This is a genomic window from Amycolatopsis pithecellobii, from assembly GCF_009707865.1.
GTDB lineage: Bacteria > Actinomycetota > Actinomycetes > Mycobacteriales > Pseudonocardiaceae > Amycolatopsis_E > Amycolatopsis_E pithecellobii.
Map to the genome: position 1 here is coordinate 1 of NZ_WMBA01000001.1, position 228,198 is coordinate 228,198.

Below are 228,198 nucleotides of genomic sequence, written 5' to 3' on the forward strand. Positions count from 1 at the left end.
TGCGGGGCTTTCGGGCGGGCGGGTTGCGCTTGCGGTGCGGCCGGGACTCGATTACGTGGCGGGTCTGTTCGGCGTCATGCACGCGGGCGCCACCGTCGTGCCGACTTTTCCGCCGTCGGGCAGGCGAGCGGCGGAGCGGCTCGCGGCGATCTTGCGTGGCAGCTCCCCGCACGCCGTGATGGTGGGCGGCGGTCAGAAACGGGAGCGCGTACCAGCTGGGCTGCTGGTGCTGGAGATCAGCACCGCCGGTCCCGGTGAAGAGTTCGATTGCGTCCCGGCTGATCCTGCCCTACTGCAGTACACGTCCGGCTCCACTGCCGATCCCAAGGGGATCATGCTTACGCACGACAACCTGATGAGTAACTGCGCGGCGTTGACCGCCCATATCGGACACGAATCCGACCGTGTCGGATTGACGTGGCTGCCGCCTTATCACGACATGGGACTCATCGGCACCCTCTTGTTCGCGCTGCACGGTGGCTGGCCGTTGGTGATGATGGATCCCGAGCATTTCGTACAGGCACCGGTCCGGTGGCTGCGCGCGGCCGCCGAGTTCGGTGCGACGATCACGGTGGCCCCGGCATTCGCGCTCGAGCTGTGCACAAAGTCCATTTCGGACGATGAGCTCGCCTGAATCGATCTGTCCAAAATCCGGCAGCTGTTCTGCGGCTCCGAGCCGATTCAACCGAACGTCGTTGACGAGTTCGTCACGCGGTTCGAACCCTTCGGCCTGTCTTCCACCGCATTGATCCCGTGCTATGGCTTGGCTGAAGCGACCCTGTTCGTCGCCGGGAAACGGGCCGGTCGGCAGGTCCGTGTCGACGGTGGCGTCGTCAGCTGTGGTGTGCCCGCGGCCGGGCACGAGGTCCGCATCGTCGATCCTGAGTCCGGAAACCCTTGTCCGGACGGGGAAGTCGGCGAAATCCAAGTCCGCGGGCCGAACGTGGCCGCCGGATATTTCCACGATTCCGAGGCCACCGAAGCCGCGTTCCGCGCAGGGCCGCACCGAGACGCATTGCGAACCGGTGACCTCGGCTGCCTTCGTGACGGCGAACTGTTCGTGACCGGCAGGATCAGCGGCCTGATCGTGGTGGCCGGACGCAACCTGCATCCCCAGGACGTCGAAGCGACCGCGAACACCTGTCATCCGGCCGTCTTCCGTTCGGTGGCGTTCAGCGTGCCCGGCGCCTCGGGCGAGGACCTCGTGGTCGTCGCGGAACGGCGCGTCACCACTGGACTCGCCGACGCGCGCGCAGCAATCACCGCTGCGGTCACCGCGGCGCACGGAGTACGTCCCCGCGACGTCGAGTTCGTCGGGATCGGCCGCATCCCCAGGACTACCAGCGGAAAACTCCGCAGAGCCGAAGCGCGGCGCCGCTATCTCGAGGCAGCTGGATGAGAATTCTGCGGGTGTCCGCCTACGTCACGGTGATCGCCTCGACACTGGGCTTCGTCGGGGCCGTCATTTTTTCCAGCCGTTACGGACTCACCGGCATCGACATGGCACTGTTCGCCGTGATGTATCTGCTGACTTCCTTCGGCGTCGAGGGCGGCCTGCACCGCTTCTTCACCCACAAGTCCTATTCCGCCGGGCCGGGGATGACCGTCCTGCTCGGCATAGCCGGCAGCATGGCGGCGCAAGGGCCGATCCTGTTCTGGACCTCGGTGCACCGCCGCCACCACGCCTTCGCCGACCGTGACGGCGACCCACACTCGCCCCGCCCCGTCGGTCATGGCAGTTTCGCCCGGCTGAAGGGTATCTGGCACGGTCACCTGGGCTGGTTGTTCACTGTGGACCCCACGTCCTGGCGATGGCACCGGCTCGTGCCGGAACTGCTGCGCGACCGTACAGTGGTCCGGCTGAACCGGCTCTATCCGGTGTGGGTACTGGCTGGCCTCGCCGTTCCCGCGCTGGCGGGATTGTTGCTCGACGGGAGCCCGCGAGGAGCTCTCGGCGGGTTCCTCTGGGGAGGCCTCGCCCGGATATTCGCGCTCCACCACGTCACGTGGTCGGTCAACTCCTTCGGCCACCTAGTCGGCAACCGTCCACACCGGACACGGGATCGCAGCCATAACATCGCTTCGCTGGCCACGATCACGGTCGGCGGTTCCTGGCACAACAATCACCACGCCCAGCCCGCACTGGCACACAACCGGCAAGGTTTCTGGCAGTTCGACCTCACCGGCGAGATCATCCGGCTGCTCGAGCGCGCAGGCCTGGTCCACGACGTGCGCTACCCCGGGCGTTCCGTCCCGAAAGGAGTGACACGATGAGGACGCTGGACCGCGGCATCGTTCGGCTGGACCCGAACAGCCTGCGAGTGAAGCGTTTTTCGGCACTGACGACGATGGTCCTGCCGCTGCTGGGCACGATCATGGCGGGGTACTTGCTGGTGACCCACCGCTTCACCACCGCGGACATCTACCTGTTCACCGGGATGTACTGCCTCCACATCGCCGGGGTCACCATCGGGCTGCACCGCTACGTGACCCACCGGTCTTTCAAGACTTCCCGCTGGATGCAGGACATCCTCATGGTGGCCGGGGGAATGGCCGCGCAGGGGCCGCTGCTGTTCTGGGTGGCCACCCATCGTCGCCACCACCGCTTCGCCGACCACGAAGGCGATCCGCACTCACCCAACCTGCACGGCGCCGGCTGGCGGCAGCGGCTGCGCGGCCTCTGGTACGCCCACATGCCGTGGATGCTGAGCGATGAATCGACCCGGTGGAGTGTCTTCGCCCCTGACATTCTGCGCGACCGCCATCTGGTCGCACATCACCGCTTCTACCCTTACTGGGTGCTGGCCGGCCTCGCGCTGCCGGCGCTGATCGGGTTTGCCGCCGGCGGCACGCTGTGGACCGCGTTCACCGGCCTGATCTTCGGTGGCTTCGCCCGGATCTTCGCAGCGAACCAGGCATCGTGGTGCGTCGGCTCCATCTGCCACGCCTTCGGCCGCCGCCCGTTCACCAACAACGACCGGAGCACGAATCTTTGGTGGGTGGCGGTACTCACCTTCGGCGAGGGGCTGCAGAACAACCACCACGCCTTCCCCCGCTCCTACCGGCACGCCGTGCACTGGTGGGAGCCCGACGTGAGTGGATGGATCATCGCCGTGCTGGGGAGAGCAGGACTCGTGTGGGGCTTGCGCAGCCCGAGTCCGGTACTCGTGTCGAAACGGTTGAAGACAAGGGAAACCATGGGAAAGGACTGAGCATGTTCCGGCGGCGAATCAAGGTTCTTGACGGCCCGGTGAGCACCGATCGTCTCCGGGAGTGGCTGGTCGGGCAGCTGTCCGAATACCTGGACATCCCGGCCTCGGAGGTCGACCCGGACAAGGATTTCGAGTCGTACGGTCTCGATTCCCGTGCGGGTATGCAGATTTCGGGCAAGCTGGAAAAGCTGCTCGAACGCCGGCTGTCACCGGCGGTCCTCTATGAACACAGTTCGATCAACGCACTGGCGGACCACCTGGTGGCGAGCGGAACCGACGATGACCCGAGCTGACCGAGCGAATCCGGCCTTGGCCGAGTTCCTGGAGAAGTCTCGCCGCCTGGAAGGAAAACGGCTCACCGAGTCCATCCCCAAGGAGTACTTCGAGCCCCGGGTCGGCAGGGGACTGGTGGGCTTCCTGCTCAGTGTGGGCATCTACGGCGGGTCGGTAGCCGGTGTCCTGCTCGCACCGCACTGGCTCCTGTGGATTCCCTTGTGGATCACCGCGGGTCTCGGCGGCTGGGGGTTGCATTGCATCGCGCACGACTGCGGCCACGGCTCCTTCTCCCGCTCGCGCGGGCTCAATGTGCTCGTTGGCAGTGTCGCGCTGATGCCCCTGCTGTATCCGTTCCACTCCTGGCGGCACGTGCACAACATGCACCATGCGCACACCAACAACATCGAACTCGATACCGACTGGCGCCCGCTGCCACCGCATCTGTACGACCGGCTGTCCCCACTGGGCAAGGTCGTCTATGCCGGTACCCGGACCTGGGCGTTCTGGGGTGGCACCATTCGCTACTGGTGGGTTTCCGGCTTCCGCCCCGGCTTCTTCCCGAAGGCTTCGATGCGCCGCGAAGTCCGGCGCTCGATCGCGTTCACCGTCGTGGCCGGCGTGGCACACCTGAGCATGCTGGTGGCGGTCGCGGGTCCGGAGGCGTTGCTCACCGGGTTCCTCGCGCCGTGGCTGGCCGGACATCTGTGGTTCAGCGCCACCACACTCATGCACCACAGCGCGAGTGATCTGCCCTTCCTCGACTCACGTCAGTGGACCCGGAACGCGGGCAGGTTGCTGATGACCACCGACTATACCTACCCGGCACCGCTGCGCCTGCTGACGCACAACATCTCGATCCACACGCCACACCACGTGGCACCGGCAATCCCGTTCTACAACCTGCCCCAAGCCCAAGCGGCGCTCAAACAAGCACATCCCGGCATGGTCCGTGAGCACAAGCTCACCCCGGCCGCCCTCTGGGACATCCTCAGGAATTTGCACCTGCACGACGCCGAGCATGGTGGCTTCTATCAGGACTTCGGCCGCAGACCGGTACCGCCGAGGGAGACGACATGACCACGACCCAGAACGCGATCGGACCCAGCGAAGCACTGGGCACACTGTTCACGCCCTCGGGCAAACGAAATCCCTATCCGCTCTACGAAGCACTCAGGGAACTGGGTCCCGTGGTCAAGCTCGGGCCGAAACTCGTGTTCGCGCAGGGACACGACGCCTGCACGGACGCGCTGCGCGAGCCGGGACTGCTGGTCACCGACGCGTCCGTGCACAGCAAGACCGGGATGCTCGAACATTCCTCGTGGCAGTGCTTCACGAAGATCATGATGTTCAGCAATGGCACCGACCACGACCGTCTGCGGACTTTCTCCCGCTGGGCCTACAATCCCCAGAGCATCACCGGGCTGAGGTCGACGATCGAAGACAAGGCCACGGGGCTGGCGCAGCGCTTGACCGCCTGGGCGGGTGACCCCGTCGACCTGGTGGAGGAGTTCAGCTCACGGCTCACGCTGGCCGTGACCGGCGAGCTCTACGGCATCCCGTTGTCCGACCAGCTGATGCTGCGCTCCGCCATAGCGAACACGACCACCGCGTTCGAACCGGTCTTCGACCTCTCGGAGCTGGCTGACGGAGACGCCGGAATGGACGTCCTGGTCGACTACATGGCCGGACTGGCGGACAGCCGTCGCCGCGAACCCCGCGACGACGTCGCCACCAGGATGGTCCACGAGGCGGACGCGACCGGGACGGTCACCAGCGACGAGCTGGTGGCGGGGCTGGTCATGTTCCTCATCGCGGGTGTGCAGAGTCCCAGCGATCTCATCGCGGGCACGATCCGGATGGCGCTGCTGAAACCCGCGGAGTGGCAGGCTGCCGACGCGGAAGCCTTCGTGACCGAAGTACTGCGCTTCGATGCCCCGAGCCAGGTTCTCACCAGGGTCGCCGGATGCGACGTCGTCCTCGCCGGCGTGCCGGTCGCCGAAGGTGCCCGGGTGATGTTGCTGCTGGCCGCCGCCAATCGCGATCCGTCCCGTTACGACGAACCAGACGTCTTCCGACCCCACCGGAGCCCGAACCGGCCGCTGTCGTTCGGTTTCGGCATGCACTATTGCCTCGGCGCCCAACTCGCTCGCATGCAGGCCGAGATCGGGCTCACCACCCTCGCCCACCACTTTCCCCACATGACACTCGAAGACGAGCCTCGCTATCGCGACCAGCTCGTTCAGCGCGGCCTTGCGCGGCTGCCCGTCCGGCTGCGGCCACGCTGATCCGACGGCTCAGCCGAACTGCAGTTCCGGCGAGTACCGGTCGAACCAGTAGTGCAGGTCCAGTATCCGGTCGAGGCCGATGCGCTGGGTCGCCGACATCGTGGCAGGGTCCAATTCGGACAACCGTTCGGCCCATCCGCGGTCCATCAGGGAAAACACCGGAGCGTCCGGTTCGGCCAGGATCTCCTTTGTCTGCTGCTGCAGGGCAGCCGCGTAGCCCGGGTCCTGAGTGGACGGATACACACTCTTGACCCGGTCCCGAACCGAAGGTGGCAGCACATGTTCGGTGGCGCGTCGTAGCAGGCTCTTTTCCCTGCCGTCGAACGTTTTCAGGGCCCACGGGGTGTTGTAGACGTACTCCACGAGCCGGTGGTCGCAGAACGGGACGCGTACCTCGAGCCCGACGGCCATCGATGCCCGGTCCTTCCGGTCCAGCAGTATCCGGACGAACCGGGTCAGGTGGAGGTGGCAGATCGTGCGCATTTTCCGGTCTTGTTCGCTCTCCCCGTCGAGGTGATCGACTTGAGCGATGGCGGTCCGGTACTGGTCGCCGATGTAGCCGGGCAGGTCCAGTGTCGCGCGAACGTCCGCACGGAGAGACGGGGCCCAATCACTGGTGAGGCTCATCCGGCCGAGCCAGGGAAAGGTCGGCGAGTCGACCACCGCGTCGTCGTGGAACCAGCGGTACCCGCCGAACACCTCGTCCGCCGATTCGCCGGACAGGGCCACGGTCGAGTGCTGTCGGACCGCCTTGAACAACAGGTACAACGAGGTGTCGAAGTCACCGAGCCCAGCCGGCATATCCCGTGCCGCGAGCACCTTGAGCCGGACTTCCGGGTCACTCAACTCGGCGGGGTTGAGCACGATGTCCCGATGCTCGGAGCCGACCAGTCCGGCGACATCGCGGATGAACGGCGAGTCCGGCGTGTCCCGTACCTCGTCCGCACGGAAGTTCTCCTCCTGGCTGAAGAAGTCGACCGAGAAGGTCCGCAGCCGCTCACCCCGTTCAGCCAGTCGCGCCGCGGCGAGACCCGTGATCGCACTCGAGTCGAGCCCGCCGGAGAGCAGGACGCAGCGGGGTACGTCGGCGATCAGCTGCCGGTGCACAATGTCGGTCATCAGCTCGCGTACCTTGCCGACGGTGGTCTCCTGGTCGTCGAGGTGCCGGGCCGCGTCGAGTTGCCAGTACGTCCGCCGGCGAATCCCGGACCGGTCCACGGTCACGAGGGTGGCCGGCTCGACTTCGTACATGCCTTTCCACAGCGCCCAGCCCGGGGCTTTCGTCTGTGCCATCAGTTCGCGCAGGCCATCGGCATCGACCACCTTGCGTGCCAACGGATTCGCCAGGATCGCCTTCGGCTCCGAGCCGAACAGCACGCCATCGCTGGTGGGGTAGTAGTAGAACGGTTTGATGCCCATGCGGTCGCGGATCATGACGAGCTTATCCTCGCGCTCGTCCCAGATCGCGAAGGCGTACATGCCGTTGAGGTGATCGACAACCGCGTCGCCCCATTCGAGATACCCGTGCAGCACGACCTCGGTGTCGCTGTCGGTCGCAAACCGGTGGCCCCGTTGGGAAAGCTCCGCCCGCAGCTCAGTGAAGTTGTACACCTCACCGCTGTAGACCATGGCGGCGAGCCCGGTCTCGGCCATCGGCTGCCTGCCGCCGGGCAGGTCGATGATGGCGAGACGGCGGTGGCCCAGCGCCACATCTGGCCGGATCCAGCTGCCGGAGTCGTCGGGGCCGCGGCACGCCATCGTCCCGGTCATCGCGTCGATGACCTCCCGGTGCTGTGTCAGGTCCCGGTCGAAGGAGAGCCATCCTGCAATTCCGCACATCTCTACCTCCTATGGCGACCTCACCGGATCCGAAAACGACGGTCAATGCCCCGAAGAACAACCTGCCCGATCACCCTCGGATGCGTGGTCCACTGGGCGCTCTGCGCCGTTTCGTCTCGGTGACCGGCGGGGACGTAACGCTCGACCGGGTCATTGTCAGCTGGGCGTAACGGCTGCTTTCCACGGGCCTTTTCCGGGGGCCGGGTGAGAAAAGGGGCGGCGTTGGCGAAAGTGAGCCGCGCCGGAGCATCTGGATACGAATGGCGAACCCTGTCGCCGATCCGTCGCTGTGCAGTGATTTCCCATTAACACAACAAAACCCGGCCGCTCCCGCTAGGCAGTGCGACAGATGACCCACGGACTTGTGTCGGTCGGCTACGAGGGCAGGACAATCGAGGACACGGTCACTGCATTGATGGCGATGGGGGTGCACACGGTCGCGGACGTGCGGCTCAACGCCATCAGCAGGAAGCCCGGATTTTCGAAGTCACGGCTCCGCGAGGCGCTGGCAGCGGCGGGGATCGAGTACCGGCACCTGCGCAGCCTGGGCAACCCTAAGGACAACCGCACGCCGTTCTGGTCAGGACAGGTCGAGGAAGGTCGACGCGTGTTCAAGGGTGCGCTGGATAATGAGGCGGCGGTCGACTCCCTTCGCGAACTCGCCGAGCTGGCGTCGGATCGCGTTGTCGCCGTGCTGTGTTTCGAGGCCGATCAGGCGATGTGTCATCGACAGGTCGTCATCGACGAAGTGGTGGCCCGCGGCCAATGCCCGTGGCGACGCCGGCGGGTCAGGATACCTTTGCGGGCCAGTAGACGCCCAGAATGCTGAAGGTGTGGTGCGGCTTGGCCTGGTTGTCTGGCGCCGCCCTGTGCCGTTTCCGATCCGCGCTCTTCGGTGGTAGGTCGAGACTTGCCGGGTGGAGGATCGGGAGTGCCTCAAAGCCAGGCTATGGATGGTGATCACTATGACGACGTCGACGGGTGTGTTCAAGCGGTGCAGTTGCCGGGACGCGGCACGGGTCGAGTTGCCGGCCATGGCTGATGGTCGTCGGCGGCAGTTGCGCCGCGGTGGTTTCCGGTCGCAGCGGGCACGCGACTACCTGCGTAACCCCGCCACGGCCGATCCGGCGCCGGCGACGGTGAGTACCGCGCAGTGGCTCCAGCTGTGGTTGGACACCCGGCTGGGTCCGAGGCAGTCGACGTTGTACACCTACCGGCGGCACATGCGGCATTACCTGGTCCCCTATCTCGGGGGAACGTTGTTGCGGAGCTCACCGATGCACGGGTGCAGGCGATGTTCACCACTCTGATCCGCACCCAGGGCGTGGCGGGCCATCCGCTGAGCGCCGGAACTTTGCGGCGGATCCAGGCGACGTTGCGGGCGGCGTTGAACGCGGCGGTGCGGCGGGGTCTGATCGATCGCAACCCCGCCCGTTACGTCGAGCTCCCGCCGGGCCGTCGACCGCACCCTGTGGTGTGGACGCCACCGCGGATCGCGCAATGGCGGGCGACGTTGCGAGCGGTCCGCAGTGGCGGTGTGGATGGCCGCGCAGACCGCCACCTTCCTCCGCGGTATCCGCGAGCCTGACCGCTATCCGCTGTTCCGCCTGGTCGCCCTGCTGGGCTTGTGGCGTGGCGAGGTGGTTGGGCTGCGGTGGAGCGATGTCGATCTGGAGGCCGGGTATCTGACGGTGTCGCACCAGGCCCGGCAGTACGGGTCCGAGGTGGAGATCGGCAAGCCCGAGAGCGAGGCCAGCAATCGCGTCATCGCGCTCGACCACGTCACCCTCACCGTGCTGCGCCGCTATCGCGACCGCTGCCGCAGCCCGCCCTCCAGCGAGCCGGTGGGATATCGGTTCGCGGGTGGCTGAGGCGAGCCGGTGCGTCCCGACTCGGTGACCCACATGTTCCGGCGGCTCAACGAGGCGTCCGGCCTACCCCCGATCCGGCACCACGACCTGCGTCACGGTGCGGCCAGCCGTGAAAATTTCGGGTTAGGGTTGAGTGCGATGTCACGTCAACACATGCCCGCCGAAACCGGGCTGGTGCGCGCCTTCGTCAACACGCTCGATTTGCGGGTTTTCACGCGGCATGGCGAGCCTCACGAGCAGCTCGACGCACTTGACACGCCGGCTGCCCTGACTCGTTGGCTGCACGGCCAGGATCTCATCGCGGACGCGGATCACGCCGACCTTGCTGACTTCCGCCTTGCCCACACGCTGCGGGCCGCGCTGCGCGCCGCGGTGGGTGAAGCGGGGGACGTATCCCCGTCGAGCCGGCCGCTCCAGTGGCCCGCGTGCGTGACCATACAGCCTGGTGGGCCTCCCGCCTTGATGCCGACCGGCTTCGGGGTCGAGGCGGGGCTCGGACGCATCGCAGTGGCCGCGGCCGGGGCCGTCGCCGACGGGACCTGGCTGCGCCTGAAGATGTGCGATGCACCCGACTGCCGATGGATCTTCTACGACCGGAGCAAACCGGGACGCGCCCGCTGGTGTGAGCCCGCGTTGTGCGGCAATCGGATGAAAACTCGCGCCTACCGGGAACGGCGGCGCGAGGCCGGCTCCAACCCGCGATGACCCATGCGGCGGTCCGGCACTCCACCATCGGATGACCGACATCGGCCCGAAGGATCGAGCGGGATCGCCTCGATGACCGGAAGACGTCGGTCTTCTCGCTTTCCTAGAGTGTGAATGACACACGATACGGTGCCCGACCACGCCGGCGACATTCTCCGGCGGACACTGCTCACCATTTGACGGGAGGTGACATGGCCGACTATGACGCCGATGTCATCGGCATCGGCTTCGGGCCATCGAACATTGCCCTTGCAATCGCTCTCGAAGAACTGTATCCGGACACGAAAGCACTATTCCTGGAAATTCGCGGAAACCCCGGCTGGCAGGCCGGCATGCTACTATCCGGCTCCGACATTCAGCACAATCCGATACGTGACCTGGTGACCCTGCGCAACCCGCGCAGCCGGTTCTCCTTCATAAACTACCTGCACGAGGAGAACCGCCTCGTCCCGTTCCTGAATCTGGGCCTGCCCTTCCCGCTGCGCAAGGACTATGCCCGGTACGTGTCCTGGGCCGCCGCGCAGTTCCCCGACCGTGTCCAGTACGGGGCGACGGTGACCGCGGTGCGCGTCATCGGAGATCTCGCGGAGGTGGAGCTGGCCAGTGGGCAACGGCTGCGGGCCCGGTCCGTGGTGGTCGCTCCCGGCCGCCCGCCAAACATCCCCGCCCCGTTCCGGGGCACCGCAGACCCTCGGATCTTCCATTACACCCGATTCCTCGATTACCTCACGGAATTCGAGGGGAACCCCGCGCCCCGGATCGCCGTTGTCGGCGGCAGCCAGGCCGCGGCGGAATTGGTTCTGGACATTTCCGCGCGTTTTCCGGAAGGGCATGTGCACAATGTCGTCCGCGGATTTGGTTACCGACAGAAGGACCTCAGCCCATTCCACGGCGAGGTGTATTTTCCCGAATTCGTCGACTACTACTACAGTTCCTCGGACGAGACCAAGCACGATCTCGACCGTCAGCTGCGCTACACCAACTACTCGGCCGCCGACCTGGACGTGCTGGATGCCCTCAACGCCCGGCTGTACGAGCAGGGCCTCGACGGCCACGACCAGATCGAACTGCACCGCAACACCGAAGTGGCCAGGGTCCGGCCGGGCCCGGCCGGCGTCACCCTGGCGCTGACCCAACGCCACCGGGGGACCACCACCGAGATCACCGTGGACGCAGTGGCGCTGGCGACCGGTTTCACCGACCTGACCGACGAGCACGGGAGCCACTTCCTCCCACAAATGCTGGAACCGATCCGGCCCCGCGTCGACCGCACCCCGTCCGGCCGCGCGTCGATCGGCCGGGACTACCGCGTGCTGGCTGCCCCGGCCGACTCCCTGCCGCCGATCCACCTCAACGGCGTCTGCGAGACCACGCACGGCCTCGGTGACGCGGGCTCGTTCAGCCTTGTCTCCCTGCGCGCCGCGGCCATCGCTGACAGCCTCAGCAAATCCCTTGCCGCCTGATCCCGACGGTCCTCCAGCGCGAAAGGCCCCTTTGTCATGCCCGTTGACAGCCGGGACACGCCCGGCCTGCGGCAAGAACCCGCCCAGCAGTACGACCTGCTGAGCCCCGACATCCTCGCCGACCCCTACCCGATATACGACCTCCTGCGCGCCACCGACCCGGTGCACTTCGACGAGCGCCTCGACTCCTGGCTGCTGCTGCGCTATGACGACGTGCTGGACGCCCTCAGCAGCCCTGAGCGGTTCTCCTCCGACCGCACCGCGGCCTACCTGGGGCATCTTCAGGGGGCCGACGCCGAGCGGTTCCGGCAGTTCGCCGACATCCGCAGCCGAATGCTCATCTACAACGATCCACCGCGCCACACCCGGCTGCGCCGCCCGGTGCGCCGCGGGATGAGCGTCCGCCTGGTCAACGGGTTGCGCCCGCGGATTCGGGAGGTCGTGCACGAACTGATCGACGCCGTGATCGAGGACGGCCGCGCAGACGGGATCGACGACCTCGGCGCCCGCATCCCGGTCGTCGTCAACTCGGATCTGATCGGCATCCCCGCCGCCGACCGGGAAAAAGTCAAGGGGTGGACGGCCGATTTCGTCGCGGCCATCAACGCCGGTGGCGCCAACGTGCCGACCGCCGATCTGGAGCGGGGACAGAACGCCGTCCTCGCCATGCGCGAGTACTTCCTGGACCTCGGCGCGGCGCGGCGCGCGGAGCCTCGAGAGGACATGCTCACCGCACTGGTCCGCCGCGACGAGGACGCACTCGGCGACGACGACCTGGTCGCCACCTGCATCGTCACGCTGTTCGCCGGGCTGGAGACCGGGCTGAACCTGATCGGCAACGGGCTGCTGGCCCTGCTGCGCCATCCCGAGCAGGTGGCACTGCTCGCCGAGCGCCCGGACCTGGTGCCCGGCGCCGTGGAGGAGTTCCTGCGTTACGACGGACCCCTGCACCTCGTCGGCCGGCTGGCCACCGAGGACATCACCCTGCGGCGACAAACCATCAAAAAGGGCGACAAGGTCCTGGTCATGCTGGGTGCGGCGAACCACGACCCGGAGGTTTTCCCGGCCCCGCACGAGCTCGACATCCGGCGCGGGGAAAACAAGCACGTCGCGTTCAGCCACGGCATCCATTACTGCCCGGGAGCCGAACTCTCACGCATCGAAGGCGAAATCGCGTTCGAGGCCATCCTGGGACGCCTGTCCGGCCTGCGGCAAGCGGACGGGCCGCTGGAGTGGCAGCCCAATCTGTCGTTCCGCGGCCTGCGGCACCTGCCACTGGAATTCACTCCCGCTCCGCGAAAAGGACCCCGGTGACGCGGACCGTGGACGTCGCCGTGCTCGGCGGCGGGGTGGTGGGCGCGAGCATCGCCCACCACCTCGCCGGAGCCGGCGTAAGCGTGGCGCTCGTGGAACGGAGCAGCGGCACGCATAGGTCCGCGACCTCGAACACCGCCGGGCAGATACGGTTGCACCACAGCGACCCGGCGGACGCCCAGCTGGCCGCACTCTCCTTCGGCACCTTCGAAAACTGGGGCGAAAAGATCGGCGGTGACGCCGGTTTCCGCCGCACCGGTTTCGCTTTCCTGGTCGGCGAGCGGCACACGGATATCTTGCGGGACAACGTCAAGGTACTCACCGATCTAGGCGTCGAGGCCATTGTGCTGACTCCGGCGGAGTTCGCGGACCGGCATCCGGGGCTGAACCTCGACGGCGTCGCCGCCGTCGCCTACGAGCCGCGCAGCGGCTACGCCGACCCGCATCGGACCAGGACCGCTTTCCTCGACCAGGCCCGGGGTGTCACTGTTCTCACCAGCCGGTCCGGCGGTCGGCTGCTGTGGTCCGGACAACGAGTGTCCGGAGTGGACACCGGGGCCGAGAGGGTTGCGGCGGGTGAGGTGGTACTCGCGGCCGGGGCCTGGTCCGGCGCGCTGCTCGGGGAGTTCGCACCACCGCTGCGCACCAAGCGAGTCGGGCTGATCGTCGCGGATGCCGGGGACCTCCCGGCCCGCGAACACCTGCCGATGGTCATCGACGACCTCACCGGTACCTATTTCCGCCCCGCCTTCGACCATTCCGTGCTGTTCGGGGTACCGCTCGAGGGCTGGGACACCGAACCGGATGACGCGAACGATCCGCCCGAGCGGGATCGGGAAGCGGCGGCCCGGGCCCGCATCGACCGCCGTCTGCCGGGGCTCGCGCGGGCTCCGCGCACGTCGGCCGCCGCGGCGGCCGACGGGTACACGCCCGACGGGCGGGCCCTCATCGGCCGTCTCTTCGCCGGGCTCTACCTGGCCACGGGATTCAACGGCGGGGGCTTCAAAGTGGCGCCGTCGGTGGGCAGGGCGGTCGCCGCCGAACTGACCGGGGCCGGAGACCAGCCCGAACTCGTTCCCTACCGCCCCGACCGGTTCGCCGCCGGACGCGAGCCCGTCGCTCCGATTCCGCGCTACGCCACCATGTGAGGCTTGATGACCACGACCACATCACCCGAGGACATCTCGGTCTTCGAAGAACACGAATCCGAGGTCCGGCTCTACAGCCGGGTGTTCCCGGTCGTTTTCCGCCGGGGACGAGGAGCCTGGCTGTACAGCGAGGACGGCAGGGAATTCCTCGACTTCTTCTGCGGGGCGAGCGCGCTCAACTACGGTCACAACCCGCCCGCCCTCAAAAGGCGCTTGCGGTCTTATCTGGATGAGGACGGTCTCATTCATGGCCTGGATCTCTACACCACCGCCAAGCGCGACTTCCTCTCCGCGCTCCGGCGCTTCGCGCTGGAGCCGCACGGGCTGGCACACAAGGTGCAGTTCACCGGCCCCACCGGCACCGACGCCGTGGAAGCGGCGCTGAAGCTGGCCCGCAAGGCGACCGGGCGGCGCACCGTGGTCGCCTTCACCGGCGCTTTCCACGGCATGTCCCGCGGCTCCTTGTCGGTCACCGGCAGCCGCCGGGCCCGCGCCGCCGGCGGGGTGGAGCTGCAGGACGTCGTGTTCGTCCCGTACGAGGACGGGCCTGGCGGACCGTTCGACTCGATCGGCTATCTGGACCGCCTGCTGGCCGATCCGGCCGGAGGCGTCGAAATCCCGGCGGCGGTCATCGTCGAGCCGGTCCAAGTGGACGGCGGCGTGTATCCGGCCTCCGCGGAGTGGTTGCGCCGGCTGCGGGAATTCACCGAACGCCTGGATATCCTCCTGATCTTCGACGACATCCAGGCGGGCATCGGCAGAACGGGAGGGTTCTTCAGTTTCTCCCATTCCGGTGTCGTCCCCGACCTGATCACGCTTTCCAAATCGCTCAGTGGATATGGGCTTCCGTTGTCGGTGTTGCTGATCGCGCCCGGTATCGACGTGTGGGCCGCGGGCGAGCACACCGGCACCTTCCGGGGCAACCAGCTGGCCTTCGTGACCGGCGCCGGGGCGCTCGAGGAGTGGGCCCAGCCCGAGTTCACCCGCAGGCTGGCGGCCAACTGCGAGATCCTCCAAACCAGACTGCGCCGGCTCGGCGAGGTGACCATACGAGGCCGCGGCATGCTCGCCGGCATCGAGGTGGCGGACTCGGCCCGTGCCGCGCGGATCCAGCGCTACTGCTTCGACAACGGCCTGATCGTGGAGCTATGTGGCCGCGGCGACCGGGTCGTGAAACTGATGCCTCCGCTGACGATCGACCCCGGCGACCTGAGCCGGGGAATTGCCGTGGTGGAGGCGGCCGTGGCGAATGCCTGACGCCGATCGGTCCGACGATCCGACAAGGAGCCAGAAGGCGTGAGCAGTAACAGAGTCCATGACCTGGTGGTGGCCGGTTTCGGTCCGGCCGGAATCTCGCTGGCCGTCGCCGCCGCCGATCACGACGAGGCCCGGCCGGCCGACCGCCTGGACGCAGTGTATCTGGAGCGCGCCGGGGACTCTTCCTGGCAGCCCAACCTGATGCTGGCCGGTACCGATATCCAGCACCATTTCCTGCGTGATTTCGCCACCCCGGTCAACCCCCGCAGCCGCTTCACCTTTCCCAGCTATCTCGTCGGCACCGGCCGGTTCTACCCGTTCACCCTGCTCGGAGGTTATGCCAGCCGCCGTGAATGGTCCGGTTATATCGAATGGGCAGCGCGTGAATCCGGCGGCGCCGTCGACTATCACCGCGAGGTGACCGAGGTGCGGCCGGTGCAGGACCGCGATGGGCGAGTACGCAGTGTCGAAGTGATCAGCGTGGACCCCCGTGACGGCGCCGAGCACCGGCACCGCGGCCGGAACGTGGCAATATCCACCGGCCACCAGCCGTGGGTACCCGCACTGTTCCGGCCGAGCCTTGGCGACCGGGTCTTCCACGCCCAGGAATTCCTGCCGCGGCTGTCGCTGTTGCCGGATGGGCCGCTGCGGATCGCGGTCGTCGGTGCCGGCCAGAGCGCCGGGGAGATCCTGCTGCACCTGGCCGCGGCCCATCCGGACCACGAGTTGTACGCGCTGACCCGCAATGCCGGGTTTCGGATGTACGAACTCGGCCATTTCAGCAACGAGGTGTATTTCCCGCAGGAGACCGACTACTTCTATGGCCTCGACCGCGACCGGCGTGAACGGGCCTTCGCCGGGGCCAAAGCGACCAACTACGCCGCCGTCGACCCCGACGTCTCGACCGCGCTCTACCAGGCGGTCTACGACGACCGGCTTGCCGGCCGCAATCGCTGGCACATCCAGCGCCGGACCGAAGTGACCAAAGTGGACGTTCAGCGCCAGCCGGTCGGCAGGCCGAGTGGGGTCCGGCTCGAGCTCGCCGAGGTGAACAGCGGCGCAGAGCAGGCACTCGACGTGGACGCCGTGGTACTGAGCACCGGGTTCAGCGAGCCACGGATTCCGGACGTGCTGCGGCCGGTCCAGGAATACCTGCTCACCGACGAGAGCGGTGATCCGGTGGTCACGCGGGCCTATCGCGTGCAAACTCGTGACGACTTCGAGGCGGGCATCTACCTCAACGGCATCACGGAATGGCGCCACGGCATCAGCAGCGCGACGTCATTCAGCGTCATGGCGGTCAAGGCCGACACCATCCACCGCGACCTGCGCGAACGGCTCGCCCTCGGCTCATCTCGGACCGGCTCGCGCGCCGAAGCCCCTGCGGCCAGGTGAGCAGCGAAGAATGCCGGCACATGACCCGCTGACGCCGGAGATTCGGCCACGACCCCAAGGACGTGGTGCTGCGTTACCTGAAAGCGTTGAACGACAGGGACGATGGGCGCGGTCGTGGCTCTGGCCGCCCCGGACGCGGTCTTCACCATTCCCGGCGACCATCCGCCGGCCGGCATCTGGCGGGGGCTGCCCGAGATCACTTCGCGCGAAGGCTGTTCCGTGAGTCAGAGGCTGGTTTCCGCCGGAGCGAACACCACGAGCACACTCAGGTCCGCTTCGATGTCGGTGAAGCGGTGCGGTAGCCCTGCTGGCACGTAGATCAGGCAACCAGGCCCCACGTGACGGCTTTCCCCGTTCGCCCCGAACCTGGCCCGGCCCTCGATCACGAAATACAGTTCGTCCTCACGATGGGGCTGTTGCGGATCGTCCGTCCCCGCGGCCAGTACATAGATCCCCGCGCTCAGGGCGTGGCGCCGCAGGAACTCCAGATACCGTTGCCGTGACCGGTCCCGCTCGGCAGCCAATTCCGCGAACGAATAGGTCGCCCACCGCTCGAGCGCGAAAGCGGGGCGCACCGCGAAACCAGCGGCCAGTGCCACGGGCAGGACGAAGGCGGGACCGGCGAACAACGCCAGTGGCAGGTGAGCCGACACGGCGGACACCGGCCAGGCGCGGCGCCTGCCGGAGACGAGCACGGCGGCGGCCGCGACGGCGAACACGCTCAACGCCATGGCGTTCGGGACGGAGAGCACGTCGATCGCGCTCACCCGGCCGCGCGTGATCAGCAGGGCGCCGGCCGCCGACACCAGCCCCACGGCCGGCGCGGCCAGGCGCAGTGACCACATGGTCGGTGCCGCGCCGGTCCAGGCCCGGGCGGCCGCCCCGGCGGCGGTGCCGATGTTGCGCACGCAGAAGTAGCCGACGGCGACGGCGAACAGCAGCGAAACCACTCTGCCACCGCCCGGCCCGAGGCCGGGGAGCAGCAACCCAGGGGCAACCGGCTGGTTCGCCGCCGCACCGGCGCCGAGCAGTGCCAGACCGTGCACGACGGCGACCACCAGCACCCCGGCGAGTGGCCCCCGCGCCCGGCTGGTGCCCGTCTCGCCGAGGAGCTGCGGGGTGGACTCCCAGCCGACGACTGCGAACAACTGCAGGAATGCCGCGGCGAGAAACAACTCAGGGCCGGCCGGCGGAGGCGGCGGGACGTCATGACCGGTGCGGCTGAGCATGACGCCCGCGGCCAGCAGCACCAACACGACCACCAGCCGGACCACCGGCCGCGGCCGGCTGATCTGGCGCCCGGTCCCCGCCACGACCGTGCCGATCGCGATCACCAGTACGGCCACCCACCATGCGGTTTCGGCGTACCCGAAGGACTGTGCCACGAATCCGGCCGCCACTACAGCGACCACGGCCTGCCCCAAGGTGACCCCGACCGCGTAGAAGGCGTGGACCGCGCGGGCGAACCGCGCGCCGAACGCCACACCCGCCAGGCCGGCCACGCCGCCCGGCACCAGAGCCGCCAAGGCGAGTGCGCGAACCAGCAGCGCTCCACACACGACCAGGTAGATCCAGCCGAACAAGGCCGCCCACCCGAACTCGACGCGTGCCGTCCAGGGCAGGAACAGCGCGCCGACACCGAGAACGTTCGCGGCCAGCCCGACCGCCACCCGAAGGTCAGCCCGGTTCATCGCGATACCAGGAGATGGGCTGCCCCGCGCCGACCACCCAGCCGACCCACCACAGGGCAGGCCTGCCCCGTTCACCCCCGATCATTGCCGAGCCTGAAACAGGCGCTGAAACCGTGGCGCAACCCGTTGTCCCGGCACGAGAACAGGCAGTCCCGGTCGAGGCCACGCCAGCCCGTCCAGCCCAACCCGCAGGCCCAGCTGCCGCGCCGTGTGCGCCGACCAACCAGGCATCAGTGGCGCGGCGACCGCGGCCAGGGTGGCCAGCAACTCCAGGTGTGCCGCCAGCTCGCCGGGCTCCGCGTGCGACGGGGCGGCACCCCACTCGCCGGCTGCGGCGCCGACCGCCTCGACAAGTGTGCCAGCCGCGCCCCGCAAGGAAAACGTGTCCGGCTCGAACTCGCGAGCCAGCCGGTCCGGAAGATCCTCGGCCAGGGCCCGCACGGTGGGCGAGCCCTGCGTACTCTCAACCGCCGGGATCACGGAATCCGCCTGTGCGGCCAGCTCGTCGAACACGGCCGCGGCCCACGATTCGAGCGTGCCGACCAGTACATCGTTGACCGTCCGGTCGAACTCGGCCGACCGGAAATCTGATTTCTCGTACTCGGGATTGGTGCGGGCCAGATGCAGCCGAACGGCGTCCGGCGCGGCTTCGCGCAAGAATTCGGAACCCCAGATGGCGTGACCGCGGCTGGTCGAGAACTTCTCGCCCTCCAGGTTGTAAAACTCATTGCTGATCACGTGAGTCGGAGTCTGGTATTCGCCGAGTGCGAGCAGCAATGCCGGCCACAGCACGGCATGGGAGAAACTGCAGTCGAACCCGATGAAATGCACGATCACCGTTTCCGGTTCCTGCCACAGCTCCCGCCACAACCCGGGTTCGCCGATGGCGGCGCCGTATCCGGCGGTGGCGGCCAGATACCCGAAGATGCCACTGAACCAGGTGTCCAGAACATGTCCGGACCAATCCGCCAACGGGACCGGGAGGCCGTAGTCGGCCTCCCTGCTGATCGGCACGTCCGGCAGGCCTTGCTCCACCAGCCCAGTCACGTAGTCCAGTACGCGCTGCCGCCATGGGCTGGCAACGAACACGGCGGTGAGCCGGTCGGCGAAGGCGGACAGTGGCACGACCAGCCTGCGCGACGGGCGGTATTCCGGTGCGGTACCGCAGGCGACGCAGCGTGCGTCGTGCAGCCCGCCGGGATCCTGCGGCAGTCCGCAGTCCTCACAGTAAGTGCCGTCGCTCGGCACGCCGCAGAACCGGCACCGGCCGCGCAGATATGCCTCGTAACGGAATACCTGGCAGCTCGGGCAGTACGGGGTCGGCAGCTCCTGCTCGGCAATCGTGCCGTTCTTCCACAGTTCGAGGAAATGGTTCCGCACGAACCGGTCGTGCCGGCTGTCCCGGTGCGGATGCGAGTAGTGGTCGGGAAGCATGTCCGCCAGCGCCAGTGTCTGTTCGATGCGCCGGGTGTAGCGAGCCGCGGTTTCCCTTGCCGTCAAGCCGAGTTCGTTCGCCCGCCGGGGCACATAGATCGAATGGTCGTCGGTGTAGGCGACGTAGACGGCCTGCCGTCCGCGGGCACGCAGATACCGGCGTAGTACGTCAGCGCCGAAAAACGGGCCGCTCAGGTGGCCCAGGTGCAGATCACCGTTGGGATTGGGCGGAGCGCACGTGATGAGGAAACGTTGTGTCATCTGCTGTCTTCCTTTCCGCGGAAGCCTTGGCGATCCGGCCGGCCGGTACGCGGGAGTCCGCAGGCAGTGAGCACAGCACCACGGCATGGGCCCCGATCCGGCTGCCGGCGCCGACCGTCACCGGTCCCAGGATGCTGGCGCCGGTGCCGACGATCACGCCGTCGCTCAGGGACGGGTGACGCTGGGCGCCTTGGCCGCGTGCCGCATCCGTCCACCAGCCGGCCGAGCCGAGCGTCACCAGGTGGTAGAGCATGACATCGTCGCCGATTTCGGTGGTTTCGCCGATGACCACCCCGGTGCCGTGGTCGACGAAGAACCGTCGCCCGATCCGGGCACCCGGATGAATGTCGATACCTCCCGAGACCAGCCGTCCCAGCAGTGCGATCATCCGGGCTGGCACGCGCCGGTTTCGCAGATACAGAAAGTGCGCCAGCCGGTGCAGCCACAAGGCGTGCAGATGCGGATAGAACAGGACTTCCCAGGCGGTGTTGACGGCCGGGTCCTTCGCGCACACGACGTCGATGTCCTCCCTGACCGTACGCGCGAGCGCCAGCAGCTGGTTCCCGAAGCGAGCCATCTCCGGCCGGCCTCAGCTGTTCGCGGATAGTTCCGCCGGGCGGCCTCCCCACCACAACGACAGGAAGATCAAGGCGTTCTCGGTGTCGTTGAGCAGCGAGTGCCGGTGCTCGGGCGGGATGAAAATCGTGTCACCGAATTTCACCGGCCGGTCCGGCTCGCCCTCGATACTGAGCAGTCCGGCACCCTCGATGATGTAGAACAGCTCCGACTCCCCGCCGGGGTTCACGTGCTCGGTCATCGTGGTGCCCGGATCGACCACGACCCATGCCCCGCCCTCGTACGGTTCCGCAGCGCCGGGCAGTCTGGGCAGGCGCTGGGCCCGAACGTTGAACTTGGGTTCCGGCCGGAGATCGGCCGGCTCCCAACTGTGCACAGGCATTGACATGCCGCCTTTCTCAAAGTGTTGCGGGGCAAGGTCGGTCGGCGCCAGACAACGGTAAGAAGGCGCGGCGCGCCTTGTCTTCACACCGGGAGCGTGTTGCCGGTCAACTCTTGGGGTGGGTCGGGTCGTGCGATCGCAGCGGTACCGGTTGCAACACCAGCAAAGATTGTTATCTGGTGTTGCCAGGGTGGCGGCTGTCCGTTACATTCACGTGACCGGTCCACGGCGAACCGTCATCGGAAGGGCACAGTCGGTGAACCAATCACTGCGGCGAACCATCACGGTTTGGCAGGGTGTGGCGCTCTATGTCGGGGCTGTGATCGGCGCGGGTGTGCTGCTGTTGCCCGGGCTCAGCGTCACGCTCGCCGGTCCAGCCTCACTGGGAGCCTGGCTGTTCGATGCGCTGCTGGGTATCCCGCTCGCGCTGGTGTTCGCGGCGTTGGCGGCCCGTTTTCCCGACGCGGGCGGGGTAGCGACCTATGTGCGGTTCGCCTTCGGCCCGGCATTGGGCACGGTCATCGGCTGGTTCTATTTCGTCGCTTCGGCCACGGCGCAGGCTCTCGTGTCCCTGACCGGGGCGTACTACGCCTCCCGCCTCGGGTTCGGCCGGGGCGAAGCCTTCCTGCTGGCCGCGGGCATTCTCGTGATCGGCACCGTCGCCAACGCCAGGGGCCTCAAGGTGAGCGGCCGGCTGCAACTGGTGTTCAGCGGGGTGGTCGCCACCATGCTGCTGCTGGCGCTGCTGGTGTCCCTGCCCCGGTTTCACGCAGCGAACTGGACTCCGGTCGCGCCGCACGGTCTGGCTTCGGTCGGCCAGGTGGCTCTGCTCATCTTCTTCGCATTTTTTGGCTGGGAAGCGATCGCGCATCTGTCCGAGGAGTTCCGTGATCCGGCGCGTGACGTGCAACGGGCGACGATACTCAGTGTCGGGTTGATCACCTTGCTGTTTGTGGGGGTCGTCGTGGCCACGATCGGCACCGGTACCTACGGCAGTGACGACGTCAACCGCACGGTGATCGCCCGGCTGATGTCCAACGGCGCCGGCAACGCCGTCGGCATGCTGACCGCCGTGCTCGCGCTGCTGATCTCCCTCGGCACCGTCAACGCCTTCATTGCGACCACATCGCGGCTGGGTTACGCGCTCGCCCGGGACGGCGTGTTCCCCGCTCCCCTGGCCAAAGTGGACAGTGGTGGCGTGCCACGGGCCGCGGTGCTGGGCGTCGGCGCTTTCGCCGGTGTCGCCTTGCTGATCACGTATGTGGCGAACTGGGGTCCGGAAACGCTGCTCGTCGTGCCCAACTCACTGGTGATCGTCACCTATGTGATCGGCATGGCGGCGGGCGCCCGGCTGCTGTCCGGTGTGCCGCGGGTTCTCGCCCTGTTCTCCGCGGTGTTGTGCTTGGCCCTGCTGCCGTTCAGCGGCGCGACCATAGGGGTCCCGGTAGTGGTGGCAGCGCTCGCCATCGCGTATCGGCGCTGGCTGGGCCGTCCTGGCCCGGACAGCATGGCGAGGACACAGTCAGCAATCCGCCGGTAAGCACCGGCATCGGTGACCAGGTCGGGCGGATCAATCGTCCACGAGCCCCATCCGGTGAGCGAGCACCACCGCTTGTACCCGATCTCGCAAACCTAGTTTATTCAACATATGCGAAATATGGGACTTCACCGTCGCGCTACTGATGAACAGGGCCACGGCAATCTCTTCGGTGCTCATGCCGAGGGCCAGCGAACGGAGCACGCTGTGCTCCCGCTCGGTCAGCGCCGCAATGCTGTCATGCATTCTTCGGGTCGCCGGGGCTCTGCGGACCATCCGTGTGACGAGTTGCTCGGTCAGCGGCGGTGCCAGAAACATCTCGCCGTCAGTGACCGTCCGGACGGCGTCGATGAGCACCTGTCTTCGGTCTCCCTTGTGCACCAAGCCGCGCACTCCGGCCCGCAGCGCGTACAGCGCATATTGCTCGTTCCAGTTGCCGGAAAGCATCACCAGCGGCACGAGTTCGGCGATCGACCGGAGCGCGGCCAGGTCGTCCCGCGCGTACGTGTCCAGCCCGAGGACGACCACGTCGGGGCGCAGCCGGCGAACCAGGATGTCCAGTTCCCGGCTGCCTTCCGCTTCCGCTTCGATGAGGAGCCCTTGGTCACCCTGCAACATCGTACGAAGACCGGCTCGGCTCAGTTCCTGTGCATCACAGATCACGACCCGGTGCACCTCCGGCACCGGGGCCGCCTGTATGTCCTTTACCCGGGCGGCTTCGGCTGACATACTTTGTTTTCCCTTTCCGGTGGCTGGTCGCAATTTGGCCGAATGGTCGTTAGTTTCGATTCGATCGAACAAGGGGATGAACCTCAAAGCCAGAACGTCCTTGTCTTTTTGGCGGCTGGCCAGTTCGGTTCGGCTACTCTTTCGTTATAGCGGGGCGTTCCATCCGTGGTCAACAACGCCCACACCGAACGCATACGAACACGTTCACGAATGACGAGTTTTCCCCGATAGTCTGCACGATGGGGCAATTTTGTTGGGCGAATGCCGACGTGGAGCGGCCCGTCCTGGGGACAGCATCGTTCCGTGGCAACCGCTCCTGAGCTACCACCTGCACGTGATGGCGAAGCAGTGGTGGGAGAACCCCGGGATCAAGTTGTCGCAGTTTCGGGTGAGCGGGACGCCTTTGGCCATCAGTGTCACACACGGAACGCCGATGATCGGTACCGATCCCTGCGGCGTGCTCGGCATGACCAGCCAGGGACCTCTCCGCCTTCTCGCGCCGATACGGCACCGCTGCGGCCTGGCCTCGGGCGGCCGCGTGCTGCCCTGTTGCTCGCCGACTGTTACGCGGCCGGGTTGGGCGTGATCGCGCATGACCGGCGACCATCATCGGCAGGCCACGTTCAGCGAGCCGGTATCTCGGCGCCGCGCGGCTACTGCTGGCTGGGATGGGCGTCGAGACCTGGTTCGCGAGCCGGTTACCGGGCCTCCCCCGCCGACCACAAATAGTGTCCGCCGGAAATTCCGAACTGCACTATCATTTGCGCCGCATGGGGTGCGGAAACCAGCAACGAGCTTTTACAGACAGCACTCTGGACTCGACGGCGAAACGGGCATCTGGCCGATGCCAACTTCACCACCAACGTGCGCCGCTCCATGTAGCAGGACGTCGATCGCCGTCTAGTTGGCGGGTCCACGGCTCCGGAACTGGTCGGCTCAGCGTCCAGTGCGGTGAGTTGTGTGAAGTTCGGGCACGCTACCGCTTCGCTGCTGGTCGGCAAGCTGTCTGCCGCCGGGCGGCAGAACGCCCTGGCTATCACCCCACGAGGCCCTTCCGGCCGGTGCGGTGACGACGGTGATCGCCACGCCCTCCGCGCCGACCACACCAGGCGGTCGAGAGCGCAGTTTCGACCACGGACGTTAGTCGCTTGGCAGGAGGTCGCGCAGCTGCGCCCGGGAGGTGACGCCGAGTTTGGGAAAGGATCGGTAGAGATGGGATTCGACGGTGCGCCGCGAAAGGAAGAGTTGCTCACCGATCTCGCGGTTGGTCATGCCCCGGGAGGCCAGGCGCACGATCTGCTGCTGCTGGGTGGTCAACTCCGACAGCGACGTGGCGGTCGTATCGGGGGCTCCTACGCCGGCAGCACGGAGCTCGGCCTCGGCGCGGCGCGTCCAGGGACCGGCCCCTAGCCGGCGGAACGTGGCCACCGCCGCGAGCAGCAGTGGCCGGGCTTCGACGATGCGACGGCGCCGGCGCAGCCATTCGCCGTAGTCGAGCTGCAGCTGCGCGTGTTCGAACGGCCACCGCTCGACCTCGAGTGCCGCACGGAAATGGCGCTCGGCCTCGACCTCTTCGGCAGCCGACAACGCCGCGGCACGGTGCAGAAGTGAGGCGAGACGGGGCGAGGCATTGCCACCCAGCGCTCGCGTAGCCATGTCGAGCAACGGGGCCACGTCGCCGGATCGGCCGATGCGCGCCGCCGCGGCGGCAAGGTCGGCCAGGACCGCATAGCTCGCATGGAAATGGACCGGCTCGCCCTCCGCGGTGAAGGCCGACCGGAAGTGATGGAACGCGGCGTCATGGTCTCCGTCCGCGACGGCCGCCGCGCCCAGCACCCACTGGGTCCGGACGCCGAGCATGGTCTGGGCCATCGGGTCGATCAGCGCCGACGCGTCGGTCGCCAGCTCGATCGCCGAAGTCGCCTGGCCGCGCAACGCCAGGACGGAGGCTCGCATGAGCAGTGCGCTGGCGGCCGCTTCGGGAAGGTCGGCAATGGCGGTCTCGGCGGAGGCGTGCTCGGCCATGGCGTGGGCCGTGTCCCACTGTCCCATCTCGAAATAGGCCGACCAGGCGGCGCAGACCAGGCTGTGGGGGATCGGAGCGTGCGCCCGCCATCGGCTGAGCCCGTCATCGAAAAGATCGAGCGCTCGCGGTGTCTCGTCGAGCAGCCACGCCACCGTGCCGACCGCGATCAGACGCTGCGGGTCCCCCGCGGCGCGTTCGGCGAGCCGGGGCAGTTCGTGGATCAGCGTTGCCCGGTCGCCGATGGGGTCGATCAGCGCCGACGTCCAGGCGCGCCGCAGCTCGATCCCGCCATTGTCGGATATGCCGGTCACACGGCCCAGCAGCCGGCGCACTCCATCGCGCGCCGCTGGGCTTCCGGAGTGATAAGCGACGACCGCGCCGGTACCCAGCATGTCCAGAGCCAGGACCGGATCCGAGTCGGCCACCTGCTCCACGGCCTCCGAGAGCACCGAAAGCGCTGCCGCATAACGATGGTTCAATGCCAGCGCTCGCCCGGCCAGCAGTACGGCGCGTGCTCGCGTCACCGGGTCGGCTCCGGACACGTCCGCCTGCCTCAGCAGGTCGTGGGTCCATTGCGGCTGCCGGAGCCAGATGGTGTGACACGCCGCCTCCACCAGGCGCATGGCCCGATCTTCCGCAGCGGGGCTCAGCTCCCCAGCCCGTTCCCGGATCGTGGCCGCGGCGGCGTATCCCTCGTCTCGCAGCACCCGGTCGGCTGCGGACGCGAGCCTGACCGCGACCCCCTCGTCGGGGCGGCGGGCCGCCTCGGCAGCGTGCCAGGCCTGGCGGTCGGGGCGTGCGGTGAGAGCCCTGGCCAGCGTCAGATGAGCCTCGCGCCGCTGCTCGAGGGGCGCGTTGTGATAGACCGCCGCCCGCAGCAGCGGATGCCGGAAGTGCACCTGCTGCCCGATGAAGCGCACCAGCCCGGCGCGCTCAGCGGGAGCCCACGCTCCCGGATCGACCTCGTGAAGGCCACCGGCGACCGGATCCGTCGCCGCGAGGAGCAGCGCCGCGCGGGTGCCTGCCGGCAGGCCGGCCAGCCGGGAGATGAGGGCACGCTCCAGCCGGCGCGACGGCGACAGCAGGTGCCGGTCGTCCTCCGCGTTTCGCGCCAGCTCGATCAGGGCGAGCGGGTTGCCGGCGGCCTGGTCGAGCACGCGAAGTCGCGCACGACCCGTCGGCGGATGCGGCTGGCGATCCAGGAGCAGGTGGGCGGACGGCAGGTCCAGCGGCTCGAGCTCGATCACCGGGTGGCCCTGCTCGAACTCGGGCACGGAGGCATCCACGTCCACGCTCAACACCAACTCCGCGCGTGACTCCGCGGGCTGCCTGGACAAGCTCGCCAGAGCCTGTCGCGAGGCGGAGTCGAGCCGATCGGCGTCGTCGACCACGACCAGCGGCACCTTCGGCGCGGGCACGAGCTGCCGCAGGACCGTCGAGACAGGACCCGCGGCGTTGCGTCGACCGGACAGCCGGACCACGGAGCGACCGAGGCGCCTCGCGTCGCGCGCAACGACGTCTAGCAGCGCGGTCTTGCCGCTGCCCCAGTCGCCGGATACCACCACCGCCTGGTTTTCCGCGAGCAGGGCACTCACGCGAGCGATCTCGTGGTCGCGGCCCACCAATGACAGCGCATCGACGGCGTCTTGCTCAGACGGTCGCGACATGGCCAAGACCTCCTCGACTCGCCCTCCGACTGCGAAGGACTGCAGTCAACTTACGGATACCGGTTGTGCCGCGGGGGCTCAAGTATCAGCCCAACGATTCGCATCACGGGCACAACGAGGAGCCCAATGAACAGCCTCAACGCTGACAACCGGTCGGGGACCGAAAGCCCTGCCCTGGCCGCACCCGCCGGGGTCGTCCCGCAACCACGGAAGTGGCCCGCCGTCGTCGCGGCCCTGGTCGTGAGCATGCTGCTTCCGCTCCAGTCCTGGCTCAACGGCGAGCTCGGCCATCGTGTCGGCGACGGTACTGCCGCGGCCGCCTTGAGCCTTGCGGCGGGTTGGGTCGCGGTGACCCCGTTCGCGCTGCTCATCCCGCGGCAGCGACGCGCCTGGCGCACCCTGGCTACTGCCGTCAAGGAGCGGCAGTTCCCCCGCTACTGCCTGCTGGCGGGCGCCTGCGGGAGTGTGCTGGTGTTCGTCCAGTCGACCGCGGCACTCGTGACCGGGATCGCCGTGTTCACGGTCTCCGTCATCGCCGGCCAGACCCTCGGCGGGCTCGTCGTCGACGCCCTGGGCATCGCGCGCAGCCCACGGCGAGGACTCGGTGCCGCACGGCTCATCGGAGCTGTCCTGGTGGTCGCCGCCGCGGTCATTTCGGTGTTTCCCCGCCTGGTCGATGCGCCCCACCCCGTCACCGTCCTACTCCCGGCTCTGGGTGCCGTCACCGCCGGGTTCATGCTCAGCCTGCAAAAGGCGATGAACGGGGCGACAGCCGCGGCGGCGAGGTCGCCACTGCTCGCCACCTGGGTCAGTTTCTTCGTCGCGACCGCAATTCCCCTGCTCGTCTGGGGTGCCCGGCACCTTGCCGGAGGCGGGTCCGTCCACCTGCCGACGCAGATCTGGCTCTATTTCGGTGGGCTGGTCGGAGCCGTGTTCATCGCCGTCGCGGCACTGGTTGTGCGCCATATCGGTGTCCTGCTGCTGAGCATGGCCTCGGTCGCGGGCCAGCTGGTCGGTTCCATTGCACTGGACGTGTTCTTCCCGCTCGGCGGGGCCCTTTCCGTACTGCCCACCGCCACCGGCGCCTGTCTCACGCTCATAGCCATCGCGATAGCGACGAAAGGGAGAAACTCACGGTGACCGAATCAGCGACAACTCAACCCTTGAAGGTCGGTTTCTTCTTCTGGCCGAAGGACGCCCCGACGGTCCGCAAGATGGGCGAGTTGGCCGAGGAACACGGCTATGACTTCGCCGGGGTCGCGGACAGCCCCGGACAGTGTCTGGATTGCTGGGTCGCGGCGACTCTGCTCAGCGCGGTGGCGCCGAGCATCCCGATCGCGGTGAGCGTCACCAATTTCGTCACGCGGCACTGGACCACCACGGCGTCGGCCGCTGCGTCGCTGGCGGCCATCCACAAGGCCGGCTTCCGTCTCGGCGTGGGCGCGGGCCACAGCGCGGTGCGTAATTTCGGGCTGGCCGGTTCATCGGTCCGCGAGCTCGAGCAGCAGCTCGAGGCGACGATGCGCCTGGTGCGCGGTGAGGAGGTGTCCATAGGGCCGGGATCCGCTCAGCTGACCTGGACCGACCGCCGCCCCGAGGTCTTCCTCGCGGCGTCACATCAGAAGTCACTCAATCTCGCCGGCAGGCTGGCGGACGGGGTGTTCGTCAGCTACGGATTGGCCCCGGAGAACATCGCACACAGCACATCTGAGGTCGCCCGCGGAGCGCGCGAGCGCAGCGAACCGGCCTCGCCCCAGGTGTGGCAGCTCGCCGCGCTCGACTGCGTCGAAGACCGCCGTATCGCGCGGGCGACCGTCGGCCAGATCTGCGCTTTCCTAACCGGGTACGTGGTGGGCAAGAGAGACCCTGCCCAACGCGGCGTTCCGTCTGAACTGGCCGGCCCCGTGCGGGAGCTGATCGCGCGATTCAGCACTCGCCCTTCCCAGCGTGACTCCGCCCTTGTCGACGACCTCGGGCTGTTCGACTATCTCTCGCGGCGATTCGCGATCTGGGGGGAGCCGCGGGAATGCCTGGAGCAGGCACGGTCGGCGGTACGAGCAGGAGCCCGGTCCCTCCTGCTCACGGTCGGCCGCGCGAGCAATCCGGCCGAGTCGATCGACCTGTTCGGGCGTCACGTGCTTCCCGCTCTGCGCGCCGAGTTCGCGGCCGGGCAAGGGGCAGCATGATGACTGACCCGGTCAACCGGCGGGTCCTGCTCACCGCCCGCCCAGACGGCATCCCGGCCGCGAAGCACTTCGCGATCGACGAGGTCGCCGTGCCCGAGCCGGACGACGGCCAAGTGCTGGTCCGCAACCACTGGCTGTCCGTCGAGCCCGCGATGCGCGGATGGGTCAGCCTGGAGAGCAACTACTCCGCACCCGTGCCTCTCGGTGCGGTCATGCGTTCCTTCGCCAGCGGTCGCGTCGTTTCCTCGCGGCACCCGGACTTCCAGCCCGGCGACTACGTCACCGGAATGCTCGGCTGGCAGGACTACGCCGTCGCGTCACCCGAAACCCTGCGGCGGATCGACGAGACCGACCTGCCGCTGTCGACGTCCCTCGGTGTCCTCGGCCTCAACGGAGTGACCGCATATTTCGGCCTCCGTGAGGCTGGTCGCCCCCGGCCCGGCGACACGGTCGTCGTATCCACCGCGGCCGGGGCGGTCGGCTCCTGCGTGGGCCAGATCGCCCGGAACATGGGATGCCGCACCGTCGGCATCGCCGGCGGCCCGGCCAAGACCGGCTTGTGCCGCAACGAGTTCGGCTACGACGCGGCCATCGATTACAAGGCCGGGCACGATCTCGACACCGCGATCGCCACCGCCTGCCCGGACGGGGTCGACGTGTACTTCGACAACATCGCGGGCCCGATCAGTGACGCCGTCATGCGGCACCTCGCGGTGGGCGCCCGCGTCGTCATTTGCGGCACCGTATCGGTCACCACCTGGACGCCGCCGCCGCTCGGCCCCCGCGTGGAGCGTCACCTGCTCGCCAAACGAGCCACCATGCAAGGGTTCCTCGCCACCGACTGGACGGACCGCTTCGGTGAGGCCCGAAGCGCCCTCGCGGCCTGGATCCGTGAAGGAAAGCTCACCTACAAAGAGGACATCCTGGACGGGCTCGAGCAAGCTCCCGGCGCCATCGGTGGCCTTTATCGCGGAGACAACCTGGGCAAGCGCCTGATCCGGCTGGTGGACGAGCAGCAGGAGGGTCCCCGTGCCGAGTGAGGCCCCCATCATCACCGGCGACGATCTCGGCCCCACCGAGCAGTCGGTCCGGTACGAGCTGACCACCCTGCACTTCCGGCTCCCGGCCACCGAAAAGGCCCTGGCCGGCATCGAACCGTGGGTCCGGGCGCCCGAAGCGCACGGGGAGTTCCTCGGGTGCTGGCTGGGCGAGCACGGCCCGCTTGGCCGCGCCTACGTGCTCCGCAGCTTCGACGACGACGACGCGCTTTACCGCGAGCGAGAGCGCGCCGCCGCCAGCGACCACCCCTTCGGAGCGGGCGAGCACCTCAGCGACCTCACGATGTGCGGCTTCGCTCCCTTCCCGTTCGTCCCCCGCGCCCGGCCCGGCGAGTTCGGCTCGGTCTACGAGATCCGCGACTACCATCTCGTTCCGGGCGGGCTGCCCGCCACCATCGCCGGCTGGCGTCACCAACTTCCCGTCCGGCACTCCATCGACCCGGTCACGGTCGTGATGTACGCGCTCGACGGACCCGCCCGGATCGTGCACATCTGGCCCTTCGCCGGACTCGACGAACGGGTCGCGGTCCGCAAGCGGCTCAGCGCCAACGCCCAGTGGCCCCCGCCGGGCGGGCCCGAAAAGATCCTCGAAGCGGACTCGATCATGGCCTGGCCGGCCCGCTTTTCCCCGCTCCGCTAGCTCACGTTTCCGCAATCCTGAAGGGAGGGGAGCAGCATGACCAGACCGATCTGGGTCCCGGACGAGTCCGATTTGACGTCGGCGCGGATCACCGCGTTCGCCCGGGATGTCGCGGCACGCCACGATGTCATCGTCGACCGCTATGCCGCTCTGCACGCGTGGTCGATCGAAAGCCTCGAAGAGTTCTGGGCGCAAATCTGGGACTTCTTCGACGTCCTGGCCGACGGCGACCACGGCCAAGTTCTTGCCGGGGACGCGATGCCGGGCGCACGCTGGTTCCCGCAGGTGCGGTTGAACTATGCCGAGCACGCCTTGCGCGGTGCCGGCGACGGGCTCGCGGTGATCGCCGTGGACGAGGACGGTGCGACCACCACCCGGACGTGGGAGGAGTTGCGTGCCGAGGTCGGTGCGTTCGCCGACTGGTTACGCCGTAGCGACGTCGCGCCTGGTGACCACGTCGTGGGTTACCTACCCAACGGAATCCACGCCCTGGTGGCATTCCTGGCCTGCGCTTCGATCGGCGCGGTGTGGTCGGTGTGCGGCCAGGACTACGCCGCGCCGGGTGCCGCCGCGCGCTTCGCGCAGCTCGAACCCGTCGTGCTCGTGGCCGCCGACGGGTATCGCTGGAACGGGCGCGTCCACGAGCGCCGCGACCAGGTCGCGGCGCTGCGCAAGGCCCTGCCGTCCCTGCGGCACACGGTGACGGTGAGTCTTCTCGGGCTGGCACCGGTGCCGGGGGCCGCCGTGACGGACTGGTCCGAGGCCACCGCTCGGCCGGCGGACCTCCGCTTCGAACGGGTCGAGTTCGCCGCGCCGCTGTGGGTGCTGTTCTCCTCGGGCACCACGGGCGTCCCCAAGGGGATCGTGCACGGTCACGGCGGCGTGCTGCTCGACCACCTCAAGCTGCTGGGCCTGCACCTCGACCTGCGGGCCGGCGACCGGTTCCTGTGGTACACCACCACGAACTGGATGATGTGGAACATGCAGGTCTCTGGCCTGCTCCTCGGCGCCACCATCGTGCTGTATGACGGTGGCGCGACCTACCCCGATCCGGGCCGGCTCTGGGCCCTTGCCGCCGAGCACCATGTCGCGGTTCTCGGCGTCAGTCCCGGATACCTGCGCGCCGCCGCCAAGGCCGGCCTCCACCCAGGGCACCGGCTCGACCTGTCCGCCCTGAGGGAGCTCGGCAGCACCGGCGAGCCGCTCCCGGCGGCGGCGTATCACTGGGTGCGCGACCACATCGGTCCCGTGGTCCAGGTGGCCTCGACCACGGGGGGCACTGACGTCGTCTCCGGCTTCGCCGGCAGCGCCCCCACGACCCCGGTGTGGCCGGGCGAAATCTCGGCCCCACTGCTCGGGGTCGCCCTCGAAGCATGGAACGCGGACGGAGAACCGGTGACCGACGAGGTCGGCGAGCTCGTCATCACCCGGCCTATGCCCTCGATGCCGATCCACTTCGTCAACGACCCCGGCGGCGAGCGATACCACGACACCTACTTCTCGACGTATCCCGGCGTCTGGCGCCACGGCGACTGGGTCACCCGCACCGGGCGCGGCACGATCGTCGTGTCCGGACGTTCCGATTCCACGCTCAACCGCCACGGCGTGCGTTTGGGCAGCGCTGATATCTACGCGGTCGTCGAGGCCCTCCCCGAAGTCCGGGAAGCGATGGTCGTCGGCGCCGAACTCGACGGTGGCGATTACTGGATGCCGCTGTTCGTCGTGCTCGAACCCGGTGTCGACCTCGACAACGCCCTCCGCGACCGGATCACGACCGCTATCCGCACCCAGGCCTCACCCCGTCACGTCCCCGACGAGATCCTCACCGTCCCCGCAATTCCCCATACCCGCACCGGTAAAAAGCTCGAGGTCCCGGTCAAGCGACTCCTCCAGGGCATGCCGATCGACCGTGTCACGGGCCGCGAGGCCGTCGACGACCCCGACCTGCTGGCGTCCTTCTCCCGATATGCGCCCAGCACCCGGCCGGTGGGCAGCCCGTGATTCTTCGCGAGGTCCTCAGCGCGGCGTGGCGAGCGAGTCGGCCAGCGCCGCGATCGTGAGTCCGATCCCGCTGCTCGCGCGCGGTGACCACGACGGTCCTCCCGGCGAGGGGGCCCCTCGACAGCGCGTGCCGGCTGCTGGCAGCGGACTCCGACGTGAAGCTCAACGCGGTCGCGAAAGTGGTCTACCGGGCCGACGTCGAGAAGCTCGGGGCCTCGGCCATGCGCCTGCTCGCGCCCAGGGTGCTGGCCAGGACGTGGGCACATCCGCGGCATCGTGCGCGGCGTACGGACCTACGAGCTCCGCTTGGCTCTGCTCTGCGGACGGCTGACGCGGTGATCGACGACCGTTGGCCGAACGTCGGCGCGTCGTGGCCAGGAATCGTGGCCGGGCAGTCTGTTCATGAGTGAGCGCGGTCTGGTTGGGCTCGGATCCACCGTCACGGTCTTGTGTATTCGGACGGTCGTATACCGATCGGCTCCGGTCCAATCCAAGCTCAGTTACCTCGTACCGGGGACGCCGTCATTAGCCGGTAGCCGTGTGCGATGACGTCGACTTCCGGGTTGCCGACCGAACCGCCACAGCGTTGAACCGACAATCGGCGAACCTCCATTGTGGAGGGTGCGGACTCCGCGCAGTTGTGCGAACTCCGTACGGTGCTGAGCAAGCCCCGACGCGGCCACATTCGCCATGCAGGTGGGACCGCTCGTAGCGGTAGGTACATTCGCGCTCGGACGCGACAACTCGGAAGATGCCTTGGACGTTGACCGTTGCACCCGTCGACCGCGCGACCAGCGACGTTCGCCAGGTCATCGCACCCATCTACGACGGCGATGTGTTGTCGGTGATATCGGCGATCCACAACCGCTACGGCTTCCCCGGGCACCTCAAGCCCTACAGCGACGCTTGGGAGGCGAGCGGCAACAACATCGAAGTCAACTTCATGCCGGACTACAGGCACTTGCACGAAGCCGGCTACCACATCCTGGCCTACGACCTGCGCAATTTCGGCCAGAGCGCGGCCGGCAGCGGCGGCGCGATCGGCAACGGCATTCGCGAGCATCGCGATGTCCGAAACGGCTGATCTGGAGAGCAGACTTGAAAGTCAAGGACAACAAGTGGTCAGCTCAGTAGTGGTGCTCTCTGCTCTGATTGTCGCTATCTGTTGTAGCTTCGCGACAGCCGCTTGTTGAAGCGGAGAGAAGAACGTCGTCTGTCGGTGGAACAGCCCGATTCCCTCGACGAGGTTCGCGTCGCTGATCGCGACGCTCCGCAACCGGCCCGCGGCGACGTCGTCAGCGACAACGTAGGAGGGGGCGAGGCAGCCCCAGTCGTTTGCGGCCACCGCTCGTTTGATGGCTTCGGCGTGGCCGAGTCGCATGACGTAGGTCAGTTCGCCCGCTCCGTGGCTGCGTAGCTGGTCGCCCAGCATGCGGTCGAAGGCCACACCCGTGGGGACGCCCACGAGCGGCAGTGTGGCGAGTTCGGCGAGGGTGATCGTGTCGCTGTCCGGCGGGCCGTTCGGTGCCGCGGCGAGGACGAGCGGTTCCTCCCACAGCCTCTCCGCATGCAAGGGCTCGGGACTGAGTTCGGCGGCCCAGGTGGCGACGGCGAAGTCGGCATCACCGATCGCGACGCTGCGCAGCGCTGCTGCAGGCTCGCTGATGTAGACGGTGATGTCGGCTCCGGTTCGCTCGTGGCGCAGCTCGGTGAGTAGCGGAGGCACGAGGTAGGTGCCGATCGCCATGCTCGTCGCCACGGTCAGCGACCCGGCGACGCCCGCGCCGAGGTTCTCGATGTCGCGGCGGACCTGGGCGCTGCTGGCGAGCACGTCGGCTGCCCAGGAGTGGAAGCGTCGACCGGCCTCGGTCAGTGCGAGGTGTCGTCCGTCCCGGACGAACAGCGGTGCGCCGGCCGCCTTCTCCAGGGTGCGGAGCTGTGCCGATACCCACGGCTGTGCCACGTGCAGTCGTTCGGCGGCACGAGTCACACCGCCCTCGTCGACGACAGTGCAGAACAGGTCGAGGCGGCGCAGCTGGAGCTGAAGCATACGAAGAATGCTATCGATCTATCGCAGGATTCGTAGTGGTGCCATGGGATCTGGGGGCCCTAGCGTTCTTGGCACTACACGGACGAGGAGATCCGCGTGAACAACACCCTGAAGCTCGGGCGGCCGACCGGGCCGGCCTCGGGGCCGCCCGTTGGAAGGGCTACGCGGAGAACCGTCCCGGGCACCGATCCGGGCGTGTGATGGACCCGTTCACCTGGGCGGCCGGGATCGCTGCGGCCACCTAGAAACCTCAGACTGGCTTGCCCTGAAAGGACAGCACATGACCCAGGTTACGGACACGGAAGCAACCCTCCCGACTCGCGCCGAGCTGGTCGCCGGTCTGGTCTCTGCCATGGCGAACCCGGCGCGCTCGCCGATCCTCCGCTCGCCGGCGGACGACGGCATCGCCTTCTCCGACGTCTTCTTTCCCGCCATGGACGGCGTGACGATCGAGGGCTGGTTCATACCGGGCGAGAGTGATCGTCTGATCATCGCGAACCATCCGATCTGGGCAAACCGCTACGGCTTCCCCGGGCACCTCAAGCCCTACAGCGACGCTTGGGAGGCGAGCGGCAACAACATCGAAGTCAACTTCATGCCGGACTACAAGCACTTGCACGAAGCCGGCTACCACATCCTGGCCTACGACCTGCGCAATTTCGGCCAGAGCGCGGCCGGCAGCGGCGGCGCGATCGGCAACGGCATTCGCGAGTATCGCGATGTGATCGGCTCGCTGCGTTACGTCCGCTCGCAACCCGACCTCAAGAACATGAAGATCGGCCTACTCAGCCGCTGCTGCGGCATGAACGCGACGATGGTCGCCATGTCCAAGCACCCGGAAGAGTTCGAGGATGTCCGTGCGATCGTCGCACCGCAACCGATCTCGCTGAGCGCTTTCTACCGCACGATCCTCGGCAACATGGGCATGCCGGACGCGCTCCCGGAGGTCGCGGACGCCCTGCGCCGCGCGACCAGCATGGAACTGAAAGACATGGACATGCCGCAATACGCCACGGCAGTGGATATTCCGACGCTGCTGCTGCAGGTCCGCGAGGACACGCTGACCACACCCGACGACGTGCAGGCGATCTTCGACGCCATGCCGACCGACCGGAAGGATCTCATCTGGATCGAGGGCACGAACCGGCGTTTCGACGGCTATAACTACCTGCCCGAGAACCCGCAGCCGATGCTCGACTGGTTCGAGCGCTTCGTCGCCTGACCCACGACGCCGGACCGTAGACCTGGTGATCCCGAAGCTGTGGTCGGGCAGCTACTTCCGGGAGTGGCTGCTCGATCGCCGAGAACACGCCAAGCGGGCGCTGTTCGCATCTCTGGGGTCACCAGCTTGTCGACGTCGCAGGTGTCGACGAAGGCACCTGCGATCGGGATTCTCAGGCGCTGGTGGTGGCCAGCGCCGGCAGCGCGCTTCGTGCTCGGCTCCCATGATCGTCTGGATGAACGAGGCCAGCATCCCGCGAGCAGATCCGTACTGACCGCGGGGAGTTGCCCGGTGACGCCCCAGTGGGGCTGCGGCCCCCAATTCTCTCCAGGCCCGTGTGCGCCGGACGGGCTGGCGTCCGCTTGCATTTGAAGTGCTCGTGCTCATTACTGACAAGAAAGCTAGTTGGCTCCGCGACATGGAAACCTGGCTGAAGGACCTAGTAACCCAAATCGACGACGCGACGGCACGATTGATTGCGACAGTCAGCGGGCTGACCGATAAACAGATTGGCGAACCATCTTTGCTGCCCGGCTGGGCCCGGGGCCATGTCCTCACCCACATCGCACGCGCAGCCGAGGCTCACCGAAATCTGTTGGAGGCGGCCCGCAACGGCACCGACATTCCCGCCTATGCGAGCCAAGATGCCCGCGACACGGCCATCGAGAACGGTGCGAGCCGGCCGGTCGCGGAACAATTAGCCGACATCGAACGGACGGCAGCGGTATTCCGGGCCGCTGTCCACACAGTGCCCGATGACGCATGGACGACCAGTGTCACCATTCTGCACCTCGAGCCGTTCCCGGCCAGCCAAGTCGTTCTTCGTAAGCTCGTCGAGCTCGAATTGCATCACGTCGACCTGAATGCCGGCTACCGTCCGGCCGATTGGCCGGTCACCTTCAAACCACTGGAGTTACCCGAACCCATGCGAAGCCAGGCCGCCGACCGTTTATCGTGGTTCTCCGCGAGGTAATTCCAGGCGCTGCTATGAGTGGGCAATAACGAAATCAACCGGCCAGCTCGACGGTGATAATGTCGTGGTTATGGACACGCGCGTGCCGTTGCGCCGACTCGAGATGTTCTGCCTCGTGGTCGACGAGGGCGGCGTTACGCGCGCCGCCAAGCGTTTGATGGTCGCGCAGCCCGCGGTGTCGGCCCAGGTGACGTCCCTGGAGAAGACGCTGGGCGCCGAGCTGTTCGTCCGCGCTGGCAGCCGTCTGGTTCTCACCGAGGCGGGGCAGCGGGTATACCACTGGGCCAAGGAGGTCCTGGCGGGAAGTGTCCAGGTGCAACGCGACGTCGACGAGCTCGCGGCGGGCACGGCGGGGTCGGTGGTCGTCGCCGCGAGCATGGCCATCGGGACCTACCTGCTGCCTCCGATCATGACCGGTCTGCGCCGGCGGCGTCCGGGTGCGGAGATCACCGTCCACATCAACGAACCCGCCATGGCCCTGCGGTCAGCGCAGCTGGGCGAGGTGGATTTCGCCGTGACGAGCTGGCTCGACGAGGACCTTCCCGACGCCCTGTCAGCCGAAAAGCTGTGGGAAGAACCGCTGATCCTGTGCGCGAGTCCGGACGGTCCTCCGGACGGCGACGAGGTACGGGTCCGCGACCTCGCCATGCTTCCCTTCGTCGGCGTGCCCACGACCGTCGCCTTCCACCGGCTGCTGCAGTCCCAGTTGCATGCCCACGGCATCGCCGATCTCCCGGTGATGATCCGGCTGGGACACGCGGAAGCGATCAAACAAGCCGTGGCGGACAACGGGTGGGTCTGCTTCGCACCCTGGTACGCGGTAACCCGCGACGTGGCGGCCGGGCGGCTTCGCCAGGTCCGGCTCCTCGATGCCGCCTTCCACGAGGGCATCGGCCTCTATCACCGCACCGCGAAGTACTTCTCTCCCTTGCAAACCGCCGCGCTCGACGCGCTGCGCGAGGTGGCGGCCTCCCACGGTTCATAACCGTTCTCTTATGCAGTTATCCAAAACTTAGTAGTGGCGTTATCAACCTGGCCTTCTTAGCGTGGTGTCACCACAGACGAGGAGGTCTGCGATGAACCCGCTACTCGGCGATAACACCCTCAAACTCGGCCTGTTCTGCACGAACGGATCCGGGGCGGCACTGACCCTCGTGCCCGAGGCGCACACTACGTCCTGGGACCTCTCGCTGCGGACCGCGCAGGCCGCGGACCGTGCCGGGTTCGAGGCAGTCGTGCCGTTCGCGCGCTGGAAGGGCTACGCCCCGAACCGGCCAGGACACAAGACCGGCACGGTCCTGGACCCCTTCACCTGGGCGGCCGGGATCGCGGCGGCCACGGAGCGGATCGGGGTGTTCGCCACGTCGCACGCCCCCACGATGCACCCGATCGTCGCCGCGAAGCAGGCCGCCACGGTCGACCTGATCTCCGGTGGGCGGTTCGCCCTCAACGTTGTCGGCGGCTGGAACCGGCCAGAACTGGAGATGTTCGGCGCCCCGATGCGCGAACATGACGAGCGCTACGACCACCTCGCCGAATGGCTCGAGGTGATCGAGAAACTGTGGAGCGAGACCGAGGAGTTCGACTTCCACGGCCGGTTCTTCGACGTCATCGGCGGGGTGTCGATGCCCAAACCGCACCAGAGCCATATTCCGATCATGAACGCCGGCGGCTCGCCGCGCGGTATGCGGTTCGCCGCCGAGCACGCCGACTTGTGTTTCGTCATCGTCCAGAGCGAGAACGAGGCGCACATACGCCAGCAGGTCCTGGGCTACAAGGCGATGGCTCGAGAAGAGTTCGGGCGCGACGTCAAGGTGTGGACCCACACCGTCGTGGTGCAGCGGGACACCGACGCCGAAGCGGAGGCGTACCTGCGCCGCTTCTCCGTGGAGTACGAGGACACCGAGAGCGTCGACGCGTGGATGCGGTTGCAGGGCATCGAAGCGCAGACGATGCCGCCCGAGGTCGCCGCGGCGATGCGGCAGCGGTTCACCGCGGGCGCCGGTGGGTTCCCGCTCGTCGGGACGGTCGAGACGATCGCCGATCGGATGGAGATGCTCAGCGCGGCCGGCATCGACGGCACGCTGCTGACCTGGGTCGACTACGACGCCGGTCTGGCCGACTTCACCCGCGATGTGCTGCCACTGCTGGAAAAGCGCGGCCTCCGGGCACCGGCGCCGGTGGTGACCGCGTGAGGCTCGCCCGGTTCCGCACGGCCGACGGTGGCGCCGGCTTCGGTGTCGTCGAGCGCGATGCCGTGGCGCGGCTCGACCACCGCATCCCCTCCTTCGAGCACCTCCTGGGCGGTCCCGTCGTGCCACGCGCGGAGGACCCGCGCGTGGCATTGTCCAATGTGGAGTGGCTGCCGCCGGTCGGCGCGCACCCGAAGATCATCTGTGTCGGGTTCAACTACGCCGCGCACGCCAGTGAGTCCGAACGCGACAGTGCCGCGCCCGAACATCCCACGCTGTTCACCAGGTTCCCCGATTCACTCGTCGGCGCGGGAACTCCCGTCGTGCGCCCGTTCGACGACAACTCCCTGGACTGGGAGGGCGAGGCAGCGCTCGTCATCTCCACCGGCGGACGCCGCATCGCCGCCGCCGAAGCGTGGCGGCACATCGCCGGTGTCACGTGCATGGCCGAGAACAGCGTCCGCACCTGGCAGCTGCACTCCGGCCAGGCGACCGCGGGCAAGAACTGGGCGGCCACCGGCGCGGCCGGCCCGTGGCTCACCACGACCGATGAACTCGGCACGGCGCCGCTTCGGGTGACCACCCGCCTCAACGGCACCGTCGTGCAGGACGACACGACGGACAGGCTGGCTTTCGGGTTCGCCGACATCGTCGCCTACGTCAGCACGTTCACGCCGTTGCGCCCCGGCGATCTGATCGCGACCGGGACCCCGAAGGGCATCGGTTTCCGGATGTCCCCGCCGAGGTTCCTGCGACCGGGCGACGAGGTGGAGGTCGAGGTGTCCGGCGTCGGCGTCCTGCGGCACGGCGTGGTCGACGAGGCGGTGGCCCGGTGAGGATCTGGACCGAAGCCGACGCCGCTGGGCTGCGGCTGCCTCAAGTGATCGACTCGCTGGAGCGCGTCCTCACCCACGAGGCCGGCGGCACCGCGTGGAACCTGGACAAGACCATGGCCACCTGGCCGGCGGGGGACGGCCGGGGGAGTGCCCACGCACTGGGCGCGGTCGACCGCGACTCCGACCTTGCCGTCTTCAAAACCTGGGTGAACACCCCGTCGGGCGCGAGCGCGCTGATGACGATCTTCTCCGCGGTGGACGGAACCGTGCTGGGCACGGCCGAAGCCGGCGCCGCGGGCGCACTCCGGACCGCTGCGGTGTCCGGCCTCGCGACCCGCTGGCTCGCCGACCCGGCGGCCGACGAACTGGCGATCCTCGGAGCCGGGCGGCAGGCGCTGCGCCAGGTGGAGGCGGTCGCGGCCGTGCGCCCGGTGCGACGCGTGCGCGTGTGGAACCGCACCGCCACGAGGGCCGGGGAACTGGCCGGGCAGATCCGCGAGCACCTGGGCCTCGTCGCCGTTGCCGCCGGTTCGGTAGCGGAAGCGACCGCAGACGCGCCGGTCGTCACCCTGATCACCCGCGCGGCCGAGCCGTTCCTGCGGACCGAGCACCTCGCGCCCGGGGCCCACCTCAACGCGGTGGGCGCCATCCTGCCCTCCCACGCCGAATTCCACCACGAGCTGCTGGACGAAACCGACCTGACCGTCGTCGACAGCGAGCCGAACGCGCGGCGCGGATCCCGTGAGCTGCGGGAGCACTACGGGGACGACTGGAGCCCGGTCCGCACGCTGGCCGAGGTCGTGACCGGAAAAGTGACCCGCCCCGACCGCCCGCACCGCACCGTGTTCAAGGGCATGGGCATGGGTCTGTCGGATCTGGCTGTCGCACGCCTGCTCGCTGGAGGTACTCCGTGAAGTTCCGCAACGACCCCGCCCGCATCCGCGGCTCCATCGCGCCGGTGATCACCCCCTTCACCGACGATGGCGCGCTCGACCTGACCTCCCTGCGGGGACTGGTGCGCTGGCAGCTCGACTCCGGCTCGCACGGCATCTCCCTCGGCGGGTCGACCGGCGAGCCGTCCGCCCAGAGCCCAGCCGAGCGGATCGAGGCCATCCGGGCTGTCGCGGCCGAGATCAACGACGCCGTGCCCTTCCTGCCGGGCACGGGTTCGGCCAAGCTGGACGAAACCCTGGAGATCACGGCGGCCGCCCGCGACGCCGGCGCCGACGCGGCGCTGGTCATCACCCCGTACTACGCCCGGCCGACCCAGGAAGCACTGCACACCTGGTATTCCACCATCGCCCGGGAGTTCCCCGACCTGCCGATCGTGATCTACAACGTGCCGTCCCGGACCGCCGTGGATGTCGCGCCGGACACCGTCGCCCGGTTGTTCCGCGAGCACGACAACGTCGTGGGGATCAAGGAAACCACCAAGGACTTCGAACACTTCTCGCGCGTGCTCCAAGCCTGCGGGCGGGACCTGCTGGTGTGGTCGGGCATCGAGCTGCTCGGCCTGCCGCTGCTCGCGCTCGGCGGGGCCGGGTTCATCAGCGCGGTGGCCAACCTCGCCCCCGCCGCGGTCGCCCGCATGTACCAGGCCTGGGAAGCCGGCGACCACGATACGGCCCGCGAGCTGCACTACGCCCTGCACCCACTTGTCGACCTGCTGTTCGTCGAGACCAACCCGGCGCCCGTGAAATGGGTCCTGCACCAGCAGGGCCGGATCGCCTCCGCGCGGGTGCGGCCACCACTGACGGCCGTGTCCGAGGACGGCGTCCAGCGGGTGCGCGCCCTGCTCGCCCAGGGCGCGCACCTGCTGCCCGACCACCCCCACCCGGCCTGAGACCGGACCGACCGAGGAGAGACAACGATGTCCGTCTCCACCACACCGCCAAGCCGGTCGCGCCGCGTCGCGCTCGCCGGCCTGATCGGCACGACCATCGAGTGGTACGACTTCTTCATCTACGGCTCGGCCGCCGCCCTGGTGTTCAGCCGCCAGTTCTTCCCGAGTGCCTCACCCGCAGCCGGTGCGCTGGCCGCCCTGTCGACCTTCGCGGTCGGCTTCGTGGCCCGCCCGGTCGGCGGGGCACTGATGGGGCACTTCGGGGACCGGATCGGCAGGCGCAGCATGCTGGTGCTCTCGCTGCTGATCATGGGTGTCGGCACGGTGCTCATCGGGCTCCTTCCGAACTACGCCACGATCGGCATTGCCGCCCCGATCCTGCTCGTCGTGCTGCGGTTCTGCCAGGGGCTCGGCGTTGGCGGCGAATGGGGCGGTGCCACGTTGCTCGCCCTCGAACACGCCGCACCGGCGCGGCGCACACTGCACAGCTCACTGCCCCAGGTCGGACTGCCGCTCGGGGTCGTCCTCGGCAGCCTGGTCCTGCTGGCCGTGCGCCTGGCGACCGGGGATGCCGCCTTCGCCGCGTGGGGCTGGCGGATCCCGTTCCTGGTAAGCGCAGTGCTCGTCGTGTTCGGCCTGGTCCTGCGGCTGAAACTGGACGAGAGCCCGGAGTTCCGGCAACTGCGGGCGCGCCGCGAAATCCACCGGGCGCCGCTGGCGGAAGTGTTCCGCGTCCCGCGCACCTGGATTCCGGCCGCGGGACTGAACGTCCTGGCGTCCGCGCTGGGGAACGTGCTGCTCGTCTTCACCCTGGCCTACGTCGCGGCCGAACGACTGATCTCCTCGTCCGCCATGCTCGCCGTGACCATCGTCAGCGCGCTGGTCTGGGCCGCCGCGATCCCGCTTTCGGCCCTGCTCGCTGGGCGCCTGGGCCGCCGCCGGGTCATCGTCTCCGCCGTCGTGCTGCTGACGGTGTGGTCGTTCCCGTACTTCTGGCTCCTCGACACCGGCACGGCCGCCGGAGCGCTGCTCGCCTGCGCCGTCGCGGGCTTCGGTATCGGGCTGGCCTCCGGTCCCTACGGTGCGTTCATCTCCGAGGCGTTCCCGCCCGCCATCCGGTACAGCGGATCGTCGGTGGCCTACGGCATCGGCAGCGTCCTCGGCGGGGCGATCGCGCCGATCGTCGCCACGCTCCTGCACACCGCCACCGGCGGGGCCGCGGCCATCTCCGCCTACCTCGTCCTGTCCGGAGTGGTGAGTCTCGCCGCGAGCCTGACCCTGCGCAGCCCCCACCCCGGGTCCACCGAGACCCGCTCCGAAACCGAATCGCTCCTGGAAGGGAAGGCCTGATGACCATCACCAACACCGGACTCACCAGCTCCACGCGGATGATCGACGTGAGTGACGAACCCGCAGCGATCCCACAGCCGTGGGCGCCGGTGAAGATCACCCGCGCGGAGATCGAAGCGCAGATCGAGCGGCTTGCCGCGGCCCCGCGACCGGCCACCGGCCGCCGTGCCGCGCGCATCGTGCACCCGTCGGCGACCACGCCGGGACTCGGCCTGGCGCCGGGCATCTCCGTCACGATCGAGGTGCTCAACCCCGGCGAGTCGACCGCGCCACTGCGGGAGAACGCCCACCGGGTGGAGATCGGCATCGCCGGCAGCGGGCGGATCGAGGTGGGTGGCACCACCATCCCCTTCGCCCACCTCGATGTCGCCAACATCCCGTCGATGAAACCGTTCCGCTTCCACAACGACTCCGGTGCGGTGTGGGCGCGGCTGAGCTACTCGAACGCGCCGCTGCTGGAGAAACTCGGCGTGCACTACGCCGAGGACCTGCCGCGGACCTGGCAGCCCGCGGCCGGTGGGGACGGGAACGTGCGCGACGAGGTCTACACCCGGGGCACCGCGCCCGACATCGCCATCGGCGACCGGGGCGCCCGCCTGCGGGGTTACGAGTTCCTCGTCGACATCGAGGTCGTCGACTCCCGCCCCCTGCACTGGCCGTGGGCGGAGATCGCACCGCACCTGTCGCAGGAGGCCGGTGACGGTAAGCGCACGATCATGGCCCTCTACAACCCGGCGACCCAGCGGCGGCAGGGCGCGACGCACAACTTCTTCGTCACGGCGTCGGTCATGCCGCCCGGCCTGCCACCGCGGCCGCGCGGACGCGGGCACCGGCACTCGTCCGTGGCGATCAACTACCACTTCGCCGGGTCCGGCGTGAGCACAGTGGACGGCCACGACATCGCATGGGAAGCGGGTGACCTCCTGCTGTCGGCGCCGGGCTGGCGGGAGCACGCGCACTACCAGGGACCGGACGGACTCGGTGTCTACACGGTCCAGGACCACCCGCTGCAGATCGGGATGGAAGCCCTGGTGTGGCAGGAAGATCTGGACGGGCCCGTCCTCGCGCTGGGGTCGGAGGCGGGGCAGACCGGGTACGTCGGCCCGCGGGAGACGGGGAAGTGACCGGCGTGCCGGCTCCCATCACGGACTTCGACCCCTACGACCCCGCTCTCACCGAACCGACCGTGTGGGCGGCCTACGCCGCCGCCCGCGCGGCCGGCTCGGTCGTCCGGTCGCGGGCGCGGGGCGGGTTCTGGCTGGCCACTCGCTACGACGACGTCCGCGCCGCGCTGCGCGACCCCGCCACCTACTCCTCGGCCTCCGGGCACCGCCTCCCAGTCAACGGCACCCAGCGGGCGATCCCCATCGACTTCGACCCGCCTCTGCACACCGCGTACCGCCGGCTGATGACCGAGGCGCTGTCGCCCGCACGAGTCCGGCAGCTCACCCCGTTCCTGGAGCGGACCGTGCGGGACCTCGTCGCGGAGTTCGCCGCGGCCGGCGGCGGGGACTTCGTCCGTGCGGTCGCGCTGCCCCTGCCACTGCAGGTACTGGCCGAGGTCGTCGGGTTCTCGGCAGGCACGGTGCAGCAGTTCCGGGAGCTCACCGAGGACATGTGGAGCAGGCTTGCCGCCGAGGACGACACCGTCGACTTCGCGGCGATCGACCGACGCATCCACGACCTGATGCACCACGAACTCGCCGAGCACCGGACGGCCCGGCCGGACGACTTCGTCACGAGGCTGCTCGACGCCGAGGTCGACGGGCGCGTGCTCGAGCCGGAGGAACAGGCCGGCATCCTCGCGACCTTCGCGGTAGCCGGGCACGAGACGACGATGAACTCCGCCAGTTCACTGGTCCACCTCCTGGCCGAGCACCCGGACCTGCAGGACCGGTTGCGCGCCCACCCCGCCCTCGCTCCCCGGTACGTGGAGGAGATGGTGCGGTTGCGCAGCCCGGCGCAGGGCGCGGCGAGGCGCACCGCGTGCCCTGCCGATCTGGGCGGAACACAGGTGGCCGAGGGCGATGCGGTGCTGCTGGCGCTGGCTGCCGCGAACCGCGACCCCGCCCGGTTCCCGGACCCGGATCGCTTCGCCCCGGACCGCGACACGCGTGGCCACCTCGGCTTCGGCTGGGGGATCCACCAGTGCCTCGGCGCCCCGCTGGCCCGCGCCGAACTGGCGATCCTGCTCACCACCCTGTGCGCGTACCCGCCGCTGCGCGCGGCCGGGGCGCCGACCTGGAGTGGGCTGCGGGGCGGTTCCCACTTCGGCCCCGCCACGCTGCCCGTCCGATTCGAGGAGAGCCCGTGACCTACCGGATCGAAGTGGACGCCGACCTGTGCAGCGGCTACGGCAACTGCGTCGTCGCGGCTCCCGACGTGTTCGACCTCGACCCGGGCACGAACCTCGCCATCGTTAAGCCGGGCCGCCCGTTGCTCGCCGACGACGCGGCGCTGCGCGAGGCCGAGGCGGACTGTCCGGCGCGCGCGATCAGGCTCACGCGCCGATGAGGGTCCCGACGGTCGTCGTCGGCGGTTCGGTGGCCGGGGTCCGGACCGTCCAGGCGCTGCGCGCCCGTGGTTACGAGGAGGACATCGTCCTCGTCGACCAGGAACCCGGCCCGCCCTACGACAAACCCGCGTTGTCGAAGGAGATCCTGACAGGGGCCGCCGCGGAGCCACCGGCACTGGCGGAGCTGGGCGACCTCGCCGTCGACCACCGTCCCGGGCTGGCCGCCACCGGGCTCGACCTGGCCGCACGGCGGCTGGTAACCGGCAGCGGATCGATCCCGTTCGGACGGCTCGTCATCGCGACCGGGTCGCGCCCGCGTCGGCTGCCCGCCCTCGAGGGCCGGGCCGGAGTCCACTACCTCCGTACGCGTGCCGATGCGGCCTCGCTGCGCGCGGAGTTCACGCGCCGGCCACGGGTGGTCGTCGTGGGCGGCGGGTTCATCGGGGGAGAGGTGGCCTCGTCGGCGCGCGCGCTCGGGCTCGACGTCACCATCGTGGAAGCCGCGCCGCGGCTCCTGACCCGCCTGATGCCGCTCGAGGTGTCGGACCGGGTCGCCCGGCTGCACCGCGACCACGGCGTCCGCGTCCTGTGTGGACGGTCGGTGACCGGCTGCTTCGGCCGGGACCGCGTCGAGACGGTGGAACTCGGCGACGGCACCCGCCTCGACGCCGATGTCGTGGTCGCCGGGATCGGCACGACACCGGCCACCGGCTGGCTGAGCGGATCCGGCCTCGTCCTCGACGACGGTGTCCGGTGCCGGCCGGACCTGTCGGCCGACGGCGCGGACGGGGTCTGGGCCATCGGGGACTGCGCGCGGTGGTTCGACGTCGCCAGCAGCCGCCCGGTCCGCCTGGAGCACTGGACCGCCGCCCGCGAACAGGCAGCCTTCGTCGCCGGGGCGTTCACCGGTGACGGGGCCACCACGGCGTTCACCACGACCGGATACGTGTGGTCGGACCAACACGGGGTTCGGATCCAGCACGTGGGCCGGTGTGACGCCGCCACCACGACGTCGAGCAGCCCGGCCGGCGACGGCCGGGGCCTGCTCTTCGTGCACCACGACGGGGACGAGCCGGTCGGAGCCACCGCGTTCGACGCGCCGCGCGATCTGCTCGCCTTCCGGCGCCGCCTGACGTCCGCCACGGCGCCGATCACCGAGAGGACCCGAGGATGATCACGACGAGCAGGCCGGGCAGTTCCGGCCTCGACGAACACTCCCTGCGGACCGCGTTCGGCACCTGCCCGAGCGGTGTGGTCGCGGTCTGCGGCCTCGCTGCCGACGGACCCGTCGGCATGGCGGTGAGCACGTTCGTGCCGGTGTCGATGACCCCGCCGCTCGCGGCGATCTGCGTGCAGCGCACGTCGCGAACGTGGGCGGTCCTGCGCACGCTGCCGGCACTCGGCATCAGCGTGCTCGCGGACGGTCACGAACACGCCGCCCGCGCGCTGGCCGCCAAGGACGGTGACCGGTTCGCGGGCCTCGCGACCGACACGACCGCGGATGGTGCCGTGCACGTCCTCGGCGGGCCGACGCGCTTCGTGTGCTCGCTGGAGGCCGAGACCGAGGCGGGTGACCACCTGATCGCCACGCTGCGGGTCCACACTGCGCGCGCCGAGCCTGCCATCGACCCGCTGGTGTTCCACCGCAGCGGGTTCGCCCGCGTCAGCCGGCAGCGGGAAGGGTACGGCCGGTGAACCTCGCTGAGATGTCGTTCGAACCCCTGACCCCAACGGCGTTCCTGGACCGGGCCAGGGCCGCCCACGGCGACCGGATCGCGGTGATCGACGGGCCGCTGCGCTGGACCTATGCCGAGCTGCACGACCGGTCGTCGCGTCTCGCGGGCGGCCTCGCCCCGCTCGCCGGGGATCGGCCGGTCGCGGTGCTCGCGCCGAACTCCCACGTCATGCTCGAGGCGCATTTCGGGATTCCCTGGTCCGGAGCGCCCTTGCTGACCCTCAACACCCGTTTGTCAGCGCCCGAAATCGCCTACATCCTCGGGCACGCGAAGGCGGCCGTGCTCCTCCACGACCCGGTGGCCGACGACCTCGTGGACGCGGTGCTCACCCAACTGCCCGAGCCCCCGGTTCGGATTCGCGCCGGCGAGGAGTACGAAGCCCTGCTCGTCTCCGCCGAACCGCTGAACCGGCGCCCGCGTGACGAGCGTGGCCTCCTGTCGATCAACTACACCTCGGGCACGACCGGGCGTCCGAAGGGGGTGATGTACCACCACCGCGGCGCCTACCTGCAGGCGCTGGCGATGGTCGCGCATACCGGGCTCTCCCCGAGTTCGGTGCACCTGTGGACCCTGCCGATGTTCCACTGCAACGGCTGGTGCTTCCCGTGGGCGGTCACCGCTGCCGCGGCGACGCACGTGTGCCTGCCGCGCGTCGATCCCGCGGAGGCATGGCGCCTGATCCGGTCGGAAGGTGTCACCCACCTCGAAGGCGCGCCCACGGTGCTGTCGATGCTGGCGTACGCGCCGGATGCCCGGCGCGTCGACACCACGATCCGCATCGCGACCGGCGGCGCGCCACCATCACCGGCGATCCTGCGCCGGATGGGCGAACTTGGCTTCGACGTCACCCACCTGTACGGGCTGACCGAGACCTACGGGCCGGCGATGCTGTGCGATTGGCGCCCGGAATGGGACGACCTGGACGACGCGACCCGCGCGCGGCTACGGGCCCGCCAGGGGGTCGGGAACATGATCGCCTGCACCGCACGCGTGATCGCCGAAGACGGCGCGGACGTGCCCGCCGACGGCGTCACCACCGGGGAAATCGCCCTGCGCGGGAACAACGTCATGCTCGGCTATCTCGATGATGAGGAAGCGACGGCGGCCGCAGCCCCTGACGGGTGGCTGCGCACCGGTGACATCGGCGTGATCCACCCCGATGGGTACGTCGAACTGCGCGACCGCAGCAAGGACGTGATCATCTCCGGGGGCGAGAACATCGCCTCGGTGGAGGTGGAGCAGGCGATCGCGGAGCATCCGGCCGTGGTGGAGGTCGCGGTGATCGGCGTGCCGGACGACAAGTGGGGCGAGGTCCCCGCCGCGTACGTCACCCTGCACGACGGCGCGAATGCCACCGAGGACGAGATCATCGCGCACGTGCGCGGCCGGCTGGCCCGGTTCAAGGCGCCGAAGTCGGTGACCTTCGGGGCCCTTCCGAAGACCTCGACCGGAAAAATCCAGAAGTACCTCCTGCGGGAGAAGGCCTGGGCCGGAACCAAGCGGCAGATCGGGTGAGTACGGCTTTCGGGGCAACGCGGCGTGCTCCGTCCCAGCAGCACGTGGCGCGGCCAAATCGGACGGATGCCCTGCCGTCAACGCGCGTCATGCCGTGACGCATCGATGCGTCACGCAGACTTCCTGAGCTCGCCGGCTTCGCACGTCCGAGCTCGCCGGCGGGAGCGCCGGAGCACGACTGCGGATCCTCGCACGCACGCGGCACCTGAGCCTGCTGGGGCGGCCCGATGTGTTGCCGGTGGTCGCCGCGCACTTCGCCGGAGGACCGCGGTGACGGAACCGTTGCTGAGCCTGCGCTCCCACCTTGCGGCCATCGAGGGGTTCGGTGGGTGCGCACACTGCGCGGGGTGCGCACTCGGACTTGGCGGCGGCATCGCGGAGCTGAGCTATCGCATGGACCCGCCACCGTGGTGCTGTTCGACGAGATTCCCGGCTACACGCCGGGGCTGCGGGTGCTTACCTCGGCTTCTCGTGGAGTGACGCGGCTGTGCTCGATGGGCTCAACGAGCGGGGCTACGCGGGCGTCACTTATGACGGTGGCGCGGTGTGTGCGGACACCAGCCGACCGGTGCTCTACCGCCGTTGGGCGACCAAGGCCGAAATGGTGCTTGCCGCCGTGATCGCCTCCCGGTTGGCTCTCCCGGTGGGGTGCGGACATGGTCGCCTCGGTGGTCGCACGAGCCCGTGCCCGTGGCGAGATCGGTCCGGCGCAGCTGCCACGCGAGGTGCTGGCCCTGCCGTTCGACCTGGCTCGGCACGAGCTGACGTTCCGGGCACCCTTCCGGAGGAGCGGATCGCCGCCATCGTCGGCGTCATCGTGGTTGCTTTGGTCGAGCTCTACACCGGCTCAAGCTGACCTGTGGAAATCGCAATTCCGCAGGTTGGTGCGCAATACCCATCCTTCGTTCACTGTGCCCGGTTTTCCGGAGGGCGGTGACTGGTTGTCTTCGGGGTGGCGTGGTGAAGTTCGTGGCGGATGCCTTTGAGCAGTAGCCGGATGCCGTAGTCGAAGCGTTCGGCAGGGTCGGCGTCGAACACTTTTGTGAGGGCGGTGTGGGCGTAGTCGGGATCGGGGTGCTGTATCAGGGCTCTTTTTCTGCTCGTCCAGTCACCGGTCGCCGAGAGTCGTGCTTGGGCTTGTTCTTCGATGCTGTGTCCCAGTACGTAGTAGCTGATGGCGAAGGCCGCCCATCCTGCTCGGTCGGCGGGGTGGCCGGCTGCCTGCAGAGTTTTGAGAATGGTGTTTTCGACCAGGCGAGTGTTGGGGCCGGTGACGTATGTGCCGGCCACCACCCGGGCGCCATCGCGATGGGCTAGAAGGGCGCTGCGTAGCCGTCCGGCGAGGAGGGCGAGCTTCTCGTCCCATGGCCCGTCCGGCAGGGGGGCAGCGACTGGTTCGAGGAGCCGGTCGGCCATCGCGTCCAGAAGTGCTTCCTTGCTGGGGAAGTGCCGATACAGGGCCGGGCCCTGGACATTGAGTGCTGCGCCGAGTTTGCGGGTGGTCAGTCCATCGAGTCCTTCGTCGTCCAACAGCGCGATCGCCCCGTCCACCACGTCTGCTCGCCGCAACACGCTCCCACGCTCCTTCTCGGTCTCGTTCCACCCTAGCTGTTGCGGTTAGCACTGTTCACTGTTACCGTTGATAACGGTAGTTGAGGCTAACCTAATGAAGCAGCCAGCGTGCTGCGCCGCTCGCCGGTTGCCGATCAAGGAGAGCGAAGATGACCAAACGCGAGGTCTCGCCGAGACGGCGGCTACTGCGGGCGGAGGTCCTGCGCCCGCGAGCGGCACTCCCAGCACCTCGCACAGGTCACCCTCGGCGGGCCGGAACTGGCCGACTTCGACGCCATGGGCGCCGATCAGTGGGTACGGCTGTTCTTTCGCTGCGAGGGGCAATCTCGGCTGCGCATGCCCACCTGGTCAGGCGCCGGGGCGCTGGCGCAGCTGCTGACCATGGAGACCGCGACCCGCCCCTGGGTTCGCAGGTATTCCGTGCGTTCCTTCAGGGCGGCCCGGCACGAGCTCGACCTCGATATCGTCGTTCGCGGCGACGACTCGCCCGGGTCGAGCTTCGGCCTGCACGCCCGGCCCGGGGACGAGGTAGCGATCCTCGGCGAAGGAATCACCTGCCTTCCGCCGCCCGGTACCCGCCAGCTGCTCGTCGCCGATGACTGTGGCGTCCCGGCGGCCCTGAGCATCCTGGAATCCGCTCCGGCCGGCCTGGAAGCCCTCGCGCTGCCGGAGATACATGGACGGGCGGTGCACGACAGCCCGGGTCGGGTTGCGGCCTCCCCCGGACCGCGATCACCTTCACGGCTGCTGGAAGCAAGGACGCTCCGCGGCGGGCTGATCCCTCCAGCCACACCTCCCGCCACCACTGGCGCTCAACACGAAAAACATTGGCACAGGAACACGCACTACTTTTTGCGCCGAGAAAGGATATCTAATGCAAGACAGTGTTTCCACAAAAGCTCGTACTATTCTCATTTCTGGCGCTGGTCCGGCTGGGCAAGCTCTGGCCTATTGGCTGCAACGCCACGGCTTCGCCCCCACCGTTGTCGAGTCCGCCGACCATCCGCGTCGCGGAGGATACGCGATCGATCTACGCGGCGCGGCTGTCACCGTCGCCGAGCGCATGGAAATCATCGAGGAACTTCGCGAAGCACGCATCCACATGAAAGAAGTCACCAACATCGACCACCGGGGCGACGTCATCTGGAAGACCGACGGCAACTTCGGTGCCGGAAGCGGTGATGTCGAGATCGCACGTGACGACCTGAGCACCATCATGATGAAAGCGATCCCGGAGGGTGTGGAATACCTTTTCGGTAACTCCATCACCGCAATCCGGGATGGCGACACGGGAGTGGATGTCACTTTCCTGCATGGGCCCGAACGTCGCTTCGATCTCCTGATCGGCTGTGACGGCCTGCACTCGAACGTACGGTCTCTCGCTTTTGGTGCGGAAGAACAGTTCACGAAATGGCTCGGCTTCTACACGGCGATCTTCACCATTCCGAACATGCTCGACCTCGATGGCCAGATGTTGATGTGCTCCACACCGGGGGCGTTGTCGAGCATGCTCCAGTACGGGCAGGGAAAGGAGACCCGGGCCAACTTCATCTTCTCCTCCGCACGCCAGCACTACGACCCAGCGGACCGGAACACACAGATGGATCTCATCGAGCGGGCAATGGGGCATGAAACCAGTTGGCACATTCCGGATCTGCTCAACGCCATGCGGGAAACCGACGACTTCTACTTCGATGAGGTCACCCAGATACACATGTCGGAGTGGGGTAAGGGGCGAGTCGCGCTGTGCGGCGACGCCGCCTACGCGCCCACGCTGATCAGTGGGCAAGGCACCAGCCTTGCCGTGGTCGGCGCTTACATCCTCGCAGGGGAACTCCTTGCGGCCGACGGTGACCATCACGTCGCCTTCGCTCGCTATCAGCAGCGTATGCGTCCGTGGGTGAAGCAGAATCAGCAGCTGGCACTTGACCCCGTGGAGTGGGAAATGCCCAACACCTGGGAGGAACTCGAGCAGCGCAACGAGTTCCTGCGCAACCGCGCCGAGTCAGACGGCGAAGATTACGGTACGAAGACGCAAAAAGCTGCCGGCGGCATCACTCTCGAGCACTACGGTTCAGCCTGACCAGAGTCCACAACCGTGTTGTCAGCCGAGACGCTCCGGAAGCAGCTTCGCTTGGCGTAGCGACGTCGCGGGGCCCGGTAGCGGGAGTTCGACGAGCACCGAGCTGGAGATCGCCCGTTGGGGGGACTGGTCATCGAGTTTATGTCGGCACGTCGACAGTTCGCCTGCCTTGCGCATGGACCGAAGTTTGTCGGGCGGAGAACGGCACACCCACCTCCGGGCCCCGGCCGTGCCGTGCAGGAAGCAGGAGCCTACAAGATCAACCGCGGGGGCCACCAGCGGCGAAACCGAGATGGGCACGCCGAGCCGGAGTCCAAGATTGAGGCGTTGCCGAAGCCGAACAGGAAGGTCAGGCCAACGACGACGCCCATGGTCACGGTGACGACGTGAACGACAGAAGCCTCATCCGAACTTGACCGAGTTGGCACAACTGCAGGCCGGCGCATCGAGTACCACCTGTTTCGACGCGTGGGCGCGGGGCGTGGTCGCCCGTGGCGAGCACGGCAAGGGGCGCGACGATCTGCTGCCGGCTGACAGTGGAGTAGTGACGCTGGACTGCGTGCTCAGCGATGGCGACATTGACGTAGGGGCTGGGCAGGTGCGTTGCTGTCGGTTGCGGCTGCAATAGAGGTGCCATTGAGATAGTGGTGGCGCATCCGCCACCACTCTCCGGTCACGCAGCTTCCGCGACAGCTTGCTGATCGATACCCGCTGCGCCGGTCGGCGGTGCGGCTGCGCAGCCCGCGTTGGTAGAGCCGCTCTTGCAGTTGGTCGAGGTGAGGTTGCCGACGACGAACAGTTCGAAGCCGAGACGGACCAGCGGTGCGTGTTCGGGGTCGACGATCATGGTGCGGACGTCACGGCCGTCGGTGTGGTTGAGGTAGCCGGGGCGGGGCGGATGTCGGGCGCTACCATCGGCCTGTGGGCGACAAGGTGTCGAATGAATCGACGGAGCTGCTTTCGGTGCGTGAGGAGCAGCGGCGGATGACGCGCCGGCGGATCATCACCGCGGCGCGGCAGGTGTTCGAGGAGCGTGGTTACGGGCAGGCGTCGATCGGGGACATCGCCAAGGCGGCGAAGGTCAACCGGGCGACGTTCTACTTGCATTTCACCAACAAGACCGAGGTTTTCACCGAGGTCTACCGCTCGGTTCGCGAGGAGCAGAGCGCACGGTACTGGTCACTGCTCGGGCAGGCGCTCGCCGAGGGCAAGGGCGCGAGCGTGCGCTCCTGGCTGGACGGGGCGCTGTCCTGGTGGGAGAGCCAGGCGGCGCTGCTGCCCGCGATCCACGAGGCGATGGCGAGCGACCTCGAGGTCGCGGTCCGGTGGAAGGATCAGATCGACCAGCTGGCCGGCGGGCTGGAGGAGTATCTCGTCCAGTTCCCCAAGGCGCTGCGGGAGGAACGGCGGCTGCGGGTCGAGCTACTGATGGTGCAGCTCGACCAGGTGTGTTTCCGCGTGATCGTGCAGAAGGTCTTCGTGATCGAACGGGACCAGCTGCTCGACGTAGTGACCGGGCTGTGGGTCGACGCGCTCGGGCTGGACAGCGACTGAACCTGCCAGACCAACAAGTTGATGCTTGACTCGACATAGTGTCGTCCTTATTCTTCCGAGGAGACCTGCCCCGACAGTGAGTGCGCAGGTCCGGCGGGACCCGCGGCAGCCCTGTGCCGTCCGGCTCACCGTCCTCTTCGGCTGTAGAGGCGTCGTCAGGGAAGGCGTCCGGCACCGGTTCAACGATGACTCGGGAGTGTCCACTATGTCCGCCAGTCCTGCCGCTCCGTCCCCGGCGCTCATGCGGCGCGTGGTTTTCGCGTCTGCCATCGGCAACACCGTCGAGACCTACGATTACGCGGTCTACGGGTTCCTGACGGTCGTGCTTTCGAAACTCTTCTTTCCCGCGCAGCAACCGGGTGTCGCGCTGCTGTCGGCCTTTGCGGTATTCGGGGTCGCTTTCGTGGTGCGGCCTTTGGGTTCGCTGCTGTTCGGTTCGATCGCCGACCGGCTCGGGCGCAAACCCGCGCTCGTGGCGACCATCGCGTTGATGGCGGGCAGCACCGCGGCCATCGGCATGCTGCCGCCGGCGGCGTCGATCGGCGTGTGGGCACCGATTCTGCTGGTGGTGTTCCGGTTGCTGCAGGGGCTTGCGGCAGGCGGCGAGTACGGCACCGCCATGACGTATGCCGCCGAGTTCACCCCGCCGCGCAAACGCGGGTCGATGACCAGTCGGGTGCAGATCGGAAGTGTGGCGAGCCTGCTGCTCGCCGCGGGCGCGGTGCTGTTGCTGAGTGCGACCCTGACGCCCGCGGCGATGGCGAGCTGGGGCTGGCGGGTGCCGTTCCTGCTCGCGTTGCCGCTCGGCCTCGTCGGGCTCTACATCCGCAGGCAGCTCGACGAATCCCCGGAATTCCGGGCACTCGAGAACCGCACCCAGGTCCCGGCTTCGCCGGTCAAGGAGTCGTTCACCACACACTGGCGGCTCATCGTGCTGATCTTCGCGGTCGCCGCATTCCAGCAGATCGGCTACTACGTCGCCTTCACCTACGCGCAGAGCTACCTGATCCGCCTGGGTTTCACGCAGTCGGAAGCCACGCTCGCGACGGTGATCAGCATCGCCGTGGCCGTGGTGCTCGTCGCAGTAGGTGGGCCGCTGTCGGATCGCTGGGGCCGGTGGCCGATGCTGCTCGGGTTGTCCGTGGGCACCTTTGTGCTGGCCTACCCGCTGTTCGTCGGCCTGTCCTCGGCGAAGAGCCTGGGCGCGGCCATCGCCATGACAGTGCTGCTCGGCGTATTGCCTGCGCTGTACACGGCGGTGGCTCCCGCGGCCTACGTCGAGGTTCTTCCCGCCCGGGTGCGTGCGACGGTGTTCGCGGTCGGGTTCGCGTTGGCGGCGACGTTCCTGGGCGGGCCGGCGCTGTATGTCAGCCAGACCCTCGTGCAAGTCACCGGCGACAACCGGGCACCGGCGATGTTCCTGATGTTCGGCGCGCTGCTGAGCGTGATCGCGGCATTCTTCGTCCGGCGCGCGACCACGCGGGTACGGGCTTCGGAGCTCGCCGTGGCGTCAGGTGAGCGGTCACCCGAAGGGGTCTGAGCCGTGGTGCTCACCGACCTCGCCGAGCAACTCGAAGCGGTAGTCGCGCAGCTGACCGGCGAGGTGATTGAGCACGCCGGTACCTGCCTGATCGATGCGCTGGCCTGTGCCTACGGCGGCCGCGAGCTGCCGTGGGCAAGGCAGGCCAGGGCCATTGCCGGCGGCGCCGACGACGCCACGATCTGGGCGGCCGGTGGTATGCGGAGCGGGCTTACGGACGCGGTATTCGCGAATTCCGTTGCCTCTCACGCCTTACTGCACGAGGACACGCATGCCGAAAGCCGCGTGCATCCCGGGACGGTAGTGATTCCGGCGGCGCTGGCGATCGGGGAACAGGCCCGCGCGCCGCTTCCCGCGGTGCTCCAGGCGATCGTCCTTGGCTACGAAGCCATCGCCCAGGTTGCGTCCGCCGTGCTCACCGACGAGTTCGTCACGCGCGGATGGCGGGCCAGCAGTGTCTTCGGTCCGTTCGGCGCAGCGGCCGCTGCTGCGCACCTCCTGAAACTCAACCGAACGGCTACCGCGCACGCACTTGGCATTGCGGCCAGTTCCTCGGCGGGTTTGTGCCAGTGGGCGCACGACGGGACCACCGAGGTCTTCTTCCAGAACGCGGGCGCCGCGCGCGCCGGTGTCACGGCTGCGCTGATGGCGCGGGAGGGCGCCACGGGCGCACCTTCGGCGGTGGACGGGATTTTCGGTCTGCGCCAAGCCTTTGGCAGCGCTCGGGAGGGGGCCGGCCCGCCGGAGATTCGCCTGGATCGAATGGCGATCGCGGCGACCTTCTTCAAGGCGCATCCGTCGTGTGCGTTGACCCAGGAGCCGATCGACGCGGCCATCTCCCTTGCCGCACAAGACATTGATCCAGACGACGTCGTCGAAGCCGCGGTGTACACCTCCGGCGTGGCGGCGCGGTACCCCGGCTGCGACAACGCAATCGCTTTGACGGCGCCGATTTCCCGCCAGATGAGCTTGCAATTCGCGGTGGCGGCCGCACTGACCGACGGCGGGCTCCGCGCGCATCGGTACACCGGAGTGCTCGACCCCGAGCTCGCGAACCTGGCGGCGCGGATCTCGGTAGTGGTGGATCCGGCTGCAGACCGTGCTTTTCCGGTGCGCCGGGACGCACGGGTGACGGTTCGGCTCGCCGATGGCCGGGTCGTCTCGGCCGACAGCCACGAGCAGGTGCAGCTGACCGCCGACGCGGTGGTCGAGAAGTTCCGCTCCTATGCGGGACCGGTTCTGGGTTCCGAGGTCGATGCCATCGTACGCACCGTGCGAGAACCCTTCTCCTGTCCCGATTCCGCAGAGTTCCTCGCCCGGCTCCGCTAGTAAGACGACAGTATGTCGCTTGACTCGACTATATGTCGAGTCTAATCTGACCGGGTGCCGTTCCACGGAAGGACAATGACGTTGCGTTCCGAAATCACCTTTCAGATCGGGTGCGACATCGGCGGTACGTTCACCGACGTCGTCGCGCTCGCCTCGGACGGACAGTCCTATGCGGACAAATCTGACACCGTCCCGGGCGACCTCGCCGCGGGATTGCTTGCCGCACTGGAGAATCTCGCCGGTCGCGTCGGATTGCCGCTGACCGGGCTGCTCGCCGCGACCACGCGTTTCGTGAACGGCACCACGGTGGTGACGAACGCGGTCGCCGAACTGCGCGGCGCGCGGGTCGGCCTGATCACCACCCAGGGGTTCGGCGACAACCTGCTGATCGCGCGCTCGGCCCGCAACGCGCACCGGGACCACCACAAACAGCTCAGCCTTCCGCAGATCGTCGCCCGCGAGCACGTGATCGAGGTGCCCGAGCGGATCGACCGCAAGGGCCGGGTGGTCGTCCCGCTGACCGAGCAGCGGGCGTGCGAGGCCGTGGAAGCGCTGGTGGCAGCGGGAGTCGATTCGATCGCCGTGTCCCTGTTGTGGGGCTTCGCGAACCCGGAGCACGAGGAATTGCTCGCCTCGATCGTCGAAGCCGAGCATCCGGAGCTGTTCTTGAGCGTCGCGTCGAGGCTGCACCCGGTGATCCGGGAGTACGAGCGGACGATGACCACGGTTCTCAACGCGTTCACCGGGATCCGGGTCGCCGAGTACACCGAGCGGATCGAGCGCGAGCTGGCGGCGCGCGGACTGCGCGAACCGGTCGCGTTCATGCAGGGCTTCGGCGGAACGTCGAGCGCGGCGGAAGCCCGGCAGCGGCCGATCACGCTCATCGACTCGGGCCCGGCGGGCGGGGTGATCGGGGCGCGGGCGCTGGCCGGCCGGCTCGGCCTCAAAGACATCGTGACTGCGGACATGGGCGGAACGTCGTTCGACGTCTCGGTGCTGCGGGACGCCACCCCGAACGTGACGCGGCGGGTGATGCTGGGGGAACGGTTCCTGACCGCGCTGTCCAAGATCGACGTGCTGCCGATCGGCACCGGCGGCGGCAGCATCGCGTGGCTGGATTCGCGGGGCGTCCCGCAAGTCGGGCCGCACAGCGCGGGTGCGGAGCCGGGGCCGATCTGCTACGGCAAAGGGGGGACTCGGCCGACGGTGACCGACGCGTCCGCGGTGCTCGGACTGCTGGATTCAGGGTCCTTTCTGGACGGTCGCAGGGCACTCGACACGGACAGCGCCGGCGAAGCCCTCGCCCGCGAGATCGGGAAACCGCTCGGGGTGAACGCGGTTCAGGCCGCCGCTGCGGTGCACCGGATGGTGGTCGCGGACATGGGCAACGCTGTCCGGGCCGTAACCGTGGAGCGCGGACACGACCCGCGCCGGTTCGCGATGGTGGCTTTCGGCGGCGCGCTCGGCCTGTTCGCCGCGGACATCGCGCGCTCGGTCGGCATCCGGCAGATCGTGATCCCGGCCGAGGCGGCGGTGTTCTCCGCCCGCGGGCTGCTATCCAGCGACGACGTGCGCACCCGCGCGCGTTCGGTGATGTGGCAAGGCGGCGGCGCCGAGGCGGTGCGCGCGGCGCTCCAGGACCTTGACGCGGAACTGGTCGAGGCGTTGCACGCCGCAAGCTATCCGGACGACCGGATCGACGTGCGCTGGGAGGGCGACTTCAAGTTTCTCGGCCAGCAGTGGGAACTTCAGGTGCCGATCCCGCGGCGCGCGGATTTCGGCGAGGCGGATCTGGTCGCGATCCAGGACGGCTTCGCCGCGCGCTACGAGGAAGAGTACGGCGAGGGCACGGCTTGGGTGGGCAGCCCGGTGGTGTTGATGTCGGTCCGGGTCACCGCGACCGGCCGGGTCGATTTCGTCGAGCCCGCCCGCCGCGAAGCGGGGAAGAGCGCGGTCGAGCCTGCCGGTCGCAGAAGGGTCCGACGGGCAGGCTCCGAAGAGTCCGAAGTGGACGTTCACGACGCGCGGCGGCTGACCGCCGGGGCGAGGATTTCCGGCCCGGCGCTGATCGAGCATGCGCTGACCACTGTTGCGCTGCCCGAGGGCTGGGAGCTGAACGTGGACGGCTGGGGCAACTACCTGCTGACCGACACCGAACGGGCAACCGCGGAGGAGACCGCATGACCGCCGTCAGCGCGACCGGGCTCGATCCGGTGGACGTCGAAATTCTCGCCAAGGCACTGGACAACGTCGCCGCGGAAATGGGCGTGGTGATGATGCGCGCCTCCGGCAGTCCCGCGATCGCCGAGGCGGTGGACTTCTCCACCTTCATCGCCGACGCCCAGGGCGACATCATCAGCTACGCCGGGTACATCACGATGTATCTGGGCGCGGCCCGCCAGGCGGTCCGGCACATCCTCGGCACGTATCCGCGGGCGGAAATCCGGCCGGGGGACATGTTCCTCTGCAACGACCCGTTCACCACCGGCAACGCGCACGCCGTCGACGTGGGCGTCGTGCGGCCGATTTTCTTCGGCGAAAAGCTGATTGCGTGGTGCTGGGCCGAGGCACACGTCAACGATTTCGGCGGTGCCGCTCCCGGCGGGATGGACCCGACCGCGACCGAGGTCTACGGCGAGGCACTGCGGCTGCCCGGGGTGAAGATCGTCGACCAGGGGCGTCCGGTCGAGGACGTGTGGCGGATCATCGAGACGAACATCCGCGTGCCGGAACTGGTGCTCAACGACATCCGGTGTTTCATCGCGGCCTGCCACCGCTGTGACGAACGGCTGCAGGCACTCGTCGGGCAGTACGGCGCCGAGACGTTCCGTCGGTATGTCGAAGCCGCCAAGGACCTCGCCGAGCAGGCGGTCCGGCGCAGGATCGCGGATCTGCCGAAAGGCACGTTCACCGCCGAGGAATTCGCCGAGCACAATGGGCACGCCGACGAGCTGTACCCGATCCGCTGCACGCTGACGGTCAGCGAGGACGCGCTGCGGTTCGATCTGACCGACTCCGCGCCGCAGACCGACGGTTTCATCAACGTGAGCGCGGCGACGACGCTGGGTGCGGTCGTGTCCCCGCTGCTGATCACCTTGCTGCCGGATCTGCCGATCAACCAGGGAACGCTGCGCCCGATCGAAGTGGTCACCCAGCCGGGCACGATCTGCGACGCGCGGATGCCCGCACCCATGGGCGCTGGCCATATCGAGACCGGGTTCCGGATCGGGAAGGTGGTCACCAGGCTGCTGGCCGATCTCCAAGAGGGCAGCGAGAACGCGTTCGTCCGCGAGCACGTGACGGCTCCGTGGCAGGACTCGTGGAGCGCCAGTTTCTTCTACGCTCCCGACGAATCCGGGCGGCTGGTGCCGTTTCCGGACATGAACGGCGGCGGCAGCGGCGCGGGCGCGCAGGCGATCGCGGACGGTATGGACGTCAGCGGCGTGCTCGCCCAGCCGCAGAACAGCATTCCCGACATCGAGATCAACGAACTCGCCTATCCGGTGCTGTACCTGTGGCGCAGGCTGAATCCGAACTCCGGCGGGCCGGGTCGCACCCGGGGCGGCGCGGGCATCGACCTCGCCTTCACGCCGTGGTACACGCCGGGCGGCCAGGAACACGTCATGGCGGCCTGCTGGCAGGTGCCGCCGTGTGGGGTCTTCGGCGGCTATCCCGGCTCCACGAGCGGTTCGGCGCTGGTGTCCGGGGCCCGGGCGGACGAGGCGTTCGGCCGGGGGGAAGTCCCGCGTGACATCGAAGAACTGGCCGCCGCTCCGAAGCCGTTGCAGGGAAAGCAGTTCGGGCTTTCGGTTGGCGCCGGCGACGTGGTGGTGCTGCGGGTCGGCGGCGGTGGCGGGTACGGCGATCCGCTCGAACGCGGTCCGGAACTGGTCGCGGCGGACGTGCGCGCGGGCGTGGTGACGCCCGGCGCGGCGCGGGTCTCCTACGGCGTCGTGCTCGATTCGTCGGGCGCGCCCGATCTCGCGGCGACGAGCCGGGAACGCGAACGGATCCGGGCGAGCAGGCGGGAGTGGCCCCGGGAAGACGGGTTGGCGGTGCGGCGCGGCCCGGCGCACGAACGGCTCGCCGAACGCGGGCAGTGGTGCCAGCCGCGGCCGGGCGTCGAACTCGTGGAGTTCGCCGATCCGAACACCGGAACTTTGCTGCGCGCGGACGTGGTCGTGCACCCGGACGCCCGATGACGGATCACAACGAGAGGCGGAACGACGTGGTTGTCCCGGATACCTTCCCGGACGCGCTGGCGGCGCTGGCGAAGCGGTTCCCCGACGAGGAGGCGGTGGTCGCGCCCGAGGGGCGGCTGACCTTCGCCGAGTTCGCCCGGCGCGCCGAGGAACTGGCCGGTGCGTTTCGCGCGGCCGGGCTGCGGCCGGGGGAACGGGTGGGGGTCCTGCTGCCGAACGGGCTGCGCTGGCTGGTGACGATGCTCGGCGCCCAGCGGGCCGGGCTGGTCGCGGTGCCGGTCAACACCTGGTACCGGTCCGCGGAGCTGGCGCATCTGGTCGGCACTGCTGACCTGCGCCTGGTGGTCACCGAGAAGCAGGTGTTCGGCAAGGACATGCTCGCCGAACTCGCCGCGGCCGGGCACGGCGAGGTTTTCGAAGCGGGAGCGCGGGCTGACGGATATCTGGGCGCGCTGTTCTGGCCGTCCGCCGAGCCGTTCCCTTCCGGTCTCGAACCCGCTCAGGCTCCGGAACACGGTGCGGGGCCGGACGACTTCGCGATGATCCTCTACACCAGCGGCAGCACGGCGTTGCCGAAGGCGGTGCCACTGGAACACGGCAAGCTGCTGCGCAACGGGTACGAGATGGGCGAGCGGATGCACGTCGGGCCCGGCGACCGGTTGTGGTTCGCGATGCCGTTGTTCTTCGGCTACGGGGCCTGCAACGCGCTTCCGGTGGCGTTGAGCCACGGCCTGACGCTGTGCGTCGAGGAGAGGGTCGACGGTGACGCGTCGCTGGCCTTCATCGAGCGCGAGAGGTGCACTGTCTCTTATGGACTCGCGACAGCGGTCCGGGCGCTGCTGGCCGCACCGAGTTTCGGCAGCCGGGACATTTCCTCGCTGCGCACCGGGCCGGTCGGGTTCAACGCCGAAGACAAACGGCTGGCGATCGAAGGGCTCGGCGTCACCGAGGCGTGCAGCGCTTACGGGCTCACCGAGTCCTACGGCTTCGTGACCATGACCGACGCGAGCGACCTGCCGGAAGTCAAGCTGCACACCCAAGGCAGGCGGCTGCCGACCCAGGAAATCCGCATCGTGGACAAGTCCGGGGCCGTGTGCCCGCCCGGGGTCAGCGGCGAGATCGAGGTGCGCGGCTGCGTGATCGACGGCTACCTCAGCGGGTCGGACGTCAGCGGCGGAACGCATTCTCCCGACGGCTGGTTCCGCACCGGCGATCTCGGGTCGATGGATGGGGACGGGCGGCTGAGTTTCGGCGGCCGCTGGAAGGAAATGCTCAAGATCAAGGGCATCAACATCTCGCCGGTGGAGATCGAGGGCATCCTCGGCGAGCACGCCGAGGTCGACCAGGCCTACGTCTTCGGGCTGTCCACACCGGACGGCGACCAGGAAATGGCCTGCGTGGTGGTGCCGGATGAGCGCAGCGCCGCGGAGGACACCGAACTGGCGAGCCGGCTGCGGGAGTACGTCCGGTCCCGGGCCGCCAGCTACAAGGTGCCCGCCCGGGTCGTGGTGATGGATTCGGCCGCGGTGCCGCAGACCCACACCGGGAAGGTCAGCAAGCTGAAACTGCGCGAGATGCTGGAGGCGGGATGACTGCCCGGCGTACCCCGGCGTTCGCGCAACTGCCGACCCTGCCGGACCGGGACGAGCGCCACGCCTGGGACGTCTGGGGGCACGCGGACGAAGTCGGGACGCTCAACCTGATCGGTCCCCGGCAACGTCTCGCCGCCGCGAAGACGGTGCGCACCGGGCAGATGATCCCGCTGACCCTGCCGCTGAACGAACCCGACCCCGGTCTGTTCGACGAACGCGAGCTGTTCCGGCACGTAGTGGAGGACACCGCGGCCGGGCACGATGACCGGTTGGACGGGTTCTACCTGCAGGGTTCCTCGCAGTGGGACGGGCTGCGGCACATCAAGGCCGGACGGCACGGCTACTGGGGCGGCCGGAGCGAAACCGACCTGGCTACCAGCGACGCACTGGGTGTCGACCGGTGGGTCGAGCACGGTTTCGGCGGGCGAGGCGTGCTGGTCGATGTCGCCGGGCATCTGGCGGCCCAAGGCACGCCGCTCGCGCCGGACGAGCCGGTGGAGATCACCGCCGCGCTGCTCGAAGAGGCCGCCGCCGCGCAGGGAACCGTCTTCGAATCCGGGGACATCCTCGTGGTCCGCACCGGATGGACGGAGTGGTACCGGCGGCTGCCAGCGCGGGACCGGGCCGCGATGCGCGGAACGATCGGCGCCGGTTTCGCCTGTCCCGGCCTGGAATCGGCGCAGGCAATGGCGGGCTACCTCTGGGACCGGGAATTCGCGGCGGTCGCGGTGGACAACGTGGGCGTCGAGGTCTTCCCGGTGAACCGCGCCAAGGGCTTCCTGCACCGGCGGCTGATCGCGTTGCAGGGCATGCCGCTGGGCGAGCTGTGGCTGCTGGACCGGCTCGTCCGGGCGTGCGCGCAGCGGGGGAGCTACGAGTTCCTCCTCGTCTCCGGCGTGCTGCCGCTGCCGCGCGGGGTCGGCAGCCCGGCCAACGCGCACGCGATTCTCTGACGCTTCGAGAAAGGAAAGAACATGCCGCTAGGGCCAGTACGCCAGGTGGCGATAGTCGGGACCGGGATCACCGAGCTGTCCAGGAAATCCGAGCGCAGCGGTCTCGATCTGGCCGCCGAGGCGCTGCATCTCGGACTGGACGACGCCGGGCTGACCGCCGGAGACGTGGACGGCCTGTTCACGAACGTCGGCTACCCGCTGTCGATCGACTACGACCGGATGGCGGAGGCATTCGGACTGCAGATCCGAGCCGCCGTGCAGACCTGGAGTCACGGCCGCTTCGTCGGTCCCGCGCTGCAAGCAGCCGCCCAGGCAGTGGCGCTCGGCACCACGGAGGTGGCCGCCTGCCTGGCCGGAGTGTCGTTTTCCGGGCTGGGCATGGTGGGCGGCGCGGATGACGCGGAAGGCCTGCGTCAGGGCGGCGGCTCGCACGGAGAACTGCCGCACTATGGGATGACCGCGCCCGGCGCGGGGGCCGCGATGGCGTTCCGCCGGTACTGCGAGCGTTACGGCGTCGACCCGGCGCTGATCTCCGCGGTCCCGATCGCGATGCGCCGGCATGCTCGGCTCAACCCGAACGCGCAGATGACCAAACCGCTGGAACAAGCGGACTACGACGCGCAACCGTACATCGTGGAACCCTTGCGCCGTCCCGATTTTGCCCTGCTCAGCGACGGTGGCGCCTGCCTGCTGGTGACCACTGTGGAACGAGCGCGCGATCTTCGCCAGCCCGCGGTGATCGTGTCCGGAATGCAGGGCCTGCGCGCCGGACGTGACGAGTTCATCTTCGCTCCGCCCGGGCTGGGCGTGTTCACCCAGGGCGACGTGCGCCGGGTCGAGGACCATCCGGTCTACGCCATGGCGGGACTGTCCGGGCCGGGCGACGTGGACTTGCTGCAGCTCTACGACGCCTTCTCGCCCAACGTGGTGTTCGTGCTGGAGCGTTTCGGTTTCACCGGCGAAGGCGAGGCGCTCGACTGGCTGCAGGACGGCCGGATCGAACTCGGCGGCGAACTGCCGGTCAACACCGCGGGCGGCCTGCTGTCCGAGGCACACCTTTGCGGCTGGGGGCACATGGCCGAATCCGTCCGCCAGATCCGCGGCCAGGCCGGCGACCGCCAGGTGGCCGGATGCGAGGTCGTCCAGTGGGCGACACCGTTCGGCGATTCGACAGTCTTCACGAAGGACCGGTGAACACGATGACCACTGCGCGACCTCTTCCGCTCCGCTACCCCGAGGATGTCGAGCACCTCGACGGCGCGGCTCGCGGCGAGCTGCGCATCCCGGTGTGCGGCTCGTGCGGTCAGGCGTTCTGGCCGCCGTCCCCGGTGTGCCCGCGCGATTTCCGCCGCGACGTCGGATGGACGACCGATGCCGGCACCGGCCGGGTGCGCAGCTGGGTCCGGTTCCACAAGCAGTACTTCGACGGCGACGACGTGCCGTATGTCGTGGTGCAGGTCCGGCTCGACAGCGGCCCGAACCTGACGACGACGTGGACCGGCGCGGCCGATCCGGTGCTCGGTGAACCGGTCGCGGTGTCGTTCCGCGAGGTCGGCTATTCGGTGTGGCTGCCGGAATTCGGGCCGGGGGAGCGCGCGTGAAGCAGTCCCGTGAACTCGCGGCCCGGATCGGGCCGGCCGGCGTGTGGCTGTCCGTCCTGGCGGAGATTCCCGCCGCCGAGGCCGCGAAGGCCGCCCGTGTCGTCGAAGATCTCGGCTACGGCGCACTGTGGATCGGGGAATCCCCGGCGCACAAGGAAATCTTCACCAACGCCGCGTTGCTGCTGAGCGCGACCGCGCGGCTGACCGTGGCCACCGGCGTCGCGACCATCTGGGCGCGGGACGCGGTCGCGGCCGAGGGCGCGGCGCAGACCCTTGGCGAGGCCTTCCCCGGACGGTTCGTGCTCGGCCTGGGGGCCAGCCACGCCGAGGCCGGACGCGGACAAGGCCACGACCGGCCGTTGACGGCGTTGCGCGCATACCTCGACGCGCTGGACCGCGATCGCTACGAGGGGCCGCGCGCGGAACCCCCGGTGCCGCGGGTACTGGCGGCATTGCGGCCCAGGATGCAGGAACTGGCGCGCGACCGGAGTGCCGGGATGCACTCGTTCTTCGTGCCGCCCGCGCACACGGCGGCCGCCCGCGAACGCCTCGGACCGGAACCGTTGCTCGTTCCCGAACAGGCCGTGGTCGTCGACGCGGACGCCGCGCGGGCCCGTGCGATCGCGCGAGAGCACATCGCGACCCGCCTCGCGTTGCGCAACTACGTGAATCACTTGCGCGCCTTGGGTTTCGATGGCGAGGACTTCGCCGGCGGAGGCAGTGACCGCTTGGTGGACGCGCTGGTCGTGTGCGGCGACGCGCGGCTGGTGGCTGCCCGCGTCCGCGAGCACCTCGCCGCGGGCGCGGACCACGTGGCGATCCATCCGCTGACCCGGACGCCAGGCGTCGAGTCGGTCCTGGACCAGCTCCGGGCGCTCGCGGCAGAGGGAGGGGTCCCGTCGTGACCGATGACCGTTACCGCGCGGCCGAAGGGCAGTTCCAGCTGACCGGTGTCCAGGCGCCGGCCCGGCTGCCGCTTGACGTCCGCCGCGCCGACCAGCGCGCGGGGCTGTGCACGGCGGCGTTCGTGTCCGGCTACGAAGGCTCCCCGCTCGGCGGGTACGACCTCGAACTGGGCAAACAGGCCAGGTCGCAGCACCGACGGGTCGACGGAGTGACCGGCTACTGGTACGGCAAGTCCCCAGGCCTGGACCGCGCTTCGGATGCCTTGCGGCACAACAACCTCATGGGCACCCACCGGCTCGACGGCGCACTGGCGCTGGTCGGCGACGACCCGGGCGCGCAGTCCTCGACGGTGCCCGGCAGCTCCGAACTGCTGCTGGCCGACCTGGGCATGCCGACGCTGTATCCGGCGGATCCGCAGGAGTTGCTCGACCTCGGGCAGCAAGCGGTCGCGCTGCCGCGGGTGTGCGGGCTCTGGGTGGGGTTCAACATCGCCACCAACGACGCCGACGGGACCGGCACCGTGCGGGTCGGCCCCCGCCGGTTCCGTTCGGTGGCGCCGGACCCGGTCGTCGGCGGGAAGACGTTCACCCACGAAATGACCGCCCGGATGCTGCAGCCGGACCTCGGCAGGCTGGAAAGCAGCCGCGACGGCGCCCGCCTGGAACTCGCCCGCCGCTACGCCGCAGCCAACGGGCTGAACACCATTCTCGGCGGCGCCGACGCCCGGATCGGGATCGCCGCGGCGGGCAAGACCTACCACGATCTCCGCCAGGCGCTGGAGATCCTGGGCCTCGACGAACCGGAACTCGAGCGCCGCGGCGTGCGGTTGCTGCGGGCCGCGATGGTGCACCCCCTCGATCCGGAGATCGTCGCCCGGTTCGCCGCCGGACTGCGCGAAAATCTGACAGCGGGACGGCGGCTGCGCGGAACGCGGCTGGATCCGTTCGGCCACACCGCGATCCGGCGGTTGGAACGCGACTTGATCACCGAGTACGAACTGGTCATCGGTGAGCTGGCCGAGCGCCTGCCCGATCTCGTGCGCGGCTACGAGGACGTCAAACTCGGCAGTGTCGCGAACTACCGGACCGCCGTCGCACAGCAGATGGACGAGTTCCGCGCGGTGAAAGCCGGTGCGCCGTGCTGAACGAACTTCGCCGGGCATTGCCTGCCGGCCGCGTCCTCACCGACCCCGACATCCTCGCCGCGTACGCCCACGACGAGGCGCTGTGGGCCCCGCACGACCTGCCGCTCGCGGTCGTTCGCGCGCACACCGCCGAAGAGATCCAGCAGACAATGCAGGTGTGTCTGCGCCACCGGACACCGATCGTGCCGCGCGGTGCCGGCACGGGTCTGTCGGGCGGCGCGAACGCGGTCGCCGGCGGGATCGTGCTGTCCACCGAGCGGATGACCGCGATCCGCGAGATCGACACAGGCGAACGGCTCGCCGTGGTCGAACCAGGGGTCGTGAACGAGACGTTGCGGTCGGCGTGCGCGGAACACGGCCTGTGGTATCCGCCGGACCCGGCGAGCGCGCCGTGGTCGACCATCGGCGGCAACGTCGCGACCAACGCCGGCGGCCTGTGCTGCGTCAAATACGGCGTCACCCGGGACTACGTGCTCGGGATGGAGGTCGTGACCGGGACCGGGGAACTGGTCCGGCTCGGCCGCCGGACGGCGAAGGGCGTCGCCGGGTACGACCTCACCGGGCTGATGGTCGGTTCGGAAGGCACTCTCGGCGTCGTCACCGAGGTCACCGTGCGGCTGCGCGGCGCACGGGCCGGCGAACGCACGGTCGCTGGATATTTTCCCAGTCTGTCGGCGGCGGGAGACGCCGTCGCGGCCGTCGCGGCGTCCGGCGTCGTGCCCTCCGCGCTGGAACTGATCGACCGGCACACTCTCGCCGAGGTGGACGCCTGGAAGAACATGGGTCTGTCCGCCGAGGCGGAGGCGGTTTTACTCGGCCGCACCGACGCACCCGGCGAGGACGAGGCACAGGTGCTGGCGAACTGCTTCGCCGAGGCCGGGGCTACCTGGGCGGCCGTATCGTCCGATGCGGACGAAGCGGAGGCGTTGTTCGCCGCGCGGCGGCTGGCATATCCGGCGCTCGAACGGCTCGGCCCGGTGCTCACCGAGGACGTGTGCGTACCCCGCGCCGCGGTGCCGGAAATGCTGCGGCGGATCGAAAACATCGGTGCCCGCCACGAGGTGCGGATCGCGAATGTCGCGCACGCCGGGGACGGCAACCTGCATCCGGTGCTCGTCGTCCCGGCCGACGAGCGGGAACGGGCGCAGGCCGCGTTCGAGGCGATCCTGGACGAGGCGATCTCGCTCGGCGGCACGGTCACCGGGGAACACGGCGTCGGCCTGCTCAAACGCGGCGGGCTCACCCGGGAACTCAGCCCGGCGGTGCTCGCGATGCACGCGGCGGTCAAACAGGCACTCGATCCGCACGGAATCCTCAACCCGGGCAAGGTGATCGCGTCGTGCGTGCCGTCGTCCTGAGCGGTCCGGGAGCGCTGGCGGTCACTGAGATGGATTGCCCGGAACCCGGCCCCGGCGAGGTCCTGGTCGAGGTCGCGGCCTGCGGAGTGTGCGGGCACGACCAAGCCGACCGCGCCGGATTGCTGAACATTCCGTTGCCCGCGGTGCTCGGCCACGAGATCGCCGGAACTGTCGTGGCTGGCGGAACCCGGTTCGCGGTAGGGGATCGGGTCGCCGCGAAGCAGTTCGGCACCTGCGGCCACTGCGAATCGTGCGTAACCGGGGACGAATTGCGCTGCCCGCGCCGTGCGTTCCTCTACGGCGGGTTCGCCGATTACGCCGTCCTCCCGGAATCTGCTCTGCTTCCGGTGCCGCCTGAGGTCCCGCTGGCCGAGGCCGCGGTCGTCGCCTGCGCAGTCGGCACCGAACTGCAAGCTCTCCGCCGGGTGGCGCGGGTCGAGCCCGGCGAGACGGTTCTGATCACGGGAGCCGGTGGCGGTCTGGGTTTGCACGCCGTCCAGGTCGCCGCCGCGCTCGGGGCCCGCGTGCTCGCGCTCACCGGGAACCCGGCGAAGACCGCGCAGCTGAGGAAATCTGGTGCCGCGCGCGTGATTCTCACGGGAGACACCGGCTGGCAGGACATTCTCGACGCGACCGACGGCCGCGGTGCCGACGTCGTGCTCGACAACACGGGGCATCAATCGGTGTTCCGCCAAGCCTTTCGTGGTCTCGCGCACGCGGGCCGGTACGTGCTGACCGGGCAGGTCAGCGGGGAGCCGATCCGGGTCCACCCGGCTTTCGTGTTCGAGAAAGAAGCCGTCATCACCGGCTCGGGATCCACGCTGCTGAGCACGTTCGCCGAGGCTCTGGCTTTGGTCGCGGAGGGCAGGGTGCAACCGGTGGTGACTGCCTACCCGCTCGAAGACGCGGCACGCGCCTTCACCGACCAGGTCACTGGCCGCGCCGTGCTCGTTCCCAGCTTCGGAGGACAGTCATGACCAGCCCCTTGGCCGGTACCCACGTCGTCGAATGCGCGAGTTTCGTCGCCGGACCGACCGGCGGCCTGACGCTCGCCCAACTGGGTGCCGACGTCGTCCGCATCGACCCGATCGGCGGCGGCAGCGACTACCTCCGCTGGCCGGTCGCGCCGACGGGGGAGAGCTACTACTGGGCCTCCCTGAACAAGGGCAAGCGCTCGGTCGCGATCGATCTGCGCAACCCCGAAGGCCGCGAACTCGTCCTCGCTCTGGCCACCGCTTCCGGCCGCGACCGCGGAATCCTGATCGACAACGCCGTCGGACGGCCGTGGCTGGCTCACGAACGGCTGACGGCCCTCCGCCCCGACCTGGTCCACGTGCGCGTCCAGGGTTATCCGGACGGGCGGCCCGCGGTCGACTATACGGTCAACGCCGAGGCCGGGGTTCCCGGAATTACCGGCAGCGACGACTGGGCCGCCCCGGTGAACCACGTACTGCCGGCGTGGGATCTCGTCACCGGACTGAGCGTCGCGACCGGAGTGCTCGCCGCGCTGCACCGCCGCGACCGCGCTGGCGAAGGGTCCTTTGTGGAGCTGGCTCTCTCCGATGTGGCCCTCGCCGGGGTCGCGAACCTGGGGTGGCTGTCGGAAGCCGCCGACCGGGAAGGCGAACGGCCCCGGCACGGCAACCACATCTACGGCAGTTTCGGCGTCGACTTCGCCTGCCGGGACGGCGCCCGCGTGATGGTCGTGGCACTCACCGGCGGCCAGTGGCGCGCGTTGCAGACGGCGACCGGGACCGCGGAGGTGTTCACCGCGCTGGAACGGGCATTGCACGCGGACCTGCGCGAGGAGACCGAGCGATATCGCCTCCGCGAAACCGTCGCGGCGATTTTGCGGCCGTGGTTCGCCGCGCGCGACCTCGACGAGGTCGGCAAGGAACTGGACGCTGCCCGGGTCCTGTGGGGCCGCTACCGCGGGATGGCCGATCTCGTCGCCGAACACCGCGCGCAGGCACACGAGGTGCTCGCCGACCTGCGGCTGCCCAGCGGCAGCCCGGCTGTCACCGCGCGGTCCCCATTGCGCTTCTCCGGCGAACGCGGTCCCGCCGGCGCCTGCCCGGCGCTCGGCGCGGACACCGATTCCGTACTGGCCGACGTTCTCGGCCTCACCGCCGCCGAACTCGGCGGCCTACACGACCGGCGGGTCATCGCCACGCCGGACAACCCGTACAAGGAGGTACGTTGACCATCGATTCGAGCACTGAGCTCGACCGGACCCGGTTCTTCATCGACGGCGCCTGGACGGAGCCGAAGGGCGCCGAAACCCACGTCGCCCTGGAAGCGGCCACCGAGAAACCGCTGGGCCTAGCCGCTTTGGGCTCCGATGCCGACATCGACGCGGCTGTCCGCGCCGCCCGCCGCGCGCTCGACGAGGGACCGTGGGGCCGGACCACGGCTGCGGAACGCGCGGCGACCATGCGCCGGTTCGCAGAGGCACTGGCCGCCCGCGCCACCGGCACCGCCATGCTCGTCAGCCGCGAGAACGGCATGCCGATCGGGCTGTCGAACGCCTTCAACGGAGATGCTCCGGCGGGCCTGCTGAACATGTACGCGGACCACATCGAGTCGACGCCGCTGGAAGAAATCCGGCCGAGCGCGTCCGGGTCGACGGTCGTGCGCCGCGCTCCGGTGGGCGTGGTCGCCGCGATCACGCCGTGGAACTACCCGCAGGTGCTCGCGATGATGAAAATCGCGCCGGCCTTGGCAGCGGGCTGCACTGTGGTGCTCAAGCCGTCACCGGAAACCGCGCTCGACGGTTACGTTCTCGGCGACGCCGCCGCGGAAGCCGGATTGCCGCCGGGCGTGCTCAACATCGTGGTCGCGGGCCGGGAAGCCGGTGCTTCGCTGGTGTCCCATCCGCTGGTGGACAAGGTCGCGTTCACCGGATCCACCGCGGCGGGGCGGACCATCGGCGCGGAATGCGGACGCCTGATCCGCCGGTGCACGCTGGAACTGGGCGGGAAATCGGCGGCCATCGTGCTCGACGACGCGGACCTCGACACCTTCGTCGCCGGTCTCGACAACGCCTGCTTCCAGAACAACGGCCAGACCTGCACCGTCCAGTCGCGCATTCTCGCCCCGCGTTCGCGCTACGCCGAGGTGGTCGACGCGGTCGCCCAGTACGCCCGCGAAATGGTGCTCGGCGACCCGCTCGACCCGGCTGTCACCTGCGGACCGATGGCCAGCAAAGCGCAGCTTGACCGGGTCCTCGGCTACCTCGAACTGGGCCGAGCTTCGGACGCCCGGCTGGTGGCGGGCGGCGGCCGTCCCGCCGGGCTTGCCCGCGGCTGGTTCGTGGAGCCCACGGTGTTCGCCGACGTGGACAACCGCGAGCGGATCGCGCAGGAGGAGATCTTCGGCCCGGTCGTCACCATCACGCCCTACGAGGACGAGGACGACGCGGTCCGCCTCGCCAACGACAGCGAATACGGGCTCGGCGGTTCGGTCTGGACCGCCGACGAGGACCGTGGCCTCGCGCTTGCCCGCCGCGTGCGGACCGGGACGATCGGCCTCAACTACTACCTGCAGGACCTCGGCGCGCCGTTCGGCGGCATGAAGGGCAGCGGCCTCGGCCGCGAACTCGGTCCCGAGGCACTCGACAGCTACCTGGAATTCCAGTCCGTCTACGCCAGCGCCGCTCAGCTCTGATCCGGATCCCCGGGGCCGCCGCGGCCCCGGGGACCGACCGCGGAGGAGAAGACCCGTGTCCACTGCCCGACGCCTGCGCTCTGTCGCGCTCGCCCTCGCGCTTGTCCTGCCCCTCACTGCTGGCCCCGACGCTGCCGCCGCCACCCGCTACCGGGTCCAGCGGTTGGTCGCCGGCACCACGCTGCACTCGCCAAACGGCATCGCCCTCGCCCCGAACGGCGACCTGCTCACCGCCAGCCTCGCCAGCGAAACCGTCTCCATAGTGGACCCGCGCACCGGACGGAACCGCACGCTCGTCGGTCCGCGCGACGGCCGTTCCGACGATCTCACGGTCGCCCCCTCCGGCGAAATCTTGTGGACCGACCCGGTCGGCGGTGTCGTGAAAGGACGCGCGCCGGACGGCCGGATCCGCATCGTCGCCCACGACCTTCCGGGCGTCAACTCCATCGCGTTCGACCGATCCGGCAAACACCTGTACGTCGGCCAGCTGACTTTCGCCGACGCGCTGTGGGAGATCGACCCCGCAGGCCAGATCGCGCCGCGACTCGTCGCGCGCGACCCGGGCGGGCTCAACGCGTTCGCCTTCGGACCAGACGGAATGCTCTACGCGCCACGCTCGAAATACGGGGAAGTGGCCCGGGTCGATCCGCGAACCGGAGCGATTTCGGTCATCGCCCGAGGATTCCGCCAGCCAGTGTCCGTCCGCTTCGATTCCCGGGATCGGCTCTACGCCCTCGACGGCGCGACCGGCCAGCTCGCCCGGATCGGCCCGGACGGCGCCAAGTACACCGTGGCGACGCTGCCCGGCGCTGATGACAACATGATCATTAGCCCCAGCGGGCACGCATACGTCAGCAATATGGCCGACAGCTCCATTTCGCGGATCGATCTGGACACGGGAGTCGTCAAGCTCGTGAGGTCGAGCAGGCTAGCGTTCCCCGCGGACCTCGCCTCAGACGGGCGCACGCTCTACGTCGCGGACTCGACCGCGCTGCGCACCGTGGACGCGCGCACCGGCGCGGTCGGCGAAATCCAGCGCCGGCTGTCGTCCTCGCTGGAGTTTCCGTCCGGGATCAGCGTCACCGCCGGGCATTTCGTGCTCACCTCGGAATTGATCGGGTCGGTACAGGTGGTCGACCGCGCGACCGGGAAGGTCGTCCGTGAGGTGCACGGCCTCGACAATCCTGCGGACGCCGTCGAACTGCCCGACGGCAGCCTGGTGATTTCCGAGCCCGCGAAGGGACGGCTGCTTCACGCTGTCGGCGAGACTGTGCGTCCTCTCGCCGAAAACCTCGGGACACCAACGGGTCTCGCCGTTACTCAACGCGGGACCGTCCTGGCCGCCGACGCTGGCGGCCGCCTGTTCGAGGTCGAGCCCGCTTCCGGGACGACTGTCGAACGGGCCTCCGGACTCGGGGGACTCCGGGCGGTCGCGGTCCAACCGGACGGATCGGTGGTCGTGCTCGACGTCGCCGGTCGCCGCGTGCTTTCGGTGAACCGGCAGGGAAAGCCCAAGGTGCTCGCCACCGGCCTCGACGTCGGCTACCTGCGCGTGCCGTACGCCCGATCCGGCGGGCTCGCGATCGGCTCCGACGGGACTGTCTACGTCGCCGCGGACCGGCACAACGCCATCGACGCGATCCGGAAGACTCACCGATGACCAAGCGAGATTTCCGGTTCGGCGTCAACCTGCTCACGCCGTCCTCGCGCGCCGAATGGCAGGCGCGCTGCCGCGACGCCGAGGACCTCGGCTACGACGTCATCGCGGTCGCCGATCACCTCGGCATGCCAGCGCCCTTGCCCGCACTGGTTTCGGCGGCCGAGGCCACCACCCGTCCGCGGCTCGCGGTGTTCGCGCTCAACTCCGGCTTCTACAACCCGGTGCTGCTGGCCCGCGATCTCGCAGGCACCGACGCACTCGTGGACGGACGCCTGGAGATCGCACTCGGAACGGGCTATGCGAAGCCCGAGTTCGACCGTGCCGGGATTCCCTGGCGCAGCGCGTCCGAACGGGTCGGCCATCTCGAACGCACCGTGCTGGAGGTCGGGCGGCTCCTCGCTGCCCCGGAGCACCGGCCAAGCCCGGTCCGACGGCCGCCGATGTGCGTCGCGGGCAACGGCGACCGGGTCCTGCGGATCGCCGCCGAACACGCCGACATCGTCGCTTTCAGCGGAGCCGCACCCGGGCAACGTCCCGGCATGCTCCGGTTCCTCGGCCCGGACGCGCTCGCCCAGCGGGTGGACCACGTGCAGCAATCGGCCCGGCACCGCTTCGACGCTCTGGAACTCAACCTGCTCGTCCACGCCGTCGCCCTCGACGGCGACCGGCGAAGCGCGATCGCCCGGCTGCCCCGGTTCGAGTCCGGCCCGTCCGATCCGGCGCAGGTACCGACTGTCCTTTCCGGACCTCCGGCGGAGATCGCGGAAACCCTTCACCAGCACCGGGAGAGGTACGGGTTCTCCTACTTCACGGTGCCCGAACCGGCGATGCGCGATTTCGCGCGCGTCATCGCCGCAGCGAGGAGCTGACCCTGATGGCTCGTTTGGCCCGGACCACGGGATTGTCCGATGTGCAGCAGGAGATTCTGTCGACGGTGCGGTCGTTCGTGGACAAGGAGATCATTCCGCACGCGCAGGCCTTGGAGCACGCGGACGAGTACCCGGCCGAGATCGTCGAGGGCATGAAGGAGATGGGGCTGTTCGGGCTCACCATCCCGGAGGAGTACGGCGGCCTCGGCGAATCGCTGCTCACCTATGCCCTGGTGGTCGAGGAGATCGCGCGCGGCTGGATGAGCGTGTCCGGCGTGATCAACACCCACTTCATCGTGGCACACATGATCAAGCAGCACGGGACGCCCGAGCAGAAGCAGCATTTCCTGCCGAGGATGGCGACCGGCGAGGTCCGCGGCTCGTTCTCGATGTCCGAGCCCGATCTGGGTTCCGACGTGGCGGCGATCAAGACCCGCGCCCGCCGCGACGGGGACGAGTATGTGATCGACGGCGCGAAGATGTGGCTGACCAACGGTGGCTCCTCCAATCTGATCGCGCTGTTGGTGAAGACGGACGAGGGCGCGGAGAAGGCGCACCGGAACCTGACGACGTTCCTGGTCGAGAAGCCGTCCGGGTTCGGCGAGGTGCTTCCGGGGCTGACGATCCCGGGCAAGATCGACAAAATGGGCTACAAGGGCGTCGACACCACCGAGGCGGTGTTCGACGGCGTCCGCGTCAGCGCGGACAAGGTGCTGGGGAACGCGCCGGGCAAGGGTTTCTCCTCCATGATGGACGGCGTCGAGGTCGGCAGGGTGAACGTCGCCGCGCGGGCGTGCGGCATCGCGATCAGGGCGTTCGAACTGGCCGTGGAGTACGCCCAGCAGCGCAAGACCTTCGGTAAGCCGATCGCCGAGCACCAGGCGATCGCGTTCAAGCTCGCCGAGATGGCGACGAAGGTCGAGGCCGCGCACCTGATGATGGTCAACGCCGCCCGCCTCAAGGATTCCGGCGAGCGCAACGACGTCGAGGCCGGCATGGCGAAACTGGTCGCGAGCGAGTACTGCGCCGAGATCACCCAGGACGCATTCCGCATCCACGGCGGCTACGGCTACTCGAAGGAGTACGAGATCGAACGCCTGATGCGCGAGACGCCGTTCCTGCTCATCGGCGAAGGCACCAGCGAAATCCAGAAGACCATCATCAGTCGCGGCCTGCTCCGCGAGTACCGGATCAACCGCTGACTTGCCCGTCACAACATCTTTTCGACCTGCGGAAGGACATGCACGCGTGACATGACCCGTGACGCGAACCGAACTAAGGCAACCGGAACCAGCGCAGGCGCTGGCCGCCCGGACCAGGCCACCGCGGGATGTGGGCCGGCGGCCGGGTCCGCACGTTCGGGCCGTTGCGCTGCGGCGAACCAGCCGCCAGGCGCAGCGAAGTCCGGTCCCTGACCGGGAAACAAGGACGATGCAGATTCCAGCCTGCCGGCCCGCGACGATAACGGACCGGAGCAACCGCCTGCGGACGGCGACCGTGGCTACCCCGCGACGTGGAGGGTTATCCGGGCCTGGTCGTCCATGGCCCGCTGCAGGCATCGGCGATGGCCGAGGCTGCCCGGGCGCAGGACTTCCACGGTGCGGTCGCCGCCTTCCGCGAGAAGCGGCCGTTCGAGTTCGACGGCCGCTGGCAGGGGGCGGCGCCCCGTGGTGTGTCACACAAGCCTGCCGGCTGGGCGACGAGGTGGCACACGCGCGCGGTCACCTGCTTTCAACAGATTACTGGGCAGCGTGCGGCCGACCGCGATTTCGGCGGCTGCGGCGGCCCGCAGCAGGAGTCCGAGGTTCACGCCCGTTTCGACGGCCATGTCCTGGCAAAGGTACACAAGCTCTTCAGTGGCAACGTTTCCACTCGCACCGGGGGCGAACGGGCATCCGCCAAGACCGCCGACCGAAGCGTCGATGTCGACGATTCCCACCTGCATCGCGGCAAGGATGCCGGCGAGCCCGGCACCTCGGGTGTTGTGCATGTGCAGACCGATCGGAGTGGATGCCACCCGCTCGCGCACCGACTCCACGAGCTCTACGATTCGCCTGGGGGTCGCCGTCCCGATTGTGTCGGCCAAGCAGACTCGGTCGACACCCGATTCCTGTGCATGCTCGACAACCTCGTGCACTCTCGCCGGTTTGGTCGGCCCATCGAAGGGACAGTCCCACGCGGTGGCAACGATCACTTCACACCGGCCCCCGGCCTTCCGCACGGCTGCCGCGATCTCGGGTATCGCGTCGGTGGCCTCACGCGTCGAACGGCGGACATTCGCCTGACTGTGACCGTCGGCGGCCGAGACGACGTATTCCACATTCGCGATGCCGGCGTTGATCGCGCGGACGGCTCCCCGTGGGCTCGCGACGAGAGCCGACCATTCGATCTCGGGCCATCGATGAAGCTCGGCGGCGACCTTCTCGGCGTCGGCCATGGCCGGGACGGCTCGGGGCGACACGAACGCGGTCGCTTCGATTCTCCGCAGACCGGCCGCGACAAGGCTTTCCAGGAGGCGCAGTTTGTCGGCGGTGGGAATGGGTTTTTCGATCTGCAGGCCGTCCCGGGGCCCGACCTCTCGGAGATTGATGGCCGCGGGCAGGGACAAGGGGAAACCGCTCACTGGGACTCCTTCTGGTCCACGCCTTCCGGCGTCGAAGCGAGAATCTCGCGGAGTACCTCGGCGTTGTGGTAACCGGGTTCGGCGGGGCCCGCCCATCGAACGGACTTCGGAGACGCCGAGAACTTCGGGACGACGCCGGGCCCGAGCACGTTCTCACCGACTCGCTCGTCGTAATGAGGGACCAGCATCTCCCTGGCCTCAAAGTGCGGGTCGGAAACGATTTCCTTCGCTGTCCACAATGGACCGACGACGACGTCGGCATCGTCGAGCAGCCGTTGCACGGTCTCCGCGTCGTGCCCGGCCACCCATTCCGCGACGATTCCCTCGACGAGGTCCTGGTTCCGCCCGCGGTCCACGTGCGTCGCGAACCGGGGATCGTCCGCCAGTTCCGGGCGGGCCATGGCCCGGCACAGCCGTCGGAAAACCGTGTCCTGATTGGCCGCGACGATGACCCAGACTCCGTCCGCCGTTTTGAACAGATTCGACGGCGCGATGCCGTCCAGCCGCGTGCCCGAAGGCCGGCGGACCCGGCCGAGACGATCGAATTCCGGGATCATGGATTCGGTCAGCGCGAGGCAGGATTCGGCCAGCGAGACATCGACGACCTGCCCCAGGCCCGTCCTCGACCGGTGCTGCAGCGCCGCCACGGCACCGAGCGCGGCGAACAGGCCCCCGAGTGAGTCGCCCAGGGAAATCGCCATCCGTGGTGGCGCCTGTCCCGGATATCCGTTGATCGCCCGCAAGCCCCCCATCGCCTCGGCCACGGACGCGTATCCAGGTCGCTTACTGTACGGCCCCGTCTGCCCGAACCCCGAGACCCGGACCAGGACGAGCCCCTTGTTCGCCGCCGACAATGTGGGGTAATCCAGATTCCATTTCTCCATTGTTCCCGGCCGGAAATTCTCGACCACCACGTCGGCCGTCCGGGCGAGTTCGAGGAACGGTTTCCGGCCGTCCGGCGAACGAAGATCCAACGTGATACAGCGTTTGTTCCGTGCGTGCACGGTCCACCAAAGGTGGTGGTCGCGATAGGCTTCCTGGCCCCATGTCCGTAACGGGTCCGGACGATCGGGCGCCTCCACCTTGATCACATCGGCGCCGTAGTCGGCCAGCAGCCGGGTCGCAAACGGACCGGCCACCACGGAGCCGAGTTCGATGACACGAATTCCGGTCAGCGGGCCGCGTTCGGTCCGCACCACGGGCTCTGAGGGCATGGGCGCCCGCACTCCTTTCTGGGCAAGAAACTCAGGTGCGCAGTACGAACGGATCTTCCATCCGGCCCTGATCCAGGTTGACCCAGACACTCTTGGGGTGGCAATACTCGTTCAGTACCGACGGGCCGTTCTCGACTCCCATGCCGCTCTGCTTGAAGCCCGCACGCGGGGACAGCGGTGACATCGCCCGGTAGGTGTTGACCCATATCGTTCCGCACTCCAGTGATTCCGCCATCCGGTGCGCACGCCCGAGATCCGATGTCCACACTCCGGCGGCGAGACCGAATTCGGTGTCGTTCGCCTGCCGGACGACCTCTTCTTCCGTGGTGAAACGCATGGCCGCCATCACCGGACCGAAGATTTCCTCCTGGCAAATGGTGTGCGTATTCTCCACCCCGGTGAAAATCGTCGGCTGATAGAACCACCCGTCGCCCTGACCGACGGGCCGGGCACCCCCCAGCAGGAGATCGCCGCCCTCCCGCAGGCCCAGCTCGACGTAGCGTTCGACCTTCTCGAGCTGTTCCCGGAGCGCAAGGGGCCCGAGTTCGGTGGCCGCTTCCAGCGGATCGCCGATGCGAATCGTCTTCGCGCGATCGACCACCTTCGCCAATACCTCGTCGTAGATCGAATCCTGAAGGAAAACTCGTGAACCCGCGATACAGCTCTGCCCGCCGGCCGCGAAGATTCCCGCCACGATGCCGGTCGCCGCGTTGTCCAGGTCCGAATCCGCGAAGACGATATTGGGCGACTTTCCACCCAGTTCCAGCGCCACGCCCGCGAGCCGGCTGCCTGCTTCCCGGGCGATATCACGGCCGGTCGCGGTACTGCCGGTAAAGGCGATCTTGGCGACTCCCGGATTGCGGACCAGTGGTGCACCGGCCTCGGTTCCGTAACCGGTGACGATGTTGATGACACCGGGCGGAAATCCCGCCTGATCGAACAGTTGCGCCAGGGCGAGCACGGAAGCGGCGGTGTGTTCGGACGGTTTGACCACCACGGTGTTTCCTGCCGCGAGTGCGGGCGCGACCTTCGTGGTGGTCAGCAACAACGGCGAATTCCAGGGGGTGATCGCGCCGATCACGCCGAGCGGTTCCCTGCGTGTGTAGTTGAGAATCGCCGGATCCAGCGTGTTCAGCAGTTCACCGTTGACCTTGTCGGCCAGGCCGCCGAAATAGTGATAGTACTCAGGCAACGCTTTGACCTGACCCAGCATTTCCCGCAGCAGCTTGCCGTTGTCGAGCGACTCCTTGCGGGCCAGTTCTTCGGTGTTCTCCTCGATCAGGTCGCCGAGGCGCCTGAGCAGTTTTCCGCGTTTGGTCGGGGTGAGCCGGGGCCAAATCCCGACCGAAAAGGCGTTTTGCGCCGCGACGACAGCATCGGTGACGTCCACGTGGTTGCCCCGTGCGGCCCGGTACCACGGCCGGCCCGTGGCCGGGTTGAAGCTGTCGAAGTATTCACCCGTCGCCGGTGGACGCCAATCTCCGCCGATGAAATGGTCGTAGTGATGTTCAGTCATTCCGCCCGGCCTTCGAGCCAAGTTGCGAACTACGAGTGAAGAACTTGACCACCTGGCGGAGCGCGGGCTGGCGTGCGACGCGATAGCCCAATTCGCGACCGTACCTACTGCCCATGACACGATCGGGCAAGCCCCGGTGAAGCTTGGCCGTGACCGGCGCGGACGGGACGGTTCTGGACCCGTCGAGGTCCTCCAGCACCGTTTTCGCCGCGTTGTGTCCGTTCGCGCCTATCACACCCCCGCCGGGGTGGGTACCTGAACCGCAGAGATAGTAACCGCCGACCGGAGTACGGTAGTCGGCCAGCGCGGGAATCGGCCGGTTGCCGAAGAGCTGGTCGAAGTACATTGCTCCGTGGAAAATGTTGCCACCGGTCAGGTGATATTCGCGTTCCAGATCCAGCGGGGTGAGCACGACCCGGTCCAGAACATGCCCGCGGAGATTCGGCGCGTAACGGAACACCGTCTCCAGAACCGCGTCGGCGAACTCGTCACGTTTCTCGTCCCAGGTGGTACCGGCGAGCTCGTAGGGAATCTGCAGTACGCCAAGGGTCATCGTGTGCTTTCCGGGGGGCGCGAGAGTCGGATCGGTCGTGGACTGGATCATCGCTTCGACCACGAACTCGTCCGGCAGCTCTCCGCGCCGTTGAGCCTCCCACGCCAGCTCGAACGTCTCGACCGAGGCATTCATGATCTGCTGGGCTTCGTGCTGGGGACCGCGGCCAGGGGGGAAACCGATGTACTCGGGAAGTTCATCGATAAGCAGATGAATTCGCGCCATGGAACCCCGGTAGTCGAACTGGCTGATCGACTTCCTGACCGCGGGCTTCAGCGCTCCGCTCGGCAGCAGGTCGAGCGAGCGCAACGGATCGGCGTTCGACACGACAACGGGCGCACGGAAGATTTCGCCCGACTTCAGCCGTACCCCGGTGGTGCGACCGCGTGACACCAGCACCTCCGCCACCGGCGAACCGGTCCGGATGACCGCGCCGTGGGCCTCGGCCGACTTCGCGATCGCGCCGGTGATGCCGCCCATCCCGCCCTTGACCAGACCCCATTGGCCGAGGTGACCCTTGAATTCGCCGACCGAATGGTGTCCGTAGACACCTGCCGTGCCCGGGGTCGACGGGCCACCCCAGATCGATACCATGCCGAAAAAGGTGAACAGTCCCTTGATGTTGCCGGACTCGAAGTAGCGATCAAGAAGGTCCTTGATCGAGGACAGCACGAACTCGTCGAACAGTCCCTCTGCGCCCGCCTCTTCGAAAGCGCGCATGACCTCGGAGCGGCTGGTCGGAGGTCGCATGAGAAACGGCGTAATAATGGATGCGAACTGCTTGACGTGAAGGCCGAAATCCAGGAACGACTTGGCGTCGGCCTCGCTGAATTTGGCCAGCTCCTTGAGGGTGCGGTCCATGTCCTTCCAGAGGAACAGGTGACTGCCGTCCGGGAAGATACCGACCTCGAGTGCCTCGTTCTGGTACAACTCGAGCCCGTATTTCTCCAGTTCCAGGTCCCGCAGGAGCTCCGGCCGGAGCAGGCCCGCGATGAACGCGCAGGAGGACCACTTGGCGCCGGGGATGAGTTCTTCGGTGACACACGCACCACCGACCACATCGCGGGCCTCGAGCACCAGGACGCGGCGGCCGGCCCGGGCGAGATAGTTCGCCGTGATCAGACCATTGTGACCGGCACCGACGACAATCGCGTCGTAGGCCTTGGTTCCGTTTTCAGACATGATCAATGCACCTTCGGAATCGCAGTGACGAAAGACGAACGCACGGAGGCCGGATCGACCAGTTCGTCGAAGCCGGACATGACAGGACGCAGCGACGGGTCGTTGTCCCGGATCCGCACCCACTCGTCCCAGTCGCTCACCTCCAGGAACTCGACGACATCCGCGTCCAGCGCCTCGGCCGTCGCGCCGGCGACCACGTAGGCGTCGAATCGTTTGACCACACCGGTGTGCGCGAGGCAAAGCGGCTGGTCCACTTTGGCCGAGAACTCCGCGAACTGCGCCGCGGAGACACCAGAACGGGTCCGGAACATATTCACCACGAGCGTGCGACCGCCGGTGGAATGGTCCATCATCGTCATCCTTCACATTTGGCGGAAAAAGGCCTCAGCCCTCGACGAGATTGATCATCACGTGCTTGATCTCGGTGTAGCCCTCGAGCGAATACGCCGACATGTCGTTGCCGTAGCCGGATTGCTTGAAGCCGCCGTGTGGCATCTCCGGCACGATCGGGGCGTGCTCGTTGATCCACACGGTGCCGAACTGCAGGCGCCGGGCCGCTCGCATGGCGCGGGACACGCTCGCCGTGAACACCGAGGAGGCGAGCCCGTATTCGATGTCGTTGGCCCACTCGAACGCCTGCGCCTCGTCGGCGAAAGGCGTGGTGGTGACAACCGGTCCGAACACCTCTCGTTGCACGATCTCGGAGTGCTGCGGAGCATCGACGATCAACGACGGCTTGTACCAGAAGCCGGGGCCATCGGCGGGACCACCGACGGTGAGTTCACCGTCGCCCGCCGCCACGGCGCGTGCCACGAATTGCGCGACACGGTCGCGGTGCTGCTCCGAAATGACCGGCCCCATCTCGGTCGTGGCCAGTTTCGGATCGCCCATGGCCACGTTGCCCACGGCTTTGGCCAACTCGGCCGCGAAGTCGTCGTGAATGGAGGCCGCCACGTAAACGCGGGACGCGGCCATGCAGTCCTGCCCGGAATTGCCGTATCCGCCTTCGACGATCTTGCGTATCGCGAGTTCGATGTCCGCGTCCTCGAAAACGAGAACCGGTGCTTTGCCACCCAGTTCGAGGGCGAGGCATTTGAGGTTTCCGCCGGCGGCCACGGCGACGCGCTTGCCCGTGGCCGAGTCACCGGTGAGTGAGGTCATCCGGATCCGGGGATGAGTCGTGATCGCCTCGCCCACCGTGTCGCCGTGCCCGGTGACCACGTTGAACACGCCCGCGGGAAACAGGTCGGCGGCGAGTTCGGCCAGCTTGAGGGCGGTGAGCGGGGTTTGTTCACTCGGTTTGAGAACGAGCGTGTTGCCGGTCACCAGTGCGGGCCCGATCTTCCATGTCGCCAGTACCAAGGGGAAATTCCACGCCGCGATACTGCCGACGACACCGAGCGGATCACGCCGGAGGAAACTGGTGTGGGTCGGCGAATACTCGCCGGCGGCCTTACCTTCGAGAACCCGGGCCGCGCCCGCGAAGAAACGGAAGTTGTCGGCCGCGAAATCGACCTCCTCGCGGGCGATGTGCAAGGGCTTGCCCACGTTGGTCGATTCCAGCGACGCGAATTCGTCGGCGTTGGCTTCGAGCCGGTCGGCAAGCGTGAGCAATGCCTTCGCGCGCTCGGCCGGCGACGTCTCTGCCCAGTCCCAGAAGGCATTTTCCGCGGCCGCCACGGCCCGGTCGACGTCCTCCTTGCCGCCAAGCGGAACACTGGCGACGACCTCACCGTCGGCCGGGTTCACAACAGATTCGGTCGCACCGGATGCCGATGGGCCGGCTTCCCCGTCGATAAACATGTTCAGGTTGGTGGCCATCAAAACTCCTTATTCGGACGGGCGGAAAGCTCAGGTAGTGACAAGACCTGATCGAGCGTTTCCACGTACCTGTCGACATGCTCCCGGCGGAAGGTCAGGGGCGGCCTGATGGTGAGCACGTTTTCGTGCACACCCGCCGGGAAAACCATCACTCCATGGTGGTTAAGGGCCAGCCCGGCGACGACTGACGCCTCGCGGCGCGCCGGCTCCTTGGTCTCGCGGTCGCGGACGAGTTCGACGCCAAGAGACAAGCCGTGCGCGCGGACTTCCCCGATCAGCGGCTGCCGGTGCTGAAGCTCGCGCAGTGCATATGCGAAATAGTCACCTACTTCCACCGCATTCTCCCGGAGACCGTCGCCGTCGACGATGTCGAGTACCGCCTCGCCGATGGCACACGAGACAGGATTCCCGCTGAACTCGGAGAAGTATTCCGTGCTGCCGTCGAGTTCCCCGGCGATTTCCCGGGTGGTGACGACAGCGCCCAGCGGATGGCCGTTTCCCAAGGATTCTCCCATCGTGACGATGTCGGGTATCACATTCTGACTTTCGAATCCCCACCACGGTCCGAGCCGCCCGACACCGGTTTGGACTTCGTCGGAGATACAGAGCGCACCGGCCTTCCGGGCTGCGTCGTGCACGCCGGCAAGATAGCCCTCCGGCAGAACGACGGTGCCGGCCTGGCCCATCAGCGGCTCACCGATGAAGGCCGCGGGCCGGCGGCCGTCCGCGTCGATTCGTTCGATGACGGAAGCGGCATCGCTTGCGTATTTCGAGCCCGCGCCCGGATCGCCGTAGCCGTAGGGACCGCGATAGCGGTCAGGTATTCGAACTTCGTGTGTCGCGTACCGGGCGATACTGCCACAAAACGAGCCCTCGACGGCGACAACATGTTCGCGCCCGGTGACTTGCCGGGCCATCCGCACGGCGAGTTCGTTGGCTTCATCGCCGGAACGGACCAGAAAGACGACTTCGAGCGGCGCGGGCAAGGTCGCCACCAGTTTCTTGACATAACTGGCGACCTGTGGGGATACGAACCCGCTGCCGGTGACGAGTTTGCGCATCTGGCGAGTTGCCACGGCAGTGATCCGTGGTTCAGCATGCCCAACGGGCGCGACGGTGCTCAGCGCATCCAGGTACCCCAGCCCGTCTCCATCGAACAGCCAGACATCCCGGCCACGCACAAAATTCATGGGGCCGGCCCGAAGCCGCACGGTGCCGAATTCCCGTAAGGTCGACGCGGTCGCCTTCCCCGGGATGTCGCGCGGCATTGGCACCGGGTCGGCAGAAAGTTGTTCCCACGCCGCTCGCTGAGACGGCCGGATCCGGCGCGGCGGTGGCCAGGTCGCGATCTGCGCCGAGGCGAGAAGTTGTACCTGGACGCCCGGTCCGAAGCCTGGCTCGACCGGGCGCGGACCGACGACCCCGAGCCGGGCATCCAACGCCAGTTCGTCGCCGATCCGGTGGGCACACTCCAGATTCCACCAGCAGGTGTAAAGCTCGGCGCCGTCTACTTCATGACGCAAGACCAGCGGACGGTCTTCGGCTGCGGTGTGTTCGACGATGCCGTGGATCGGGACGCGGACTTCCGTGCCCTCATCGAGGAGCACCGTCGCGCCCAGCCTGGCCGTGGCCGGCTCCTTCGATCCGACCGCACCGGGACCGGACCACATGAGGGATGCGTCCAGATGCGCCAGTACGCCCGGACGTCCGTCCAGCAGGCTACGGACTGCCGCGCGCAGCTCCGCCTGATCGGTCCAGTCGAGATCGTCATAGATATCGGCCGCCGGCGTCGCGTCGAGGTGGCGCGCGGGGCCGAGGGAAGACGCGATCGCGTCGCCCGCGGTCTTCACCCCCTCCGCCATTTCCGGAGGCAATGCGCAGGCGGCCCGGAAAATGGCTTCGGCGAGGTCAGGTGGAGTCCGGGTGAGTTTCCGGATGGTGGGCCAGACATGCCGCGAACGGCTGCGCCCGTACTCCGATCCCGACTCCGCCACCCGGCGATACCAGGTCACGGCGTTCATGCACAGCCGGGTGGCGGCCAGCGGATAGATGACGGCGAGTTCCTCCGCGGTGATCGGCACGACGGCGTGGAAACCCGCCACCACCTCCGCGGCGGCGGTGAGCGGGTCGTCTTTGCGCAGCATCGCATACCCCGCCGCGATGGCGACCTCGACGGCGCGGGCGCTGTACATGGCGTCGCCGACATCGACCATTCCACTGATCCGCAGGGCGCCGTTTTCGTCCAGGTCCGCGAGGACGTTGGCATCGTTGAGGTCGTGGTGCACAACGCAATGAGGCAGATTCGGCAGCTCCGCCCGGATATCATCGAACCACGTCATGATTTCACCGACGTGCGCCGCGTCCCCCCGATCGTCGATGAACGAGATCGAGCTGTCGATGATTTCGCGGCCACGTAACACGTCCCAGTCATGACCGGCCAGCCCGTCCGGCCGGGCCAGTCCCGACAGGCCCAGGTTCATCCGGCCCGCCATGGTGCCGAGCTCGCGTAACAGGTTTTTCGGATGATGCGGGATTTCGACCAGCGGACGTCCGCGCAACCAGCTCATCACGCGGACGACGTAGGACGTTCCGGCATAGGACAGAGCAACCTGGTCGTCACCGGACGCGGTCCGGACGAGGCGGGGAACCGGCAGTTCCGGCACGGTACTGGCAAGATGCCGCAACAGGGTGTTCTGCCAGGCGAGATCGACCGAAGAGGGATCGGCCCGCGTCACACGGACGAAATAGAGCTGCCCATTCTGATCGATGACCTTGAAGTTCTGGTCGATTTCGCCACCCAGCTGTTCGCCGGCGGCACAGGTGATATCGAAGTAGCGCAGCAGTGCCGCCGTCAGCATGTGCTCGGGAAGCCGCATCAAGGTTGCTTTGCCGGCGTCGTCGGCGGTGACCGAAGTCATCTGCGGATGCCTCTCACTGTGTAGTCCGAATCGAAGGGCGGTCTGTGCCCGCGCACAGCGGGACCGGCGCTATTGGCCGACATCGCTGAGCAACCGTGAATAGGCCCGCGGCCTGGCCTTACGAAGGACGAGCCCCCATGCGATGCCGCCGAGCAGGGACGCGAACACCAGACCGACGAGTAGCGTCGCGAGCCAGCCACCGGTGCCCAGCAGGACGTCGACCTGGCTGAGCGCGAAATAGAGAATCGGTGCCAGCCCGGCCATGCCCAGCAGGGGCGCGATGACGGTGTTCCACACGCGCTTGTCGAGATTGTTGCGCCGGAAGAACACGAAGATCGCGATGCTCGCGACGAACTGCAGCAGAATGATGGCCACCGCGCCGATCCCGGTCATCCAGGAGAACAATGTGGTGTACGGGTCGAGGCGGGCCACCGCGAACACGGCGACGACCACACCCACCATAATGGTCTGGACCACACAGGCGATATGTGGTGACTGGCGCTTGACGTGGGTCCGGCCGAGGAAAGCGGGCAGTGCACCCTGGCGGGCCAGTGAAAACAGGTAGCGTGCGACGTTGTTGTGAAAGGTCAGCAGCGCCGCGAACATGCTGGTGATGATCAGGATGTGGATCACTCCGGTCAGCACGGCCGGGAGTACGTGGTCACTGACGGCGAACACCAGGTTCCCCGACTGTTCCTTCGCTACGGTGACCGCGTTGTCGACGCCGAGGGCGTTCACGATCAGCCAGGAGGTGATCGCGTAGAACACGCCCATGAAGATCACCGAAATATAGGTGGCGCGGGGCACGGTCCGCTTCGGGTCCCGGGCTTCTTCACCGTAGATCGCGGTGCCTTCGAAACCGATGAAGGAAGCGTGGGCGAACATGAGAGCGACCCCGACCGCCCCGGCAAAAATTGTCGACGGCGCGAACGGCTGAAAGGAGAATTTGCCGACCGGTGTGTCGGAATTGAACAGGATCGCCACGTTCAGGACGATGATGACCGCGGTCTCCAGTGTCAGCAGCGCGCCCAGGACACGGGCACCGGAGTGAATACGATTCACGCCCAGAACAAGGCATATCAGCATGGCAAGGAATGAGTACAGCCACCACGGCACGTCGATCCCGGCCCAGTCCTTCACCAGGTCGTGTGCGTAATAGCCGATGCCGCCGTACAGCCCGAGCTGGATGGCGTTGTAGCCGAAAACCGCCAGGCTGGCGGCTCCGAGACCGGGGGAACGGCCCAATCCCAGAGTGACGTAGGCGTAGAAGGCACCGGCGTTGGTCACATGCCTGCTCATGGCGACGTACCCCACCGAAAAGACCAGCAGCACGATCGCTATCGCGAGGAACGCGCCGGCGATTCCGATGCCGTTCCCACTACCGATAATGAGCGGGTAAAGCGCGATGACCACGGTCAGCGGTGCGGCGGCGGCGACCACGAAAAACACAATGCCGGTGACGCCGATGCTATTCTTGCTCAGGCCACTTTCCGTGGCCGGCAGACTCCGCTGCGGCTCCGCTGCTTCTGCCGGGGACGATACGCTCATGTGATCACCGTCTCTTCACGGGTGGATTTCGCCTAGTCAATCAGCGCCCGCCAGGAAGGGTCAATGGAGCTTTGACCTGCGATGACACGCCTATTATTGTGCGCGTGCACAATCCTCACAGATCGTGAGCCCACGGATGAGAGATGTGGTCATGAGGACATCAGCCGACGACTGGAGTCGAGGCCGCCAAGACGAGGCGGTCCGTTCGATCGCCAAAATGCTGCTCACCGAGCGCCTCGACGAACTGGCCGTTACCGCTCAAGCACGCCTTGATCGGGAAGAGCCCGCTTATGCGCGGATGACTGAAACCGAGCCGGGGCAGAAATTGGCGGGCATGCGTCGGACACTCCGGCTGGCACTCACCCGGCTCGCGGGCGAATCGGTGCCCGCCGAGGTCGCGCAAGCCACGGCAGACGTCGGCCGGCAGCGGGCCGAACAAGGTTTTCCGCTACCCGCGGTGGTTCGTTCGTTTCAGTTGGACCTCCACACCGTGTGGGAGGCAATCATCGAGGAGGGGCGCAGCCGGGGCCTTGCCGATGGACACAATTTTCTCGATGGCCTGCTGGTGGCCTGGGAAGCGATCGACGCCAACAACATCGAAGTCGTCGACGCATACCGGCGTACGCAGGCCCATTTGGACAGTCACCGCTTCGAAATCCGCAGGCGTGCCTTCGAGCGCCTGATTCTGGAGGGAGAACACGACGACGCCGTCGTCGCCGAGGCTTCGGCCGCTCTGGGCATGGCGGCGCACGGCAGCTTCACCGTCGTCGTGGCCGCCGGGGTACCGATTCAACATCACGCCCTCACAAAATGTCGCCACGCGCTCCAGCAGGCCAGCCTGCCCTTTCATTTCGGATACCTCGGCGACGAGTTACTGGGAATCGTGAACAGCGGACGTCAAGGCGGCCGCGCCATTCACCGCATGCTCAGGCCACTGGACGACTGGCGTTGCGGGACGGCGGAAATCACCGGACTCGGGAACACCGCCGCCGGAGTACGGCTGGCTCGCGCCGCGATGCGGAGCAGCGTCGAGTCCGGTCTCCGCCCCATCAAGTCCCATTGGGTCGGCGCCATCATGTCGGGCAACGAGGAACTCGCGGGCCTGATGGCCGGGGAGGTGCTCACGCCGTTGATGAAACTCCGTGAGTGCGAAAGCATCATCGAAACGGTGGGTAGTTTTCTCGAACTCGGATCGGTGGCGGCGGTGGCCGAGCAGACCTACCGGCATCGCAACACCGTCCGGAACCGGCTGAAGGCGGTGGAGGACGCGACCGGTCTGAGGCTCGCTGTTCCCAACGAGGCCGCATTACTGGTGATGGCCCTTGAATGGCTGAGGTCGCCCCGAGGGCGTTCGTTTTATGAAAGGTATGGCCCGGCGGCCTCGGCGTAGAGCCGCTTTGAGCGCGCGGTCAGCATGTGGTCGCGCAATTGCCGGTGGGCGGCGCGGATTCCGGCTTCGGCGGCACCCCGGATCGTCGACAGGCCGAGTTCACGCGTGCTGGAAATCATGATGGCCGGCACGATCGGCAGCGCGGACGCCAGCGCGTCGCGAACCTGGGGCAGTACCTTTTCCACGAGTGGTGCGAGACGACCGGTGAACAGGACGGTGGCGGGGTCGAGGGTCACGGCGACGACGCCGACGGCGGCGATGACGGCGGAGGTGAACGCACGCACGACATCTTCGCTCCCCGGCGGGGTGCGGGTCCAGGCGTGCTCGATCCGCTGGAGGCGTAAACCTTGCCGGCGAGCGAAGTCGAGCAATCCCCTGCTGCTCAGCAGCCGGCCGAGGGTCTCTTCGCCGACACCGGCCGGCAGGACACCAAGTTCTCCGAAGGCCGCGGTATGTCCGCGCACCAGCTGACGGTCGACGCAGGCCGCGACGGTGAAGACGCTGCTGACGCTGAACAGCACGGCATCTCCTCGAACCCCGATGTCCTCCTCCGCGAGCGTGCCGAGTAACGCCGCGTTGGCGTCGCTGTCGAAGCTGACCGGCACTTCAAACTTGCGCTGCATGGCATCGTGCAACGCCGTCCCGGCGAGGAAGCCGAGCGCAGCCGGGGGGCGCACAACCTCGGCCCCGGCCCGCACGGTGGCCGGGACCGCGACCACGACCTGGCGGAGGGCGCCATCGGCGGCCGCACTCGCCCGGCGTACGTGCCGCGTCAGCCAGGCCCCGGCCTCCGCGGCGGAACTCAGCCCCGGAGTGGGGTGCGACTCCTTGACGATCGCCCGGCCCCGCAGGTCGGTGACCAGCAGACGGGTGTCCTGTACGCCGAAGCTGACGCCGGCCACGTGTCCCGCGTTCCGCGCCAGATCGAGGTAGGTCGACCGGCGACCGCGGCCGACCACGCTGTCGACGTCGCCGTCGACGACCAGGCCCGCGATGCGCAGTTCCTCCACGGCACGGGAGACGGTGGCTTTGCTCAGCCCGGTCAACGCCATGACTTGGTTGCGGGTGATCGGGGCCCCGGCAAGAACCGCCCCGAGCACGCTGATCGTGTTGTGGTCACGGGCGGTCGGCGAACTCATCGGACAACTTTAACCGAGTGTTTTGTCTCAGTTCCAGCCTGTGCGGAAAAAGGACATTGCCTTCTGGCAGCGGTCCGTATAAAGTTTCTGACTGAAACTGAAACTTACTCCCGAGGTGGTTTCGATGACCTTCACCGTGAGCCGGGCACTGGCGAACTATCCGAACCGGTTCGATCCGGGATCGCTGGCCGAACTGGCCCCGGAACTGCGATCAACGATCGAGCGGCGGATAAACGTGCTGGGACCGGGCTACTCGCTGATCTACCGGGAGCCGGTCGGGTTCGTGTCGGGCCGCGGAGCCCACCTGTTCGACGCGGAGGGCAACGACTTCCTCGACGCGTACAACAACGTGCCCTGTGTCGGCCACTGCCATCCGCATGTGGTGGAGGCGGTGGACCGGCAGATGGCGACGCTGAATACCAACACCCGGTACGTGCAGAACAACCTGGTCGAATACGCCGAACGGCTGGTGGCGACCTTCCCGGTGGAGCTGTCCCGGGTGACGTTCGCGTGCTCGGGTTCGGAGGCCAACGATCTCGCGGTCCGGGTCGCCCGGTTCTACACGGGCCACGAGGGCATCGTGGTCACTCGCTACGCCTATCACGGGATCACACGCGAGACCGCGTCTTTCTCCCCGCACCTGGGCACGGGCTCTCCGCTGGGCCCGAACGTGCGGCTGATCGAACCGCCGGATCCGCGGCTGGTGCCCGCGGGCACAACATTGGCCGAGTACATGCGGGAACAGGTGCGGGGGGCGATCGCCGACCTGGAGCGCCACGGACACGGGCTGGCCGCGCTGATCACCGACAACGCGCATACGAGCGACGGAATCTTCACCGATCCGGTCGGCTACCTCCAGGTCATGATCGACGAGGCACACGCCGCCGGGGGGATCTACATCGCGGACGAGGTTCAGTCCGGGTTCGCCAGGCTCGGTGAGTCGATGTGGGGCTTCCAGCGCCATGACGTGGTCCCCGACATCGTCACGATGGGCAAGCCGATGGCCAACGGGCTCCCACTGTCGGGCGTGGTGTTCCGCCCTGAGGTATCCGACGAGTTCGGCCGGAATGTTCGCTATTTCAACACCTTCGGGGGCAGCTCCGTCCCGATCGCCGCGGCGGCCGCCGTGCTCGATGTCCTGGAGACCGAAGGAGTTGCGGAACGTGTCCTGGCCACCGGCACGGCCTTACGTGAGGGGTTGCGCGAAATCCTTGCGGAATCCGAGCATGTCGCCGAGGTGCGCGGGGCGGGCTTGTATATCGGTGTCGAGATCGTCACCCACCGCGACAACGGCACGCCGGACCGGTCCCGCACCGAAGCGGTGATCAACGCGCTGCGCGACCAGCGCATTCTCATCAACGGCACCGGCATCGGTGTAAACGTCCTGAAGATTCGTCCTCCGCTGGCCTTCACCTTCGACGACGTCGGCCGTTTCCTCGACACTTTCGCGCCGATCGCTCGCACGCACCTCTGACTCCGTCGGTGCCTGAACGGTGCTGACCTAACAGCGCGGCCAGGACCTCGCCGCATGGATCGCCACGGCGCGCGCCGACACGCTCCCCGGTTTTGACTCCTACCTCAACGGCCTGGACAAGGCAATCAACGCCAGAGCCAAGTCAGCTGTGCCGCGATGCGGGGTTCAGTCGGATCTCGATGTTGCCGGACGTCGTCTCCGGCGCCGGGCCGGCCGAAGTGGCCAGGGAGTGTCCTCTACATCCCAATGATCTTATGGCCGAGTATTACGCGTCGGCGGTCTATTTTGTTCACACACCAACAGCACCGGCCCGGGCTACCGGATGTACACAGTGGACGGTCTGTTTTCGCGGCCGGGTCTCGTCCACACCGGAACTGGACCGGCGGACGGCATCGAGCTGGAAGTGTGGGACCTGCCCGGCTCGGCGGTCGGCCCGTTGCTCGCCCCGACCGCCGAGCCACGGCATCTGGGTCCGCCGGCGCTGGACGACGGCAGCACCGTGCTCGGTTTCATGGCGGACAGCGGGTGCGCCGACCCGGCCCGCGACATCACCGGCTTCAGCGGCCGGCGCTCCTACCTGGCGTCGGGCGCAGGAGGGTAACGGCGGCGGCGTGTTCCCGTTGGCGCGCCTCGTCCCAGTCGCCGGTGCAGTAGACGGCGGCCGCGGTGATCAGGCCATCGGTGACCTCGGCCCGCATCATCTCGCGGCAGTACCAGTTCTGGCCGTCGGCGTGCCAGCGTTCGTGGAACTCGACGACGAACCCGGTGTCGGTGGGGTTGGCCTGTACGAACGGCACCGAGCCCAGCGACGGATGGGAGGCGAGCCGGGTCCGCAGCACGTCGGCCGCGCCCTGCACCTGGATCCACCAGGTCGGCATGGTGAACTCGAGGAACACTTCCTCGGCGAACAGGCCCTCCGGCAGGGTTCCGGTCTCGAGGAACTCGACGAACTTGCCGGTCAGGTTCTTCACGAGCTGCGCGTCGGTCGACATGGCGTCACACCTCGGAGTTCAGCAGGCCGGCGTTGCGGGTGACGACGGCCATCGTGGCCGCCAGCCCGTCGGACGGGCTGAATTCGACGACCTCGGTGCCGGCGAACAGTAGCGGCAGGTGGCCGGGCGCGCCGTAGTAGGCGTCGCCTGCGGTGTACTCCTCGTCGTGGTCGGCGTACCGGAACACGACGCGCCCGGCCAGCACGACGCCCCAGTGCGGGCACTGGCACCGGTTGCCGGGCAGGCCCGCGAAGAGGGGACCGGGGTCGAAGTCGAGCTTGTGCGTTTCGAAGCCGACGGTGTAGTCACCGAGCTCGGCGTAGCGGCCCTCGATCATGGGCTCGTCGACGCTCATCGCGGCCTCGGTCTTGTTGATGTGTGGCATCGCGGGGCTCCTTCTCTCGCTGGGTATGTCCCGGAGGCGTGAGAAGGCGTCGCACGGTGTGCGATCAGGTGCGCCAGTCGACGGGCGACTCGGGGTCGTAGACGCAGAACGTGCCGGTTCGCACGCAGCGCCGCAGGTGCTCTGCGAGCGCCCGGTCGGTCCCGGCGATGCGGCGGATGGCGTAGGAGATGCGCGCGGTGACTGCGGTGCGGGCCCGTTCGGCCGACGATCCGGCGCGGCGATCGCGGCCGCCGAGCCCGTAGGCGCGCGTCAGCTCCGCGAGCAAGGCTTCGCGTTCGGCGCCGATCTTGGCCGCACGTCCGGCATCGCCGGTGGCGTCCGCGTCGTCGGCTTCGGTCTCCAGCTCGCGCAGCCGGCGCTGGTACGCGGTGCGGGCGTGCGTGTCGAGCATGGGACCGGTGTCGCTCTCGACGACCACACCGGCGAGGTCGAGCGCGGCGACCGGACGCCCCGGTGCCGCGAGTAGCGCGCCGAGGTCGCGCAGGCCCTTGCTGTCCCGCAGGCGCGACTCGACGCCCGACCAGCGGACGGTCCAGTACTCGCCGTCGCGCCGGAACTCGTTGTCCGTCAACGGTTTCTGCCCGTCGAGCTGATCGAGGAACTGCCGTACCGGGCCGCGCACGGCGGCGCCGATGCCCTCCACGGCGTACAGCCCGGCGTAGGGGGTGAGCGCGTCGCGCACCCACCGGGTGACCGCGCGCGGCCCGGTTACGGCGAGGGTTTCGGCGAGCTGGGCCATCGCGGGCAGCCACTCCGAGTCGCGCACCATGCCGGGCAGCAGCGGCGCGACGGCGTCGAGCTGGTCGCGGGCCTCCGGTACCCGGCCCAGCTGCGCCAGCAGCAACGCGCGCGTGATGTGCGGCCACGCCCCGGGCAGCGCGGCCTGGTCGAGTTCCGCCAGCATCCCGCGCAGTCCCTCGCGGTCACCGGATTCGGCGCACAGCAGCCACCGTTGCGTGCTCACCAGCACGGCGGCGTTGTCGCTGCCGGCGCGCTCGCCGAGCGCGGCCGCCTCCGCGAGCGAGGCACGGCAGTCGTCGAACCGCCGCTGCATGAGTGCGCGCATGCCGCGCCACAGCGGGACATACCAGGTGTAGAGCGGGTGACCCACCGTTTCCGCGACGACCCGGTACGCGGTGATCTCGGCGTCCGCGTCACCGATGCGGCCGATTTCCAGCAACGCCACGAGCCGCAGCCGCCGCCCCAGCAGCACCAGCCGCGGGTCCCGGATCCGCTGCGCGACCTCGACGATCTCGGTCGCCGCGGCCAGCCGCTCGTGACAGTGTTCCGGACCGGCCATCGCATCGCACGACGCCGCGAGTGCCGCCGCGACCGCCACGTCGTCACCGCTGGCGCGTGCCTCGGTCACCGCGTCGGTGGCGAGTTCAAGCCGCCGCTGCGGGGACCCGACGAACGTCAGCGCCACCGACAACCGCGCCGTCACCAGCGCGCGCAGCACATCCGGCAAAGGCTCCTCGCGCAACCGTTCCAGCAGGTCGATCTGGCGCTGGTCGAGCAGACCGATCTCGAACCCGGCCCGGCCCGCGCCGATCCCGAGCACCGCCTCGGCGACGAGATCCATCCGGCCCGCGCGCTCCGCGCGGTCGGCGGCCTCCAGCAGGCAGGCGCGCGCCCTCGGCCGCGCACCTGACGCGGTCAGCGCTTCGCCCAGCGCGATCCCGTTTCGCGCGCGCTCCTCCCACGGCGCCCCGGCGGCTTCGAGGCACCGACCGGCTTCGGCGTACCAGGCCGCGGCGTCCTCGAAGGCCAAGCGCCGCAACGCTTCCTGCCCCGCGCGCGTCGCCCAGTCGGCGCCTTCGGGCGCGCCCGCTCGCAGGAGATGCGCCGCGATCTCGGCCGCGTCGACGTCGAACCCGCGGCCCGCCCTCCGGATGAGACAGTCCGCCGCCACCCGGTGCCTGCCCGCCAGCTCGCCCGGTGCGAGGACGTCGTAGACCGCGTCGCGGATCAGTTCGTGCCGGAACCGGCCGATGCCCGGTTCGACCCGTTCGACGACGCCGGCCGCCTCGTCCATCCGCTCGCCGACATCGCTCAGCGACACGCCCGCCAGCTCGGCCAGGACGTCGAGCCGGAACCGGCTGCCCAGCACCGCCGCCCTGGTCACCACGGCGCGGGCCGGCTCGGGCAGACCGGCCAGCCGGGCGGCCACCAGCGCCTGCACCGACGACGGAACGACCGAATCCGGGTCCGCGCCGGACGCCAGCAACTCGCAGACCAGCAGCGGGTTTCCACCGGTGCGGCGGCTGATCGTCCGGACCACCGCGGGCGCGGCGCCGGTCGCGGCCGCCAGCTCGGCTACTTCCGCGTCGGCGAACGGGTGCAGCCGGACCCGCGCACCGAGCCGGTTCAGCGTCGCCCGCACCTCTTCCCGGCCACGCCACTCCGCCTCGTCGTCGCGCGCGGTGGCCAGCACCAGCACCGGCGCCGACCGGAGCGCGGGCGCGATCTCGGTGAGCAGACGCAGCGACGAGAGGTCCGCGTCCTGCAGGTCGTCCACGATCACCAGCACCGGCGCCGCCGCGCGCAGCAGGTCCGTCAGGTCGAGCGACAACCACCAGCGCGCAGTCTCGGGATCCCGGGATTCGGGCGATGTCGCGAGACCCGCCAGCCCCGCCAGCGACGTCGACCGGCGCACGATCTCTCCGGTCTCCCGCTCCGCCGCCAGCGTGCGCACCACCCGCGCCCAGGGCCGCAACGCCGCACCCGGCGTGCACCACGTCCACAGCACCCGAAGCCCGTCTGCGGCGGCGCTCGCCTCCTCGGCCAGCCGGGTCTTGCCGACCCCCGCATCCCCCGTGACCAGCACCAAGCCGCCCCGGCCGGCGCGCGCACGCTCGACCGCGGCACGGATCTCCGCGACCGCACCAGACCTCGCCACCAGCGGAAGCCGCACGACCACACTGTCCCACGCACCGCCCCCGCCCGGCTCGCCTCGTTCGCAAACCGTAAGGGCTGCGTGGGTCAGCCGCTGACCATTTCGGGAGTCGCCGTGGCTGCGTGCGCGTACGCTGTGGACGGTGGGCGGGGACCGCGCGGGCACCGTGGGCAGCGTGCGGCTCGCCGAACTGGTGGCCGCGCTGTCGTTGGGCGTCGACCTGGGGTTCGGCCAGCCGATGGAACACGTCCTGCGCGAATGTCTGATCGCGTTGCGGCTGGCCGACCGTGTGGGGCTGGCCGATGCGGACCGGCTGGTCGTCTACTACACGGCATTGCTGGTGAACGTCGGCTGTCATTCGGACGCGCACGAGCAGGCGAAGTGGTTCAGTGACGACATCGCCCTCAAGAGCGGCAAATACGAACGCGAGATCGGCGGCCTCGCCGATGCCCGGGCCGCGTTCCGGCTGTTCGGTGCGGGCCAGCCCGTGCTGCACCGGTTCCGGCTCGGGCTCGAGTTCGCCGTGTCCGGTCACCACGACTTCGACGACATGATCAGCAACCATTCTCGGCTGGCTCGCGCGCTCGCGGAGCAGCTGGGGTTGCCGCCCGCGGTGCAGGAGTCCGTCGGAGCCTCCTACGAGCAGTGGGACGGCAGGGGATGGCCGGGCCGGCTGCGGGGCGAGGGTGTTCCGATCGCGTCGCGCCTCACACAGCTCGCCGAGTTCACCGAGGTGGCACACCGCGTCGGCGGAGCGGAAGCGGCGGCGCGACTGGCCCGGCAGCGTTCGGGCCGTCAGTTCGATCCGACGCTGTCGGGCATCCTGTGCGCGGACGGTGCGGCGATCTTCGACGGCCTCGACTCCATCCGCACGTGGGACGCGGTGATCGACGCGGAGCCCGCGCTCGGCGTGCGGATGTCCACCGCGCAGTTCGATCAGGCGCTGCTCGCCATCGCGGACTTCGTCGATCTCAAGTCGCCGTACATGCTCGGGCACGCCCGGGGCGTCGCCGCACTGGCCGGCGGCGCCGCGGAACGGCTCGCGCTGCCGGCGGACGACGTCGCCGTGCTGCGGCGCGCGGCGCTCGTGCACGGCTGGGGCAGGCTGGGCGTGTCCAACTCGATCTGGGACAAGCCCAGCGACCTCGGCGCGGGCGAGCTGGAGAGGGTGCGGCTCTATCCGCACATCACCGAACGGATGCTGCGGCAGTCGGCCACGCTCGCGCCCATCGGCGCGGTTGCCGTGCAGTGCCAGGAGCGGCTCGACGGCTCGGGCTACCCGCGACAGCTGTCCGGCACGGCGATCTCGCTGCACGGACGGATCATCGCCGCGGCGCAGGCGTACCAGACCAAGATCGAGGACCGTCCCCACCGGTCGGCGCTGCGCCCGCCGATGGCGGCGGGGTTCCTTCGCGCGGAAGCCACGGCGGGGCGGCTGGATTCCCGCGCGGTCGAGGCCGTGCTGGAGGCCGCCGGGCACCGGGTGTCGCGCGCCGTGAACGGGCCGGCTCGCCTTACGGAGCGGGAAATCGACGTGCTGCGCCTGCTCGCGCGCGGGTTGCGCAGCCGCGAGATCGCGACGCGGCTGGTCATCTCGCCGAAAACCGCGCGCAACCACATCGAGCACATCTACACCAAGATCGACGCGACGAACCGCGCCAGCGCAAGCCTCTTCGCGATGCGCCACGGACTGCTCACCGACGAGTAGAGACTGTTCCGGAAACACGGAGCAGCCCGAAATGGGGCAACTGCCTCATGCCCGCCACTCGCGACGGGGCTAGCTTCGATTCATCCCGACGAGGAATCGAGGCAGCCATGAGTATCCACAGTGTACTGTTCGCCGCCAGCTACGACCGGTTCATGGCGAAGACCGAGAAGCTGCTCTTGGCGGACCTGCGCCACAAGCTGCTGGCCACCGCGAAGGGCGACGTGCTCGAGATCGGTGGTGGGACCGGGGCGAACATCGCGGCCTACGGTCCGGAGGTGCGGTCGCTGACCATCACCGAACCCGACCCCTCGATGTTGCGCCGGCTCGAGCGCCACGCGGAAGCGGCGCCTCGTCCGGTGACCGTGTTGCAGGCGCCGGCCGAAGACCTCCCGTTCGAGGACGGCACCTTCGACATCGTCGTCTCCACGCTCGTGCTCTGCGGAGTCAGCGACCAGCGGCGGGCACTCAACCAGATCCGGCGTGTCCTGCGCCGCGACGGGCAACTGCTGTTCGTCGAACACGTCCGCTCGGACGAGCCGAAGGCCGCCCGGCACCAGGACCGGATGAACTGGCTCAACCGGCTTCTGGTGTGCTGCGACTGCAACCGCCCGACGCCGACATCGATCCGCGAAGCGGGATTCACCGTCGACGAGCTGGATCACTACACGATGCCGAAGTCGCCGTCCTTCGTGCGACCGGTCGTCGCCGGCACCGCCACCTGCCGCGCCGCCGTGCCTCACCAGGCGACGTAGGTGGCCGGCACTCGGCCGGTGAGTGCGATGAGCGTGTGTTTGACCGACTCGCGTTCGCGGGCATCGCACTCGACGACGGGTATGTCCTCGCCGACGCCGACCGCTTCGCGGATCTCGTCGATGTCGAACTGGCCGGCTCCGTCGAAGCGGTTGACGGCCAGCAGGAACGGTGTCGATCCTTCCTCGAAGTACTCGACGGTGAGGAAGCAGTCCTCGATGCGTCGGGTGTCGACGGTGGTGGTGAGCTTGTCCGACAGGTCGCTGGTGTCGTTGACGCGGACAGACACTTCGGTCATCGCCGCCTCGGTGTCCAGCGGCCCGATCTCGGAGATGGCGCCGATGAACGTCGTCTTGCCAACGCCGAAGCCGCCGCTGATCACAACCTTGACGGAGGACAGCGTGACTAGGGGTTCAGAGGGCCGCGACAAGATCCGTGATCCTTTCGAGTACGTGCACCCGCACACATGTCTCGAAGCACGCTCGTCCCGCCGAGATCGTAGGTGGTATCGCAGCTGATCGGGTCGTCGAGGGCGCTCAGGTCAGGGTCTTGCCGGCGCTGAGCAGCCGCGGCACGTTACGGCGTCGTACTTGACCAGCGATTCGGTCGTCCGACGGTCATCGCCGAGGTCGCCGGCCGGATAACCGGGCAGGCGATGGGGAAGCCGGACGTCGGCCATGACGCCGCTGGTGGACTGGCGATAGGTCTGTGCGCGGGTGCGACTGCGCAGGCCCGTACAAGCAGAGTCGCCACGCCAGACCGTGCCGGTCTTGCTTGCCCATACCTCGATGTCGGCTCCTGTCCTCGACTCCGGCTACGACGGCACCTCGCTGGCCCGCATCGGCGAGGCGGCCGGAGTTGTCGAGGGCGACACTGTTCAAGCAGTTCACCACCGAGGCGGCCCTGTTCGAGGCGATCGTCACCGAATACTGGAAGGTGGGAGCCTCCGCACAGGACTTGAGACCATCGGACACCGATACGTGGCGCTTAACGAACAGCTTCGTCGCTGCCTCGATGATGGACGTCAGCTTCTGCGCTGCCACGCGCCGGTGGTACTCCGAAGGCTGTGCCTCTCGCTGCGAGGTGAGTCGCTTGACTCGCCTCTAACTCTGCTCCTACTCTGAGACAGGAGGTGAGTCACTCGGCTCACCATTGAGGCAAGGCTGGAAGGAAGCATCATGGGACGCTTTGAGGGCCAGACCGTCATCGTCACGGGCGGCAGCGGGGGCATGGGCAGCAGTCATGTCCAGGGCTACCACGCCGAGGGGGCGAACGTCGTCATTGCCGGACGCGACGAGGACGCCGGCCGCGATCTCGCTGCTCAGCTCGGTAATCGTGCTCTGTCCGTGCACCTGGATGTCGCCAGCGAGGACAACTGGGCGACGGTGGTGCGAGACGTCGAAGGCCACTTCGGGCCGATCACCATCCTGGTGAACAACGCGGGCGTCCAGAACCCGGCGGCCCCTATCGAGCACACCGAACTCCGCACCTGGGAGCACGCCTTCAGCGTCAACGTCACCGGCCAGTTCCTCGGCATCAGGGCCGTGGCTCCGTCGATGCGCAGGGGCGGTGGCGGAACCATCGTCAACATCGCCTCGACCATGGCCCACGTCGGCACGGCCTTCTACGCCCCCTACACCGCCAGCAAGTGGGCCGTGCGCGGGCTGACCAAGACGGCTGCGCTGGAGCTGGGACGGGACAACATCCGGGTCAACTCCATCCACCCCGGCGTCGTCTCCACCCCGCTGATCAACGAACCCACCATCGCAGGCCAGCCGGCCATCGCCGAGTTCTACTCGCCCGATCCCTTCGCCATCCCCCGCCTCGCCGAACCCTCTGAGATCACCCGCCTGTTGCTCTTCATCACCTCCCAGGACGCATCTTTCGCTACGGGCTCGGAATTCGTCCTGGACGGCGGCCTGCTGCTCGGCCCTGCACTCACACCTGAAGCCGACATCGCAGCGTGAGCTGGCATTGCAGTACCGAGCGTCGCGGGCGTAGAAGCCGCCCTGGATAGCTCCATTCACTGGGCTCTCGGCATCGCCCACCTACGCACCTTCGCCTCCGGTGGACAGGCGGTCCGGACGAGCAATCCGCGCAGAGCCGACATGACCTCCAGAGATCATTACGGGACAACTCTCAGCCGAGCGAGGTTGGGAACGGTGACCGCCGCGCCGTCCAGGCCACGACGGGGACGACGAGCCCATCAGGCGTCTCCGTGGCGACGCCGATGCTGACCTGGCGGTGCAGGAGGACCGCATCGTCGACGGCGGAGGCGTTCATGCGCGGGAAGATCCGCAGGGCGAGGGCGGTCGCGTGACGACGAGGTCCGTGATCGTTGGTGCCGCGTCGGTTACGTCCGCCCGGACAATACCGTCGCCGAGCCGGACCTCCGCGCTCGAGTTGTGCAACCAGCGCACGATGTTTCCTCGGCCATCGACTCCGTGCGCGGTTGCCTGGTGTTGCGCGCGCGTGGAGTACCAGATAAACGCGCACGCAGCCGATGGTCTGCGCGAGCTCATCGCCCTAGCGTTCTGTCTCATCGCGAAACCAAAGTGCATTCGCGCCAGACGGCCCGCATGCGCGAGGTGTCCGCCAGATGAAGGAGCGACCGCGTGACCGCCACCGACCAAGTCAGCGAATCTGTCCTCGACATATCCCGGCAAGTCGAGATGTATCGGCACATGGTGCGGATCCGTGAATTCGAGGAGCGAGTCAAGCGAACGTTCGCCGAACACCCAGGGGTCATCCGTGGGCACACCCACCTCGCGGACGGCGCCGAGGCGTCGATCGTCGGTTCGCTCGCCGCGATCCGCCCCGGTGATCAAGTGATCGCTACTTACCGATGCCACGGCTATCCGATCGCACTGGGCACCGATACCTCGGCGATGATGGCCGAAATCTTCGGCCGGGCAACGGGCCTGTGCAAGGGCTACGGCGGTTCGATGCATCTGGTGGATCTCGCCAGGGGCTTCCTGGGGACATCCGGCATCGTCGGGCAGAGCATCCCGCAAGGTACTGGGGCCGCCTACGCCGCGCAATTGCGGGGACGCGGCGAAGTCGTGCTGACCTTCTTCGGCGACGGTGCGTCCAAGCAGGGCGCCTTCCACGAATCGCTCAACCTCGCCGCGTTGTGGAAGTTGCCGGTCGTGTACGTCATGGAGAACAACAGCTTCAGCGTCGAAGTCCGGACCGAGGAGGAAGACGCCAATGCGGCGGCCGGTGAGCCGCTCGCCACCAAGGCCAGGGCGTACAGCATTCCCGGCGTCACGATCGACGGTAGTGACCCGCTGGTCGTGCACGAGGCCGTTGCCATCGCGGTGGCACGTGCGCGGTCCGGTGCGGGGCCGACGCTGATCGAGTCCAAAGTGTACCGGCTGTCCGCGCACGGAAACTCCATCGCACCGCCTGGGGTGCCGCTGCACTTTCCCGAGCACGAGGCCATCGCCCGGTACGGCGATGTCGCGGAGTACGAGGCCGCCAAGCGGGGTGACCCCGTGCCCAAGTTTCGCGCCCACCTTGTCGAGCAGGGGTTGCTTTCGGTGGCCGAGGGTGACTCGATCCTCGATAACGCCCGCGCCGAAATGCAGCGCGCGGTCGATTTCGCCTTGAGCAGTCCGCTTCCCGAGGCCTCGGCGGCGCTTTCCTACGTGTACGCGTGAAACCCGGTCCCGTGAGGAGGAGGATTCCATGATCCGCGACATGCCGTATATCGCCGCCATCAACGAAGCCGTCTACCTGGAGATGGCTCGTGACGAAGACGTGCTGCTGATCGGGCAGACCGTTACCGAAGAACACAACGAGGCCTTCGAACGCGATTTCGGCCCCAACCGAGTCCGGGTGACGCCGATCTCGGAGACCGCCGAAATCGGTGTCGCCGCCGGTGCCGCCATCGCGGGCAAGCGTCCGGTCGTCGACTGCACGATGGCCGAGTTCCTGCTGGTCGCGATGGAACAGGTGGTGAACGAGGGGAACCGGTTTCACTACATGAGCGGCGGCCAGGTGAAAGTGCCGATGGTGCTCAAGGCCGGTTACGGGTTCACCGCGGGCTGGGCCGGTCAGCACACCGGGTCCATCTATGGGCTGTTCATGGGGGTGCCCGGGCTCAAGGTTGCCCTGCCCTCGACGCCGGCAGACGCGAAAGGCCTGATGGCGACTGCGATCCGTGACGACAACCCGGTCCTTTTTCTGCACCACTTCCTGCTGCTGCTCGAGACCGGTCCGGTGCCGGAAGGCGAGCACCTGGTCCCGTTCGGTGTCGCCGACGTCAAACGCCCTGGCAGCGACGTGACGCTCGTGGCGACCGGGTGGACGGTGCACCGGGCGCTGGCGGCTGCGGGACGGCTCGCCGCCGACGGGATCGACGTGGAAGTCATCGATCCCCGCACGATCGCGCCGCTGGACATCGAGACAATCCTCGCGTCGGTGGCGAAGACCGGTCGGCTGGTGCTCGTTGATCAGGCCACCCGGCACGCGTCGGTCGCGACGGTGATCGCGGGTGAGGTCGCCGAACACGGCTTCTCGTCGCTGCGCGCGCCGATCGTGCAGGTGACGGCGATGGACACCACGATCGCCTACAGCAAGACCATGGAGAGCTTCGTCCTCCCTGACGAGGAGAAGATCGTCGCGGCGGTGCACGAAGTGGTCGGTGCACGGACCGGGGTCGCATGAAGCCCGACGCCCACCTCCCCAGTGCGCCGGAGATCAGCATGCCGGACGAAGGGGTCTATCTCCTGTTCGGAATCTACCGCTGGGCCGGTACGACCGTCGCCGAGTTCCAGAACCATCTCAAGCAGGTCCACGGTCCGATCGCGCGCCGGTTCCCCGGACTCCTCTGGTACGAGAGCTTTCTGAACACCGAGGCGGCCGACGGGTGGCCGGGCACCTCGGCGCCTGTTCCGGACGCCTTCGCGGTGATGAAGTTCGAATCAGAGAAAGCCAAGAACGAGATCGTGAACTCGTCCGCGTGGCAAGAGGCGCAGGCCGACAGCCCGGGATTCATCGCGCATTACGACGTCTTCGCCGTGGATCGCATCACCTGGGTTCCGGACGAGGAGCCACGAAAGCCATTCGACTCCGGCCAGGAAGGAACTCCGCGATGACGTCAGCGGAAGCCGTCGACTGCAATCCGCCGTACCTGCATCCCGAGTACAAAAACACGATCCTGCGCTCGCCCCGCAGGCCACTCATCGAACTCCCCGACGAGTGGTTTCACCACGTGCGCGGCCCGGCTTTCGGCCGGATACCGGTGCGCCCCGGCGACAACGACCTCACGAAGCAGCACGCAGGCAGGCCGATCGGCCAATTCATCGTGCTGTCCGGCCGAGTGCTCGACAGCCGACTGCGCCCGGTGCCCAATACTTTGGTCGAGATCTGGCAGGCCAACGGAGCCGGCCGCTATGTCGACAAAGCGGACCCGGGTCTCCTTCCGCTCGATCCGAATTTCACCGGTGCTGGGCGCACGCTGACCGACGCTGACGGGCGCTACCGGTTCCGGACCATCAGGCCGGGTGCCTATCCCGCCAAGAAACGCGGCCTGTACCGGCCGGCTCATATCCATTTTTCGTTGTTCGGGCCGGACGTGCAGAGCCGCATTGTCACCCAGTGCTATTTCGAAGGTGATCCGTTGATCGCCTACGACCCGATCGCGCAGGCCATTCCTGATCCGCGTGGCATCGACCGGCTGACCGCACGGCTGGACTGGGAGGGAACTGAGCCGGGCGACGTCGACGCCGCCCTGTCCTATGAATGGGACATCGTTCTCCGGGGACTCGCCATGACACCGTCGGAGCTCGTGCGATGAGCGCGGCGCCAGATGAGGTGCGCGACAGCGGATCGCTGACCGGCTATGCGCTTACCCCGTCTCAGACGATCGGTCCGCTGTACGGCTTTGCGCTTCTGCTCGAAGGAATCGAGAACTCGGTTGATCCCGGAAGCCCGAATGCCATCGCTATCGACGTTTCCGTCGCCGACGGGAACGGCCGGGTGATCCCTTACCCGGACACGCTGATCGAGGCCTGGCACGGCGATCAGTGGGTGCGCGCCCGAGCTGGCGAAAATGGTCTCGCGCGGTTCGTCGTGCGGAAACCCGATCCTGAGCCAACGCCATACGGCATCCTCGCGCCGCATCTGAACATCGTGGTGTTCGCCAGCGGCCTGCTCAAACAGGCCGTCACCCGCCTCTACTTCCCCGACGAGGACGACCTCAACACCGAGGACCCGGTGCTCGCGCGAATCCCGGCAGACCTCAGGCAGCGGATGATCGCGCGGGAAACAGGGGACGGATTGCGTTTCGATATCCATCTGCAGGGCGCCCGGGAAAGCGTCTTCTTTCAGTTCTAGGGCGATTCATCGATACCCGAGGCCCCAACCGATTCGAGGTGAATGCAATGGTGCACGACACTCGCGAGGCGAAGTCCGGCGTGGTCTCTTCGCTGCGGCTCGCGCTGGGTGCGAACGCGCTGATCACACCGGAGGATCCCCGCTACGAACGAGCGCGAAGGGTATTCTCCGGCGGCTACGACCGGCATCCGGTCGTGATCGCGCTGCCGGGCGACGCCGGCGAAGTGGCCAAGGTCGTCTCCATCGTCCAGGAAGCGGGCGTGGAGTTGGCCATTCGGGGTGGCGGGCACAGTCCGGCCGGTTACGGTGTGGTCGACGGCGGGGTCGTGCTCGACCTGTCGCGGCTGCGTGACCTGGAAATCGACGTCGACCAGCGCACAGCTTGGGCACAGACCGGGCTGACCGCCGGCGAATACACCAATGCCACCGCACGGCACGGTTTGGCGACCGGGTTCGGTGACACCGCGTCGGTCGGAATCGGCGGCGCAACTCTGGCCGGCGGGCTCGGCCTGCTGTCCCGCAAATACGGCCTCACCGTGGATGACCTGCTGGCGGCTGAAATCGTCACCGCCGACGGGCAGCTCCAGCGCGTGGATGACGCCTCCCATCCCGACCTGTTCTGGGCCCTGAAGGGCGGCGGCGGCAACTTCGGTGTCGTGACACGCTTCAAGTACCGCCTGCGCGATGTCTCCCAGTTCACCGGCGGGGTGCTGGTCCACGCGGCGACGCCAGACATCGTAACCAAGTTCATCGCGGCCGCCGATGCGGCTCCCGACGAGCTATCGACCGTCGTGATGGTGATGTCCGCGCCCCCGTTGCCGTTTCTGCCGGCGGATGTCCATGGGAAACCCATTTTGCTGGCGACTCTGGCGTACAACGGCCCGTCCGAATCCGCCGAACGCGCGATCGCACCGTTACGTGCGGTGGCCGCGCCGCTCGCGGATCTGGTCGGCCCGAAGCCGTACCAGCAGCTGCTGGCGCCCGAGGATGAGAACCGCCCGATCGCCGCACACCGGAACATGTTCCTCGACAGCCTGGACGAGGAGGCCGCGGCCAGGATTGTCGCGGCAGTGGGCACGTCGTCAGCACAGGTGCCCGCCGTCCAGTTCCGGATCATGGGTGGGGCGGTCGCCAGGGTGCCGGCCGATGCGACCGCGTTCGCACACCGGCACCGGCGCATGATGGTCAATGTCATCGCCATCTACGAGGACGCAAGCCAGGCCACGGCACACGAAGCTTGGGTCGCCACGCTGGCCGACTCGCTGCGACCGGGCCCGGGTGTCTACACCGGATTTCTGGGCGAAGAGGGCGGGGGCTTGATGCACGAGGCCTATCCGGACGCGACCTGGGACAGGCTCGTCAGCATCAAAGGAAAGTACGATCCCGGCAATCTTTTCCACCACAATCACAACGTCCCGCCGGAGTAACAGCCGTCGGCCTGGACCGGCTGCGACCCGGAACGGGCCTCGCCAGGCTTGTTTACCCGCGCGTTGTGGGACAGGATCGTGGTGTTTGTGAACCGCTCGCGGTCGGTTCACCCCGTGCAACGTGGCGCGATGGAGCAAGCGATGCAGGTCGACAACATTATCGAGCACGATGAGCGGTGGGTCGTCCGGTCCGGGCGGGGCGTCCGTACGACGCAGGAGTGGCAGTGCGTGCTCGCCGCAACACATGTCGGCTTCGACATCGGTTTTCCTGCCGGGAATGACCGCGGCTTCGTCGGTGAGGTGGTGCGAACCCGCCTCGGGCCCATGGACCTGGTCGAATGCCGGGCTGAGCCCTTCATGGGGCGCCGCGGCCCGGCTGTGATGGGGGACCCGGGTGAGGACCGCATCGGCGTCCAGATGGTGCTGTCTGGCGTTGAGCGGGTCAAGGGGCCCCATGCCGAGCCGATTGTGGTCACCGCGGGACAGCTGGATCTGTGGGACGGAGCGCGGCGGGTCGACCTGGAGATAGTCGAGCCCTTCATCAAGCGGACCCTGGTGTTTCCGCGGGATCTAGTGCTCAACGTCTGTCCACGGCTCGGTGAAGTGGCTTCGGTGCCCGCGCTCGGTAGCTTGCCGGGCGCGCGTTTCCTGGCCCGGTACGTGGACGCCATGATCTCCGAGTTGTCCGACATGGACGCCCGGATGCGCGTCACCGCGGCAGAAGTGGCACTGGAACTGCTTCGCTCGGCGGTCGAGCCGCTACTGCCTGCCAGCAAGACCTTGCGGCGCGAAGCACTGCGCGCCCGTGCACGCCGCTATATCCGTGCTCACCTCGCTGATCCAGCACTTGGCCCGGAGCCGATCGCACGGGAACTGCTGGCCTCGTTGCGTACGCTGCATGCCGCTTTCGAGGACAGTGGGGACACCGTCGCGTCGTTTATCCGCCGGACGAGGCTCGCGCGCTGCCGTGAGGATCTGGCCGACCCCAGCGGCGGCTCGGTCACCGAAATCGCCTTCCGGTGGGGGTTTTCCGACGCGACGCACTTCTCCCAGGCGTTCAAACGGGAGTACGGCATCTCCCCGCGGGACGTGCGGACGCAGGGCTCCGGCCGGACCTCGGAACGGGGCTAGCGGGGACGACCGCGTGCGACCAGGCCGGTGTGCATGCGGTACCACATAACCATGCACGGAGCCGATAGTGCTGCCGGACCGTTCACCCTATCGTTGGCCTTGAAGAACGGATGCGCAGTGAGATCAAATCCTGAGCTCCGTCAGTCGTGCGGAAGGACTTTTCATGGCTCCGAAGAAAAAGCTGATCCTCGAGATGCGTGTCAACGAGTACACGATGCGCGATGTGAGTCCACGCGTTCCGTACACCGTGGACGAAATCGGCAAGGTCGCCGACGAGTGCCGCGAGGCGGGGGCTACCGCCTTTCATTTCCATGGCCGGACGAAAAAAGGCGCGCCCGATCTCACCTTCGAAACCTACCACGCGATTGTCGAGAGGATCCGCAAGGGCTCCGACATCTTGGTGCACCCCACGCTGGGCGCGGAAACCCAGGTTACTGATCCGGCAACAAGACTGTCGAACATCATTCGCCTTTCGGAGAGTGGCCTCACGCCGGATTTCGTTCCGCTGGACATGGGCAGCAGTAACTGGGATCAGCTCAACGCGGACGGCACCGACTTCCTGACTCAAGAGAACACCTATGTCAACACCACCGCGACGCTCAAATTCTTCGCGGAGACGATCCGGAAGATCTCGGTCAAGCCTTACCTCCAGATCTGGAACGCACCGCAAATGCGGCTCGCGGAGATCTTTCACCGGCTGGGTATCCTCGACGGCCCGGTCTGGATGTCTCTCGGGCACAGTGCGGGAGCCACCTTCGCGAACCATCCCGGCACACTGGCCGGCCTGCGTGCCTACCTGAGCCTGATCCCGGAGGGACTGCCGAACGAATGGAGTGCGGCCGTCTACGGTGGCGACATTTTTGACATCGCCGCGGAGGTGATCTCGAACGGCGGTCACCTTGCTCTCGGAACAGGCGACTTCGCGTATCCGAAGCTCGGCACGCCCAGCAACGCCGAAATAGCTCGACGCATCGTCGAAATCGCCAAGGAGCTCGGCCGGGAAGTTGCTACGCCGGACGAGGCGAAAGAGATGCTCGGCATGTCCTGATTGCTGGGAACCAGGTCAAATCGAGAGCCTGATCGAGTGTGAAACCCGGTATTAATCCGACCAAAAGCAGGCGGACTCCGAACAGCGCGTAATCGTTGCTACGCAAGCCGGATAGCCGTGGCTGTGGTCGGATTGGTAACGAACGGCACAGCAGGAACGCAGGTGAGGAGCGCGCAGTGGCCCGCATCAACGGATTGATCGACAAATTGGCGCGGAAGGAGATCGCGTTCGGCACCTGGGTGCAGTCCGGCGACTTCGCCGCTGCCCGGGTCGCGGGCGATTCTTCGGCAGACTTCGCGTTTGTCGACATGGAGCACACCGGTTTTCATTTCCCGGACCTGGGACATACCTTGCAGTGGATGGTGAGCCGGCGCACGGCTGCCCAGCAGCCGGCGCCGGCCTCGCCGATCGTCCGGACTCCGCCGAACGCGAGCGAACGCAACCAATGGATGACCAAACAGGCGCTTGACTACGGCGCGATGGGTATTCTGCTTCCCCAAGTGATGAACGCGGACGATGTGGCAGCAGCCGTCGAGGCCGCGCGCTACCCGCTGGGGCCCGACGGTATTGGGCCGCAGGGTGTTCGAGGATCATTGCCGTTTCAGGCGATGCGGTACTGGGGGATGACCTCGGTGCCGGACTATTACGAGAAGGCGGATTTGTGGCCGCTGAACGAACACGGTGAGCTGCTACTACTGCTGCTCGTCGAGAACGTCGCCGCTTGGGAAAACATCGAGGAACTGGTCGCGGTGCCCGGTGTCGGTGGCGTCGTCTGGGGAGCAGGGGACGGCGCCGTCAGCATGGGTATCCGTACCTTCGACATCACCGACCCCAGGCTGACGCCATACCGGAGGAAGGTCATTTCCGCGTGTAAGGCCGCCGGGGTCGCGGTAGGGACGCCGGCGGCCGGTGTGGCCGTGGGCTCGCCGGCTCCGGATATCTATGAAGCGATTGACGAAGGCTTCGACTTCATCGCCCTGGGCAGGTGGGATTCGGACTTGGCCGCAAAGGCTCGCGACTACGCGGCAAGTAAGGCCGGGTAGTCGCTTGGTCACCCCACGAACGGCGCCGGCTCGCCTCGAAACGACGCCTTCCCATCGAGCGAGGAAACAGTTTATACAACTGAAAACCATCACAGAACTCAGACGTTGACGATCCGGCTTTCGTAGCTGTTTGATGCGCGCGAAGTCCATGAAATTGGTTCACGACGCTGTTGAGTCGACACCGTTGTCGAAAAAGGAGCGTGTTCGATCATGGCCTTGATGGATTGGGCGAGCCTCGTTGAGGTAACCCCCGCGGCTGTTGCCGCGACGGGCTTGCGGAACGTGGCTGACGGAGGTGTGAAGAGCTGATGACCACACCTGACGTTTCCCTCTCCGCGGAAGAAGTCAAGCGGCTTTCGCGCAAGGCGATATGGCGGGTAATGCCACTCGTCGGATTTCTTGCACTCGTCGCCTATCTCGACCGAATCTCGATTGCGTTCGCCGGCCCCTTGGGGATGAACAAAGAACTAGGCCTCACCGCGACCACGTTCGGCTTCGCGGTGAGCATCCTCACCATTGGGTACGTGATATTCGAAGTCCCCACCTCCGGGCTGCTGGCGAAGTTCGGGACCCGGCTCTGGGTTATCCGGATCATGCTCACCTGGGGTGTGATCCAGGTCTTGATCGGTTTCGCGCCGAACAAGGAGATGCTCTACCTCGGCCGGTTCCTGCTCGGCGTCGCTGAGGCCGGTATCAACCCCGCGCTCTACTTCTTCATTTCCGTCTGGTTCATCCGGTCCTACCGGCCGTTGGCGTACACACTCTACGGTGTGGCCATTGGGCTCTCCGGTGTCTTTGGTCCACTGATCGCGAACAGCCTCGTCTCGCTCGGCGGCCACCTCAACTTCGACGGCGGCCACGGCTGGCGTTTCCTGCTGGTCATGCTCGGGGTGGTGGCCCTGCTCGCGGTCATCCCCACCGCGCTCTGGCTCCGCGACCACCCGCGCGACGCGAAGTGGTGGACCGACACAGAACGGCGGAAGTATCAAGCGATGCTCGATGCCGACGCGGTCAGCGCCAACGTGCCGCACTTGTCGATCTGGCAGGTGCTACGGCAATGGCGGCCGTGGGTGATGGGCTTCGGCTACTTCGCCTTCTTCTACGCCTACTACACGATTTCCGTCTGGGCGCCGACGATCGTGCTCGGGTTCAAGAAGCAGTTCGGCACCACCTTCACCTCACTGCAATCGGCGTTGATCACCGGCATCCCGACGTTGATCGCACTCATCGGCGCCCTCATCCTGGGCATCATCGCGGGGAAGAGGGGCCGCAGCGGCTGGCTTCTCGTGGGGGCTTCGGTAGCCGGAGCCGTGGGCTGCCTGACCACGACTGTCGCGAGGGGACCGTGGGTTCTGATCATCGCGCTCGGCGCGGTCGCATTGGCGGGTAACGCCATCGGCCTGTACATGCCGATCGCCAACCGCGTGTTCGCGGGAACCGGGCTGGTGGCCGCGCTCGCGCTGATTAACTCGATGGGCGCTGCCGCGGGATTCTTCAGCCCACTCGTCACTGGCTACCTCTCGGACGTGACAGGCAATCAGAATGCCGGTTTCTACGTAATGACGGGTCTTTTGCTCATCGCCGCGGTCATCTCCGTCGTCGCTGAGCGGCATGCCAACCGGATCGAGCGGGACAGCGGAGTCAGTCTCGTCAGCTCTGGGCACGGCACGACGACGGCCAGTAAGGACGGCTCCGTCCCGGCGCCTTGATGCGGCGACACAGTGGTGGTCACATCGGTGGTCACAGTGCAATCGATCCAAGCATCGCTCGAGCCGTCACACGGTTCGAAACCGAAAGGAGCGCACGAATGGGTTTGCTGGATGGTGCGGTTGTCCTCATCACAGGTGGTGCCCGTGGCCAGGGGCGGGAGCACGCGGTCACGTCCGCTCGGGAGGGAGCCGATGTCATCATCCTCGACATCGGTGAACCGATCGACAGTGTGCCCTATCCACTGGCAAGCCCGGAGGACCTGAAGGAGACCGCCCGGGCTGTAGAGGCCCATGGCCGGCGAGCGCTGGCGATACAGGCGGACGTTCGATCGCAGGAGGAGATGAACGCCGCGGTTGCCCGTGGAATCACGGAGTTCGGGCACATCGACTCGGTCATCGCCAACGCCGGTGTCTGGTCGACAGGGCCGTTCTGGGAGCTGGATGAGCAGACGTGGGCCGACATGATGGATATCAATCTGACCGGTGTCTGGAAAACGGCGAAGGCAGTCGGTCGCCACATGATCGACCGGCAGGCCGGTTCGATCGTGGTGATCGCGTCGGTCAACGGGCTCGAGGCCGGCGCGCACCACGCCCACTACACCGCTGCCAAGCACGGGCTGATCGGGCTGATGAAGACGATGGCCGTGGAGCTGGCTCCCCATGGGGTGCGCTGCAACGCGATCTGCCCTGGCGTGATCGACACCGATATGATTCGCAACCAGTACCAATTCGACCGGGTGGCCGGCCACCCCGGCGGTACCGCCGAGGAGTGGTACGAGGGCGGCTATCGCTACGGAGTGCTCAAGGGACGAAGCTTCTTGCCGCCCTCGTCGATCGCCGACACGGCCCTGTACCTCAACTCAGGGCTGGCCGCACACGTTACCGGCGTAGCGATACCGGTCGAAGCCGGGCATCTGCTTCTCCCCGGCTACAACCACAACCCAGTGCGGAACTGATCTCTCCAGCGTGGATGGATGAGTCAATGTCGAATGATGAATGTTATCTCCTGTTCGCGATCTACCGCTGGCCGGGAACCAGTGTCGAAGAATTTCGCAACCATCTGAGGGAAACGCACGGTCCGCTCGCCAAGCGATTTCCAGGACTTGCCTGGTACGAATCCTTCTTGACCGACAATGCGCAAGAAGGATGGCCGGTCACGTCAGCGCCGGCGCCCGATGCGTTCGCGATCATGAAATTCGACTCCGAGGCCGCGAAACAGGAGGCGGCGAAATCGCCGGCCTGGGCCGAGGCGGACGCGGACCTGCCGGGATTCATCGGCCATTTCAATGTCTTCGCGGTCGACAGGATCACTTGGGTCCCGGGTAAGTGAGGATGTGGTGATCATGGTCTCGGACGCACCGGTGGGTGACGTCGAGCGGCTGGCTGCGATTGAGGCCATCAAGCAGCTCAAGGCGCGCTACTTCCGCAGCCTCGATGGCCAGGACTGGGAGGGGTTTCGCGGCGTCTTCACCGAAGACGCGAGGATCGGCCCCAATGAAAGTGGCCGACCGGGCCGGCGAATCGTGGGCCCGCAGGGCCGCGACGAGTTCCTTGCGCTGGTCAAGACGAGGATGGCGCAGGTGACCAGTGTGCATCACGGGCACATGCCGGAGATCGACGTTCTTTCTCCGACCGAAGCGCGTGGTATCTGGGCGATGGAAGATCTCCTCGTCTTTCCGGACAGCTCGCCAATGGCCCGGTTGCACGGGTTCGGCCACTACCACGAGAGGTACGTCCGGAGCCGGGAGGGCTGGAAGATCGCGTCCACTCGATTGACTCGAATCCGGGTGGAGCTCGACTGGCGGGACGTCGCTGGTTCAGGCGAAATCGCCCGGTAGCCCGCTGACCGTTCACAGAATGGCTACCGCATTTCCCGGCGAGCCGACACCTCCGGGAAGATTCAACGGCACCGAAACGAAGAGGAACTCCCAACGGCCGAGCTCGGCACAGGTTTCCGCCAGGCGGTCAAAGGTGAACAGCTCTCCCATCGGCATCCCGAGCAGCGGAAGCAGGCGCCGATGCAGTGACCCGTCCCGCGTTCTGCCAGGGCTGGCCTCCACCGCTGGATTGTCCGCGGTGACCGCACAAACTCCCCAGTCCCACAACAACTCGGCGACCGCGCTCGATCCGGCCAGCCCGGGCCACGACCTTTCGTTCGCGAGGCGTGCTCGGGTTTCCAGGTCGCTGTCCTGGTACCGCTTCATCCAGCCCGTTCGCACGCACAGCACGTCGCCCCGTGCCACCTGGACACCGGCGTGCTCGGCGGCCAGGGCCAGTGCTTCGGCGTCGATGATCCACTCGTCCGGATCGTGCGGCGCATGGAACTGGGCGGCGACATCGAGCAGGATGCCTCGGCCGATGATCCCGGTTGCCGCCCAATGGTTGATCCCGAGCCGGTCGTTTGCCGCGAAGTCGCCCGTATATCCGGTGAAGAAGCCGAACTCGCGTGCGCGGACGTGCCGGAAACCGTCCCATTGGGTCGATGCCTGCGGGAAGAAGCTGTCGAGCCGGTCGTCCACGGTGTTCCGGGTCGGAGCGAACATCCGGTGCTCGATTTCTTTCCTGCCGAACAGCGGGGGAGCGGGCTCGTTCACCGGCAGTGAGATGGTGACTACGGTGTTCTCGGTGACCGTGGCCAGGCCGCGGCCCCGTGCCTCAGGGGTGAGGCGGCGCAGGCAACCAAGGTTGTCGTCCGGCGGGAAGACGTCCCAAGCGTGCCGGTAGTCGCCCGCGGCGTCGATCAGGGGCAGTTCCCGGTAGCTGGGCGTGGTCACTGCCGCACCCCTGCCAGCTCGGTGAGCATCCGTACACAATCCGTGGCCGGAACCTGTTTCGGCAGGCGAAGCACTGGCCGGTCGACACCCGCGTCGCGGAAGGCGCCGGCTTGGCGTAGGACCTCGGCGGGCTCACCGAGCAGCGTGCAGTCGGCGAGCATTTCATCGGTGACCGCACGGCGCGCGCGCTCCCGCTCACCTGTTGTCCACAATCGGCAAATCCGGTCGACTTCGTCGGCATAGCCGTAGCGCTCGAACAGCCTGCGGTAGGCCGTGCCGTTCGCGGCGACATACCAGGCGAGGTTGGCCCGCAGATGAGCGGCGAGTGCGGGCTCGGTGCCGACCGCGCCGTAGAGGTAACCAGCGACCGTCGGCATCGGGCGGTTCGCCGCCGTCGCCGCCTTCCGGATAACCCCGACCTGCTGGCCGGATTCGCGTCGGGACGGCCAGATGGGCAACCAGCCATCCGCGACCGTGCCCGTTACCTCGAGGGTCTTTTCGGTCAGCCCGGCCACATACAGTCTGAGCCGCGCCCGGTCCGTGGGTACCCCCAGCGCCAGCCCGCCGAAGCGGAACTCGGCGCCGCCCACGGGTAGCGAGCCCGTCGTGAACACACGATCGAGCGCGCCGATTGTCTCCTTCATTCTGGTGACCGGTCGCTCGAAGGGAATCCCGTGGTAATCCTCGACGAGGCCACGCCCGCTCGTGCCGAGCCCGAGGTTGAAGGTGCGGGTTCCCATGAGCTCGAGCAGGCTCGCGGCGGCCTGGGCCAGCGCCGTCGGGGTACGGCTGAATACGTTCACGATCCCTGTGCCCAGCCCGATCCTGGTGGTCCGCAACGCTAGTTCCGTCAGCAGCGAGAACGCGTCGCGGCCCACCCCTTCGGTAACCCACACCGTGCCCACCCCGAGCTGGTCGGCGGCACCGGCGATGAGAGCGATGTCTTCACGCGGTCGTTCCCGGCCTCCGATCGCGATGTCGAGGTCGGCGATCGACGTGACCAGCGGATCGCGGCTCACAGGAGCACCGCGTCGACGATATGTGCCTGGCCGTCTTCCCCGATGATCACGGGGTTCAGCTCGACCGTCTCGAATCGCGCCAGCGACCCCTCGGTCGCGTGCCGGCCGACCAGCTCGCAGACCCGGCAAAGGGACTCCGCACCCCCGGCCGGCAAGGCTTCGACGATCTGGTGCAGCCCTGATCGGTCCAGCAGCGAATCCCAGGACGTGGCGTGCATCGGCAGCGGAATGCTCGCGCTCGTCCGCAATGCCTCGACCAGGGTTCCGCCGAGCGCGAGTGTCAGGAACGGCACACCCTTGACCCACCGGACCGAAACCATGACCTCGAATCCGCCGACCATCTCCTCCACGAGGAAACCTTCGAAACGCTCGTCGAGCCCGTGTTCGGTGGCGCTGCGCCGGATCGCCTCGCAAGCCGTCCGCACACCCGCCGCATCCACCGCCCCGAGCCCGACCAGCCCGAGGCGGGCCTTGTGAAGGGCGCCCCGCACGACGCCCTTTACGGCGTACGGGCCGTTGCCGGGCAGGCCGTCGAGGTCATCCACGTGCCGCAGCCGGCTCCCTGGGGGAACAGACAGACCACACGACGCGAGCAGATCCTTCGCCGCGGGCTCACTGATCCACTCCGTATGGTCGGCTCGGTGGTCGTACTCGGCGAGCGGCGCTGGATCGGCGCGTGCGTACTGGGTTCGCCGCTGGAGGATCGCGAGCGCGTCAGCGCTGCGGCGCAGGCTGCGCACCAGACCCACCCTGGGATTGTCCCGGACGAGCCGGCCCATCCAGTCCGTCACCTCTTGGTCGGCGACGCCGGTGATGATCACATGCTGCCCCGTGCGCTCGGTCGAACGGGCCAGGACACTCAGCATCGACCGGTGCATCGCCCGGAAATCCGCGTCGTCCGGATACGTGACACCCAAGACGTAGAGACCGCCGGTGACCTTCTCGTCGCCGAGCAAGGACTCATAGAGCCTGAGCCGGGACTCTTCGTCCAAGCCACCCGAGGCGGTGAGGTCCATCGGATTGCCGATGTACCCCGATGCCGAGACGAATTCGGCCAGCAGAGACCGCGATACGTCACTGAGGTCCGGCAGCTTCAGGCCGGCGTCTCCGGCGAGGTCGGCGGACAGTGTCGCGGCGCCGCCCGACGCCGTGATCACGATCGGACCGCGCCCGGCCGCCGAATCGGCCGCGAGCCCGCGGTCGTGCAGGTGGCAGACCGTCACCATGGTTTCGATGTCCGGCACCAGAGCGACCCCGGTGTCGGCGCACAGAGCCTCCAGCAGACTGCGATCCGTCGCGATCGAGGCGGTGTGGGACAGCGCGATGTCGCGTGCGAGCGCGTGCCGACCCGCGGCGAGCAGCACGACGAGGACACCGCGGGTGGCGGCGCGCTCCGCGATCTCCCGGAACCGGGCCAGGTCGTCGATGCCTTCGGCATAGCAGGCGACGGTCGTGGTCGCCGGGTCGTCGACCATCCACTCCAGCCAGTCCAGCAGGCCGGTCACCACGCCGTTGCCCACGGAGACAACGACGTTCACCCCAACGCTCTCGGTGACGAACCCGTCCAGCATTCCGGAGATCAACGCCCCGCTGTGGCTGACGATCGAGACGTGCCCCGGCCGGACTCCGGCCGGGATGGGCTCGCAGATCAGCACGGTGCTGTCCGCGAAGGCCGCGATCCCGATCCCGTTAGGGCCGACCAGCTCGACTTGGTGCTGTTCACACACCCGCCGCAGCTGGTCCGTTCGGGCGACGCCGACATCGTCCGCCCGCTCGTCGTAGCCGTCCGCAATGAGCACGACCCGACGGCAACCACGCGAGGCGAGCTGCTCCACCGCTTCGATCGCCCGGTCCGGCGAGACGCCGATGACTGCGAGGTCGGGGTCGACGGGCAGGCTCTCGATATCGCGGTAGACCTTGTGATCGAGCAACGTCCCGCCGGCCCGGTGCACGGGCAGGATCTCGCCGGCAAAGCCGTACGCGACGAGATTCCGCACGGCCATGGCCGCGTACGGGCTGCGCTCCGACGCGCCGATGACGGCGACGGAACGCGTGTCGCGCAGGTAGTCGGTCGATGGTTTCATGACACCGTCCTCGTGCTGTCAACGGGTTCACTCGTCGATCGCCACGCCGCGATGGTCGCGGCCAGCCCGTCCCGCTCCCGCTGGACGCGTACCTCGGCGGCGGCCTGGGTCGTGTGCGCGAGCGCGTCCCATGCGGCCCCAGCCCGCACGGCCTCTTCGAAGCCGAGCCGGCCGTGCACCTGGTTGAGCGCATCCTTCTTCAGCGTGAGCAGATCGCGGGAGATCCGGGCGATGTTCACCGCCATTTCGCTGGTGAACGAGTGGAGCTGGGCGGCGGGCACGGCGTGGTTGGCGAACCCGCACGCCGCGGCCTTCCGGCCGGTCATCTTGGAGCCGACCTGGTAGCTCATTTCCTTGGCCTGGTGTATCCCGACATGCCATACCCAGGTGGGGCTGATCAGACCGCCGCCGAGCGGGAGGGCGGGCCAGCCCACGGTCGCTTCCTCCTCGCAGATGACGATGTCGCAGCAGTTCGCGAGGATCGTGGCGAGGCCGAGGCAATATCCGCTGATCTTTGCGATCACCGGCACCGGAAGTCGCCAGACATCAAGGCACAGCTCGATCGAGTCGTCGAGGATGTGTCGGCGGTCGTCCTCGGGCGACCTCTTTCCGTAGTCCGAATCCCGCCCGACATCGGCTCCGACGCAGAACGCGCGTCCCGCTCCGGAGAGCACCACCACACGCACGTCCTTGTCATCCCGGGCGACGCGCACCGCGTTCCGCAGGCCGGCGCGCAGCCCGGCGTCGAGGGCGTTGAGCTTTTCCGGCCGGTTCATCGTGACTTCGAGAACGTGGGCGGACGGTCGGCTCAACAGCACAACGGAGTCGCTGCCGCTCACGCCTGTCCTCGTCCGCCGAACCATGCGGCCAGCGCGTCGAGGCCCACTTGAAAAGTGTGCTTGCCCATTGCGTCGTCCACCATCGCGAGTACCTCGTCGTCAGCGTCGAACGTCGCGCGCCAGGTCACCGTGCAGTTCGCGTCGCCGTCGGCGGTCACCGACAGCCTCGCGCGGTGATGCGAGATAGGCAGTGGTGGGGCGGGCATCGTATACACGACACACATGGCCTCGTCGTCCACCTCGACGAGGCGCTCCACGAACTCGGTGCCGCCGAACATCACGACGCGTTCGAGTCCTGCGTTCGTCTGCCGTAGCTTGATGTCCTCGACGCCGGGGAACCAGCGGTCGACCGCCCCGAACTCGCCGATCAGGGACCAGACTTCCCGCGCTGCGACGGGAAGACCGAGCGAACGCGTTACCGAGGCCATGACACGACCCACCCGGTGTGCGTGCCGCCGCGGTACAGGGCCGGACTCCAGCCTGTTTCGCTTGCCGTCATATCGGATCGACTCCTCCGCACTCGGGGAGACCAACGCTATGGCCCAGCGGGACACCCGCGCCATCGGCTGCGCGCCCCGATCCCTGGTGCAGCGTGCGATTCTGTGCCGACGTCAGGAGGGGTACCGGACGCCGAAGCGCGCCGCACCTCACAGATCCTGTTCGGGTCCGGAAGCCCACGCCGGGCGGACGTCGCCGAATCCTCGATGGGGTCGGCGAGGATCCCGGCCCATGACCGGCGGAACACTTCGCGGCGCAGCGCCGAAGGGCGTCGGCAAGGCAGTAGCCCGAGTTCGCATCCAGCCGGATCGCGGGGTCCGGGTCGAAGGCCGCCCGGATGTCCTGCACCAGGGCGATGTCCTCGCGTACGTCAGTGCCTGCGCGAGCCCGGTCGCCTCCTCCGTTCCCCGGCTGCGCCCACGCCATGCCCTGCGGTCGCGCGCCGGGCCGCCGTCGCGCACACACCCAGGAAACCGCGCGCCGAACCAATGGTTCGAGCGCTTGAGCCGCCCTAGCATCGCTATGCGGTCAGGATCAGGCGTCCTGAACGGGCCGCACCTTCCTCGACGCGATCCGCCGCGCGAACGGGTTCGCCACGACGCAGGGTGCATACGCACCGGACTCAAACCCCTCTACCCTCAGGAGCGTGAACTGATGACCCAAGCGCCTCAATCAGCCGTGCCCGCGGCCGGCGATGTGGTCGACCCCGTGGTGTCTCCGAAGGACACTCCCATTCTCAACGACATCAACAAGTTCAAACTCGTGTTGCTGTCGCTGAACACCGCGCGCGGCACCACCCTCACCCACGGCGAGGGGACACTGCAGATCACCTGGGACGAGACCGTTCGCATCGCCAAGGCAGCGGAAAAGGCCGGCCTCGACGCGATCCTGTCCATCGCGCACTGGAAGAATTGGGCACAATCCCGTCCGCAGTACGACCGGATGTGGGACGCGATTACGTTCGCCGCCGGGCTAGCGGCCGTAACCGAACGGATCCAGTTCTTCTCCACTGTGCACATCCCGCTGTTTCATCCGGTGATGGTCGCCAAGATGGCCGCCACCGTGGACCACATCGCGTCGGGCAGGCTGGCGCTGAACGTGGTCGCCGGGTGGAACCAGAGCGAGTTCGGGATGTTCGGCCTGCCCGAGATCGAGCACGACAAGCGGTACGAGTACGCCGCGGAGTGGATGGACTTCCTGCTGAAGATCTTCGAGTCTGACGAGCCGTTCGACTTCCACGGCCACTTCCTGCACGGCGAAAATGTCGTATCGCAGCCGAAACCGCTGCAACGGCCGCGTCCCGTGATCATGAGCGCGGGTTCCAGCGGGGCCGGTATGGCGTTCGCGTCGAAGTACGCGGACGTCAACTTCGGAATCTACCCCAGCCTCGAGGAGTTTCCCGCCATACTGGCGAAGGCCAAGGCGACCGCGACCGAGGCGGGCAACCCGGGTTTGAAGTTCTGCGGGCACGGATACATCGTGTGCGGCGATACCGAGGCCGACGCGAAGAAGCAGTTCAAGTATCTTGTCGAGGACAAACTCGACCGTCTCTCGACCGAGACCTTGACCGAGATGTCCATGGGCAAGATGCACAGCGTCGACGTGGTCGCCCGCGAGCACATGTATCAGCAGACCGCCGGAGGCAATTGGGGATTCCCGCTAGTGGGTACCGCGGAGCAGGTGTTCGAGGGAATCAAGGTCATGGCGGAGGGCGGGATGGCGGGGATGGCGGTCTCGTTCCCCGACTATGACGAAGGTGTCGCGCGCTACGACGAGACAATCAGGCCGTTGCTGATCGAAGCGGGTCTGCGAAAGTTCTGAGTTTGTCCTGATTCCGGTGCGACAGGGCCTCTGCTCACGAGCAGAGGCCCTGTCTACTTTTCCTTGAGCAGTTGGCCGTCAATTGTCGCCGAGTGCGGCCAGATAGCGCTCCGCGTCGAGCGCCGCGGCGCAACCGGTGCCCGCGGCGGTGATCGCCTGACGGTAACGGTGGTCGACCACGTCCCCGCACGCGAAGACACCGGGCAGATTCGTCATCGTGGTCGGGTGGTCCACCAAGACGTAGCCGTTTTCGTTGAGCCGAACCTGGCCGGCTACCAACGTGGACCGAGGGACATGCCCGATGGCCACGAAGAGCCCGGCGACCGGCAGTTCCCTGCTGGTCCGGGTCAGTGTGTCGGTGAGTGTCACCGCTGAGAGCCTGTCGTCGCCATTGACGGCGGTTACCTGCGCGTTCCAGATGATCTCCAGCTTGGGATCGGCGAACGCACGCGCTTGCATGATCTTCGATGCGCGCAGCTCCTTCCGCCGGTGTACGAGGAAGACCTTGGTCGCGAACCGGGTGAGAAACGTGGCTTCCTCGATCGCCGTGTCCCCGCCACCGACCACCGCGACAGGCTGGTCGCGGAAGAAGAATCCGTCGCATGTCGCGCACCACGAAACCCCGCGCCCGGAAAGCCGTGCCTCTCCCGGAAGTCCGAGCTGCTGATGAGCGGAACCTGTTGCCAGGATGACTGAGCGGGCCGTGTGCTCGGTACCCGCGCCGTCGATGACCTTCTTGACCGGGCCGGTGAGGTCCACGGACACGATGTCCGCCGGAGCCAGATCCGCGCCGAAACGTTCGGCCTGGGCCCGCATTTCGGCCATGAGGGCCGGGCCGTCTATGCCGTCGCGGAACCCGGGATAATTCTCCACCTCGGTCGTGGTCATCAGCGCGCCGCCAGCGGTGACCGACCCTTCGAACACCAGGGGCCGCAGTTGCGCGCGTGCCGTATAGACCGCGGCGGTATACCCTGCCGGCCCCGAGCCGATGATGATCACATCACGAATGTCGCTTGTCGTGCTGGCAGCGTCCTGTGCTGTCACTTCTGCCCGGACTCCTCGCGGATTGTCAACGTAGTCGTTGGTGGTACTCAGCCCGCTTGGGTGCCTGCTCGCTGATTGGCGTTGCCGAAACCGAACTGGCCGTCACCATCGAAGTGGAATATGGCGACCCCGGCCTCGTCTGTTGGCAACGCTGCTCGACCCTGACGCTGGGCCGCGTCTTCGACGCCATCCAGTCCTTGTGCCACATGAATCTTTTGGGTACTCCACTTAGTGATATCCAGGCACAGCTCAGCGAGTTGTGCCGAGCTGAAATGGGAGTGCGCTTGCTCGACGACGATGTCATCCATCGTGTCGGGCCGGATGATAAACGCGTCCGTGATCCGCAGCGCTACCTTGTACTGCTCAGGGAGATCGCTTTTCTCATAGAAGTCGATCTTAGCTGTCATCGCGTCATCGGCGCCGGCTTCCTTCGCATCAGCCATGCGCAGAGTTTGACAGATACGGCACCGGTGTGTCCGGGCGCAACGCAGCCGGACCAGTTCCGTCGTGATCGGATCCAGTGCCTCGCCGCGCATCACCGCCGACTGGTATTCGTCGAGCAATTCTTGTAATGAGCCAGTCCGGGGGGAAGTATTCGTAGTGTCTTGACCCGGGGGCGCCTCGCCGGTGGTGGACGCAAAAAGGGCGCGGGAGACCAGCTGCAACCGCTGGGTGAACTCAACGACGTAGACTGCTGTGACGAAATCATTTACTAAATCCTGCCCAAAATGTCCGGCCAGGGTGTCGCGCATCTCGGTTGAGGTTTGGCTGACGTCCATGACGAACTGCTCAGCGAAGGCCAGGCAGTCGCGTTCAACGTTCGAGAACTCCGCCGAGGTTGAGTACGATGCCAGATCGCGAACTTTGTGCTCAGGCAGACCGATGCGGCGTGTGTGAGCGACATGAGTGTGGTCACCGCCGCCATCCTGGGCGCCGATCAGCCACGCCATGCGCAACCGGATCAACTCGAGCAGCGCAGGATCGATCGTGTTCCAGGCAACTTCGTTCACCCCGTCGAGCTCGCGGGCCGCGTCTGGCCGCAGCTTGTACATTGCTTCCGGCAGCCGCCAAACCGGTTCGACTTCGCCAGTGGTGTCACCGACAGCGTTGATGTAGGTCATCTGGCAAACTCCCGTGTGTCCAGTGGCGATTGGTGATTGCTCGAACGGGTCGATGAGGCTGGTTGGCAAGTACAGCGCGCTGCTGGAATTCCAGGCGGCGTCGTCCTTGACCGACAAGCGAGACGCGGTCCTTCAGCCTCCACGGCATTGGTCGTCGACGCCCACGGTATCGCGTCGGTATCAGTCAGGCCATTGACTGCGTGCGCGGCTTTTTGGTGCTGCGCGCACGGTCGTAGATGTGTCGTGCGTACCAGAGTGGAGCCTGTCTCTACCACCCACTCGCCAGCCGGCCGGCACCCCACACCGCGAACGCCCTTGGTGCCGATGGCCTCGATTGCGTAGGCATGGGCTCCTTTGGTGGCGGCGGGGCTCAGTCGTTGGTGGAACGTCCCTGGTGCCGTCGCGGTGGCTGCGTACGGACTCATCTGGGCACGGCCCAGCAGCTCGGCGTAACGGCGACCGATGATGCTGAGGGCAGCTTTGCTCGGAAACTGCTTGAACAAGGTGGCCCGCGAAACGCCCGAGCGCTCCGCGATCCGCGATCCGCGACGTCCGGTCGTAGCCCAACTCGAGAAACAGTGCGGTCGCGGCCGTCACGATCAGCGCGCGCTTCTCCTGGGCGATGCGCTGGTGATACGTCTAGCCGGCGTCAAGCAGGTATTCGACCCGCCTGCGATCATGAGTGCCGGTAAGTCGATCGCATCGGCCATCCCGGGCGCGGACGCGAATCCCGTCCGCGTCGCCAGTTGAGATCGTGGCTTCATGCCAGTCAAGCCGGCCGTCGAAGGGCATCACGGTGTCCCCAGGTCCTTGGCGGATCGCGGTGCGTGGAGGAGATCGTTCAGCCCGCCGCGGGCATCCTCGATGAGGATGGCTTCGGCGGCAGCTGAATCACGCGCGCGGAGAGCGCGGACCAGTGCCCGATGGCTGGAGTAGCGGTTCAGCCCGAAGGTGGTGTCCTGTGCGATCCGTTCGAGTTGGCGGGTCCGGCGTTCGGCCTTGGAGAACACCCGAGCCTGGTCCAGTAGCCGGGACAGCACGGGGTTTCCCGCGCACGCCTCCAGTGTGTCGTTGAACCGCTGCATCGTGTCCAGCAGCTGATTGAGGTGCCCCTGCGGAATATGCCCGTCCCGCGTCCGCTGGACGACAAGGATCAGGAGATCGTCAGCCTCGTCCAGGATCGCGTCGAGGCAGTCGAGCTGGTCCGGGGTCGCGTGTCGAGCCGCGAACCGGGCGACTATCCCGCGCAGGCCGACTTCTACTCCGACGAGGTCCTGCAGTGCCGTGTCGCTGATCTTCGAGACCGTCACCGTGCGCGGCCCCTTGCGGACCTGAGACCGTCCTGCTCCAGCCGTCTGATCGCCTCGCGGACCGGGGTCGGGCCGACCGAGAGCTGCGCGGCCAGGCCACATTCGGTGACCTTTTCGCCGGCGCGGATCGCCCCGGTCACGATCGCGTTGCGGATGGCCTTGTACGTGCGATCGGCAAGCGTGTCGCTCCGCAGTTTCGAGAGAGGGTCGATGGTCACCTCGGCACCGTACCGGCTGCCATAGCAGCACCCCGGAAAGTAACCCTTTCGCGAGGAGAAAGGTGCGGCTACTGGGAGCGGGCAATACGGTCCGGTAATCGTGCGGCCAGATGCTTGATCAACTCGCTGATCCGCCGAGGGATGTGGACATCGTCGGACAGGAGTGCGTAGATGTCGGCGGGCGGTGTCGGCACGTCAGGCAGCACGCGCACCAGGGCGCCGCTCTCGAGGTGGGGCCGGACCTGCCATTCCGAGCGCATGATCACGCCACGGCCCTGCAGCGCCCAGTCGGTCACGACGTCCCCGTCGTTGCTCGACAGGCGGCCGCGCACACGCACCTGACGAGGGTTACGGGCGTCTCCGAAGCGCCACAGTGCGAATTCCCCCTCGTTCTCGCGGAGCACGATGCAGTCGTGGCCGGTCAGGTCCTCGATCCGCTCGGGCATCCCTCGCAGTTCCACATAGGACGGCGCGGCGCACGGGACCCGGCGGTTCTTCGCCAGCCGCCGCATCCGCAGCGATGAGTCCGGCGGCGTTCCGACGTGGACGGCCATGTCGAACTCGCGCCGGTGCGGGCGCAGGGGGAGGGGTGTGGTGCGGAGCTGAATGCTCAGCTGTGGATGCAGAGCGGTGAACTCGCCGAGGAGCGGCGCGACGTGTGCGCGTCCGAGGCCGAGAGTCGCCTGAACCACGATGGATCCCCGCAGGTCGCCGGATCGGTGGGTGATCAGGTCTTCGAGTTCGCGGACCTGGTCGAGGATCGACTCCACGCGCGCGGCGTACAACTCTCCCTCAGAGGTCAGCGCGAGCCGGCGCGTGCCGCGGCGCACCAAGCGTGCGTCGAGCCGGCGTTCCAGGGCGCTGAGGCGCTTGCTGACGACCGGCAGCGAGCATTCCAGCTCACGGGCGGCCGCCGTGAGCGTCTCGCTGGCGGCGACCACTTGGAAGAAGCGGAGGTCGTCGATCGAGGTGGTCATCGCGTCACACCGGGGCAAGCGTCAAGTTCGTTGCTTTCCATGAGCGAAAGGATATGTTGCCCCGGGCCCTCTTGTTGCGGCGTTCGCTGTCGATCAAGGTGGAGGCGCGCGCTTACCCGCCAGACCGGGCGCGTGCCTACCCGAAGAGGCAGAGGAGTGTCCGGTGTCCCACCGTTACCGCATCGCGGCCATCCCGGGCGATGGCATCGGTCGTGAAGTCGTCCCGGAAGGGCTCAGATGCCTGCAGGCCGCCGCTGAGACCCACGGTTTTGCGCTCGAGACAGCCGAATTCGGATTCGCCTGTGCCGACTACTGGGCGAGATACGGCGAAATGCTGCCTCCGGATTGGCGTGATGTGCTCGCCGGCTTCGACGCGATCTTCTTCGGCGCGGTCGGGTGGCCCGAGGTGGTTCCTGACCACGTGTCGCTGTGGGGCAGCCTGCTGCAGTTCCGCCGCGGGTTCGACCAGTACGTCAGCCTGCGGCCGGTCCGGCTGCTTCGCGGAGTCCGCAGCCCGCTGCGCGACCACGGGCCTGGTGACATCGACTTCCTCGTCGTCCGCGAGAACACCGAGGGCGAGTACTCCAGCATCGGCGGCCGGATCTTCGACGGCAGCGACCGTGAGACGGTGCTGCAGGAGACCGTGATGACCCGGACCGGAGTGGACCGCGTGCTGCGATACGCGTTCGACCTCGCCGCCGCCCGCCCGCGCAAGCACCTGACGTGGGCGACGAAGAGCAACGGTATCTCCGTCTCGATGCCCTACTGGGACGAGCGCGCGGTCGCGATGGCACAGCAGTACCCAGAGGTGGCCGTGGACAAGGACCACATCGACATTCTCACGGCCAAATTCGTCCTGCGGCCCGAGCAGTACGACGTCGTCGTCGCGAGCAACCTGTTCGGCGACATCCTTTCCGACCTCGGCCCGGCATGCACCGGAACCATCGGGATCGCCCCGAGTGCCAACATCAACCCGGACCGCACGTGGCCAAGCCTGTTCGAGCCGGTGCACGGGTCGGCCCCCGACATCGCCGGGCGCGGGATCGCCAACCCGGTGGGGCAGATCTGGAGTGGCGCGATGATGCTCGACCACCTCGGGGAGCCGGCCGCGGCCGCGCATGTCGTGGCGGCGATCGAAAGCGTCCTCGACGGGCAGCCGGAAGTGCTCACTCCCGACCTCGGCGGCAGCGGCACGACCGAAGGCCTGGGCAAGGCGATTGCGGCCGAGATCGCCGCCGGAGATTCATGGCAGCCCGGTACCCACCCGGAAGCGACCACGGCGCCATGACTTCACCGGTCTCCGACCCGATCGGCCTGGAGGTCCGGTGGGACCGGCTCGCGGCGGCGACCGACCATCGAGTGCGCGGTCACCGTCGACGACGATCAGATCGAGCGCAGTCGTCGCGCCGTGTGTGGCTACCGCGGGAGCGTCCGCATTCTGGTCAACGGGGTCGTGGTGCTGTGGAACCTCGTCCCGTCCGACCGGGTGGCCGGGACCTGGACCGGTCTGTACACCGTCGGGTGGGCGAGTGGCGGTCGCCCGCGTCAGTGCATTGCAGCGCAAGTCCTCCGCGAGCCGCGCGCGGTGACAACCACCAGAGGGAAAGACATGCATCGAGTCCTGATCACCACCGACTACCTCCGCCCTGGCGACGAAGTCGATCAGTTGCTGAGACGTTCCGGGCTGTCGACCGAGCACCTGCCCATGGTGGGCCGGCGCGACCCCGATCAACTCGCCGAAGCCCTTGCCGGGATCGACGCTGCTTTGGTGGCCAATGAACCCTTGACGGCCGATGTCCTCGCCCGCGCACCGAAGCTGCGGGTCATCGTGCGGACGGGCGTGGGCTACGACTCGATCGACGTCGCCGCCGCGACCCGCCTGGGGATCAGCGTGAGCAACCTGCCCGGCATCAACGCCAACGCGGTGGCCGAGTACACGATCGGTTTGATGCTCGCGGGGGCCCGGCGTCTTGTGCAATCCGCGCAAGGTGTTTCGCGAGGGGCCTGGCCTCGTGAAGACGGGCATGAGCTACGCGGGTCGACACTCGGGCTCGTCGGTTATGGGGCCTCGGCACGGGCGGTGGTGCCGTTGGCTCGAGCCTTCGGCCTGACCGTGGTCTGTACCACTGGCGTGCCGGGACGGCTGCGGAGCGACCCCGCGGTCCGCTTCGTGGATCTGCCCGAGCTGCTCGCCATTTCCGACTACGTCTCGGTGCACACGTCGCTCACCGAACGGACCCGCGGTCTCTTCGACGAGTCGGCGTTCAAACAGATGAAGCCGACGGCGCTGCTGGTCAACACCGCTCGCGGACCCATCGTCGAGGAGGACGCGCTGGTCTCGGCCGTGCGGGCGGGAGAGATCGCGGGCGCCGCACTCGACGTCGTCAGTGACGAGCCGCTACCACTCAGCAGCCCGCTGCGCGGCGTGGACGGCATCGTCGTCTATTCCCATCTGGCCGGGCAGACCGCCGAGGCGCGCGCCGCCGCCGGTCGCCAAGGAGCCGAGGAACTGCTGGCGGCCCTCGCCGGCCGGCCGCGGCACGCGGTGAATGCCAATCGGGTCACCGCTCACGAAGAGAAATGAGGAACATGCACAACGAACCGGTGAAGTCCGTCCGGGTCCTGTCGCCGGGCGGAATGCTCGGCGCCGGCTGGGACCACGCGACGGTCGAGCGCGGCATCGCACTGGGCGCCGACGTGATCAGCATCGATGCCGGATCCACGGACTCCGGTCCCTATTACCTCGGCTCGGCGACCCCCAAGACAGCGGCCAAGGCGGTGGCGCGCGACCTGCGCAGCCTGCTGACGGCGGCCTCCGGCGCGGGCATACCCGTGATCGTGGGCTCGTGTGGCACGAGCGGGACCGACAGCGGCGTCGACTGGGTTGCCGGTATCGCCGCCGAGGTGATGGCCGAGGAAGGCCTGGATCTGACGGTCGCGAAGATCTACAGCGAGCAGAACGCCGCTGAGCTGAAGGAGTGTCTCAACGCCGGCCGGATCCACCCGCTGCCGCCGTTGGGGGAGCTGCGGGCGGAGACCATCGAAAGCTGTACTCACATCGTCGGCGCGATGGGCCACGAGCCGATCGTCGAGGCGCTGCGTGCGGGCGCCCAGGTCGTGCTCGCCGGCCGTGCCACCGACACGGCGGTCGCGGCCGCCTATCCGCTCATGAAGGGGATGCCGCCGGGGCCCACGTGGCATGCCTCGAAGATCATCGAGTGCGGCGGCCAATGCACCAGCAATCCGCGCGCGGGTGGGGTCCTCGCCACCATCGATGCCGAGGGCTTCACCATCGAGCCCCTCGATCCCACGGCGGCGTGCACGCCGATCCTGGTGGCCGCCCACATGCTCTACGAGACCGTGAATCCGTTCGAGATGCGAGAGCCCGACGGCACCCTCGACGTCCGCGACGCCCAGTACATCGCCGTCGACGACCGGATCGTCCGGGTCGAAGGGTCGAAGTTCCACGTCGCCGATCAATACACCATCAAGCTGGAGGGCGCCCGGATCACGGGCTACGAGACGATGTCGTTCACGGCGATCCGGGACCCGCTCATTCTCGCCGATATCGACGCCTGGGCGGACCTGATGCGCACGATGCTCGCGCAGCGGGTGGGCCAGACGCTGGGGCTGGCTGCCGACGAATACGCCTTCGACCTCCGCCTCTACGGCCACAACGCGGTCCTCGACGACCTCGAGCCCGAGAGCGGGCCGCCCCGCGAGGTAGGGGTGATGTTGCTCGTCAACGCGTCCGACCAGGCGACCGCCACGGCGGTCGCGAAGGTCGCCAACCCGATGATGCTGCACCTGCCGGCACCGGCGATGGACTACCTGCCGAGCCTCGCCTTCCCGTCCTCGCCGGCCGAGGCCGAACGCGGCGCGGCGTATGAGTTCGTGCTGAACCATGTCGTGGACTGCGACAGCCCCACGAGCCTGTTCCGGATCGAGATCGAGGAGAAGACCCATGCCTGAGACCACCCTCGCGGACCTCGCGCATGAGGTCCGGTCCAAGAACGCCGGCCCGTTCTGGGTCACCATGGAAGTGTTCCTGCGCGACGCCGACGGCTACCGGATCGCCGCGGACGAGTCGTTCCTCAACGAGCGCGTGATCGCGGAGCTGTACCGGGTGGAGGAGAGCACGATCCAGATCTTCCGGATCCCGTCGCTCAACGTTGTGAAGATCTCCTTCCCCCGCCCGCTCAGTCAGGGATCGCTGCGCGACCGGGACACGCATGCCGGCCAGCACCACGTCCCCCTCGCACGCATGCCGATCACGACACTCGCCGATCGCGCGGATCGCTGACGACCTCGCAGATCGATGATCACCTCATCGATCTGCGCCGCTACGCGGGCCGGCCAAGCGGTGCGCGGCGGTGGGGAAGAGATCGAGCGCGCGTCGTCCGATCAGCTCCGCCTGGGCTGGGGTGATGTTCGACGAGTTTCGCAGAGCGGCGATGTTGGCGGCGATGGTGTGGTCGTCGCTGCAGGGGACGCCGGCGTCGCCGCCGTACAGGATGTGGTCGACGGGGACCATGGTCAATGCGGCGGCGAGGTTGGGGTCGGTGCCGGAGGCGGCGGTGTCGAGGTAGAGGTGGCTCAGCTGCTCGGCAATATGCGCTGCGGTGAACCGGTCGCCGTCGGGCACCCAGGGCTGGGTGCCGAGCAGGCCGAGACGTCCGGAGAGGGCCGGGAGTGCGCCGCCGCAGTGGGCGAGGATGAAACGGATATCGGGGTGGCGGTGGAATATGCCTCGGTAGAGCATGGCGACGACGGTGCGGGTCGTGTCGAACGCGACCTCCACCAGTGGGGTGGGCAGGCCGAGTTCGGGCCGCCTCGTCGTGTCAGGGTGCACGAACACGACCGCGCTACGCCGGTTCAGCTCATCCCATACCGGTTCCAGCGCGGGGTCGGACAGATTGACGCCGTGGTAGGTCGTGCTCACCGCCCAGCCGTCCGGCCGCAGGGCCGAGTCCGCCCTGGCGATCTCCGTAAGCGCGGCTTGCGGGTCGTCGGTGGGCAGTGCAGCCAGCAGGCCGAAGCGACCAGGGTGCTCAGTGACGAGTTCGGCGCCGTAATCGTTCGAGGTGCGTAGCGCGTCGTGGGTTTGCGGCACCGCGCTCAGCAGTTGCATCGCCACCCCTGTCCGGTCCATCGACCGCAGGGCGCCTTCGACGGTCCAGTGGTAGGGCTGCGGTGCGAGGAAACACAGCTCACGCATGGCGGTCAAGGCGGTGTGCCGCTGCTCCTCGGTGGTCGGCGGGGTGAAGTGCGCGTGCACGTCCACCCAGTTCCCAGTGCTCAACGGTCTTCCTTCCGGTCCGGGGTCGTGGTGACGTCGAGCGACGGCTGCCATCGGGGTATCGGCCCGAGCCCGTTGGGGATGCGCAGGCTCTTGGCGTAGCCGAACTCGTGCAGTGTCTCGCGGGCGTGCTCGCGGCCGTAGCCGCTGGCTCCGGTCCCGCCGAACGGAACTCCGACCGCGGCCCTGTTGTAGTGGTTGATGAAAACAAGGCCCGCGCGGATCGCGTTGCCGACCCGCAGCGCGCGTTCGTGGTCGCCGCTGAACACGCCCGCGACGAGTCCGAAGGGGGTGCCGTTGGCGATGCGGACGGCTTCCTCCTCGCCGCTGAACGGGATCATCGTGACCACAGGTCCGAAGATCTCCTCGTTCGCCACCCGCATCGCGGGCGTGACCTGTGTCAGCAGTGTCGGCGGCACGTGGTATCCACCGGCCAGCCGCCGGTCCGCAGGCAACTCGGCCTGCGCGAAGAGCACCGCTCCCTCGGCACGGCCGATGTCGAGATAGTCCAGCACCCGGCGTTGCTGTTCGGGTGTCACGAGCGGCCCGACGTGCGTGGCAGGATCGGCGCCGTCGCCCACCGTCAGCCTCCGCACGGCCCGCGCCACGCGATCGGCCACCTCGTCATAGATGGACGCGTGCACGAGCAGGCGCGACGCGGCGGTGCACGCCTCACCCTGGTTGAAGTAGCCGCCCTCGATGAGCCACGGCACGACCGAGTCCAGATCGGCGTCGTCGAAGACGACGAACGGGTTCTTGCCGCCGAGTTCGAGCAGCGCCGGGGTGAGGTTGTCGGCCGCCGTTTTCAGCACGGATACGCCGGTTGCCGGGGCGCCGGTGAAGGAGATCTTCCCGACGAGCGGGTGCCCGGCGAGCGCGGCGCCGACCGGGCCGCGGCCCGCCACGACGTGGACCACGTCGTCAGGGACGACCTCCGTGATCAGCTCGATCAGCCGGAGCACCGACAGCGGTGCCTGCTCCGGTGGTTTGAGCACGACGCCGTTGCCGACGGCGAGTGCCGGGGCGAGCTTGCCCGCGGTGTGGATGGGCGGCCCGTTGAACGGCACGATCGCCCCGATCACGCCATAGGGCTCGAGGGTCGTGATGTCGAGCAGTGGCCCGTTGTTCGCCGCGGCGCTCGGCGGCGTCGTGATCAGCCCGGCGAACAGGTCGAAGATCGTGGCAGCCGCGACCAGGTCGAAACCCGCCGCCTGGCTCGTCGGCTTGCCGTTGTCACTGGTCTCGATGGCGGCGATCTCCGCGGCGTGGTCGCGGATCGTGTCGGCGATCCGGCGCAGGACGGCGCCACGCTCGGCGGGCGAGCGGCGGCGCCACGCCGGCTGACCCTGATGTGCGGCTCGCACCGCGGCGTCGACCTGGTCCGGGCCGGCGCCCTGGATCGTGGCGATGGCCTCGCCGGTGGCCGGGTTGTGGACCGTGAACCGGTCGGCCGGGTCAGGCGACGACCAGCGCAGCCGGGTCACGGCCGGTGTCGCGGTCGAGATTGTCATGAGGTCTCCCTAGCTGTTGGTTGCCTTGTGGGGGTGAGCCCGATGCGGGCGGCGTTGCCGCCCTCGATGGCCTCGATGACCGCGCGGCCGAGGCCGGCAGCGTGCAGCCGCTCAGCGGGGTCGGGCACGCCCATGTCGAACGGGAAGTCGGAGCCGAGCAGGATGTGTTCCGGACCGAACACGTCGACGAGCCGTCGCAGCGCGGCCGGCTCGTAAACCAGGCGTGCCACGCGTGGTCGGCGCGGAACCGCTCCAGGACCCCGCGGACGATGAGATGGGAGAGGGCGACGGCGTGTTCGACGCTGTTGGCCAGATACCAGCGCGCGAGCCGCTCGTCGAGCGTGCATCCCCACGGGTGCACGAAGATCACCGCACCGAGCTCCGCGGCACGTGCCCACAATTCGTCGTAGCGGCGATCGGACAGTTCGATCGGCGGACCACCATCCGGATCGGATGCCTGTGTGGCGATCTCGATGCCGCGAAGCCCCCGGGCCAGCGCGTCGTCCAGCGCTTCGACTGTCCACTTCGGAAACTGCTGGGGCACGATCCCGAGCCCGGTGAGCCGGCCGGGGCGGTGGGCAAGCTCGCGGGCCGCACCGGGATCGGTGATCCAGTGGTGGTATTGCGAGCCGCCGCAGGCCGAGCGCGATCTGCTCGGCATGCCCTGGCAGCGTGCGAGCCATCGTTTCGACGTCCGCGGCCCACATATGCGCGTGGACATCGACGACGGGGTGATCCACCGGAGGGTGCTCCTTTCAGGGGGTGCACCCTTCACCGTGCCCTCCGCCCGGCCCGGAACGTAGGGCATATCGCGCATGGGGAGCATGCGCCGGAGCTATACCCGCTGGTCGCTCAGCACGCCCCGCAGCCACCGGTGCCCCGGGTCGTGGTCGTGCACCGGATGCCACCAGAACGCCTCGGTCAGCGGCACCATCTCGAACGGGAACTCCAGTACCCGGATGCCGGCCTGCTCGGCCGCCGCGACCCGGCTGGGCACGACGCCGATCGCGTCCGTGCCGCGAACGAGCCGGGGCACGACGAGGAAGGACTCCGCGACGGCGGCGATCCGGGGCACGATCCCGAGTAGCTCCAGTTGGCGCCAGGCGGGCGGGCGGCTTGCCTGTCCGGTGAAGGTCGCGATCCACGGCAGCCGTTCCAGATCCTGCCTTGTCAGCTTTTCGCCGACCGATTGGTTGTCTGCGGCGACCACGCATACCCACCGGTCCGTGTGAACGTCCACAGAGGACGCGAGCGTGAGATATCCGTGCGGCAGCAGGACGCCGTCGACGGTCCGCAGGTATTCGTCCTCGTGTTCCAGCAGTTCGGTGGTGACCGGCAGGAAGCGCAGGCCCACGCCGGGGGCAAGGCTGCGGACCCGGCGGAACAACTCGGCTCCCGCCGTGGCGATCCCGTGATCGGACGACGCGATGGTGAAGGAACGGGTCGAGGTCTCCGGCGAGAAGGTCGTTTCCGCGGCGAACGTCCGGTCGACGGCCTCGACCGCGGCCGCGGCCAGGGGACGCAACCGCTCCGCGAACGCCGTCAGCCGGTAGGAGTTGCCGGTCCGTTCCAGCAATGGGTCGCCGAAGTGCCGGCGCAGTCGCCGCAACGACCTCGACAACGTCGGCTGGGTCCGTCCCAGCCGCGCCGCCGCCGCGGTGACGCTGAGCTCGCTCAACAACGCGTGCAGCGCCTGGAGCTGGGTGGAGTCCAGGCCGAACGAGAGCAAGGCATCGCCGCGCCGGGCAGGCTTGTCCTGGTTGGCAGCGCCCGGCACGGCGTCAGTCGCCACTGTAGATCGGGCTCCGTTTCTCCAGGGCCGCGTTGACTGCTTCTTTCGCGTCGCGGTAGGCCGACAGTTCGCCGGACAGGCCCTGCTCGTAGGTGTATCCGTCGCGAAGGCTCCGGTATTCGATCTCGTTCAGGCTCCGCTTGGCGAATTTCAGGGTGACGGGGCTGTGCCGGCTCATGAGGCGGGCGACCTGATGAGCCGTATCGAGTAGTTCGGAGTGGGACACCACCTCGAGCACACCGCCGAACTTGGACAATCGCGAGGCGTGCTTCGCGCCACCCATCATTCCGACGTTGACTTCGGGCAGCCCGAATCGCGCACCGTCCGCCGCGACAACCACGTCACAACTCGCCGCGATACACAGACCGGTGCCGAGTGCGGCACCGTTCACCGCGCCCACAACCGGAATCGGGCACTCCCGGATGGCCCAGAACGTGTTCCGCACATTCTCCATCCGCTCGGCCGCATTGCCGGGACTCGGTGAAGGGAATTCGGCGAGGTCGTTCCCGGCGCAGAAATGCTTTCCCTGCCCGGTGAGCACGACAACCGCGGCGCCGGGCAGCCGTCGGAGGATGTCCTGGAAGAACTCCCGCACCTCCGTGTACATCTCCTGCGTGAATGCGTTGACCGGTGGGGGGCAAGCCAGACGGTGGCGATGTTGTCGTCGAGTTCCCATTTCAGGAATTCGCTGTCGGGCATGTTCGGTCCTCTTTCCGGATCTGTGGGGTCAGGATGGTTCGCCTTCGGCGCCGTAGGAGGTCCAGCCGCTGTCGGCGATCGTGACGAAGCCGTCCTCGTCCATCGTTGCCAAGTCGCCGGTCCGGACCCAGCCGTCGGACGTGAACGCCTCCTCGTCGAGCTCGCTGTCCAGATAACCGAGGAACATTTCGGGGCCGCGCAACCAGAGTTCGCCGACGGCACCCAAAGCACGCCCATCCGTTTTCGCGCGTTTGCCGAGCGGGTCGTCCGGTCCGCTCGAGACGGCCGTGGGGTACTCCGTCGACCCAGAGGCGATCACTCGAGGTGCTTGCTGATCTCGTCCGCCGCCGCCAGGACCGTGGCCGCGGTGCGCTGAAGTTGTGGTTCGTCGTAGTGGTGTTCGAGTCCTGCGACGGAGATCGCGCAGACGGCGGCCCCGGAGCGGTCGCGGACGACCGCTCCCAGTGACGCGACACCGCGAGTGATGCCTGCCCGGTTCAGCGCCCATCCTCGTTGGCGAATCAGGGCGACGCCTTCGCGGACGTCGTCGGCGGTCCGGTCGCCGCGCAGGGTGTGCCAGTCGTTGTTGTGCGCGAGGTATTGCTCGATGTCGCTGTCACTGAGCGCGCTCATCAGAGCTTGGGGGGCCGCCCCGATGTGCATGGGCAACCATTCCCCCGTCGTCCACGACAGTACGTCCACCTCGGGGCCGGGAATCCGGAAAAGACACCGCGCCCCCCATCCCTCTCGAATCGCGAGCAGGACGCTTTGCCGGATCTCGTCCCTCAGGTTCATCAGTGTGGGCTCGGCGATTTTGATGATGCTCATTCCGCTCCGGACGGCGGCGCCGTACTGCAGCAATTTCATGCCGAGGTGGTATTTGCCCGTTGAGGCGTCGCGCGACAGCAGCCCTGTCACCTCGAGTGAGGTGAGGAGCCGGAACGCGGTGCTCCGGTTGGTGCCGATCGCGGCGGCGACCTCGGTGGGGGTCAGCCCGCCGGTGACGGGCAGGAGCGCGTCGAGCGTCTTGACCGCCTTCTCGATCACGGCGATCCGCGAGCCGGCCGACCGTCCGTTGTCGCCCTCCGCGGCGTCCTCTGTCATCGATTCGCTCCCTGGCTTCCCGTGTGCTTGCCACCGCTTGCGACGGACGTTACATTGTTCATATTACGAGACTAGATCTCGTATTGCGAGATGTCAACGATCACATTCAAGGGAGTTGGCCTGTGCCTCAGGTGGCGATTCAAGTGCGTGGTGGCCGGGAGCCGGAGAGCATCCGGCGGCTGATCAGTGCGGTGACCGAGGCCGTGGTCACGACGCTGGATGCTGCGCCGGCGACGGTGCGCGTGATCGTGACCGAAGTGCCCACGACCCACTGGGCCAACGGCGATGTGACGCTCGCTGAAGCGGCGCTCGTGAGCGGGAGCGCGGTCCATGACTGAGCCGACGGCGCTCGCCGCCGGACTGGACGACGCCCGGCGGAACGGGCGCGCGATCGACCAGTTCGCCGGGCGGATCGGGCTGACCCTGGGCAAGGCCTACGACGTGCTGCTGCGCGGAATCGACCTGCGCCGCGAACGTGGTGAGCGGGTCGTCGGTCTGAAGCTTGGCTTCACCAGCAAGGAAAAGGCCGTTCAGATGGGAGTGTCCGATGTCATCCTCGGAGTGCTCACCGACCGGATGCGTGTCGTGGACGCCGCCGAACTCGACCACGATTCGCTGATCCATCCGCGCGTCGAACCGGAGATCGCGTTCCGGCTCGCCGATGACGTCCCTGCGGATGAGCCACTGCTTCCCCATGTCACCCATGTCGCGGCGGCGGTCGAGGTCATCGACAGTCGTTACCGGGACTTCTCGTTCAGCCTCGCTGATGTGGTCGCGGACAACACTTCCGCCAGTCACTTCGCCGTGGGGGAGTGGCGCGAGGTCACCGACGAGATGAAATCCGGCGGGCTGTCGAACCTCACGGTCGAGCTTTTCGTCGACGGAGATCGCGCGGCTTCGGGCTCGACGCAAGCCATTCTCGGCGACCCCTTGGCGTCTCTGGTAGCCGCGACCAGGCTGGCGGCCCGCCACGGCCATCCGTTGGCGGCCGGGCACATCGTGCTCGCCGGCTCGGCCACGGCGGCGATTCCGCTGCCCGCGCGGGCGCGCATCGAGGTCAAGGTCGAAGGGATCGGCGCCGTCTCGCTGAGGACGACATCGCGCGCGATGACCGGGACGGTGCGCTAATGGTCTGGACCTTATCTGTAGCGGCTGGCGGCATGCGGCGAGGTGCGGCATGACGGCCGACATCGAGCGCCGGACGGACGCTGGTGCCGGGGAAGACCGGCCACGGCTGCGTGCGGAGCTGATGTCGATCCTGACCGGCCTCTGGTACGAGATCGACCACAAGGGCGGCACGTCCGCCGCGGCGTTCTTCACTCCCGAGGCCGAACTGCGCTTCTCCAACGCGATATTCCAAGGCACAGCGGAAATCGCGCAGGTCTACGCCGAACGGAGCGCCCGTGGACCACGGGTCTCCCGGCACCTCGTGACGAACCTGCACCTGCTCGAGGTCGAGGCCGAACGGGTGCGCGCGGTGTCGGTCCTGCTGCTCTTCGGCGAGGACGGCGAGCCGCCCCGGCCGTCGACCCTGCCCGTGTTGGTCGGCGACGTTTTCGACGAGTTCGAGCTCCGGGACGGGCGGTGGCTGATCAGCTCGCGCTGGATCCAGAACCTCTTCATCGGCACGGCCACCGAGCTGGCCGTGCCACAGGACTGACGTGCGGTGACGACTCACCGCGAAAGGACGGGACAGCGATGAACCTCGATGTGGCGGTGCCATGGTCACCGGCCTTCTTCGAGCTCAACGGCGAGTACATCGCGGTCGACCGGCACCAGGGCCAGCACTCCTGGTACGTGCGCGGGCAGAACTTCGTCGCTGTCGTGAGCTGGGCAGCGGATGGTGAGGTGCTCCGCGAGCCCGCGGCCCCGGACGAGCACGCGATCCTTGTGCCGGCAGGAAGCGCGGTCGACGTCACCAGTTACCGTGGCGAGCGCGTTGTCGCGACGGGTCCGGCGCTGGTTGTGGCGCCCGCGGGACAAGTCGAGGTGACGGTCCGCCGTGCCGGGTATGTGGTCCGGATCTTCAGCGCGCGTGGCGAAGTGGCCGCCAAAGCGGTCAACCACTCGACGTACTCGACCGCCAATCCCCGGATTGTGCCGCTGCCGCCTGCGCCCGTCGCGGGTCCGGGTGGGCTTCGAGTGGTCTCACTGGCCGATGTTGCCGAGGTGCCGGGGCGGCTGGGACGGATTTACCGGACCGACTCCCTGATGATCAACTGGTTCGCACCCCAGGACGGTCCACGGGACACCGACGCGCTTTCCCCGCACTCGCATGACGATTTCGAGCAGGCGTCGATCACGGTCGCCGGTGACTACATCCACCACATCCGGCGGCCCTGGACCAGGCGTATGCGGGACTGGCGGCCGGACGAGCACGTCCAGGTCACCAGCCCCTCGGTCACGCTGATCCCACCGGGAAACGTCCACACCACCCGTGCTGTCGGCCGCGGCCGGCACCAGTTGATCGACGTGTTCGCCCCGCCGCGTTCCGACTTCATCGAGCGGGGCTGGGTGCTGAACCAGGCCGAGTACGAGCCCCCGAAGGAGAAATGAGAATGACGTTCAGTGCACTTCGGGGCGTCGGCGCTCGCAAGCCCGAACTGCCCGTGGTCGACGGAATCCTGTTCGGCGAGCCCCTGCTGGATCCGGTGGCGGCCTACGAGCTCTCGGCGGCGTTGCGGAACCACCAGCAGCCCTATGTCGGAGTGACGACGGACGGCACTGTCCACAATGGTCTCTACCGGCTCGCCGACACCGGCGTCAGCGCCAAGGCCGCCGTCGATGCCGCGCGGGCGTTCCTCGCCCTGCTGCCGGACAACGAGCGCATGGTCGCGCGATTGGCCATCGACTCCGACGACTGGCGACTGTGGACGAACGCCTTCCCCATGTGGAACCCGAAAGGGCTTCGCCTGGAGCGCATCTCCAAGGAGAAGCGCGACCTGGCGCTCGAGATCGTCAAGGCCAGCCTCAGCGAGGAGGGCTATGAGTCCGTGCGGAACGCGATGAAGCTCAATGGGGCTCTGGGCGAGCTGATCGGGGCCTACCAGGACACGCTGACCGAGTTCGCCTACCACTTCACCATCTTCGGCGAACCGGGCGACGCCGAGCCGTGGGGCTGGCAGCTCATGGGCCACCACGTGGACCTCAACTGCGTGTTCGTCGGCACGCAGTTGGTCCTTGCCCCGGTCTTCCTGGGCGCGGAGCCGAATTTCGCCCTCTCCGGTCAATACGCCGGGACCCGTGTCCTGGACCTCGAGACCGAGCGTGGTCTGAACCTACGGCGAGCACTGACCAGTTCCCAGGAGGACGCGTTCCTGCTGGGCGACTCGCTCCTTTCCAAGGACCTGCCCGAGGAGCTCGGCGGGCCGTTCAACGGCCGCCATCTCGCCGGGGCGGGCCAGGACAACCTCGTCCTGCCCTACGAGGGCATTCGCGGTGACGAGCTCAGCTCGGATCAGCAGAAGCTGCTGCTCGAGCTGGTCGATGTCTACCTCAGCCGGATGCCCTCGGGCCACGCACGGCTGAAGCGGCGCCAGATCGAGGACCATTTCGACGAGACCCGGTTCGTCTGGCGCGGGAAGCACGACGACACCAGCGCCTTCTATTACCGCATCCATTCGCCGGTGCTGCTGGTCGAGTACGACAACCACCCGGGCATCTTCCTCGACAACGAAGAGCCTGAACGCTTCCACATCCACACCATCGTGCGGGAGCCGAACGGCAATGACTACGGCAAGGACCTGTTGGCGCAGCATTACGCGCTCCACCACTCGTAGCGCACCGCTCAAGTAAGGAAGTCACCGATGACTGCAGTCGTTCCTCCGGAGCCGACCACCGAAGCACTCAGCCCGTTCGAGACCGGGCCCGGCACGCCTGCCGGAAAATATCTGCGCAGCTTCTGGCAGCCGGTGCGGCTGTCTCAGGACCTGCTCGAGGGGCAGACCCAGCCCATCGCGGTGATGGGCGAGAAGTTCACGCTCTACCGCGGCGTGGGCGGGAAACCGGTGGTGACCCAGGCCGGCTGCGCCCACCGGCAGACGCTGCTCTCGGTCGGTCATGTCGAGGGCGACTCGATCCGGTGCATGTTCCACGGATGGAAGTTCGGCGCCGACGGCCACTGTGAGGAAGCACCGGGCCAGAGCCCGAGCCTCGTCGAGCGCACGAGGATCCGCACCTACCCGGCTCATGAGGCGTATGGCGTGGTCTTCGCCTACTTCGGAGACGGCGAGCCGCCACGCTTCCCCGACATCGCCGGCTTTTCCGAGAAGCACGGCAAGGACATGATGTCGGCACTGGTGCTGGACTGCGGCACCTACCGGCGCAACTGCAACTACTACGTCAACGTCGAGAACGCTCTTGACTTGGCGCACGTCCCTTATACCCACCGGATTTCGTCGGACCCCACCATCACCGAGGTGGGCTTTTCGCCCGACGTCGCCTTCGTTCGTGACGTCACCGTGGAGCGGTTCGACTTCGGAGTGCGGGCGATCGAGGTCATCGATGGCGACGCGCCGACCGTCTCGACCGTCATGCTCCCGAACGCCATGCACCTCATCGTCGGTCAGCGGGACGGCTACCTCGAGCAGGTCGCCTGGCGGGTGCCGATCGACGACGAATCGCATCTGAGCTTCCAGATCAGCGCGCTGCACACCGATGAGGAGGGAAAGAGGCGCTACTACGAGTACAAGGCCCGTCGGAGTGAGCTCGTTGCGAAGTACCCCTCGACCGAGGTGTGCGCCGAGCAGATCCTGCGCGGCGAGAAGACGCTGCTCGACTTCGCCGATCACCCCGATCTGGTCAACATGGAGGACCACGTCGCTCAGATGGGGATGCAGTTCATCACCGACCGGGGCAAGGAGAACCTCGCTCAGTCCGACAAGGCTGTCATCCAACTGCGGCGCATGTTCATGAGCAGGCTGGCCGACTTCGTGGCCGGCGCACCGACCCCGGCCGGTGACTGGTGATGACGCTGACTCACTCGGCCGCACAGTCCGCGAAGGCTCCGGACCCGTCTGGAGCCGGCGGCGGCGGCGCGCGTTCAGGAGTCGGACGGGTGGTCGCCTGGTGGCAGCCCGCCGCGATCCTCGTCTGGATCCTGGTCGGCACCCCGCTGTTCGGGAGCTCCACCGTCTACCCCCTGTTGGTGCTCGCCGGGGTCTACGGTATCGCCGTCGTCGGGGTGTCCCTGCTCGCGGGGCTCGGTGGGCAGATCACGTTGGGGCACGCGGTATTCATGGCCATGGGCGGCTACGCGTCCGCGCTGTCGACGGCGAAGTGGGGCCTGCCGCCGCTGGCCGGTTTCGTCATCGGTGTGGCGGCGGCCCTGGTGCTGGCGCTCATCACCAGCCCGATCCTGCGGCTCCGGGGCTGGTATCTCGCGATGGCGACGATCGCGATCTCCTTCATGTTGCAGCAGGTGATCGTCAACCTGAAGTCCTTTCTCGGTGGGAACAACGGCATCTTCGGCATTCCGCCGCTTTCCGTGGCCGGGGCCGAAGTGAGCGGTGAGACGTCGTATTTCGTTCTCGTGTGGACAGTCGTCCTGGTGTTGTTCCTGCTCGGCCGCAACATCGCCCGATCCCGGTTCGGCCGCTCCCTGATCGCCATCCACAAAGACGCCGACTCGGCGTCCACCGCGGGCATCAATCCGGCGCGCGCCAAGGCGGTGCTGTGGTTGGTCGCGTCCGTCCCCGCGGCGATCGCGGGTTCGCTGTTCGCCCACTACAGCATGTTCATCGCCCCCACCGACTTCGCGTTTTCGACGTCGCTGTTGCTTTTCGCGGCCGTCGTCGTCGGTGGGGAGCGGAGTATCTTCGGCGGGCTCGTCATGGTGACCGTCCTGGTCGCGATCTCCGCCTACGCGTCACAGACGTTGACCACGGATCTCGTCGAGGCGACGGCCATGATCGTCGTCTATCTCGTTTCGCCGCAAGGACTCGCGGGCCTCGGCACGGCGCTGGTGAACCGCGTTCGTGGCAGGGGGAGGCGACATGCTTGAGAGCCGTTACCTGTCCGTCGAGTTCGGTGGCGTGGCCGCGCTCGCCGACGTGACATTCACGGTGGCCGAGCGGTCCGTCCTCGGCTTGATCGGTCCCAACGGTGCGGGAAAGTCCACGTTCATCGGCGCCGCGAGCGGCGTGGTGCTCCCGAGCGGGGGAACCGTCACCTGGCGCGGCGCGACGCTGGCCGGAAAGCGTCCGGACCAGATCGCCCGGCTCGGCGTGGGCCGGACCTTCCAGCACGCACGGCTTTTCCCCGGCCTCACGGCGCTGGAGAACGTGATGATCGGGAGCCATCTCGCCGGCCGGTCCGGCGTCTTCAGTGCGATGCTGCGCATTCCCCGGTGGCGCAAGGACGAAGAGGTGCTGCGGGCTGCCGCGGTGGAGGCCATGGAAGCCGTGCACGCGCTCCACCTCGCACATCGCCTGAGCGAGGACCTCACCGCCGGCCAACAACGGCTGGTCGCCGTCGCCCGCGCCCTGGCCGGCGGGCCGTCGTTGCTGTTCCTCGACGAGCCGGCGGCCGGGCTGACGGATGCGGAACGGGAACTGCTCGCCGAGGACCTCAAGGGGTACTTCGCGACGCATGACCTGACCGTCCTGCTGGTCGAGCACAACCTGGGATTCCTGATGTCGCTGGTGTCGCGAATCGTGGTGTTCGACCGCGGTGCAGTCCTCGCGGAGGGAACCCCGGCCGGGATCCGCGCCGATCCGGCCGTCGTCGACGCCTATCTGGGAGCCGATCATGCTGTGCGGTAAGGGTTTGGTCGCGGGCTACCTGGGCGCGCCGGTGCTCCACGAGGTCAGCATCGACGTGCGGCGGGGCGAGGTCTTCTGCCTCCTCGGCGCGAACGGCGCGGGCAAGAGTACGACCGCGAAATGTCTGGCCGGGGCGCTCGGCCTGCGCGGCGGCCGAGTGACCATCGACGACGTCGACGTGACCGCGGCCGGCGCTCATGAGCGGGTGCGCCGCGGCGTTTCGCTCGTTCCGGAAGCGCGGCATCTCTTCGGCCGGTCGACCGTTCGCGACAACATCATGCTCGGCGGCTGGACGAAGTCACGGTCGCATCGGCCGGCATCGTTCGAGCGAGTCCTGGAGATGTTCCCTCAGTTGAAGCGTCTCCTGAAGAGCCGGGCGCGTGACCTGTCCGGCGGCGAACAGCAAATGGTGGCGATCGGGCGCGCGCTCATGGCGGACCCGCGCTACCTCATCTTGGACGAGCCGAGTCTCGGTCTCGCCCCGATCTACGTCGACGCCATCCTGCGGCAGGCGGCCGAACTCGCCCGGCAACGCGTCGGCATCCTCCTGATCGAGCAGAACGTCGGCAAGGCGCTGTCCATCGGTCACCGGGCAGCGGTGGTCGAGACCGGACGTGTCGTGCTGAGCGGCACGGCCGAGGAAGTGGCCGCGAATCCGTTGGTCGTCGATTCCTATTTGGGCGGTGCCGCATGAGCACGTTCCTCCAGCTCACGTTCGCCGGTCTGAGCGTCGGTGCGCTGTACATGCTGATCGCGTTCGGCATGGTGGTCACCTACCAGGTGTCGCGGGTCGAAAGCCTGGCGCAAGGCGGTTTCGTGGTCTACGGCGCGTTGGTGTTCACTACGGTGCACGACAGTCTCGGACTGCCTCTGATCATTGCGGTGCTCGCGAGTTCGCTTGTCTGCTCGGCGATTGCCGTCGTGTTGTACATCCTTGCCCTGAACCGGTTCGCGGGGCGGGGGAGTGTCGGACCGGTCGTCATGATGCTCGGTGGCGCCATCCTCTGTCAGGAGCTGGCGCGACGGTTCTGGGGCCTCAATGACCGTGGCGCCACACCGTGGCTCCCGCGCGAGCCTTTGCACGTTTTCGGGGCAACGGTGCTCCCCCATTCCCTGCTGATCTGGGCCGGCACCGCCGTTCTCGTCGGTTTGGGGTTCGCGCTCTTCGAACGGACGATGCTGGGCAAGGGTTTGCGCGCCGCGGCAGACGACGTCGAGGGCGCGCGGCTGGTGGGGATCAACACCAGGTTGATGCGGTTCTTCAGCTTCCAGGTCGCCGGTTTTTACGGGGCGGTGGCCGGCATCCTGCTGGCGCCTGTCATGCCTTTCGGGTGGTCGTGGGTCTTCCCGCTCGCCGTGATGGGTGCGATCGGGGCCATCGGCGGTCGCTGGGAGTACGTGCCGGTCGCGCTCGTGTCGCTCGCGATCGGCCTGTTCGCCGGCTACGCGGGCGGCTACGTGTCAACGGCATGGCAGAACGTCTACGTCTACGGGGCTTTCATCGTCGTTCTCCTTGTGCTGCGCGAAGGCAAGCGCGCAGGTTCCCGCCGGCGCTTACGCAGCTGACCTACAGAAATGAGGCTTGCAATGAGGCAAGTGAAGATCATCGTGGCGGCCGCGACGGCGGGCTTGCTCGCCCTGACAACGGCTTGTGGGGCCTCGGGCGGCAGCACGTCGAACGCCACGATCTCGCTGGGCATGATCATCGACAAGACCGGGGTCTTCGCGTCCTCGGGAATTCCGGCGCTGAACGGTGTCCAGCTCGCCGTCGACGAAACCAACCAGGCGGGCGGGATCAACGGCAAGAAGATCGATCTCGTCGTCCAGGACGGCACATCCGACCCGGCGGTCGCGGCGGCTGCTGCCCGCACGCTGAGCCGCAAGGTGCAGGCCGTGCTCGGCACCGCTTCCGGTTCCGGCTGCCGCGCGGTACAGCCCATCCTGGACTCGGCCAAGGTGCTCCAATACTGCTTGTCGCCACAGCAGTTCACGCTGACGCCGTTGTTCTTCTGGGGGCTCGCGCCGGTCACCGGGTATATCCCCGCGACGGTTCCCTGGCTGAAGGCACAGGGTTATCACCGGATCGCGTTCATCGGCCAGAACGACGCCACCGGGGACGGCTATCTGTCGGTCTTCAACGCCATCGCGAAGTCCGACCCGGCGAACTACCAGATCGTGGGTCAGGAGCGCTTCGATTCCGGCGCCACCAACCTGGAAACGCAGGCGACCAAGCTCCGGGACACCAAGCCCGACCTGATCGTCGCCGGGACCACCGGTGGCAATATCGTGCCGGTCGTCCGCGCCGTCAAATCGCTGGGGATGACCCAGCCGATCTGGGTGGGTACCGGTTCCGTTTCACTCGACGCGTTGAGCCCGTTGGCCGGCGACCTTCCGGCCGGGGGATTGTTCGCCAACGCGTTCTGGGCCGACATCTCGGACGAGGTGCCCGCCGGTGTCCCGTATGCCGCCGATGTGACCAGCTTCGCCAAGGCATATTCCGCGAAGTACAACCAGAAATCCGTTTCCGCGGCCGCCGGTTCCTACGACGCGACAATGCAGATCATCGCCGCAGTCAAGTCCGGGGCGACCAAGGGTACGGAAATCGCGACGCACATCGAGTCTTCTGCGTTCACCGGTGCGCTCGGCGATTACAAGTTTTCGCCGGCTGTTCATCAGGGCGCGACTTTGCCGCCCGTGATGATGACTTACCAGGGCGCCAAGGGTTTGAAGCTCGCATTCTCCGGCTCGTGATTCGCGCACGCATCGGTGGTCGCAAGTGGACGGTGAGGCAGTGGAAAGGTGAGTGGGCAGATGACAACAGGATCCCTGGACCTGGTTGTGACGTCCGTCCGGTGGGAGGCCGACGACGTCATCTCGATCACGTTCGCCGACCCGGCGGGCGGAGACTTGCCCGAGTGGCGGCCGGGCGCGCATCTCGAGTTGGTGCTGCCCAGTGGTCTCGTGCGCCAGTACTCGCTCTGCGGGTCACCCGGGGATCGATCCGAGTACCGGGTCGCGGTCCTGCGCGAGGCGAATGGCCGCGGCGGCTCCCGTGAGCTTCACGATACGGGCTTGGTGGGCAAAAGGCTGAAGGTGGATGGCCCCCGTAACCGCTTCGAGCTCGTGCCGAGCAGTCGTTATGTGTTCATCGCCGGGGGAATCGGTATCACTCCCATCCTCGCCATGGTGCGCTCGCTCGCCACGTCCGTTCCGTGGTCTCTGCACTATGGCGGGCGAACGCATGCCGGCATGGCCTTCACCGATGAACTGGTCGCGATCGGCGGTGACCGGATTACCTTGTCGCCTCAGGACAAGGACGGACTGCTCGACGTGGACGCCATCGTGGGTGGCGCCGACGAGTCGACGGCGATCTACTGCTGTGGCCCCGCTCCGCTGCTGGAGGCCGTGCAGGCCGCGTGTGCCCGGCTCGTCCCCGGCGCCTCGCTGCACATCGAACGGTTCAGCGCCGCATCGGCCGTGCCAAAGGCGCCCGGCGACGAGCGGACGGTCGAGGTCGAGCTGCGCAGGAGCGGGGTCACCGTCGAGGTCGGTCGCGAAAGCTCCATTTTGGATGCGATCCGCGAAGTAGTGCCCGGCGCTCCGTACTCGTGCACGGAGGGCTATTGCGGCAGTTGCGAGGTCACGGTGCTCGAGGGGACGCCCGACCATCGTGACGACATTCTCACCACCGAGGAGCGCGAAACCGGGCGGACCATGTTCCCCTGCGTCAGCCGCGCGTTGTCCGAGCGACTCGTACTCGACATCTGAGTAAGGAAGGTGCCGCGTTGACGGACGATTCGATCAGCAAGCAACTGGCTCAGGCGTACCAGGCTCTGGCATTCGCCGGACAGACGGACATGGTCTGGGGCCACGTGAGCGCCCGAGACCCGGGGGGACGGGGCGCCTGGATGAAGGCCGCGCCATGGGGATTCGAGGAGATCACCGCCGAGCGGCTCGTCCTCGTTTCACCGGAGGGGGAGGTACTCGCCGGCCAGGGCCGCAGACACATCGAGTATCCGATCCACACCAAGATCATGGAGGCGCGCCCAGAGGTGGGAGCGGTGATCCACAGCCATGCCTCCGCGGCCTCGGTTTTCGCTTCGCTCGACGTTCCGCTGCGCGCGATTTCCCATGACGCCGTCCCGTTCCTGGACCCGGACATCCCGCGGTTCGCCTATACCGGGAACCTCGTCCGCGACGACGACACGGGGGCACGGCTGGCAGAGAGCCTGGGGGAGGCCGCCGGTGCCCTCATGGCCGCGCACGGGTTCGTCGTCGTCGGGGAAACCCTTGCGGTCGCCGTGATGCGCGCGGTCCTTCTGGAGCGGGCCTGCCGTAACCACCTCACGGCGTTGGCGGCCGGTGGCCCCGCGCGGTGGTCCGACGACGCCGAGATCGCGGAGAAACGCGCTCTGGTCTGGTCAATGACCCAGTACCAGGCCGGTTACGACTACTTGGTGCGAGGCGGGACGGCCGCTGCGTCCCACGACCCCATGACCCCCTGACGAAAAGGGACTTCATATGCGGAACGGCACTCCCGTCACCGTCACCTGTCTCGGACACTCGTGCGTGCTGCTGGAGGTGGGCGAGGGCGACACGGCCTCGCGCCTGCTGCTCGACCCGGGCAATCTGACACCGTCGCTCGAGGAGCTGGATCCGGTCGATGCCGTCCTCATCACCCACAGCCACCCGGACCACCTCGACGTGCAGCAGCTCGAGCGGCTCCGGGCCAAGGGAGCCTTTCGGGTGTTCGGCCCCGCGGACGTCAGGGAGCAACTGAAGGACGTCGACGTTTCCTTCGAGGCGGTGGAGCCGGGCTCGTTCGAGACCGCGGGCGTGACCGTGGTGGCGAGCCGCGGTGGCCACGAAACCCTGTATCCGGGCGTTCCGCTCCCGGACAACATCGGGTACGAAATCGCCGGCCGTGTCTTCTCCCCGGGGGACTCGCTGGTGGCTCCCACACAGCAGGTCGAGATCCTGCTCGCGCCATTGGCAGGTCCCTGGATGAAGTTGTCCGAGGGAATCGACTTCGTCAGGGCTGTCGCACCGACGACGGTCATTCCGATCCACGACGCCGGCCTCGCACCCGCACATCGTGGGCTTCACCGTGCGCTGTTCGGCAACTTCGCTCCCGAAGGAGCTGCTCTGCACCCGTTGGACCCCTTCGAGTCGCTCGCGATCTGAAGTACCAGCACCTGTCGATCCGTGATCAACGAAGAGAAAGCAAGCACAATGAGCAATTCAACGCAGTTCACCCGCCAAGTCGCATCCGACGGGCCGGCGAAGGGCAAGACCTTCACCGGGCGACGCAACGCCGTCGTGACCCAGGAGGGGAACCCCGGCCACGACCTTCCCCTCGTCATCGCCATTCACGGCGGCGGGTTCACCTCCGCCTACTTCGATGTCCCCGGCTATTCGCTCCTCGACCGCGCGGAAAGCGCCGGAGTCCCGCTCATCGCGATCGACCGCCCCGCGTATGGAGGTTCGGACCCGGTCGCCTCCGATGGGTCGGTGTTCGCGGCGAACGCCGCGGCGCTCGACCACCTCGTTTCGGAACTCTGGGCGGACCACGGCGCGGGGAGAGCAGGCGTCTTCGTCATCGGCCACTCCATCGGCGCGTCCATCACGCTGGCGCTCGCCGCCCGGCAACCGGCGTGGCCCCTGCGGGGAATCGCGATCTCCGGCTGCCTGCTGCGGGAGCCCGAGAGCGTGGTGGACTGGTTCGCCTCCATTCGGACGGAGGAATTCGCTGTTTCGGCTGAGGAAAAAGCCGGCGTCATGTTCGGCCCGGAAGGAACGTACCGACCTGACATGCCGCACGCGTCGAACTTCGCGAACGTGCCCGTGCTTGCGGCTGAGTTGATCGAGGCCTCCTCACAGTGGGAGAAGCAGTATCGAGTCCTCGCGCCCAAGATCTCCGTGCCGGTGCACATCCGGCAAGGGGAGTTCGACGCGCTCTGGATCAACGACGAAACACAGGTCACCGAGTTCGCTGCGGCGCTTACCGGGAGCCCATGGGTGGATGCGGAGCTGTTCCGCTCCGCCGGTCACGCCATCGACTTCCATCGCGGCGGCGCCGCACTGCAACTCCAGCAGCTGGCGTTCGCGCTGACAACGTGCACACGACGGACTGCGAGCTGATGCTCGCGAAGCATCCGTGCCCATCCATTCCGGATCGATATGCCCTCGGAGGAATTTCCCGTGCAGGTGAAGCCATTCACCATCGCCATCGATGACCACCACCTCGAAGACCTGAACCATCGGCTGAGGCGTACTCGCTGGCCCGACGCCATAGCAGGCAACGACTGGGACGACGGAGCGGAACTCCGATTCATGCAGCGCCTGACGGAGTATTGGCTGAACGAATTCGACTGGCGGGCACAAGAGGCCAGACTGAACGCATTGCCGCAGTTCTCCGCGGAACTCGACGGGCTTCAGATCCATTTCCTCCACCAACGCGGAACCGGCCCTGATCCGATCCCGCTGGTGATGACGCACGGCTGGCCGGGCTCCGGTTTCGATATGGAGCAGGTCATCCCCCTACTCGCCGATCCGGGCGGCCACGGCGCGGACCCGGCCGACGCGTTCGATGTGGTCGTCCCGTCGCTGCCGGGCTATGGGTTTTCGCAACGGCCGACCCGGCCAGGCTTCGGCCCGCGACGTGCGGCCGAGCTGTGGACGAGGTTGATGACCGGGCTCGGGTACGAGCGTTTCGGCGTACAAGCCGGCGACTGGGGAGCGGCCGTTTCCACCTGGCTTGCGTCGCTCTTTCCTGATCGGGTGGCCGGGCTGCACTTGAATTTCATTCCCGGCAGTTTCCGGCCGCCACTCGGGGATGGCCGGCCGCCGCTTTCAGCGGACGAAGAGGCGTTTCTTGACACCGCCGCGAAATGGTTCGATGTGGAGGGCGGATACCACCGGCTCCAAGCGACGAAGCCGCAGACGCCTGCTTATGCGCTGACCGATTCACCTGCGGGGTTGGCGGCATGGATTGTCGAGAAGATGCGTGGCTGGAGCGACTGCGACGGCGTGGTGGAGCGCGCGTTCACACTGGATGCGCTCCTCACCAACATCTCGATCTACTGGTTTACCGGCACCATCGGCTCCTCCATGCGCTTTTACCGCGAGAATCGGCTGGACCCGAATCATTTCGGGCCGGGTGAGCGTATCTTGCCGCCATTGGGCGTGGCCGCGTTTCCGCAGGACATCATGCCGCCCCGTTCGTGGGTCGAGCGTGTCTTCAACGTGACACGGTGGACGCAGATGCCCAGCGGGGGACACTTCGGCCCGATGGAGGCGCCGGAACTGCTCGTCAATGAGATACGGGAGTTCTTCCGTCCGCTCCGCAGTTGAGCTCGGCGGCGACGGCATCCCAAAAAAAAGATACACTCTGCATCTTGACGCGTGGCGGACATCGCGGGCATGCTAACTACTCGAATCATGCGGGTAATTTAGCGAGGACGGTTGCGATGGTGCGCCAAGGCAAGTTCGCCGGACCGGTCGGGGGGCTTCGATTCCTCACGCCCACACGCTCTGGGGTGACCGATGACGAGGGCATATTCGAGTACCGGGACGGTGAGGTCGTCACGTTCTTGGTGGGCGACACCGTGCTCGGTGCGGCCCGCGGCTCGGCACGGCTCACACTCGCCGACATCGTCGCTCGCGTCGGTGGCGACGTCAGCAAGCTGGCCGACCCTGGCCTGACCAACATCGCGCGGTTCCTTCAGACCCTCCATGTCGGCGATGACCTCGCCGACGGGATCACGCTCACCCCGCAGATCCACGAGCTCGTCGGCAACCGCCCCATCGACTTCCGGTACGGGCTGATGTCGCTCCCTGGAGCGCCGGCCAACCCGGTGGACGCGTTCACGGCCGATCCGGTGGTCGCCGCGTTGCTCGGCGATCTGAACGCGTCCGGAGTCTGGGGCGCCGGATCCGCTCGCAGCTTGCGCTCCCCATCGGCGGCACGCAACGAGGTTCGCCGCACGGTGATGGGGATCCGCTGTTACCGAGACGTCCGGATCCCGCTGAAGAACGGCTCACACGTGTTCGCCGACGTTTTCCGGCCCGACACCGACGAGCCGGTTCCGGTGATCATGAATTGCGGCGTCTACGGGCGTGCCTTCGTCCATCACTCCACCGCGACTCCAGAACAAATCGAGCAGCACGAGGTGATGGAGGACCGCTATTTCAGCGGCAACCCGGACGGGTACGAGTACGAGAACCACGAGAGCATCAACACCGTTGACTGGGTCCCGTATGGGTATGCGCTCGTCCGGGTCGACGCTCCCGGCGCGGGCAAGAGCCCTGGCACGCTCGGGATCTGGGGGATCGACGAGGCCGAGGCGTACTACGACGCGATCGAGTGGGCCGCAGCGCAAACGTGGTCCAACGGCAACGTCGGGCTGTGGGGGATGTCGTACTACGCGGTGAACCAGCACGCCGTCGCGAGTCTGAAACCCCCTCACCTCAAGGCGATGATCGCCATCGGCACCGACGCGGACCTCTACGAGGAGCTGATGTACACCGGCGGCATCCTCAACGAGGAGTTCTTCCCGATGTGGTTCGACAAAGCCATCGTGCCCGCGATATGCGGGGAGGTCGATGCCAAGGACTTCATGGCCATGGGTCGCGCCAACCCGTTCAGGGACTCAGACCCCGATGCGATCTTCGGACCGCGAGCCGAGGTGCTGATGAGCCCGGACCTCAGCAACGTCACGGTGCCGCTGTGGTCCGTGGCCGCGACCTCACATCCCAGCCACTTCCACCAGCTGGGGAGCAGCGAGACCTACTTGAACACCCCGACGCCGGACAAGAAGCTGGACTTCTGGGAGGACTGGTTCCTCAAGTCCTACGCGCCGGACACGGTCCGCGATCACCGCGACTTCTTCGACCACTGGCTCAAAGGCGTGGACAACGGCATCATGGACCGGCCGCCGGTGCGGCTCGAGATCCGGACCGGCCTCGGGGCGTCCTACCTCCTGGAGGAAGACGAGTGGCCGATCGCGCGGACGGAGTACGTCCGGTCCTACCTTGATGCCGCCCCTGTCGACGCCGATCTCGAGATCGCGTGCGACCACGTGCTGCGGCTGTCCTCCACCGTCCCCGACGCCGACCGATCGGTGACCTACTCCGCGGGCGTCGACCTCGCCGAGCCCGGCCTGCCGGCGCCAGGTCCCGACGGTCGGATGCCGGCGACGGCTCCCTGTCGCGGTGCGACCTTCATCAGTGCGCCGATGGAGCACGATTCCGTTCTGGCGGGCTACCCCAAGCTCGTCGCCTGGGTCTCCTCGACCAGCGCGGACATGGACCTCCACGTCGGGGTCCGCGTCCTGGACGAGGCGGGCCGCGAGGTGGACTACTGCGGACCCGCCCAGATTCCCGGCACCGGGACGCTCTTCTACCCGCTGACCAAGGGCTGGCTGAAGGTCTCCCATCGGCGCCTCGACCCGGACCGATCGACCGAATATCGGCCGAAGCACACCCACCGCAAGGCGGACTACGCACCGCTTCAGGACGGCGAGATCGTCCCCATCGAGGTCGAGATCGTGCCCAGCACCGGCGTGATCCGCAAAGGGCACCGGATCCGCGTCGATCTGGAGCCCTACACCGGCGCCGGTCACGGCAATCGACACGGCTACGACCCGAGCTATCACGACGGCGCCCAGAACACGATCCACACCGGACCCAGCCATCCCAGCTACATCCAGTTCCCGTTCCTGCCCGCCACGTCGCTCGACGCCCGTTAGGAGAACCCATGAACATCGACGAACTCAGTGCGCGCGCCGAGATCCACGACGTCCTGTTGCGCTACTGCCGCGGCCTCGACCGGGTGGACCTGAGTCTCGTCCGCGGCGCCTTCCACGACGACGCCTGGATCGACTTCCCGGAAAGCCTGCACATCGGTGGCGTCGAAGGCTTCGTGGGCTTCCTGGCCGCGGAGATGCCGCGGTTCGAGCGGACGATGCACTTCCTCGGCAACAGCCTCATCGACTTCGACGGACCCGACGTGGCTCACGTCGAGACCTACTTGAGCGCCGACCACCAAGGCTCCGATAGGCATCACTGGAAGAACGAGACGGTCAAACTGTGGGCCCGATACCTCGACCGTTTCGAGCGGCGTGACGGCGTCTGGCGGATCGCACGGCGACGGATGGTCGTCGACTGGATGTTCAAGTACCCCGCCGGAGGGTGGTTCGACGATCACCCCGACGCGTCGGTGACCCGGCGCGACGGAACTGACCCGGCGCTGCGAGCGACGGCTGGATTCACCGGCACGCCGGCGGCCACGGACGGGTGGCCCTCGTGATGACGATCAACGCCAGGCTCGAGCACCCGACGGCCGACGAGCTCCGTGCCCGGCTGGTGCAGATGCGGCCGTGGCTGCGCGAGAACCAAGCCGTGGCAGAACAGCAGCGCCGAGTCCCCCAGGAGAGCATCGAGCGACTCGACGAAGCGGGGATCTTCACGCTGGTCATGCCCAAGAGGTACGGCGGCGCCGATTTCTCCACCCGCGAACTGCACGACATCTACCGCGAGTTCGCTCGAGGGTGCGGTGCGACGGCCTGGGTGGTCTGGGCCGCGGCCGGCGGCAACCTGTGGAGTTGCGCGTTCCCGGAGGACGTCGTCGCTCCGGTATACGAGTCACCCTGGGTCGGGAACCGGACCTTCGCGCTCGGCGGGACGAGTCGCCGGATGTCCGGCACCGCGCGGCGGGTGGACGGAGGCTGGATGATCAACGGTGTCTGGCCCTTCGCCACCGGCAGCATCCACGCCAGCCACGGTTATCTGGCCGTGTTCTACGACGAGACCGACGACTCGAAGCTCGGCATGGCGCTGGTCCCGAAGAGCGAACTCGTGGTGCGTGGTGACTGGGATGCGATGGGCCTGGCCGCCACCGGAAGCCAAACCGTCGCGACGGAGGGCGAGCTGTTCGTGCCCGACGCACGTTTCAGCACGCCGGACAGGCTCGCGGAGCGACTCGACGAACTCACGAGCCAAGGTCTCGGACCTCGGCGGGGAGGAATCGTGCGCTCGTTGGTGGTCTGCACGGCGATCGCGCTGGGGATGGCCGACCAGGCCATGGAGCTGTTCGTCGGCGGGGTCGAGAAACGGAGCATCCCGTACTCGCCGTACAAGACCCAGATCGACGCCCCCATCACGCACCACACCGTCGGTCGCGCCCACGCCCGGATCCGGGCCGCCGGACGCGTCGCCGATGCCGCGGTGGCCGAGCTGGATCGCCTTGACGCCGCCGGGAGGGAGCCCTCGGTGCTGGAGTCCCTCGAACTGCACACGGATGCCGCCTATGTGTGGGACACGTGTGCGGCCGCCGTCGAGACTCTCTTCCGCGCTTCGGGGGCCTCGGCGATCATCAAGCGGCAGCCGCTCCAGCTGATCGCCCGCAACTGCCGGGCCGGCAGCATGCACGGCGCGCACGGCATCGATACCTGGCTCGAGAATGTCGGACGCGAGTTGTGTGGCGCCAAGGCGGGTGACCTGTCCACCAGCGTCCTGGAGCGAGGCCGCCGTGACTGACCCACGCGACCCTCAGCACTTCCGGACTGTTCTCGGGCACTTCCCGACCGGGGTCGCCGCGGTGACCTCGATCGGCGAGGACGGAGGACCGATCGGCATGATCGTCGGTTCGTTCACCTCGGTCTCGCTCGATCCGCCCCTGGTCGCGTTCCTGCCCGCCAAGCGGTCGAGAACCGGCCCCAGGATCGTCGGGTCGGGTCGGTTCCTGGTGAACGTCCTGGGGGCCCATCAGGAGCTGATCTCACGAGCCTTCGCCGCGGGTGGCGACAGCAAGTTCGACTCGGTCGGCTGGACACGCTCGCCGGGCGGATTGCCCCTTCTCGACGATGCGGTCGCCTGGATCGAGTGCGACATCGAGGCCGTCCACGAGGCCGGGGACCACGACATCGTCGTGGGTGAGGTCTGCGCGCTGGAAGCCGTGAGCCCGGCAGCGCCGTTGATCTTCTTCCAGGGCGGCTACGGCCGGTTCGCGTCGTTGAGCCTCGCCGCCGCAGGTGAGCCCGATCTCATCGATCAGCTCCGGTTGGTCGACGTCGCCCGGCCGTTCATGGCGGAGCTCGCCGCTTCGACCGAGGTCGAGTGCCTGGCCTCCAGTGCGATCGGGGAGGAGAGCGTTCTCCTTGCCACCGCGGGCAGGCCGGTGGATGGCAGGACCTACAGCCGCGTCGGGCAACGCCTGCCTCTTGATCCGCCGCTGGGTGCCGCACTCGTGGCTTGGTCGCCCGCCGCGTCGTCGGCGTGGAAAGCGCGGGCACATGCAGGAACGGATTGTGCCGGCGAGCTCGATCAGCTGCTCGCCCGGGTGCGAGACCGTGGCTGGTCCGTCACCACGTGGAGCGATGACCTGCGTGCCTTGGAGGCCACGGTCGACGACACGCTTCGCCACGGGGTGACACCGCAGGCCCGCCGCAGTGTCCGGGAACTCGTCGGCCGGCTCACGGCCGAGCACGAACCGGCCGATCTCGCCCGTGCGCAGGGTTTCCGCAGCGTCACCGTGCCGGTCATGGGTGGCGGCGAGGTCGTCCTTCAACTCACGCTCCGCCTTCCGTTCGGCACGGGATCCGCTGACCTCGACCGTTTCCTCGCCCCTCTCCGTGAAACCGCCCAGCGCGTCTCCACCGCACTGAACTCCTCACTCGCCTCGGAAGGATCTCGATGACCAGCGCAGTCCGAGTGCCGGCGCCTGCTGGTGCCGCTTCGAACCGGTTCACGGCTCGCTAGCCTCTGCTCCTGGAGAACATCGGCGACGAACATCGAGGGCGGGCATGAGTACGACGAGGCGGCGTGGTGTGGAGCTGGAGACGGCGATCCACGCGGCTGTGCTCGATGAGCTCAACGAGCGCGGCTATGCGGGCGTCACCTATGACGGTGTCGCGGCGCGTGCGGCCACCAGCCGGCCGGTGCTCTATCGCCGGTGGGCGACCAAGGCCGAAATGGTGCTTGCGGCGGTGCTCGCCTCCCGGACCGAGGTGATCGTTTTGCCGGATACGGGGCGCCTCGCCACGGATCTGAGCGCGATCCTCGCCTCCATGCGCGAGAACTTCGGCGTTCCGCTGCGCGCCACGATGCTCGGGCTGCTCGCCGAGCTCGACGCGGAGTCGGCGGAGTCCGTGCTGGGTCTGCTTTCCGGGTGGGGTGCGGACATGGTCGCCCCGGTGGTGGCCCGAGCCGGCGCTCGTGGCGAGATCGGTCCGGCGCAGGTGCCGCGCGAGGTGCTGGCCCTGCCGTTCGATTTGGCTCGGCACGAGCTGACGTTCCGGGGCACGCTTCCGGAGGAGCGGATCACCGCCATCGTCGACGTCATCGTGGTGCCGTTGCTGGAGCTTTACGCCGGCTCGCAAAAACCGCTCTGAATCTGCGGGCGTTTTCCTTGACGGGTCTCGCCGTGCCTGCATAAACTGCCGAAACATACGGGTAGTTTAGGAGAAACACATGCGTTTGGCCGGAATGCGGTTCGAGGGTGACGTCGTCGTCGCCGCGGTGCGGTCCGAAGGTCTGCGGCCGCTGGCGCGGGTCACGGATTTCTGGGCCGACCCCCACGGGTTGGTGACTGACGAATTCGTGGCAAGCCGCCCCGTGGTCCCGCGGCACGGCGTCGAATTCGTGCCGCCCGTGCGGCCCGATGCGAGGATCTTGTGCGTCGGCCTGAACTATGCGGACCATGTCGCGGAGGGGCCCTTCTCGGTTCCCGACCATCCGACGATCTTCGGTCGCTGGACCCCGTCGCTGGCGGTGACCGATCAGCACGTCGCCGTCCCGGTCGACGAGAACGGCCTGGACTGGGAGGCCGAGTTGCTCGCCGTCGTCGGCTCGCGGCTGTCCGTGGCCACGGTCGACGAGGCCAAGGCCGGTGTGTTCGCCTACGCGTGCTTCAACGACATCACCGCCCGGCGCGCGCAGAAGCTCACTACTCAGTGGACGATCGGCAAGAACGTCGACGGCAGTGGCGCGATGTCGGAGCTGGTCACCGTCGACGAAGCTCCCGACCCTGCCACGGGACTCCGGATCACGGCGCGGGTCAACGGTGAAGTGACCCAGGACGCCAGCACCGATCAGATGATCTTCCGGGTTTCCGATCTCCTGGCGTTCCTGAGCCGCTCCTTCGAGCTGCGCCCGGGTGACCTGGTCGCGACCGGGACGCCCAGCGGAGTCGGGTACGCCCGAACGCCCGCATGGTTGCTCCAGGCCGGCGACAGTGTGGAGGTGGCGATCGAGGGCATCGGCTCGGTCCGCTCCCATATCGTGGCCACCTCGGCATCCTCGGCCGGGGCCGCTGTCGCAGGTGTCCCGGCGGGCCGATAGCGATGGGTGCACACGGCTCGGAAAAGGACGGCTTCGACTGCCTCGTCGTCGGTGCCGGCCCGGTCGGGTTGCTCTCGGCGCTGCTCCTGGGCCGAGCGGGCCGGCGAGTCCTCATCGCCGAACGCCGGCCTGCCCGCTACCCCCTGCCGAGGGCCTGCACGATCGACCACGAGGCGCTCCGGATCCTTCAAGGCGCCGGAGTGATGACCGAATATGCCGACCTTTTCGAGCCGTCTCAAGGAGATCGCGGGGGTTACCAGCTCCGCAACGCCCAGGGTGAACTGCTGCGCGCCATCAACTGGAACCGGACGGCGGAGTCGGGGTGGGCGAATACGAACGGTTTCTATCAACCCGATTTGGAGGTAGCGCTCGAGGAGCTGGTGACCGCACTTCCGACGGTTGAGCTGTGGCGCGGCTGGACGGTCACCGACCTGGCGGAAACCGGTGACCGCGTGGGCGTACGCATGGTCGCGACCGAGGACGAGTCGCGAAGCCGCGACGCGCTTGCCCGGTGGGTCATCGCCGCGGACGGAGCCAACAGCACGGTGCGCGAACGTTTGGGCATCGCCGGCATCGACTCCGGGTTCGAAGCCGACTGGCTTGTGGTCGACTACCGCCCGATCGTCGACCCTCCGTGGGACGCGTTCGTCACTCAGTACTGCGACCCGGTCCAGCCGGCGACCGCGGTCCGGAGCGGGCCGGGACGTCGGCGCTTCGAATTCATGCGGCCCGTCGGGATGAGCGTCGAAGAGCTCGGTCGTGCCGAGACCGCTTGGCGGCTGATGGCGCCGTGGGGGGTCACCGCGGCGAACGCTCACTTGGAGCGGCACGCCGTCTACACGTTCCGGGGCCGGTCGGCGTCCAGGTGGAGGGCTGGCCGGGTCTTCCTCGCCGGTGACGCCGCCCATCTGATGCCGCCGTTTCTCGGTCAGGGGCTGTGTGCCGGACTGCGGGATGCTCAGGCGCTGACCTGGCGCCTGCGGTTGGTACAGCGGGGCTTGGCCGACAGTTCCGTGCTGGACACCTACGCATCGGAGCGCTCCGCCCATGTGCAGGAGATCATCGACGAAGCGGTCGCCCTCGGCCAGGTCGTCTGCGAGACCGATCCGGCCCGGGCGGCGACCCGCGATGCGGCGATGAAAGCCGAGCTCGCCGATCCCGAACGTGTGACCGTCGAACCGCCGCACCCACGACTGGGCCGGCCCTCGCTGACGATGCCCAGTAACGGCGCGGACGGACGGCTCTCGGTCCAAGGGCGGGTTGTCGTCGACGGGCAGGTCGGGCTGTACGACGACCTCGTGGGTGGCGACTGGCAGCTGATCGGGTGGGAGGTCGATCCGGCGGTCGTGCTCAGCCGGTCCGACCTCGACTGGTTCGCCGGGATAGGCGGCACCGTGGGTATGGTCGGCGATGGCCGGCACCCCGGTGCGCCGGTCGACGTGGACGGCACCTATCGACGCTGGTTCGCCGACCACGACTGCCAGGTCGTGCTCAGTCGCCCCGACTTCTACGTCTTCGGCACCGGCACGGCGGAGCGGGCAGCCGACCTCATCTCCGGACTCCGCGCACTTCTCGCTCCCTCGACCTCTCGACGACAGGACTCTGTGGCGTCATGACCATGCGCATCACGCGGCTCGCCGATGGAGAGCTTTTCAACCCCCCGGGCCACACCGGTGTCGGCCCCGTCCGCCTTCAGGGCGGCGACGCGACTCCGACGGATGAGTTCAGCGTCGTCCTGTCGCACTACCTCCCGGGTGCGACCGCCGGCCTGGCGCCGCAGGTGTCCGAAACGGTGTACGTCGTTCTCTCCGGGGCCCTGGTGATGACCAGCGGGGGAGAGGAGGCGACCCTGCAGCCCTACGACTCGGTCCATTTCACCACCGGCACGACCCGTACGGTCGAAAACCGCACCCATCTTCCGGCGAGCATGCTCGTCATCCGTGCCACGCCCCGAACGGAGGAACAGATATGAGCAACGAATCGCGGCTGATGCACGCCCCGGCACATCGCCCCGTGCCCGGTGACTTCAACACCACACTCGTCACCTTTGCGGCGATGGCGCTGTTCGACCACTTCGACACCGACCAGCGCGCTCAAGCGGTGGTGCCGCTCGACGATGCCAACCGGACGCACTGGAACTTCCTGCCCGAATCGGGGCGGAAGGGCATCGCGCTCCGGGACATGAACGACGTGCAGCGCTACCTTACGCATCGGCTCATCGCCCAGTGTCTCTCGGTCGAGGGCTATGCCCAGGTCGTCCAGGTGATGTCGCTCGAACACGTCCTGCGCGAACTGAACGCGCCCGTCTTCGGGCATGTCGCGGCACATTTCCGGGATCCGGAGGGCTACTTCCTCACCTTCTTCGACCAGCCTCAGCCCGACAGCGACTGGGGCTGGCGTCTGGTCGGGCACCATCTCTCCTTGAATTTCACGGTCGCAGGCCAGGACCTGATCGCCGCCACCCCGCTGCTTCTCGGAGCGGAGCCCGGTCGGCTCGGACCGTTCCGCATCCTCGGCCACGAGGAGGATCTGGGGTTCGCACTGCTGGGGCGCCTCGACGAGACCCAGGCCGCGACTGCGACGATCCACGCGACCCCACCGCCGGACTTCGCGACTCGGTGCGTACCCGTCCTGGGCGATGAGGAGTGGCCGGATGTCCACGGTGTCGGACGTCGTGACGCCGGCATCACCGACGTCGATCGCGAGGCCCTCCGCTGGGTCAAGGGCGCTCCGCGGGGACTCGCCCGAGCGCGGATGGGCGCCGACCAGCAAGAGGCGTTCGATCACCTCGTGGAGGCGTTCGTGGCGCGCCTGAAGCCCGAACAGGTCGGCCGCGAGATGGACCGGATCTTCTCGGCCGGCCGCGATGATCTTCACTTCGTCTGGGCGGGATCGCATCGCCTCGATGAGCCCCACTACTTCCGCATCGAGGGTCCCGTGACCCTGATCGAGTTCGACAACACCGAGGACAACGCCAATCACGTCCACTGCGTCTGGCGCGACCCGGGCAACGACTTCGGCGCGGACATCCTCGCCCAGCACCGGGCGGCGCAGCATCAGGGCGACGACACGCAACGACCGGAGTGATGGACCGGCTTGGCTTGGGCGCCGAGGTGAACCCGCGCCTGATCGCCTTGTGTCATGCCAGCTCGCCCACCGAACTGGTCAAAGCCGAAGCAGGCGCTGGGCGTTGCCAGAGGCGATCTTCACGCGGTCGGCAGGGCTGATCGGCGCCTGGTTCAGAAAGCCGACCGCCTTGTCCGTCGCCGAGTACGGGTAGTCCACCGAGAACATGATGCGGTCGGCACCGAACACCGTGAGTGCGCACTGCAGTGGCGCGACGCTGGTGTACCCGCAGGTGGTGATGTGAAGGTTCCGTTGTGCGGTCTCGGCTACCGATCGGGCGTGCCCCTTCAGCATCGGGGTGAGCAAGTCGTCAGCTCGCGTCAGGGAGAACGGGAGCCCTTCTCCCATGTGACCCACGATCACCTGCAGTGCGGGATGGCGCTCGAACACTCCATCGACGATCATCCGGAGCACGTGCATACCGCACTCGGCGTGCCAGCCCCACCCACCCGTCGCGAGCAGCGTTGCCACGGCCGGCTCGAGTCCGCCGAAGTACGCCTCGCGGACGGCCGAGGGCGGCAGCCCAGGGTGCAGGTAGATCGGCACACCCAATCCCTCAGCGCACTCCAGGACTGGCTGGAACGAAGGGTGGTCAAGGAACCTGCCGTGGGTCTGACCATGGATCATCGCTCCGACGAACCCGAGTTCCTCGATCGCACGCCGGAACTCCACCACCGCGCCTTGGGGATCGGCCATGGGCAGAGTGGCGAATGCCCTGAAGCGATCGGGATGGTCCGAGACCGTCTGCGCCATCCGATCATTGACCTGGCGCGCGATCGATATGGACCTCTGTGGCTCGAGTTCCTGGATGAACTGTCCGACCGCCGAAAGGATCTGGAGGTCGATGCCCGCGTCATCCATGATCTGCAGGCGCGCGGGAAGGTCGTCGAGTTCCTTCGCCCGTCTTTCCATCGGGATCCCGAGGCTGAGTCCCTCCGACTCGAGGATGTCTCGCGGGAAAAGGTGCTCTTCCAGAGCGATGATCTTCAAGCCATCGGTCCCTTCAGTCAAAACACCCGCATCTTTCGGGTGGTTAGAGTGTGCTGGGACGGCAGCCGAGTTGTCAACGAACCATGAACTCGCATACACGTCACAGCCGGCGAAAGACCGCAACGGTGCGGTCGATGAGCACCGCGGGGTTGGCGTCGCGATCGATGGCTATCCGCACGAGGAACCCTTGCAGTGCGGTAAGAACCGCATCGGCGAGTGCGTCCGCATCGGCCTGTGGTGACGACGAGTTCGGTGTCTGCTTTCGACACCACGGCACCAGCAGTCCTTCGATCAGGGCGTGCAACTCGCGCGTGCTCTGGTGCGCGACGTCCGCGAGTTCCGTGTCTTGGGGAGCCTCGGCCCAGATTTGCAGCAACGTCCGGGCATGCGCCCCATCGGCGCTTGCCCGCAGAAGGTGCAGGAGCACGCTCGACGGGGTGCGTTCGGACGGCGGCTCCGCGGTGACGGTGGCGATGAGGTCGCGGAGTGCGTTCGATGCCGCGTACCTGACGAGATCGGATTTGTTCTTGAAGTTGGAGTACACCGATCCGGCGGAGGAGCCCGCTTCGCGGATGATGTCTGCCATTGAGGTATTCGAGAACCCATCGCGCGCGAAGCACCGCATCGCGGCCGCTGCAATGTCATCACGTCGTCGTAAGCGCGACGACTCAGTCAGCCGGGGCATGGAAGCAGCCTAGCCGCGAGCTAGTCAAACAGAGCGTTCATTCTGTAAGGTGGCCGGGTCCATCACGACGACGCCGGCTGACTCTCGCCTCGCGACATCCTGGAAGGCTGACCCATGACCGAAGAACAGTCCGCTGTGCAGCACAAGGCCGTCGGCGTTCCCATCAGCAAGATTCCTGGCGTTCCGGTCGGCTACGACCTCAGCCCCGCGCGCACCGCGCTGATCAGCGTCGATTTCCAGCTCGCGTTCGGCAACGGCGGCTGGGAGCACGTCCCGCAGGCGGATGCCGCCGCCGAAAGGTTCAGCGAGCTCGCCACCCGTTGGCGCGCGGCGGGAGGCGTCGTCATCCACGTCCACACCACCTTCTACGAGGGAGAGAAAGTCCCAGAGGGACGGGAAACCCTCATGGAGGGAAACGTCGGCGCGTCCTTCTATCCGGGCCTCGTCGAGGACGGCGACATCCTCATCCGGAAGCTCGGTTTCAGCGCGGTCGCCGGCAGCAACCTGCTCGATGTGCTCAAAGACCGCGGTTTCGACACCGCCATTGTCGGCGGCCTTACGACCCCGATCTGTGTCGAGACAACCGTCGACGGGCTGAGCATGGCCGGTGTCCGTGTCGCGGTGCTCTCCGACGCCACGGCTTCGCAGCCGATCGGCACATACTCAGCCGAGCTCGCACATGAGTTCTCGATCGCGCGGATGGGCTATCTCATGGGACAGGTAATCACGACCGAAGAATTGATCGGCTCGTCCGCACTCGGGTGACGGTGGTTTTACTTGTCGACTGACTTCGTGCTCCCGACGGCGTCCTCGCCGTGATGCTTCGCCACGGCGGCCTTGACCGACTTCTCGTCACGGCTCCGAATGGCCTCCACCAGCTCCTCGTGCACAGCAAGCCGGTCGGCCAGGTAGGTCGGGGGAGTCGACCGGGTCTCGGGGTCGGCGCGTACGGAGAGCTCGGCGATGCACTTCACGGTGCCGAGGTAGACGGCGCGTGCGAGGTGGTTGGGTGTGATCGCCGCGATGCGCTCGTGCAGTGACCAGTTCGCCTGCAGGAAGCGCTCGAGGTCATTGTCCGCGCGCCGCATCACCTCCAGGCAGATTTCCAGGTCATGGAGATCCTCGTCGCTGCGATGCTGTGCGGCACCCAGCACCACGAGTTCCTCGAGGGCGTCGCGGACGGCGAGGGCATCGGCGACCGTGGTGTCGCCTTGCGGAACGGTCAGCAGGGTCTGACGCAGACGGACGACCGGGCTTCCCTGGGCGACGAAGAGCCCCCCGCCGCGCCCGGGGCGCACGACGACGCTTCCCCGCTCGCTCAACAGCCGCGCCGTCTCGCCGATCGTGGCGCGCCCGAAGCCGGTCTGCGCGCGGAGCTCCTCCATTGTGGCGATCCGGTCACCCGATTGCAGGCCCCGCTTGCCGATGAGCTCCTCGATCTCGGTAGCGAGGTGCTGCGCGAGTCCAGGTGGCCGGGTGGTAACCATGCGAACGATTCTACTGCTTTGCCCGGCCACCGATGAGGAGTCCGGCGATCATACGTCGCACGCATGGCCGCCGACGCGGTCGCGGCAGGTGACCTCGGTTCCGGGATGCCGGCGCAACCAGGTCGCCAACGCGACGCCCTCCGTGATCCCCAGCGCGGTCGTGAGCGCTGCGCACGCACAACGTGGATGGCGGGACGATCTCAATGACGCCAAGATTCGGGAGCATGTTCAGAGTAAGTCTGATCACCTCGATCATTTGATCAATCTCGTCGGGGAACTGCTCGCGCCCTAGCGGCCGGGGCCTGAATCGTGCGGCGCTTCGGTGATCCAGGGGTCCACCGGAGTCCGGCCCACCGTAGACGTGTGTGTAGACATCGGCGCGCCGACGAATGACATCTCGCAGATCCAGGCGCTGCCACGGCAGCGCCTGGAGTGCGGTGGTCAGCGACGCGCGTGAACTCCGGGTCACCGACGTGGCGGAACTCGGCGTATCGCACCCGTGCTCGGCGTTCGCCCGGTGGGGCACCTACCTCAATCATGCGGGACGGCACACACGTTGGCGTCGAGCGCACCAACTTCCGCCGGGCCTCGATGGCTTATCAGGTGCGGTCGTGGAGTGTGACGTGGTAGCCGTCGGGGTCGGCGAAGGTGAATGTCCGGCCGAAGGGGCCGTCGATCGGTGCGGAGACGATGGGGTGACCGTCGGCGACGAGAGCATCGTGAATGGCCTGGACGTCTGTGGCGTGGAGCCAGATCGCGGCACCGATGCCGGGCTGGGCAACGGATGCGAGATCGGTGCCGGGAACGATGTCGCGGAGTGCGAACGCGATCGGCTTGGTTTCGAAGACCACGGCGTGCGGAGGTCCGGCCGGTGAGCGGACGAGGCCGAGGTACTGCTCGTAGAACGCTTGCGAAGCGGCAAGGTCACGCGCTTGCAGCGAGATGAAATCGGGGCCGGTGGCGGGCAAAATATGCTCCCTCTCTTTGTGTCAGCTTTCTGACACGGCCCAATCTATGTCAGAATGCTGACATGAGTCAAGGCGGTGTCGACCTGGAGACGTCACTGGGCTACCTGCTGAAGGAGGCGTCGAGCGTTCTGCGCGCAGCCATGGAGGAGGTGCTGCGGCCACTCGGCATGAGCGTGACGCACTACTCCTGCCTCGAGTTGCTGGCTCAGCGACCGGGCTTGTCGAACTCCGAGCTCGCGCGGGGCGCGTTCGTGACCCGGCAGACGATGAACGTGCTGCTCCAGGCCCTGGAGCGAGACGGCTACGTGACCAGGCCCGCGGAGGCGCCCGTCGGGAAGGTTCTTCCCGCCCGGCTCACGTCCCGCGGCCGGCGGAGCCTGGAGAAGGCCACCGTGGCGGTCCGCTCGGTCGAGGTCAGAATGCTGGCCGGCATGACCGAAACCGAGCAGTCACGCGCGTTCCGGGCCCTGCAGAGCATGATCCATTCCCTGCGCAACGGCCACGACGACGCATAAGTCGTTCCCAGAACCCGCTGCTGTCCGGCCGCCGTCGTGCGCGGCGCCTCCGCCTGGCCGCGGCGGCGACGCTCTGGTTACGGGCAACGTCTGCGTGAAGATAGTCTTGACAGAGATAATCTCAGTTCATACGATCTCTTCGTGGCTACTTCTCCACCTCCGGTATTTCAGGGGCACCTTCCCGAGGCTTCCCCGCCGTCCGATATGGCCGTCTATCAGCTCCCGACGGGCACCTACGAGACCAGGGCGGTGTTCGCGTTCAAGGGCGGCTCGTTCGGCGACAAGCGGGCGTTCGCCGCGACCGCGGTGCTGGTGCGCCACCCGCAGGGCGATCTTCTGATCGATGCGGGTTTCGGCGCCGATATCGCCGCCCACGTCAACGCTCAACCCCGCTTCGCACGCGCCCCTTACAAGACGACCAGTACCGTCAGCGCGCAGCTGGACGCAGCCGGCTACGACCGCAGCCGGCTGCGCGGAGTGCTGCTCACGCACGCCCACTGGGACCACGTGAGCGGCCTCGACCAGCTCGAGCTTCCCATCTGGATCAATGAGGCCGAACTGCGATATGCGGCCGGAGCCCGCGACGGGCGCGTGTTTCAGACCGTGTCGAAGGGGCACGAGATCCACCACTACGAATTCGACGGCAAGCCCTACCTCGGCTTCTCGTCGAGCTACGACGTTTACGGTGATGGTTCGGTGGTGGTGGCCTTGGCCGGCGGCCACACGACGGGCTCGGTGATCGTCTTCGTCACGTTGCCGACGAGCAAGCGGTACGCCTTTATCGGCGACCTTTCGTGGCAGCTCGAGGGTGTCACTCAGCTGGCCGAGCGCCCTTTCTTGATGCGCAGAATGGCCGACAGTGACGAGGGTCAGGTGCGCGACGGTCTGCGCCGGATGGCCTCGCTCGCGAGTCTCATGCAGGTCGTCCCGTCGCATGACCTTGGCTCATATGACGGCATTCCGCTGCTGGCGGCTCGGTAGAGAATGCAAACCCAAGAGTCTCCGGACGACGAGAACGTGCCCGTTGGGGTGCGGCCCTCGGTCACCTCGGAGATCACGTGGCTCCTGCATCGCGCCGCCCAGCGTCTGCGCGCCGCGACCGGCGAGCAAGCCGAGGCCCACGGAATTCACCTCCGCGAGTACATCATCTTGAGCGCTCTGGAGATCAACCCGAACCTGACCCAGATCGAACTGGGAAAGTCGCTCGGATTGGACAAGACCACGCTGATGCACCAGCTGGGTCAGCTGGAACGGATGGGCCTGATCGTCCGGCGCACCGACCCGCGGGACGGCCGTGCCCGGATACCGCGGAACACCGCAGCCGGCAGTGCCTTGCGCGCCCAGGTTGCGAAGTCGTGCGAGCGCGTCGAGGCCGCGATGCTCGACGGCTTCAGCGAAGACCACGTCACCATGTTCCGGCGCATGCTTTTCGAGATCATCGGCGACAGCTACGACAAGGGTTCATGCCTGTAGCCCAGTCCCCTCGAGCAGATATTGACTCTGGGAGCCCATCCGATACTCTGTTGCGTATACCGGTCGCTTGTTCCGCAGAGCGGACATCCCCTGAATCGAGGCGCATCATGGTCACGTCGAAAACTTCGCGCCTCGGCCGGTTGGAGGCGGCACTGCGCCGGGTCGTGCCCGTCGAACGTGTCCTGACCTCGGGTGACGCCTATGAATCGAGCCGCGCCATTGCGAACGGGGCGATCACGGGGCGGCCGGCTGTGATCGTGCGCTGTCTCGAACCAGCCGAGGTGCAGGCAACTGTTCGTGCGGCGCGCGAATTCGACATGCCGCTTTCGGTACGCAGCGGCGGGCACGACTGGGCCGGGCGCGCTCTCACGGACGGCGGCCTGACCATCGATATCACCGGAATGCGCAATGTGACGGTCCAGCCGGACGACCGCACAGCGGTCCTCGAAGGAGGGGCTACCTGCGCCGACGTCGCGATGGCCGCCCAGCCGTACGGTTTGGTCGCGGTGACGGGCACGTCCGGCACGGTCGGCACGGTGGGCCTGAACCTCGGCGGCGGCTACGGCCCGCTGTGCGGTCGATTCGGTCTCGCGTTGGACAACATGGTGTCGGCGGATGTCGTGCTTCCGGACGGCGAACTCGTCACGGCCGATGCCGACCGGAATGCCGAGCTCTTCTGGGCGTTGCGCGGCGGCGGTGGCAATTTCGGCGTGGTGACCGCGCTGCGGATTCGCCTGCATCCGGTGCCGGTTCTGCTGTCCGGCATCATCATGTATCCGATCGCGCAGGCCCCGGAAATCCTTGCCGCCGCGGCCGAATTCGTGCCCGCAGGCGGTCCGGACGAGCTGAACGTGCAGTGCGGATTCGTCGCCGGCCAGGACGGTTCGCCCGTACTCTTTCTGGCGCCGACGTGGAGCGGCAACGCCGATGAGGGCGCATCGGTGCTCGCACGGATAGCCGCACTCGGCAAGCCGTTGACCGCACAAGTCGGCCCTGTGGCGCTGCCGGACCTCCTGGCCGCGATGGACGGCCGGTTCGTCTTCGGCAGACATATCGACGTCCGGACCCGCACGGTCGCAGCGTTGACGCCCGAGGCGCGTGACGTGCTGTATGCCGGTGCACAGGGGATAACCTCCCCGTACTCGGCGATTGTGCTGCATTGCCTCAGGGGAGCCGCCACCCGCGTGCCGGTGGGAGAAACCGCGTTCGGCAACCGCACCGCGCACGTCATGGTCGAGATGATCGCGGTCTGGGAACCGGATGACATCCCGCAACGGCATCAGGCCTGGCTCACCGAATTGTCGTCCTTGCTGGCACCGCATGCGATGCCAGGGGGATATCCCAATCTCCTCGGACCCGACGCGGCCGACCAGATCGAGGAAGCGTACGGGCCGAATGCGGCCAGGCTCGTCGCCGCCAAACGCCGCTTCGATCCGGAGAACCGTTTCGTGGCCCTGCCGATCCCGGCGCATTCCTGAGCGGGTGAAGGGATCTCGCAGACAATGGTGCGAAGCCGACCGCTCGAGGGCGTCCGGGTCCTGGAGCTGGGCAACTACATCGCGGCGCCGACCGCGGGGCGCTTGCTGGCCGATTTCGGCGCCGAGGTCATCAAGGTCGAGCGTCCCGGGACAGGCGACGAACTACGCAACTGGCGCCTGTACGCGGGCACGACCTCGATGTTGTTCCGCACCATCAACCGGAACAAGAAGTCTGTCGTCCTCGACCTGAAGACGGACGAAGGGCGACGCGACGTCATCCGGCTCGCCTCGCAATGCGACATCATCATTGAGAACTTCCGCCCCGGAACACTGGAACGCTGGGGAATTGGTCCGGACGTGCTCAACGAGCACAACCCCGCACTGGTCTTCGTCCGCATCTCGGCGTTCGGCCAAACCGGGCCGCTGGCCTCGCGGCCGGGATTCGCGGCCGTGGCCGAGGCGTTCGGGGGACTGCGCGAACTCGTCGGCAGTCCCGATCAGCCGCCAAGCCGGGTCGGCGTGTCGATCGGGGACTCGATCGCCGGTCTGTACGCCGCATTCGGCGCGATGATGATCCTGTTCCAGAGCAAGCGCGGGCAGCCGCTCTCGCTCGCGGACCGCACGATCGATGTTGCGCTGAACGAGGCCGTTTTCTCCATGATGGAGTCGCTGATCGCCGATTATCTGGCATACGGAGTCGAGCGCAAACGGACCGGCGGGCGCACCGAAGGCATCGCGCCATCGAACGCTTACCTGTGTGGCGACGGGAAATCCATCGTCGTCGCGGGGAACAGCGACGCGATCTTCCGTCGCCTCATGTCCGCGATCGACAGACCCGACCTGGCCGGAGATCCGGAGCTCGCGACGAACGACCGGCGCTGGCTGCGGCGCGACGAGCTCGACGCGGCCATCTCAGACTGGACGAGCGGGCGTACCTCCGCCAAGGCATTGGAAATCCTCGACGGCGCCGGAGTGCCGGCCGGCCCGATCCTGACGGCGGCCGACATCGTGAACGACGAGCAGTACAAGGCGCGGAACATGATCCAGTACTTTCCCGTCGACGTCGGCCGGAGCGAGCCGGCGAGCGTGGGTTTCCCGGGGATCGTCCCGGTGATCGGAGACCGGTCCCTCTCGATCCGGTCCGTCGGGCCGGACCTGGGCGAGCACAACCGCGAGATCCGCGGTCGGTACCTCGGTGGAGAAGGGGAATGACGACGATGCGCGAGTCCGGTGTGCTTCTGCGAGACGTGACGCTGCGCGACGGCCTGCAGTTGACCGGCAAGCTGCTGCCGACCGCCCGGAAACTCGAAATCATCCGCTTCCTGCTCGATATCGGTGTACCCGAACTGGAAATCGGGTCGCTGGCGCGCGCCGATCTGGTACCTCCCATGGCGAACACCGTTGAGGTGATCGAGGGATTGACGGACGCCGAGCTGGCTCGGTGCTGGGTCTGGGTGGCGACCCCGTGGCACGTCGAGAAGGCAGCGGCGGCCGGCGCGCGCAATTTCCAATACTGCTTCTCGGTCAGCGACGCGCACAACCAGGCCAACATCGCACGCAGCACCGAGGCCAGCCTCGACGCCATGCCCGCGGCCACCGCGATCGCACGATCGATCGGCGGCCGGATCCAGCTGTGCCTGGCAACGAGTTTTACCTGCCCGTTCGACGGTCCGGTTCCCGAGCGGAAGGTCCTCGGCATCCTGACCGACGCCCGAACCGAAGGCGCGGACGACATCGTCCTGTGCGACACCGTCGGCCAGGCCATTCCCGCCCAGATCGCCTCGCTGGTGGAGCAGGCCAAGCGTCTTCGTCCCGAGTGCCGCATCATCTTCCACGGACACGACACGTGGGGGATGGGCGTGGCCAACGCCATGGCGGCGATCGGTGCCGGTGCGGATGTCGTCGATGGCGCGCTGGGCGGCCTCGGCGGTTGCCCGTTCGCGCCGGGTGCCAGTGGAAACACCGCTACCGAGGACCTGCTGTTCGCCACTCGGCCGCACGCACTGACCCCGCCGGCCTTCGGCCGCGTGGTCCGGGTTTCCGAGCAACTCCTCGCTGAGCTCGGGGAGCCGCCGCGCTCGAAGGCGGCGCAGGGCGCGAGATCCCGCGCCCGTGCCTTCGAATGGGTCATCACGGAGCCCGGGTTCATTCACTGAAATCGCGATTCGCACGGGCCTGGCCCGTGCGTAGCTTGACACAAACCTGTCGGATCACTTGATACACAACGGATGTGTGCATATGACAGATAGCCACGATGCATCGGGCCTCGAAGGTGACGCGCTGAGGCTCGTCGGGCTCGAAGAACATATCGTCGTGCCAGACGTGCTGGCCGCTTGGAAGGCGCTGGATCCCGTCCTGCAGGACTTCGCCGTGAAGCCCGCGAGCGAGGGCACCATGGCCCGCCAACTCGCGGATCTCGGTGACCGCCGCGTAGCGGATATGACGGAGACCGGCCTCGACGTGCAGGTGCTGTCGATGTCCACGCCCGGCTTGCAGAGCCTGGACCGGGACGCGGCCGTCATTTTGCAGCAGGAGACGAACGAGCTGATCGCGGAAGCCGTCCGGTCCCGGCCCGATCGCTATCAGGGGCTCGCGACACTGGCCACCCCGGCTCCGGAGAAGGCCGCCAGGGAGCTCGAGCGAGCGGTGACCGAGCTAGGCCTCGACGGCGCGATGCTCTTCGGCCGGACGCGCGACGAGAACATCGACGACCCCCGATTCTGGCCGATATTCGAGGCCGCCTCGGCACTTCACGCACCGCTCTACCTGCACCCGCAGACGCCGTCGCCGTCGGTACGCGAGGCGTACTACAGCGGGCTCGGCCCGGCGGGTGTGGCGCTCGGGACGCATCGGCTCGGCTGGCATTACGAGACCGGCGTGCAGTTGTTGCGGTTGATCCTCGCCGGAGTGTTCGATCGTTTCCCCGATCTGCAGGTGGTCGTCGGGCACTGGGGTGAGTCCGTGTTGTTCTACCTGGAGCGGCTCGCCCCGGTCGCCGCGATCGCGGGACTGGAGCGACCCCTCGTCGAGTACTTCCGCAACAACATCTGGCTGACGCCGAGCGGCATGTTCAGCCAGCGCTACCTGCGGTGGGCGATCGACCTCGTCGGCGTGGACCGCATCATGTTCGCGACGGACTACCCGTTCGAATTCGCCCCCTCGGGCGGGGCGCGCCGCTTCCTCCAGGAGGCGGACCTCAGCGATGCGGACCGGGTGAACATCGCCTCCGGCAACTGGGAACGCTTGCGTGCGGACATCCGGCGCTGACCGAAGAATTCACGATATGGGGAACATGATGGCTGACATTCCATTGCGCGTCGGGGTCTCGAAATACGATCACACTCGCGCGCTGTTCGACGGCAGTGTGCGGATCGAGGGTGCCGAGGCGACCTTCGAAAGCCTTGGGATCGTTTCGGAGATCTTCGAGGAGACCATTCGGAATCGCGGATTCGACGTGGCCGAGCTGGGGCTGACCTTCTATTTGCGCAGCCTCGAGATGCCTGACCCGGAGTACCTCGCCATACCGGTCTTCCCGAACAGGCATTTCCGGCATTCGGCGATCTATGTGAACGCCTCCAGCGGTATCGAGAAGCCGGAAGATCTCGTCGGCAAGACGATCGGTGAGTTCGCGACCTACGGTCACGACGCCGGTGTCTGGCCGAAGGGAATCCTCGCCGACGATTTCGGGGTGACGCCCGATCAGTCGCGTTGGGTGGTCGGCGGCACGAACTGGTATCAGCAGCCGTTTGATTTCATTCCGTTCCGGTACCCCTCGAACGTCGACGTCACGACAACGCCGGAGGGCGAAACGCTGGACGCGATGCTGGTGGCAGGCGAGATCGATGCGTTGATCACGGCGATCGTGCCCCAGAGCGTGCTGGCGGGCTCTCCGCAAGTGCGCCCGTTGTTCGCGGATGCGGAGGCCGTCGAGCGGGAGTACTTCGCGCGGACCGGGATCTACCCGATCATGCACACCGTGGTGATCCGTCGAAGCCTGCTCGCCGAACATCCGGGACTGGAACACGCCGTGTACAAGGCGTTCTGCGAATCCCGGGACGCGGCGATGAACTACTACGACAGCTACGGCAGGATGGCCCAGCAATCCGACTTCATGATTCCGTGGCTCGACCAGCTGTGGGAACGCAACCGCGCGCTCTTGGGAGAAAGCGCATGGCAGCACGGGCTCGCTGCGAACCGTAAAACGATTGACGCTTTTCTGCGTTACTCCTACGAGCAGGGCCTGTCGGAGGCTCGACCGACCTGCGAGCAGATCTTCGCGTCCAGTCTTCTGGATACCTGACGTCCTACGGTGCGCCCCCGCCGTTGGCCGGCGACGCAGCCCGCCAGGCGACGCGAGAAATCGCCCGCGCCACGGTGACGACGGCGGGGATGAGGCCGGCGGGCTGGAACGAGCCCGTGGGTGCGAGGACGGACAGTCCGGCGAGCGCCTCCTGCCCAGGCCCGAGGATCGGTGCCGCGATGGAAGTCATCGGAGTGGGACGGGGCATCGACACCATCGCGACACCCTCTTGGCGCACCTGCGCGAGAATTGTCCGCAGCTGGTCCGGTGTCAACGTCCCCTCGTCGCCGGGCAGCCTCAGCTCGCCGGCCAGCACTTCCTGCCGGAGTTCGTGCGGACCGAAGGCGAGCAGCACCCGCCCGACGCCGGTGACATGAAGCGGAGCCCGCCCGCCTACCCGGTAATGCCCGCCCATCCGGTAGTGGACTTCGGACGCGTCGTGCGCCGAGAGGCGCTCGACGAGAACGCTTTCGTGCCCATCTCGAACGGCCAACTGCACATGCTGTCCCGTCGCGTGGTGAAGATCCTCGAGATACGGCAGCGCGATCGTGCGTAGCCCCTGTCCTCGCGGGGACAACATCGCGATTTCGAGAAGCCTGAGTCCGATGACGTACTCACCGTCCGGGGTGCGTTCGAGTGCGCCCCATTCCGTCAATCGCCTCGCCAGTCGCAGTGCGGTCGCCTTGGGCAGACCGGCTTCCACGCTGAGCTGCTCCAGGGAAAGCGCGCCGTCGTGCGCCTCGAATGCCGAGAACAGCCGCAGAGCACGGTCGATGACCGGCTCCCCGTGAGCCGGTTTCCCACCGCGGGGGCGAGGTGTGCTGCTGTCCGTCATGAGTGCGGTTCCCCTCGGCGGTTCAATGAATGAAATTCCGATTGTCCGGCCAGGCCGAATGACCAGAATAGCGGGTGCACAACGCAATCTGACAGGAGACTGAGGATGACCATCAGTCGGACCGAAGACCTCCAGTCCGTCTTTCGCAATACCATGGCGGGAGTCTGCACGCCGGTGTCGGTGGTGACCACGACATGGCAGAACATGCCGTTCGGTACCACGGTGAGCGCGTTCGCGTCGTTGTCCATGGACCCGCCGATGGTACTGGTCTCGCTCGACCACCGATCTGAATTGCTGACCCGGATCCGGGAATCCGCTGTTTTCGGTCTCAATTTCCTGGCGAGTCACCAGTCGGATGTGGCGGCGAATTTCGCCAAGAAGGGCGGAAGCGGGAAGTTCGCCGACGTGGAGTGGAAGCTCGACGGCGGCGTCCCGCGGATTCCCGGGGCGGGCGGGTTCGTCGCCTGCGAGGTGGCCGAGCTGATCGAGGCCGGCGATCACGTCGTGGTCCTGGGCCAGGTTCGCCGCGCCGATACGTCCGGGCGGCCACCACTGACTTATCACGACCGGGTTTTTGGCACACACACCAGGCTTTCAGACAAAGGAGCATAGGTCGGAATGACCGGAATCGTCAGGTCTGCCGTGGCACCGGAAGCGGATGCCGTGCTGCGGGAGGCGAAGCAGTTGCACGCGTTGCTCGACGGCCATGGGGCTGAGCACGACCGAGAAGGCCGGCTCTCCGATGCGGTAGTGGAGCAGTTGCGCTCGACAGGGGCGTTCGGGGTCTTCACTCCTCGCGAATGGGGCGGCGCGGAGATGAGCCCGACCGAGGCGCTGGACCTCATCAGCACCCTGTCGTACGCCGATCCGTCCAGTGGCTGGGTGACGTTCGCGATCGGCTTCGCGACCGGCCTTGCGGGGGCCTTCCTCGACCACGATGCCGCGGCGGAGTTGTTCGCTCAGCCGGACTTCGCCTGCGCCGGGCAGGGCACCAGGGCAGGACGCGCGGTACGGACCGAGCGCGGCTATCTGCTCAGCGGAAATTGGAGCTTCGCTTCGGGCATCAAGCACGCCACGCACGTGTTCACCTCCGCCATCGAGAGTGACACGGGCAGACCGCTGTGTTTGGTGCTGCCGAAGGACGACGTCGATCTGGTGGACAACTGGGACGTCATGGGGTTGCGGGGCACCGGAAGTATCGACTACTCGGCCGAGGACGTGCTCGTCCCGGCGAACCACGTGTTCTCGGCCGTCGGTATCGAGCCTGTCACCGGCGGCCCGGTATACCGGATCGGCGCGGGTAACTTCGCCGGCATCAACCACGGTGCGTGGGCGTTGGGCGTCGGCCGGCGGCTACTGGACGAGCTGTCGGAATCCGTCCGCGGCAAGGCCGGCCAACCCGGCGCGCTGGCAGACTCTGCCGCTTTCACGGAGGACTACGCGACCGCCGAGGTCAAACTCAGATCCGCCAAGGCACTGCTCTACGAGGTGTGGGAGGAGATCGAGCAGGTGCTGGCCGCGGGCGACCTGCCGTCGGTGCGGCACGAAACGCTTTCGAAGGTCGCGTTGAACAATGCGACGTGGCAGTGCAACGAGATCGCCGGTTTCGTTTATGCCTCGGGCGGCTCGGCGGCACTGCGTTCCGGGACGCTGCAACGGTTGTTCCGCGACATGCACGGCGGTACGCAGCACTTCTCGTCGTCGCGCGTCGTCCTGCAGTCGGCAGGCCAGGAGCTGTGCGGGCTGGCCGAGGGTAAACGGTGGTCCTTCCATGCGCTCATCTGAACGACGGTGCACGTCATGGTCGAACTGACCAGGAAAGAGTATTCCGCGCCCAGGGTCACGGGCGATCCGGGAGAAGTCTCCGACGGTGTCTTCGTCATCCCGGACCGCCGCGTATCGCTGGTGCCCAACGTCGGGATCGTCGTGGGTGACGACGCGGCTCTGGTGATCGACACCGGTGTGGGGCCCCGAAACGGACGCTATGTGCTCGAACAGGCGACGCGCCTGGCCGGGAAACGCACCCTGTATCTGGCGATCACGCAGCTGGATCCCGGCCACGGGTTCGGCATTCAGGCGTTCAAGGGCACGGCGACGATCATTTTCGGTGCCGCGCAACGTGATCGGCTGGAACGCTACGCTCCCCGTTACGCGGAAGCGTTCGGAAAGCTCGGCCTCGGCGAAGCCGTGGAGCGTGAGTTCGAAGGGCTCGAACTCGTCGGTCCGGACATTGTTCACGACGGTCACCTCACGCTCGATCTCGGCGGGATCAAGGCGGTCCTCAAGGAATGGGGTCCCGCGCACACGACGGACGATCAGACCGTCCTCGTCGGTGATCGGGTCTTGTTCGGCGGCGACTTGTTCGGGACGCGGATGTTCCCGATCCTCCCTTACGTCCCGCCATTCGATGTCGATTTCGTGCCCGGTCGTTGGTTCGACGCGCTCGACAACTTGATCGCGCTGGAGCCCGAAAAGGTCGTGCCCGGCCACGGTGAAGTCGCCGATGCCGGGCTGATCCGCGAAGTACGTACCTGCCTCGCGTTCGTGCGGGACGAGGCCGGGCGCTTGAAGGCGGACGGTGTGCCCTTCGACGAGGCGGCGGCAATCGTGGAAAAACGGGCGATCGCGAGGTGGCACACCTGGGAGGGCCCACAAATGGTCAGGTTGCTGACCAAGGCCTTCTACGCACAGCGCGGCGAGGGCGCTTGACACGCGAGCGCGGCAGGAAATACATTCGATACATAGGAACAACGTTCGACATTGCGGAACAATGGTCCGTTGTTTCCCGGAACCAAGAAGGAGCTCAATGCGCGATCCGGCGAACCGCCCGAGCTCGTATACGGACACGTCTTTCGTCAGTCCGTGGAACTTCCCTGACGAGGACCAGACGCCTCGCCGGCTGGTCGTGCACGACACCACGCTGCGCGACGGCGAGCAGCAAGCCGGGGTCGTGTTCACCCCGGCGGAAAAGCTGCGCATCGCGACCGCGCTGGCGAGCGCCGGCGTCAACCGCATCGAGGCGGGCATGGTCGCGGTCTCCGACGACGATCGGAAGGCGATTCTCTCGATCGTCGAGGCCGGACTGGACGCCGAGATCTGGACGATCGCCCGCAGCGTACGGTCGGACATCACCATGGCGATCGACGCGGGTGTCGACGGCGTCGGCGTGATTCTGCTTGCGAACAGCCAATACCGCGAGATATTCAGGTGGACGCTGGACTCGGCGCTCGACCAATCCATCGAAGCCGCCGCACTCGCCCGCCAGTCGGGCTTGCACACGACTTTGCTGCTGGCGGACGCACCTCGCTACACCGAGCACGACCTGAGGCACGTCGTCGAGCAGATCGACGGGTCCGGGCAGTTCACGGCGATCTCGCTGATGGACACGTTCGGGACGCTCAACCCCGAGGGCACCCGACGGCTTGTCCAGGCGATGCAAGAGTGGACACAGCTACCGCTGGAACTGCACGCGCACAACGACTTCGGTCTCGCCACGGCTAACGCCGTCGCGGCGCTGGGGGCGGGTGCGCCGACCATTCACACGACCGTACTGGGCCTCGGCGAGCGCGTCGGCAACGCCGCGCTGGAAGAGGTCGTGATGGCAGCCACGCTGCTGCAGCGGGCGAATACCACGGTGCGGCTCGATCACCTGCCCGCTCTCGCGCAGTTGGTAAGCCGGGCCTCCGGCCACCCGATCGCCACGAACCGGCCGATCGTCGGCACCCGGATCGGGGAGATCGAGTCAGGGACGGTGGCCACCGAATTCGCCCGGTGGTCGGAGCGGGGCGGCGATCTTCAGTGGTTGTTCCCCTACGTCCCCGAACTGGCCGGCGCCGAGCCGCCGACGCTGGTTCTCGGCAAGTACAGCGGCATGGCCAACGTCGACTGGGCGCTGGAGCACACGGGAATCACCGTCCCCGCGGAGCACAAGGCTGCCCTGCTCGCCGAAGTCAAGGCCGAGGGCATCCGCCTGCATCGAACGCTGACGCCGGCCGACTTCGCGTCGCTGGCGCGCAAGTATCTGCCGACGTCGTGAACGGAGGGATTGCCATGAACCGGACCCCTGCCTGGTACGGCTTGGAAGGCAAAGTCGCGTTCGTGACGGGCGGAGCGAGCGGCATCGGCGAATGCTGTGCCCGGCTGCTCGCGGAACGCGGAGCGAAGGTCGTCATTGCCGATATCAATCTCGACCGCGCGAAAGAAGTCGCTCACTCCGTGGGCGGACATGCCGTGCAGCTGGACATCGTCGACGAGGAGAACGTCTCGGCGCAGATCGCGGCCGTCGAGGACAGCGTCGGCCTCCTCGAAATCGCGGTCCTGTCCGCGGGCATCGCGCAGTTCCCCAGCCGCACCGAGGACTACTCACTGTCCGATTGGGACAGAATCGTCGATGTCGATCTCAGGGGTTCCTACGTGAGCGCCGTGGCCGTGGGAAACCGGATGGCGGATCGGGGCAGCGGATCGATCGTGCTGATCGGATCGATCGCGGGAATGCGGTCGGTCCCCTTGCATGCCTACGGGCCGGCCAAGGCGGCGGTCATCGCCATGGCCGCCAATCTGGCGGCCGAATGGGGGCGTTCGGGAGTCAGGGTGAACTGCGTTTCGCCGGGGTACACGCTGACTCCTCTGCTGCAAGGCATGATCGACCGCGGTGAGCGGGACCCCAGCGTGATGGAGGATTCCTCAGCGCTGGGCCGGCTCGTCCACGGCGAGGAGGTCGCCCGCGCCGTCGCGTTTCTCAGTTCGAGCGAAGCCGGTGCCATCACCGGTATCAACCTTCCCGTGGACGCCGGCTGGCTGACGGCAACGTCCTGGCATACCTATGGCGGACTTCCGGTCGCTCGCTGACCCACCATCGCTTTCATCCCGAGGAAAAGGACTCGCTGTGACCGACCTGACCATTCGCGCGTTCGAGGACTTCCCGGCAGCCTTCAAAGGCCCCGTGCTGCGGCCCGGAGACGAAGGCTTCGCGGAGTCCCGCGCGATCTGGAATATGCGGAACGCCGGCCACACGCCGGCGCTGATCGTCCAGGCGCTCGATCCGCAGGATGTCGTCGCGGCCGTGAACTACGCGCGCGAGAAAGGCGTGCCGATCGCGGTGCGCAGTGGCGGCCACGGGGTCGACGCCCACGCCATGCCGCCCGATGGACTGGTCATCGATACGACGAAGATGAAGCGCGTCTTCGTGGACGAGGCGACGGGCCGTGCCACCCTGGAAGCCGGTGTGTTGCTGGGGGAAATGGATGCCGCGACACAGGCGCACGGGCTGGCCGTCCCCGCTGGGGTGGTCAGCGATACGGGCGTGGCAGGACTCGCCCTCGGCGGCGGAATCGGTCACCTCTCCCGCCGGTTCGGTGCGACCGTGGACAGTCTCCTGTCGATCGAAGTCGTGACGATGGACGGGGCGGTGCGCACCGTTTCGGCCGACTCGGAGCCCGACCTGTTCTGGGGAATGCGCGGGGCCGGGCACAACCTGGCCATCGCCACGTCCTTCACGTTCCAGGGCCACAAGGTCGGCCCGCAGGTCGTCAGCGGCATCATCGTCTACTCGCCGGAAGAGGCCGTGAAGCTGTGCGAGGGCCTTGACGAGGCGATGCGCCGGACCTCGCGGGAGGTCTCGATCTCCTCGGTCTTCGCCCAGGCGCCACCGATACCGGGTCTGCCGCCCGAGCTGATCGGCACGCCGTTGCTGCTCGCGGTCGTCGTCTACACCGGCCCTGTCGAAGACTACGAGGCCGCGATGGGCGAGATCAACGCTCTCGCGACGCCGATGGCGAACATGGTGGCGCCCAAAACCTGGTGCGAGACCAACTCGCTCCTCGACGCTTTCCAGCCGAGTGGACGGCGTTACCACAGTGGCGGCGGATATCTGCCGGCGATGAGCGCCGAAGTCGCGCAGCTCGTCATCGACCAGGTCGCCGCTGCTCCGGTCCCGGCTGGGCCCGCAACCGGGTGCCTGATCAACTTCCCGATACTGGGCGGGGCGTTGCAGGAGGGCGACGAGGACTCCTGCGCGTTCTCTCGCGCCGGCGCCGCTTACGTGTGCGAAATCGTCTCGATGTGGGACAGCGAGAAGGCCGACGACGAGTACGCGGGCTGGGTGGACGACAGTGTCCGGGCGCTGGCTCCTCAGCTGACCGGCACCGGCTACATCAATCTCACCGCCGACCGCGGCCCGGACTGGTTGCGCACCGTTTACGGCTCACCCGAGAAGTGGGCGCGGCTCGTGCAGCTCAAGCGCAAGTGGGACCCGGACAACCTCCTGGCGCACAACAAGAACGTCCTGAACGCGGTCTGAACCCGCGCCATCCGAAGCTGGGAAAGGGAATTTCATGGATCACCACGAGGCTTTCGCGGTCATCAATGCCGGTATCGCCGAGGCCACCAAGCTCGGCGTTCCGATGTCCATCGCCGTCGTCGACGCGCGGACCGATCTGGTGGCGCAGGTACGCATGGACGGCGCATACCGCCTCACCGTCGACATCGCGCGTGGAAAGGCCCTGGTGTCGACGATCTTCCTGCGGTCGAGTGGAGCCGTCGCCGACGACAACTCGGTGACCCGGCGGCTGAACGCGCTCAACCAGGACCAGTTGGTCTTCGAAAAGGGGGCCGTGCCGATCTTCGCCGACGGCGCTCCGGCCGGGGCGGTCGGCGTGAGCGGCGGCACGCCGGAAATGGACGAGCAGGTCGCGGAGGCCGCGGCGGCCGTGAAGAAAGGGACTGATGAATGAGTGGCCTGCGGAGACTCGCGCCGGGAGCGGCGAACTGCGTCCGCTTCGGCAACGTCAAGCCGGGCGAGTCGGTGCTGTTGCTGACCGAGCCGGGGCTGGACGAGGAAGTCGTCGACGCGATCGGGTTCGCGGCGAAGAGCGCGGGAGCATCGGTTTCGGTGCTGGTCAAAGAGCCCTGGAAGTCGGGCCAAGCCCTCGACCCGGTGGTCGCCGCGGCACTCAAGGCAGCGGACATGCTCTTCGACTTCGGCGGCCCGACCTCGCACAGCGAAGCGGGTTTCCTCGCGTCCTTCGATTACGGGACGCGGTATCTCCTGGTCCGTCCGGAGCCCGAGGCACTGCTGGCGGAGTCGGCGCTGGTGCCGAACGAGCTCATCTATCTCCTCAACTCGCGGACGCAGAAGATCGTCCGGGAGAACCCCGCCCTGCACGTCACCGACGACAAGGGCACCGACTTCCGGATGGAGACGATTCCCGGGACCATCGGGGCGTATATCGGGTCGCGTCCGTACGAGTCCGGCCCGGCGGTGCCGGGCTATATCGGTACCTTTCCCGGCGCCACCACCGTCTTCGGCGATCTGAACTACACGGGTAACGGCCGGCTCGTCCTCGATGCGGCACTGACCTTCGACGAGCCGAGGGCGCCGATCTCCTTCACGATCAAAGACGGCTGGGTGACCGGGATTTCCGGCGGTCCGGAAGCGGAATACCTGTGGGAGACCGCTCAGGCACATCGCAACGCGACGCGGCTGGCCGAGTGCGGATTCGGCGTGAACCCGAAGATCTCTCTGCAGCCGGCCCAGTCTCGGTCGGCGACGGCACGCGCGGTCAACATCATGTCCTGGTCGCGGCGTGCGGGCACGTTCTTCATGGCGATGGGCGGCAACCAGCTCCTCGGCGGCACCGACCCGAGCAACGCGGTGCCGCAGTTCGGGGTCATCAAGCGGCCGACCATCACCGCCGGCGACGTGCCGATCGTGAAGGACGGGCGGCTGGTCATGGCGGACGAGCCCGACGCGGAGCTCATCGAACTGTGTGAGAAATTCGGAGGCACGCAATGGCTGACCCCGGCATGAGCAACCTGGGCGACCGGGCGGCGGAGTTCTTCTCCACTTTGGACTTCACACCCGCGGCGGCGGTGCCGATCGCCCCCTATCCGCTGGAACTGCGCATCACCACGCCGGAGGAACGGTTCGACATCGCGTTCCGTGACGGCAGACCGGGCGAGGTCACCGAGGTCTCGCGCGATGCCGGGCCCGGCCACTGGACCCTGGAGCTGCGCGCGGATCAGCGGGTCTTCGAGGGCATCTTCGCCGGGGCGCTGACGATGGGGGAGGCGATGTATGCGGGACTGCTCGTCGCGCCGGAGGAGAAGTCGAAGCACAACCTCTCGTGCGCCATCGGACCGGCCATCCGCCTCGTGCAGGAAGCCCGCCGGCGGGCCGGCGATCCCCGCGAGCCGAATGCGAAGGGCTGATCATGCGTCTGGCAACGGTGCGCCGTGGGGGAGTGGCGGTCGTGGTCGCCCTCACCGATGGTGGCCTGCGCGAGCTGACCGGCATGCTCCCGGACCCGCGCACAGCCGTGGATCCGTTCGTTCAGCTCATCGAGATCATCGATGAGCTGGACCCCGACGTGATCGCGGCGCAGCCGCTCGTGGAGGAGCACGTATCCACATTCGCCCCCCTCGTTCCGCGGCCGGGCAAGATCGTGGCCGCGCCGGTGAACTACCACGATCACCAGGAGGAAATGAAGGTGGCGGGCAATGTCTCGGCGCTCGGATTCTTCCTCAAATCGCCGGCCTCGGTCCTCGCCCACGGCGGCACCGTCCGGCTCCCGTACACGGATCGGCGCTTCGACCAAGAGGGCGAACTCGCCTTCGTGATCAAGAAGCGGGCACGCCACATCGATCCCGGCGACTTCCTCGAATACATCGCCGGATACACGTGCCTGCTCGATATCACCATGCGTGGCGGCGAGGACCGCTCGACGCGTAAATCCTTCGACACCTTCACCCCGGTCGGCCCGTACCTCGTGACGCCGGAAGAGGTCGGTTGCCTCGACGACCTGACGCTGCGCTGCTCGGTCAACGGCATTCTGCGGCAGGACGCGGACATCTCGGATTTGATCTGGGGTGTCCCGAGATTTCTCAGCTATGCGTCGTCGGTGATGACCCTCGAGCCGGGCGACATCGTCACCACCGGAACACCCGCCGGGGTGGGCGAGATCGCCGAAGGAGACGTCATCGAGGTGTCGATCGACCGGATCGGGACGTTGAGCGTCACGGTCAGCGCCCAGGGCGCGGTCGAGTGCCCCACCGAGGGCGCCAAGTCGGGACCACGTCCGCCGGCCCAGGTGACGCCCGTTCGCCGCCGGACATCAGCGTCGGAGCTTTTCAATGTGAACACTTTCTGTTAGGTGGTTTGAGATCATGAATGTCAATCCGCGCGCCGCCGCGCTGCTGAAGGCCGGGCAGAAGCTCGCTCCGCTCATCCGCGAGAACGCCGAATATGCCGATATCCACGGACGGCTCGCGCCCGAAGTGGTCGCGGCGTACCACGAGAACGGCCTGTTCGGTATGTGGGTGCCCGAGGTGCTGGGTGGTGCGGAAGCCGATCCCCTTACCGCACTGGAACTCTGCGAGCTGATCTCCTACGAGGACGCGTCCGCGGGCTGGGTGCTGTTCACAGGATCGGTGGGCATCTCCACACCCGCGTTCTATCTGCCCGACGAGGGGGTCAAGGACGTCTTCAGCGGCAGCCGGATGCCGGTGGGCGCCGGCCAGGGCACACGCTCCGGCAAGGCGGTCCGCGTCGAGGGCGGCTACCGGCTGACCGGTGAGTGGAACTTCGCCTCGAGCGCGCCGTACGCCAGTCACATCTTCACTCTCGGCACCGTCGAGGACACGAAGGAGCCGGTCCTGTTCGTCCTGCCCGCTGAGGACGTGAACATCGACACCGAATCGTGGGATGTGATCGGTCTGCGCGGCACCGGGAGCTTCGACTACTCCACCGACGACGCGTTCGTCCCCGACCGGCGCACGTATCCCGCGGGTATCGACGGAACTCCGGTTCGCGGCGGGGTCCTCGGCAAGCTCGGCCTGGTGCAGACGTCGATGATCGGCCACACCGCCTGGGCGCTGGGCGTCGGGCGCCGGTTGCTGGACGAGCTCAGCGCGTCCATGCGCGAGAAGGCCGGGCGTGCGGGCGCGCAGGCCGGCAGTGACAGCAGCCACGAGCAATACGCGAACGCCGAGGCACAGGTGCGCTCCGCTCGGGCGCTGGCCTTCGAGACGTGGTCGGACGCGTGGGAAACGCTTTCGCGCGGTGGGGATATCAGCAAGCGCCAGTCGAGTCTGATGCGCCTGGCGCTGAACAATGCGACCTGGTCGGCCTTCCGGGTGGGCACGTTCGTCAATACCGCGGCCGGAACTCGCGCGCTTCGCCAAGGCACCATTCAGCGCTTCTACCGCGATCTGCACGCCGGTGCGGCGCACATCATGTCCGCGCCTCCGGTGCTGCGCGACGCCGGGCGCGAGCTCGCCGGCCTCGCCGAGCACGAGCACTGGTTCTACGCAGGACTCGTCGGCGAGCGGTGAGCGCGATGCCTGCACCGAATAATTTCGGGACGTGGCGTGCGGGCGCGAGGGCCCGGCTGCCCCGGTTCGCCTTCGACTTCGCCGACGGAGGAGCCGACGACGAGATCACGCTGAGGCGCAACCAGACTGCCTTCGACGATCTGTCGTTGATTCCCCGCGTGTTGCGAGGTATCGAGCACGCGTCGACGGAGCGGGAGCTGTTCGGCAGACGTCTGCGCGTTCCGGTACTGCCGGCACCGACGGGCGACAGCCGGATCCTCGGTCCGCAGGCGGAGCTTGCGCAAGCACGTGGCGCGAGTGCGGCCGGCACGGTGAGCGTCTTGAGCGCCGTCGCAAGCTTGACGCCGGACCGCGTGGCGGCGGCTGTGGACGAGCCGCAGTGGGCCCAGCTCTTCCTGTACCGGGACCGGGAGGTCACGCAGGCGGCGGTGGACCGCCTCAAGCGGCTCGGGTTCTCAGCTCTTGTGCTCACTGTGGACGGTCCCGTGAAGGGGAACCGTGAGCGGGACATCCGTAACGGATTCCGCCTGCCACTGAGGCCGACGGTGAGAATGGCGCTGCGCAACATCCGGCACGGGAAATGGATGTGGGACTACTTCACGACCGATCCCGGGTCGAGCGCGGAGCGGGGGCTGAGAGCCCGCCTGTCGACGCTTCTCGAGAACCGCCGCCGGCAGGCGCTTTCGGTGCCGGCCGTCTTCAACGTCGACCAGAACTGGGATGACCTCAAGTGGCTTCGCGGCATCTGGGACGGCCCGCTGCTCCTCAAAGGCGTGATGTGCGCCGAGGATGCCGACCTCGCGCTGGAACTCGGCTGTGACGGCGTGATCGTGTCCAACCACGGTGGACGGGAGCTCGACGGTCTGCCGGCCTCGATCGAGGTACTCCCGGAGATCGCGGCCGGTGTCGCCGGCCGGGCACCGATCCTGCTCGACGGCGGGATTCGCCGGGGCACCGACGTGGTCAAGGCCCTCAGTCTGGGGGCGACCGCCTGCCTCGTCGGGCGGCCGTGGCTGTACGCGCTCGCCGTCGGAGGCACGGAAGGCGTCCAGCAGATGCTGGACGCCTTCCGCGGCGAGATTCTCTCGGCCATGCAACTTCTCGGCGTGACGAAGCTCGAACAACTGGGACCGGAGTTCGTCCGCCGGCGAGCCGGAACGGGACTGGAGCCGCCGCCGTCCCGCCCATGACGGCCCGCTACGGCGCCGCCGGTTCCTTCCGGTTCCGCGTTGCCTCGATGATGCGCTGAACGGCGGCGCCCTGGGCTTCGACCGATTCCACGCGCGACGTCGGCGCGGCCACGGTGATCGCGGCCGGCGAGTTCGCCGGTCCGAACGTGACCGCGACGGCGGTGACGTCCGGCTCGCTCTCTTCCTGGTTCGTCGCGTAACCACGCTCGCGGATCACGTCGAGGGCCTTGAGTAACGCCGTCTTGGTGCCGATCGACCGCGACGTGAGCGTGGGCAGCTTTTCATCGGGGTAGAGGGCGTCGAACGCGTCCCGGCTCAGGGTGCTGAGCAATACCTTGCCGCCCGATACGCAGTGCGCGGGGAGTAGCTGCCCGGTGCGCGACCCGACCCGGAGGATCTGCGGAGACTCAAGGGAATCGAGGAACCGGACGTTCGTGCCCTCGAGCGTTACGAGCGAGATCGTTTCCCGCATTTCCTCCGCCAGCGCCGATAGATACGGCCGGGCGCGGCCACGGATATCGAGCATGTCGACCACGGCGAGACCGATCTCGGTGAGCTCGGGCCCGGGGGTGTAGGCACGCGTGACCGGCTCCTGGACGGCGAATCCGCGCTGGGTCAACGAAACCAGCAGCCGGTGGGCCGTGGACCGCGCGACGCCGAGCTGTGCGGCCACGTCGGCGACGCGCAGCACGTTCCGGGACTTGAACAGCAAAAGGATGCTCAACGCATTGTCGACCGAGCTGACCAGCCTCGTGTCGTTCATGGGCCCGTCCGACATTCACCCCGAGCTTTCCGTGAGGCATTCCCGATATAGCGCCAGGCACAACGATGTTACAGCCTCCGGTCACGACGAGCGCAGAAGTGTTCGCCTCTGCGGGACAGTGCTCCGCAGTCTTGACGGTGTTCCGCTATACATGACATAGTTCCGCTATGGCGAATCATAGGGAGATTCCTGCGCAGGTGCGTTTTCCGACCGCGACGGAGCTTGATGCCGAGGTGCCGGGGCAGGTCATCACCGAGATCGCCGACCTCTATACCGACCTCGACGCGCTGAACCTCCAGCCGCTGTGGACCCAGAACGCCCGCCTGCTTTCGAAGGTGCCCCGTCCGTCCGCCCTTCCGTGGTTATGGCGGCACGGCGACCTTCGGCGCATGGCGGAACGGAGCAAGGATCTGATCACGATCTCCCGTGGCGGCGATCGCCGGGTGCTGGCTCTGGCGAATCCCGGGCTGGGCGGAAAGCCGTTCGCCACACCGACTCTGTGGGCGGCGATCCAGTACCTCGGCGGCGGGGAGAGCGCACCGGGACATCGCCATTCGCCGGCCGCTATCCGGTTCGTGCTCGAAGGCTCCGGCACGATCACGACCGTGGACGGCGATGCGTGCGAGATGCGGTCCGGTGACCTGATCTTGACGCCGCCCTGGCAGTTCCACGACCACGCGAACGAGTCCGGCTCACCGATGATCTGGTTCGACGGGCTTGACCTTCCGATCGTCAGCCACCTGGACGCGATCTTCTTCGAGCTGTTCCCGGGTGCCGACATGCAGCCGGTTCGAGGACGGAATATCTCGGAGGGGATCTACGGCGGCCGGGCGACGGTGCCGCGCGTCGAGGGCTCCGCGACCGGGCCCTCATCGCCGCTGCTGGTCTACCGATACGAGGACACCGGGAAGAGCCTCGCCGCGCTGCTTGCCCATTCGGCGGGGCCGATGGTGTCGCTCGAGTACATCAATCCGGTCACCGGGGCAGGCGTACTTCCGACTATCGGGTGCTATGCGCACCGGATCGCCGCGCGGCGCCCTACCGTCCCCCGCCGCGAGGTCGGCAGCTCGGTATTCGTCGTCTACCGCGGTAGCGGAAAGTCGATCATCGACGGCGTCGAGTTCGCCTGGGGTGAAGGAGACGTTTTCGTGGTGCCTTCATGGGCCTGCGTCGAACACCACGCGAACGTCGAGAGCGACTTGTTCTCGATCACTGACCAGCCGGTGATCAAGGCCCTCGGCCTGTACCGAGAGGACTTCGAGGCTGCGCAAAAGGTCGTCGGCGTGTTCGAAGGCGGGAACGATGTCTAGTATCGCGCCGACGATCATTGTCGGAGGCGGTATCGGAGGGCTGGCGACCGCGTTGTCGCTGGCCTCTCACGGGCGCCAGGTGCATGTCCTGGAACGGGCTCCCGAGTTCGGTGAGCTCGGCGCCGGAATCCAGCTCGCGCCGAACGCGCTCCATGTGCTGAAGGCGTTGGGAGTACTGGACTCCATCCTCGCCGAGGCCGTACGGCCCGTCCGCGCGATGATGATGGACGCCCGCACCGGCGACCTCTTGGCGGAGATGGATTTCGGTGCGCATTTCCAGGAAACTTTCGGGGCGCCCTACATCGTCACTCATCGCAGTGACCTGCTGAACTCGCTGGTGAAGGCTTGCCGGGCAAGCGATCTGGTCACGCTGGAGAACTCCCGGCAGGTGATCCGCCTCGAGCAGCGCGGGGAAAACGTTCTGCTGACGTGTGACGACGGGGCTCGCTATTCGGCCGAGCTCGTGATCGGCGCCGATGGCCTGCGCTCGGTGTGCCGCGAGTACGTGCTGGGCGATGGCCCGCCGGTGTGCAGCGGTGACGTCGCTTACCGGGGCGCGATACCCATTGCCCGCGCGCGGAACGTGAGCGGCGAACCCACCATCAAGTGGTGGATCGGTCCGAACGTGCACCTCATCCAATACCCGGTCCGTGGCGGGCACCTGTTCAACCAGGTCGGCGTATTCACCAGCGACGCGTACCGGGATGGGGTGGATCCCGGTTCGACGGACTGGGGAACGCCGGAAGAACTCGACGAGCGCTTCAGCGACTTGGACGAGCGCGTGCGATCATCGGCCGCCCTCCTGAACCGGGATCGACGGTGGGCGCTGTTCGACCGCCGGCCGGCGCCGACCTGGACCAAGGGCCGGGTCAGCCTGATCGGCGACGCCGCGCACCCGATGCTCCAGTATCTGGCGCAAGGTGGCTGCCAGGCCCTGGAGGATGCGTTCACCCTGGGGGCCTGCTTCGCGGACAGCTCGGTGGAGGTGGCCGTTGCCTTGTCCCGCTACGAAAGTATTCGCCGGCCCCGAGCCGGCCTCGCCCAAACCTGGGCGCGCCGGGTAGGGGACATCGTGCACGGAGACGGCCTGGTCGCCATCCTGCGCGACGGACTGCTTCGCCGGCTCGACGCAAAAGACTTCCGGTACGTCGATTGGCTCTACCGAGCAGGAAAGGCACCACGATGACGATTACCCACAACGTGGCCTCCGATATGTCCGAGCTCGTCGACCCCGACGAGAAGATCGAGTGGCTCGGCTCGGGATACGGCGGCCACGACGACAACGGGACGTTCCTGGGCGTCGCGGAAGGCCCCGTCTGGATCCCCGAGAGCAACCACCTGGTCTTCACGGACAACGGGCGTGGCGTGCGGTACCGATGGTCCGAGTCCGAAGGGGTCGTCGTTCTCGACACCGATACGAACCAGGCCAACGGGCAGACCCGTGATCCACAGGGCCGGTTGATCTGGTGTGAGCACGCCGGACGCCGGGTGTGCCGCCGGGAATCGGATGGCAGCACGACCGTCGTCGCCGGCTCTTACCGGGGCCTGCGGCTGAATCGGCCCAACGATGTGGTCACCGATGCCGATGGCGGGATCTGGTTCACCGACCCGTTCACCTTCGGCGTCCAGTCCGAGGTCGACCTGGCCGGCGTTTACCGGGTGGCCCCGGACCTGAGTTCGATCAACCTGGTTCTGCGCGATTTCGCGATGCCCAACGGGCTGGTCTTTTCCCTCGACGAAACGGTTCTCTTCGTCAACGACACCGCCCGCATGCACATCCGCGCGTTCGAGATCGACCGGTGGGCGGCCGCCGGTGGCCGCCCGGATCTCGCGACGGACCGGGTGGTCGTGACGATGCGGGGCGACGCGCCGGGGGCACCGGACGGCATGAAGGTGGACGCCGCGGGGCGCCTGTGGTGCACCGGCCCCGGCGGAATCTGGGTGATCGACCCGGAATCGGGCTCGCATCTCGGCACGGTGCTCGTGCCCGGCCATTCGGTCACGAACTTCACCTTCGGCGGAGCCGATCTGAAGACGTTGTTCTTCACCACCTACACCGACTTCGGCCGCGTCCGGCTCCGGGTCCCGGGCGTCACCGTCCCGCGGTCCGTTCGGCGATCGTCATAGGTCCAGGACGAGACGCGGTCCGCGTCGGGCTCGTCTCCGGCCGCGGAGGAAGGCGCCGCCGGTGGCTGTCGTGCGTCCGTCGGGGACGGCGACGAAGGACATGTGCTCCACCCCGAGTTCAGGCGGTGTCCTACCCGGTCACTCGGTTTGTGCTGCGTTGCTTGCTTCACGGACGAGACGGCGCAAGATCTTGCCCGTTGAACTCTTCGGCAGCTCATCGACGAATCGCACCGAACGGGGAACTTTGAAGTCGGCCAGACCCGCTCTGCTGAACTCGATGAGGTCCTGCGGAGTGACGACTTGCCCAGGTTTGAGGGCCACAACCGCCTGGACGGTCTCGCCCCAATGTTCGTGCGCCAGCCCGATGACAGCGGCCTCCGCGACCGCCGGGTGGTCCAGCAGGACGGACTCCACCTCGGTCGGATAGACGTTCTCTCCACCGCTGATGATCATGTCGTGCTTGCGGTCGGTCAGAAAGAGGTAGCCGTCGCTGTCGAGATATCCCATGTCCCCGACGGCGCACCAGCCTGAGGCGTCGAATGCGGCGCGAGTGGCCTCGGGATTGTTCCAGTAGTGGTCGAGCAAAACTCCTTCGCCACGCGTCCAGATTTCGCCCGCCGTCCCGACCGGACACTCGCGGCCCTGATCGTCGCGAATGGACACCGCGCGTCCCATGGTCGGTCTCCCCACCGAGGCCTGCTTCTCGTCGGGATCACCCGGTCTCAGCGATGTGACCACGCCCGTTTCGGTGGCCCCATATCCTTCGTTGACCTTGACGTCGAGTACTCGCTCCGCCTCGCGTTTGAGGCTCAACGTGACCGGGGCCGAACCGACGAGAATGGTCGTCAGCGACGAGGTGTCGAGCGACGCCAGTTCGCCGGGGTCGATGGCGACCATCATGCGCAGCATCGTGGGCACTACGGACGTGTGCGTGATTCGCTCCGCGGCGACCACCCGCATGACCTCTCGGGGGTCGAATCCGCCCGATGGATGGATCACGTTCAGTGCGCCCGCCATCATCGCGGCGGTGGCGAACCACGTGCCGTTGGAGTGGAACATCGGCATCAGACTCAGGAACCGATCTCGCGGCTGACTGGGCGCTCCGTATTCGAGCATCAGAGCAAGAACGTGGCGGATCAGGGCGCGGTGACTGATGACCGCGCCTTTCGGGGCGCCTGTGGTCCCCGACGTGTAGCCGATGAAATAGGGATGTGCAGGGTCGATCTCGACTCTCAGACCTGCCTTGGGCGCGCCACCGTCGAGCCACTCTCCATATGGGGTTGCCCACCGTGGCGCCGCCGAGGGTCCGACCATGACGTAGCGGATATCGGGATCGACGATGCCCCGCACCTCGTCCATCGCGTCGGCGAATTCCTCGCCGAACACCACGACTCGCGATCCGGAATCGTTGACGACGTGGGCCAGTTCCCGGGCGACCGACCGGAAGTTCAGCGGAACCGCGACGACTCCCGCACGGGACATTCCGGCGTGGAGTTCGAGGATCTCGGGGCAGTTCCTGAGGAGAAACGCCGCACGGTCGCCCAACGCGACTCCGGCCGAGGTCAAGGCGCCGGCCACGGTGCCGGCGGTGGCGACCAGCTCCGCATAGGTGGCCTGTCGCGAACCGGACTTCCAGGCTGGTTCGGCTCCGTATTTGGTGCCCGACTGGTCCAGGTAGTCGTTGAGATTGAGCTGCACCGAGACCCCTTTGGCCCGAAGAACTTACTGACAGTCGCATCATTAATCGATGCCGACTATGCCCAGGCAGGGCATCGATGTCAAGAAAGGCCCCGTCCATCCAGGGCTGGACGATTTAGTGATAGTCGTGTCAGTATGTCAGCGCAGAGCGGCGGAAGGACGAAGACCATGTCGAGAAACCGGTGGCCCGCGGAACTGGTCGTGGAGGCCCTGCGGCGTGAGGGTGTTCGCGCGATGTTCGGGATCTTCGGTGGGCATATCGCGTCCATTCAGGACTTCGCGTACCGGGCCGGGATCGATGTCTTCCAGGTCCGGCACGAGCAGGCCGCGGTGCATGCGGCCGACGGGTATGCGCGCGTGACACGTGGCCCTGGGGTGTGTTTCGCGACGGCGGGGCCTGGCATGACGAACACCGTGACGGCGATGCATATGGCCTATGTGAACCGCACGCCCGTGGTGTTGCTGCTGGGTGGTCACAAGGTTCGGGAGGAGGGCCGGGCCACGATGCAGGAGGCCGACGCGCGTTCCGTGCTCGGTTCGGTCACCAAGTCGTTCCGCCGGGTCACGGTGCCGGAACAGGCTGATCTTTACGTGCGGATGGCGTTCAGGGAAGCGATGACTTTCCCTTATGGTCCGGTGGCGATCGAGTTCCCGAACGACCTGTTCAATGATCATCCGATTCCGCCCGAATCGAGGATCGGCTGGCCAGGTGCCGGTGTGCATTTGGGCCGGCCACCGGCGGTCGCGGGTGATCCGCAAGGAGTGGCGTCGGCATTCGAGGCACTGTCCGGGGCACAACGTCCACTGATCATCGCGGGGGACGGGGTGCACTGGGACGACGCGGGCGCCAGTTTGCGTGAGTTGATCGAGAAGCTCTCGGTGCCGCTTTCGATGCGACGGCACGGCCGGGGCGCCGTTCCCGAGGATCATCCGCTGGTGATCCCGGCGCCCGCCCGCAAGCGTGCGCTGGAAAAAGCGGATGTCGTCATGCTGCTGGGCATGCATCTGAGCTATCTGGAGGGTTTCGGGGACTGGAAAACCTCGGCCGAGTTCATTCAGGTCAGTCGCCATCCGTCCGACATCGCGGTGAACCTGCGGACCCTCGTCGAGATCACCGCCGACCAGGACACCTTCCTGCGCCAGCTGAACAGTCTCGCCGCCGGCCTGCCCGCCGGGCAGCCCCGTCCGTCCCAGGCCTGGTCGGAGGCCTGCCGAGCCGACGTGGCGCAGTGGCGCGCTCGACGTGCTGCCGACGTGGATGACCTCCTCGGTCGAGAGGTCATCCACCCCATCGCCTTCGCGAGCGAACTGTCCCGGCTGCTCCCCGGCGATGTGCCGGTCATTTTGGACTCGTTCACGGCGTCCGGGTTTCTCGCCGAGTTCTTGCAGCCCAAGGCATCCGGCCGGGTCATGGATGCCGGTCTGTCGGCGGCCTTCGGACACGGGGTCGGGATGGCGCTGGGCGCCTCGATGGCCTCGGACGCCGGCCCGGTCATCTCGGTGCTGGGGGACGGCGGGGTCGGGCTCGGCGGTGGCGATATCGAGACCGCTGTGCGGTACCAGTTGCCCGTTGTTTTCCTCGTCTCCAACAACAGCGCTTATGGCAGCGGAATGGAGGACTACGCCTATGGGGCCGACTATGCGATTCTCGGGCCCAAGGCGCGTGGAGGTTTCAACCTGACCGCCGACGTGCGGTACGACCGGATGTTCGCGGCACTGGGATGTCACACGGAGTTCGTGACGAAACTGGACGAGCTTGAGGGAGCTCTTGAGCGGTCTCTGCGGTCCGGTCTCACCTCGGTGGTCAATGTCGTCGTCGACCGGCATGCGCAGCCGGGTTTGTACGAGACCGTCCACGCGCGGGAGATGTTCTGGCACCTTCCTGCCGACGAGGTGATGGAGCCGGCCCGGCGCCGGCACCACGAGACGCTGTTTCCCCGCTACCACAACGGATTGACGCTGTCCGAAGCGCTCGACCCCACGGAGGGCTCCGGCTCATGACCGAGGTGAGCTACGAAACCCGATCGAGCGGCGCCTGGATCCGCATCAACCGCCCCGAGGCGATGAACGCGCTGAGCCGTGAGGTACTCGACGGCATCATGGCGGGTCTGGAGAAAGCACGCGAAGACGAAGCTGTGCGTGCGGTCGTGCTGACCGGTACCGGCAAGGCGTTCTGCGCCGGCGCCGACCTCAAGGAGGTCCTGTCGTTCCGCGGGGAGGAACTGGTGCGAGGGCATCGGGAGTTCCTGGCCCACGCCAACACGGTGTTCGACGCGGTCGAGATGTTCCCCAAGCCGGTCATTTCGGCCGTGAACGGTTTGGCCCTGGCCGGTGGCCTCGAACTCATCCTTTGCGGCGACCTGGTCATCGCATCGGAAACCGCCCGACTCGGCGACGCCCACGCCAACTACGGGATCCTCCCCGGCGGGGGAGGGTCGGTGAGGCTGCCACGCACGGTCGGGCCCACGATGGCCAACTACCTCTTCTTCACCGGCGAGTTCCTTCCCGCGTCCAGGCTCGTCGCGTGCGGGCTCGTCAACGAGGTTGTCCCGCCGGACAAGCTCGAAACCCGGGTGGCCGAGCTCGTCGAGGTGATCGCGACCAAGAGCCCGCTGGGGCTCGCTCGTCTCAAGCAGCTCGTCCGAGACGGGCTGGCACAGGAAGTACCCACCGGGGTGCGTCTGGAACTGCTGACGTCCGAGGCACACGCCCATTCTCATGACTTCGTTGAGGGCCTGACGGCGTTCAGCGAGGGCCGGTCACCGAAGTTTCTCGGACGCTGAACCCAGCACCCCGAACGACACGGCACAAGGAGCTGAAAAAAACCGTGGACGACGCCCAGTACGAGGCCTACCGCAAGAACGTTTTCGAGCGCATGTGGACCGAGCTCGCTCCGTTCGAGGAACGAATCGAGAACGAGGAGCAAATCCCGTACCAGGAAGTCAATCCCATCATCACGGATCTCGGGCTGTGGGGATTGATGGTTCCCGAGGAGTACGGGGGAGCCGGCCTCACCGTCGGTCAATATCTGCCGATCCTGTCGGAACTGGCCAAGATCCACGGCGGGCTCAGGGTCGTCGTGCACGTGCACAACTCCAATGCCCACGGTCTGAGCGTTCTGGGTTCCGGGGAACAGCGGCGCGCTGTGCTTCCCGGGGTCGCGGCCGGCACGATGTCCGTTGCTTTCGCGTTGACCGAGCCGGACTTCGGTACCGGAGCAGACCTGGGCAGCACCGCCGTCCGTGACGGCGACGAGTATGTCCTCAATGGACACAAGCACCTCATCTCCAACTCCGACTTCGCAACCCACTTCATCTATTTCGCCAAGACCGACCCGAACGCCGGCGAGCTGGGTGTCAGTGCGTTCTTGGTCGAACGCGGCACACCCGGTTTCGCCATCGAGCCGCTGCCCGAGACGATGGGCTGCAAGGGAGGCGAACACGGCCGGATCACCGCTACCGACGTCCGAGTCCCCGCGCAGAACCTCCTGGGCCAGGAGGGACAAGGAGTAGCGCAGCTGGAGGAGACGCTCGAGCTGAGCCGCGTGCTGGTGGCCGCGTCCTCGCTGGGTACTGCCGAGCGAGCCCTCGAACTGGCGGTGCAACACTCCCGCACCCGGGTCACGTTCGGCAAGCCCCTGGCTGAACGTCAAGCGGTCCAGCGCTACATCGCCGAGATGGCGCAAGATGTGTACGCGCTCAAACTGATGCTTCGTGACTGCGCCGAGAAGTGGGATGCCGGCCGGCGCATACCAGCGGAGGCGTCGATGACGAAGAATTTCGGCCTCGAAGCCGTGGGCCGGGTGACCGACCGCGCCCTGCTGACCTTCGGCGGGATCGGCTACACCCGGGCACACAGCATCGAGCGGCTCTACCGGGACGCACGCCTCAACTGGCTCGAGGAAGGGACGCCGACGATCCAGAACATGGTCGTCGCACGGGCCTTCGTCGACGGACACACGCTCAGCGACGCCCGATGACCGGATCGTGCGAGGGAAAGGTCGCCGTCGTTCTCGGTGGCACCAGGGGGATCGGGCTGCACACGGCGCTGGCGCTGGCCGAAGCGGGAGCGATCGTCGTGCCGACCGGGCGCACGGAGCGCTCCGTATCCCAGGCCGCGAGGGTGATCGCCGAGGTGGGCGGCGACGTGACGCCATTGGCTTTCGACGTCGCCGATCCCGCGGCGAGCGAGGATGCGATGGCACGCGTCGAGCGGCAGCACGGTTCGGTGGACGTCCTCGTGGCGAACGCGGGGATCAACACCTATCTCGGCCGCCCGGAGCACCTGGAAACCGACGTGTGGGACGCGATCAACGCGGTCAACAGCCGCGGCGTGTTCTTCGCGGTGAAGGCCGCTGCGCGCCGCATGTTGCCGGCGCGCAGCGGCAGCATCGTGATGGTCTCCTCGGTCACGGCGTCGGTGGGGTCGAAGCGCGGGATTCCTTACACCGCAACGAAGGGCGCTTTGGAGGCGATGACCAGGACACTCGCGATCGAATGGGCCGATCGCGGTGTGCGGGTGAACGCGGTGGCCCCCGGCTATATCGACACCGATCTGACCGAGGGCCTGCGCAACAACCAGGGCCTGTGGGAGGAATACGTTCGTAAGATCCCGGCCGGACGGTTCGGCAAGCCCGAGGAGGTGGCGCCGCTCATCGCGTTCCTCGCCTCCGACGCGGCCTCCTACATCACCGGTCAGGTTTTTGCCGTCGACGGCGGTTTGCAGGCCTCGTAGGCTTCACGCCGTCCTCGGCTGCGGCCGTCACCTCGGTATATCCGAGCGTGCGTGACCAGATGGACGAAATCTCGTCCGCCAATTCGCCGGTCGTCCAGCTTTGGCTTTCCTGGTAGGCGGCTCGGGTGCTGTCGGACAGCATGGCGGCGAAGACGTGCGCGAGGATTTCCGGGTCAAGACTGGGCAACAGCCCGGGGGCTTCGGTGGACAGCATCGCGCGCACTATGCCGCCGGAGAGTTGCTCGAACCACTGGTCGCTCATCTTCTTGAAAGCCGGCTCAAGGCTGCTGCGCTGATCAAGGAGCAGCCACAGATCACGATTCTCGCCGAACTCTTCGACGAAGCGGTGAACGGACTTGCGTACGCTCAACTCGGGTTCGTCCCACCGCCACAGCGTCCTCGAATCGACCGCCAACCCGGCCATCGCGTCCTCGAGCAAAGCCTGAAGCGCGGCCTCTTTGTTGGTGAAATGCAGGTAGAACGAACCGTGTGCGCGGCCGGCACGTTTGACGATGTCAGCCACGGTGGCGTTGGCGTAGCCGTTCTCGGCGAACACCTGCCTGGCCGCGGAGAGCAACCGTCGCCGCGTCTCGGCGTTGCGCTCCTTCTGCGTGGCCACGACTGTGATGGTAGCTGCTGCCGGATACGGACGGGCCGTCGAGCAGTCGATCAGCCGGGATGGCCGTGCGTTCCACGCCCGGACCTTTCGCCGGATCAGTGGACATTGCGCGCCGAGTCGCCCCAATACGGTGCGCGTAACGCCTTCTTGTCGACCTTTCCGACCACCGTCTGGGGAAGCGAGTCCACGACCACGATGTCCTTGGGCACATACATCGAGCCCTTGACCTGCTTCACGAAGGACTGGACCGCATGGACGTCGACGTGCTGCCCGGGGCGCGCGACCACGAACGCGGTCACCTTTTCGCCCCATTTCTCGTCGGGCACACCGATGGCCGCCGCCGAGCCGACCGCAGGGTGCCCGGTCAGTGCGGCCTCGACTTCGCTCGCGTAGATGTTGAAGCCCCCGGAGATGATCATGTCCTTTTTGCGGTCCACGATGTACAGGAGGCCTTCGTCGTCCTGACGGGCCAAGTCTTCCGTGTGCAACCAACCGCCTTTGAGCGCTGCTTCGGTCTCCTCGGGAAGGTTCCGGTAGCCGAGCATGACGCCGCGGTTCCGCATGGCGATCTCGCCCACCTCGCCCACGGGAACGTCATGACCGTCGTCGTCGATCAGCCTGATGCGGTTCCCCACCACGGGGCGGCCACAGGAGGCAAGCTGCTCCAGGCTCGCGGTCTCGTGTGCGGCCTTGGGCAGGACCGTCCCGATGCCGGTCGACTCCGTTTGCCCATATATCTGGGAAAAAACCGGACCTATCCGTTCACGGGCCTCGGCAAGGCGCACCGGGGACATCGGCCCGGTGGCGTACCAGATCACCTCGAGACTCGACAGGTCTCTCGTCTCCGGACGCTCATGGTCCAGCACCGTGTAGATCATCGTCGGCAGGCCGCTGATGCAGTTGATGCGCTCCGCTTCGATGACGTCGAGGAACCGGCTGGGGTCGAAGCCCTGCTCGATCACGACGGTGCCGCCACGAAGAAGCGCCGGGATGACACCGAGCCCGGTGGCATGGGTCAGCGGAGCCGAGGCCAGATACCGCGGCAGGTGCGGCAGTTCGAAGTCGGCCATGTGCGCAGAAACCATCTGCACCATCGACCGATGAGGCTGCATCACGCCCTTGGGTCTCCCGGTCGTCCCGCCGGTGTACTGCAGCCAGGCGACGTCGAGTTCGGTGGCCGGACCGGCATCAAGCGGCCGAACTCCGTGGGACTCGCCCTCCGGCAGACCACCTGCAGCCGGGATCACCATCAGGTGTCGCAGCGAGCCGACCTCGGCGAGGACCTAGCGGCCGTGCTCCTCCAGGGGCGCGGTCACCACCAATACCGAAGCCTGCGCATCCGCACAGACGACGATGTGGTCTTCGACCGAGGCCAGGGCCTGAAGGCCGGTGAAGCGCCCGCCCAAAAGGTACGTCGCAGCCTGGACAATCCATGACTCGGGCATGTTCGGACTGAGCATCGTGACACCCACGCCGAGCCCCACCCCTCGACGGGCCAGCGCGGTCCGGTACTGCGAGACGAGATCCCTGACTTGGGCGTAAGTCAGTCGCCGATCGCCGGCGACGAACGCTTCGGACGCGCTGTGCCGGGTGAGTGCCTGGACGATCAGGTCGCCCAGCGTCACCCCGGAGGAGGCCGTTGCGGCAGTTGCCGAACCGGAAGCGCTCTGCACGTTGACGGGATGAGACATCCCTCAACAATCGGTGTTACCCGAAGGACGTGCCACCGATGTTCCGCCAAGAATTACGGGTAACCCGCCACGCTGATTTCAGTCGTGAGTAGCGCGCGTTGTAGCGCGATAGCGACCCGGTGTCTGGCCGACGAGCTCGGTGAAGGCTTCGATGAAACTGCTGGGATTCGCCCAGCCCAGTCGCACCGCCGTGTCGGTGACCGAGGCGCCTTCGCAGAGTTCGAGTAGTGCCCGCTGAATACGCAGCAATGTGCGCCACTGATGAAAGCTCATCGACAGTTCGCTGCTGAACAGACGGCTGAGAGTTCGTTCGCTCGAACCGGTTCTGCGCCCGAGCTCCGCCAATGTCGCCGGGGTGGCCGGATCGGCGTGCAGCAGGTCGGTCACGGCCTTGAGGCGAGTGTCGCCCGGCTCCGGGAGTCGCAGCGATTCCTGCGGGGCGCGAGCGAGTTCCGCGATGACGACCTCGAGGAGCAGCCGGCCGCGGGGACTCTCGGCCGGTTCGCCGATCATCGCCAGGTAGGCCTCGCGGATCAGCGCGCTGGCCACGAACACCGAGGGCTCCGTCGGCAGTTGCCCGGCCAGTTCCGCCGGAACCCCGAGCACCCGGACATCGGTCTCGCCGTACGCGCGACTGCTGTGCACGTAAAAGGGCGGCACCCAGGTGATGCGGTTCGCCGGCGCCACCCAGGTGCCGACCCGGGTCGCGGTGACCAGTGCGCCGGAGGCGGCGTATCTGAGCTGGCCGAAGTCATGGAAGTGCGCGGCGATGTCCTCGCCGTGCGCCAGGGGCTCGCAGACCGGCGAATCGTCGGTCCAGAACACCGGCTCGCGGATGAGTTCGGTCATCGGCAGTCACTCTCGCCCGCGTTCGCTGGGGGCCGAGGCATCGAGGACCGCTTCGCCGTTCTCCCTTGCCCATTCCGTCAGCACGTGGATCGGATCGATCAGCGAGGCCCCGAGCGGGGTGAGTTCGTACTCGACGCGGGGCGGCGCCTCGGCGTAGGCGTGCCGGCGGACAAGCCCGTGCGACTCGAGCCGCCGGAGTGTCTGGGTGAGCACCTTGCGGGAGATATCGCCGATCAACTCGGCCAGTTCGCCATGGCGTACCGGGCCCTTGCTCAAGCCGGAGAGCACGACCGCCGTCCACTTATCGGCGATCAGTTCGACCGTCAGACGGCCCGGGCAGTCGGCGAGAAAGAAGTCGCCGGAACCGAACTCGCTCATGGCACCAAAGGGTACCTGCTGGTTCCTATCGGAAACCTAGCCTCGTTCTCACAACCCGAAATCAGGAGAGTCATGCGAGCCATCACCCAGCACAGTTTCGGGGGCCCGGAGGTCCTCACCATCGTGGACGCGCCGGAGCCCCGGCCCCTGCCGACCGAGGTCGTCGTCCGCGTCAAGGCGATCGGGCTGAACCCACTGGAACCACGCCTGCGCGAGGGCGAATTCCCGCTGCTCGGCCAGCCGCCGTTCATCCTGGGCTGGGACATCAGCGGCGTGATCGAAGAGGCGTTTACCTGGCGGTTCCGGCCCGGCGACGAAGTGTTCGGAATGCCCCTGTTCCCCCGGGTGGCCAATGGGTATGCCGAGTTGGTGGCAGCGCCGGCATTGCATCTGGCACGCAAACCGGCGTCGCTTTCCCATGTCGAGGCGTCGGCGTTGCCGGTGGTCGGGCTGACGGCGTGGCAGGGCCTGGTCGACCTCGCCGGCGTGACCGAGGGCGACCGTGTCCTGGTGCATGGCGGTGGCGGTGGGGTCGGCCACGTCGCGATCCAGATCGCGAAAGCGCTCGGCGCGCACGTGGTCACCACTGCCAGCGGGAGCAAGCGGGAGTTCGTCGAGAAGCTCGGCGCCGACGAGGTGATCGACTACACGGCGGTCGACTTCACCGAGGCGGTCGGCGATATCGACGTCGTGCTCGACACGCTCGGCGGCGACACCGTCGAACGTTCGCTCGGTGTGCTGCGCCCAGGGGGGCACCTCGTGACGGCGGTCGCCGAGGACGACAAGGAACTCATCGCGAAGTTCGAGGCGGCAGGCCGGCAATTCAGCGGCATCGCGGTCGACCCCGATCCGGTCGGCCTGCACCGCCTCGTCGAGCTCGTCGAACAGGGCAAGCTTCGCGTCCATGTGCAGGAAACGTTCCCGTTCGAGCGCATCGCCGACGCACACCGGCTGATGGAGCGCGGTCACCTCCAGGGCAAGCTCGTCCTCACAGTCTGATGTTTGCGGCGCGCCGGGGGATCAGGTGATCCCCCGGCTCCTCTGTGGGGCCGCCGCTATTCGGCGATGGGGTAGTGCGGAGCCTGGGGGCCTTCGATGGTGACCCATTGGATCTCGGTGAACTCGGCGAGTCCGGCGTGGCCTCCGGAGCGGCCGTAGCCGCTGTTCTTCAGGCCGCCGAACGGCGCTTGGGGCTCGTCGTCGAGGGTTACGCCGTTGATGTGGCACATCCCGGCGTGGACGCGTTTGGCCACATCGAGAGCGAGGGCGACATCGCGGCTGAAGACTGCCGAGCTGAGGCCGTAGTCGTTGTCGTTGGCCACGCGCAGAGCCTCCTCCGGCCCGTCCACGGGCACGATGGTGACCATGGGGCCGAACGATTCCTCGCGGTAGACACGCATATGTGAGGTGACGTCGGCGAGCACGGTCGGGACGAAGCACGGACCGTCGGCCTTGCCGCCGGCCAGAACCCGCGCTCCGTGCGTGCGGGCGTCCTCGGTCAGCTCGGTGAGCCGCCGCAGCGACGCGGCGTTGACCACCGGGCCCAATACGGTGCCGGGGTCGCGCGGGTCACCGTAGGCGATGCCGGCGGCGACCTTCGCGAGGCGCTGCGCGAACTCCTCGGCGACCGCCCTGTCCACCACCACTCGCTCCGTCGACAGGCAGCCCTGGCCGGAGTTGGCGAAGGCCCCGAAGGCCACCGCGCTGACCGCGTGCTCGAGCTCGGCGTCGGCCAGGATGATCACGGGTGCCTTGCCGCCGAGTTCCAGGACGGCCTGCTTCATGTGCGAGGCGGATTTCTCCCCGATGATCCGTCCGATCCGGGTCGATCCGGTGAAGTGCACCCGCCGCACCGCGGGGTGGGCGATCAGCGTGTCCACGACCTCGGGCGCGTTCTCCGGCGCGTTGGTCACCAGGTTGAGCACCCCTTCAGGCAACCCGGCCTCGGCGAAGCACGCGGCCACGAGGCCATGGGTGCGGGGCGTCTGCTCGGAGGCTTTCATCACGACCGTGTTCCCAAGGGCAAGGGCGGCCGGGACCGAGCTACCGACCAGAAGTGCGGGAGCGTTCCAGGGGACGATGCTCGCGACCACGCCGACCGGCCGGCGGATTGTCAACGAGGTCCGGCCGGGGTTGTCGGACGGGATTACCTCGCCGGTGAGTCCCTCGTAGATCGCGGTGGCGGCATAGCGCAGCTTCCGTGCGAGCAGGCGCGCGTTGTGCGCACCCCAAGCCGCGGGGCCGCCCATCTCGGCCGTGGTCCACTCCGCCAGCTCCCCGATCCTGCCCTCCACGGCGTCCGCCGCGGCGAGCAGGTACCGGCCGCGTTCGGCGGGCAGGAGCGCCGACCACATCGGGAAAGCGGCGCCGGCGGCATCCACCGCGCGCACGACATCGGCCGGCGTGGCGGCGGCCGCCCGTGAGGCGACCGCGCCGGTGAAGGGATCCCGGGTTTCGTAGGTTGCGCCGTCCTCGGCGTCTTGCCACGCGCCGGCGATCAGCAGGCGCTGTTCGGTGGTGTGGGTCGGGGTGCTCATTCGGTATCTCCAGGCTGGTGATGGTGTGTGGTCTTCGACGTTGGTCAAGCCACGATGGCGGCGCGGCCCGCCTGGTGGATGTGGGTGAGTTCCGCGACGCGACCGCCGAGGTGGCGCGCGGTGCTCAGGTCGGCGTCGTGCACCGCGGGAATGTCGTTGAAGCTCTGCGCTCCGGCGCCCAGGTAGAAGCCGAGCCGGTTGTCGTCGTCGATGCTCGCGGTGGTGGTGTTCCAGCCGGGCATGAGGCCGAGGCTGACCCACAGCATTCCGTGCTGGGCGGCGAGCAATGACAGGTACTGCAAGGTGTGCATCTTGTCGCCGCTCATGGAGCCCGAGTTGGTGAACCCGGCCGCGAGCTTGTCACGCCAGGTCTGGTCCATCCAGCGTTTGCTGGTGGCCTGGGCGAACACGTGGAAGGCGCCGGCCGCGGTGCCCATGTAGGTGGGCGAGCCGAAGATGATCGCGTCGGCCCGGTCGAGCAGGTCCCACTCGGCGTCGGCCATGGCCTCGACGTCGACGCTGGCGACCCTGGTTCCCGCGACGGAGCGCGCGCCCTTGGCGACGGCGTCGGCGAGCTGGCTCGTATGGCCGTATCCGGAGAAGTAAGCGATGACGATCGAGACGGAAGGCGCGGTGGTCATAGGGACTCCTTGGCGAGTATCGATGATACGAGAATTACAGTATCACTGTATTATCGCTGATACCACCAGCTTGATAGCGCGTGTGCTCTATCATCGCGGGCATGGGCGATGACAAGGCCGGGGTGAAGCAGCGGATCCTTCGAGCGGCAGCACAACTGCTGGAGTCCGGGGGAACTGAAGCGGTGTCCACCAGGGCGGTTGCCGCCGCGGCCGGCGTACAGGCACCTGCGCTGTACCGGTTCTTCGGCGACAAGGACGGTCTACTCGCCGGGCTCGCCGCCTTCGGGTTCGAGAAGTACCTGGGGGAGAAACACGGGCTCCGCCTCACGGACGACCCGGTGGACGACCTTCACCGCGGCTGGGACCTCCATGTCGACTTCGGCTTACGGCATCCGGCCTTTTACGTGCTGATGTACGGGACGGCACACCCGGGGCGACGTCCGCCCGCGGCGGAGCAAGCGGCTGCGGTGCTGGTGAAACTACTGGGACGCGCGGCCGAGGCGGGACGATTGTGCGTGGCTCCGGAGGTGGCGGCACTGACCGTGCACGCCGCCACGACCGGGGCGACGCTCGCGCTGATCGGTGAGGACGAGACGACCCGGGACATCTCGGTGTCGCACCGCCTGCGCGACACCGTCATCGGCTCCATCGTCACCGACTCGCCGGCCTCTCCGGTGTCCGATCTTCCGTCCTTGGCGCTGGCGCTCGACGCCGCACTGGGCACCATGGATGCCGCCGGATCACCGTTGCGAGCAGCCGAAATCGTGCTGCTGCGGGATTGGCTGCACCGCCTCGCCGGATGAGCTTCCTGCGGGCCGCGGCGCGCATACACTCCATTGTGGACATTCCTGGTAGTGCTCACCGGCGGCCCGTAACTCACGTCACGGTGACGCGGTAGCAGCGCGGTTAGCGTGACGTCGCCCAATGTCGGGAAGCAAAAGGAGATCGGCATGACCGATTCACCGAAACACGTCATCTGGCGGGACGTCGAGCCGGCGCCGCTGTTCGATCTCGGGGAGCGAGCCACCTACAAGGCTCTCACCGGGAAGACCGCGCAGATCATGCGCGTCGAGATGAAGGCAGGGGTGCATTTTCCCAACCCGGACGACCCCGCCGAGCTGGAGACGCACCCCAACGAGCAGATCTCGACCGTCCTTTCCGGACGGATGAGGATCGTCATCGACGGTGTCGAGCGGGTGGTCGGCCCAGGGGAGACGATCGCGATCCCGCCCGGTGCGCCACATGTGGCCGAGTTCCTGGAGGACACGGAAATGCTTGAGGTATTCGTTCCGCCGATCATGTAGGCCCCCGCGTCCCGGTGGACCGACAGACCCGAAAGCGAGAGATCCGAAATGAAGAACCCGGCGTGGTACGCCGAGCGGGAGCAGCTGTTCTCCAAGAAGGAACTGCTGCCGCTGACAGTCCCGATCCAGAGCCTCGAGGAGCGCGACCGGCGCTGGGCGGCGTTGCGGGAGAAGATGCACTTGCACGCGCTCGACGCCCTTGTGCTGGCCGGCACCGATTTCAACGCGAGCATGGGGATGGCCAACATCCGCTACGTGACGCAGATCGGGACCATGCTCGGTGCGTACGTCGTTTTCCCGCGCGTCGGCGACCCCACCGTCTTCTACGGTGCGCCGCATATGCACCTGCCCGGTCCCTGGCAGCAGGTGCCCGGTCACTGGGTGGAGGACGTGCGCCCGATGAACGGTGTCCAGGGTGTCCTCGACGTGCTCGCGCAGCACGGTCTTGGCGAAGGTCGGCTGGGTTACGTCGGCTACCGGGACATGCTGGTGCCCGAGACGCAGATTCCCGCCTTCTTCCTGGACCAGTTGCGACGTGACCTGCCTCGCGCCACGCTGACCGACGCGACGCCGTTGCTGGACGAGATGCGATCGGTCAAGAGCGACGAGGAGATCCGGTTCCTGCGCCGGGCCGGTGAGATCGCCCGCAAGCGCATCCAGCGGCTGGCGGTCACGGCGCGGGAAGGAGCGACCGAGGCGGACGTCTGGGCGGCGATGGAGCACGAAATGATCGTGAACGGAGGCGAGCCCAGTTCGTTCACCATGCTCTCGTCGGGACCGGTGACGGGCCCGGATGGCGAGCGGTATGTGGCCGGTCTCCTGCACGGCGCCGAGGTCCCGTTCACCGCCACGATGCGCCGGCTCACTGAGGGCGACTTGATCGTGTGCGAGTTCCATACCTCCTACGGTGGTTACCTCGCGGCGACGGAGTTCTCGGTCTTCCTCGGCGAGGCACCACCCGAGCTGCACCGGCTCCACCAGGCGGGGGTGCACGTGATCCGGATGGCCCGGGACTTGTTCGTGCCCGGCCGCCCGCTGCGGGAGATCTACACGGCTTTCCACGATTACGCGGCGGGGGAGGGGATCGACTTCGTCGAACTCGGGTTCCACGGGCACGGCCTGTCCTCGCCGGAGTTCCCGGCGGTCGTCTACCGCGAAACCGAGGGGCAGCTGCTCAACCGGCGTGGTCTCGGCGATGTCCGCTTGCGCGAGAACATGGTGTTCGGGCTCAACGTCGACCTGCACGACCCGTTGTGGCGCAAGGACGTCGGGCTGATGATCGGCGACATGGTGCGCGTCACCCCGGACGGCGCCGAGTATCTGTGTGACATCCCGCTCGACCTGTTCGAGGTGCCCGCGCGGTAGCGGCACGGCGACGGCGGGACGGCGACGACCGCCGTCCCGCCACCCATCCGGTCACGACAACGGCGGCGACGCGACCCGATGCAGGCCCGCCGGGTCGAGGAGACGGATCGCGCGAGGCCCGCGTTCGATGAGTGCGGCTTCCGCGAACTCCCTGAGGGTCCTGGCGACGACTTCGCGGACCGAGCCCACGGCGCGGGCGACCTCGTCCTGTGTGGCGTGCACGACGAGCCCATCGCCATCGCGGCTGCACAGCTCGAGCAGGTGATACGCCACGCGCGGCGGCATCTGCTGGAACACGTTGTTGCTCCACAGCTGCTCGGAACGGTGCAGAGTCTCCGCGACATAGCGCGCGATCGGCCACGCCACCCCGGCGTCATGGGCCGCGAGACGCAAGAGACCGCTCGCCGGCAACGAAACACACTCGGTGTCGATCATGACCTTGATCGCGACACCCGGGTTGCTCCGGCCGGCCGCCAGCGCGGGCAGCCCGACCAGCTCGCCGCGCGCTGCATAACGGACCGTCATCTCCCGGCCGGACTCCGATCTGACATAGACGCGCGCCAGCCCGTCGACGATGAGGAACACCAGGCTCGGGGTGCCGCCGGCGCCGTGCTGGATGGCCTCGCCACTGGCGAAATGCCGCGGCATGGCGCGGTCAGCCAGAAGCCCGGCCGCGTGCTCGGGAAACTGGGCGAGCAGGCTGTCGTTCCATGCGCTTTGTGCTGCTGTGCTCAGCGATGCCAAGGCTTTCATCCGACGTGATCATTCTCGTCTCGGGCGAACTTCATTCTCGCACACCGCCGGACCGCGTGACCTGAGTTACTGAGCCGGTCCGGCCTGCGCCCTAGCGTCGGGCCGGTCAAGGAGGACGAGATGACCAAACGCACACTCGGTGACCAAGGACTCGAAGTCTCCGCGATCGGGATCGGCTGTATGGGGATGTCGGAGTTCTACGGCGACGTCGACCAAGCGGAGGCCGTCGCCACCATCCATGCGGCGATCGACCGCGGCGTGCCCCTGATCGACACCGCCGACATGTACGGCCCGTTCACGAACGAGGAACTGGTCGGCCGGGCGCTTGCCGGCCGGCGCGATCGGGCAGTCCTGGCCAGCAAGTTCGGCAGCATGCGCGGTGCCGACGGCGCATTCCTGGGCCTCAACGGCACCCCCGGCTACGTGCGGAAGGCCTGTGACGCGTCGTTGAGGCGCCTGGGGACCGACCATATCGATCTCTATTACCTGCACCGGGTCGACCCGGATGTTCCGGTCGAGGAGACCGTCGGGGCGATGGGCGAACTCATGCAGGCCGGCAAGGTCCGTTTCCTGGGACTGTCCGAGGTCAAGCCCGCGACCCTCCGGCGCGCGCACGGCGTGCACCCCATCAGCGCCCTGCAGACCGAGTATTCGCTGTGGTCCCGGGAGCCGGAGGACGACATCATCCCGGCGGTGCGCGAACTCGGTATCGGCTACGTCGCCTACGCCCCACTCGGGCGCGGCTTCCTCTCGGGCCGGATCCGCAAGTTCGAGGACCTTCCCGATGGTGACTTCCGGCGCATGGTCCCGCGCTTTCAGGGCGAGAACTTCCGGAAGAACCTGGACGTGCTCGAGAAGATCGAGTCGATCGCCGAACGGCGTGGTGTGACGACCGCGCAACTGGCGCTCGCGTGGGTCCTCGCACAGGGCGTCGTGGCGATCCCGGGAACCGAGCGGCGCGACCTGCTCGAGCTCAACATCGCGGCGACGGACCTCGAGCTCACCCGCACCGAGCTCGACGAGATCGAGGCGGTCGCACCCCGTGGGTTCACCTCGGGCGAGCGCTATCCCGACATGGCGATGGCCGAAATCGAAAAGTAGGGAAGGGCAATGGGTAAGGCGCTGGACGACTATGTCCTCGACTTGGCACAGAACCGGCGAGGATACGCACTCAACCGGATGTGCGGATCGTTGAAGCACGCCGAAAACCGGACCCGGTTCACCACCGACGAAGCCGCATACTGCGACGAATACGGACTTTCGCCGGAACAGAAGAAAGCTGTTCTCGAACGGGACTGGATCGCGATGTCCGATCTCGGCGCGTCGATTTTCTACACCTTCAAACTCGCCACGCTGGACCAGAAGTCGATGCAGTACCTCGGCGGCGTGTTCACCGGGATGACCGCCGAGCAGTTTGCGGCGAAGCTGCGCTCGCGAGGGCGGAAACGTGGCTGAGGTGATCTGGGGTCTGGCGACCTCCCACGTCCCGGCCATCGGAGCGGCCATGGACAGCGGCAAGACGCGGGAAGCGCACTGGAAACCGCTGTTCGACGGATACACCCCGGCACGAGAGTGGATGGCGCGGCACACCCCGGAGGTGGTGATCGTCGTGTACAACGACCACGCGAACTCCGTCGATCTCGATCTCGTGCCGACGTTCGGAGTCGGTACAGCCGGGTCCTACGCCGTGGCGGACGAGGGGTGGGGAGCTCGGCCGGTACCGCCGGTGAGCGGCGCTCCGGAGCTGAGTGAACATCTGGTGGGAGAATTGATCGACGACTCGTTCGACGTCGCGACCTTCCACCGGCTCGATGTGGACCACGGGCTGACCGTGCCGCTGTCGGTGTGCTGGCCCGATCCGGGCGAAACGTGGCCATGTGCGGTGATCCCGGTGCTCGTCAATGTGATCCAGTACCCGCAACCCACTGCGGCGCGTTGCTACGCGCTGGGCCGGGCACTCGGCCGGGCCGTCCGGTCGTTTCCGGAAGACAAGACGGTCGCCGTGCTCGGCACCGGTGGTATGTCCCACCAGCTTGCCGGGGCGCGCGCGGGACTGATCAACGAAGAATTCGATCGCATGTTCCTGCAAGCCATCGAGACGGAGCCGGAGAAGCTGGCGGCGCTCAGCCGCGAGGAATACATCCGTGCGGCCGGCACCGAGGGGATCGAACTGATCATGTGGTTGGTCATGCGGGGGGCGTTGAGCGAGAACATCCGGCGGGTCCACGACACCTACCACGTTCCCGCCTCCAGCACCGCCGCGGCACTCGCGCTGTTCGAGGACCTCGGCGCGAAGGGCACCGCGTGAGCACCTTCGTGCTGCTGCATGGGGCATGGCACGGCGGCTGGGTTTGGGCACGCGTGGCGCCCCGGCTGCGGGCCGCGGGACACGAGGTGCACACCCCGACGCTGACGGGTGTCAGTGACCGTGCACATCTGCTGACCCCGTCAGTCGGGCTGGCCACCCATATCGAGGATGTGACGGCGCTGCTGGAGGCCTACGACGCGCGCGACGTCGTTCTGGTCGGGCACAGCTACGCCGGCCAGGTGGTGACCGGCGTGGCCGACCGTGTCCCGGACCGGCTGACCAGGCGGATCTACCTCGACGCGTTCGTCGGCGACGACGGCGAGGCGGCGATCGACCTGCAGCCGCGGCCGGTGGCCGGGCACTATCGCGAGTCCGTGGCCGGACCCGGGTTCGGTTGGTTGATCCCGGTACGGTCGCTTCAGGTGCTCGGCGTCACGCGGCAGACCGATGTGGACTGGCTGAGCGCGCGGCTCACTCCGCACCCGTGGCGCACCTACACCGAACCGCTGCGGCTGACCGGAGCGGCCGATGAAGTCCCGGCCGCGTTCATCGAGTGCACCGACTGGATGCGTGTATTCCGGGCTCACGCCGAACGGGCAGCCGCGCGGCGCTGGCCGGTGTTCCCGCTCGCCACCGGGCATGAAGCCATGGTGACCGCACCGACCGAGCTCGCCGACTTGTTGCTGACCCTGACTTGATCGCGGAGGTCTACGTGGAATTCCTGGTCCGCACCGAGAACCTGCTGCCGGCCGGCACTCCGGACGACGTCCGGGAACAACTGCGCCGAGGCGAGCGGGAGCGCGCGACTCGGCTACGGGAAGCCGGCGTCCTCAAACGTCTGTGGCGGGTGCCCGGACGCAACGCCACCATTGGCCTGTACGAGGCCGAGGACCCCGCCGCCCTCCACGACGCCCTGACCTCGCTGCCCATGTGGAAGTGGCTGGACGTCACCGTCGAGGCGCTCGCCCTCCACCCGCAGGAACGGGAGCCGGGGCCTCACTGACGCGCGTCGCGGCACCGGAAGCTCGTTGGTTCACGGGTGGGCGCGGAGTTCGACGCAGCACTCACCGGCGCGCGGGTCGAGGACGGCTTGTACGGAGGTGGCGCCGAGTCCGTCGAGGAGACCCGCGAAGAAGGCGTGGTTGACCCCGCACACCATCTCCGGTGCCTTGGCAGCGAGGGGATGGAACGGGCAGGTCCGCAGCCGCAGGCAAGTTGGTGAGATGCGGTCGGGCTCGAACCCGTGCCGGTGCAGCATCGTGGTGGCCACGGTGAGGGCGCGTTCGGCACCCAGCCGCCCCGGTCGGGCCTGCCGGCGTTCGGTGGCGCCGATGGCGTGGCCGCGTTCGCGGGCGGCCCGCAGCGCCGCCTGCTTGCCATCGTGGTCGTGGTGGCCGTCGGGGAGGAGCGCGTCGAGCAGGATGTCGGCCAGTAGTTCGTGCTGGCGCGGCGGAAGGCTGACGCGGATATCGGCGTCGACCGGTTGGTACACCTTCGGCGTTCGGCCGGCTTTGCGGACGCCGCTGACCTGCTGGTAGTCCGCGCGGAGTACTCCCGCGTCGACGAGCTTGTCCAGGTGGAACGCCGCGAGTTTGCGGGAGATCCCGACGGCCGCCGCGGCCTCGTCGCGGGTGACCGGGCGCCGGGCGTCCCGGATGAAGGTGTACATGCCGCGCCGCAACTCGTCGTCCAGCACAGCGATCGCCCTGATTGCCGGGTCGCCCGTCACCCGGCCACGATAACACCAACAAATATGTCCAAGACGCTGGGAAGCGGCTCCACTTGACCCAGCACGCGAATAAGACCAAACTTTATTTGCGATTTAGCAGAGAGGTGGCGGTCGTCGTGACGAGGGAGATCCAGCAGGCGAAGCGGCCGGTGAGCGCGGCGCTGGCCGGCCCGTACGGGCACCCGTTCCACCCGATCCTGGTGACCGTGCCCATCGGGGCGTGGGTGGCGAGTCTGGTGTTCGACATCGCGTCCCACATCGTCGGCAACCCGGGGTTCCTCACGCAGGGCTCGGTATGGCTGATCGCGATCGGCGTGATCGGCGCGCTCCTGGCGGCGGTGGCCGGGTTCCTGGACCTGCTGGCCATCCCCACCGGCACTCGCGCGTTCCGCACCGGGTTGATCCACATGAGTCTCAACCTGGTGATCGTCGGCGCCTACATCGGCAACTTCTTCTGGCGGTACGCCGGCTACGGCCACCCCGGCTCAGTGGCCATCGGGCAACTGGTGCTGTCCGCGGTCAGCCTGGCCGCGCTGGCCGTGTCCGGATACCTCGGCGGGAAGCTGGCCTACCGCTACGGGGTCCGGGTCGCCGAGGAGACCACGCAGACCGAGGGCTACCGGCCCCGGCACCGGCCATCCCTGTCGTCCTAGCGAAAGGCTCCTGTCATGCCTCCCGCGACCCCGCTGCGAGTGGTACACGAACAAGATCCCGGTGTCGCTCTGGGCGCGGCCGAGACCGCCGCCGCCCAGTTCCTCCAGGCACTTGGCGTCGAATTGGACTCCGAAAGCCTGCGCGGCACCCCGGGACGGATGGCGCGCGCCTACGCGGAACTGTTCAGCCCGCGCCCGTTCGACCTGACCACGTTTCCGAACGATGAGTGCTACGACGAACTGGTATTGGCCCGCGCCATTCCGGTCCGATCGGTCTGCGAACACCACCTGTTGCCCTTCGTCGGCGTCGCGCATGTCGGTTACCTGCCAGGGGAACGCATCCTCGGTCTGTCCAAACTGGCCCGGATCGTGGAGCATTTCGCCCGCCGCCCGCAAGTGCAGGAGCGGCTGACCAAACAGGTCGCCGACTGGCTGTGCGAGCACCTGCACCCGAAGGGAGTGGGCGTGGTGATCGAGGCCGAGCACACCTGCATGACCCTGCGCGGCGTGCAGGCCGTCGGCTCCACCACCGTCACCTCCACGCTGCTGGGCACCCTGCGCGAGGACGCCCGCTCCCGGCAGGAGTTCTTTGCCCTCACGGGGGTCGGCGCCTGACCTCGCCGGAGCGCCGGGTATGCCACCCTCGATGGGAGGCTTTGCGACGCTGGAAGGAGATCGTGCCATGGCCCGACGCCCACTGGTCATCGCGTTCGACGTGATCGAGACGTTGTTCCCGCTCGAACCGCTGCGCGCCCGGATCCTCGCGGCGGGCGCGCCAGGTCATGTGCTGGAGCTGTGGTTCACCCGGCTGCTGCGCGACGCCTTCGCACTGACCGCTGCCGGCGGCTACCGGCCGTTCGGCGAAATCGCCGCAGGCGCTTTGGAGTCGATCACCAGCCTGTCCGAGGACGCTGTGCGCGGGATCGTGGCCGGGTTCGCCGAGCTGGACCCGCACCCGGACGTGGCACCCGCACTTCGCCGCGTCCGGGAAGCGGGGGTATCGGTCATCACGCTCACCAACGGCTCTGCGCACACCACCCGTACCTTGCTGCGGCGTGCCGGGGTGCTCGACGATGTGCAGCAGGTGCTGACCGTGGACGACATCCAGCGGTGGAAGCCCGCACCGGAGATCTACCAGTACGCGGCCCACGCCTGCCAGGTCGAACCCGGGCAGGTGGCACTGGTGGCCGCACACGGCTGGGACCTCCACGGCGCGCACCAGGCCGGACTCGTCACCGGATGGGTCAGCCGCCTGGAAGGCCGGTTCCCGCCGGTGTTCGCACCCCCGGACGTGACCGGCGACGGCCTGGTCGAGGTGGTCGAGGCGCTGCTGGCGCTGACCGAATGAGGTGGGCAGCCCGAGCGCCTCGCCGGGAGATCGGTGAACCCCTCAGCTCCGATCTCCCGGCGCTGACGAGGGCCCCGCCGGGCGGTCGTCGTAGTCGGCGAGTACCGATTGCACCAGCCCGTGCTCCACATTGCCACCACTGAGCAGGACCCCGATATCCCGCACCTTCCCCGCGGAGTCTTCCACCACCCGGAGCGCCGCCGCGAGTGCGGTGGCGGCGGCGGGTTCCACCAGCAGCCGGGATCGGTACAGCACAGCGCACATCGCGCTGGTGATAGCCGCTTCGTCCACGGTCACCACGGTGTGCACCCGATCGCGGATGATGCTGAACGGCAGCAGGCCGATCCGGTCCGGCCGTAGTCCATCCGCGACAGTCGCTTGTGGAGTCACCGTCACCGGCCGGCCGGCGTGCAGCGCCGAGCTGAGCGACGGCACGGCAACGGGTTCCGCTGCCACCACGGCAAGGTCACTACCTTCGGCGGCAAGGGATGCTCCGGCTATCGCACTGCCGCCGCCCACCGGAAGGACGACTGCGTCCAGGGCGCTTCCCGCCGATTCGACCTGGCTGATCAGCTCGGCCGTCGCCGTTCCCTGCCCCGCCACGACGACCGGGTTTTCGTAGGGGTCCACCACATCGTAGCCGCGCCGGTTCCGAATTCTGTCTACTTCGGACATTCGATCGGCCAGCACTGTCCCTGTCTGCACGACAACGGCCCCGGCCTGCTCGATGCGCCGGATCTTCGCCGGAACGGCGTCGGTAGGCAGGACAAGCACCGCGGGCAGCCCGCACTCACGTGCGGCGAGCGCAACCGCGATGGCGTGGTTGCCCGTGCTTTGCGCGACGACGCCACGACTTCCCGCCGCGGCCAGCTCCCGGACGGCGAGCAACGCACCTCTGATCTTGAACGACCCGCCACGTTGCAGGCATTCGGCTTTCAGCCATACCCGTGCGTGTGCCAGTCGATCGAGTTCGTCGTTGCGGATGACCGGCGTGCGCACCACGTGTCCGGCGAGTTGTCTCTGCGCGCGGTCGATATCAGCCCTGGCGAGTGCGGCGGGTTCAGTCACGGCGTGCTCCCGGCTTCCCGCAATGCCTGCCAAACCACATCAGGGGTCAGCGGGAGCCGGGTGAAACGAATGCCGGTGGCGTCACGCACCGCGTTGGCCAGTGCGGGCGCGACCGGATTGACCGGGCTTTCGCTCATCGACTTCGCGCCGAGTGGGCCGATGGAGTCGTAGGTGTCCGCGAAAACGACCTCGGTCCGGGGCGCGTCGGCATACGTGGGCATACCGTAGGAGCGGAAATCGGTTGTGGTGACGGCACCCTGGGTGTCGATACGGACCACTTCGGACACAGCCGTGCCGAGGGCCTGTGCCACCCCGCCTTCCACCTGCCCGCGGCATTGCGCCGGGTTGAGCACCCGGCCCGCGTCCGCGGCGTGCACACTACGCAGGATCTTGATCTCGCCAGTGTCCGGATCCACCGCCACGTGAAACCACTGGGCGTTGAAGGCGACCGATCGCCGTGCACCGTCGAATCGGCCCTCAGCCTGGGGCTCGCGCCCAGCGGCGTGCATCGCCGCCCACACTTCCTTGAGAGACAAGGCATCCGGACCACACCGCAACACGCCGGCCGTCAGCGTACAGTTTCGGGGCGCCTGTCCGGTGTGGCTCGCGGCGAATTCGATCAGCCGCGATCGCAATCCTTCGGCCGCGCGCACCACGGCCTTGCCCGCCACGACAATGCCGGTGGACCCGAATGCGCCGGTGTCATGTGCGACGAGGTCCGTGTCGGATTGCGCCACGGTGATGTCCTGGACCCGGCACCCCAGCACGGATGCGGCAAGCTGGCGGTGAACCGTGGTCGTGCCGTTACCGAATTCCGCGGTACCAACGGAAAGCAGGTAACTCCCATCCTCGAGAAGGGCCATCCTGGCGTCGGCGAAATGCCCGTTCGGTGGTCCGGCCGCGCTCATGGTCAACGCCATCCCCTGACCCGTCAGCCACCCGTCCGGCGCCTGGGCAAGGCTGCCCGATGCGCCGGCCCCGCGCATGACGTCAAGGCATTGACCGGCGCCGTGACTGCCGATTTCGAGTCCGTCGTCGGGACCGCCCGGGGTGAGCAGCGGTTCGTCCGGCCCGATCACGTTACGCCCGCGAAAGTCGATCGGGTCGATGCCGAGCCGCCGCGCAAGCTCGTCGAGTGCGGAGTCCACCGCGAACATCACCTCGCCGATCCCGTAGCCGCGGAAAGCTCCCGAAGGGACAGTGTTGGTATAGACCGAAAAGCCGTCGACCTGCTTGTGCGGGCAGCGATACAGGGCGAGGGACTCACCGCAGCTGTGAAAGAGCACGGCCGGACCATGGTTGCCATAGGCGCCCGTGTCGGTGATGATCCGCAGGCGCAGTGCGGTCAAGCGGCCGTCGCGGCGACCGCCCACGGTGACGCCGACTGTGAACGGATGTCTTGTGGTGGCCGAGGTGAACTGTTCGGCGCGGGTGTATTCCAGCTTGACCGGGCCACCGGTGCGCAGCGCAGCAAGCGCGACGATATCCTCCACCAGCATTTCCTGTTTACCGCCGAAGCCGCCGCCGACTCGCCCGGTCAGCACCCGGACCCGTTCCGGTGGCAGTCCGAACACCGCGCAAAGCGCCCGCCGGGTGAGGAATGGTGTCTGCGTGCTCGAGCGCACGGTCAGCCGGCCCTCGCTGTCGAACCAGGCAGCCGCGCTGTGCGGCTCCAGCTGCCCGTGCTGCGCGCGTGGTGTCCGGAAAGTCTCGGTGTACACGAGATCCGCCTCGGCCAAGCCCGCTTCGACGTCACCGAGCTGACCGTGCACCTCCGCGACTACGTTGCCGGGGACGCTGGCTATCCGCGACTCGGGTCCCTTTCCATTGTGGACGATCGGCGCGCCGGTCCGCATCGCCGATTCCGGATCGGTGACCGACGGCAGTATCTCGTACCGGACAACGATTTTCCGGCAAGCTTCGTCGGCGGCAGCCTCGGTGTCCGCGACCACGGCCGCGACGCGCTGGCCGATATGCCGGACCACATCGTCCAGCACACGGGTATCCGCCGGATCTTCCTCCGCGCGCTCGTGGCGGGCGGTGGAGAACAGCGCCGGTGGCGCGTCGCGATGGGTCAGCACGGCGACCACCCCGGGCACGGCCAGCGCCCAGGTGGTGTCGATGGCGACGATCCGCGCGTGTGCATGCGGAGAGCGCAGCACCTTCAAGTGCCGTATTCCCGGTATCTCCAGGTCGAGCGTGTAACGAGCGGCGCCGGTCACCACATCCTGCCCGTCCGGCGCGGGCAGGCCGCTGCCAAGCGCCTGGCCGGCTGCCTCATCGACACGGCGAACGCCGCGGACGGCATCCTCGATGGCCCGGTAGCCGGTGCATCGGCACAGGTTTCCCTTGAACGACTGAGGCAGGTCGCGCAGCTGGTCGCTGTCCAGCGCGGCGGTGGTCATGATGAAACCCGGAGTGCAGAATCCACATTGGAATCCTTGTGCGTCAAGGAAGTTTTGCTGCACAGGATGCAGGCCGACGTCATCGGCCAGCCCTTCGATGGTGGTCACCTGCCTGTCATGGGCGCGGAAAGCGGGGTAGAGGCAGCTGTGCACCGCCACTCCGTCCACAGTGACGGTGCAGGCGCCACAGTCACCCGCGTCGCACCCTCGTTTCACTCCGAACCAGCCATGCTCACGCAGATAACCGAGCAGGCACTGGCCCGGTCTCGACGAGTCCTCAAAGGACTGCCCATTGACCACCACTGTCATCGGTCGCTCAATTCCCGGCGGACTTCTTCGGCCAGCCGCAGCGTCAGCTGGCGGCGCCATTCGGGGAGTCCGTACGCGTCACGGAGCCATAAGTCCTCCGGGATCGCCGTCGACACCTCGTCGGCCACTTCATCGCCGGTGGGCATCCGGTCGAAGCGCAGGACGAGCGGACGCGTCGTCGACGCGGTCACGGTCAGCGTCACCGCGTCGATCGCCGGACTTCGCCGGCCGATGACCATGACGGACGGCCGTCCATACCGGCGCAGCGAGCAACCGCGAAAGGCAACGGGATCCTCCAGCGCAGCCGCGGGCACCCGCACGGATCGCAGCATCTCGCCATCAGCCAGGGCCGTTCGCCCGTTTCCGATCACGAAATCGGTCACGGCCACCGATCTTCGGCGACCGTCGGTGCCGATCAGGACACAGACGCCGGCCAGCGCGGCCGTCAACGCGATCATCGGCCCGGCAGGAAGCGCCAGGCATAAATTGCCCCCGACCGTGGCCACGTTCCATACCTTGAACGAGGAGCTGAAAGACCGGCAGCACCATTGAAACAATGCGCGCGACGACGGTGGGGCAAGCCTGGCCAGTTCGGTGATCGTGCACGTCGCGGCGATCTGCAGACCGTCGCTTGTGGACTCGATCGGCGGCCAGCCCGTCGTGCCGAGATCGAGCAACCGGTTCAGCCCCGGTTGTGGCTGCGAGAAAAGGAAGGTGCCACCGGCGAGCCAGGCATCACCCGGGCGCCACGCGTCCAGTTCATGGGCGCCACGGATCTCCGTGAGAGTGGTGAGATCCATCGTTACCCCCTCGTTGAGCGGACCAGAACCAGGTCCAGCTCGTCGTGCAGCGGTATCCCGTCGACACCGGCTACCGGTATCTGCGGTTTGATCTCGCGCGCGGCGTCCACCGCGCCGGGACGTACCATGGTGATGCGGAAACCGCGCTTTTGCAGTAGCCGCAACGCGATCAGCTGGTCGTTGGTGACCGTGCCCGATACGCGCCGGCAATCGGGCGAAAGAGCCTCGCACATAAAGGTATCGACCAATGAGCCGCCAATGCCCTGCCGGGACGGCACCGCGTCGAGGGTGATCAACTCGACCTCGGCACCCCGGTCTTCCCATAACAAAAGGCCGGTAATGGTGCCGTCCCGCAACGCGATCAAACCGGGTAGTGCCCCGAGATCGAACCTTTTCCCATGCTTTATGACGAAAAACGCCCCCCAGTGCTTTGTGACAAACGAACGCACAATGTCCCGATGCTCGCGGGAAACACGAGTGATAACCGTGTCCACCGCCAGGAAACTACCAACGCACAATCATCGGTGATACCGCCAAGCGGCGCATGGGTGCCCGTACGCCGGGGACTGGGCCGGTGGAGTTAACCTGATTGCGGCACAGCGGGAGATGCGGTTTCCTGGCCACGGATCACCAGCTTCGCGATCGTGATCACTGGGGTTTCAACGCAGCTTCTCTGGTGGGGGTTGAATTGTCGACGGAAGCGGTAAGCCTGGCTATCTGTGTGTTCTGCGGTGCCTCGCAGGGTGATTCACCGGTCTACACCGAAGCCGGATACCAGCTGGGAAAACAATTGGGATCCCGGTTTCATCGACTGATTTACGGTGCGGGCGGCGTCGGCGTCATGGGTGCGGTGGCGAGAGGAGCGGCCGAATACGGCGCGAAGATCGTCGGCGTCATTCCCTCATTTCTCCGGGAACGCGAGATGGGTGACGATATCCCACCTCAGGAGATCATCATCACCACCAATCTCGCCCATCGGAAAACGACCATGATGAACCTCGCCGACGGTTTCATCGGACTACCCGGCGGGTACGGCACCATGGACGAGATGTTCGAGGTCATCTCGATGAGCGCGCTCGGCGTGGAACGGCGGCCCGTCGTCCTGGTCAACACCAACGGTTTCTGGGATCTCTTCCTCGAACTCGTCGACGAACTGGGCAAACGCCGGTTCCTGCCCGAAGACAAGTATTTCATCGTGGTCGACGATCCAGCTGAGGCCATCGACCGCATCGAATTCGCCCGCGACGCCCGGTGATGCGCTCATGAAGGCCGTCATCATCGGAGGCGGAATCGGCGGACTCGCCTTGGCTGCCACGCTCGAACGCAACAATATCGAATGCGTGGTCCATGAGCGCCGCGCCGACCTCGTGTCAGTGGGCTCCGCGCTCGTTCTGCATCCCAATGGCCTTGCCGCGGTGAAACGTATCGATTCGCGGCTGCATGCCGAGATCGCCGCCGCAGGCTATTCCCTGCCGGACGGCACTCCCACCTTCATCCTCGACGGTGACGGCCAAGTGATCAGCCGGCGGGTCCTGCCGCCGCCGTTGCGACCGGTCACCATTCGCAGAGCCGAATTACACCGGTTGTTGCGTTCTCATTCCACCACGGCAACCATGGTATATGGCAGTACGTTTCTGCGTTACGAAACCGATCGGAACCGGGTACGCGTGCACCTCACCCGAGACGACCTGCGGGGCCGGTCCGGCGATTTCGAGCCGGTGACCGAGACGATGACGGGTGATGTCCTGATCGGGGCGGATGGGCTGCATTCCCGAGTACGCAGGCAGTTGCTGAACGACGGCGATGCGAGACCGATGGGCCTGACGTCCATAAAATGCATCGCCAAAATGCGCCACGACGATCCGTACCTTCGCGGTGGATTCATCCTGTTCGGCCGGAACCAGCAGGCCTTCTGCGCCCCGCTCGGCCCCGATGTCGTCTATTGGGACGTGACGATCCGGGCCGGCGCGGGAACCTGGCCACACGAGCTGGAGCAGATCCAGCGCGAGTTGCTGAAGCCGCAGTGGGGCTGGCCTGCCCTCGTCCAGAACATGATCGCGGCAGCGGACCTCACCGAAATGATCGTCACGGACCTACGTGATCGAAAAGGCGCCCGCCGCTGGTCGCGCGGAGCCGTGACCCTCCTCGGCGATGCGGCCCACCCGATGTCGCCCTTCCTCGGCCAGGGCACCAACCAGGCCTTACTCGACGCCGACGTGCTCGCCAAGATGCTGTCGAGCCATCGCGACGACCCGGCCGAAGCGTTCCGGCACTACGAAATGGCGCGCCGCGATAGTGCCAACCAGGCGATGCGTGACTCGCGGCGAGTCGGGTTCGAGGGGCAGACCGGGAACCCCTTCGTCCGTTGGAAACGCAACCGTTCGCTCCGCCGCGCAGTCACGCCGTGACCGAAGGAAAGGCAGGACCGATCATGCCGGGGAAGCGGCATGGCACCGTCGCGGTACTCGGCGCGGGCCAATGCGGCAGGATGACGGCCCAGCGGCTGGCGGAATCCGATGTCTACCAACGGATCGTGCTCACTGACATCATTCCGGGACTTGCCGAAGGCATCGCGCTCGACCTCAACCAGTCCCGCGCGATCACCGGATTCGAGACCACTGTGGAGGGTCACCGGATGCGGACGGGCGGCGACTGTGCCTGCATCAGCGATGCGCAGATCGTGGTCATCGCGGCCGGCGTCGTGTCCAGTGCGCAAGAGCCCGGCCGCACCAGCCGCATGGTCGGCGAACTCTGTGCGCAGATCGCATTGCATTCTCCGGAGGCGGTGATCGTCGTCCTGAGCAATCCCGTGGACGCCCTGACCGCGTTGGCCCGGGCCGTAACCGGGTTCCCGGCGCATCGTGTGCTGGGCCAATCCGTGCTGCTGGACTCCGCGCGGTTCGCCGACTTCACGGCCACGCTGCTCGGGGTGCCGAGATCCGCTGTCCAGCTGACCATGGTGGGTTCGCACGCGCATGACAGCACGATGATTCCGTTGTTGTCCGGTGCCACCGTCTACGGCGTTCCGCTGACTTCGTTGCTCAGCGAGGAAGATCAGGCCACCTTGACGGCCGCGGTCCGCCGTGGCGGGGCCGATGTGATGAAACTGCTCGGCACCGGCTCGTCGTTCTACGCCGCGTCGGCGGCCACCGCACGGATGGTGCGGGCCATCCATGATGACGACGGCACGGTGCTTCCCGTGTGCGCCTATGTGGACGGTGAATACGGGGTGCACGACGTCTTTCTGGGCGTACCGGCACTACTCGGTCGCAGCGGCGTGCGACGAGTCGTGCAACTGCCACTGAGTCCTGGTGAACAGGCCGCGCTTGCCACCGCGGCCGAGGTGATGCGGGCCCGGCAACGACAGTGCATCGAGCAATGGAAGGAATGAAGGTGATCGCATGACAGCCACGGGCAAGCTGCGAGTCGCGATATTCGTCGGCGGCCGGACCGCGGAGCACTCGAACTCCATCGACAGCGGCGATTTCGTGCGGTCGTCATTGCGCGAAGCAGGGTACGAGGTTTCGGTGATCGGGATCAGCCGCAGCGGAAAATGGCTGCGCCAGGCCGACGACGTCCCGCTTGAGTTCGATGAGGGCCGCAGTGAGATCGTGACCGGTACGCCCATGTCGGTCGACGAACTCGACGCGGACGTGGCGTTCCCGGTATTGCACGGCCCGTATGGCGAAGACGGGACCGTGCAGGGCCTGCTGGAAATGATCGACATGCCCTATGTCGGTTGCGGAGTCTTCGCATCGGCTGCCGCCAAGGACAAGGTGTGGGCCAACCGGTTGCTGGAGGCAGCCGGGCTGCCGGTCGCGCCATGGCGGGTGCTGGCGCCCGGCCGCACCCCGAAACCGATCGAGGAGTTCACCCCACCGGTATTCGTGAAACCCGCGCGCTGCGGAGGAAGTCTCGGCGTCTGCATCGCACACACCTGGGACGAGCTCGAAAGCGCCGTCGCGGAAGCACGCCGGTTCGATCCGAAGGTCATCATCGAGCAGGGAATGTCCATCAGGGATGTCGAATGTGGCGTGCTCGAGTTCGCCGGCAAGGACGCGCCGGTGGCGAGCGTGGCCGGCGAGACGATCGCCGGAACGGAACACGAATTCCTCAGCTATGAAGCCAAGTTCTTCGACAGTTCCGTCCAGTTGCTCGCGCCGGCGCCATTGGACGACGCGCTCACCGAGAAGGTCCGCACCATGGCGGTCGATGCGTTCCTCGCACTGGGCTGTACCGGACTGTCGCGTGTGGACATGTTCGTTACCGGCGAGAACTCGGTGCTGGTGAACGAGGTGACCACGATGCCCGGCTTCTCCCGCGTCTCGAACTTCGCGAAGATGTGGCGTGCCTCCGGTCTCGAAGCACCGGACCTCGTCGACGGTCTTGTCCGGCTGGCACTCGCCCGCAAGGCCGAATCCGACCTGCCTCTTTGACCCTCGATACGCCAGGAGAGGAAAGCATGACCACGACCGGCAATCCGCTCGCCGACTCGAACGACGCCCGGGTCGATGATGCGGCACTGATCGAACTCGCCCGCGGGCTGGCCGCGACGCCCAGCCAGTCGGGCAACGAACGGCGCGCGATCGAACTCGTCACGGACGCCATGCGCACCCTCGGTTTCGAGGTCACCGTCGATCGCAGCGGCAACGCCATCGGCACGATCGGCCAGGGACGCGCCGGCGCGTCCCGGTTGCTCATCGACGGCCACATCGACTCGATTCCGCTGCATTCGGAGGACAGCTGGCGGGTCGACCCATTCGGCGGCGTGCTCGAGGACGACCGCCTGTTCGGACTGGGCATCTGTGATCAGAAAGCCTCGATCGCCGCAGCCATTCACGGCGTCGCCGCCCGGCGAGCACGACTCGCGGACGGTCCGGGCCTCGTCGCGGTGGTGGCGAGCGTCTGCGAGGAACACATGGAAGGCGCGGCGCTGGCCGAAGCGGTCGAATTGGTTCAGCCGACGGCGGTGATCACCACCGAGCCGAACGACACGCGACTGGCCGTCGGGCAGCGCGGCCGGGCGAAGGTGGAGGTCGAGGTACTCGGCCGGGCCTGCCACGCAGGTCATGCCGGCGAAGGGGTCAACGCCGCCGAGGGCGTCGCCGCGTTGATCGACGCCGTGCGGCGAGTGGCGCGGCCGCATCACCCGCAACTCGGTTACCGTGACATCACCTGCATCGACGTGACGTCGTGGCCCTACCCTTCGGTGTCGACCGTGCCGGGCCGAGCCCTCGCCCGCTTCGACGCGCGGTTCCTGCCGGGGGAGACCGAGGAGTCGCTGCACGAGCTTCTCCGGTCGGCGGCGGCCGGGGCATGGGCAGAGTGGGCCGAACCGCCGAGCGCACAGGTGCGGACGGTGGCAGCGGATTTCACCACTTACACCGGGGCGCGATACGTCGTGGGGGAGTTCGCGCATGCCTGGTGGACGGACGGGCCCATCGTGGAGTCGGCTCAGCGGGCGCTGGCCACCGCCGGCCTCGATCCGACTCCCATGTCGTACTCCTTCTGCACCAACGGCTCGTACACGGCGGGCAAACTGTCGATCCCCACGATCGGGTTCGGGGTCGGTGAGGAACACATCGCGCACCAGGCCAACGAATACGTGACGTTGTCCTCGCTTCGCCGTGGCGCCAAAGGCTTGTCGGCCCTGAGTGTCGAATTGACCGGCGCCTGACCGCGCACACCGCTACACTGGGTATCCCTTTGTTTCCGGAAAGGACGAACAAATAGCTACTGGCTCGCCGAATTCCCCTGACCTCACGCACGACGTATCGGATTCCGCCGGCCTGTTGGCACCATTTCGCTATCGGCCTTTCCGCCGGCTGGTGGCGGCCCGGTGCGCGAGCTCCTTCGACAAGACCATGGCACCGGTCGTGCTCGCGTTCGCGGTACTGGACCTCAACGGATCACCACTCGATCTCGGACTCGTGATCGGCGCGAGATCGTTGGCACTGGTCGCCTTCGTGATGGTAGGCGGTGTCGTCGCCGACCGGTTGCCCCGGATGCTGGTCTTGCAGGGATCGGGTGTCGGCGCCGGGGCGGCACTCGCGTTGGCCGCCGCAAGCATGTACGGCGGTTTCGCCTCGGTCTCCCTTCTTTTGTGGCTGAGCCTGATCAGTGGCGCGTTCGCCGGTATCTCGCTTCCCGCGATTATGGCGCTCACCCCGGAAACGGTGCCGGGCGGGCTGATCCGGCAGGCCAATACGGCCTCCCGGCTCGGCGCCAACGCGGCCCTGCTGATCGGCGCGTCCAGTGCGGGGATCGTGGTCGCAACACTGTCCTCCGCTACGGGAATCGTCCTCGACGCGGCGATGTGCGCGCTGATGGCGATCTCGTTCACCGGGCTCGGGCAAACCAGTGCCGTGCCTGCCCGTGCGGGCGCGCATCCGATCAGGGATTTGCGCGAGGGCTGGCAGGAGTTCACCGGCCGACAGTGGTTATGGGTGGTGACGGTGGCTTTCGCACTGGTCAACGCCGCTGCGGCCGGTGGCCTCCAGGTGCTGGGGCCAGTGGTCGCCGATGACTCGTTCGGCCGTTCCGTCTGGGGTTTCGCATTGGCCGCGCAGACGGGCGGCATGCTGTTCGGCGGCCTGACCGCGATGTACTGGAAACCGGCTCGAGCGCTGGGCGCCACGGTGGCACTGTCCATTTTGGAGACCTGCCCGCTGCTGGTGCTCGCGTTCCACCCACAGCCGGTGCTGCTGATGCTCGCGATGACCGCCGCCGGGATCGCCATGGAACTGTTCGGTATCGCCTGGGATGTGTCCTTACAGGACAACGTCCCGGCCGACCGCCTCGCACGTATCTATGCGTATGACGCGCTGGGGTCGTACGTGACGATCCCGATCGGGCAAGCAATCGCCGGTCCGCTGGCGGGTCGCGTCGGTACTGACGTCACGTTGCTGCTGTGCGCGGGCCTGGTCGTGGTCGCCATCGCCGGGGCATTGTGCAGCCGCAGCCTCCGGGAACTCACCAGGAATCCCGGCCATGACAAGCGTTGACCTCGTCATCCGCGCGGCACGCGCCGTCACGGCGGCCGGGGAAACGCCCGCGACGATCGCGGTCTCGGACGGACGGATTGCCGGGGTCGAGCCCTTCGCAGCGGATATTCCCGCGCACACCGAGGTGCGGCTGGATGCGGACGTGGTGCTGCTACCCGGCTTGGTGGACACGCATGTCCATCTACAGGATCCCGGCCGGGACGCCTGGGAAGGTTTCGAGTCCGGCACCCGGGCGGCCGCGGCCGGTGGCATCACGACCGTGGTGGACATGCCACTGGACAGCTTGCCCGTCACCGTGACGCCGCAAGCGCTGGCCGCGAAACGCGCGGCTGCCGCGAACCGGTCCCATGTGGACGTCGGCTTCTGGGGTGGTGTCACACCGGGCAACCTGCACCGGCTACCAGCACTGCGTGCGGCCGGGGTGCTCGGCTTCAAGTGTTTTCTCGCCGATTCCGGAACTCCCGAGTTCCCGCCGATCACCCCGGCGCAACTCGGCGCGGCGCTCACGGAACTCGCCGGCACGGTGGTGCTGGTCCACGCCGAGTGGCCGGAACCTGGCCGCCCCACGGGCGGCACGACTTATCGCGATTTTCTGGATCAGTACCCGGTGGACATCGAAACGCGGGCCGTGGCGTGCGTTCTCGAAGTCGCGCGGCGCACGCGAGGCCGGGTGCACCTCGTCCATGTGGCGAGTGGCCACGCCGCGTCGATGATCGCGAAGGCGCGTCGCGACGGGATCGCTGTCACCGCGGAGACCTGCCCGCACTATCTGACTTTCAGTGCGCCGGATATCCCGGACGAGGGCACCGAATTCAAGGTGTGCCCGCCGATCCGCGAACCCGCCGACCGCGACCAGTTGTGGCGTGCACTCGAAAGTGGCGCACTGGACATGATCGTATCCGACCATTCCCCGTCACCGGCAGCCGGAAGAAGCCGTGACTTCGCCTCCGCGACGGCGGGTATCAGCTCACTTCAGCTCAGTCTGCCGGTGACGTGGACCGCGGCGAAACAGCGCGGCATTCCGTTGGCCAGGCTCGCCGACTGGATGTCGGCCGGACCGGCCCACCTCGCCGGGCTCGCCACAAAAGGCCGGATCGCCGCGGGCAAGGACGCCGATTTCTGCGTTCTGGCACCGGATGAACGGTTCGTCGTCGACCCTGCCGCGCTTGCGCATCGCCAGCGGGTCACGCCGTACGCGGGAAAGGAACTGTTCGGAGTGGTACGGGAAACCTGGTTGCGTGGCGAACGCGTCAGTTTTTCCCGGCCACGAGGCCGGTTACTGGTCAGGGGGAATGCATGAGAATTCTGGTCGTCAACCCGAACACCACCGAGGAGATGACAGAGGCCATCGGCGCGGCCGCCCGCCACTATGCCTCGCCGGGCACCGAGATCATTCCATTGACCGCTCGTTTCGGGGCGGCCGGCATCGACAGCAATTTCGAGAGTTTGCTTTCCGCGGTGGCCGTCATGGATCTCGTCTCCGGATACCAGGGTCCCTTCGACGCGGTCGTGCTCGCCGGTTTCGGTGAGCACGGTCGCGAGGGAATGCAGGAGATCGTGGACGTTCCGGTATTCGACATCGCCGAATGCTCCGCCCACGTGGCGCAGCTCATCGGCCGCTCATACTCGGTCGTCACCACGCTGCACCGGTCGATCGCCGCCATCGAGGACCGGCTGACGGTGGCCGGGTTGTCCGCCCGCTGTGCCTCCGTCCGTGCCGCGGGACTGTCCACTCTGGACATCGAACGATACCCGGAACGGGCTGCCGAAAGGATTCTCGAGCAGGCGAGGCTGGCCGTGCACCAGGACCGGGCCGAAGTACTGTGCCTCGGATGCGCGGGGATGACCGGCCTCGACGAGAAGATCACCACCGAACTCGGCGTACCGGTGGTCGACGGTATCGGTGCCGCTGTCGGCCTCGCCGAAGCCGTGGTGGGCATGGGTTTGCGCACCAGCAAGGTGTGCACCTACGCCCGCCCCGAACCCAACCAGCTCACCGGCTGGCCGATCACAGCGCGAGTTGAACGTTCCGGTCGCGCGAGTTGAGCGTTCCGGTGGCGCGAGTTGAGCGTTCCGGTGGCGCGAGTTGAGCGTTGCGGTGGCGCGAGTTGAGCCGTTAGCGGGCTCGCCGGGCTCGGGGTTCTGGCGCCAGGAGCAGGACGGACTTGCCGTCCAACCGGAGCCAGCCTCGGTGGGCGAACGTCGAAGAACAGGTCCTCGGCTTGGAGCATCGCGTCGATCATGCGTGCGATCTCCCAGCCTGCTCCGGCGAACGTGCCGGCTACGCGCCGGAGCATGGCGTGGGAGTGGAGTTCCCGCAGCGGCGGATCAGTGCGGTCGCAGAGGGTTGCGCTTCACGCGAATGCGCGCAGTGCTTCGTCCGCGTGCAGATTCATGTTCGTTTCGCTGTGAATGATCTTGACGACGCGCCGGTCCGTGCCGATCGCGAAGGTCCACCGCTTCACCGGCGTGAGCCGGCCCAGCAGGCCACCACGGGCGACCCCGAAGATGCCGGCCACGGTGCCGTCTTCGTCCGACAGCAACGGATAGTCGAACGAATGCTTGTCGGAGAACTCTTTCTGTCTGTCCACATTGTCCCGGCTGATGCCGACCCGCTGCACCCCGGCGGTCGCGAAATCGGCCGCCACGTCACGGAAGTGACAGGCCTCCTTCGTGCACCCTGCGGTCATCGCCGCCGGGTAGAAGAACAACACCACCGGACCGTCGGCCAGCAGCCCGCTCAGTGAGCGTTTCGTGCCGTGCTGGTCCGGCAGTTCGAAGTCGGGGACGAGGTCACCTTCTTTCATGCCGTCACCTTGCCACTTCCAGCACGATCTTGCCGAAGACCCCGCCGGCCTCGAGCTTGCTGTGCGCATCCGCAGCACGTTCGAGATCCAGCACCTCGTGGATGATCGGGGTCAGCTCACCGCGAGCAACCAGCGCGAAGATCTCGCGCAGCGCGGACAGCCTCTCGGGCAGGTCGACGGCGTCGAGGCTGACCAGCGAGAACGACAGCGAGCGGCGGTCGAGCAACGCGGTCGCCAGCTCGGCAGGCGGCAGTCCGCCGGCGACACCGGCGAGGACGACGCGGCCGTTGTTGTTCAACTTGCCGGAGAAGGTCAGCAAATCGGGACCGGCGACCGTGTCGAGGATGACGTCGTATCTCTCCGGCGCGGCACCGCTCAGCGGCGCACCGGCGCGATCGACCGCGTGGGATGCGCCCAGCTTGAGCAGGCGCTCGGCACGCTCGGGCGACGACGTCGACGCCGTGACGATCGCCCCGCGCCTGGCGGCGAGCTGGACCAGCATGACCCCGATACCGCCGCCGGCGCCACGCACGAGCACCTGCTCGCCCAGCCTGATCTGCGCGCGCCGGATCACGAATTCCGCGGCTAGCACGTTGACGCCGAGGGACACCGCCTCGGCCGACGAGATCGTTGGCGGCAGCGGAACAAGCTGGTCGACGTCGACGGCGACGAACTCGGCGTAGCAGCCCGACTTGATGCCCTCGGCCACCATGGCGAAAACCCGGCTGTTCAGCCACGCCTCGTCGACACCCTCGCCGACCTCGGCGACTTTTCCGGCCATTTCGAGCCCCGGGGTGAATCCCGGTGCGACGTCGGGCAGGAAACCCTGACGCAGCAAGGCGTCCGCGAGACCGACGCCGGCGGATTCCACGGCGACCAGCACCTGTCCGGGGCCGGGAGCCGGTTTCGGATGTTCGATCGGCTCGAGGTTCTCCGGGCCGCCGAACGACTTGACCACGATGGCTTTCAACGCACTCTCCTCCAACTATTTACCGTCTAGACGGTATGTTAGTAAGGTGGTGTGCGATCGGTCAAGGAGACGTCGCGGCCTACGATGCGACGGTGGTCCTGCACGGTCCGACAAGCAGAGGTGACGTTCGGCGATGAGCCAGAGAAATACGGAGGCGCCGGCCAAGCCCCGGCGTCGCACGCAGGCGGAGCGTTCGGCCGCGACCCAGGAACGGCTGCTCACCGCCACCGTCGAGTGCCTTTACGAGCTCGGCTATCACAAGACGACCACGTACACCGTCGAGCAGCGGGCCGGTGTCACGCGAGGCGCTCTGCTGCATCATTTCGCTTCGAAGCACGCGCTGCTCGTCGGCGCGGTCGCGTACATGGTGGAGACCGCCGAGCGGCAGCTGGTCGCCGATACGGCCACGGTTGCGGGCAAGAACGTCGGCGAGGAACTGACCGACTTGCTGTGGCGGCAGTTCACCAGCCCGACCTTCGTCGCGTTCATGGAAATCACCATGGCCGCCCGCACCGATCCGGCCCTGCGTGAAGCGCTTGCCGAATCGCAAAACCGCTTGGACGCGCTGTGCCGGACGGCCGCCCGCAACGTGGCCGGCCACATCGACGGCGGAGCGATCGACGACACCACCTTCGGCATGGGCATCGAGCTGACCATCCGGTACATGCGTGGTGCCGCCGGCATGCTGTTGCTGGACGACAACGCGGGGGGCCACGATGAGATCTACCGGGAGTGGCAGCGTCTCGTGGCCCCGTACTTCACCGGCTCCGTAAGGAAGACGCGAAGGACCGCACCTCGCGATTGAAGCGCCCGGACTCCTCGATGCAGGGCGGATGTCCGGACCCAATTGCCGGCCGGCGGGATATGGACCCGGGGTCAGTCTTCGAAGATGTCGAGCGGAATGCTCATCGACACCTGGGCGTGTGGCACGTTGACGATCGAGCTGATCTTCAGATCACCGGCGACACTGGCGATCAGATAGGCCTGCTCGCGGGTGTAGCCTCGATCGACGCACAGCGCGTCCACCATCGCGCGCAGTGCGTTGCGGGCTGCGACGCTCGCGTCGAGCGGAAAAACCTCTCCATCGGAGACCGATAGCGCCGTGGTGGAGAACCAGCCCCTGGTGGCCGGAATGGTGCGCGCCGGCAGTGCCGGTTCGGCGAACGTGGGATTGTCCTGACGGCGGCGAGTCGCTTCGCCTTTGAGTAGTTCGAACCTGGCGGTGAACGTGCTGCTCATTTCGATGGCCGTGCCGCAGGTTTCGCCGTCGCCCTGCGCGAAATGGGCATCGCCCGCGGAGAACAGTGCACCCGGCACATCGACGGGGAAGTACACCGTTGTCCCCGCGACGAGCTGCCGGATATCCATGTTCCCACCGACTTCGTGGGCCGCCGTCG

The 228,198-nt window shown here is 67.4% G+C and carries 221 protein-coding genes and 4 pseudogenes (1 of these 225 only partly in view); 160 read left to right on the forward strand and 65 right to left on the reverse strand.

The features are described from left to right. Positions 1–55: 55 nt before the first annotated feature. The 7 genes and pseudogenes from GKO32_RS40735 to GKO32_RS00035 form a co-directional block, all read left to right on the forward strand. Positions 56–901, forward strand: a pseudogene (locus tag GKO32_RS40735) (AMP-binding protein); the annotation flags it as partial. 189 nt (positions 902–1,090) lie between these two features. Beyond that, a complete protein-coding gene (locus GKO32_RS40740) occupies positions 1,091–1,399 on the forward strand; it encodes a hypothetical protein (RefSeq protein ID WP_446680214.1) in 309 nt (102 codons plus the stop codon). Then, positions 1,396–2,274, forward strand: a complete 879-nt coding sequence (locus tag GKO32_RS00015; RefSeq protein ID WP_154754650.1) for an acyl-CoA desaturase — start codon at positions 1,396–1,398, stop codon at positions 2,272–2,274. Before GKO32_RS40740 ends, GKO32_RS00015 begins: the two co-directional genes overlap by 4 nt. Then, positions 2,271–3,212: an acyl-CoA desaturase gene (locus GKO32_RS00020; protein ID WP_154754651.1), complete on the forward strand. Its 942-nt coding sequence runs from the start codon at positions 2,271–2,273 to the stop codon at positions 3,210–3,212. The genes GKO32_RS00015 and GKO32_RS00020 overlap by 4 nt, the downstream gene beginning before the upstream one ends. A 2-nt stretch (positions 3,213–3,214) precedes the next feature. Next, on the forward strand, positions 3,215–3,505 hold the full coding sequence (locus tag GKO32_RS00025) for an acyl carrier protein (RefSeq protein WP_154754652.1): 291 nt from the start codon (positions 3,215–3,217) through the stop codon (positions 3,503–3,505). Beyond that, positions 3,492–4,565 (forward strand): fatty acid desaturase, encoded by a 1,074-nt coding sequence (locus GKO32_RS00030; RefSeq protein WP_154754653.1) that lies wholly within the window; start codon positions 3,492–3,494, stop codon positions 4,563–4,565. Before GKO32_RS00025 ends, GKO32_RS00030 begins: the two co-directional genes overlap by 14 nt. Next, on the forward strand, positions 4,562–5,773 hold the full coding sequence (locus GKO32_RS00035; RefSeq protein WP_154754654.1) for a cytochrome P450: 1,212 nt from the start codon (positions 4,562–4,564) through the stop codon (positions 5,771–5,773). The genes GKO32_RS00030 and GKO32_RS00035 overlap by 4 nt, the downstream gene beginning before the upstream one ends. 9 nt (positions 5,774–5,782) lie before the next feature. On the opposite strand, the gene asnB is transcribed toward GKO32_RS00035, so the two are convergent. Further along, positions 5,783–7,612, reverse strand: a complete 1,830-nt coding sequence (gene asnB, locus GKO32_RS00040) for an asparagine synthase (glutamine-hydrolyzing) (protein WP_154754655.1) — start codon at positions 7,610–7,612, stop codon at positions 5,783–5,785. Between the two features lie 11 nt (positions 7,613–7,623). Between asnB and GKO32_RS00045 the strand changes: the two genes are divergently transcribed. The 11 genes from GKO32_RS00045 (at position 7,624) to GKO32_RS00095 (ending at position 16,765) form a co-directional block, all read left to right on the forward strand. After that, positions 7,624–7,782, forward strand: a complete 159-nt coding sequence (locus GKO32_RS00045; RefSeq protein ID WP_154754656.1) for a hypothetical protein — start codon at positions 7,624–7,626, stop codon at positions 7,780–7,782. Between the two features lie 194 nt (positions 7,783–7,976). Next, a complete protein-coding gene (locus tag GKO32_RS00050; RefSeq protein ID WP_312867363.1) occupies positions 7,977–8,441 on the forward strand; it encodes a DUF488 domain-containing protein in 465 nt (154 codons plus the stop codon). A gap of 136 nt (positions 8,442–8,577) precedes the next feature. After that, positions 8,578–8,922 carry a hypothetical protein gene (locus GKO32_RS00055; protein WP_154754658.1) on the forward strand — a complete coding sequence of 115 codons (345 nt, stop codon included), beginning with the start codon at positions 8,578–8,580 and terminating at the stop codon, positions 8,920–8,922. Then, positions 8,907–9,200, forward strand: a complete 294-nt coding sequence (locus GKO32_RS00060; protein WP_154754659.1) for a site-specific integrase — start codon at positions 8,907–8,909, stop codon at positions 9,198–9,200. The genes GKO32_RS00055 and GKO32_RS00060 overlap by 16 nt, the downstream gene beginning before the upstream one ends. After that, complete coding sequence (locus GKO32_RS00065; RefSeq protein ID WP_154754660.1) at positions 9,154–9,483, forward strand: site-specific integrase; 330 nt, start codon at positions 9,154–9,156, stop codon at positions 9,481–9,483. The genes GKO32_RS00060 and GKO32_RS00065 overlap by 47 nt, the downstream gene beginning before the upstream one ends. 153 nt (positions 9,484–9,636) lie before the next feature. Then, positions 9,637–10,188 (forward strand): CGNR zinc finger domain-containing protein, encoded by a 552-nt coding sequence (locus tag GKO32_RS38285; protein ID WP_208024217.1) that lies wholly within the window; start codon positions 9,637–9,639, stop codon positions 10,186–10,188. A 191-nt stretch (positions 10,189–10,379) separates the two neighbouring features. Next, complete coding sequence (locus tag GKO32_RS00075; RefSeq protein ID WP_154754662.1) at positions 10,380–11,651, forward strand: SidA/IucD/PvdA family monooxygenase; 1,272 nt, start codon at positions 10,380–10,382, stop codon at positions 11,649–11,651. A 36-nt stretch (positions 11,652–11,687) separates the two neighbouring features. Beyond that, positions 11,688–12,965: a cytochrome P450 gene (locus GKO32_RS00080; RefSeq protein ID WP_154754663.1), complete on the forward strand. Its 1,278-nt coding sequence runs from the start codon at positions 11,688–11,690 to the stop codon at positions 12,963–12,965. Further along, positions 12,962–14,113 carry an NAD(P)/FAD-dependent oxidoreductase gene (locus tag GKO32_RS00085; RefSeq protein ID WP_166459286.1) on the forward strand — a complete coding sequence of 384 codons (1,152 nt, stop codon included), beginning with the start codon at positions 12,962–12,964 and terminating at the stop codon, positions 14,111–14,113. The genes GKO32_RS00080 and GKO32_RS00085 overlap by 4 nt, the downstream gene beginning before the upstream one ends. Before the next feature lie 6 nt (positions 14,114–14,119). Further along, positions 14,120–15,370, forward strand: coding sequence for an aspartate aminotransferase family protein (locus GKO32_RS00090; RefSeq protein WP_154754664.1), 1,251 nt, complete (start codon positions 14,120–14,122; stop codon positions 15,368–15,370). A gap of 39 nt (positions 15,371–15,409) precedes the next feature. Further along, complete coding sequence (locus GKO32_RS00095) at positions 15,410–16,765, forward strand: SidA/IucD/PvdA family monooxygenase (RefSeq protein ID WP_154754665.1); 1,356 nt, start codon at positions 15,410–15,412, stop codon at positions 16,763–16,765. A 224-nt stretch (positions 16,766–16,989) separates the two neighbouring features. Here GKO32_RS00095 and GKO32_RS38605 read toward each other — a convergent pair whose 3' ends face one another. The 4 genes from GKO32_RS38605 to GKO32_RS00115 form a co-directional block, all read right to left on the reverse strand. Continuing rightward, entirely contained in the window at positions 16,990–18,456 is a 1,467-nt protein-coding gene (locus GKO32_RS38605; RefSeq protein WP_246242965.1) for a cupin domain-containing protein, read from the reverse strand. 81 nt (positions 18,457–18,537) lie between these two features. Continuing rightward, positions 18,538–20,151, reverse strand: a complete 1,614-nt coding sequence (locus GKO32_RS00105; protein WP_166459287.1) for a methionine--tRNA ligase — start codon at positions 20,149–20,151, stop codon at positions 18,538–18,540. After that, positions 20,102–20,728 carry a serine O-acetyltransferase EpsC gene (gene epsC / locus GKO32_RS00110; RefSeq protein WP_154754667.1) on the reverse strand — a complete coding sequence of 209 codons (627 nt, stop codon included), beginning with the start codon at positions 20,726–20,728 and terminating at the stop codon, positions 20,102–20,104. Before epsC ends, GKO32_RS00105 begins: the two co-directional genes overlap by 50 nt. Before the next feature lie 12 nt (positions 20,729–20,740). Continuing rightward, positions 20,741–21,109, reverse strand: a complete 369-nt coding sequence (locus GKO32_RS00115) for a cupin domain-containing protein (protein ID WP_166459288.1) — start codon at positions 21,107–21,109, stop codon at positions 20,741–20,743. A 256-nt stretch (positions 21,110–21,365) separates the two neighbouring features. Between GKO32_RS00115 and GKO32_RS00120 the strand changes: the two genes are divergently transcribed. Continuing rightward, entirely contained in the window at positions 21,366–22,649 is a 1,284-nt protein-coding gene (locus GKO32_RS00120; protein ID WP_166459289.1) for an APC family permease, read from the forward strand. Between the two features lie 30 nt (positions 22,650–22,679). On the opposite strand, the gene GKO32_RS00125 is transcribed toward GKO32_RS00120, so the two are convergent. Both GKO32_RS00125 and GKO32_RS00130 read right to left on the reverse strand, forming a co-directional pair. Next, positions 22,680–23,375, reverse strand: a complete 696-nt coding sequence (locus GKO32_RS00125; RefSeq protein ID WP_154754670.1) for a LuxR C-terminal-related transcriptional regulator — start codon at positions 23,373–23,375, stop codon at positions 22,680–22,682. A gap of 1,140 nt (positions 23,376–24,515) precedes the next feature. Then, the gene (locus GKO32_RS00130) at positions 24,516–27,068 is read right to left on the reverse strand and encodes a helix-turn-helix transcriptional regulator (protein WP_154754671.1); all 2,553 of its coding nucleotides are present in this window, start codon (positions 27,066–27,068) and stop codon (positions 24,516–24,518) included. 126 nt (positions 27,069–27,194) lie between these two features. Here GKO32_RS00130 and GKO32_RS00135 point away from each other — a divergent pair, with 126 nt between their 5' ends. The 7 genes from GKO32_RS00135 to GKO32_RS00165 all read left to right on the forward strand — a co-directional run bounded on the left by GKO32_RS00135 (position 27,195) and on the right by GKO32_RS00165 (position 34,037). Continuing rightward, positions 27,195–28,208 (forward strand): DMT family transporter, encoded by a 1,014-nt coding sequence (locus GKO32_RS00135; protein WP_154754672.1) that lies wholly within the window; start codon positions 27,195–27,197, stop codon positions 28,206–28,208. After that, complete coding sequence (locus GKO32_RS00140; RefSeq protein ID WP_154754673.1) at positions 28,205–29,254, forward strand: LLM class flavin-dependent oxidoreductase; 1,050 nt, start codon at positions 28,205–28,207, stop codon at positions 29,252–29,254. Before GKO32_RS00135 ends, GKO32_RS00140 begins: the two co-directional genes overlap by 4 nt. Beyond that, positions 29,254–30,294: an NADP-dependent oxidoreductase gene (locus tag GKO32_RS00145; protein ID WP_154754886.1), complete on the forward strand. Its 1,041-nt coding sequence runs from the start codon at positions 29,254–29,256 to the stop codon at positions 30,292–30,294. Before GKO32_RS00140 ends, GKO32_RS00145 begins: the two co-directional genes overlap by 1 nt. Next, complete coding sequence (locus GKO32_RS00150) at positions 30,284–30,952, forward strand: NIPSNAP family protein (protein ID WP_312867364.1); 669 nt, start codon at positions 30,284–30,286, stop codon at positions 30,950–30,952. The genes GKO32_RS00145 and GKO32_RS00150 overlap by 11 nt, the downstream gene beginning before the upstream one ends. A gap of 36 nt (positions 30,953–30,988) precedes the next feature. Further along, the gene (locus GKO32_RS00155; RefSeq protein WP_154754674.1) at positions 30,989–32,953 is read left to right on the forward strand and encodes an acetoacetate--CoA ligase; all 1,965 of its coding nucleotides are present in this window, start codon (positions 30,989–30,991) and stop codon (positions 32,951–32,953) included. Positions 32,954–33,036: 83 nt separating this feature from the next. Then, a complete protein-coding gene (locus GKO32_RS00160; RefSeq protein ID WP_154754675.1) occupies positions 33,037–33,363 on the forward strand; it encodes a hypothetical protein in 327 nt (108 codons plus the stop codon). A 353-nt stretch (positions 33,364–33,716) separates the two neighbouring features. Next, positions 33,717–34,037, forward strand: coding sequence for a hypothetical protein (locus GKO32_RS00165; RefSeq protein WP_154754676.1), 321 nt, complete (start codon positions 33,717–33,719; stop codon positions 34,035–34,037). Between the two features lie 21 nt (positions 34,038–34,058). On the opposite strand, the gene GKO32_RS00170 is transcribed toward GKO32_RS00165, so the two are convergent. Continuing rightward, entirely contained in the window at positions 34,059–35,003 is a 945-nt protein-coding gene (locus tag GKO32_RS00170) for a LysR family transcriptional regulator (RefSeq protein ID WP_154754677.1), read from the reverse strand. Between the two features lie 280 nt (positions 35,004–35,283). Between GKO32_RS00170 and GKO32_RS00175 the strand changes: the two genes are divergently transcribed. The 14 genes from GKO32_RS00175 (at position 35,284) to GKO32_RS00240 (ending at position 49,185) form a co-directional block, all read left to right on the forward strand. Beyond that, on the forward strand, positions 35,284–36,225 hold the full coding sequence (locus tag GKO32_RS00175) for an alpha/beta hydrolase family protein (protein WP_154754678.1): 942 nt from the start codon (positions 35,284–35,286) through the stop codon (positions 36,223–36,225). A 418-nt stretch (positions 36,226–36,643) separates the two neighbouring features. Further along, positions 36,644–37,198, forward strand: a complete 555-nt coding sequence (locus GKO32_RS00180) for a maleylpyruvate isomerase N-terminal domain-containing protein (protein ID WP_154754679.1) — start codon at positions 36,644–36,646, stop codon at positions 37,196–37,198. Positions 37,199–37,268: 70 nt separating this feature from the next. Further along, entirely contained in the window at positions 37,269–38,183 is a 915-nt protein-coding gene (locus GKO32_RS00185; RefSeq protein WP_154754680.1) for a LysR family transcriptional regulator, read from the forward strand. 91 nt (positions 38,184–38,274) lie between these two features. Further along, entirely contained in the window at positions 38,275–39,393 is a 1,119-nt protein-coding gene (locus GKO32_RS00190) for an LLM class flavin-dependent oxidoreductase (protein WP_154754681.1), read from the forward strand. After that, on the forward strand, positions 39,390–40,226 hold the full coding sequence (locus GKO32_RS00195; protein WP_312867365.1) for a fumarylacetoacetate hydrolase family protein: 837 nt from the start codon (positions 39,390–39,392) through the stop codon (positions 40,224–40,226). Before GKO32_RS00190 ends, GKO32_RS00195 begins: the two co-directional genes overlap by 4 nt. Then, positions 40,223–41,140 (forward strand): ornithine cyclodeaminase family protein, encoded by a 918-nt coding sequence (locus GKO32_RS00200; RefSeq protein ID WP_312867366.1) that lies wholly within the window; start codon positions 40,223–40,225, stop codon positions 41,138–41,140. The genes GKO32_RS00195 and GKO32_RS00200 overlap by 4 nt, the downstream gene beginning before the upstream one ends. Beyond that, the gene (gene dapA, locus GKO32_RS00205; protein WP_312867367.1) at positions 41,137–42,069 is read left to right on the forward strand and encodes a 4-hydroxy-tetrahydrodipicolinate synthase; all 933 of its coding nucleotides are present in this window, start codon (positions 41,137–41,139) and stop codon (positions 42,067–42,069) included. The genes GKO32_RS00200 and dapA overlap by 4 nt, the downstream gene beginning before the upstream one ends. 27 nt (positions 42,070–42,096) lie before the next feature. Continuing rightward, complete coding sequence (locus tag GKO32_RS00210; protein WP_154754682.1) at positions 42,097–43,419, forward strand: MFS transporter; 1,323 nt, start codon at positions 42,097–42,099, stop codon at positions 43,417–43,419. Beyond that, on the forward strand, positions 43,419–44,543 hold the full coding sequence (locus GKO32_RS00215; protein ID WP_208024218.1) for a cupin domain-containing protein: 1,125 nt from the start codon (positions 43,419–43,421) through the stop codon (positions 44,541–44,543). Before GKO32_RS00210 ends, GKO32_RS00215 begins: the two co-directional genes overlap by 1 nt. A gap of 5 nt (positions 44,544–44,548) precedes the next feature. After that, the gene (locus GKO32_RS40030; RefSeq protein ID WP_154754683.1) at positions 44,549–45,733 is read left to right on the forward strand and encodes a cytochrome P450; all 1,185 of its coding nucleotides are present in this window, start codon (positions 44,549–44,551) and stop codon (positions 45,731–45,733) included. Then, on the forward strand, positions 45,730–45,933 hold the full coding sequence (locus tag GKO32_RS39605; RefSeq protein WP_312867368.1) for a ferredoxin: 204 nt from the start codon (positions 45,730–45,732) through the stop codon (positions 45,931–45,933). The genes GKO32_RS40030 and GKO32_RS39605 overlap by 4 nt, the downstream gene beginning before the upstream one ends. Continuing rightward, complete coding sequence (locus GKO32_RS00230; protein ID WP_154754684.1) at positions 45,930–47,108, forward strand: NAD(P)/FAD-dependent oxidoreductase; 1,179 nt, start codon at positions 45,930–45,932, stop codon at positions 47,106–47,108. The genes GKO32_RS39605 and GKO32_RS00230 overlap by 4 nt, the downstream gene beginning before the upstream one ends. Then, positions 47,105–47,629, forward strand: a complete 525-nt coding sequence (locus tag GKO32_RS00235; protein WP_154754685.1) for a flavin reductase family protein — start codon at positions 47,105–47,107, stop codon at positions 47,627–47,629. The genes GKO32_RS00230 and GKO32_RS00235 overlap by 4 nt, the downstream gene beginning before the upstream one ends. 11 nt (positions 47,630–47,640) lie before the next feature. After that, entirely contained in the window at positions 47,641–49,185 is a 1,545-nt protein-coding gene (locus tag GKO32_RS00240; RefSeq protein ID WP_154754686.1) for an AMP-binding protein, read from the forward strand. Positions 49,186–50,091: 906 nt separating this feature from the next. Here GKO32_RS00240 and GKO32_RS00245 read toward each other — a convergent pair. Continuing rightward, positions 50,092–50,736, reverse strand: a complete 645-nt coding sequence (locus GKO32_RS00245; RefSeq protein WP_166459290.1) for a TetR/AcrR family transcriptional regulator C-terminal domain-containing protein — start codon at positions 50,734–50,736, stop codon at positions 50,092–50,094. 279 nt (positions 50,737–51,015) lie between these two features. Here GKO32_RS00245 and GKO32_RS40375 point away from each other — a divergent pair. From GKO32_RS40375 to GKO32_RS00260, 3 genes and pseudogenes are all read left to right on the forward strand, one after another. Further along, a pseudogene (locus GKO32_RS40375) lies at positions 51,016–51,240 on the forward strand (siderophore-interacting protein); the annotation flags it as partial. A 391-nt stretch (positions 51,241–51,631) separates the two neighbouring features. Continuing rightward, positions 51,632–52,840 (forward strand): FAD-dependent monooxygenase, encoded by a 1,209-nt coding sequence (locus tag GKO32_RS00255; protein WP_154754688.1) that lies wholly within the window; start codon positions 51,632–51,634, stop codon positions 52,838–52,840. Between the two features lie 421 nt (positions 52,841–53,261). Then, complete coding sequence (locus GKO32_RS00260; RefSeq protein WP_166459291.1) at positions 53,262–53,468, forward strand: hypothetical protein; 207 nt, start codon at positions 53,262–53,264, stop codon at positions 53,466–53,468. A gap of 45 nt (positions 53,469–53,513) precedes the next feature. On the opposite strand, the gene GKO32_RS00265 is transcribed toward GKO32_RS00260, so the two are convergent. Beyond that, the gene (locus GKO32_RS00265; RefSeq protein WP_154754690.1) at positions 53,514–53,687 is read right to left on the reverse strand and encodes a hypothetical protein; all 174 of its coding nucleotides are present in this window, start codon (positions 53,685–53,687) and stop codon (positions 53,514–53,516) included. 74 nt (positions 53,688–53,761) lie between these two features. Here GKO32_RS00265 and GKO32_RS00270 point away from each other — a divergent pair, with 74 nt between their 5' ends. The 18 genes from GKO32_RS00270 (at position 53,762) to GKO32_RS00355 (ending at position 76,416) form a co-directional block, all read left to right on the forward strand. After that, complete coding sequence (locus GKO32_RS00270; protein ID WP_154754691.1) at positions 53,762–54,394, forward strand: TetR/AcrR family transcriptional regulator; 633 nt, start codon at positions 53,762–53,764, stop codon at positions 54,392–54,394. A 76-nt stretch (positions 54,395–54,470) separates the two neighbouring features. Continuing rightward, on the forward strand, positions 54,471–55,934 hold the full coding sequence (locus tag GKO32_RS00275; protein ID WP_208024219.1) for an MFS transporter: 1,464 nt from the start codon (positions 54,471–54,473) through the stop codon (positions 55,932–55,934). Positions 55,935–55,937: 3 nt separating this feature from the next. Further along, positions 55,938–57,263, forward strand: coding sequence for an MmgE/PrpD family protein (locus GKO32_RS00280; RefSeq protein WP_154754692.1), 1,326 nt, complete (start codon positions 55,938–55,940; stop codon positions 57,261–57,263). Between the two features lie 75 nt (positions 57,264–57,338). Next, on the forward strand, positions 57,339–59,447 hold the full coding sequence (locus GKO32_RS00285) for a hydantoinase/oxoprolinase family protein (RefSeq protein WP_154754693.1): 2,109 nt from the start codon (positions 57,339–57,341) through the stop codon (positions 59,445–59,447). Beyond that, positions 59,444–61,465, forward strand: coding sequence for a hydantoinase B/oxoprolinase family protein (locus GKO32_RS00290; protein WP_154754694.1), 2,022 nt, complete (start codon positions 59,444–59,446; stop codon positions 61,463–61,465). The genes GKO32_RS00285 and GKO32_RS00290 overlap by 4 nt, the downstream gene beginning before the upstream one ends. Further along, positions 61,462–63,057, forward strand: coding sequence for a class I adenylate-forming enzyme family protein (locus GKO32_RS00295; RefSeq protein ID WP_154754695.1), 1,596 nt, complete (start codon positions 61,462–61,464; stop codon positions 63,055–63,057). The genes GKO32_RS00290 and GKO32_RS00295 overlap by 4 nt, the downstream gene beginning before the upstream one ends. After that, positions 63,054–64,010 (forward strand): cyclase family protein, encoded by a 957-nt coding sequence (locus GKO32_RS00300; protein WP_154754696.1) that lies wholly within the window; start codon positions 63,054–63,056, stop codon positions 64,008–64,010. The genes GKO32_RS00295 and GKO32_RS00300 overlap by 4 nt, the downstream gene beginning before the upstream one ends. A 21-nt stretch (positions 64,011–64,031) precedes the next feature. Further along, entirely contained in the window at positions 64,032–65,204 is a 1,173-nt protein-coding gene (locus GKO32_RS00305; RefSeq protein ID WP_154754697.1) for a thiolase family protein, read from the forward strand. A 5-nt stretch (positions 65,205–65,209) separates the two neighbouring features. After that, positions 65,210–65,611: a Zn-ribbon domain-containing OB-fold protein gene (locus GKO32_RS00310; protein WP_166459292.1), complete on the forward strand. Its 402-nt coding sequence runs from the start codon at positions 65,210–65,212 to the stop codon at positions 65,609–65,611. Continuing rightward, a complete protein-coding gene (locus GKO32_RS00315; protein WP_312867369.1) occupies positions 65,608–66,516 on the forward strand; it encodes a TIGR03620 family F420-dependent LLM class oxidoreductase in 909 nt (302 codons plus the stop codon). The genes GKO32_RS00310 and GKO32_RS00315 overlap by 4 nt, the downstream gene beginning before the upstream one ends. Beyond that, a complete protein-coding gene (locus tag GKO32_RS00320) occupies positions 66,513–67,661 on the forward strand; it encodes a DUF6537 domain-containing protein (protein WP_208024220.1) in 1,149 nt (382 codons plus the stop codon). The genes GKO32_RS00315 and GKO32_RS00320 overlap by 4 nt, the downstream gene beginning before the upstream one ends. Continuing rightward, positions 67,655–69,019, forward strand: coding sequence for an FAD-binding oxidoreductase (locus GKO32_RS00325; RefSeq protein ID WP_312867370.1), 1,365 nt, complete (start codon positions 67,655–67,657; stop codon positions 69,017–69,019). The genes GKO32_RS00320 and GKO32_RS00325 overlap by 7 nt, the downstream gene beginning before the upstream one ends. After that, a complete protein-coding gene (locus tag GKO32_RS00330; protein WP_154754699.1) occupies positions 69,001–69,996 on the forward strand; it encodes an alcohol dehydrogenase catalytic domain-containing protein in 996 nt (331 codons plus the stop codon). Before GKO32_RS00325 ends, GKO32_RS00330 begins: the two co-directional genes overlap by 19 nt. Further along, positions 69,993–71,222: a CoA transferase gene (locus GKO32_RS00335; RefSeq protein ID WP_154754700.1), complete on the forward strand. Its 1,230-nt coding sequence runs from the start codon at positions 69,993–69,995 to the stop codon at positions 71,220–71,222. Before GKO32_RS00330 ends, GKO32_RS00335 begins: the two co-directional genes overlap by 4 nt. Before the next feature lie 2 nt (positions 71,223–71,224). After that, the gene (locus tag GKO32_RS00340) at positions 71,225–72,685 is read left to right on the forward strand and encodes an aldehyde dehydrogenase (RefSeq protein ID WP_376765910.1); all 1,461 of its coding nucleotides are present in this window, start codon (positions 71,225–71,227) and stop codon (positions 72,683–72,685) included. A gap of 55 nt (positions 72,686–72,740) precedes the next feature. Beyond that, entirely contained in the window at positions 72,741–74,345 is a 1,605-nt protein-coding gene (locus GKO32_RS00345) for an NHL repeat-containing protein (RefSeq protein WP_154754702.1), read from the forward strand. Continuing rightward, positions 74,342–75,214 (forward strand): TIGR03621 family F420-dependent LLM class oxidoreductase, encoded by an 873-nt coding sequence (locus GKO32_RS00350; protein WP_154754703.1) that lies wholly within the window; start codon positions 74,342–74,344, stop codon positions 75,212–75,214. The genes GKO32_RS00345 and GKO32_RS00350 overlap by 4 nt, the downstream gene beginning before the upstream one ends. A gap of 5 nt (positions 75,215–75,219) precedes the next feature. Continuing rightward, a complete protein-coding gene (locus GKO32_RS00355) occupies positions 75,220–76,416 on the forward strand; it encodes an acyl-CoA dehydrogenase family protein (RefSeq protein ID WP_154754704.1) in 1,197 nt (398 codons plus the stop codon). Between the two features lie 473 nt (positions 76,417–76,889). Here the strand turns inward: GKO32_RS00355 and GKO32_RS00360 are convergent, their stop codons facing one another. From GKO32_RS00360 to GKO32_RS00395, 8 genes are all read right to left on the reverse strand, one after another. Then, a complete protein-coding gene (locus tag GKO32_RS00360) occupies positions 76,890–77,837 on the reverse strand; it encodes a hydroxymethylglutaryl-CoA lyase (protein ID WP_208024221.1) in 948 nt (315 codons plus the stop codon). Beyond that, positions 77,834–79,051, reverse strand: a complete 1,218-nt coding sequence (locus GKO32_RS00365; protein ID WP_154754706.1) for a CaiB/BaiF CoA transferase family protein — start codon at positions 79,049–79,051, stop codon at positions 77,834–77,836. Before GKO32_RS00365 ends, GKO32_RS00360 begins: the two co-directional genes overlap by 4 nt. Positions 79,052–79,082: 31 nt before the next feature. Then, positions 79,083–80,567, reverse strand: a complete 1,485-nt coding sequence (locus tag GKO32_RS00370; RefSeq protein WP_154754707.1) for an aldehyde dehydrogenase — start codon at positions 80,565–80,567, stop codon at positions 79,083–79,085. Beyond that, positions 80,560–82,302: a phytoene desaturase family protein gene (locus tag GKO32_RS00375; RefSeq protein WP_154754708.1), complete on the reverse strand. Its 1,743-nt coding sequence runs from the start codon at positions 82,300–82,302 to the stop codon at positions 80,560–80,562. Before GKO32_RS00375 ends, GKO32_RS00370 begins: the two co-directional genes overlap by 8 nt. Before the next feature lie 2 nt (positions 82,303–82,304). Next, complete coding sequence (locus GKO32_RS00380; RefSeq protein ID WP_154754709.1) at positions 82,305–82,655, reverse strand: RedY/HapK family protein; 351 nt, start codon at positions 82,653–82,655, stop codon at positions 82,305–82,307. 31 nt (positions 82,656–82,686) lie between these two features. Then, on the reverse strand, positions 82,687–84,123 hold the full coding sequence (locus GKO32_RS00385) for a gamma-aminobutyraldehyde dehydrogenase (protein ID WP_154754710.1): 1,437 nt from the start codon (positions 84,121–84,123) through the stop codon (positions 82,687–82,689). Beyond that, the gene (locus GKO32_RS00390; protein ID WP_154754711.1) at positions 84,123–87,041 is read right to left on the reverse strand and encodes an aminotransferase class III-fold pyridoxal phosphate-dependent enzyme; all 2,919 of its coding nucleotides are present in this window, start codon (positions 87,039–87,041) and stop codon (positions 84,123–84,125) included. The genes GKO32_RS00385 and GKO32_RS00390 overlap by 1 nt, the downstream gene beginning before the upstream one ends. Before the next feature lie 69 nt (positions 87,042–87,110). After that, positions 87,111–88,589, reverse strand: a complete 1,479-nt coding sequence (locus GKO32_RS00395; protein WP_154754712.1) for an APC family permease — start codon at positions 88,587–88,589, stop codon at positions 87,111–87,113. A 217-nt stretch (positions 88,590–88,806) separates the two neighbouring features. On the opposite strand from GKO32_RS00395, the gene GKO32_RS00400 reads away from it, so the two are divergent. Further along, positions 88,807–89,979: an RsbRD N-terminal domain-containing protein gene (locus tag GKO32_RS00400; protein WP_166459294.1), complete on the forward strand. Its 1,173-nt coding sequence runs from the start codon at positions 88,807–88,809 to the stop codon at positions 89,977–89,979. On the opposite strand, the gene GKO32_RS00405 is transcribed toward GKO32_RS00400, so the two are convergent. Beyond that, positions 89,946–91,118 (reverse strand): ROK family transcriptional regulator, encoded by a 1,173-nt coding sequence (locus tag GKO32_RS00405; RefSeq protein ID WP_154754714.1) that lies wholly within the window; start codon positions 91,116–91,118, stop codon positions 89,946–89,948. The genes GKO32_RS00400 and GKO32_RS00405 overlap by 34 nt on opposite strands. Before the next feature lie 124 nt (positions 91,119–91,242). On the opposite strand from GKO32_RS00405, the gene GKO32_RS00410 reads away from it, so the two are divergent. Further along, the gene (locus GKO32_RS00410) at positions 91,243–92,592 is read left to right on the forward strand and encodes an aspartate aminotransferase family protein (protein ID WP_154754715.1); all 1,350 of its coding nucleotides are present in this window, start codon (positions 91,243–91,245) and stop codon (positions 92,590–92,592) included. Positions 92,593–92,914: 322 nt separating this feature from the next. Next, entirely contained in the window at positions 92,915–93,193 is a 279-nt protein-coding gene (locus GKO32_RS00415) for an allophanate hydrolase-related protein (RefSeq protein WP_154754716.1), read from the forward strand. Here GKO32_RS00415 and GKO32_RS00420 read toward each other — a convergent pair. The 3 genes from GKO32_RS00420 to GKO32_RS00430 all read right to left on the reverse strand — a co-directional run bounded on the left by GKO32_RS00420 (position 93,150) and on the right by GKO32_RS00430 (position 96,904). Further along, on the reverse strand, positions 93,150–93,584 hold the full coding sequence (locus GKO32_RS00420; RefSeq protein ID WP_154754717.1) for a hypothetical protein: 435 nt from the start codon (positions 93,582–93,584) through the stop codon (positions 93,150–93,152). The genes GKO32_RS00415 and GKO32_RS00420 overlap by 44 nt on opposite strands. Positions 93,585–93,588: 4 nt before the next feature. Beyond that, a complete protein-coding gene (locus GKO32_RS00425; protein ID WP_154754718.1) occupies positions 93,589–93,969 on the reverse strand; it encodes a cupin domain-containing protein in 381 nt (126 codons plus the stop codon). Positions 93,970–94,033: 64 nt separating this feature from the next. Continuing rightward, positions 94,034–96,904, reverse strand: coding sequence for an ATP-binding protein (locus GKO32_RS00430; protein ID WP_166459296.1), 2,871 nt, complete (start codon positions 96,902–96,904; stop codon positions 94,034–94,036). A 124-nt stretch (positions 96,905–97,028) separates the two neighbouring features. On the opposite strand from GKO32_RS00430, the gene GKO32_RS00435 reads away from it, so the two are divergent. Both GKO32_RS00435 and GKO32_RS00440 read left to right on the forward strand, forming a co-directional pair. Next, entirely contained in the window at positions 97,029–98,594 is a 1,566-nt protein-coding gene (locus tag GKO32_RS00435) for an HD domain-containing phosphohydrolase (protein ID WP_312867371.1), read from the forward strand. 107 nt (positions 98,595–98,701) lie between these two features. Further along, positions 98,702–99,346 carry a class I SAM-dependent methyltransferase gene (locus tag GKO32_RS00440; RefSeq protein WP_154754720.1) on the forward strand — a complete coding sequence of 215 codons (645 nt, stop codon included), beginning with the start codon at positions 98,702–98,704 and terminating at the stop codon, positions 99,344–99,346. Here the strand turns inward: GKO32_RS00440 and GKO32_RS00445 are convergent. After that, positions 99,331–99,774 (reverse strand): GTP-binding protein, encoded by a 444-nt coding sequence (locus tag GKO32_RS00445; protein ID WP_154754721.1) that lies wholly within the window; start codon positions 99,772–99,774, stop codon positions 99,331–99,333. The two genes, GKO32_RS00440 and GKO32_RS00445, sit on opposite strands and share 16 nt — an antisense overlap. A gap of 748 nt (positions 99,775–100,522) precedes the next feature. Between GKO32_RS00445 and GKO32_RS00460 the strand changes: the two genes are divergently transcribed. Beyond that, the gene (locus GKO32_RS00460) at positions 100,523–101,311 is read left to right on the forward strand and encodes an SDR family NAD(P)-dependent oxidoreductase (RefSeq protein ID WP_154754722.1); all 789 of its coding nucleotides are present in this window, start codon (positions 100,523–100,525) and stop codon (positions 101,309–101,311) included. 172 nt (positions 101,312–101,483) lie between these two features. On the opposite strand, the gene GKO32_RS39610 is transcribed toward GKO32_RS00460, so the two are convergent. Then, a complete protein-coding gene (locus GKO32_RS39610; protein ID WP_312867372.1) occupies positions 101,484–101,840 on the reverse strand; it encodes a 2-oxo acid dehydrogenase subunit E2 in 357 nt (118 codons plus the stop codon). Between the two features lie 119 nt (positions 101,841–101,959). Here GKO32_RS39610 and GKO32_RS00470 point away from each other — a divergent pair, with 119 nt between their 5' ends. The 13 genes from GKO32_RS00470 (at position 101,960) to GKO32_RS00530 (ending at position 113,882) form a co-directional block, all read left to right on the forward strand. Then, complete coding sequence (locus tag GKO32_RS00470; RefSeq protein ID WP_154754724.1) at positions 101,960–103,006, forward strand: thiamine pyrophosphate-dependent dehydrogenase E1 component subunit alpha; 1,047 nt, start codon at positions 101,960–101,962, stop codon at positions 103,004–103,006. A 28-nt stretch (positions 103,007–103,034) separates the two neighbouring features. After that, complete coding sequence (locus tag GKO32_RS00475; RefSeq protein ID WP_154754725.1) at positions 103,035–104,015, forward strand: alpha-ketoacid dehydrogenase subunit beta; 981 nt, start codon at positions 103,035–103,037, stop codon at positions 104,013–104,015. After that, positions 104,012–104,446, forward strand: a complete 435-nt coding sequence (locus tag GKO32_RS00480; RefSeq protein WP_154754726.1) for an EthD family reductase — start codon at positions 104,012–104,014, stop codon at positions 104,444–104,446. Before GKO32_RS00475 ends, GKO32_RS00480 begins: the two co-directional genes overlap by 4 nt. Further along, the gene (locus GKO32_RS00485) at positions 104,443–105,147 is read left to right on the forward strand and encodes a dioxygenase family protein (protein ID WP_154754727.1); all 705 of its coding nucleotides are present in this window, start codon (positions 104,443–104,445) and stop codon (positions 105,145–105,147) included. The genes GKO32_RS00480 and GKO32_RS00485 overlap by 4 nt, the downstream gene beginning before the upstream one ends. After that, entirely contained in the window at positions 105,144–105,686 is a 543-nt protein-coding gene (locus GKO32_RS00490; protein ID WP_154754728.1) for a peptidase associated/transthyretin-like domain-containing protein, read from the forward strand. The genes GKO32_RS00485 and GKO32_RS00490 overlap by 4 nt, the downstream gene beginning before the upstream one ends. 47 nt (positions 105,687–105,733) lie before the next feature. Then, entirely contained in the window at positions 105,734–107,113 is a 1,380-nt protein-coding gene (locus GKO32_RS00495; RefSeq protein WP_154754729.1) for an FAD-binding oxidoreductase, read from the forward strand. Between the two features lie 141 nt (positions 107,114–107,254). Then, complete coding sequence (locus GKO32_RS00500) at positions 107,255–108,244, forward strand: helix-turn-helix domain-containing protein (protein WP_166459297.1); 990 nt, start codon at positions 107,255–107,257, stop codon at positions 108,242–108,244. Positions 108,245–108,407: 163 nt separating this feature from the next. Continuing rightward, complete coding sequence (locus tag GKO32_RS00505; protein WP_154754731.1) at positions 108,408–109,292, forward strand: beta-keto acid cleavage family enzyme; 885 nt, start codon at positions 108,408–108,410, stop codon at positions 109,290–109,292. 95 nt (positions 109,293–109,387) lie between these two features. Continuing rightward, positions 109,388–110,335, forward strand: a complete 948-nt coding sequence (locus GKO32_RS00510) for an aldolase/citrate lyase family protein (RefSeq protein ID WP_154754732.1) — start codon at positions 109,388–109,390, stop codon at positions 110,333–110,335. Positions 110,336–110,643: 308 nt separating this feature from the next. Continuing rightward, complete coding sequence (locus GKO32_RS00515; RefSeq protein WP_154754733.1) at positions 110,644–112,044, forward strand: MFS transporter; 1,401 nt, start codon at positions 110,644–110,646, stop codon at positions 112,042–112,044. 98 nt (positions 112,045–112,142) lie between these two features. Further along, positions 112,143–113,000: a mycofactocin-coupled SDR family oxidoreductase gene (locus tag GKO32_RS00520; RefSeq protein ID WP_154754734.1), complete on the forward strand. Its 858-nt coding sequence runs from the start codon at positions 112,143–112,145 to the stop codon at positions 112,998–113,000. 14 nt (positions 113,001–113,014) lie between these two features. Continuing rightward, a complete protein-coding gene (locus GKO32_RS00525) occupies positions 113,015–113,374 on the forward strand; it encodes an EthD family reductase (RefSeq protein ID WP_154754735.1) in 360 nt (119 codons plus the stop codon). Positions 113,375–113,387: 13 nt separating this feature from the next. After that, positions 113,388–113,882 (forward strand): nuclear transport factor 2 family protein, encoded by a 495-nt coding sequence (locus GKO32_RS00530; RefSeq protein WP_154754736.1) that lies wholly within the window; start codon positions 113,388–113,390, stop codon positions 113,880–113,882. Between the two features lie 12 nt (positions 113,883–113,894). Here the strand turns inward: GKO32_RS00530 and GKO32_RS00535 are convergent, their stop codons facing one another. From GKO32_RS00535 to GKO32_RS00555, 5 genes are read right to left on the reverse strand one after another with little or no spacing between them, the layout of a single operon-like run. Further along, on the reverse strand, positions 113,895–114,818 hold the full coding sequence (locus tag GKO32_RS00535; RefSeq protein ID WP_312867373.1) for a cyclase family protein: 924 nt from the start codon (positions 114,816–114,818) through the stop codon (positions 113,895–113,897). Then, positions 114,815–115,837 (reverse strand): LLM class flavin-dependent oxidoreductase, encoded by a 1,023-nt coding sequence (locus GKO32_RS00540; protein WP_166459298.1) that lies wholly within the window; start codon positions 115,835–115,837, stop codon positions 114,815–114,817. The genes GKO32_RS00535 and GKO32_RS00540 overlap by 4 nt, the downstream gene beginning before the upstream one ends. Continuing rightward, entirely contained in the window at positions 115,834–117,921 is a 2,088-nt protein-coding gene (locus GKO32_RS00545) for an acetate--CoA ligase family protein (RefSeq protein ID WP_154754739.1), read from the reverse strand. Before GKO32_RS00545 ends, GKO32_RS00540 begins: the two co-directional genes overlap by 4 nt. Continuing rightward, a complete protein-coding gene (locus GKO32_RS00550) occupies positions 117,918–118,760 on the reverse strand; it encodes an enoyl-CoA hydratase/isomerase family protein (protein ID WP_166459299.1) in 843 nt (280 codons plus the stop codon). The genes GKO32_RS00545 and GKO32_RS00550 overlap by 4 nt, the downstream gene beginning before the upstream one ends. After that, positions 118,757–119,188: an SRPBCC family protein gene (locus GKO32_RS00555; protein WP_166459300.1), complete on the reverse strand. Its 432-nt coding sequence runs from the start codon at positions 119,186–119,188 to the stop codon at positions 118,757–118,759. Before GKO32_RS00555 ends, GKO32_RS00550 begins: the two co-directional genes overlap by 4 nt. Positions 119,189–119,912: 724 nt before the next feature. Here GKO32_RS00555 and GKO32_RS37835 point away from each other — a divergent pair. Next, entirely contained in the window at positions 119,913–121,079 is a 1,167-nt protein-coding gene (locus GKO32_RS37835) for an LLM class flavin-dependent oxidoreductase (RefSeq protein WP_166459301.1), read from the forward strand. A gap of 78 nt (positions 121,080–121,157) precedes the next feature. Here GKO32_RS37835 and trxB read toward each other — a convergent pair whose 3' ends face one another. Both trxB and GKO32_RS00570 read right to left on the reverse strand, forming a co-directional pair. Beyond that, complete coding sequence (gene trxB / locus GKO32_RS00565; RefSeq protein ID WP_312867374.1) at positions 121,158–122,123, reverse strand: thioredoxin-disulfide reductase; 966 nt, start codon at positions 122,121–122,123, stop codon at positions 121,158–121,160. A 47-nt stretch (positions 122,124–122,170) separates the two neighbouring features. Next, positions 122,171–123,361, reverse strand: a complete 1,191-nt coding sequence (locus GKO32_RS00570) for a carboxymuconolactone decarboxylase family protein (protein ID WP_154754744.1) — start codon at positions 123,359–123,361, stop codon at positions 122,171–122,173. 378 nt (positions 123,362–123,739) lie between these two features. Here GKO32_RS00570 and GKO32_RS38625 point away from each other — a divergent pair, with 378 nt between their 5' ends. Then, positions 123,740–123,994 (forward strand): hypothetical protein, encoded by a 255-nt coding sequence (locus GKO32_RS38625; RefSeq protein ID WP_246242969.1) that lies wholly within the window; start codon positions 123,740–123,742, stop codon positions 123,992–123,994. A gap of 41 nt (positions 123,995–124,035) precedes the next feature. On the opposite strand, the gene GKO32_RS00580 is transcribed toward GKO32_RS38625, so the two are convergent. The 3 genes from GKO32_RS00580 to GKO32_RS00585 all read right to left on the reverse strand — a co-directional run bounded on the left by GKO32_RS00580 (position 124,036) and on the right by GKO32_RS00585 (position 125,749). Beyond that, entirely contained in the window at positions 124,036–124,554 is a 519-nt protein-coding gene (locus tag GKO32_RS00580; protein ID WP_312867375.1) for an FCD domain-containing protein, read from the reverse strand. After that, a complete protein-coding gene (locus GKO32_RS38630) occupies positions 124,551–124,772 on the reverse strand; it encodes a GntR family transcriptional regulator (RefSeq protein WP_312867376.1) in 222 nt (73 codons plus the stop codon). Before GKO32_RS38630 ends, GKO32_RS00580 begins: the two co-directional genes overlap by 4 nt. 68 nt (positions 124,773–124,840) lie before the next feature. Further along, positions 124,841–125,749, reverse strand: coding sequence for a LysR substrate-binding domain-containing protein (locus GKO32_RS00585; protein ID WP_154754745.1), 909 nt, complete (start codon positions 125,747–125,749; stop codon positions 124,841–124,843). 163 nt (positions 125,750–125,912) lie between these two features. On the opposite strand from GKO32_RS00585, the gene GKO32_RS00590 reads away from it, so the two are divergent. From GKO32_RS00590 to GKO32_RS00605, 4 genes are all read left to right on the forward strand, one after another. After that, on the forward strand, positions 125,913–127,037 hold the full coding sequence (locus GKO32_RS00590) for a tartrate dehydrogenase (protein ID WP_312867377.1): 1,125 nt from the start codon (positions 125,913–125,915) through the stop codon (positions 127,035–127,037). A gap of 321 nt (positions 127,038–127,358) precedes the next feature. Then, positions 127,359–128,333 carry a phosphoglycerate dehydrogenase gene (locus tag GKO32_RS00595; RefSeq protein ID WP_154754746.1) on the forward strand — a complete coding sequence of 325 codons (975 nt, stop codon included), beginning with the start codon at positions 127,359–127,361 and terminating at the stop codon, positions 128,331–128,333. A 5-nt stretch (positions 128,334–128,338) separates the two neighbouring features. Then, positions 128,339–129,721 (forward strand): acyclic terpene utilization AtuA family protein, encoded by a 1,383-nt coding sequence (locus GKO32_RS00600; RefSeq protein ID WP_154754747.1) that lies wholly within the window; start codon positions 128,339–128,341, stop codon positions 129,719–129,721. Further along, positions 129,714–130,052, forward strand: a complete 339-nt coding sequence (locus GKO32_RS00605) for a DUF4387 domain-containing protein (protein WP_154754748.1) — start codon at positions 129,714–129,716, stop codon at positions 130,050–130,052. Before GKO32_RS00600 ends, GKO32_RS00605 begins: the two co-directional genes overlap by 8 nt. A 24-nt stretch (positions 130,053–130,076) precedes the next feature. Here GKO32_RS00605 and GKO32_RS00610 read toward each other — a convergent pair whose 3' ends face one another. The 7 genes and pseudogenes from GKO32_RS00610 to GKO32_RS00640 all read right to left on the reverse strand — a co-directional run bounded on the left by GKO32_RS00610 (position 130,077) and on the right by GKO32_RS00640 (position 136,154). Beyond that, a complete protein-coding gene (locus tag GKO32_RS00610; protein ID WP_246242971.1) occupies positions 130,077–131,051 on the reverse strand; it encodes an amidohydrolase family protein in 975 nt (324 codons plus the stop codon). Continuing rightward, positions 131,048–132,559, reverse strand: a complete 1,512-nt coding sequence (locus tag GKO32_RS00615) for an aldehyde dehydrogenase family protein (RefSeq protein ID WP_154754750.1) — start codon at positions 132,557–132,559, stop codon at positions 131,048–131,050. The genes GKO32_RS00610 and GKO32_RS00615 overlap by 4 nt, the downstream gene beginning before the upstream one ends. Continuing rightward, positions 132,556–133,385: pseudogene (locus tag GKO32_RS38635) on the reverse strand (amidohydrolase family protein). The gene GKO32_RS00615 and the pseudogene GKO32_RS38635 overlap by 4 nt, the downstream one beginning before the upstream one ends. A gap of 9 nt (positions 133,386–133,394) precedes the next feature. Beyond that, entirely contained in the window at positions 133,395–134,351 is a 957-nt protein-coding gene (locus tag GKO32_RS00625; RefSeq protein WP_312867378.1) for a LysR family transcriptional regulator, read from the reverse strand. Further along, complete coding sequence (locus tag GKO32_RS00630; RefSeq protein WP_208024223.1) at positions 134,341–134,958, reverse strand: enoyl-CoA hydratase-related protein; 618 nt, start codon at positions 134,956–134,958, stop codon at positions 134,341–134,343. Before GKO32_RS00630 ends, GKO32_RS00625 begins: the two co-directional genes overlap by 11 nt. 120 nt (positions 134,959–135,078) lie before the next feature. After that, positions 135,079–135,369 (reverse strand): AMP-binding protein, encoded by a 291-nt coding sequence (locus GKO32_RS38640; RefSeq protein ID WP_208024224.1) that lies wholly within the window; start codon positions 135,367–135,369, stop codon positions 135,079–135,081. Further along, a complete protein-coding gene (locus GKO32_RS00640; RefSeq protein WP_154754751.1) occupies positions 135,366–136,154 on the reverse strand; it encodes an IclR family transcriptional regulator in 789 nt (262 codons plus the stop codon). Before GKO32_RS00640 ends, GKO32_RS38640 begins: the two co-directional genes overlap by 4 nt. Positions 136,155–136,276: 122 nt before the next feature. Here GKO32_RS00640 and GKO32_RS00645 point away from each other — a divergent pair, with 122 nt between their 5' ends. The 25 genes from GKO32_RS00645 to GKO32_RS00765 all read left to right on the forward strand — a co-directional run bounded on the left by GKO32_RS00645 (position 136,277) and on the right by GKO32_RS00765 (position 160,342). Next, on the forward strand, positions 136,277–136,492 hold the full coding sequence (locus tag GKO32_RS00645) for a tautomerase family protein (protein WP_312867379.1): 216 nt from the start codon (positions 136,277–136,279) through the stop codon (positions 136,490–136,492). After that, complete coding sequence (locus tag GKO32_RS00650) at positions 136,485–137,282, forward strand: 2-keto-4-pentenoate hydratase (RefSeq protein ID WP_154754752.1); 798 nt, start codon at positions 136,485–136,487, stop codon at positions 137,280–137,282. Before GKO32_RS00645 ends, GKO32_RS00650 begins: the two co-directional genes overlap by 8 nt. A gap of 49 nt (positions 137,283–137,331) precedes the next feature. Then, positions 137,332–137,814, forward strand: a complete 483-nt coding sequence (locus GKO32_RS00655; RefSeq protein WP_154754753.1) for a nuclear transport factor 2 family protein — start codon at positions 137,332–137,334, stop codon at positions 137,812–137,814. 38 nt (positions 137,815–137,852) lie between these two features. Next, entirely contained in the window at positions 137,853–138,710 is an 858-nt protein-coding gene (locus GKO32_RS00660) for a cupin domain-containing protein (protein ID WP_154754754.1), read from the forward strand. 2 nt (positions 138,711–138,712) lie between these two features. Next, entirely contained in the window at positions 138,713–139,933 is a 1,221-nt protein-coding gene (locus tag GKO32_RS00665; protein WP_166459302.1) for a DUF3500 domain-containing protein, read from the forward strand. A gap of 27 nt (positions 139,934–139,960) precedes the next feature. Beyond that, complete coding sequence (locus GKO32_RS00670) at positions 139,961–141,121, forward strand: Rieske 2Fe-2S domain-containing protein (protein WP_154754756.1); 1,161 nt, start codon at positions 139,961–139,963, stop codon at positions 141,119–141,121. Further along, positions 141,121–142,155 (forward strand): branched-chain amino acid ABC transporter permease, encoded by a 1,035-nt coding sequence (locus GKO32_RS00675; protein ID WP_154754757.1) that lies wholly within the window; start codon positions 141,121–141,123, stop codon positions 142,153–142,155. Before GKO32_RS00670 ends, GKO32_RS00675 begins: the two co-directional genes overlap by 1 nt. Next, complete coding sequence (locus GKO32_RS00680; protein WP_154754758.1) at positions 142,148–142,915, forward strand: ABC transporter ATP-binding protein; 768 nt, start codon at positions 142,148–142,150, stop codon at positions 142,913–142,915. The genes GKO32_RS00675 and GKO32_RS00680 overlap by 8 nt, the downstream gene beginning before the upstream one ends. Next, positions 142,902–143,609 carry an ABC transporter ATP-binding protein gene (locus tag GKO32_RS00685; RefSeq protein WP_154754759.1) on the forward strand — a complete coding sequence of 236 codons (708 nt, stop codon included), beginning with the start codon at positions 142,902–142,904 and terminating at the stop codon, positions 143,607–143,609. The genes GKO32_RS00680 and GKO32_RS00685 overlap by 14 nt, the downstream gene beginning before the upstream one ends. Beyond that, positions 143,606–144,481, forward strand: a complete 876-nt coding sequence (locus tag GKO32_RS00690) for a branched-chain amino acid ABC transporter permease (RefSeq protein WP_154754760.1) — start codon at positions 143,606–143,608, stop codon at positions 144,479–144,481. The genes GKO32_RS00685 and GKO32_RS00690 overlap by 4 nt, the downstream gene beginning before the upstream one ends. Positions 144,482–144,502: 21 nt before the next feature. Continuing rightward, complete coding sequence (locus tag GKO32_RS00695; RefSeq protein WP_166459303.1) at positions 144,503–145,666, forward strand: ABC transporter substrate-binding protein; 1,164 nt, start codon at positions 144,503–144,505, stop codon at positions 145,664–145,666. Between the two features lie 60 nt (positions 145,667–145,726). Next, positions 145,727–146,683, forward strand: coding sequence for a PDR/VanB family oxidoreductase (locus tag GKO32_RS00700; RefSeq protein ID WP_154754762.1), 957 nt, complete (start codon positions 145,727–145,729; stop codon positions 146,681–146,683). Positions 146,684–146,700: 17 nt separating this feature from the next. Continuing rightward, complete coding sequence (locus GKO32_RS00705) at positions 146,701–147,420, forward strand: class II aldolase/adducin family protein (protein WP_246242973.1); 720 nt, start codon at positions 146,701–146,703, stop codon at positions 147,418–147,420. Positions 147,421–147,436: 16 nt separating this feature from the next. Then, positions 147,437–148,099, forward strand: a complete 663-nt coding sequence (locus GKO32_RS00710; protein ID WP_154754763.1) for an MBL fold metallo-hydrolase — start codon at positions 147,437–147,439, stop codon at positions 148,097–148,099. Positions 148,100–148,147: 48 nt separating this feature from the next. Further along, positions 148,148–149,056, forward strand: coding sequence for an alpha/beta hydrolase (locus GKO32_RS00715; RefSeq protein WP_154754764.1), 909 nt, complete (start codon positions 148,148–148,150; stop codon positions 149,054–149,056). A 60-nt stretch (positions 149,057–149,116) separates the two neighbouring features. Further along, entirely contained in the window at positions 149,117–150,268 is a 1,152-nt protein-coding gene (locus GKO32_RS00720) for an epoxide hydrolase family protein (RefSeq protein ID WP_312867380.1), read from the forward strand. A gap of 185 nt (positions 150,269–150,453) precedes the next feature. After that, on the forward strand, positions 150,454–152,664 hold the full coding sequence (locus tag GKO32_RS00725) for a CocE/NonD family hydrolase (protein WP_166459304.1): 2,211 nt from the start codon (positions 150,454–150,456) through the stop codon (positions 152,662–152,664). An 8-nt stretch (positions 152,665–152,672) separates the two neighbouring features. After that, positions 152,673–153,224, forward strand: a complete 552-nt coding sequence (locus tag GKO32_RS00730; RefSeq protein WP_154754767.1) for a nuclear transport factor 2 family protein — start codon at positions 152,673–152,675, stop codon at positions 153,222–153,224. Beyond that, positions 153,224–154,453, forward strand: a complete 1,230-nt coding sequence (locus tag GKO32_RS00735; protein WP_166459305.1) for an acyl-CoA dehydrogenase family protein — start codon at positions 153,224–153,226, stop codon at positions 154,451–154,453. The genes GKO32_RS00730 and GKO32_RS00735 overlap by 1 nt, the downstream gene beginning before the upstream one ends. Next, positions 154,446–155,612 carry a flavin reductase gene (locus GKO32_RS00740; RefSeq protein WP_312867381.1) on the forward strand — a complete coding sequence of 389 codons (1,167 nt, stop codon included), beginning with the start codon at positions 154,446–154,448 and terminating at the stop codon, positions 155,610–155,612. Before GKO32_RS00735 ends, GKO32_RS00740 begins: the two co-directional genes overlap by 8 nt. Positions 155,613–155,718: 106 nt before the next feature. Next, entirely contained in the window at positions 155,719–156,306 is a 588-nt protein-coding gene (locus GKO32_RS00745; RefSeq protein WP_154754770.1) for a TetR/AcrR family transcriptional regulator, read from the forward strand. A gap of 79 nt (positions 156,307–156,385) precedes the next feature. Further along, complete coding sequence (locus GKO32_RS00750) at positions 156,386–157,255, forward strand: fumarylacetoacetate hydrolase family protein (protein WP_154754771.1); 870 nt, start codon at positions 156,386–156,388, stop codon at positions 157,253–157,255. 2 nt (positions 157,256–157,257) lie between these two features. Further along, on the forward strand, positions 157,258–158,871 hold the full coding sequence (gene mhpA, locus GKO32_RS00755; protein ID WP_166459306.1) for a bifunctional 3-(3-hydroxy-phenyl)propionate/3-hydroxycinnamic acid hydroxylase MhpA: 1,614 nt from the start codon (positions 157,258–157,260) through the stop codon (positions 158,869–158,871). Next, positions 158,868–159,227, forward strand: coding sequence for a cupin domain-containing protein (locus tag GKO32_RS00760; protein WP_208024225.1), 360 nt, complete (start codon positions 158,868–158,870; stop codon positions 159,225–159,227). The genes mhpA and GKO32_RS00760 overlap by 4 nt, the downstream gene beginning before the upstream one ends. Then, positions 159,224–160,342, forward strand: coding sequence for a DUF3500 domain-containing protein (locus GKO32_RS00765; RefSeq protein WP_154754773.1), 1,119 nt, complete (start codon positions 159,224–159,226; stop codon positions 160,340–160,342). Before GKO32_RS00760 ends, GKO32_RS00765 begins: the two co-directional genes overlap by 4 nt. A 78-nt stretch (positions 160,343–160,420) precedes the next feature. Here GKO32_RS00765 and GKO32_RS00770 read toward each other — a convergent pair whose 3' ends face one another. Then, a complete protein-coding gene (locus GKO32_RS00770; RefSeq protein ID WP_154754900.1) occupies positions 160,421–161,371 on the reverse strand; it encodes an amidohydrolase family protein in 951 nt (316 codons plus the stop codon). Positions 161,372–161,471: 100 nt separating this feature from the next. Beyond that, positions 161,472–162,056, reverse strand: coding sequence for a TetR/AcrR family transcriptional regulator (locus GKO32_RS00775; protein ID WP_154754774.1), 585 nt, complete (start codon positions 162,054–162,056; stop codon positions 161,472–161,474). A gap of 114 nt (positions 162,057–162,170) precedes the next feature. Between GKO32_RS00775 and GKO32_RS00780 the strand changes: the two genes are divergently transcribed. Continuing rightward, the gene (locus tag GKO32_RS00780) at positions 162,171–162,821 is read left to right on the forward strand and encodes a cysteine hydrolase family protein (protein WP_154754775.1); all 651 of its coding nucleotides are present in this window, start codon (positions 162,171–162,173) and stop codon (positions 162,819–162,821) included. Between the two features lie 8 nt (positions 162,822–162,829). Here GKO32_RS00780 and GKO32_RS00785 read toward each other — a convergent pair whose 3' ends face one another. Further along, on the reverse strand, positions 162,830–163,543 hold the full coding sequence (locus GKO32_RS00785) for a FadR/GntR family transcriptional regulator (RefSeq protein ID WP_154754776.1): 714 nt from the start codon (positions 163,541–163,543) through the stop codon (positions 162,830–162,832). Between the two features lie 599 nt (positions 163,544–164,142). Then, entirely contained in the window at positions 164,143–164,511 is a 369-nt protein-coding gene (locus tag GKO32_RS00790; RefSeq protein WP_154754777.1) for a VOC family protein, read from the reverse strand. 62 nt (positions 164,512–164,573) lie between these two features. Here GKO32_RS00790 and GKO32_RS00795 point away from each other — a divergent pair, with 62 nt between their 5' ends. The 8 genes from GKO32_RS00795 to GKO32_RS00830 all read left to right on the forward strand — a co-directional run bounded on the left by GKO32_RS00795 (position 164,574) and on the right by GKO32_RS00830 (position 172,277). Continuing rightward, on the forward strand, positions 164,574–165,026 hold the full coding sequence (locus tag GKO32_RS00795) for a MarR family winged helix-turn-helix transcriptional regulator (protein ID WP_154754778.1): 453 nt from the start codon (positions 164,574–164,576) through the stop codon (positions 165,024–165,026). Between the two features lie 141 nt (positions 165,027–165,167). Further along, a complete protein-coding gene (locus GKO32_RS00800; protein ID WP_208024226.1) occupies positions 165,168–166,007 on the forward strand; it encodes an MBL fold metallo-hydrolase in 840 nt (279 codons plus the stop codon). 3 nt (positions 166,008–166,010) lie between these two features. Continuing rightward, positions 166,011–166,499: a MarR family winged helix-turn-helix transcriptional regulator gene (locus GKO32_RS00805; RefSeq protein ID WP_154754779.1), complete on the forward strand. Its 489-nt coding sequence runs from the start codon at positions 166,011–166,013 to the stop codon at positions 166,497–166,499. A 107-nt stretch (positions 166,500–166,606) separates the two neighbouring features. Then, entirely contained in the window at positions 166,607–167,977 is a 1,371-nt protein-coding gene (locus GKO32_RS00810; protein ID WP_154754780.1) for an FAD-binding oxidoreductase, read from the forward strand. Positions 167,978–168,001: 24 nt separating this feature from the next. Then, positions 168,002–169,189, forward strand: a complete 1,188-nt coding sequence (locus tag GKO32_RS00815; RefSeq protein ID WP_154754781.1) for a CaiB/BaiF CoA transferase family protein — start codon at positions 168,002–168,004, stop codon at positions 169,187–169,189. Continuing rightward, positions 169,186–170,133 carry a hydroxymethylglutaryl-CoA lyase-like TIM-barrel protein gene (locus GKO32_RS00820; protein WP_154754782.1) on the forward strand — a complete coding sequence of 316 codons (948 nt, stop codon included), beginning with the start codon at positions 169,186–169,188 and terminating at the stop codon, positions 170,131–170,133. Before GKO32_RS00815 ends, GKO32_RS00820 begins: the two co-directional genes overlap by 4 nt. 82 nt (positions 170,134–170,215) lie before the next feature. Further along, positions 170,216–171,244 carry an amidohydrolase family protein gene (locus GKO32_RS00825; protein WP_154754783.1) on the forward strand — a complete coding sequence of 343 codons (1,029 nt, stop codon included), beginning with the start codon at positions 170,216–170,218 and terminating at the stop codon, positions 171,242–171,244. A 28-nt stretch (positions 171,245–171,272) separates the two neighbouring features. After that, a complete protein-coding gene (locus tag GKO32_RS00830) occupies positions 171,273–172,277 on the forward strand; it encodes a substrate-binding domain-containing protein (RefSeq protein ID WP_246242975.1) in 1,005 nt (334 codons plus the stop codon). Positions 172,278–172,281: 4 nt separating this feature from the next. Here GKO32_RS00830 and GKO32_RS00835 read toward each other — a convergent pair whose 3' ends face one another. Then, positions 172,282–173,112: an IclR family transcriptional regulator gene (locus GKO32_RS00835; protein ID WP_154754784.1), complete on the reverse strand. Its 831-nt coding sequence runs from the start codon at positions 173,110–173,112 to the stop codon at positions 172,282–172,284. A gap of 105 nt (positions 173,113–173,217) precedes the next feature. On the opposite strand from GKO32_RS00835, the gene GKO32_RS00840 reads away from it, so the two are divergent. From GKO32_RS00840 to GKO32_RS00895, 12 genes are all read left to right on the forward strand, one after another. Next, on the forward strand, positions 173,218–173,724 hold the full coding sequence (locus GKO32_RS00840) for a flavin reductase family protein (RefSeq protein ID WP_154754785.1): 507 nt from the start codon (positions 173,218–173,220) through the stop codon (positions 173,722–173,724). Positions 173,725–173,730: 6 nt separating this feature from the next. Next, positions 173,731–174,897 carry an acyl-CoA dehydrogenase family protein gene (locus GKO32_RS00845; protein WP_154754786.1) on the forward strand — a complete coding sequence of 389 codons (1,167 nt, stop codon included), beginning with the start codon at positions 173,731–173,733 and terminating at the stop codon, positions 174,895–174,897. A gap of 15 nt (positions 174,898–174,912) precedes the next feature. Next, positions 174,913–175,821, forward strand: coding sequence for an MBL fold metallo-hydrolase (locus GKO32_RS00850; RefSeq protein ID WP_154754787.1), 909 nt, complete (start codon positions 174,913–174,915; stop codon positions 175,819–175,821). Between the two features lie 97 nt (positions 175,822–175,918). Continuing rightward, positions 175,919–177,148 (forward strand): hydroxymethylglutaryl-CoA lyase-like TIM-barrel protein, encoded by a 1,230-nt coding sequence (locus GKO32_RS00855; protein ID WP_166459307.1) that lies wholly within the window; start codon positions 175,919–175,921, stop codon positions 177,146–177,148. Positions 177,149–177,162: 14 nt separating this feature from the next. Beyond that, complete coding sequence (locus tag GKO32_RS00860; RefSeq protein WP_154754789.1) at positions 177,163–177,960, forward strand: SDR family NAD(P)-dependent oxidoreductase; 798 nt, start codon at positions 177,163–177,165, stop codon at positions 177,958–177,960. 37 nt (positions 177,961–177,997) lie between these two features. Further along, a complete protein-coding gene (locus tag GKO32_RS00865; RefSeq protein ID WP_166459308.1) occupies positions 177,998–179,410 on the forward strand; it encodes an FAD-binding oxidoreductase in 1,413 nt (470 codons plus the stop codon). 34 nt (positions 179,411–179,444) lie between these two features. Then, positions 179,445–179,843: a GlcG/HbpS family heme-binding protein gene (locus GKO32_RS00870; RefSeq protein ID WP_154754791.1), complete on the forward strand. Its 399-nt coding sequence runs from the start codon at positions 179,445–179,447 to the stop codon at positions 179,841–179,843. Beyond that, the gene (locus tag GKO32_RS00875) at positions 179,840–180,919 is read left to right on the forward strand and encodes a 2,5-dihydroxypyridine 5,6-dioxygenase NicX family protein (RefSeq protein ID WP_154754792.1); all 1,080 of its coding nucleotides are present in this window, start codon (positions 179,840–179,842) and stop codon (positions 180,917–180,919) included. The genes GKO32_RS00870 and GKO32_RS00875 overlap by 4 nt, the downstream gene beginning before the upstream one ends. Beyond that, positions 180,901–181,320 (forward strand): hypothetical protein, encoded by a 420-nt coding sequence (locus tag GKO32_RS00880; RefSeq protein ID WP_154754793.1) that lies wholly within the window; start codon positions 180,901–180,903, stop codon positions 181,318–181,320. The genes GKO32_RS00875 and GKO32_RS00880 overlap by 19 nt, the downstream gene beginning before the upstream one ends. Positions 181,321–181,322: 2 nt before the next feature. Continuing rightward, on the forward strand, positions 181,323–182,261 hold the full coding sequence (locus GKO32_RS00885) for a fumarylacetoacetate hydrolase family protein (RefSeq protein ID WP_154754794.1): 939 nt from the start codon (positions 181,323–181,325) through the stop codon (positions 182,259–182,261). Between the two features lie 13 nt (positions 182,262–182,274). After that, the gene (locus GKO32_RS00890) at positions 182,275–183,441 is read left to right on the forward strand and encodes an acyl-CoA dehydrogenase family protein (RefSeq protein WP_154754795.1); all 1,167 of its coding nucleotides are present in this window, start codon (positions 182,275–182,277) and stop codon (positions 183,439–183,441) included. 5 nt (positions 183,442–183,446) lie between these two features. Next, positions 183,447–184,631 carry an alpha-hydroxy acid oxidase gene (locus tag GKO32_RS00895; protein ID WP_154754796.1) on the forward strand — a complete coding sequence of 395 codons (1,185 nt, stop codon included), beginning with the start codon at positions 183,447–183,449 and terminating at the stop codon, positions 184,629–184,631. Positions 184,632–184,638: 7 nt separating this feature from the next. Here the strand turns inward: GKO32_RS00895 and GKO32_RS00900 are convergent, their stop codons facing one another. Then, positions 184,639–185,394, reverse strand: a complete 756-nt coding sequence (locus tag GKO32_RS00900; protein WP_166459309.1) for an IclR family transcriptional regulator — start codon at positions 185,392–185,394, stop codon at positions 184,639–184,641. 167 nt (positions 185,395–185,561) lie between these two features. Between GKO32_RS00900 and GKO32_RS00905 the strand changes: the two genes are divergently transcribed. Genes GKO32_RS00905 through GKO32_RS00915 form a run of 3 tightly spaced genes read left to right on the forward strand, consistent with a single transcriptional unit; the run spans position 185,562 to position 188,831 of the window. Next, positions 185,562–186,704, forward strand: a complete 1,143-nt coding sequence (locus GKO32_RS00905) for a cupin domain-containing protein (protein WP_154754798.1) — start codon at positions 185,562–185,564, stop codon at positions 186,702–186,704. Next, the gene (locus GKO32_RS00910; protein ID WP_154754799.1) at positions 186,697–187,890 is read left to right on the forward strand and encodes an FAD-dependent monooxygenase; all 1,194 of its coding nucleotides are present in this window, start codon (positions 186,697–186,699) and stop codon (positions 187,888–187,890) included. The genes GKO32_RS00905 and GKO32_RS00910 overlap by 8 nt, the downstream gene beginning before the upstream one ends. Further along, positions 187,887–188,831 (forward strand): SMP-30/gluconolactonase/LRE family protein, encoded by a 945-nt coding sequence (locus tag GKO32_RS00915; RefSeq protein ID WP_154754800.1) that lies wholly within the window; start codon positions 187,887–187,889, stop codon positions 188,829–188,831. Before GKO32_RS00910 ends, GKO32_RS00915 begins: the two co-directional genes overlap by 4 nt. A gap of 138 nt (positions 188,832–188,969) precedes the next feature. Here GKO32_RS00915 and GKO32_RS00920 read toward each other — a convergent pair whose 3' ends face one another. Further along, the gene (locus GKO32_RS00920) at positions 188,970–190,529 is read right to left on the reverse strand and encodes a class I adenylate-forming enzyme family protein (RefSeq protein WP_154754801.1); all 1,560 of its coding nucleotides are present in this window, start codon (positions 190,527–190,529) and stop codon (positions 188,970–188,972) included. A gap of 168 nt (positions 190,530–190,697) precedes the next feature. Here GKO32_RS00920 and GKO32_RS00925 point away from each other — a divergent pair, with 168 nt between their 5' ends. From GKO32_RS00925 to GKO32_RS00940, 4 genes are read left to right on the forward strand one after another with little or no spacing between them, the layout of a single operon-like run. Then, positions 190,698–192,530: a thiamine pyrophosphate-binding protein gene (locus GKO32_RS00925; protein WP_166459310.1), complete on the forward strand. Its 1,833-nt coding sequence runs from the start codon at positions 190,698–190,700 to the stop codon at positions 192,528–192,530. Beyond that, complete coding sequence (locus GKO32_RS00930; RefSeq protein ID WP_154754803.1) at positions 192,527–193,312, forward strand: enoyl-CoA hydratase/isomerase family protein; 786 nt, start codon at positions 192,527–192,529, stop codon at positions 193,310–193,312. The genes GKO32_RS00925 and GKO32_RS00930 overlap by 4 nt, the downstream gene beginning before the upstream one ends. Positions 193,313–193,356: 44 nt before the next feature. Beyond that, a complete protein-coding gene (locus GKO32_RS00935; protein ID WP_312867382.1) occupies positions 193,357–194,508 on the forward strand; it encodes an acyl-CoA dehydrogenase family protein in 1,152 nt (383 codons plus the stop codon). Then, positions 194,505–195,263: an SDR family NAD(P)-dependent oxidoreductase gene (locus GKO32_RS00940; RefSeq protein WP_154754804.1), complete on the forward strand. Its 759-nt coding sequence runs from the start codon at positions 194,505–194,507 to the stop codon at positions 195,261–195,263. Before GKO32_RS00935 ends, GKO32_RS00940 begins: the two co-directional genes overlap by 4 nt. Here GKO32_RS00940 and GKO32_RS00945 read toward each other — a convergent pair. The 5 genes from GKO32_RS00945 to GKO32_RS00965 form a co-directional block, all read right to left on the reverse strand. Beyond that, a complete protein-coding gene (locus GKO32_RS00945; protein WP_166459311.1) occupies positions 195,217–195,882 on the reverse strand; it encodes a TetR/AcrR family transcriptional regulator in 666 nt (221 codons plus the stop codon). The genes GKO32_RS00940 and GKO32_RS00945 overlap by 47 nt on opposite strands. 95 nt (positions 195,883–195,977) lie before the next feature. After that, positions 195,978–197,132: an AMP-binding protein gene (locus GKO32_RS00950; RefSeq protein WP_154754806.1), complete on the reverse strand. Its 1,155-nt coding sequence runs from the start codon at positions 197,130–197,132 to the stop codon at positions 195,978–195,980. 33 nt (positions 197,133–197,165) lie between these two features. Continuing rightward, a complete protein-coding gene (locus tag GKO32_RS00955; protein WP_166459312.1) occupies positions 197,166–197,555 on the reverse strand; it encodes an AMP-binding protein in 390 nt (129 codons plus the stop codon). Between the two features lie 96 nt (positions 197,556–197,651). Then, positions 197,652–198,422, reverse strand: coding sequence for a helix-turn-helix transcriptional regulator (locus GKO32_RS00960; protein ID WP_154754808.1), 771 nt, complete (start codon positions 198,420–198,422; stop codon positions 197,652–197,654). 6 nt (positions 198,423–198,428) lie between these two features. Next, positions 198,429–198,800, reverse strand: a complete 372-nt coding sequence (locus tag GKO32_RS00965; protein WP_154754809.1) for a winged helix-turn-helix transcriptional regulator — start codon at positions 198,798–198,800, stop codon at positions 198,429–198,431. Between the two features lie 72 nt (positions 198,801–198,872). Here GKO32_RS00965 and GKO32_RS00970 point away from each other — a divergent pair, with 72 nt between their 5' ends. Then, positions 198,873–199,799: an NADP-dependent oxidoreductase gene (locus GKO32_RS00970; protein WP_154754810.1), complete on the forward strand. Its 927-nt coding sequence runs from the start codon at positions 198,873–198,875 to the stop codon at positions 199,797–199,799. Positions 199,800–199,855: 56 nt separating this feature from the next. Here the strand turns inward: GKO32_RS00970 and GKO32_RS00975 are convergent, their stop codons facing one another. Then, complete coding sequence (locus GKO32_RS00975; protein WP_154754811.1) at positions 199,856–201,337, reverse strand: aldehyde dehydrogenase; 1,482 nt, start codon at positions 201,335–201,337, stop codon at positions 199,856–199,858. 44 nt (positions 201,338–201,381) lie between these two features. After that, on the reverse strand, positions 201,382–201,978 hold the full coding sequence (locus GKO32_RS00980; protein WP_154754812.1) for a flavodoxin family protein: 597 nt from the start codon (positions 201,976–201,978) through the stop codon (positions 201,382–201,384). Between the two features lie 101 nt (positions 201,979–202,079). On the opposite strand from GKO32_RS00980, the gene GKO32_RS00985 reads away from it, so the two are divergent. The 3 genes from GKO32_RS00985 (at position 202,080) to GKO32_RS00995 (ending at position 204,647) form a co-directional block, all read left to right on the forward strand. Then, on the forward strand, positions 202,080–202,781 hold the full coding sequence (locus tag GKO32_RS00985) for a TetR/AcrR family transcriptional regulator (protein WP_154754813.1): 702 nt from the start codon (positions 202,080–202,082) through the stop codon (positions 202,779–202,781). Positions 202,782–202,928: 147 nt separating this feature from the next. Then, positions 202,929–203,282 (forward strand): cupin domain-containing protein, encoded by a 354-nt coding sequence (locus GKO32_RS00990; RefSeq protein ID WP_154754814.1) that lies wholly within the window; start codon positions 202,929–202,931, stop codon positions 203,280–203,282. 48 nt (positions 203,283–203,330) lie between these two features. After that, positions 203,331–204,647, forward strand: coding sequence for a M24 family metallopeptidase (locus tag GKO32_RS00995; RefSeq protein ID WP_154754815.1), 1,317 nt, complete (start codon positions 203,331–203,333; stop codon positions 204,645–204,647). Positions 204,648–204,698: 51 nt separating this feature from the next. Here GKO32_RS00995 and GKO32_RS01000 read toward each other — a convergent pair whose 3' ends face one another. Further along, the gene (locus tag GKO32_RS01000; protein ID WP_154754816.1) at positions 204,699–205,400 is read right to left on the reverse strand and encodes a Crp/Fnr family transcriptional regulator; all 702 of its coding nucleotides are present in this window, start codon (positions 205,398–205,400) and stop codon (positions 204,699–204,701) included. A 120-nt stretch (positions 205,401–205,520) separates the two neighbouring features. On the opposite strand from GKO32_RS01000, the gene GKO32_RS01005 reads away from it, so the two are divergent. From GKO32_RS01005 to GKO32_RS01025, 5 genes are read left to right on the forward strand one after another with little or no spacing between them, the layout of a single operon-like run. Continuing rightward, complete coding sequence (locus tag GKO32_RS01005) at positions 205,521–206,501, forward strand: aldo/keto reductase (protein WP_154754817.1); 981 nt, start codon at positions 205,521–205,523, stop codon at positions 206,499–206,501. A gap of 9 nt (positions 206,502–206,510) precedes the next feature. After that, entirely contained in the window at positions 206,511–206,855 is a 345-nt protein-coding gene (locus GKO32_RS01010) for a protocatechuate 3,4-dioxygenase (RefSeq protein ID WP_154754818.1), read from the forward strand. After that, positions 206,848–207,708, forward strand: coding sequence for a class III extradiol dioxygenase subunit beta (locus tag GKO32_RS01015; protein ID WP_312867383.1), 861 nt, complete (start codon positions 206,848–206,850; stop codon positions 207,706–207,708). The genes GKO32_RS01010 and GKO32_RS01015 overlap by 8 nt, the downstream gene beginning before the upstream one ends. Beyond that, positions 207,705–208,406: an alpha/beta hydrolase gene (locus tag GKO32_RS01020; protein ID WP_312867384.1), complete on the forward strand. Its 702-nt coding sequence runs from the start codon at positions 207,705–207,707 to the stop codon at positions 208,404–208,406. Before GKO32_RS01015 ends, GKO32_RS01020 begins: the two co-directional genes overlap by 4 nt. Before the next feature lie 14 nt (positions 208,407–208,420). Then, a complete protein-coding gene (locus tag GKO32_RS01025) occupies positions 208,421–208,711 on the forward strand; it encodes a muconolactone Delta-isomerase family protein (protein WP_312867385.1) in 291 nt (96 codons plus the stop codon). A gap of 30 nt (positions 208,712–208,741) precedes the next feature. Here GKO32_RS01025 and GKO32_RS01030 read toward each other — a convergent pair whose 3' ends face one another. Next, on the reverse strand, positions 208,742–209,377 hold the full coding sequence (locus tag GKO32_RS01030; RefSeq protein WP_154754905.1) for a helix-turn-helix transcriptional regulator: 636 nt from the start codon (positions 209,375–209,377) through the stop codon (positions 208,742–208,744). 176 nt (positions 209,378–209,553) lie between these two features. On the opposite strand from GKO32_RS01030, the gene GKO32_RS01035 reads away from it, so the two are divergent. The 3 genes from GKO32_RS01035 (at position 209,554) to GKO32_RS01045 (ending at position 211,438) form a co-directional block, all read left to right on the forward strand. Further along, positions 209,554–210,090, forward strand: a complete 537-nt coding sequence (locus GKO32_RS01035; protein ID WP_312867386.1) for a DUF2231 domain-containing protein — start codon at positions 209,554–209,556, stop codon at positions 210,088–210,090. A 15-nt stretch (positions 210,091–210,105) separates the two neighbouring features. After that, the gene (gene folE / locus GKO32_RS01040; protein ID WP_154754822.1) at positions 210,106–210,705 is read left to right on the forward strand and encodes a GTP cyclohydrolase I FolE; all 600 of its coding nucleotides are present in this window, start codon (positions 210,106–210,108) and stop codon (positions 210,703–210,705) included. 67 nt (positions 210,706–210,772) lie between these two features. Next, positions 210,773–211,438: a haloacid dehalogenase type II gene (locus GKO32_RS01045; RefSeq protein ID WP_154754823.1), complete on the forward strand. Its 666-nt coding sequence runs from the start codon at positions 210,773–210,775 to the stop codon at positions 211,436–211,438. A gap of 42 nt (positions 211,439–211,480) precedes the next feature. Here the strand turns inward: GKO32_RS01045 and GKO32_RS01050 are convergent, their stop codons facing one another. Genes GKO32_RS01050 through GKO32_RS01065 form a run of 4 tightly spaced genes read right to left on the reverse strand, consistent with a single transcriptional unit; the run spans position 211,481 to position 216,514 of the window. Then, positions 211,481–212,506, reverse strand: coding sequence for a threonine ammonia-lyase (locus GKO32_RS01050; RefSeq protein WP_166459313.1), 1,026 nt, complete (start codon positions 212,504–212,506; stop codon positions 211,481–211,483). Then, positions 212,503–215,220 carry a molybdopterin-dependent oxidoreductase gene (locus GKO32_RS01055; protein WP_154754825.1) on the reverse strand — a complete coding sequence of 906 codons (2,718 nt, stop codon included), beginning with the start codon at positions 215,218–215,220 and terminating at the stop codon, positions 212,503–212,505. Before GKO32_RS01055 ends, GKO32_RS01050 begins: the two co-directional genes overlap by 4 nt. After that, positions 215,217–216,020, reverse strand: a complete 804-nt coding sequence (locus GKO32_RS01060; RefSeq protein ID WP_154754826.1) for an FAD binding domain-containing protein — start codon at positions 216,018–216,020, stop codon at positions 215,217–215,219. Before GKO32_RS01060 ends, GKO32_RS01055 begins: the two co-directional genes overlap by 4 nt. Before the next feature lie 2 nt (positions 216,021–216,022). Beyond that, positions 216,023–216,514, reverse strand: coding sequence for a GNAT family N-acetyltransferase (locus GKO32_RS01065; RefSeq protein ID WP_154754827.1), 492 nt, complete (start codon positions 216,512–216,514; stop codon positions 216,023–216,025). A 182-nt stretch (positions 216,515–216,696) separates the two neighbouring features. Between GKO32_RS01065 and GKO32_RS01070 the strand changes: the two genes are divergently transcribed. The 8 genes from GKO32_RS01070 (at position 216,697) to GKO32_RS01105 (ending at position 225,070) form a co-directional block, all read left to right on the forward strand. Continuing rightward, on the forward strand, positions 216,697–217,275 hold the full coding sequence (locus GKO32_RS01070; protein WP_166459314.1) for an LOG family protein: 579 nt from the start codon (positions 216,697–216,699) through the stop codon (positions 217,273–217,275). 7 nt (positions 217,276–217,282) lie between these two features. Beyond that, the gene (locus GKO32_RS01075) at positions 217,283–218,428 is read left to right on the forward strand and encodes an FAD-dependent oxidoreductase (RefSeq protein WP_154754829.1); all 1,146 of its coding nucleotides are present in this window, start codon (positions 217,283–217,285) and stop codon (positions 218,426–218,428) included. 23 nt (positions 218,429–218,451) lie between these two features. Continuing rightward, positions 218,452–219,411, forward strand: a complete 960-nt coding sequence (locus GKO32_RS01080) for a malate dehydrogenase (protein WP_154754830.1) — start codon at positions 218,452–218,454, stop codon at positions 219,409–219,411. Between the two features lie 10 nt (positions 219,412–219,421). Next, positions 219,422–220,456: a D-alanine--D-alanine ligase family protein gene (locus GKO32_RS01085; RefSeq protein ID WP_154754831.1), complete on the forward strand. Its 1,035-nt coding sequence runs from the start codon at positions 219,422–219,424 to the stop codon at positions 220,454–220,456. Between the two features lie 26 nt (positions 220,457–220,482). Next, positions 220,483–221,697 carry a M20/M25/M40 family metallo-hydrolase gene (locus tag GKO32_RS01090; protein WP_154754832.1) on the forward strand — a complete coding sequence of 405 codons (1,215 nt, stop codon included), beginning with the start codon at positions 220,483–220,485 and terminating at the stop codon, positions 221,695–221,697. 115 nt (positions 221,698–221,812) lie between these two features. After that, positions 221,813–223,024, forward strand: coding sequence for an MFS transporter (locus tag GKO32_RS01095; protein ID WP_246242976.1), 1,212 nt, complete (start codon positions 221,813–221,815; stop codon positions 223,022–223,024). Further along, entirely contained in the window at positions 223,011–224,324 is a 1,314-nt protein-coding gene (gene allB, locus GKO32_RS01100) for an allantoinase AllB (RefSeq protein WP_154754834.1), read from the forward strand. Before GKO32_RS01095 ends, allB begins: the two co-directional genes overlap by 14 nt. After that, complete coding sequence (locus tag GKO32_RS01105; RefSeq protein ID WP_154754835.1) at positions 224,321–225,070, forward strand: aspartate/glutamate racemase family protein; 750 nt, start codon at positions 224,321–224,323, stop codon at positions 225,068–225,070. Before allB ends, GKO32_RS01105 begins: the two co-directional genes overlap by 4 nt. Positions 225,071–225,140: 70 nt before the next feature. Here the strand turns inward: GKO32_RS01105 and GKO32_RS01110 are convergent. The 3 genes and pseudogenes from GKO32_RS01110 to GKO32_RS01120 all read right to left on the reverse strand — a co-directional run. Then, a pseudogene (locus GKO32_RS01110) lies at positions 225,141–225,224 on the reverse strand (Crp/Fnr family transcriptional regulator); the annotation flags it as partial. Positions 225,225–225,378: 154 nt separating this feature from the next. Beyond that, positions 225,379–225,831 carry a peroxiredoxin gene (locus GKO32_RS01115; RefSeq protein WP_154754836.1) on the reverse strand — a complete coding sequence of 151 codons (453 nt, stop codon included), beginning with the start codon at positions 225,829–225,831 and terminating at the stop codon, positions 225,379–225,381. Between the two features lie 4 nt (positions 225,832–225,835). After that, positions 225,836–226,801 carry a quinone oxidoreductase family protein gene (locus GKO32_RS01120; RefSeq protein ID WP_154754837.1) on the reverse strand — a complete coding sequence of 322 codons (966 nt, stop codon included), beginning with the start codon at positions 226,799–226,801 and terminating at the stop codon, positions 225,836–225,838. A 133-nt stretch (positions 226,802–226,934) separates the two neighbouring features. Between GKO32_RS01120 and GKO32_RS01125 the strand changes: the two genes are divergently transcribed. Beyond that, complete coding sequence (locus GKO32_RS01125; RefSeq protein WP_154754838.1) at positions 226,935–227,606, forward strand: TetR/AcrR family transcriptional regulator; 672 nt, start codon at positions 226,935–226,937, stop codon at positions 227,604–227,606. A gap of 71 nt (positions 227,607–227,677) precedes the next feature. Here the strand turns inward: GKO32_RS01125 and GKO32_RS01130 are convergent, their stop codons facing one another. Continuing rightward, on the reverse strand, positions 227,678–228,198 hold the 3' end of the coding sequence (locus GKO32_RS01130; RefSeq protein WP_154754839.1) for an acetamidase/formamidase family protein. Its footprint extends 586 nt past the window's final position; 521 of the gene's 1,107 nt are visible here — the last part of the coding sequence; its start codon lies beyond the right edge, outside the window — the gene reads right to left on this strand; the stop codon is at positions 227,678–227,680.

Bases quoted from the DNA above. Each gene is read 5' to 3' on its own strand.
- GKO32_RS00965 (WP_154754809.1), bottom strand. From the start codon at position 198,800: ATGAGCGAGTTCGGTTCCGGCGACTTCTTTCTCGCCGACTGCCCGGGC.
- GKO32_RS00380 (WP_154754709.1), bottom strand. From the start codon at position 82,655: ATGATGGACCATTCCACCGGCGGTCGCACGCTCGTGGTGAATATGTTC.
- GKO32_RS00385 (WP_154754710.1), bottom strand. From the start codon at position 84,123: ATGGCCACCAACCTGAACATGTTTATCGACGGGGAAGCCGGCCCATCG.
- GKO32_RS00780 (WP_154754775.1), top strand. From the start codon at position 162,171: ATGACCGAAGAACAGTCCGCTGTGCAGCACAAGGCCGTCGGCGTTCCC.
- GKO32_RS00940 (WP_154754804.1), top strand. From the start codon at position 194,505: ATGACCGGATCGTGCGAGGGAAAGGTCGCCGTCGTTCTCGGTGGCACC.
- GKO32_RS00065 (WP_154754660.1), top strand. From the start codon at position 9,154: ATGGCCGCGCAGACCGCCACCTTCCTCCGCGGTATCCGCGAGCCTGAC.
- GKO32_RS00835 (WP_154754784.1), bottom strand. From the start codon at position 173,112: ATGACGGACAGCAGCACACCTCGCCCCCGCGGTGGGAAACCGGCTCAC.
- GKO32_RS00215 (WP_208024218.1), top strand. From the start codon at position 43,419: ATGACCATCACCAACACCGGACTCACCAGCTCCACGCGGATGATCGAC.
- GKO32_RS00395 (WP_154754712.1), bottom strand. From the start codon at position 88,589: ATGAGCGTATCGTCCCCGGCAGAAGCAGCGGAGCCGCAGCGGAGTCTG.
- GKO32_RS00975 (WP_154754811.1), bottom strand. From the start codon at position 201,337: ATGAGCACCCCGACCCACACCACCGAACAGCGCCTGCTGATCGCCGGC.
- GKO32_RS00185 (WP_154754680.1), top strand. From the start codon at position 37,269: ATGGACACGCGCGTGCCGTTGCGCCGACTCGAGATGTTCTGCCTCGTG.
- epsC (WP_154754667.1), bottom strand. From the start codon at position 20,728: ATGGCTCGCTTCGGGAACCAGCTGCTGGCGCTCGCGCGTACGGTCAGG.
- GKO32_RS00180 (WP_154754679.1), top strand. From the start codon at position 36,644: ATGGAAACCTGGCTGAAGGACCTAGTAACCCAAATCGACGACGCGACG.
- GKO32_RS00915 (WP_154754800.1), top strand. From the start codon at position 187,887: ATGACGATTACCCACAACGTGGCCTCCGATATGTCCGAGCTCGTCGAC.
- GKO32_RS01000 (WP_154754816.1), bottom strand. From the start codon at position 205,400: ATGAAAGCCTTGGCATCGCTGAGCACAGCAGCACAAAGCGCATGGAAC.
- GKO32_RS00170 (WP_154754677.1), bottom strand. From the start codon at position 35,003: ATGCTTCAGCTCCAGCTGCGCCGCCTCGACCTGTTCTGCACTGTCGTC.
- GKO32_RS00355 (WP_154754704.1), top strand. From the start codon at position 75,220: ATGGCTCGTTTGGCCCGGACCACGGGATTGTCCGATGTGCAGCAGGAG.
- GKO32_RS00235 (WP_154754685.1), top strand. From the start codon at position 47,105: ATGATCACGACGAGCAGGCCGGGCAGTTCCGGCCTCGACGAACACTCC.
- GKO32_RS01045 (WP_154754823.1), top strand. From the start codon at position 210,773: ATGGCCCGACGCCCACTGGTCATCGCGTTCGACGTGATCGAGACGTTG.
- folE (WP_154754822.1), top strand. From the start codon at position 210,106: ATGCCTCCCGCGACCCCGCTGCGAGTGGTACACGAACAAGATCCCGGT.
- GKO32_RS00630 (WP_208024223.1), bottom strand. From the start codon at position 134,958: ATGTACACGGAGGTGCGGGAGTTCTTCCAGGACATCCTCCGACGGCTG.
- GKO32_RS00910 (WP_154754799.1), top strand. From the start codon at position 186,697: ATGTCTAGTATCGCGCCGACGATCATTGTCGGAGGCGGTATCGGAGGG.
- GKO32_RS00240 (WP_154754686.1), top strand. From the start codon at position 47,641: ATGTCGTTCGAACCCCTGACCCCAACGGCGTTCCTGGACCGGGCCAGG.
- GKO32_RS00615 (WP_154754750.1), bottom strand. From the start codon at position 132,559: ATGACAATCTCGACCGCGACACCGGCCGTGACCCGGCTGCGCTGGTCG.
- GKO32_RS00895 (WP_154754796.1), top strand. From the start codon at position 183,447: ATGCCTGCACCGAATAATTTCGGGACGTGGCGTGCGGGCGCGAGGGCC.
- GKO32_RS00210 (WP_154754682.1), top strand. From the start codon at position 42,097: ATGTCCGTCTCCACCACACCGCCAAGCCGGTCGCGCCGCGTCGCGCTC.
- GKO32_RS00585 (WP_154754745.1), bottom strand. From the start codon at position 125,749: ATGACCACCTCGATCGACGACCTCCGCTTCTTCCAAGTGGTCGCCGCC.
- GKO32_RS00660 (WP_154754754.1), top strand. From the start codon at position 137,853: ATGAACCTCGATGTGGCGGTGCCATGGTCACCGGCCTTCTTCGAGCTC.
- GKO32_RS00505 (WP_154754731.1), top strand. From the start codon at position 108,408: ATGGCTCCGAAGAAAAAGCTGATCCTCGAGATGCGTGTCAACGAGTAC.
- GKO32_RS01080 (WP_154754830.1), top strand. From the start codon at position 218,452: ATGCCGGGGAAGCGGCATGGCACCGTCGCGGTACTCGGCGCGGGCCAA.
- GKO32_RS00990 (WP_154754814.1), top strand. From the start codon at position 202,929: ATGACCGATTCACCGAAACACGTCATCTGGCGGGACGTCGAGCCGGCG.
- GKO32_RS00400 (WP_166459294.1), top strand. From the start codon at position 88,807: ATGCTGCTCACCGAGCGCCTCGACGAACTGGCCGTTACCGCTCAAGCA.
- GKO32_RS00650 (WP_154754752.1), top strand. From the start codon at position 136,485: ATGACTGAGCCGACGGCGCTCGCCGCCGGACTGGACGACGCCCGGCGG.
- GKO32_RS00640 (WP_154754751.1), bottom strand. From the start codon at position 136,154: ATGACAGAGGACGCCGCGGAGGGCGACAACGGACGGTCGGCCGGCTCG.
- GKO32_RS00390 (WP_154754711.1), bottom strand. From the start codon at position 87,041: ATGACTTCGGTCACCGCCGACGACGCCGGCAAAGCAACCTTGATGCGG.
- GKO32_RS00875 (WP_154754792.1), top strand. From the start codon at position 179,840: ATGAGTGGCCTGCGGAGACTCGCGCCGGGAGCGGCGAACTGCGTCCGC.
- GKO32_RS00930 (WP_154754803.1), top strand. From the start codon at position 192,527: ATGACCGAGGTGAGCTACGAAACCCGATCGAGCGGCGCCTGGATCCGC.
- GKO32_RS00525 (WP_154754735.1), top strand. From the start codon at position 113,015: ATGGATGAGTCAATGTCGAATGATGAATGTTATCTCCTGTTCGCGATC.
- GKO32_RS00420 (WP_154754717.1), bottom strand. From the start codon at position 93,584: ATGTCGACCGACGCGCAGCTCGTGAAGAACCTGACCGGCAAGTTCGTC.
- GKO32_RS00880 (WP_154754793.1), top strand. From the start codon at position 180,901: ATGGCTGACCCCGGCATGAGCAACCTGGGCGACCGGGCGGCGGAGTTC.
- GKO32_RS00735 (WP_166459305.1), top strand. From the start codon at position 153,224: ATGACGATCAACGCCAGGCTCGAGCACCCGACGGCCGACGAGCTCCGT.
- GKO32_RS00175 (WP_154754678.1), top strand. From the start codon at position 35,284: ATGACCCAGGTTACGGACACGGAAGCAACCCTCCCGACTCGCGCCGAG.
- GKO32_RS00950 (WP_154754806.1), bottom strand. From the start codon at position 197,132: ATGGTGATCCCGGCTGCAGGTGGTCTGCCGGAGGGCGAGTCCCACGGA.
- GKO32_RS00515 (WP_154754733.1), top strand. From the start codon at position 110,644: ATGACCACACCTGACGTTTCCCTCTCCGCGGAAGAAGTCAAGCGGCTT.
- GKO32_RS00605 (WP_154754748.1), top strand. From the start codon at position 129,714: ATGCCTGAGACCACCCTCGCGGACCTCGCGCATGAGGTCCGGTCCAAG.
- GKO32_RS00530 (WP_154754736.1), top strand. From the start codon at position 113,388: ATGGTCTCGGACGCACCGGTGGGTGACGTCGAGCGGCTGGCTGCGATT.
- GKO32_RS00060 (WP_154754659.1), top strand. From the start codon at position 8,907: ATGTTCACCACTCTGATCCGCACCCAGGGCGTGGCGGGCCATCCGCTG.
- GKO32_RS00460 (WP_154754722.1), top strand. From the start codon at position 100,523: ATGGGACGCTTTGAGGGCCAGACCGTCATCGTCACGGGCGGCAGCGGG.
- GKO32_RS00130 (WP_154754671.1), bottom strand. From the start codon at position 27,068: ATGTCGCGACCGTCTGAGCAAGACGCCGTCGATGCGCTGTCATTGGTG.
- GKO32_RS00820 (WP_154754782.1), top strand. From the start codon at position 169,186: ATGACGACGATGCGCGAGTCCGGTGTGCTTCTGCGAGACGTGACGCTG.
- GKO32_RS00125 (WP_154754670.1), bottom strand. From the start codon at position 23,375: ATGTCAGCCGAAGCCGCCCGGGTAAAGGACATACAGGCGGCCCCGGTG.
- GKO32_RS00805 (WP_154754779.1), top strand. From the start codon at position 166,011: ATGCAAACCCAAGAGTCTCCGGACGACGAGAACGTGCCCGTTGGGGTG.
- GKO32_RS00815 (WP_154754781.1), top strand. From the start codon at position 168,002: ATGGTGCGAAGCCGACCGCTCGAGGGCGTCCGGGTCCTGGAGCTGGGC.
- GKO32_RS00485 (WP_154754727.1), top strand. From the start codon at position 104,443: ATGACGTCAGCGGAAGCCGTCGACTGCAATCCGCCGTACCTGCATCCC.
- GKO32_RS00155 (WP_154754674.1), top strand. From the start codon at position 30,989: ATGACCAGACCGATCTGGGTCCCGGACGAGTCCGATTTGACGTCGGCG.
- GKO32_RS00600 (WP_154754747.1), top strand. From the start codon at position 128,339: ATGCACAACGAACCGGTGAAGTCCGTCCGGGTCCTGTCGCCGGGCGGA.
- GKO32_RS01030 (WP_154754905.1), bottom strand. From the start codon at position 209,377: ATGTACACCTTCATCCGGGACGCCCGGCGCCCGGTCACCCGCGACGAG.
- GKO32_RS00295 (WP_154754695.1), top strand. From the start codon at position 61,462: ATGACGGATCACAACGAGAGGCGGAACGACGTGGTTGTCCCGGATACC.
- GKO32_RS00105 (WP_166459287.1), bottom strand. From the start codon at position 20,151: ATGACACAACGTTTCCTCATCACGTGCGCTCCGCCCAATCCCAACGGT.
- GKO32_RS00595 (WP_154754746.1), top strand. From the start codon at position 127,359: ATGCATCGAGTCCTGATCACCACCGACTACCTCCGCCCTGGCGACGAA.
- GKO32_RS01125 (WP_154754838.1), top strand. From the start codon at position 226,935: ATGAGCCAGAGAAATACGGAGGCGCCGGCCAAGCCCCGGCGTCGCACG.
- GKO32_RS01055 (WP_154754825.1), bottom strand. From the start codon at position 215,220: ATGACAGTGGTGGTCAATGGGCAGTCCTTTGAGGACTCGTCGAGACCG.
- GKO32_RS00030 (WP_154754653.1), top strand. From the start codon at position 3,492: ATGACCCGAGCTGACCGAGCGAATCCGGCCTTGGCCGAGTTCCTGGAG.
- GKO32_RS00135 (WP_154754672.1), top strand. From the start codon at position 27,195: ATGAACAGCCTCAACGCTGACAACCGGTCGGGGACCGAAAGCCCTGCC.
- GKO32_RS00795 (WP_154754778.1), top strand. From the start codon at position 164,574: ATGAGTCAAGGCGGTGTCGACCTGGAGACGTCACTGGGCTACCTGCTG.
- GKO32_RS00035 (WP_154754654.1), top strand. From the start codon at position 4,562: ATGACCACGACCCAGAACGCGATCGGACCCAGCGAAGCACTGGGCACA.
- GKO32_RS00675 (WP_154754757.1), top strand. From the start codon at position 141,121: ATGACGCTGACTCACTCGGCCGCACAGTCCGCGAAGGCTCCGGACCCG.
- GKO32_RS00285 (WP_154754693.1), top strand. From the start codon at position 57,339: ATGACGTTGCGTTCCGAAATCACCTTTCAGATCGGGTGCGACATCGGC.
- GKO32_RS00745 (WP_154754770.1), top strand. From the start codon at position 155,719: ATGAGTACGACGAGGCGGCGTGGTGTGGAGCTGGAGACGGCGATCCAC.
- GKO32_RS00840 (WP_154754785.1), top strand. From the start codon at position 173,218: ATGACCATCAGTCGGACCGAAGACCTCCAGTCCGTCTTTCGCAATACC.
- GKO32_RS00845 (WP_154754786.1), top strand. From the start codon at position 173,731: ATGACCGGAATCGTCAGGTCTGCCGTGGCACCGGAAGCGGATGCCGTG.
- GKO32_RS00365 (WP_154754706.1), bottom strand. From the start codon at position 79,051: ATGCCCTCAGAGCCCGTGGTGCGGACCGAACGCGGCCCGCTGACCGGA.
- GKO32_RS00890 (WP_154754795.1), top strand. From the start codon at position 182,275: ATGAATGTCAATCCGCGCGCCGCCGCGCTGCTGAAGGCCGGGCAGAAG.
- GKO32_RS00475 (WP_154754725.1), top strand. From the start codon at position 103,035: ATGATCCGCGACATGCCGTATATCGCCGCCATCAACGAAGCCGTCTAC.
- GKO32_RS01005 (WP_154754817.1), top strand. From the start codon at position 205,521: ATGACCAAACGCACACTCGGTGACCAAGGACTCGAAGTCTCCGCGATC.
- GKO32_RS00415 (WP_154754716.1), top strand. From the start codon at position 92,915: ATGTACACAGTGGACGGTCTGTTTTCGCGGCCGGGTCTCGTCCACACC.
- GKO32_RS01010 (WP_154754818.1), top strand. From the start codon at position 206,511: ATGGGTAAGGCGCTGGACGACTATGTCCTCGACTTGGCACAGAACCGG.
- asnB (WP_154754655.1), bottom strand. From the start codon at position 7,612: ATGTGCGGAATTGCAGGATGGCTCTCCTTCGACCGGGACCTGACACAG.
- GKO32_RS00335 (WP_154754700.1), top strand. From the start codon at position 69,993: ATGACCAGCCCCTTGGCCGGTACCCACGTCGTCGAATGCGCGAGTTTC.
- GKO32_RS38605 (WP_246242965.1), bottom strand. From the start codon at position 18,456: ATGAACCGGGCTGACCTTCGGGTGGCGGTCGGGCTGGCCGCGAACGTT.
- GKO32_RS00405 (WP_154754714.1), bottom strand. From the start codon at position 91,118: ATGAGTTCGCCGACCGCCCGTGACCACAACACGATCAGCGTGCTCGGG.
- GKO32_RS00290 (WP_154754694.1), top strand. From the start codon at position 59,444: ATGACCGCCGTCAGCGCGACCGGGCTCGATCCGGTGGACGTCGAAATT.
- GKO32_RS00410 (WP_154754715.1), top strand. From the start codon at position 91,243: ATGACCTTCACCGTGAGCCGGGCACTGGCGAACTATCCGAACCGGTTC.
- GKO32_RS00045 (WP_154754656.1), top strand. From the start codon at position 7,624: ATGGCGACCTCACCGGATCCGAAAACGACGGTCAATGCCCCGAAGAAC.
- GKO32_RS00555 (WP_166459300.1), bottom strand. From the start codon at position 119,188: ATGGCCTCGGTAACGCGTTCGCTCGGTCTTCCCGTCGCAGCGCGGGAA.
- GKO32_RS00255 (WP_154754688.1), top strand. From the start codon at position 51,632: ATGCAAGACAGTGTTTCCACAAAAGCTCGTACTATTCTCATTTCTGGC.
- GKO32_RS00350 (WP_154754703.1), top strand. From the start codon at position 74,342: ATGACCAAGCGAGATTTCCGGTTCGGCGTCAACCTGCTCACGCCGTCC.
- GKO32_RS00300 (WP_154754696.1), top strand. From the start codon at position 63,054: ATGACTGCCCGGCGTACCCCGGCGTTCGCGCAACTGCCGACCCTGCCG.
- GKO32_RS00970 (WP_154754810.1), top strand. From the start codon at position 198,873: ATGCGAGCCATCACCCAGCACAGTTTCGGGGGCCCGGAGGTCCTCACC.
- GKO32_RS01075 (WP_154754829.1), top strand. From the start codon at position 217,283: ATGAAGGCCGTCATCATCGGAGGCGGAATCGGCGGACTCGCCTTGGCT.
- GKO32_RS00695 (WP_166459303.1), top strand. From the start codon at position 144,503: ATGAGGCAAGTGAAGATCATCGTGGCGGCCGCGACGGCGGGCTTGCTC.
- GKO32_RS00785 (WP_154754776.1), bottom strand. From the start codon at position 163,543: ATGGTTACCACCCGGCCACCTGGACTCGCGCAGCACCTCGCTACCGAG.
- GKO32_RS00425 (WP_154754718.1), bottom strand. From the start codon at position 93,969: ATGCCACACATCAACAAGACCGAGGCCGCGATGAGCGTCGACGAGCCC.
- GKO32_RS00310 (WP_166459292.1), top strand. From the start codon at position 65,210: ATGACCACTGCGCGACCTCTTCCGCTCCGCTACCCCGAGGATGTCGAG.
- GKO32_RS00850 (WP_154754787.1), top strand. From the start codon at position 174,913: ATGGTCGAACTGACCAGGAAAGAGTATTCCGCGCCCAGGGTCACGGGC.
- GKO32_RS00750 (WP_154754771.1), top strand. From the start codon at position 156,386: ATGCGTTTGGCCGGAATGCGGTTCGAGGGTGACGTCGTCGTCGCCGCG.
- GKO32_RS00055 (WP_154754658.1), top strand. From the start codon at position 8,578: ATGACGACGTCGACGGGTGTGTTCAAGCGGTGCAGTTGCCGGGACGCG.
- GKO32_RS00115 (WP_166459288.1), bottom strand. From the start codon at position 21,109: ATGCCTGTGCACAGTTGGGAGCCGGCCGATCTCCGGCCGGAACCCAAG.
- GKO32_RS00985 (WP_154754813.1), top strand. From the start codon at position 202,080: ATGGGCGATGACAAGGCCGGGGTGAAGCAGCGGATCCTTCGAGCGGCA.
- allB (WP_154754834.1), top strand. From the start codon at position 223,011: ATGACAAGCGTTGACCTCGTCATCCGCGCGGCACGCGCCGTCACGGCG.
- GKO32_RS00545 (WP_154754739.1), bottom strand. From the start codon at position 117,921: ATGAAACCATCGACCGACTACCTGCGCGACACGCGTTCCGTCGCCGTC.
- GKO32_RS01090 (WP_154754832.1), top strand. From the start codon at position 220,483: ATGACCACGACCGGCAATCCGCTCGCCGACTCGAACGACGCCCGGGTC.
- GKO32_RS00015 (WP_154754650.1), top strand. From the start codon at position 1,396: ATGAGAATTCTGCGGGTGTCCGCCTACGTCACGGTGATCGCCTCGACA.
- GKO32_RS00265 (WP_154754690.1), bottom strand. From the start codon at position 53,687: ATGATCGTCGACCCCGAACACGCACCGCTGGTCCGTCTCGGCTTCGAA.
- GKO32_RS00230 (WP_154754684.1), top strand. From the start codon at position 45,930: ATGAGGGTCCCGACGGTCGTCGTCGGCGGTTCGGTGGCCGGGGTCCGG.
- GKO32_RS00025 (WP_154754652.1), top strand. From the start codon at position 3,215: ATGTTCCGGCGGCGAATCAAGGTTCTTGACGGCCCGGTGAGCACCGAT.
- GKO32_RS38285 (WP_208024217.1), top strand. From the start codon at position 9,637: ATGCCCGCCGAAACCGGGCTGGTGCGCGCCTTCGTCAACACGCTCGAT.
- GKO32_RS00860 (WP_154754789.1), top strand. From the start codon at position 177,163: ATGAACCGGACCCCTGCCTGGTACGGCTTGGAAGGCAAAGTCGCGTTC.
- GKO32_RS00480 (WP_154754726.1), top strand. From the start codon at position 104,012: ATGAAGCCCGACGCCCACCTCCCCAGTGCGCCGGAGATCAGCATGCCG.
- GKO32_RS00500 (WP_166459297.1), top strand. From the start codon at position 107,255: ATGCAGGTCGACAACATTATCGAGCACGATGAGCGGTGGGTCGTCCGG.
- GKO32_RS00900 (WP_166459309.1), bottom strand. From the start codon at position 185,394: ATGAACGACACGAGGCTGGTCAGCTCGGTCGACAATGCGTTGAGCATC.
- GKO32_RS00885 (WP_154754794.1), top strand. From the start codon at position 181,323: ATGCGTCTGGCAACGGTGCGCCGTGGGGGAGTGGCGGTCGTGGTCGCC.
- GKO32_RS00090 (WP_154754664.1), top strand. From the start codon at position 14,120: ATGACCACGACCACATCACCCGAGGACATCTCGGTCTTCGAAGAACAC.
- GKO32_RS00995 (WP_154754815.1), top strand. From the start codon at position 203,331: ATGAAGAACCCGGCGTGGTACGCCGAGCGGGAGCAGCTGTTCTCCAAG.
- GKO32_RS00190 (WP_154754681.1), top strand. From the start codon at position 38,275: ATGAACCCGCTACTCGGCGATAACACCCTCAAACTCGGCCTGTTCTGC.
- GKO32_RS00710 (WP_154754763.1), top strand. From the start codon at position 147,437: ATGCGGAACGGCACTCCCGTCACCGTCACCTGTCTCGGACACTCGTGC.
- GKO32_RS01085 (WP_154754831.1), top strand. From the start codon at position 219,422: ATGACAGCCACGGGCAAGCTGCGAGTCGCGATATTCGTCGGCGGCCGG.
- GKO32_RS00020 (WP_154754651.1), top strand. From the start codon at position 2,271: ATGAGGACGCTGGACCGCGGCATCGTTCGGCTGGACCCGAACAGCCTG.
- mhpA (WP_166459306.1), top strand. From the start codon at position 157,258: ATGGGTGCACACGGCTCGGAAAAGGACGGCTTCGACTGCCTCGTCGTC.
- GKO32_RS00855 (WP_166459307.1), top strand. From the start codon at position 175,919: ATGCGCGATCCGGCGAACCGCCCGAGCTCGTATACGGACACGTCTTTC.
- GKO32_RS00305 (WP_154754697.1), top strand. From the start codon at position 64,032: ATGCCGCTAGGGCCAGTACGCCAGGTGGCGATAGTCGGGACCGGGATC.
- GKO32_RS00925 (WP_166459310.1), top strand. From the start codon at position 190,698: ATGTCGAGAAACCGGTGGCCCGCGGAACTGGTCGTGGAGGCCCTGCGG.
- GKO32_RS00775 (WP_154754774.1), bottom strand. From the start codon at position 162,056: ATGCCCCGGCTGACTGAGTCGTCGCGCTTACGACGACGTGATGACATT.
- GKO32_RS37835 (WP_166459301.1), top strand. From the start codon at position 119,913: ATGACCCAAGCGCCTCAATCAGCCGTGCCCGCGGCCGGCGATGTGGTC.
- GKO32_RS00655 (WP_154754753.1), top strand. From the start codon at position 137,332: ATGACGGCCGACATCGAGCGCCGGACGGACGCTGGTGCCGGGGAAGAC.
- GKO32_RS00145 (WP_154754886.1), top strand. From the start codon at position 29,254: ATGACTGACCCGGTCAACCGGCGGGTCCTGCTCACCGCCCGCCCAGAC.
- GKO32_RS00080 (WP_154754663.1), top strand. From the start codon at position 11,688: ATGCCCGTTGACAGCCGGGACACGCCCGGCCTGCGGCAAGAACCCGCC.
- GKO32_RS00700 (WP_154754762.1), top strand. From the start codon at position 145,727: ATGACAACAGGATCCCTGGACCTGGTTGTGACGTCCGTCCGGTGGGAG.
- GKO32_RS00490 (WP_154754728.1), top strand. From the start codon at position 105,144: ATGAGCGCGGCGCCAGATGAGGTGCGCGACAGCGGATCGCTGACCGGC.
- GKO32_RS00680 (WP_154754758.1), top strand. From the start codon at position 142,148: ATGCTTGAGAGCCGTTACCTGTCCGTCGAGTTCGGTGGCGTGGCCGCG.
- GKO32_RS00375 (WP_154754708.1), bottom strand. From the start codon at position 82,302: ATGTCTGAAAACGGAACCAAGGCCTACGACGCGATTGTCGTCGGTGCC.
- GKO32_RS00870 (WP_154754791.1), top strand. From the start codon at position 179,445: ATGGATCACCACGAGGCTTTCGCGGTCATCAATGCCGGTATCGCCGAG.
- GKO32_RS00810 (WP_154754780.1), top strand. From the start codon at position 166,607: ATGGTCACGTCGAAAACTTCGCGCCTCGGCCGGTTGGAGGCGGCACTG.
- GKO32_RS00715 (WP_154754764.1), top strand. From the start codon at position 148,148: ATGAGCAATTCAACGCAGTTCACCCGCCAAGTCGCATCCGACGGGCCG.
- GKO32_RS00670 (WP_154754756.1), top strand. From the start codon at position 139,961: ATGACTGCAGTCGTTCCTCCGGAGCCGACCACCGAAGCACTCAGCCCG.
- GKO32_RS01105 (WP_154754835.1), top strand. From the start codon at position 224,321: ATGAGAATTCTGGTCGTCAACCCGAACACCACCGAGGAGATGACAGAG.
- GKO32_RS00825 (WP_154754783.1), top strand. From the start codon at position 170,216: ATGACAGATAGCCACGATGCATCGGGCCTCGAAGGTGACGCGCTGAGG.
- GKO32_RS00495 (WP_154754729.1), top strand. From the start codon at position 105,734: ATGGTGCACGACACTCGCGAGGCGAAGTCCGGCGTGGTCTCTTCGCTG.
- GKO32_RS00730 (WP_154754767.1), top strand. From the start codon at position 152,673: ATGAACATCGACGAACTCAGTGCGCGCGCCGAGATCCACGACGTCCTG.
- GKO32_RS00760 (WP_208024225.1), top strand. From the start codon at position 158,868: ATGACCATGCGCATCACGCGGCTCGCCGATGGAGAGCTTTTCAACCCC.
- GKO32_RS00765 (WP_154754773.1), top strand. From the start codon at position 159,224: ATGAGCAACGAATCGCGGCTGATGCACGCCCCGGCACATCGCCCCGTG.
- GKO32_RS00980 (WP_154754812.1), bottom strand. From the start codon at position 201,978: ATGACCACCGCGCCTTCCGTCTCGATCGTCATCGCTTACTTCTCCGGA.
- GKO32_RS01060 (WP_154754826.1), bottom strand. From the start codon at position 216,020: ATGGATCTCACCACTCTCACGGAGATCCGTGGCGCCCATGAACTGGAC.
- GKO32_RS00830 (WP_246242975.1), top strand. From the start codon at position 171,273: ATGGCTGACATTCCATTGCGCGTCGGGGTCTCGAAATACGATCACACT.
- GKO32_RS00690 (WP_154754760.1), top strand. From the start codon at position 143,606: ATGAGCACGTTCCTCCAGCTCACGTTCGCCGGTCTGAGCGTCGGTGCG.
- GKO32_RS00075 (WP_154754662.1), top strand. From the start codon at position 10,380: ATGGCCGACTATGACGCCGATGTCATCGGCATCGGCTTCGGGCCATCG.
- GKO32_RS00905 (WP_154754798.1), top strand. From the start codon at position 185,562: ATGGCGAATCATAGGGAGATTCCTGCGCAGGTGCGTTTTCCGACCGCG.
- GKO32_RS00440 (WP_154754720.1), top strand. From the start codon at position 98,702: ATGAGTATCCACAGTGTACTGTTCGCCGCCAGCTACGACCGGTTCATG.
- GKO32_RS00960 (WP_154754808.1), bottom strand. From the start codon at position 198,422: ATGACCGAACTCATCCGCGAGCCGGTGTTCTGGACCGACGATTCGCCG.
- GKO32_RS00665 (WP_166459302.1), top strand. From the start codon at position 138,713: ATGACGTTCAGTGCACTTCGGGGCGTCGGCGCTCGCAAGCCCGAACTG.
- GKO32_RS01115 (WP_154754836.1), bottom strand. From the start codon at position 225,831: ATGAAAGAAGGTGACCTCGTCCCCGACTTCGAACTGCCGGACCAGCAC.
- GKO32_RS00520 (WP_154754734.1), top strand. From the start codon at position 112,143: ATGGGTTTGCTGGATGGTGCGGTTGTCCTCATCACAGGTGGTGCCCGT.
- GKO32_RS00685 (WP_154754759.1), top strand. From the start codon at position 142,902: ATGCTGTGCGGTAAGGGTTTGGTCGCGGGCTACCTGGGCGCGCCGGTG.
- GKO32_RS00370 (WP_154754707.1), bottom strand. From the start codon at position 80,567: ATGACTGAACATCACTACGACCATTTCATCGGCGGAGATTGGCGTCCA.